This is a genomic window from Actinomadura chokoriensis (assembly GCF_041463665.1).
In the GTDB taxonomy this organism is placed as follows: Bacteria; Actinomycetota; Actinomycetes; order Streptosporangiales; family Streptosporangiaceae; genus Spirillospora; species Spirillospora chokoriensis_A.
In genome coordinates this window covers 284,266-514,951 of record NZ_JAXCEJ010000003.1, presented here as the reverse complement: position 1 = coordinate 514,951, position 230,686 = coordinate 284,266, and the positions used below count along the sequence as shown (strand labels likewise).

Annotated in this window: 195 protein-coding genes, 4 tRNA genes, 2 pseudogenes and 5 CRISPR repeat arrays (2 of these 206 running past the window's edge); of the genes and pseudogenes, 122 read left to right on the top strand and 79 right to left on the bottom strand. The window is 70.3% G+C overall.

Features of this window, described 5'->3' with window-relative positions:
- The 4 genes in view from SM418_RS08480 to SM418_RS08465 are tightly spaced (at most 45 nt apart) and all read right to left on the bottom strand, a layout consistent with a single transcriptional unit that may run on beyond the window.
- On the bottom strand, positions 1-938 hold the 5' portion of the coding sequence (locus tag SM418_RS08480; protein ID WP_371940110.1) for a flavin-containing monooxygenase. The gene continues 916 nt to the left of window position 1, outside the view; only the first 938 of its 1,854 coding nucleotides appear in the window; the start codon lies at positions 936-938; the stop codon falls past the left edge of the window.
- A gap of 19 nt (positions 939-957) precedes the next feature.
- On the bottom strand, positions 958-2,334 hold the full coding sequence (locus SM418_RS08475; RefSeq protein WP_371940109.1) for an aromatic ring-hydroxylating oxygenase subunit alpha: 1,377 nt from the start codon (positions 2,332-2,334) through the stop codon (positions 958-960).
- Positions 2,335-2,379: 45 nt separating this feature from the next.
- A complete protein-coding gene (locus SM418_RS08470; RefSeq protein WP_371940108.1) occupies positions 2,380-3,228 on the bottom strand; it encodes an SDR family NAD(P)-dependent oxidoreductase in 849 nt (282 codons plus the stop codon).
- Positions 3,229-3,236: 8 nt separating this feature from the next.
- Positions 3,237-4,862, bottom strand: a complete 1,626-nt coding sequence (locus tag SM418_RS08465) for an SMP-30/gluconolactonase/LRE family protein (RefSeq protein ID WP_371940107.1) — start codon at positions 4,860-4,862, stop codon at positions 3,237-3,239.
- A gap of 271 nt (positions 4,863-5,133) precedes the next feature.
- On the opposite strand from SM418_RS08465, the gene SM418_RS08460 reads away from it, so the two are divergent.
- Positions 5,134-5,847: a Clp protease N-terminal domain-containing protein gene (locus SM418_RS08460; RefSeq protein WP_371940106.1), complete on the top strand. Its 714-nt coding sequence runs from the start codon at positions 5,134-5,136 to the stop codon at positions 5,845-5,847.
- Here SM418_RS08460 and SM418_RS08455 read toward each other — a convergent pair.
- Genes SM418_RS08455 through SM418_RS08440 form a run of 4 tightly spaced genes read right to left on the bottom strand, consistent with a single transcriptional unit; the run spans position 5,844 to position 11,542 of the window.
- Positions 5,844-7,586, bottom strand: coding sequence for a class I adenylate-forming enzyme family protein (locus SM418_RS08455; RefSeq protein WP_371940105.1), 1,743 nt, complete (start codon positions 7,584-7,586; stop codon positions 5,844-5,846). The genes SM418_RS08460 and SM418_RS08455 overlap by 4 nt on opposite strands.
- Before the next feature lie 30 nt (positions 7,587-7,616).
- Complete coding sequence (locus tag SM418_RS08450) at positions 7,617-8,813, bottom strand: FAS1-like dehydratase domain-containing protein (protein ID WP_371940104.1); 1,197 nt, start codon at positions 8,811-8,813, stop codon at positions 7,617-7,619.
- 15 nt (positions 8,814-8,828) lie between these two features.
- Entirely contained in the window at positions 8,829-10,034 is a 1,206-nt protein-coding gene (locus tag SM418_RS08445; protein ID WP_371940103.1) for a CaiB/BaiF CoA transferase family protein, read from the bottom strand.
- On the bottom strand, positions 10,031-11,542 hold the full coding sequence (locus SM418_RS08440) for an aldehyde dehydrogenase family protein (RefSeq protein ID WP_371940102.1): 1,512 nt from the start codon (positions 11,540-11,542) through the stop codon (positions 10,031-10,033). The genes SM418_RS08445 and SM418_RS08440 overlap by 4 nt, the downstream gene beginning before the upstream one ends.
- A gap of 214 nt (positions 11,543-11,756) precedes the next feature.
- Between SM418_RS08440 and SM418_RS08435 the strand changes: the two genes are divergently transcribed.
- From SM418_RS08435 to SM418_RS08385, 11 genes are all read left to right on the top strand, one after another.
- Positions 11,757-12,620 carry a mycofactocin-coupled SDR family oxidoreductase gene (locus SM418_RS08435; RefSeq protein WP_371940101.1) on the top strand — a complete coding sequence of 288 codons (864 nt, stop codon included), beginning with the start codon at positions 11,757-11,759 and terminating at the stop codon, positions 12,618-12,620.
- Between the two features lie 45 nt (positions 12,621-12,665).
- Positions 12,666-12,857: a ferredoxin gene (locus SM418_RS08430; RefSeq protein ID WP_371940100.1), complete on the top strand. Its 192-nt coding sequence runs from the start codon at positions 12,666-12,668 to the stop codon at positions 12,855-12,857.
- A gap of 62 nt (positions 12,858-12,919) precedes the next feature.
- The gene (locus SM418_RS08425) at positions 12,920-14,278 is read left to right on the top strand and encodes a cytochrome P450 (RefSeq protein WP_371940099.1); all 1,359 of its coding nucleotides are present in this window, start codon (positions 12,920-12,922) and stop codon (positions 14,276-14,278) included.
- A complete protein-coding gene (locus SM418_RS08420) occupies positions 14,278-15,603 on the top strand; it encodes a cytochrome P450 (RefSeq protein ID WP_371940098.1) in 1,326 nt (441 codons plus the stop codon). The genes SM418_RS08425 and SM418_RS08420 overlap by 1 nt, the downstream gene beginning before the upstream one ends.
- Before the next feature lie 77 nt (positions 15,604-15,680).
- Entirely contained in the window at positions 15,681-17,345 is a 1,665-nt protein-coding gene (locus SM418_RS08415; protein WP_371940097.1) for a thiolase C-terminal domain-containing protein, read from the top strand.
- Between the two features lie 20 nt (positions 17,346-17,365).
- Positions 17,366-17,878 (top strand): DoxX family protein, encoded by a 513-nt coding sequence (locus tag SM418_RS08410; protein ID WP_371940096.1) that lies wholly within the window; start codon positions 17,366-17,368, stop codon positions 17,876-17,878.
- Between the two features lie 81 nt (positions 17,879-17,959).
- Positions 17,960-18,811, top strand: coding sequence for an acyl-CoA dehydrogenase family protein (locus SM418_RS08405; RefSeq protein WP_371940095.1), 852 nt, complete (start codon positions 17,960-17,962; stop codon positions 18,809-18,811).
- Complete coding sequence (locus SM418_RS08400; RefSeq protein ID WP_371940094.1) at positions 18,808-19,956, top strand: acyl-CoA dehydrogenase family protein; 1,149 nt, start codon at positions 18,808-18,810, stop codon at positions 19,954-19,956. Before SM418_RS08405 ends, SM418_RS08400 begins: the two co-directional genes overlap by 4 nt.
- 58 nt (positions 19,957-20,014) lie before the next feature.
- Positions 20,015-20,827 carry an enoyl-CoA hydratase gene (locus SM418_RS08395; RefSeq protein ID WP_371940093.1) on the top strand — a complete coding sequence of 271 codons (813 nt, stop codon included), beginning with the start codon at positions 20,015-20,017 and terminating at the stop codon, positions 20,825-20,827.
- Between the two features lie 40 nt (positions 20,828-20,867).
- Positions 20,868-21,686 carry an NAD(P)-dependent oxidoreductase gene (locus SM418_RS08390; protein ID WP_371940092.1) on the top strand — a complete coding sequence of 273 codons (819 nt, stop codon included), beginning with the start codon at positions 20,868-20,870 and terminating at the stop codon, positions 21,684-21,686.
- A 13-nt stretch (positions 21,687-21,699) separates the two neighbouring features.
- Positions 21,700-23,136: a class I adenylate-forming enzyme family protein gene (locus tag SM418_RS08385; RefSeq protein WP_371940091.1), complete on the top strand. Its 1,437-nt coding sequence runs from the start codon at positions 21,700-21,702 to the stop codon at positions 23,134-23,136.
- Here the strand turns inward: SM418_RS08385 and SM418_RS08380 are convergent.
- The gene (locus tag SM418_RS08380; protein WP_371940090.1) at positions 23,127-23,789 is read right to left on the bottom strand and encodes a TetR/AcrR family transcriptional regulator; all 663 of its coding nucleotides are present in this window, start codon (positions 23,787-23,789) and stop codon (positions 23,127-23,129) included. The two genes, SM418_RS08385 and SM418_RS08380, sit on opposite strands and share 10 nt — an antisense overlap.
- A 246-nt stretch (positions 23,790-24,035) precedes the next feature.
- Here SM418_RS08380 and SM418_RS08375 point away from each other — a divergent pair, with 246 nt between their 5' ends.
- The 5 genes from SM418_RS08375 (at position 24,036) to SM418_RS08355 (ending at position 27,419) form a co-directional block, all read left to right on the top strand.
- Positions 24,036-25,337, top strand: coding sequence for an amidohydrolase family protein (locus SM418_RS08375; protein ID WP_371940089.1), 1,302 nt, complete (start codon positions 24,036-24,038; stop codon positions 25,335-25,337).
- 10 nt (positions 25,338-25,347) lie between these two features.
- Positions 25,348-25,542, top strand: a complete 195-nt coding sequence (locus tag SM418_RS08370; protein ID WP_371940088.1) for a ferredoxin — start codon at positions 25,348-25,350, stop codon at positions 25,540-25,542.
- On the top strand, positions 25,539-26,246 hold the full coding sequence (locus SM418_RS08365) for an FAD-dependent oxidoreductase (protein WP_371940087.1): 708 nt from the start codon (positions 25,539-25,541) through the stop codon (positions 26,244-26,246). The genes SM418_RS08370 and SM418_RS08365 overlap by 4 nt, the downstream gene beginning before the upstream one ends.
- Positions 26,247-26,325: 79 nt before the next feature.
- A complete protein-coding gene (locus SM418_RS08360) occupies positions 26,326-26,934 on the top strand; it encodes a TetR/AcrR family transcriptional regulator (protein WP_371940086.1) in 609 nt (202 codons plus the stop codon).
- Positions 26,935-26,963: 29 nt separating this feature from the next.
- Positions 26,964-27,419, top strand: a complete 456-nt coding sequence (locus SM418_RS08355; RefSeq protein WP_371940085.1) for a hypothetical protein — start codon at positions 26,964-26,966, stop codon at positions 27,417-27,419.
- Positions 27,420-27,470: 51 nt separating this feature from the next.
- Here SM418_RS08355 and SM418_RS08350 read toward each other — a convergent pair whose 3' ends face one another.
- Positions 27,471-28,526, bottom strand: coding sequence for an amidohydrolase family protein (locus SM418_RS08350; RefSeq protein WP_371940084.1), 1,056 nt, complete (start codon positions 28,524-28,526; stop codon positions 27,471-27,473).
- A 175-nt stretch (positions 28,527-28,701) separates the two neighbouring features.
- On the opposite strand from SM418_RS08350, the gene SM418_RS08345 reads away from it, so the two are divergent.
- Complete coding sequence (locus SM418_RS08345; protein ID WP_371940083.1) at positions 28,702-29,868, top strand: aromatic ring-hydroxylating oxygenase subunit alpha; 1,167 nt, start codon at positions 28,702-28,704, stop codon at positions 29,866-29,868.
- A gap of 29 nt (positions 29,869-29,897) precedes the next feature.
- Here SM418_RS08345 and SM418_RS08340 read toward each other — a convergent pair whose 3' ends face one another.
- The gene (locus SM418_RS08340) at positions 29,898-31,397 is read right to left on the bottom strand and encodes an aldehyde dehydrogenase family protein (protein ID WP_371940082.1); all 1,500 of its coding nucleotides are present in this window, start codon (positions 31,395-31,397) and stop codon (positions 29,898-29,900) included.
- Between the two features lie 91 nt (positions 31,398-31,488).
- On the opposite strand from SM418_RS08340, the gene SM418_RS08335 reads away from it, so the two are divergent.
- The 4 genes from SM418_RS08335 to SM418_RS08320 are packed head-to-tail and all read left to right on the top strand — an operon-like array spanning position 31,489 to position 38,264.
- Positions 31,489-32,724: a cytochrome P450 gene (locus tag SM418_RS08335; protein ID WP_371940081.1), complete on the top strand. Its 1,236-nt coding sequence runs from the start codon at positions 31,489-31,491 to the stop codon at positions 32,722-32,724.
- A gap of 19 nt (positions 32,725-32,743) precedes the next feature.
- A complete protein-coding gene (locus tag SM418_RS08330; protein WP_371940080.1) occupies positions 32,744-33,994 on the top strand; it encodes an amidohydrolase family protein in 1,251 nt (416 codons plus the stop codon).
- On the top strand, positions 33,991-37,551 hold the full coding sequence (locus SM418_RS08325) for an indolepyruvate ferredoxin oxidoreductase family protein (RefSeq protein WP_371940079.1): 3,561 nt from the start codon (positions 33,991-33,993) through the stop codon (positions 37,549-37,551). Before SM418_RS08330 ends, SM418_RS08325 begins: the two co-directional genes overlap by 4 nt.
- The gene (locus SM418_RS08320; protein ID WP_371940078.1) at positions 37,548-38,264 is read left to right on the top strand and encodes a hypothetical protein; all 717 of its coding nucleotides are present in this window, start codon (positions 37,548-37,550) and stop codon (positions 38,262-38,264) included. The genes SM418_RS08325 and SM418_RS08320 overlap by 4 nt, the downstream gene beginning before the upstream one ends.
- Before the next feature lie 59 nt (positions 38,265-38,323).
- On the opposite strand, the gene SM418_RS08315 is transcribed toward SM418_RS08320, so the two are convergent.
- Both SM418_RS08315 and SM418_RS08310 read right to left on the bottom strand, forming a co-directional pair.
- Complete coding sequence (locus tag SM418_RS08315) at positions 38,324-38,659, bottom strand: hypothetical protein (RefSeq protein WP_371940077.1); 336 nt, start codon at positions 38,657-38,659, stop codon at positions 38,324-38,326.
- The gene (locus SM418_RS08310) at positions 38,656-40,128 is read right to left on the bottom strand and encodes an aldehyde dehydrogenase (RefSeq protein WP_371940076.1); all 1,473 of its coding nucleotides are present in this window, start codon (positions 40,126-40,128) and stop codon (positions 38,656-38,658) included. Before SM418_RS08310 ends, SM418_RS08315 begins: the two co-directional genes overlap by 4 nt.
- Before the next feature lie 146 nt (positions 40,129-40,274).
- On the opposite strand from SM418_RS08310, the gene SM418_RS08305 reads away from it, so the two are divergent.
- The 5 genes from SM418_RS08305 (at position 40,275) to SM418_RS08285 (ending at position 46,332) form a co-directional block, all read left to right on the top strand.
- Complete coding sequence (locus SM418_RS08305; RefSeq protein WP_371940075.1) at positions 40,275-41,945, top strand: N-acyl-D-amino-acid deacylase family protein; 1,671 nt, start codon at positions 40,275-40,277, stop codon at positions 41,943-41,945.
- Positions 41,942-43,138 carry a cytochrome P450 gene (locus SM418_RS08300; RefSeq protein ID WP_371940074.1) on the top strand — a complete coding sequence of 399 codons (1,197 nt, stop codon included), beginning with the start codon at positions 41,942-41,944 and terminating at the stop codon, positions 43,136-43,138. Before SM418_RS08305 ends, SM418_RS08300 begins: the two co-directional genes overlap by 4 nt.
- 171 nt (positions 43,139-43,309) lie before the next feature.
- A complete protein-coding gene (locus SM418_RS08295) occupies positions 43,310-44,503 on the top strand; it encodes a cytochrome P450 (RefSeq protein WP_371940073.1) in 1,194 nt (397 codons plus the stop codon).
- A gap of 119 nt (positions 44,504-44,622) precedes the next feature.
- Positions 44,623-45,468: an MlaE family ABC transporter permease gene (locus SM418_RS08290; RefSeq protein ID WP_371940072.1), complete on the top strand. Its 846-nt coding sequence runs from the start codon at positions 44,623-44,625 to the stop codon at positions 45,466-45,468.
- Between the two features lie 12 nt (positions 45,469-45,480).
- Positions 45,481-46,332, top strand: a complete 852-nt coding sequence (locus SM418_RS08285) for an ABC transporter permease (protein WP_371940071.1) — start codon at positions 45,481-45,483, stop codon at positions 46,330-46,332.
- A 40-nt stretch (positions 46,333-46,372) separates the two neighbouring features.
- On the opposite strand, the gene SM418_RS08280 is transcribed toward SM418_RS08285, so the two are convergent.
- A complete protein-coding gene (locus SM418_RS08280) occupies positions 46,373-46,891 on the bottom strand; it encodes an RNA-guided endonuclease InsQ/TnpB family protein (RefSeq protein ID WP_371940070.1) in 519 nt (172 codons plus the stop codon).
- A gap of 56 nt (positions 46,892-46,947) precedes the next feature.
- On the opposite strand from SM418_RS08280, the gene SM418_RS08275 reads away from it, so the two are divergent.
- From SM418_RS08275 to SM418_RS08240, 8 genes are read left to right on the top strand one after another with little or no spacing between them, the layout of a single operon-like run.
- On the top strand, positions 46,948-48,006 hold the full coding sequence (locus SM418_RS08275; protein WP_371940069.1) for an MCE family protein: 1,059 nt from the start codon (positions 46,948-46,950) through the stop codon (positions 48,004-48,006).
- Complete coding sequence (locus SM418_RS08270; RefSeq protein ID WP_371940068.1) at positions 48,003-49,163, top strand: MCE family protein; 1,161 nt, start codon at positions 48,003-48,005, stop codon at positions 49,161-49,163. Before SM418_RS08275 ends, SM418_RS08270 begins: the two co-directional genes overlap by 4 nt.
- Entirely contained in the window at positions 49,163-50,248 is a 1,086-nt protein-coding gene (locus SM418_RS08265) for an MCE family protein (protein WP_371940067.1), read from the top strand. Before SM418_RS08270 ends, SM418_RS08265 begins: the two co-directional genes overlap by 1 nt.
- Entirely contained in the window at positions 50,245-51,285 is a 1,041-nt protein-coding gene (locus SM418_RS08260) for an MCE family protein (RefSeq protein WP_371940066.1), read from the top strand. Before SM418_RS08265 ends, SM418_RS08260 begins: the two co-directional genes overlap by 4 nt.
- 19 nt (positions 51,286-51,304) lie before the next feature.
- Positions 51,305-52,327 (top strand): MlaD family protein, encoded by a 1,023-nt coding sequence (locus SM418_RS08255; protein ID WP_371940128.1) that lies wholly within the window; start codon positions 51,305-51,307, stop codon positions 52,325-52,327.
- Entirely contained in the window at positions 52,324-53,610 is a 1,287-nt protein-coding gene (locus SM418_RS08250) for an MCE family protein (RefSeq protein WP_371940065.1), read from the top strand. The genes SM418_RS08255 and SM418_RS08250 overlap by 4 nt, the downstream gene beginning before the upstream one ends.
- A gap of 1 nt (position 53,611) precedes the next feature.
- On the top strand, positions 53,612-54,475 hold the full coding sequence (locus tag SM418_RS08245; RefSeq protein WP_371940064.1) for a hypothetical protein: 864 nt from the start codon (positions 53,612-53,614) through the stop codon (positions 54,473-54,475).
- 49 nt (positions 54,476-54,524) lie between these two features.
- The gene (locus SM418_RS08240) at positions 54,525-55,412 is read left to right on the top strand and encodes an acyl-CoA thioesterase (protein WP_371940063.1); all 888 of its coding nucleotides are present in this window, start codon (positions 54,525-54,527) and stop codon (positions 55,410-55,412) included.
- Positions 55,413-55,454: 42 nt separating this feature from the next.
- Here SM418_RS08240 and SM418_RS08235 read toward each other — a convergent pair whose 3' ends face one another.
- The 4 genes from SM418_RS08235 to SM418_RS08220 all read right to left on the bottom strand — a co-directional run bounded on the left by SM418_RS08235 (position 55,455) and on the right by SM418_RS08220 (position 59,270).
- Positions 55,455-56,657: an amidohydrolase family protein gene (locus tag SM418_RS08235; RefSeq protein WP_371940062.1), complete on the bottom strand. Its 1,203-nt coding sequence runs from the start codon at positions 56,655-56,657 to the stop codon at positions 55,455-55,457.
- 79 nt (positions 56,658-56,736) lie between these two features.
- On the bottom strand, positions 56,737-57,597 hold the full coding sequence (locus SM418_RS08230) for an SDR family NAD(P)-dependent oxidoreductase (protein WP_371940061.1): 861 nt from the start codon (positions 57,595-57,597) through the stop codon (positions 56,737-56,739).
- A gap of 34 nt (positions 57,598-57,631) precedes the next feature.
- Positions 57,632-58,816: a thiolase family protein gene (locus tag SM418_RS08225; RefSeq protein WP_371940060.1), complete on the bottom strand. Its 1,185-nt coding sequence runs from the start codon at positions 58,814-58,816 to the stop codon at positions 57,632-57,634.
- Between the two features lie 28 nt (positions 58,817-58,844).
- A complete protein-coding gene (locus SM418_RS08220; protein WP_371940059.1) occupies positions 58,845-59,270 on the bottom strand; it encodes a Zn-ribbon domain-containing OB-fold protein in 426 nt (141 codons plus the stop codon).
- 152 nt (positions 59,271-59,422) lie between these two features.
- On the opposite strand from SM418_RS08220, the gene SM418_RS08215 reads away from it, so the two are divergent.
- The 6 genes from SM418_RS08215 to SM418_RS08190 all read left to right on the top strand — a co-directional run bounded on the left by SM418_RS08215 (position 59,423) and on the right by SM418_RS08190 (position 66,258).
- Positions 59,423-60,379, top strand: a complete 957-nt coding sequence (locus SM418_RS08215; RefSeq protein ID WP_371940058.1) for an LLM class flavin-dependent oxidoreductase — start codon at positions 59,423-59,425, stop codon at positions 60,377-60,379.
- Complete coding sequence (locus SM418_RS08210) at positions 60,376-62,697, top strand: CoA transferase (RefSeq protein ID WP_371940057.1); 2,322 nt, start codon at positions 60,376-60,378, stop codon at positions 62,695-62,697. The genes SM418_RS08215 and SM418_RS08210 overlap by 4 nt, the downstream gene beginning before the upstream one ends.
- The gene (locus SM418_RS08205; RefSeq protein ID WP_371940056.1) at positions 62,694-63,116 is read left to right on the top strand and encodes a nuclear transport factor 2 family protein; all 423 of its coding nucleotides are present in this window, start codon (positions 62,694-62,696) and stop codon (positions 63,114-63,116) included. The genes SM418_RS08210 and SM418_RS08205 overlap by 4 nt, the downstream gene beginning before the upstream one ends.
- Positions 63,117-63,191: 75 nt before the next feature.
- Positions 63,192-64,388 (top strand): amidohydrolase family protein, encoded by a 1,197-nt coding sequence (locus SM418_RS08200; protein ID WP_371940055.1) that lies wholly within the window; start codon positions 63,192-63,194, stop codon positions 64,386-64,388.
- On the top strand, positions 64,385-65,461 hold the full coding sequence (locus SM418_RS08195) for a Zn-dependent alcohol dehydrogenase (RefSeq protein ID WP_371940054.1): 1,077 nt from the start codon (positions 64,385-64,387) through the stop codon (positions 65,459-65,461). Before SM418_RS08200 ends, SM418_RS08195 begins: the two co-directional genes overlap by 4 nt.
- 20 nt (positions 65,462-65,481) lie before the next feature.
- The gene (locus SM418_RS08190; RefSeq protein WP_371940053.1) at positions 65,482-66,258 is read left to right on the top strand and encodes an SDR family NAD(P)-dependent oxidoreductase; all 777 of its coding nucleotides are present in this window, start codon (positions 65,482-65,484) and stop codon (positions 66,256-66,258) included.
- Here the strand turns inward: SM418_RS08190 and SM418_RS08185 are convergent.
- The gene (locus SM418_RS08185) at positions 66,255-67,043 is read right to left on the bottom strand and encodes a FadR/GntR family transcriptional regulator (RefSeq protein WP_371940052.1); all 789 of its coding nucleotides are present in this window, start codon (positions 67,041-67,043) and stop codon (positions 66,255-66,257) included. The genes SM418_RS08190 and SM418_RS08185 overlap by 4 nt on opposite strands.
- 72 nt (positions 67,044-67,115) lie before the next feature.
- Here SM418_RS08185 and SM418_RS08180 point away from each other — a divergent pair, with 72 nt between their 5' ends.
- The 6 genes from SM418_RS08180 to SM418_RS08155 are packed head-to-tail and all read left to right on the top strand — an operon-like array spanning position 67,116 to position 73,612.
- Complete coding sequence (locus tag SM418_RS08180) at positions 67,116-68,276, top strand: acyl-CoA dehydrogenase family protein (RefSeq protein ID WP_371940051.1); 1,161 nt, start codon at positions 67,116-67,118, stop codon at positions 68,274-68,276.
- Positions 68,273-69,235, top strand: coding sequence for an acyl-CoA dehydrogenase family protein (locus tag SM418_RS08175; protein WP_371940050.1), 963 nt, complete (start codon positions 68,273-68,275; stop codon positions 69,233-69,235). Before SM418_RS08180 ends, SM418_RS08175 begins: the two co-directional genes overlap by 4 nt.
- Positions 69,232-70,014: an enoyl-CoA hydratase/isomerase family protein gene (locus SM418_RS08170; protein WP_371940049.1), complete on the top strand. Its 783-nt coding sequence runs from the start codon at positions 69,232-69,234 to the stop codon at positions 70,012-70,014. The genes SM418_RS08175 and SM418_RS08170 overlap by 4 nt, the downstream gene beginning before the upstream one ends.
- On the top strand, positions 70,011-71,225 hold the full coding sequence (locus SM418_RS08165; protein ID WP_371940048.1) for an acyl-CoA dehydrogenase family protein: 1,215 nt from the start codon (positions 70,011-70,013) through the stop codon (positions 71,223-71,225). The genes SM418_RS08170 and SM418_RS08165 overlap by 4 nt, the downstream gene beginning before the upstream one ends.
- Entirely contained in the window at positions 71,225-72,364 is a 1,140-nt protein-coding gene (locus tag SM418_RS08160) for an acyl-CoA dehydrogenase family protein (RefSeq protein ID WP_371940047.1), read from the top strand. Before SM418_RS08165 ends, SM418_RS08160 begins: the two co-directional genes overlap by 1 nt.
- A gap of 42 nt (positions 72,365-72,406) precedes the next feature.
- A complete protein-coding gene (locus tag SM418_RS08155) occupies positions 72,407-73,612 on the top strand; it encodes an amidohydrolase family protein (RefSeq protein WP_371940046.1) in 1,206 nt (401 codons plus the stop codon).
- Positions 73,613-73,688: 76 nt separating this feature from the next.
- Here the strand turns inward: SM418_RS08155 and SM418_RS08150 are convergent, their stop codons facing one another.
- Together SM418_RS08150 and SM418_RS08145 are read right to left on the bottom strand one after the other, a co-directional pair.
- Positions 73,689-73,877 (bottom strand): ferredoxin, encoded by a 189-nt coding sequence (locus SM418_RS08150; protein WP_371940045.1) that lies wholly within the window; start codon positions 73,875-73,877, stop codon positions 73,689-73,691.
- 76 nt (positions 73,878-73,953) lie between these two features.
- Positions 73,954-74,760: an SDR family NAD(P)-dependent oxidoreductase gene (locus tag SM418_RS08145; RefSeq protein WP_371940044.1), complete on the bottom strand. Its 807-nt coding sequence runs from the start codon at positions 74,758-74,760 to the stop codon at positions 73,954-73,956.
- Between the two features lie 169 nt (positions 74,761-74,929).
- On the opposite strand from SM418_RS08145, the gene SM418_RS08140 reads away from it, so the two are divergent.
- Together SM418_RS08140 and SM418_RS08135 are read left to right on the top strand one after the other, a co-directional pair.
- Positions 74,930-76,636, top strand: coding sequence for an N-acyl-D-amino-acid deacylase family protein (locus SM418_RS08140; RefSeq protein ID WP_371940043.1), 1,707 nt, complete (start codon positions 74,930-74,932; stop codon positions 76,634-76,636).
- Positions 76,633-76,845: pseudogene (locus SM418_RS08135) on the top strand (baeRF2 domain-containing protein); the annotation flags it as partial. The gene SM418_RS08140 and the pseudogene SM418_RS08135, both read left to right, overlap by 4 nt.
- 250 nt (positions 76,846-77,095) lie before the next feature.
- On the opposite strand, the gene SM418_RS08130 reads toward SM418_RS08135, so the two are convergent.
- Positions 77,096-77,971 carry an alpha/beta fold hydrolase gene (locus SM418_RS08130; RefSeq protein WP_371940042.1) on the bottom strand — a complete coding sequence of 292 codons (876 nt, stop codon included), beginning with the start codon at positions 77,969-77,971 and terminating at the stop codon, positions 77,096-77,098.
- A gap of 126 nt (positions 77,972-78,097) precedes the next feature.
- Entirely contained in the window at positions 78,098-78,778 is a 681-nt protein-coding gene (locus SM418_RS08125) for a TetR/AcrR family transcriptional regulator (protein WP_371940041.1), read from the bottom strand.
- A gap of 133 nt (positions 78,779-78,911) precedes the next feature.
- On the opposite strand from SM418_RS08125, the gene SM418_RS08120 reads away from it, so the two are divergent.
- On the top strand, positions 78,912-79,949 hold the full coding sequence (locus tag SM418_RS08120; RefSeq protein ID WP_371940040.1) for an acyl-CoA dehydrogenase family protein: 1,038 nt from the start codon (positions 78,912-78,914) through the stop codon (positions 79,947-79,949).
- A gap of 13 nt (positions 79,950-79,962) precedes the next feature.
- Entirely contained in the window at positions 79,963-81,144 is a 1,182-nt protein-coding gene (locus tag SM418_RS08115; protein WP_371940039.1) for an acyl-CoA dehydrogenase family protein, read from the top strand.
- Positions 81,145-81,212: 68 nt separating this feature from the next.
- Here the strand turns inward: SM418_RS08115 and SM418_RS08110 are convergent, their stop codons facing one another.
- The 5 genes from SM418_RS08110 to SM418_RS08090 form a co-directional block, all read right to left on the bottom strand.
- Positions 81,213-82,049 (bottom strand): mycofactocin-coupled SDR family oxidoreductase, encoded by an 837-nt coding sequence (locus tag SM418_RS08110; protein ID WP_371940038.1) that lies wholly within the window; start codon positions 82,047-82,049, stop codon positions 81,213-81,215.
- Positions 82,050-82,131: 82 nt separating this feature from the next.
- On the bottom strand, positions 82,132-82,632 hold the full coding sequence (locus SM418_RS08105; protein ID WP_371940037.1) for a (2Fe-2S)-binding protein: 501 nt from the start codon (positions 82,630-82,632) through the stop codon (positions 82,132-82,134).
- Positions 82,625-83,500 carry an FAD binding domain-containing protein gene (locus tag SM418_RS08100; RefSeq protein WP_371940036.1) on the bottom strand — a complete coding sequence of 292 codons (876 nt, stop codon included), beginning with the start codon at positions 83,498-83,500 and terminating at the stop codon, positions 82,625-82,627. The genes SM418_RS08105 and SM418_RS08100 overlap by 8 nt, the downstream gene beginning before the upstream one ends.
- Positions 83,497-85,824 carry a xanthine dehydrogenase family protein molybdopterin-binding subunit gene (locus SM418_RS08095; RefSeq protein ID WP_371940035.1) on the bottom strand — a complete coding sequence of 776 codons (2,328 nt, stop codon included), beginning with the start codon at positions 85,822-85,824 and terminating at the stop codon, positions 83,497-83,499. Before SM418_RS08095 ends, SM418_RS08100 begins: the two co-directional genes overlap by 4 nt.
- Before the next feature lie 178 nt (positions 85,825-86,002).
- Positions 86,003-87,046 (bottom strand): NAD(P)H-dependent amine dehydrogenase family protein, encoded by a 1,044-nt coding sequence (locus tag SM418_RS08090; protein ID WP_371940034.1) that lies wholly within the window; start codon positions 87,044-87,046, stop codon positions 86,003-86,005.
- A gap of 73 nt (positions 87,047-87,119) precedes the next feature.
- Here SM418_RS08090 and SM418_RS08085 point away from each other — a divergent pair, with 73 nt between their 5' ends.
- Entirely contained in the window at positions 87,120-87,926 is an 807-nt protein-coding gene (locus SM418_RS08085) for an NAD(P)-dependent oxidoreductase (protein ID WP_371940033.1), read from the top strand.
- Here SM418_RS08085 and SM418_RS08080 read toward each other — a convergent pair.
- Together SM418_RS08080 and SM418_RS08075 are read right to left on the bottom strand one after the other, a co-directional pair.
- Positions 87,923-88,645, bottom strand: a complete 723-nt coding sequence (locus SM418_RS08080) for an enoyl-CoA hydratase/isomerase family protein (RefSeq protein WP_371940032.1) — start codon at positions 88,643-88,645, stop codon at positions 87,923-87,925. The genes SM418_RS08085 and SM418_RS08080 overlap by 4 nt on opposite strands.
- A gap of 31 nt (positions 88,646-88,676) precedes the next feature.
- Positions 88,677-89,678, bottom strand: a complete 1,002-nt coding sequence (locus SM418_RS08075) for a 2Fe-2S iron-sulfur cluster-binding protein (protein ID WP_371940031.1) — start codon at positions 89,676-89,678, stop codon at positions 88,677-88,679.
- A gap of 67 nt (positions 89,679-89,745) precedes the next feature.
- Here SM418_RS08075 and SM418_RS08070 point away from each other — a divergent pair, with 67 nt between their 5' ends.
- From SM418_RS08070 to SM418_RS08040, 7 genes are all read left to right on the top strand, one after another.
- Positions 89,746-91,308 carry an AMP-binding protein gene (locus SM418_RS08070; RefSeq protein ID WP_371940030.1) on the top strand — a complete coding sequence of 521 codons (1,563 nt, stop codon included), beginning with the start codon at positions 89,746-89,748 and terminating at the stop codon, positions 91,306-91,308.
- A gap of 29 nt (positions 91,309-91,337) precedes the next feature.
- Positions 91,338-92,516, top strand: coding sequence for an amidohydrolase family protein (locus tag SM418_RS08065; protein ID WP_371940029.1), 1,179 nt, complete (start codon positions 91,338-91,340; stop codon positions 92,514-92,516).
- Positions 92,517-92,678: 162 nt separating this feature from the next.
- Complete coding sequence (locus SM418_RS08060; RefSeq protein WP_371940028.1) at positions 92,679-94,313, top strand: methylmalonyl-CoA mutase family protein; 1,635 nt, start codon at positions 92,679-92,681, stop codon at positions 94,311-94,313.
- Positions 94,313-94,789 carry a cobalamin B12-binding domain-containing protein gene (locus SM418_RS08055; protein ID WP_371940027.1) on the top strand — a complete coding sequence of 159 codons (477 nt, stop codon included), beginning with the start codon at positions 94,313-94,315 and terminating at the stop codon, positions 94,787-94,789. The genes SM418_RS08060 and SM418_RS08055 overlap by 1 nt, the downstream gene beginning before the upstream one ends.
- Complete coding sequence (locus SM418_RS08050; RefSeq protein WP_371940026.1) at positions 94,774-95,730, top strand: LLM class F420-dependent oxidoreductase; 957 nt, start codon at positions 94,774-94,776, stop codon at positions 95,728-95,730. The genes SM418_RS08055 and SM418_RS08050 overlap by 16 nt, the downstream gene beginning before the upstream one ends.
- Positions 95,727-96,785 carry a CaiB/BaiF CoA transferase family protein gene (locus SM418_RS08045; RefSeq protein ID WP_371940025.1) on the top strand — a complete coding sequence of 353 codons (1,059 nt, stop codon included), beginning with the start codon at positions 95,727-95,729 and terminating at the stop codon, positions 96,783-96,785. Before SM418_RS08050 ends, SM418_RS08045 begins: the two co-directional genes overlap by 4 nt.
- Positions 96,782-98,203, top strand: coding sequence for a class I adenylate-forming enzyme family protein (locus SM418_RS08040; RefSeq protein ID WP_371940024.1), 1,422 nt, complete (start codon positions 96,782-96,784; stop codon positions 98,201-98,203). Before SM418_RS08045 ends, SM418_RS08040 begins: the two co-directional genes overlap by 4 nt.
- Before the next feature lie 42 nt (positions 98,204-98,245).
- Here the strand turns inward: SM418_RS08040 and SM418_RS08035 are convergent, their stop codons facing one another.
- Positions 98,246-99,007 carry an SDR family NAD(P)-dependent oxidoreductase gene (locus tag SM418_RS08035; protein ID WP_371940023.1) on the bottom strand — a complete coding sequence of 254 codons (762 nt, stop codon included), beginning with the start codon at positions 99,005-99,007 and terminating at the stop codon, positions 98,246-98,248.
- Between the two features lie 73 nt (positions 99,008-99,080).
- Between SM418_RS08035 and SM418_RS08030 the strand changes: the two genes are divergently transcribed.
- Together SM418_RS08030 and SM418_RS08025 are read left to right on the top strand one after the other, a co-directional pair.
- Positions 99,081-100,226: a thiolase family protein gene (locus tag SM418_RS08030; RefSeq protein WP_371940022.1), complete on the top strand. Its 1,146-nt coding sequence runs from the start codon at positions 99,081-99,083 to the stop codon at positions 100,224-100,226.
- A complete protein-coding gene (locus SM418_RS08025; protein WP_371940021.1) occupies positions 100,223-101,089 on the top strand; it encodes an ArgK/MeaB family GTPase in 867 nt (288 codons plus the stop codon). Before SM418_RS08030 ends, SM418_RS08025 begins: the two co-directional genes overlap by 4 nt.
- A 34-nt stretch (positions 101,090-101,123) precedes the next feature.
- Here SM418_RS08025 and SM418_RS08020 read toward each other — a convergent pair whose 3' ends face one another.
- The 5 genes from SM418_RS08020 to SM418_RS08000 all read right to left on the bottom strand — a co-directional run bounded on the left by SM418_RS08020 (position 101,124) and on the right by SM418_RS08000 (position 105,241).
- Positions 101,124-101,780, bottom strand: a complete 657-nt coding sequence (locus tag SM418_RS08020; RefSeq protein WP_371940020.1) for a TetR/AcrR family transcriptional regulator — start codon at positions 101,778-101,780, stop codon at positions 101,124-101,126.
- A 140-nt stretch (positions 101,781-101,920) separates the two neighbouring features.
- Positions 101,921-103,129 carry a metal-dependent hydrolase family protein gene (locus SM418_RS08015; RefSeq protein WP_371940019.1) on the bottom strand — a complete coding sequence of 403 codons (1,209 nt, stop codon included), beginning with the start codon at positions 103,127-103,129 and terminating at the stop codon, positions 101,921-101,923.
- 1 nt (position 103,130) lies between these two features.
- Positions 103,131-103,454 carry a hypothetical protein gene (locus SM418_RS08010; RefSeq protein WP_371940018.1) on the bottom strand — a complete coding sequence of 108 codons (324 nt, stop codon included), beginning with the start codon at positions 103,452-103,454 and terminating at the stop codon, positions 103,131-103,133.
- On the bottom strand, positions 103,438-104,706 hold the full coding sequence (locus SM418_RS08005) for an aromatic ring-hydroxylating oxygenase subunit alpha (RefSeq protein ID WP_371940017.1): 1,269 nt from the start codon (positions 104,704-104,706) through the stop codon (positions 103,438-103,440). The genes SM418_RS08010 and SM418_RS08005 overlap by 17 nt, the downstream gene beginning before the upstream one ends.
- Before the next feature lie 4 nt (positions 104,707-104,710).
- The gene (locus SM418_RS08000) at positions 104,711-105,241 is read right to left on the bottom strand and encodes a carboxymuconolactone decarboxylase family protein (protein ID WP_371940127.1); all 531 of its coding nucleotides are present in this window, start codon (positions 105,239-105,241) and stop codon (positions 104,711-104,713) included.
- A 247-nt stretch (positions 105,242-105,488) separates the two neighbouring features.
- On the opposite strand from SM418_RS08000, the gene SM418_RS07995 reads away from it, so the two are divergent.
- The 8 genes from SM418_RS07995 to SM418_RS07960 all read left to right on the top strand — a co-directional run bounded on the left by SM418_RS07995 (position 105,489) and on the right by SM418_RS07960 (position 112,602).
- Positions 105,489-106,865, top strand: coding sequence for an ABC transporter substrate-binding protein (locus tag SM418_RS07995; RefSeq protein ID WP_371940016.1), 1,377 nt, complete (start codon positions 105,489-105,491; stop codon positions 106,863-106,865).
- Positions 106,866-108,983: a branched-chain amino acid ABC transporter permease gene (locus SM418_RS07990; RefSeq protein ID WP_371940015.1), complete on the top strand. Its 2,118-nt coding sequence runs from the start codon at positions 106,866-106,868 to the stop codon at positions 108,981-108,983.
- Positions 108,964-109,674 (top strand): ABC transporter ATP-binding protein, encoded by a 711-nt coding sequence (locus SM418_RS07985; RefSeq protein ID WP_371940014.1) that lies wholly within the window; start codon positions 108,964-108,966, stop codon positions 109,672-109,674. Before SM418_RS07990 ends, SM418_RS07985 begins: the two co-directional genes overlap by 20 nt.
- Positions 109,671-110,381, top strand: coding sequence for an ABC transporter ATP-binding protein (locus SM418_RS07980; protein WP_371940013.1), 711 nt, complete (start codon positions 109,671-109,673; stop codon positions 110,379-110,381). The genes SM418_RS07985 and SM418_RS07980 overlap by 4 nt, the downstream gene beginning before the upstream one ends.
- Positions 110,378-110,755: a hypothetical protein gene (locus SM418_RS07975; protein WP_371940012.1), complete on the top strand. Its 378-nt coding sequence runs from the start codon at positions 110,378-110,380 to the stop codon at positions 110,753-110,755. Before SM418_RS07980 ends, SM418_RS07975 begins: the two co-directional genes overlap by 4 nt.
- The gene (locus SM418_RS07970) at positions 110,736-111,035 is read left to right on the top strand and encodes a hypothetical protein (RefSeq protein ID WP_371940011.1); all 300 of its coding nucleotides are present in this window, start codon (positions 110,736-110,738) and stop codon (positions 111,033-111,035) included. The genes SM418_RS07975 and SM418_RS07970 overlap by 20 nt, the downstream gene beginning before the upstream one ends.
- A gap of 200 nt (positions 111,036-111,235) precedes the next feature.
- The gene (locus SM418_RS07965; RefSeq protein WP_371940010.1) at positions 111,236-111,781 is read left to right on the top strand and encodes a sigma-70 family RNA polymerase sigma factor; all 546 of its coding nucleotides are present in this window, start codon (positions 111,236-111,238) and stop codon (positions 111,779-111,781) included.
- On the top strand, positions 111,778-112,602 hold the full coding sequence (locus SM418_RS07960) for a maleylpyruvate isomerase family mycothiol-dependent enzyme (protein WP_371940009.1): 825 nt from the start codon (positions 111,778-111,780) through the stop codon (positions 112,600-112,602). The genes SM418_RS07965 and SM418_RS07960 overlap by 4 nt, the downstream gene beginning before the upstream one ends.
- Before the next feature lie 157 nt (positions 112,603-112,759).
- Here SM418_RS07960 and SM418_RS07955 read toward each other — a convergent pair.
- The 3 genes from SM418_RS07955 to SM418_RS07945 form a co-directional block, all read right to left on the bottom strand.
- A tRNA-Val gene (locus SM418_RS07955) sits at positions 112,760-112,834 on the bottom strand.
- A 33-nt stretch (positions 112,835-112,867) separates the two neighbouring features.
- Positions 112,868-112,938: transfer RNA gene (locus SM418_RS07950), tRNA-Cys, on the bottom strand.
- Between the two features lie 40 nt (positions 112,939-112,978).
- Positions 112,979-113,050: transfer RNA gene (locus SM418_RS07945), tRNA-Gly, on the bottom strand.
- 125 nt (positions 113,051-113,175) lie between these two features.
- On the opposite strand from SM418_RS07945, the gene SM418_RS07940 reads away from it, so the two are divergent.
- From SM418_RS07940 to SM418_RS07925, 4 genes are all read left to right on the top strand, one after another.
- A complete protein-coding gene (locus SM418_RS07940; protein ID WP_371940008.1) occupies positions 113,176-113,880 on the top strand; it encodes an ArsR/SmtB family transcription factor in 705 nt (234 codons plus the stop codon).
- Between the two features lie 102 nt (positions 113,881-113,982).
- Positions 113,983-114,819: an aminotransferase class IV gene (locus SM418_RS07935; RefSeq protein WP_371940007.1), complete on the top strand. Its 837-nt coding sequence runs from the start codon at positions 113,983-113,985 to the stop codon at positions 114,817-114,819.
- Positions 114,820-114,868: 49 nt separating this feature from the next.
- Positions 114,869-116,080 (top strand): CehA/McbA family metallohydrolase, encoded by a 1,212-nt coding sequence (locus SM418_RS07930; RefSeq protein WP_371940006.1) that lies wholly within the window; start codon positions 114,869-114,871, stop codon positions 116,078-116,080.
- Complete coding sequence (locus SM418_RS07925) at positions 116,071-118,809, top strand: glycoside hydrolase family 38 N-terminal domain-containing protein (RefSeq protein WP_371940005.1); 2,739 nt, start codon at positions 116,071-116,073, stop codon at positions 118,807-118,809. Before SM418_RS07930 ends, SM418_RS07925 begins: the two co-directional genes overlap by 10 nt.
- Here SM418_RS07925 and ppgK read toward each other — a convergent pair.
- The gene (gene ppgK, locus SM418_RS07920) at positions 118,806-119,675 is read right to left on the bottom strand and encodes a polyphosphate--glucose phosphotransferase (protein WP_371940004.1); all 870 of its coding nucleotides are present in this window, start codon (positions 119,673-119,675) and stop codon (positions 118,806-118,808) included. The two genes, SM418_RS07925 and ppgK, sit on opposite strands and share 4 nt — an antisense overlap.
- 37 nt (positions 119,676-119,712) lie before the next feature.
- Positions 119,713-120,033 (bottom strand): DMT family transporter, encoded by a 321-nt coding sequence (locus SM418_RS07915; RefSeq protein ID WP_371940003.1) that lies wholly within the window; start codon positions 120,031-120,033, stop codon positions 119,713-119,715.
- A 143-nt stretch (positions 120,034-120,176) separates the two neighbouring features.
- Here SM418_RS07915 and SM418_RS07910 point away from each other — a divergent pair, with 143 nt between their 5' ends.
- Positions 120,177-120,773, top strand: a complete 597-nt coding sequence (locus SM418_RS07910) for a TetR/AcrR family transcriptional regulator (protein ID WP_371940002.1) — start codon at positions 120,177-120,179, stop codon at positions 120,771-120,773.
- 102 nt (positions 120,774-120,875) lie between these two features.
- Entirely contained in the window at positions 120,876-122,279 is a 1,404-nt protein-coding gene (gene sthA / locus SM418_RS07905; RefSeq protein ID WP_371940001.1) for a Si-specific NAD(P)(+) transhydrogenase, read from the top strand.
- A 16-nt stretch (positions 122,280-122,295) separates the two neighbouring features.
- Here sthA and SM418_RS07900 read toward each other — a convergent pair whose 3' ends face one another.
- Positions 122,296-122,709 carry an SsgA family sporulation/cell division regulator gene (locus SM418_RS07900; RefSeq protein WP_371940000.1) on the bottom strand — a complete coding sequence of 138 codons (414 nt, stop codon included), beginning with the start codon at positions 122,707-122,709 and terminating at the stop codon, positions 122,296-122,298.
- Positions 122,710-122,987: 278 nt separating this feature from the next.
- Between SM418_RS07900 and SM418_RS07895 the strand changes: the two genes are divergently transcribed.
- The 3 genes from SM418_RS07895 to SM418_RS07885 all read left to right on the top strand — a co-directional run bounded on the left by SM418_RS07895 (position 122,988) and on the right by SM418_RS07885 (position 124,567).
- Positions 122,988-123,416 carry a TIGR02611 family protein gene (locus tag SM418_RS07895; RefSeq protein ID WP_371939999.1) on the top strand — a complete coding sequence of 143 codons (429 nt, stop codon included), beginning with the start codon at positions 122,988-122,990 and terminating at the stop codon, positions 123,414-123,416.
- Between the two features lie 26 nt (positions 123,417-123,442).
- Positions 123,443-124,435: an ABC transporter permease gene (locus SM418_RS07890; RefSeq protein WP_371939998.1), complete on the top strand. Its 993-nt coding sequence runs from the start codon at positions 123,443-123,445 to the stop codon at positions 124,433-124,435.
- Between the two features lie 60 nt (positions 124,436-124,495).
- Positions 124,496-124,567, top strand: a tRNA-Val gene (locus tag SM418_RS07885).
- 102 nt (positions 124,568-124,669) lie between these two features.
- Here SM418_RS07885 and SM418_RS07880 read toward each other — a convergent pair.
- Both SM418_RS07880 and SM418_RS07875 read right to left on the bottom strand, forming a co-directional pair.
- On the bottom strand, positions 124,670-125,851 hold the full coding sequence (locus SM418_RS07880; RefSeq protein WP_371939997.1) for a site-specific integrase: 1,182 nt from the start codon (positions 125,849-125,851) through the stop codon (positions 124,670-124,672).
- 1,441 nt (positions 125,852-127,292) lie between these two features.
- Positions 127,293-128,103: a CRISPR direct-repeat array (repeat unit 37 nt; unit sequence GTCGCAGGGCTCAACAAAACCGCATCGGATTGAAACT).
- Positions 128,104-128,313: 210 nt separating this feature from the next.
- A complete protein-coding gene (locus tag SM418_RS07875; protein WP_371939996.1) occupies positions 128,314-129,300 on the bottom strand; it encodes an SAVED domain-containing protein in 987 nt (328 codons plus the stop codon).
- A 357-nt stretch (positions 129,301-129,657) separates the two neighbouring features.
- Here SM418_RS07875 and SM418_RS07870 point away from each other — a divergent pair, with 357 nt between their 5' ends.
- The 7 genes from SM418_RS07870 to SM418_RS07840 all read left to right on the top strand — a co-directional run bounded on the left by SM418_RS07870 (position 129,658) and on the right by SM418_RS07840 (position 141,947).
- Positions 129,658-131,421, top strand: a complete 1,764-nt coding sequence (locus SM418_RS07870; protein WP_371966050.1) for a Cas10/Cmr2 second palm domain-containing protein — start codon at positions 129,658-129,660, stop codon at positions 131,419-131,421.
- The gene (locus SM418_RS07865; RefSeq protein WP_371939994.1) at positions 131,418-133,754 is read left to right on the top strand and encodes an RAMP superfamily CRISPR-associated protein; all 2,337 of its coding nucleotides are present in this window, start codon (positions 131,418-131,420) and stop codon (positions 133,752-133,754) included. The genes SM418_RS07870 and SM418_RS07865 overlap by 4 nt, the downstream gene beginning before the upstream one ends.
- A 20-nt stretch (positions 133,755-133,774) precedes the next feature.
- Positions 133,775-135,313, top strand: a complete 1,539-nt coding sequence (locus tag SM418_RS07860) for an RAMP superfamily CRISPR-associated protein (protein WP_371939993.1) — start codon at positions 133,775-133,777, stop codon at positions 135,311-135,313.
- Positions 135,310-135,882 carry a type III-D CRISPR-associated protein Csx19 gene (gene csx19, locus SM418_RS07855; protein ID WP_371939992.1) on the top strand — a complete coding sequence of 191 codons (573 nt, stop codon included), beginning with the start codon at positions 135,310-135,312 and terminating at the stop codon, positions 135,880-135,882. The genes SM418_RS07860 and csx19 (SM418_RS07855) overlap by 4 nt, the downstream gene beginning before the upstream one ends.
- Positions 135,882-138,215, top strand: a complete 2,334-nt coding sequence (locus SM418_RS07850) for a TIGR03986 family type III CRISPR-associated RAMP protein (protein ID WP_371939991.1) — start codon at positions 135,882-135,884, stop codon at positions 138,213-138,215. The genes csx19 (SM418_RS07855) and SM418_RS07850 overlap by 1 nt, the downstream gene beginning before the upstream one ends.
- A gap of 511 nt (positions 138,216-138,726) precedes the next feature.
- On the top strand, positions 138,727-140,697 hold the full coding sequence (locus tag SM418_RS07845) for a hypothetical protein (RefSeq protein WP_371939990.1): 1,971 nt from the start codon (positions 138,727-138,729) through the stop codon (positions 140,695-140,697).
- Positions 140,698-140,846: 149 nt separating this feature from the next.
- Entirely contained in the window at positions 140,847-141,947 is a 1,101-nt protein-coding gene (locus SM418_RS07840; protein WP_371939989.1) for a hypothetical protein, read from the top strand.
- Here the strand turns inward: SM418_RS07840 and SM418_RS07835 are convergent.
- The 9 genes from SM418_RS07835 to SM418_RS07795 all read right to left on the bottom strand — a co-directional run bounded on the left by SM418_RS07835 (position 141,886) and on the right by SM418_RS07795 (position 148,826).
- Positions 141,886-142,311 carry a hypothetical protein gene (locus tag SM418_RS07835; protein WP_371939988.1) on the bottom strand — a complete coding sequence of 142 codons (426 nt, stop codon included), beginning with the start codon at positions 142,309-142,311 and terminating at the stop codon, positions 141,886-141,888. The two genes, SM418_RS07840 and SM418_RS07835, sit on opposite strands and share 62 nt — an antisense overlap.
- Positions 142,308-143,111, bottom strand: coding sequence for a CRISPR system precrRNA processing endoribonuclease RAMP protein Cas6 (cas6, locus tag SM418_RS07830; RefSeq protein WP_371939987.1), 804 nt, complete (start codon positions 143,109-143,111; stop codon positions 142,308-142,310). Before cas6 ends, SM418_RS07835 begins: the two co-directional genes overlap by 4 nt.
- 63 nt (positions 143,112-143,174) lie before the next feature.
- On the bottom strand, positions 143,175-143,456 hold the full coding sequence (locus SM418_RS07825) for a CRISPR-associated endonuclease Cas2 (RefSeq protein WP_371939986.1): 282 nt from the start codon (positions 143,454-143,456) through the stop codon (positions 143,175-143,177).
- Positions 143,453-143,743 (bottom strand): CRISPR-associated endonuclease Cas2, encoded by a 291-nt coding sequence (locus SM418_RS07820; protein WP_360617560.1) that lies wholly within the window; start codon positions 143,741-143,743, stop codon positions 143,453-143,455. Before SM418_RS07820 ends, SM418_RS07825 begins: the two co-directional genes overlap by 4 nt.
- A gap of 5 nt (positions 143,744-143,748) precedes the next feature.
- On the bottom strand, positions 143,749-144,762 hold the full coding sequence (gene cas1 / locus SM418_RS07815; RefSeq protein WP_371939985.1) for a CRISPR-associated endonuclease Cas1: 1,014 nt from the start codon (positions 144,760-144,762) through the stop codon (positions 143,749-143,751).
- Between the two features lies 1 nt (position 144,763).
- A complete protein-coding gene (locus SM418_RS07810) occupies positions 144,764-145,618 on the bottom strand; it encodes a reverse transcriptase domain-containing protein (RefSeq protein WP_371939984.1) in 855 nt (284 codons plus the stop codon).
- A gap of 237 nt (positions 145,619-145,855) precedes the next feature.
- Positions 145,856-146,539: direct repeats of the CRISPR family, unit length 36 nt; unit sequence GTCGCAGCGCCCTACAAAACCGCATCGGATTGAAAC.
- A 258-nt stretch (positions 146,540-146,797) separates the two neighbouring features.
- Positions 146,798-147,688 (bottom strand): HesA/MoeB/ThiF family protein, encoded by an 891-nt coding sequence (locus tag SM418_RS07805; RefSeq protein ID WP_371939983.1) that lies wholly within the window; start codon positions 147,686-147,688, stop codon positions 146,798-146,800.
- Entirely contained in the window at positions 147,685-148,209 is a 525-nt protein-coding gene (locus SM418_RS07800; RefSeq protein WP_371939982.1) for a hypothetical protein, read from the bottom strand. Before SM418_RS07800 ends, SM418_RS07805 begins: the two co-directional genes overlap by 4 nt.
- Positions 148,209-148,826 (bottom strand): E2/UBC family protein, encoded by a 618-nt coding sequence (locus tag SM418_RS07795; protein WP_371939981.1) that lies wholly within the window; start codon positions 148,824-148,826, stop codon positions 148,209-148,211. Before SM418_RS07795 ends, SM418_RS07800 begins: the two co-directional genes overlap by 1 nt.
- Before the next feature lie 816 nt (positions 148,827-149,642).
- Between SM418_RS07795 and SM418_RS07790 the strand changes: the two genes are divergently transcribed.
- From SM418_RS07790 to SM418_RS07750, 9 genes are all read left to right on the top strand, one after another.
- Entirely contained in the window at positions 149,643-150,608 is a 966-nt protein-coding gene (locus SM418_RS07790; protein WP_371939980.1) for a hypothetical protein, read from the top strand.
- Between the two features lie 202 nt (positions 150,609-150,810).
- Entirely contained in the window at positions 150,811-151,449 is a 639-nt protein-coding gene (locus SM418_RS07785; protein WP_371939979.1) for an HAD family hydrolase, read from the top strand.
- 63 nt (positions 151,450-151,512) lie between these two features.
- On the top strand, positions 151,513-152,697 hold the full coding sequence (locus tag SM418_RS07780; protein WP_371939978.1) for a helix-turn-helix domain-containing protein: 1,185 nt from the start codon (positions 151,513-151,515) through the stop codon (positions 152,695-152,697).
- An 88-nt stretch (positions 152,698-152,785) separates the two neighbouring features.
- The gene (locus SM418_RS07775; protein WP_371939977.1) at positions 152,786-152,977 is read left to right on the top strand and encodes a hypothetical protein; all 192 of its coding nucleotides are present in this window, start codon (positions 152,786-152,788) and stop codon (positions 152,975-152,977) included.
- Between the two features lie 294 nt (positions 152,978-153,271).
- Entirely contained in the window at positions 153,272-154,567 is a 1,296-nt protein-coding gene (gene fxlM / locus SM418_RS07770) for a methyltransferase, FxLD system (protein WP_371939976.1), read from the top strand.
- Between the two features lie 14 nt (positions 154,568-154,581).
- Positions 154,582-154,782 carry an FxLD family lanthipeptide gene (locus SM418_RS07765; RefSeq protein WP_371939975.1) on the top strand — a complete coding sequence of 67 codons (201 nt, stop codon included), beginning with the start codon at positions 154,582-154,584 and terminating at the stop codon, positions 154,780-154,782.
- Positions 154,715-157,924: a lantibiotic dehydratase gene (locus SM418_RS07760; RefSeq protein WP_371939974.1), complete on the top strand. Its 3,210-nt coding sequence runs from the start codon at positions 154,715-154,717 to the stop codon at positions 157,922-157,924. The genes SM418_RS07765 and SM418_RS07760 overlap by 68 nt, the downstream gene beginning before the upstream one ends.
- Position 157,925: 1 nt before the next feature.
- Entirely contained in the window at positions 157,926-159,167 is a 1,242-nt protein-coding gene (locus tag SM418_RS07755) for a lanthionine synthetase C family protein (RefSeq protein WP_371939973.1), read from the top strand.
- Positions 159,140-161,290, top strand: a complete 2,151-nt coding sequence (locus SM418_RS07750) for a thiopeptide-type bacteriocin biosynthesis protein (RefSeq protein WP_371939972.1) — start codon at positions 159,140-159,142, stop codon at positions 161,288-161,290. The genes SM418_RS07755 and SM418_RS07750 overlap by 28 nt, the downstream gene beginning before the upstream one ends.
- A 1,051-nt stretch (positions 161,291-162,341) precedes the next feature.
- On the opposite strand, the gene SM418_RS07745 is transcribed toward SM418_RS07750, so the two are convergent.
- Entirely contained in the window at positions 162,342-162,767 is a 426-nt protein-coding gene (locus SM418_RS07745; protein ID WP_371939971.1) for a hypothetical protein, read from the bottom strand.
- Positions 162,768-163,229: 462 nt separating this feature from the next.
- Here SM418_RS07745 and SM418_RS07740 point away from each other — a divergent pair, with 462 nt between their 5' ends.
- The 5 genes from SM418_RS07740 to SM418_RS07720 all read left to right on the top strand — a co-directional run bounded on the left by SM418_RS07740 (position 163,230) and on the right by SM418_RS07720 (position 168,962).
- Complete coding sequence (locus SM418_RS07740) at positions 163,230-164,225, top strand: helix-turn-helix transcriptional regulator (RefSeq protein ID WP_371939970.1); 996 nt, start codon at positions 163,230-163,232, stop codon at positions 164,223-164,225.
- A gap of 38 nt (positions 164,226-164,263) precedes the next feature.
- A complete protein-coding gene (locus SM418_RS07735) occupies positions 164,264-166,048 on the top strand; it encodes a S9 family peptidase (protein WP_371939969.1) in 1,785 nt (594 codons plus the stop codon).
- A gap of 9 nt (positions 166,049-166,057) precedes the next feature.
- Positions 166,058-167,299, top strand: coding sequence for an MFS transporter (locus tag SM418_RS07730; RefSeq protein WP_371939968.1), 1,242 nt, complete (start codon positions 166,058-166,060; stop codon positions 167,297-167,299).
- A 68-nt stretch (positions 167,300-167,367) separates the two neighbouring features.
- A complete protein-coding gene (locus SM418_RS07725; RefSeq protein ID WP_371939967.1) occupies positions 167,368-168,366 on the top strand; it encodes a helix-turn-helix transcriptional regulator in 999 nt (332 codons plus the stop codon).
- A gap of 149 nt (positions 168,367-168,515) precedes the next feature.
- Complete coding sequence (locus tag SM418_RS07720) at positions 168,516-168,962, top strand: hypothetical protein (protein WP_371939966.1); 447 nt, start codon at positions 168,516-168,518, stop codon at positions 168,960-168,962.
- Between the two features lie 225 nt (positions 168,963-169,187).
- Here SM418_RS07720 and SM418_RS07715 read toward each other — a convergent pair whose 3' ends face one another.
- Positions 169,188-169,694 (bottom strand): DUF6933 domain-containing protein, encoded by a 507-nt coding sequence (locus tag SM418_RS07715; protein WP_371939965.1) that lies wholly within the window; start codon positions 169,692-169,694, stop codon positions 169,188-169,190.
- 290 nt (positions 169,695-169,984) lie between these two features.
- Here SM418_RS07715 and SM418_RS07710 point away from each other — a divergent pair, with 290 nt between their 5' ends.
- The 4 genes from SM418_RS07710 to SM418_RS07695 all read left to right on the top strand — a co-directional run bounded on the left by SM418_RS07710 (position 169,985) and on the right by SM418_RS07695 (position 176,307).
- The gene (locus SM418_RS07710; protein WP_371939964.1) at positions 169,985-170,548 is read left to right on the top strand and encodes a hypothetical protein; all 564 of its coding nucleotides are present in this window, start codon (positions 169,985-169,987) and stop codon (positions 170,546-170,548) included.
- Positions 170,549-171,068: 520 nt separating this feature from the next.
- Positions 171,069-171,491, top strand: a complete 423-nt coding sequence (locus SM418_RS07705; protein WP_371939963.1) for a hypothetical protein — start codon at positions 171,069-171,071, stop codon at positions 171,489-171,491.
- A 31-nt stretch (positions 171,492-171,522) separates the two neighbouring features.
- Positions 171,523-173,343: a relaxase/mobilization nuclease domain-containing protein gene (locus tag SM418_RS07700; protein WP_371939962.1), complete on the top strand. Its 1,821-nt coding sequence runs from the start codon at positions 171,523-171,525 to the stop codon at positions 173,341-173,343.
- Between the two features lie 240 nt (positions 173,344-173,583).
- A CRISPR array of direct repeats spans positions 173,584-175,215; the repeat unit is 30 nt; unit sequence GTTGCGAACCCTCGTAGGGGCGATGAGGAC.
- 663 nt (positions 175,216-175,878) lie between these two features.
- Complete coding sequence (locus SM418_RS07695) at positions 175,879-176,307, top strand: hypothetical protein (RefSeq protein ID WP_371939961.1); 429 nt, start codon at positions 175,879-175,881, stop codon at positions 176,305-176,307.
- A 19-nt stretch (positions 176,308-176,326) separates the two neighbouring features.
- Here the strand turns inward: SM418_RS07695 and SM418_RS07690 are convergent, their stop codons facing one another.
- From SM418_RS07690 to SM418_RS07660, 7 genes are all read right to left on the bottom strand, one after another.
- Positions 176,327-177,379 (bottom strand): hypothetical protein, encoded by a 1,053-nt coding sequence (locus SM418_RS07690; protein ID WP_371939960.1) that lies wholly within the window; start codon positions 177,377-177,379, stop codon positions 176,327-176,329.
- Positions 177,380-177,727: 348 nt separating this feature from the next.
- Entirely contained in the window at positions 177,728-180,055 is a 2,328-nt protein-coding gene (locus SM418_RS07685; protein WP_371939959.1) for a hypothetical protein, read from the bottom strand.
- Positions 180,030-182,234 (bottom strand): TIGR03986 family type III CRISPR-associated RAMP protein, encoded by a 2,205-nt coding sequence (locus SM418_RS07680; RefSeq protein ID WP_371939958.1) that lies wholly within the window; start codon positions 182,232-182,234, stop codon positions 180,030-180,032. The genes SM418_RS07685 and SM418_RS07680 overlap by 26 nt, the downstream gene beginning before the upstream one ends.
- On the bottom strand, positions 182,231-182,770 hold the full coding sequence (gene csx19 / locus SM418_RS07675) for a type III-D CRISPR-associated protein Csx19 (RefSeq protein WP_371939957.1): 540 nt from the start codon (positions 182,768-182,770) through the stop codon (positions 182,231-182,233). Before csx19 (SM418_RS07675) ends, SM418_RS07680 begins: the two co-directional genes overlap by 4 nt.
- Positions 182,767-184,362 carry an RAMP superfamily CRISPR-associated protein gene (locus tag SM418_RS07670; protein ID WP_371939956.1) on the bottom strand — a complete coding sequence of 532 codons (1,596 nt, stop codon included), beginning with the start codon at positions 184,360-184,362 and terminating at the stop codon, positions 182,767-182,769. Before SM418_RS07670 ends, csx19 (SM418_RS07675) begins: the two co-directional genes overlap by 4 nt.
- 20 nt (positions 184,363-184,382) lie before the next feature.
- Positions 184,383-186,716 carry an RAMP superfamily CRISPR-associated protein gene (locus SM418_RS07665; RefSeq protein WP_371939955.1) on the bottom strand — a complete coding sequence of 778 codons (2,334 nt, stop codon included), beginning with the start codon at positions 186,714-186,716 and terminating at the stop codon, positions 184,383-184,385.
- On the bottom strand, positions 186,713-188,335 hold the full coding sequence (locus SM418_RS07660; protein WP_371939954.1) for a Cas10/Cmr2 second palm domain-containing protein: 1,623 nt from the start codon (positions 188,333-188,335) through the stop codon (positions 186,713-186,715). Before SM418_RS07660 ends, SM418_RS07665 begins: the two co-directional genes overlap by 4 nt.
- Before the next feature lie 254 nt (positions 188,336-188,589).
- On the opposite strand from SM418_RS07660, the gene SM418_RS07655 reads away from it, so the two are divergent.
- The 16 genes from SM418_RS07655 to SM418_RS07580 all read left to right on the top strand — a co-directional run bounded on the left by SM418_RS07655 (position 188,590) and on the right by SM418_RS07580 (position 210,046).
- Positions 188,590-189,660: an SAVED domain-containing protein gene (locus tag SM418_RS07655; RefSeq protein ID WP_371939953.1), complete on the top strand. Its 1,071-nt coding sequence runs from the start codon at positions 188,590-188,592 to the stop codon at positions 189,658-189,660.
- Positions 189,661-189,878: 218 nt separating this feature from the next.
- Positions 189,879-192,821: direct repeats of the CRISPR family, unit length 30 nt; unit sequence GTTGCGAACCCTCGTAGGGGCGATGAGGAC.
- 794 nt (positions 192,822-193,615) lie between these two features.
- Positions 193,616-194,353 (top strand): CRISPR-associated endoribonuclease Cas6, encoded by a 738-nt coding sequence (locus SM418_RS07650; RefSeq protein WP_371939952.1) that lies wholly within the window; start codon positions 193,616-193,618, stop codon positions 194,351-194,353.
- 4 nt (positions 194,354-194,357) lie between these two features.
- Entirely contained in the window at positions 194,358-195,815 is a 1,458-nt protein-coding gene (locus tag SM418_RS07645) for a hypothetical protein (protein ID WP_371939951.1), read from the top strand.
- Positions 195,812-196,867, top strand: a complete 1,056-nt coding sequence (gene cas7i / locus SM418_RS07640; RefSeq protein WP_371939950.1) for a type I-B CRISPR-associated protein Cas7/Cst2/DevR — start codon at positions 195,812-195,814, stop codon at positions 196,865-196,867. The genes SM418_RS07645 and cas7i overlap by 4 nt, the downstream gene beginning before the upstream one ends.
- A 71-nt stretch (positions 196,868-196,938) precedes the next feature.
- Positions 196,939-197,592: a CRISPR-associated protein Cas5 gene (cas5, locus tag SM418_RS07635; RefSeq protein ID WP_371939949.1), complete on the top strand. Its 654-nt coding sequence runs from the start codon at positions 196,939-196,941 to the stop codon at positions 197,590-197,592.
- Between the two features lie 16 nt (positions 197,593-197,608).
- Positions 197,609-200,020, top strand: a complete 2,412-nt coding sequence (gene cas3 / locus SM418_RS07630) for a CRISPR-associated helicase Cas3' (protein ID WP_371939948.1) — start codon at positions 197,609-197,611, stop codon at positions 200,018-200,020.
- Positions 200,017-200,514 (top strand): CRISPR-associated protein Cas4, encoded by a 498-nt coding sequence (locus tag SM418_RS07625; RefSeq protein WP_371939947.1) that lies wholly within the window; start codon positions 200,017-200,019, stop codon positions 200,512-200,514. The genes cas3 and SM418_RS07625 overlap by 4 nt, the downstream gene beginning before the upstream one ends.
- 1 nt (position 200,515) lies before the next feature.
- Complete coding sequence (gene cas1 / locus SM418_RS07620; protein WP_371939946.1) at positions 200,516-201,496, top strand: CRISPR-associated endonuclease Cas1; 981 nt, start codon at positions 200,516-200,518, stop codon at positions 201,494-201,496.
- Between the two features lie 10 nt (positions 201,497-201,506).
- Positions 201,507-201,770 (top strand): CRISPR-associated endonuclease Cas2, encoded by a 264-nt coding sequence (cas2, locus tag SM418_RS07615; RefSeq protein ID WP_329088257.1) that lies wholly within the window; start codon positions 201,507-201,509, stop codon positions 201,768-201,770.
- 142 nt (positions 201,771-201,912) lie between these two features.
- A CRISPR array of direct repeats spans positions 201,913-203,068; the repeat unit is 30 nt; unit sequence GTCCTCATCGCCCCTACGAGGGTTCGCAAC.
- Positions 203,069-203,435: 367 nt separating this feature from the next.
- A complete protein-coding gene (locus SM418_RS07610) occupies positions 203,436-203,729 on the top strand; it encodes a hypothetical protein (protein WP_371939945.1) in 294 nt (97 codons plus the stop codon).
- Complete coding sequence (locus SM418_RS07605; RefSeq protein WP_371939944.1) at positions 203,726-204,649, top strand: DUF2637 domain-containing protein; 924 nt, start codon at positions 203,726-203,728, stop codon at positions 204,647-204,649. Before SM418_RS07610 ends, SM418_RS07605 begins: the two co-directional genes overlap by 4 nt.
- Positions 204,646-206,607 carry a toprim domain-containing protein gene (locus SM418_RS07600; RefSeq protein ID WP_371939943.1) on the top strand — a complete coding sequence of 654 codons (1,962 nt, stop codon included), beginning with the start codon at positions 204,646-204,648 and terminating at the stop codon, positions 206,605-206,607. Before SM418_RS07605 ends, SM418_RS07600 begins: the two co-directional genes overlap by 4 nt.
- Positions 206,604-207,491, top strand: a complete 888-nt coding sequence (locus tag SM418_RS07595) for a hypothetical protein (protein ID WP_371939942.1) — start codon at positions 206,604-206,606, stop codon at positions 207,489-207,491. Before SM418_RS07600 ends, SM418_RS07595 begins: the two co-directional genes overlap by 4 nt.
- Positions 207,492-207,502: 11 nt before the next feature.
- Positions 207,503-207,802: a hypothetical protein gene (locus tag SM418_RS07590; protein ID WP_371939941.1), complete on the top strand. Its 300-nt coding sequence runs from the start codon at positions 207,503-207,505 to the stop codon at positions 207,800-207,802.
- 727 nt (positions 207,803-208,529) lie between these two features.
- Positions 208,530-209,102: a hypothetical protein gene (locus SM418_RS07585; RefSeq protein WP_371939940.1), complete on the top strand. Its 573-nt coding sequence runs from the start codon at positions 208,530-208,532 to the stop codon at positions 209,100-209,102.
- Positions 209,103-209,215: 113 nt separating this feature from the next.
- The gene (locus SM418_RS07580; protein WP_371939939.1) at positions 209,216-210,046 is read left to right on the top strand and encodes a S1 RNA-binding domain-containing protein; all 831 of its coding nucleotides are present in this window, start codon (positions 209,216-209,218) and stop codon (positions 210,044-210,046) included.
- Between the two features lie 225 nt (positions 210,047-210,271).
- On the opposite strand, the gene SM418_RS07575 is transcribed toward SM418_RS07580, so the two are convergent.
- Complete coding sequence (locus SM418_RS07575) at positions 210,272-210,481, bottom strand: DUF397 domain-containing protein (protein WP_371939938.1); 210 nt, start codon at positions 210,479-210,481, stop codon at positions 210,272-210,274.
- Positions 210,465-211,334 (bottom strand): helix-turn-helix domain-containing protein, encoded by an 870-nt coding sequence (locus tag SM418_RS07570; protein ID WP_371939937.1) that lies wholly within the window; start codon positions 211,332-211,334, stop codon positions 210,465-210,467. Before SM418_RS07570 ends, SM418_RS07575 begins: the two co-directional genes overlap by 17 nt.
- Positions 211,335-212,223: 889 nt before the next feature.
- Here SM418_RS07570 and SM418_RS07565 point away from each other — a divergent pair.
- Positions 212,224-212,850: an ATP-binding protein gene (locus SM418_RS07565; protein WP_504230341.1), complete on the top strand. Its 627-nt coding sequence runs from the start codon at positions 212,224-212,226 to the stop codon at positions 212,848-212,850.
- Positions 212,851-212,956: 106 nt separating this feature from the next.
- Positions 212,957-213,571, top strand: a complete 615-nt coding sequence (locus SM418_RS07560; RefSeq protein WP_371939935.1) for an SUKH-4 family immunity protein — start codon at positions 212,957-212,959, stop codon at positions 213,569-213,571.
- Positions 213,572-214,246: 675 nt separating this feature from the next.
- On the opposite strand, the gene SM418_RS07555 is transcribed toward SM418_RS07560, so the two are convergent.
- A complete protein-coding gene (locus SM418_RS07555) occupies positions 214,247-215,221 on the bottom strand; it encodes an HD domain-containing protein (RefSeq protein WP_371939934.1) in 975 nt (324 codons plus the stop codon).
- Complete coding sequence (locus SM418_RS07550; protein ID WP_371939933.1) at positions 215,218-215,544, bottom strand: PadR family transcriptional regulator; 327 nt, start codon at positions 215,542-215,544, stop codon at positions 215,218-215,220. The genes SM418_RS07555 and SM418_RS07550 overlap by 4 nt, the downstream gene beginning before the upstream one ends.
- Before the next feature lie 282 nt (positions 215,545-215,826).
- Here SM418_RS07550 and SM418_RS07545 point away from each other — a divergent pair.
- Positions 215,827-217,278: pseudogene (locus SM418_RS07545) on the top strand (P-loop ATPase, Sll1717 family); the annotation flags it as partial.
- A gap of 439 nt (positions 217,279-217,717) precedes the next feature.
- Here the strand turns inward: SM418_RS07545 and SM418_RS07540 are convergent.
- The 13 genes from SM418_RS07540 to SM418_RS07480 form a co-directional block, all read right to left on the bottom strand.
- Positions 217,718-219,244: a hypothetical protein gene (locus tag SM418_RS07540; RefSeq protein ID WP_371939932.1), complete on the bottom strand. Its 1,527-nt coding sequence runs from the start codon at positions 219,242-219,244 to the stop codon at positions 217,718-217,720.
- Between the two features lie 6 nt (positions 219,245-219,250).
- Complete coding sequence (locus tag SM418_RS07535) at positions 219,251-219,634, bottom strand: hypothetical protein (protein WP_371939931.1); 384 nt, start codon at positions 219,632-219,634, stop codon at positions 219,251-219,253.
- Positions 219,635-219,756: 122 nt separating this feature from the next.
- Entirely contained in the window at positions 219,757-220,518 is a 762-nt protein-coding gene (locus SM418_RS07530; RefSeq protein ID WP_371939930.1) for a hypothetical protein, read from the bottom strand.
- 6 nt (positions 220,519-220,524) lie between these two features.
- The gene (locus SM418_RS07525) at positions 220,525-220,830 is read right to left on the bottom strand and encodes a hypothetical protein (RefSeq protein ID WP_371939929.1); all 306 of its coding nucleotides are present in this window, start codon (positions 220,828-220,830) and stop codon (positions 220,525-220,527) included.
- Positions 220,831-221,045: 215 nt separating this feature from the next.
- Positions 221,046-221,882: a hypothetical protein gene (locus tag SM418_RS07520; protein WP_371939928.1), complete on the bottom strand. Its 837-nt coding sequence runs from the start codon at positions 221,880-221,882 to the stop codon at positions 221,046-221,048.
- A 54-nt stretch (positions 221,883-221,936) separates the two neighbouring features.
- A complete protein-coding gene (locus SM418_RS07515) occupies positions 221,937-222,758 on the bottom strand; it encodes a hypothetical protein (protein WP_371939927.1) in 822 nt (273 codons plus the stop codon).
- Between the two features lie 37 nt (positions 222,759-222,795).
- Positions 222,796-223,584, bottom strand: coding sequence for a hypothetical protein (locus tag SM418_RS07510; protein WP_371939926.1), 789 nt, complete (start codon positions 223,582-223,584; stop codon positions 222,796-222,798).
- A gap of 40 nt (positions 223,585-223,624) precedes the next feature.
- Entirely contained in the window at positions 223,625-224,026 is a 402-nt protein-coding gene (locus SM418_RS07505; protein WP_371939925.1) for a DUF4913 domain-containing protein, read from the bottom strand.
- Between the two features lie 64 nt (positions 224,027-224,090).
- The gene (locus tag SM418_RS07500) at positions 224,091-225,884 is read right to left on the bottom strand and encodes a type IV secretory system conjugative DNA transfer family protein (protein WP_371939924.1); all 1,794 of its coding nucleotides are present in this window, start codon (positions 225,882-225,884) and stop codon (positions 224,091-224,093) included.
- Positions 225,881-227,326, bottom strand: a complete 1,446-nt coding sequence (locus SM418_RS07495; RefSeq protein ID WP_371939923.1) for a putative type IV secretion/conjugal transfer ATPase — start codon at positions 227,324-227,326, stop codon at positions 225,881-225,883. Before SM418_RS07495 ends, SM418_RS07500 begins: the two co-directional genes overlap by 4 nt.
- 16 nt (positions 227,327-227,342) lie before the next feature.
- On the bottom strand, positions 227,343-228,818 hold the full coding sequence (locus SM418_RS07490) for an SCO6880 family protein (protein WP_371939922.1): 1,476 nt from the start codon (positions 228,816-228,818) through the stop codon (positions 227,343-227,345).
- A complete protein-coding gene (locus SM418_RS07485; protein ID WP_371939921.1) occupies positions 228,808-230,175 on the bottom strand; it encodes a hypothetical protein in 1,368 nt (455 codons plus the stop codon). The genes SM418_RS07490 and SM418_RS07485 overlap by 11 nt, the downstream gene beginning before the upstream one ends.
- A 29-nt stretch (positions 230,176-230,204) precedes the next feature.
- On the bottom strand, positions 230,205-230,686 hold the 3' portion of the coding sequence (locus SM418_RS07480; RefSeq protein WP_371939920.1) for a DUF8175 domain-containg protein. 262 nt of this gene lie beyond the right edge of the window; only the last 482 of its 744 coding nucleotides appear in the window; the start codon falls outside the window, past its right edge; its stop codon occupies positions 230,205-230,207.

The window sequence follows — 230,686 nt, the reverse complement described above, 5'->3', positions numbered from 1 at the left end:
GCCTCGAACGCCGCGGTGTGGAAGCTGCGCTGCCGCTCCTTCTGCCACCCGGGCTTCAGCGTGCTCGCCCAGCCGGGGTCGGTCGGCACGTCGCCCCGCTCGTCGATGGACGACGGGGTGCGCTGGAAGACGTACAGGTGCTCCGCGGAGCGGGCGATGTGCGGGATCACCTGGACCCCGCTCGCCCCCGTGCCGATGACGGCGACCCGCTTGCCGGCCAGCCCGTCCAGGCCGCCGCTCATGTCGCCGCCGGTGTACCCGTAGTCCCAGCGCGCCGTGTGGAAGGTATGGCCCTTGAAATCGGCGATGCCGGGGACGCCGGGGAGTTTCGGCTTGTTGAACGGTCCCTGGCACATGACGACGAAGCGGGCGCGGATGTCGTCGCCCCGGTCGGTGCCGACCCGCCACCGGCTGATCTCCTCGTCCCACTCCAGCGAGCGGACGAGCGTGCCGAAGACCGCCCTGTCGTAGAGGCCGAAGTGCTCGCCGATGCGCCGGCAGTGCTCGAAGACCTCGTCGCCGAAGGCGTACTTCTGCTTCGGCATGTAGCCGGTCTCTTCGAGCATCGGCAGGTAGCAGTAGGAATCGGTGTCGCACTGGATGCCCGGGTAGCGGTTCCAGTACCAGGCGCCGCCGAAGTCGCCCGCGTGCTCGATGATCCGTAAGTCGGCCACACCGGCCCGGGCGAGCCGGGCCCCGGCGATGAGGCCCGCGAAGCCGCCGCCGAGGACGGCCACGTCGATGTCCTGTGAGATCGGCGCGCGGGGGAGGGCCGGCGTGTACGGGTCCGCCTCGTGGAACTCCCCGAACTCGCCCTCCGCCGCGATGTACTGCCGCTGCCCCTCGGGGCGGATCCGCTTGTCGCGCTCGGCCAGGTACTTCGCCCTGAGGGCGGCGTGGTCGATCTCGGGCGTCCGCGTCGGTTCGCAATGCTGCATTGTCCGGAGTCCTCGGGGGTCAGGCGAGATCGCGCGGTGCGCCGGTCCCCATGTACCGGGCCAGGTTGTGATGCAGGTTCACGACGCTGCGCTCGCGGTAGGGGTTGGGCTTCGGGCCGGAGAAGCCGCGCGCCTTCATGCCCTGCTGGACGGCGGCCATGTTGGAGAAGTCCTGCGGCAGGACGGTGCGCCAGCCGGGGTCGTCCTGCGGCGTGAACACCCACTCGGTCTCCGGCTCCCCGCCGGGCGGGAACAGTTCGTAGACGGCGGCCTCGAAGACGCACCTGTCGGGGTCGTAGCCGTAGGGCCGGGCGCTGTAGCACAGCATGTTGTTCAGGCCGTGCCCGATCTGGAAGTTGGGGAAGATCTGCCAGGCGGTGCCGCTCTTCGCGACGGTCTCGGGATCGACGGTCGGCCAGATGACGCCGCGCGCCGCGTCCTCGCGCCGGGACGTCTCCAGCCAGTACCTGAGCACCTGGTCGGGCGGGGTCCCCTCCGGCAGTTCGTCGACCAGCCGGTTCGCGACGTCGACGAGGGTCTCGGTGGTGTTGGTGTTGGCGTTCGCCCAGGTGAAGTTCTGGAGTTCGGCCGTCGACACGCGGGCGTCGGGGCCGTCGCCGACCCGGATCTTCGCCTGGTTCTCCTCCATGCCCTTGGGCGCGTCGTAGCCGATGTTGCTGTGCCTGCCCTGCACCCTGGCCCAGCCGAGGAAGGCGCCGAACGGCCTGAACTCCGGGTGGGTGTACGGGACGTGGTAGGTCTCCATGAACGCTTCGAGGGCCGTCTTCCAGTTGCAGTCGAAGACGAGCCAGCGGCGCCACCGGTAGCGCATGTTCTCCAGGTGGAAGGGGTCGAGCAGGGTGGCCGCGGGTTCCAGGTAGTCCCGCAGGGGTTCGCAGTCCGGATCCGGGTTGATCCAGATCCAGCCGCCCCAGGTGTCGACCTTGACCTGCTTGAGGGCGATCCGCTCGTCGGTCAGCCCGCACGGCCAGTCCTCGCGCTCGGCCACGAAGGTGCACTGGCCGTCGATGTCGTAGCGCCACCCGTGGAAACCGCAGACGAACCGGCGGCCGCGCCCGCGGGCGTCGCGCGCGCCGGGCGGGGTGTCGACGAGCCGGCGTCCGCGGTGCGAGCAGACGTTGTAGTAGGCGCGGAACCTGTCCGGCGCCGTCCGCACCACGATGAACGAGTCGTCGAGGATCTCGTACGTGAGGAAGGAGCCGATCTCGGGAAGCTCCTCCACCCGGCCGACCTGCTGCCACACCTTGGCCCACAGCCGGTCGCGCTCGGCGCGGGCGTACTCCTCGGAGATGTACGCCTCCACGCCGATCGTCAGCGGTTCCGACAGTTCCCCGGCGGAACGCGTTTCCTGGACTTTCTCGGTGGTCTCGCTCATGACATTCTCCGGCCCATGTCAGGAGATCCTCGGTATGGTTGGGAATCAGAAGCGCGTGATCTCCGCGCGGAACGACTCGTCCTTGAGGAACAGTGAGGTGTTGTCGGAATCCAGCCAGCTCCATTTCAGATTGAGGCCGCCGTCCACCAGAATGGTCTGCCCGGTGATGTAGGAGGACAGATCCGAGAGCAGGAAGAGGATCGGGCCCGCCTGTTCCTCCGGCCGCGCGCGCCTGCCCATGGCGATGGCGCGGCGGTCCCGGGCGGGATCCTCCTCGACGTAGGTGCGCGAGGCGGGCGTCGCGGTCACGCCGGGTGCGATGGCGTTCACCCGGATGCCGTGCAGGGCGAGTTCCACGGCCATGGTGCGGGTCGCGGCCACCAGGGCCGCCTTGGCCGTGCCGTAGCCGATGTGGAACGGCGCGGTGTTCATGCCGCTGATCGAGGAGATCGAGACGATCGAGCCCGGCCGGCCTCGCGACCTCAGCTCCCCGGCGACCGCCCGGCTCATGAAGAACATCGTTTCGAGGTTCTGGGCGAGCAGCGCCCGCCAGGACTCGCGGGTCACCCGCGTCCACGGCATCCAGTCCGCCGGCGCCGCGCCGCCCGCGACGTTGACGAGCCCGTACAGGTCGCCGTCCGCCCGGCCGGCGCACTCCAGCACGGCCTCGATGCCCTCGTCGGTGGCGGCGTCGGCCGCGATCGGCACGACCGGCAGGCCGCCCCTCACCAGGGGCCCGATGTGCGTGTCGAGGTTCTCCCGGGAGCGGCTCACCGCGATCACCGTCGCCCCGGCGCGGGCGACCGTCTCCGTGACCGTGGTGCCGATGCCGCCGCCGGCCGCGCCGGAGACGATGACGACGCGTCCGTCCATCCCGAGGAAGCCGTGGTCCATATCCCGCCTCACCTCGTCCTGCGGAGTGCGAGGACGCTGCCCTCGGCGTCGGCGGAGACGAGGAGGGCGCCGTCCGGCCCGGCGGCGATGCCGGCGAACAGGCCCTGAGGCCCGGTGAAAGGCATCAGCCCCTTGAGGGGTTTCGGCGGCTCCCCGAGCGGGGCGCCCACCGGCAGGTCGCGGGCGATCGTGGTCCGGGCCTTGCCGCCGAGGCCGTCGGCCAGGGCGTTCAGGTCGACCTCGACCAGCGTCTTGGCGCCGGCGTCCACGATCGTGAGCGTTCCGTCGGCGGCCAGGATGCCCTGCGGCGCCTCCAGGCCGTCCACCACGGTGTCGACGCCGGAGCCGGTGACCGCCACGACGCGCCCGGCGCCGGACTCCGAGACCAGGCAGGTGCCGTCGGAGTCGAACGCCACGCCCATCGGGCGGTCCAGCCCCGCGGCCAGGGTCGTCACCTCGCCGCCGCGCACGGACACGACGCGTCCGGTGCCGAGTTCGGCGGCCACCACCGCGCCGTCGGGCGCCGTGGCCACGCCGTAGAGCTGGTCGAACGGCACGCTCTCGCCCGCCAGCACCACGTGCTCGCCGGCGGCGGGCCGCCAGCGGGATATCTGTCCGAGGGACGTCGTGACGACGAACTCGCCGTCGCCCGCGGCGGTGACCCCGCGGATGTAGCCGGGCCAGCCGGGGCTGAAGAGCATTCCCAGCGTCCGCGGTTCGCCGCCGGGCGGGAGGGCGTAGAAGTACGTGCCGTCGGCGACGTAGACGGTGCCGTCTCCGCCGGCGGTCAGGTCCAGCGGCCAGGTCAGGCCGCCCGGCAGCACCGCCCGGGTCCGGCCTTCGCCGAGGATCTCGGTGATGTGCCCGGTGAAACCGGAGACGAAGAGGCGGTTCCCGACGAACGTCAGGTTGTCCAGGCCGGGGGCGATGGTGGCGAGGACGGTGCGCTCGCCGCTGCGGGGATCGATCCGCAGGACCTCCCCGGTGGCGACCTGGGTCGAGATGATGCGGCCCTCGGCGTCGAACTTGACCGCGTCCGGGACGCCGAGATCCCCGGCGACCCGCTCGGGCTCGCCGCCGTCCGGGTCGATCCGCCAGATGTCGTTGGTGCCGAGGAGCGGGTAGTACAGCTTGCCGTCAGGCCCGAACTCCATGGCGTTGGGCATCGGCAGGTTCTCCAGCAGGACGCGCGGGGCGCCGCCCTCGAGGTCCATCTCCAGCAGGCGCCCGCCGATCCGGCACTCGTCGACGAACAGGCGGCCCCGGTGGAAGGTGATGCCGTTCGCGCCCGGCACGTCGTCGCGCAGGACCCGCGTCCGGCCGCCGGCGCCGCGCACGCTCACGCGCCCGTCGTAGTACTCGGTGGCGTAGAGGTCGCCGCGCTCGTCGAAGGCCACGTCGTCGGGCGCGACGATGTCGGATCCCTGCGCGCTGACGGTCTCCAGTTCGCCGGTGCCGACGTCGAAGGCGCTGATCTGGCTGCCGGCCACCTGCGCCACGTAGATCCTGCCGTCCGGTCCGGTGCGCAGGCCGTTCGCGCCGAACAGCCGGCTCGGCGGGGTGAGCCGCTCCAGGCTCCACCCCTCGGCGAGTTCGATCGATGTGGCGCCGGTATAGCGCGTCCCGTGCGTCAAGGCGGAGTCTCCCGTGCCGATGAGAACGCACAGGGGAACACGCGGTCGTTCCGGCTGCGCGCAATGGAGCTGAGGAGTGGTAACGATATTTTCCGAGCTGAGAATGATGCTTCCATGGAGAACTGCGAGCGTCAAGGCTCGCCTTGATCAATATTGGCGGTCCGCAACGATCCGCCATTTCGACCGGACTGTTCCGTCAAGGCGTCGTTGACATTTCCAGAACTGTCAAGGAGGCGTTGACAAAGCGGAATCGGCGACCGATTCTTGTGGGGTGGCACCACCGGATCTCGACGCACTCGTCGCCGAAGCCGTGCGCGCCTGCGAGGAGGCGGGCGCGGGGGAGCGGCCCGACCGGATCGGCCGGCTCGCGGCGGCGGCCGGCGTGGCCGAGCGGCTTCGCGCGCTGGCCGACGACCTCGTCGACGACCATGTCGAGCAGTGCCGCCTGCACGGCCGGTCCTGGGCCGAGATCGGGACCGCGCTCGGCGTCAGCCGCCAGGCCGTCGAGCAGCGGTACCGCGCGGCCGGCGGCAGGTGCGAACCGGAGGAGTTCGCCGAGGAGATCTGCACCGCCGTCGCGCACATGAAGGAGGCGGCGGTGCGCCACCGCAACAACGTCATCGGCACCGAGCACGTCCTCTGCGGCCTCCTGGCCGAGAACAACAGCGCGGTCCGGCTCCTGTCGTCCCTCGACGTCCCGGCCGACTCGCTCCGGCGGCGCGTGCAGAGCTCGCTGACCGTGGGGGCGTCCCAGGCGGCCAAGCGGTTCGCCTGGACGCCCCGCACCCGCAAGGTCCTGACGACCGCGCAGGAGCTGGCGGCCGAGGACGGGCGCCCGGTCAGCTGCGAACACCTGCTGCTGGGGCTGGCCGCCCTCGGCCGGGGAGCGGCCGCCGCCGCGCTCGCCGAGGCGTCCGCCGGCCCCTCGGCGCTGGCCAGGGCCCGGTCCCGGCGTCCGGGGGAGGGCTGGGCCGATCGGGTCTAGGCCCGCAGGCGGGCGGCGACCAGGTCCCGGAGCTCGCTCGTCTTGATCTTCGCGCTGCCCGTCAGGGCGACCTCGTCCTCGCGGAGGAAGACCACGTGGCGGGGCACCTTGTAGCTCGCCAGCCGTTCCCGCAGGAACGCGCGGATCTCCGCGGCGCCGAGGCTCCCGTCCGCGTGGGGCACGACGCAGGCGACGACGACCTCGCCCAGCGTCTCGTGGGGGACGCCGACGGTCTGCGTCACCTTGACGCCGGGATGGCCGGCGATCGCCTCGTCCACCTCGCGCGGCGAGACGTTCGCGCCGCCCGTCTTGATGATGTCGGTGAGCCGGCCCTCCCAGAAGAGGCGGCCGGCGCCGTCGAGGTGACCGCCGTCGCCGGTGCGGAAGAAGCCCTCGTCATCGAGCGTCTCGTCGAGCGGCTGCCCGAGGTAGCCCATCATGAGCGTGGGCCCCTTGACGCAGATCTCGCCGCGCTCGCCGCGCGGGACGACGCCGCCCGAGAGCGGATCGACGATCTTCAGCGTCACGCCCGGCAGCGCCTCGCCCATGCTGCCCCCGTGCACGTTCTCCGGCGTGCCGGCGGGGAAGCACGTCGCGATGGTGAAGGTCTCCGTGGTGCCGAAGGCGTGCCCCGGCTCGGACCAGGTGGACGACACCGTCGGGTGACGCGCGAGCGCGGTGCCCTGATCCACGAACCGCAGGCCGCTCAGATCCACCTCGCCCCAGTTGGGCGCGGCCTCCAGCTGCGCCCACTGGTGCGGCCAGGCGATCGGGCAGTTCACCCGCTCCGCCTCCATCAGCTCCAGCGCCTCGGCCGCGTTGAAGCTCTGCTGCAGCACCACGGTCCCGCCGCTGGAGAAGGTGGCGCCGAGCACCATGCCGACATTGCCGGACCAGAAGAAGCCGTTGGCGGTCCAGCTGCGGACGCCGTCCTCCGGGCCGAATCCGTACATGCGTCCGAACCGCCACAGCTGGATGGCGACGCCGCGGTGCGCGTTCAGGACGCCCTTCGGCTTGCTGGTGGAACCCGAGGAGAAGAAGAGCGCGGCCGGGTCGCTCGGCAGTACCGCCGCCGCGGTGGCCTCGACCAGTTCCCTCGGGACGTCGTGGCCCCGCGCCAGGAAGGCGGCCCAGCCTTCGATCGCGCCGTCCGGCCCCGCCTCGCCGACCGCCGCGAGACGGCGCAGGAACGGGAAGCTCAACGACCGCAGCGCGCCGGGCGCGGCCTTGCCGATCTCCGGTTCCAGCCCGGTCAGCACCGCGGCGAAGTCCTTCTTGGGGACGTTCCGCTCGAACAGCAGCATCGAAACGCACGACGCCCGCAACAGGTGCTCCAGCTCCGCAGGCGTCGAGAACGTGCTGAGCGCGACGGCCACGCCTCCCGCGAGGGACGCGCCGAACACTGACGCGATCCATTCGGGGCGGTTCGTCATCAGGACGCCGACGCGTTCGCCCTTGCCGAGGCCGCACGCGCGCAGCGCGCACGCCACCTCGACCGCGCGGTCCCAGAGTTCGGAGTAGGACCAGCGTGTGACGTCCTCGGGCGTGCGGTGGACGAGGGCCTCCCGCTCGCCGTACTCCGCCGTCACCTCGCGAAGGAAACCGGGAAGCGTGAGCGTGCCCAGCCCCGGTTCGGCGGCGAGCGGCAGGCCCGACACGATCGAAGGCGCCGGCGCGGAGAGAGGCGCGGGGACGGGTGCGGATCCGGGGCCGGATCCGGATGTCGGCTTGGCGTCCATCGGCCCACCTCTCAGATCGTTTCTCGGCCGCTAGAACGGCAGCTCGACCTCGGCCGTGCAGTCCACCAGCACGCCGCCGTCCTGGTCGCTGAGGCGCAGCCGCACCTGGACGAGCGGCACGCCCCACGCCGACCCGGCCTGCTTGCCGACCACCTCGGCGTCGAACCAGGTCACGTCGCCCTCGAAGGCGGGACCGCGGAAATCCGCCTTGGCATGGCGCACCATGCCGTCGTGGCCGGCCCAGTAGGCGAGGTAGTCGGTGCACCAGGCGCCCATCGTCGCGCCGTAGCCGTAGGCGCGCGCCATGCCCACGCGGCTCGCCTTGTCACTGTCGATGTGGCCGCGCGAGGGGCCCACGTAGAGCCCGTCGCGCTTTCGCGGGTCGATCCTGGCGCCGTCCTCGTCGAAGCCGAAGCCTTCGGTCCAGCCCGGATCCTGGTTGATCCACGGGTCCTCGACGCCGTCCGGCGCGGTCCAGTGGAAGGTCCCCCAGATGTTGAAGAGGAAGGCGCGGTACTCGGTGGTGAAGCTCGCGATGCTGTGCGGGCCGATCACGCGGCGCGGCAGCGTGTCACCGACCTTCACCTCCTCGAACCGCGGCGAGAGGCCGCCGCGGTTCGACATGAGCCAGTCGTGGCGCGCGGTCTCGATCCCGGCCAGCTCGTCGCTCGTCCAGCGCCGCACCTCGCCGACGCGGTCGTCGTACATGCCCCGCTTCTCCGCCTCGGCGGCGAGGTAGCGGATCGCGGTCGACCGCTCCCGCGCGACCAGCGCGCCGTGCTGGTTCCGGTGCACGGTGTCCCCGCGAGAGAACATCGTGGGGCCGGCGAATCTGGTCTCCACGACCTTGTAGTCGTGGAACCGCCGCTCCTGGAACAGCTTGTCGCCCGGACGCACCGGGCAGCCGTAGAACCACCATTCCTCGCCGCCGAAGATCAGGTGGCTGCCGGGGATGCGGCCGACGCAGGCGGGCTGGGCGCCGTGCCCGTAGTCCAGGGCCACCGCGATGGACTGCGGGGCGACGACGCCGCCGAACCGGGAGTCGCGGGCGAACTCCTCGTCCCAGTGCAGCGGGTTGGGATAGTCCAGGGCCATCACCCAGCGCCGGATGTCGGAGGCGCTGCACGGATCCCACAGCTGCCCGCCGCCGACCGGCCTGCCCACACGGTGATCGACATCGGTGAGGTCGAGCTCGGCGACCTCGGCTTGCGCGGCCTTCTCGCTCACGTGGCTCCTCACTTCCTAGGCGACGGCGCCGGCGTCCTTCAGGGCGATGATCCGCTCCCAGTCCAGGCCGAGTTCGAGGAGGATCTCCTCGGTCTGGGCGGCGAACTCGGGCGCCGGTCCGAGGCCGGGGGCGGTGACGTCGAACTGCACCGGGCTGGCGGCCAGTTCCAGCTCCCCGGCGCGGACGAGGTACTCGTTGGCGCGCACCTGCGGGTCGTCGCCGACCTGCAGGGAGTCCTGGACCGGGGCCCACGGCCCGGCCAGGGTCGCGAAGCGCTCGGTCCACTCGGCGAGGGTGCGGGTGGCGATCGCCTCGCGCAGGATCTCCACGGCCGCCCCGGTGTTGGCGGCGATCAGCTCGGTGGTCGCGAAGCGCGGATCATCGGCCAGCTCCGGCCGGCCGATGTGCTCGCACACGTCCGCCCAGAACTTCGTGGGCTGCAGCATGACCAGGCTCAGGTAGCGGCCGTCGGCGGTGCGGTACAGGCCGGTGAGCGGGTTGTGCGGCGACCCGTGCGCGCCGAGGGGGCCGGGCACGATCGGCTCGCCGAGCCGCAGGGACAGCGCGATCCCGTGCCCCATCGCCCACACGCCGCTGCCGAGCAGGGAGACGTCGACGACGGACGGTTCACCGGTCCGCTCGCGCCTGAGCAGCGCCGCCGCGATGCCGCCGGCGAGGTTGGTGCCGGAGATGGTGTCGCCGTAGGCGGGGCCGGGCGGCGGGACCATTCCCTCGACGCCCGCCGGGGTGAGGCTGGCCGCGGTGGCGCCCCGCGCCCAGAACGCCGTCATGTCGTAGCCGCCGCGCTCGGCCTCGACCCCGCGCGGGCCGAGCGCGCTGCCCCGCGCGTAGACGATGTCCGGGTTCACCTTGCGGATGTCGTCCACGTCGATGCCGAACTTGCGCCGGGCCCCGGGCAGGAAGCTGGTCAGGAACACGTCCGCGCGGCGGGCGAGGTCGAGCAGGACCTCGGTTCCCTCGGGGCGCCCCATGTGCAGGCCGATGCTGCGCTTGCCCCGGTTCGCGTGCTCGACGTTGGGGTTCGGGTCGCCCTCGACGACCATGGTGCCGGTCCGGCGCAGCCCCCGCTGCGGGTCGCCGGTGACGGCGTGCTCGACCTTGATGACGTCGGCGCCCCAGTCGGCGAGCACGGCGCCCGCCGACGGGACGAACCCGTACATCGCGACCTCGAGGACGCGGATCCCTTCGAGCGGCCTCACGCGACCACCGTCGCGAAGGTCTTCGCCTGCAGGAACTCCTCCAGCCCGGCCCGGCCCATCTCCCGGCCGATGCCCGACTGCTTGAAGCCGCCGAAGGGCGCGTCGGGGGCGAAGTAGTTGCCGCCGTTGATGCTGAAGGTGCCGCTGCGGATCCGGCGCGCCACGCCGATGGCGCGCTCGTCGCTCGCGCTGAACACCGCGCCGGACAGGCCGAAGATCGAGTTGTTGGCGATGCGGACGGCGTCGTCCTCGTCGGCGTAGGGGATGACGGCGAGGACGGGCCCGAAGACCTCCTCCTGGGCGATCTCGCTGTCGGGGTCGACGTTCGCGAGCAGGGTGGGCGAGTAGAAGAAGCCCGGGTCGACGCGCTCGCCGCCGGTCACGAGCGTGGCGCCGTCCGCCACGGCACGCTGGACCATCGCGTCCACCTTGTCGCGCTGGCGCTCGCTGATCAGCGGTCCCATGAAGTTCTTGGCGTCGGCGGGATCGCCGAAGGGCACGCCGGCCATGGTGGCCGCGACCTGCTCGACGACCGAGTCGTGCCGGTCGGCCGGCACGAGCAGCCGGGTGGTGATCGCGCAGCCCTGCCCCGCGTGCGAGCAGACCATGAAGCCGGCGAACATGGCCGCGGTGGCGAAGTCGGCGTCGTCGAGCAGCACCATGGCCGACTTCCCGCCGAGTTCGAGGAACACCTTCTTGATCGTGCGGCCGGCCGCCGCCATGATCAGCCGCCCGGTGGCGGTGGAGCCGGTGAAGGTGATCATGTCGACGTCGGGGTGGGTGGCGAGCACCTCGCCCACCGCGACCTCGGACGAGGAGAGGATGTTGACCACGCCCGGCGGGATGTCGGTGTGCTCGGCGATCAGCTCCCCCAGCGCCAGTGTGATCAGCGGGGTGTCCGGGGCGGCCTTCAGCACGATGGTGCATCCGGCGGCGAGCGAGGGGGCCAGCTTGGCCAGCGCGAGCTGGTTGGGGAAGTTGTAGGCCACGATCGCGGCCACCACTCCCGCGGCCTCCTTCTCGACCCAGCGGCGGTGGCGCCGTCCGCGCGACTCGATCTCGCCCAGCTCCTCGGTCAGCGGATACTCCTCCAGCAGGTCCGCGTAGAACCGGACGATCTCGATCGCCTCGTCCAGATGCGGGCCGTGGGTCAGCGAGCGGGGCGCGCCCACCTCCGCGATCGTCAGTTCCCGCAGGTCCTCGCGCTGCTCGGTCAGCGCCCGGTGCAACTGGTTCAGGCAGCGGATCCGGAACTCCACGTCGGTCGACCAGTCCGTGGCGTCGAAGGCCCGCCGGGCGGCCGCCACCGCGGCTTCGGCCTCGGCTGTCGTCGCGTCGGGGGCGTCTGCGAGGAACTCACCGGTGGCGGGGTTCAGCGAGGCGAGCCTGCGCTCGCTGTCCACCAGTCGCCCATCGATGAGAAGGCGCCTGCCGGCGGCCCGCGCGGTGCCGGCCCCGCCGGCCTCCCCGGTGTCCGCGACCTGCGCGGTCGTGTCCTGAGATCCCATCGCGGCCTCCTCGTGTAGTGAGGTGGAAACTACATTCTCCTCATTCGTAAATCAACATCCAGCAGGGCCTTCCGAAGGATGTGCTTTTGAGAGTATGGTTCTCATTCAAGAAAGGCGTATTTCCAAGATCGTCGGGCTGTCGCGCCCGAATCCCGCCGGTAACCGCCACCTGCTCCCGCCGAGCCGTTGATCACGATGAGAGAGGACAGCGCGCATGGGACGCGTTCAGGGCAAGGTCGCCTTCATCACGGGCGCGGCGCGCGGCCAAGGCCGCAGCCACGCCGTACGGCTGGCCCAGGAGGGCGCCGACATCATCGCGGTCGACCGGTGCCAGGACTACGAGACCGTGGGCTACCCGATGGCGAGCCCGGACGACCTCAAGGAGACCGCGCGCCTGATCGAGGAGCAGGGCCGGCGCTGCGTGCCGGTCCAGGCCGACGTGCGCGACGCCGCGCGGCTGAGCGACGCGCTGGAGCAGGGCATCGCGGAACTCGGCAAGGTCGACGTCGTGGTGGCCCAGGCCGGGATCGCGCCGCTCCGGGGGGAGCCGCCGATGCAGGCCTGGATCGACGTCGTCAACGTCAACCTGATCGGGACGATCAACGCCATCCAGGTCGCGATCCCGCACCTGACCGAGGGCGCGTCCATCATCGCGACCGGCTCGGCCGCGGCGCTCATGCCCCAGGGGATGGCGCAGGGCGAGCCCGGCAACAACCCCGGCGGCACCGGCTACGCCTACACCAAGCGCGCGCTGGCGGAGTACGTCCACGAGCTGGCGACCAACCTCGCGCCACGCGGGATCCGCGCCAACGTGGTGCACCCGACCAACTGCAACACCCCGATGCTGCAGAGCGAGCCGATGTACCGGTCGTTCCGCCCCGACCTGGAGAACCCGACCCGCGCCGACGCCGAACCGGCCTTCTACGTCCAGCAGGCCATGAAGGTCCCCTACGTCGAGCCCGAGGAGATCAGCAAGGCCGTGGTCTTCCTCGCGTCGGACGAGGCCGGCTTCGTGACCGGCATGCAGATGCGCGTCGACGCGGGCGGCTATCTCAGGTGGCACGGCTACCGGGTCTGAGAACCCGGCGAAGAACACCGATCCAATCGCGACAGGGAGGACGCCGTGAAGGTGCGGGTCGACTCGGAACGCTGCCAGGGCCACACGCTCTGCTCCATCATCGCTCCCGAGGTCTTCGAGCCCAGTGAGATCGACGGTCACTCGACGGTCGTCAAGGAGGATGTCCCGCCGGAGCTCGAGTCGAAGGTCGTCGAGGCCGTCAACTCCTGCCCGGAACGGGCGATCTCCACGTTCTAGGGATCACCTGGCGTCCGGGTGTCGTACTCCAGCCTCAAGCCCCTCCGGGAGGGACAAACGCCGTGAGCACGGAAGACGTCGTCAACGACGGAGACCGCAAGAAGGCCCGGTACCAGTTCGACAAGCACGCACCGGACTACCGCGAACGATTCGACGAGATCACCACCGAGATGCACGAGGCGTGCCCCGTCGCGTGGTCCGACACCCACGGCGGCCACTGGGTCGCCGCCGGCGCCCGTGAGGTCTTCGAACTCGCCACCCGCGCCGACGTCCTGTCCAACGACCACGACGTCCACGGCGAGCGCCGGGGGTACGTGGGCATCTCCATCCCGACGGCCAAGCGGTCCGGCCGCGGCGGCTTCCTGGAGATGGATCCGCCCGAGCAGCGCTACTACCGGCAGGCGCTCAACCCCTACCTCTCCCCGGCGGCGGTCAAGCGCTGGATCCCGGTGATCGACGAGATCGTGCGGGCCGCGCTGGACGAGCGGATCGAGGACGGGCGGATCGACTTCGTCGACGACTTCGTCAACATCGTGCCGGCCGTCCTGACGATGGCCATGATGGGCATCCCGCTGAAGAACTGGGTCGTCTACAACGAGCCGGCGCACGCCGCGATCTACACGCCGCCCGACTCGCCCGACATGCAGCGGGTCATCGAGATGCACATCGCGATGATGGTGAACCTCGTCGAGCAGATGGAGGAGGTCAAGGCGAACCCCCGGCCGGGCCTGATCGACGCGGTCGTCAACGCCGACATCGGCGGCCGGAAGCCGTCCGACGAGGACGCCCGCGGAGTGCTGGGCCTGCTCATCGGCGGCGGTTTCGACACGACGACCGCGCTCAGCGCGCACGCGCTGGAGTGGCTGTCGGAGAACCCGGAGGAGCGGGCGAGGCTGAGCCGCGAGCGCGACATCCTGCTCGACTCGGCGACCGAGGAGTTCCTGCGCTTCTTCAACCCGGCGGTGGGCGACGGACGGACGTTCTCCACGGACTGCGAGATCGGCGGCGTCCAGTTCAAGGAGGGCGAGCGGCTGTGGCTGTCCTGGGCGATGGCCAACAAGGACCCGTCCGCGTTCCCCGACCCCTACAGGGTCGACCTCGCCCGAAAGAACAACCGGCACAACAGCTTCGGCCTCGGCGTCCACCGCTGCATCGGCTCGAACGTCGCGCGCACGGTGTTCAAGCGGATGGTCGTCCAGGTGCTCGACCGGATGCCGGACTACGTGTGCGACCCCGCCGGCACGGTGCACTACGACACCGTCGGCGTGATCAACGGGATGCGCCACCTCCCGGCGACCTTCACCCCGGGCAGGCCGCTCGGCGCCGGCCTGGAGGAGACGCTCGCCAAGCTGCAGGAGGTCTGCGACGAGCAGCAGCTCGCCGCGCCGGTCACGCGCATGCGGGGGCAGGCGAAGCTCTGATGGAGCGGTATCACTTCGACCGGCACGCGCCGGACTACCACCACCGGTTCGAAGCGATCACGCGGGAGATGCACGAGAAGTGCCCCATCGCCTGGACGGACACCTACGGCGGCCACTGGGTCGCCGCCGGGAACCGCGAGGTCTTCGAGCTGGCCACGGCCGCCGAATACCTCTCCAACGACAACGACATAGACAACGAGAAGCGCGGCTACACCGGCATCCTCATCCCGACGCCGCCGGTTCGGACGCGGGGCGGCTTCCTGGAGATGGACCCGCCCGAGCAGCGGCACTACCGGCAGGCGCTCAACCCCTACCTCTCCCCGGCGGCGATCAGGCGCTGGATCCCGCTGATCGACGAAGTCGTGCGGGCCGCGCTGGACGAGCGGATCGAGGACGGGCGGATCGACTTCGTCGAGGACTTCGCCAACGTCGTGCCGGCGGTCGTCACGATGGCGCTGATGGGCATCCCGCTGAAGAAGTGGGCCATCTACAACGAGCCGGCGCACGCCTCGATCTACACGCCGCCCGACTCTCCGGAGATGGACCGGGTCCTCACCCAGATGTTCGAGATGCTGGACGACCTGCGGGCGATGCTGGTGGAGATCCGGGAGAGCCGCCGTCCCGGCCTGGTCGACGCGCTCGCCACCGCGCGGATCAACGGCCGGACGCCGCCGGACGAGGAACTCCTCGGCGTGCTGGCCCTGATCATCGGGGGCGGCTTCGACACGACGACGGCGCTGACCGCCCATGCGCTGGAGTGGCTGTCGGAGAATCCGGACGAGCGGGCGAGGCTGAGCCGCGAGCGCGACACCCTGCTCGACTCGGCGACCGAGGAGTTCCTGCGCTTCTACACGCCGGCCCCCGGTGACGGGCGCACCGTCTCGGCCGACTGCGAGCTCGCCGGGACCCGGTTCGAGGAGGGGGACCGGCTGTGGCTGTCGTGGGCGATGGCCAACCGCGACCCGGCGGCCTTCCCGGACCCGCACACCGTCGACCTGGCACGCAGGAACAACCGGCACAACAGCTTCGGCCTGGGCATCCACCGCTGCATCGGCTCGAACCTGGCGCGCACGGTCTTCAAGCGGATGCTCGTCCAGGTGCTCGACCGGATGCCGGACTTCGCGTGCGACCCCGAGGGGGCGGTGCACTACGACACCATCGGCATCATCAACGGCATGCGGAACCTGCCGGCGACGTTCACCCCCGGCGAGCGGCTCGGCGCCGGGCTCGAGGAGACCCTGGACGACCTGCAGCGGATCTGCGACGAGCAGCGGCTCGCCGAACCCGTCACCGTCCGGAGCGCGCAGGCCGAGATCGACCGCTGATCCCGCCGGTCCGGACACGACCCACGACCGGACGAGCCGGATGACCGGATAAGCCGTGACCCGTGTGAGGAGATGACGTGGCCGGAGCGCCGGGGCGACCCCTGCCGCAGGTGACGCTGGAGAACGAGTTCTTCTGGACGTCGGGCGCCGACGGCCGGCTCCGCGTCCAGGACTGCGGGTCGTGCGCGGCCCTGATCCATCCGCCGCGGCCGGTGTGCCGGTACTGCCGCGGGCGCGAGATGGGCGTGCGGGCCGTGTCGGGGCGCGCGACGCTCATCGGCTTCACCGTCAACCACCGGTTCAGCCTGCCCGGACTGCCGGCGCCCTACGTGGTGGCGCAGGTGGCGATCGAGGAGGACCCGCGCGTCCGGCTCACCACCAACGCCGTCGAGTGCGACCCGGACGAGCTGCGGCTGGGGATGCGGATGGAGGTCGTCTTCGAGCAGCACGGGGACGTCTGGCTGCCGCTGTTCCGGCCCGCGGCCGAGCAGGGCGAACCGGCTCCGCCGCCGCGGGACGAGATCGAGCCGGGGCAGATGTGGCGGCACGTCCGCCCGATGGTCACCGCGGACAAGTTCGAGGACAAGGTCGCGATCACCGGCATCGGGTCGTCGCGGGTCGGGCGCCGCCAGATGCGTCCCCCGCTGGCGCTGACGGTGGACGCGTGCGAGCGGGCCGTCGCGGACGCCGGGCTCGCCATGAGCGATGTCGACGGCCTGTCGACGTGGCCGGGGGCCGGGCAGCTCAGCGGGTTCGGCGAGGGCGGGGTCACGGCCCTGGAGGACGCCCTGGGCATCCGGCCGACCTGGTACAACGGCGGCGGCGAGACCTTCGGGCCGGGCGGTTCGGTGATCGGGGCGATGCTGGCGGTGGCCTCCGGGATGGCCCGGCACGTGCTGTGCTTCCGCACCATCTGGGAGTCCACCTACAACGAGCTCGTGAAGGCGGGCAGGATCGCGCCGCCGTCCGGGCGCGGCGGGATGATGGACTCGCTGCTGCCGTTCGGCGCGGTGTCGGCGGCGCACACCCTGGCGCAGACCGCGCAGCGGCACTTCCACCGCTACGGGACCACGCGCGAGACGCTCGGCTGGATCGCGCTGAACCAGCGCGCGAACGCGGCGCTCAACCCGGCCGCGATCTACCGCGACCCGCTGACGATGGACGACTACCTCCAGGCCAGGACCATCACCACGCCGTTCGGGCTCTACGACTGCGACGTGCCGTGCGACGCCGCGGTGGCCGTGATCGTGTCGGCGAGGGACGCCGCGCGGGACCTCGCCCGGCCGCCCGTCCTGGTGGAGGCCGTGGGCACCCAGATCATCGAGCGGCTCGAATGGGACCAGAGCACGCTGACCCACGAACCCCAGGTCCTCGCGCAGGCCGCGCACCTCTGGACGCGCACGTCGCTGCGCCCCTCGGACGTCGACGTCGCGCAGCTGTACGACGGCTTCACCTTCAACTGCCTGTCCTGGATCGAGGCGCTCGGCTTCTGCGGCATCGGCGAGGCCCGGGACTTCCTCGACGGCGGCAAGAACATCGCGCGCGACGGCGTCGTGCCGCTGAACACCCACGGCGGCCAGCTCTCCCACGGACGCACCCACGGTATGGGCCTGGTGCACGAGGCGGTCGTACAGTTGCGCGGCGAGGGTGGGCCGAGACAGGTGCCCGGAGCGCGGGTCGCCGCGGTCAGCGGCGGCGGTCTCACCCCCAGCGGAGTGATGCTGCTCAGGACGGACGCGTGACGTCCGGAAAGGTGAGGTAGATGGACGCCGAGGTCGTCGCCCTGCTGCTGGTACGCGCGGTGCTGGGCGTCACGATGATCGCGCACGGGGTCAATCACTGGGTGGGCGGTGGCCGCATCGACGGCACCGCCCGCTGGTTCTCGGGGCTCGGCCTGCGGCACGGGAGGGTGCAGGCGTGGGCGAGCGTGGTCACCGAGATCGGCGCGGGCGCGCTGCTGGTGATCGGCTTCCTCACGCCGCTGGCCTGCGCGGCGGTCATCTCGGTGATGCTGGTCGCGGGGATCCTCGCGCACCGCCCGAACGGGTTCTTCGTCTTCAAGGAGGGCTACGAGTACGTCCTCGTGCTGGCGGTGGTCTCGCTGGCCCTGGCGCTGCTCGGCCCGGGCAACTGGTCGGTGGACGACGCCGCCGGGATCGTGCTGGACGGCTGGGCGGGCGGCGGCGTCGCGCTCGGCGTGGCCGCGGTCGCGACGGCGGGCCTGCTCGCGACGTTCTGGCGGCCCGAGCCGAAGACGGTCGAACAGCAAGTTTGAGACTCTTACTTACGACTTTGGAGAATGCTATTCTCCATCCATGGGCCGGGCGAACGGCACGCTTCCCCCTGGAGGTCGCTGGTGGAGTTCGAGTTCGACGAGGACCAACGGCTCCTCCAGCAGATGGTCCGCGAGACCGTGGCCAGGTCGCGGTCGCTTCCCGAGGAGCGGCTCTGGAAGGAGTACCTGGAACTCGGCTGGCTGGAGGCTCCGCCCGTGGAGCTCGCGATCGTCCTGGAGGAGCTGGCGTACGCCGCCGACCCGACGCCCTTCCTGGCCACGGTGACCTGGTTCGCGCCGCTCGCCGGACGGCTCCCCGACGGGTCCGGTACCGGAGTGTCCGACGGGACGGGACGCTACGTCCTCGACGCCGACCGCGCCGACGAGATCGCGCTGCTGACCCGCGACGGAGTCTCCGTGGTGAAAGGCACGGACGTCCGCGCCGAGCGCGTCGACACCTTCGCCCACGGTCTGCACGTCGCTCACGTGGACGCGCCCGGCCTCGTGGCGGGCGTCCCCGACCTGACGCTCATGGGCCTGGCGATCTCCACGGTCGGCAGCTGCCGCCGCATCCTGGACATGGCCGTCGAGCACGTGAAGCAGCGGGTCCAGTTCGACGTGCCGATCGGCTCGTTCCAGGCGGTCAAGCACAAGGCCGCCGACATGCACGTGGCGATCGAGCGGGCCCGGGTGCTGGCCTACTTCTCGGCACTGACGATCGCCGAGGACGACCCGCGCCGCGGCAGGGCCGCCTCGATGGCCAAGGCCGCCGCGGGCGAGTGCCAGCGCGTGGTGTTCAAGCACGGCCTGCAGCTCTTCGGCGCCATGGGCTTCACCTGGGAGAACGAGCTCCAGGTCCACCTCAAGCGGGCCAAGGCCTGCGACCTGCTGCTCGGCACGGCATCGGTGCACAGAAGGGCGCTGCTGGGATGAAGCTGGCCACCGACCCCGACCTGGAGAAGTTCCGCGCCGAGTTCTCCGCCTTCCTCGACGCGCACCTGCCGAGCGAGGCGGAGGCCGTGCCCCGGCCGCGGTCGAGCGCGGACGTGCCGGAGTGGGCCAGGCGATGGCAGCGCACCCTGTTCGACGCGGGCTGGCTGCTGCCCGGCAACCCGCCCGAGTACGGCGGGCGGAACGCCACGCTGCCGCAGCAGCTCGTCCACCTGGAGGAGCTGTCGCGGCGCCGGATCTACCACAGCTTCAACCCGCAGGGCGTCGGCATCATCGCGGCCTCGATCCTGAGCTTCGGGACCGAGGAGCAGAAGCGGCGGTGGGCCGTCCCGATCCTGCGGGCGGAGATCACGGCCGCGCTCGGCATGAGCGAACCGGGAGCCGGGTCGGACCTCGCCGGGCTGCGCACCCGTGCGGCGCTCGACGGCGACCACTTCGTGGTGAACGGGCAGAAGGTGTGGACGTCGGGGGCGCACCACGCGGACGTCCTGCTGACCTTCGTGCGAACCGACCCCGACGCACCCAAGCACCGGGGTATCAGCGTCCTGCTCGTCCCGACCGCGACCGAGGGAGTGGTCAGGAGGCCGTTCGCCTCGATCGTCGGGCAGGACGACGTCGACTTCAACGAGGTCTTCTTCACCGACGCGCGGGTGCCCCGGGAGAACCTGATCGGCCCGCTCGAGGGGGGCTGGCGGGTGGCCCACGGGTCGCTCGGGCACGAGCGGAACCTGCTGTGGCTGAGCTTCGCCGAACGGATGGAGGACCTGATCCGGGACGCGCCCAGCGACGCCGAGTGGTACGCGACGCTGCAGATGGACCTGCAGGCCCTCCGCCTCCTCGGCTACCGGCAGCTCGGCGGCGACCGGGACCCGGCGGAACTGTCGGTGCTCAAGCTGCTCGGCTCGGAGGCGGTGCAGGCCGCGGCGCTGCACGCCTTCGAGGAACGCGGGGAGGACGCGCTGCCGCATCCCGGGCGGACCGCTCCGTACAACCACATGAACCTGGAGGTCTTCACCTCCAGCTGGTTCGACCGCTACGTGCGGAGCTTCGCGGGGACGATCGCCGGCGGGACGTCGGAGATCCAGCGCAACATCATCGCCGAGCGCGTCCTCGGCCTGCCCCGATGACCTGCCCCGACGACCTGCCCCGATGACCTTGCCCCGACGACCACATGAGGAGAGACCGGTGGCGGAGACGGACCAGATTCTGTACGAGGTCGAGGACCGGGTCGCGGTCATCTCGCTGAACCGCCCTGAGGCGGCCAACGCCCAGAGCATGTCGCTGCTGGACGACCTGGACGCGGCGTGGTCGCGGGCCGAGGCGGACGACGAGGTGCGGGTGATCGTGCTGCGCGGCAACGGCAGGCACTTCTCGGCCGGCCATGACATCAAGGGCTCGGGCCCCGCGCCGGACAAGTTCACGCTGGAGGACCTCTACAAGATCGAAGCGCGCCGCTACCTGGGCTACTCGTTGCGGTGGCGCAACGTGCCCAAGCCGTCGATCGCGGCGGTGCAGGGGAAGTGCATCGCGGGCGGCCTCATGCTGTGCTGGCCCTGCGACCTGATCGTGGCGGCCGAGAACGCGGAGTTCTCCGACCCGGTCCTGCATCTGGGGATCGGCGGGGTGGAGTACCACGGCCACACCTGGGAGCTGGGGCCGCGCAAGGCCAAGGAGATCCTGTTCACCGGGCGCGCCATCACCGCCGACGAGGCCGAGAAGGTCGGCATGGTCAACCGCGTCGTGCCGGTCGCGGAGCTGGACGGCGCCGCGATGGAACTGGCCGCCCAGATCGCCCGCATGCACCCGTTCGCGCTGCGGCAGGCCAAGCGGGCCGTCAACCAGACCCTGGACGTCCAGGGCTTCTACGCCGCCATCCAGTCGGTCTTCGACACCCACCAGACCGGGCACGGCAACGCGTTCAGCGTCGGCGGCTTCCCCGTGCTCCTGCAGCGCGACGGGGTGCTCGACGGGATGAAGAACCGTCTCAGGAAGCAGTGAGCCGTTCGAGACCGCGATCATTCGACTGGGAGGACAGCTGATGCGGGTGGGGTTCATCGGACTGGGCAGCCAGGGCGCCCCCATGGCGCGCCGGATCATCGGCGCGGGTTTCGAGACCACGCTGTGGGCGCGGCGCCCGGCCTCGCTGGAGCCGTTCGCCGACACTCCCGCCAAGGTCGCCGGCACGCCTGCCGAGCTGGCGGCGGCCAGTGACCTGGTCTGCGTGTGCGTGGTGAACGACGAGGACGTGGCGGAGGTCGTTGGCGGCGAGCACGGCGTCCTCTCCTGTCTCCGGGAGGGCGGCGTGATCGCGGTGCACAGCACCGTCCATCCCGGCACGTGCCGCCGGCTGGCCGCCGAGGCCGAGAGCAAAGGGGTCGCCCTGGTCGACGCCCCGGTGAGCGGCGGCGGCCCGGCGGCGGAGGAAGGGCGCCTGCTGGTGATGGCGGGCGGCGACCCCGCGACGGTCGAGTCGTGCCGGCCGGTGTTCGCCTCCTACGCCGACCCGATCGTGTACCTGGGCCCGCTGGGGTCCGGGCAGGTCACCAAGCTGCTCAACAACGTCCTGTTCACCGCGAACCTGGCCACCTCCGCCGGTGCTGTGGCGCTCGGCGTGGCGCTCGGCGTCGAACCGGGACGGCTCGCCGAGGTGCTGTCGCACGGCAGCGGCAACAGCTTCGCGCTCGGCAGCATCGCCCGCGCCGGCGGCACCCTGGAGCACCTGGCCCCCCTCGCCGGGCCGCTGCTGCAGAAGGACGCCCGGCTGGTCGCCGACCTCGCCGAGGCCGCGGGCGCGTCGCCGGGTGCGGTGCTGGCCGCCGCCGACGCCGCCCTGGCCCTGATGGAGCACCCCCGCTGATGGAGCGCCCCCGGTGAACATCACCATGATCCTGGAGATGGCGGTCTCGGCCGGGGACCGGACGGCGGTGACCGCGGGCGACCGGTCGCTGAAGGCGTCCGAGCTCCTCGCCCTCGCGGGCGCCGCCGCGCGGCGCTTCCAGCGCCACCCCGCGGTCCTGTATCTCGGGACCAACCATCCCGGCTATCCGATCGCCCTGTTCGGCGCGGCGCTCGCGGGCGTCCCGTTCGTCCCGGTGAACTACCGGCTCGGCGAGCGCCAGCTCGCCGCCCTGCTGGACCGGCATCCGGACGCGCTGGTCCTGCGTCCCGGTGACCTGGAGGAGCTGGCGGCGGCGCCGCTCGCCGATCCGGTGCCGGGAACCGCCGACGCGCCGGCCGACGGTGACGCCGTGGCGGTGATCCTCTACACCAGCGGCACGACGTCGGAGCCGAAGCCGGCGGTGCTGCGGCACCGGCATCTGATGGCGTACGTGCTGAACACGCTGGAGTTCGGATCGGCGGACGAGGAGGACGCTGCGCTCGTCGCGGTCCCGCCGTACCACATCGCGGGCCTGGCGAACCTGCTGAGCAACCTCTACACGGGCCGCCGGATCGTCTACCTGGCTGCGTTCGACGCGGGGGAGTGGCTGGAGACGGTGCGGCGGGAGCGGATCACGCACGCACTGGTGGTGCCGACGATGCTGGCGCGGATCGTCGCCGAGGCGCCCGGCGGCGACGCCGGGACGCCGACGCTGCGCAGCCTGGCCTACGGCGGGGCCCGGACGCCCCGGCCCGTCATCGAACGCGCGCTGCGGGTCTTTCCGGGCACCGGGTTCGTCAACGCGTACGGGCTGACGGAGACGGCCTCGTCGGTGGCCGTCCTCGGGCCCGAGGACCATCGCACGGCGCTGTCCTCGCCGGATCCGGCGGAACGGGAGCGGCTCGGGTCGGTCGGCCGGGCGCTGCCGGGTGTCGAGTTCCAGATCCGCCGCGAGGACGGCGAGCTGGCCGGCCCCGGGGAGACCGGGCTGGTGTTCGTGCGGGGGGAGCAGATCTCCGGCGAGTACGGCGGCCGGACCGTCCTCGACGCGGACGGCTGGTTCGCCACCCGCGACCGGGGACGCCTGGACGACGGCGGCTACCTGTTCATCGAGGGACGGGCCGACGACACGATCATCCGGGGCGGCGAGAACATCGCGCCCGCGGAGATCGAGGACGTCCTGGTGGCGCACCCGGGCGTCGCCGAGGCGGCGGTGCTGGGCGTCCCGGACCCCGAATGGGGGCAGCGGCTCGTCGCCGTCGTCGTCGGCGAAGGGGACCCCGACGAGATCAGGCGGTGGGTGAAGGAGCGGCTCCGCTCGTCCAAGACCCCCGACACCGTCGTGTTCCGTCCCGAGCTGCCGAGGACCGACACCGGGAAGCTGCTGCGCCGCGTCCTGCTCTCGGAGTTCGGGGCGTCTCAGACCTGACGGATCTCTCCGGAGACGCCCCCGGCGCAGAAGTCCCAGACCTCCTCGGCGGTGAGCGGGTGGACGTTCTCGCCGGACGCGGAGTGGGACCGGGCGATGAACATGGCGGTCTGCATCACGAGGGCGGCCGCGCGCCGGGGCCGGACGCCGGCGCGCAGCCGGCCGGCCGCCTCCACGCCCGCCGTCAGCTCGGTGAACAGCGCGAGCAGCGGCGCGTGGGCGATCGCCACCTCGTCCGGGTGCGACATCATCAGCTGGGAGGCGAACTCGCTGAACAGCGGGTGCTTGGTGGCCGGGTCGGGGCGCGACAGCTCGAACAGCAGCTGCACGGCGATCTTGAGGCGCTCCAGCGGGTCGGCGGGGCCGGACGCGGCGCTCGCGATCTGCTCGGTGGAGCGGCGGAGCGCGTCCTCGAACAGGGCGAGCAGGAGCTCGTGCTTGCCGTCGAAGTGCTGGTAGAAGCTGCGCAGCGACTGGCGGGACCGGTCGACGACCTCCTGCACGGTGAAGTCGGTGGTGCCCTTCTCGATGATGATCGCCTGGGCCGCGTCGAGGAACCGCTGGACCTTCTGCTCGGCGCGCAGCTTCACCGCCCGCGTGGACCGCTCGACGGCGCGCTGCTTCCAGAGGGGCTCCTCGTTCGAAGCCGTCACGGCGACATCCTTCTGCGTCACATCGAAACCTAACTGCCGGATGCCGGTGCGCATCCTGCGCCTGAGCGCGTCCGTCTCGTGGACGACCGCGAAATGATTGTTCACCTTCTCAGAGAATGATATCTCCCGAACGTGTCCGCTGTTCACTGACCAGTACAAGCTGTCGTTACCCAACTTTGAATGCTTGATTCTCATCACACGAGAAGATAGTTTCCTTCTGTCGCCCTCGGACGGAAGGAGACGGTCATGCAGAAGGACGACCTGATTCTGATCAGCGTCGACGATCACATCGTCGAGCCGCCGGACATGTTCGTGAACCACCTGCCGGAGCGGTACCGGGCCGAGGCGCCCCGACTGGTGCACCGCGAGGACGGCACCGACGTGTGGACGTTCCGGGGCGCGGTCATGCCCAACGTCGCGCTGAACGCGGTGGCGGGGCGGCCGAAGGAGGAGTACGGCCTGGAGCCGCAGGGGCTGGACGAGATCCGGCCGGGCTGCTACGACGTGCACGAGCGGGTCAAGGACATGAACGCCGGCGGGATCCTGGCGTCGATGAACTTCCCCTCGTTCCCCGGCTTCGCCGCGCGGCTGTTCGCCACCGACGACTCCGACTTCTCGATGGCACTGGTGCGGGCGTACAACGACTGGCACATCGACGAGTGGTGCGGGGCGTATCCGGGACGGTTCATCCCGATGGCGCTGCCGGCGATCTGGGACCCCGAGCTGTGCGCCGAGGAGGTGCGGCGGGTCGCCGGGAAGGGCTGCCACTCGCTGACCTTCACCGAGAACCCGGCCGTGATGGGCTACCCGAGCTTCCACAGCGAGCACTGGGACCCGCTCTGGCGGGCGCTCTGCGACACCGGGACCGTCCTGAACGTGCACATCGGGTCGTCGGGGCGGCTGGCGGTGCCGTCCGCGGACGGCCCACCGGACGTGATGATCACCCTGCAGCCGATGAACATCGTGTCGGCGGCGGCGGACCTGCTGTGGTCCCGGGTGATCAAGAACTACCCCGACATCCGGATCGCGCTGTCGGAGGGCGGCACCGGCTGGATCCCCTACTTCCTGGAGCGGGTGGACCGCACCTTCGAGATGCACGCCACCTGGACGCTGCAGGACTTCGGCGGGCGGCTGCCCAGCGAGGTGTTCCGCGAGCACTTCCTGACCTGCTTCATCAGCGACCCGCTCGGGGTGCGGTTGCGGCACGACATCGGGATCGACAACATCTGCTGGGAGGCCGACTACCCGCACAGCGACTCGATGTGGCCGGACGCGCCCGAGGAGCTGCACGCGGTCCTGGAGCGCGAGGCGGTGCCCGACGAGGACATCCGCAAGATGACCCACGAGAACGCGATGCGCTGGTACTCCTTCGATCCGTTCGCCCACGTCCCGCGCGAGCAGGCGACGGTCGGCGCGCTGCGCGGGTCGGCGGCGGGGCACGACGTGTCGATCCGTTCCCGCAGTCACCAGATCATCGAGCCGGCCGAGAAGCTCAAGGCCTACCACGCCCGCGCCCAGGCCGCCGTGGCCGCCGCGGCCGGCGAGTGAGGCCCGCTTCGTGAGGGTGACCGTCGACCGGGACGTGTGCATCGCGGCCGGCCAGTGCGTGATCACGGCCGCGGGCGTGTTCGACCAGGGTGAGGACGACGGCCTGGTCGTGCTGCTCCAGCCGAGCCCGCCCGCGGAACTGGCCGCCGACGTGCGGCTGGCCATGTCGCTGTGCCCGTCGCGGGCGATCACGGTGCGGGAATGACGCCCGTGCCCGAGCGGATCGTCATCGTCGGCGCCTCGGCGGCGGGCCTGACCGCGGCCGAGGCGCTGCGCGAGAAGGGGTACGGCGGCGAGCTGACGCCGATCGGGGACGAGCGGCGCCCGCCCTACGACCGGCCGCCGCTGTCCAAGCAGATCCTCACCGGCGCCTGGGAACCGGAACGGGCGGAACTGCGCGACGCGGGAACGCTCGGCAAGCTCGACGCCGACGTGGTCGTCGTCGCCGTGGGCGCCGCTCCCGCGACCGGCTGGCTGGCGGGCTCGGGCCTGCCGCTGGGCGACGGCGTGGAATGCGATGCCCGCTGCCGCGCCGCGCCCGGGATCTACGCCGCGGGCGACGTCGCGTCCTGGCACAACCCCCGCTTCGGCGTCCGCATGAGGGTGGAGCACCGGCAGAGCGCCACGGAGCAGGGGATGGCCGTGGCGGCGGGCGTCCTCGGCGAGGCGCGGCCGTTCGCGCCCGTGCCGTACTTCTGGACCGACCAGTACGACGCCCGCATCCAGGCGTACGGCGTCTTCCCACCCGACTCCGTGACGACCGTGGTGTGCGGGGACGTGGCCGAGCGGAAGTTCGTGGCCGCCTACAGCCACCGCGGCCGGGTGGTGGGGGTGCTCGGCTGGAACAGTCCGCGCGACCTGATCGGGCAGCGCCGGCTCGTCCTCGCGGAGGCCGCCGGACTGGGGTAGGCGAGGCCCGAAAGTGACCCTTGTCACATGATGGGCAACGACCTACTATGCGTTCAGTTGGTTTCCGGAGGGGGATCACGTGCCCGATCAACGGCCGTACGCTGCGCTTTTCGCGAAGGGCGAGGACCGCAGGCAGCGGATCCTCGCCGTCGCGCAGCGGCTGCTCACTCGCAACGGGTCGCGCGGCACCACGCTGGGGCAGATCGCCCGGGAGGCCGGTGTCACCCCGGCCGGGCTGCTGCACCACTTCGAGTCGAAGGAGAAACTGCTCCACGCGGTTCTGGACGCCCGCGACAGCTACGACGCGGAGAACGTCGACGCGTTCGGCGACGTCGTCACGGAGTTGCGGGGCTACGGCGAGCGGCTCCGGCAGACTCCGGACCTGGTCGGGATGTTCGTCGTGCTGCTCGCCGAGAGCCTCGCCCCGGAGGCTCCGCTGCACGACCGGTTCCTCGACCGCTACCAGTTCTCGCTCCACGCCGTCGCGGAGAGCATCCGGCGCGGTCAGCGCGCCGGCCGGTACCGCACCGACCTGGATCCGGCCGTGAAGGCCGTGGAGATCATGGCCTTCCTCAACGGGATAGAGACATCATGGCTGCTCGACCCTTCGATTCCGCTGGCCGAGGTGTGCACGGAGTACATCGAATCGCTCGCCCGGCAGCTCGCCGTGCCGTCCGACGCACGCTGAGGCACCGGCTGGTCGTGGTCTCGCCGAACGTGACCGAGGTGGTGCGGTTCACCGGCGGCTGGCTGTTCGACCAGGGGATGGCGGGCTGGGACGTCACGGTGCTGCGGTCCGACCACGCCGACGCCCGGCCGCTGCGGATCCTCGGGGCCCGCGTGGCCAGCCTGGAGCCGGTGCTGGCGTCGCCGGTCCGGCCCCCGCGGTCGCAGGCGGTCGCCGTCCACGCGGATCTGTACGACTCCGACCCGCGGGTGCGGCGGATGGTGCTCGGCGCTGTCGACGAGGACATGGGCGAGGTGCGGGTCTGGGGCCACCAAAGGCCCGGGGAGGCGAGCGACGGAGCCGGTTCGGTGCGCTACCGGCTGAGCCTCGCGGCGCGGGCGTTCAAGGCCCAGGCCCTGGCCGCGGTCGCCGTCCCGGACGCCGCGGAGGGGGCGGTCGAGCTGTTCCGCGGGGTCGAGCTGCTGCGCTCGTCCAACCACGCCTGACGCCGCCCCGCCGCCGCCCTCCGGGTGGCGCTCGGGGCGGAGGGCCCGGGGCTAGAGCCGGTACAGCGCGCGCGCGTTCTCCCCGAGGATCTTGGTGCGCGCCCGCTCCGACAGCCCGGCCATCTTCTCCTCGACCGCCGCGAGCGGGTTCGGGTAGAGGCAGGTGGGGTGGGGGAAGTCGGTCTCGAACATGATCGAGTCCTCGCCGACCGCCTCGATGAGCGCGGGCAGCCTGTTCCGGTTGGACTCGAACCAGTACGTGGCGTACAGGTTGCTGCGGAAGTACTCCGACGGCGGCTTCTTCAGCTTGGCCAGGTCCCCCGGCGCGTTCTCGGTCATCTCGTAGTCGAGCGCTTCGAGGATGAAGGGGACCCAGCCGCAGCCGCTCTCCACCGAAACGATCTTCAGATCGGGGTGGCGGTCGAACATGCCCGAGACGATCACGTTGGCCACGACCCGCGCGTTGCCGATGAACAGCAGCGTGCCGCCGAGGGCCAGCCTGGTGTCGGCCGGATGCGACGGCCACGAGTACTTGCCGTAGAACGTCATGGACGTGACGCTCGCGCCGATGTGGAAGTGCACCGGCAGCCGCAGCTCGGTGCACGCCTCCCAGAACGGGTCCCAGGCGCGGTCGGCGAGGTCGGGGGCGCCGAGGTCCTGCGGGTCGGAGGTCATGTTGATGCCGCGCGCGCCGAGGGCGCCCACCCGGCGGGCCTCGGCGACGCACGCGCCGACGTCCCAGGCGGGCATCAGCGGCAGCGGCAGCAGGCGGTTGCCCGACTCCTCCTGGATCTGCGCCTGCCGGTCGTTGTAGAGCTCGATGGTCCGCCGGGCCAGATCCCGGTCGCTCGCCGCGTTGAAGCCCTGGCCGCCGAGGCCGATCGTGCTGGGGAAGACGACCTGCGCGTCGATCCCGGACTCGTCCATCACCTGCAGGCGGACCTTCGGGTCCCAGGCTCCGCGGTGGATCTCCTCGTGGTCCCAGTGGTGCAGCGCCAGGTCGGCGGACGCCTTCGCACCGTCGCGCCCGACGACGCCGCCGGCGCTGAAGCGGCCCATCGGGTGGCCGTCGAACACCCACATCTTCTGGCCGTCGACCTCCTCCACACGGGGCACCCGGTCGCGGATGGAGGCCGGCGCGATGCTGGTGAACAGATCAGGGTGCTCGCACCAATGAGAATCTGCATCTACCACAAAGCTTGTCTTCTCCATGAGAATGAGAATACGGTTCTCATAACGTGAAGAGCAAGCATTCACTCACATTGGATCTCCGGAGCCGGACGTGGACAAGGAAGCCCTGGACCGCAGCCTCGCCCGGCGGTTGCTCGACCACATCGAGCACCGCACGACCGACCTCGCCGACGCCGTGCTGGAACTCCCGACCGGCGGCTACTCCGAGGAGAGCCACGCGGAAGAGGTCGAGGTCCTGTTCCGCGACGAGCCGCTCGTCCTGTGCCTGTCGGGCGCGCTGCCGGGGCCGGAGACCTACCGGACCGTCGACCTGTGCGGAGTCCCGATCCTGCTGACCCGGGACGCCGGGGGACGGGTGCGGGCGATGGCGAACGCCTGCCGGCACCGCGGCGTGCGGGTCGCCGACGGGGCGGGGAAGGCTAAGCGGCTCACCTGCCCCTTCCACGCCTGGACCTACGACCTGACCGGCCGGCTCGACCGCGTTCCCTTCGGCGAGGCCTTCGAGGGGATGTGCCGGGAGGGCAAGGGCCTGGTCGAGCTCCCGGTCGCGGAGGGCCACGGGCTGATCATCGGCCGCCTCCGGCCGGGGCCCGTCCCGGACGTCGACGACTACCTCGGGCCGGGGCTCGCCGACGAGCTGTCCATGTTCGGCTTCGCGGACTGGGAGCCGCACGGCGATCCGCACGTCCACCGGGTCGGCGCCAACTGGAAGGTCACGCTGGACACCTTCCGGGAGAACTACCACTTCAACGTCCTGCACCGGCGGACGCTGGCGACGTACGCCTACGGCGGCGTGCTGACGTTCGACCCGTTCGGGCGGCACCTGCGCAACTGCTCGGCACTGCGGTCGATCGACGAGCTGCGGGGCGTGCCGGAGGAGGAGTGGGGTGACGCCGGCCGGCATTTCAGCTACCAGTACGCGCTCTTCCCCAACACCAGCCTGACGCTGGACAGCCGGCACATCGAGCTGTGGCAGATCCTCCCGGTCGACGCGCGGACGTCCGAGGTCGTGCACACCGCCTACCTGCGCCCCGATCTGAGCGACGAGGAGCGGGAGAAGGTCGTGGAGATGGCGCCGTGGATCTGCGAGACCGTCGTCGACGGCGAGGACTTCTGGGTCGCGGCCCGGACGGAGCCCGGCGCCCGGAGCGGCCTGCTGGACACGGTCGTGTTCGGGCGCAACGAGCCGGCCCCCCAGCACCTGCACCGGGGGTTCGCCGCGGCGCTCCGGGCCGCCGGGGAGCGCCGGTCAGAGTGAGGTCGCCAGGCTCGGCGTCGGGTTCGGTTTTAGTGGGTGTCGATCCACACCGACTTGACGTTCAGGTATTCGTCGAGCGCCCGCTCGCCCATCTCGCGGCCGTAACCGCTCATCCGGTAGCCGCCGAACGGGACCGCGGGGTCCATGAGCAGCATCGAGTTGACCCACACCGTCCCGGCCCGCAGCTCGCCGGCCAGCCGGTGCGCCTTGCCGATGTCGCGCGTCCAGACGCCGCCCGCGAGCCCGAAGGACGTGTCGTTGGACCGGGCGGCGACCTCGTCGGCGGAGTCGAACGGGAGCACGCACGCGACCGGGCCGAAGATCTCCTCACGGGCCACCCGCATGTCGTCCCGCACGTCCGTGAGGACCGTGGGCGCCACGAAGTACCCCTTGGCGAGGTCGCCGGTCTCGACGCGCCGGCCTCCGGCGGCGGTGCGCGCGCCCTCCTTCCCGGCCAGGTCGATGTACCCGGTGACGCGCGCCAGCTGCTCGGCCGACACCACGGGTCCGATCTTCGTCTCCGGGTCCAGGCTGTCGCCGACCTTCAGCCCGTCGGCGAACGCGGACACGCCCTCGACGAACTCGTCGTAGACGGGCCGCTCCACGTAGATGCGGGTGCCGGCGCAGCACACCTGGCCGGAGAACATGAACACGCCCATGGCCGCGCCCGGGATCGCGCGCGAGAGGTCGGCGTCGGCGAACACGACGTCGGGGGACTTCCCGCCGAGTTCGAGCGAGAGCCGCTTCAGGTTCCCGGCGGACGCCCGGACGATCTTCTGCCCGACCTCGGTGGACCCGGTGAAGGCCACCTTGTCGACGCCGTCGTGCTCGGCGAGCGCCGCGCCGGCCGCGCCGAAGCCCGTCACGACGTTCAGCACGCCGTCCGGGAGGCCGGCCTCGGCGGCCAGCTCGCCGATGCGGAGCGCGGCGAGGCCCGCCTCCTCGGCGGGCTTGAGGACCATCGTGCACCCGGTGGCGAGCGCCGGCGCGATCTTCCAGATCGCGTTGTTGATCGGCCGGTTCCACGGGACGATCGCGGCGACGACGCCCACCGGCTCCCGGAGCGTGTAGCTCAGCACCGATCCCGGGAGCGAGTTCGGGATGGTCTCGCCGTGGATCTTCGTGGCCCATCCGGCGAAGTAGCGCAGCACCTCCGCCTCCCACGGGGGCGTCCTGCCGGATCTCGGACGGCCGACCGGAAGGCCCATGTCGAGCACCTCCAGGAGGTGGAGCTCGTCGTAGTGCTCCTCCACCGCGTCCGCGAGCGCCCAGAGCAGCGCCTGGCGTTCCCGAGGTCTCATGCGTCCCCAGGGCCCCTCGAACGCCGCCCGCGCCGCGCGGACCGCCCGGCCGGCGTCCTCGGCTCCGCCCTCGGCGAGTTCGGCGATCACCTCGCCGGTCGAAGGGTTGACGCTCGGGAAGGTCCGGCCGGACGCCGCCTCGGCCCACCGGCCGCCGATCAGCAGCTTCCCGGGCCGGCCGGCGAGGAAGGAGGGCGCCGCCGCCCCGGCGCGGGGGAGTGTCGACATGCCCGTCACTGTAACGACGCGGCGCCCTACATAAAAGAGCGTTCACTCACTATGCTGGAAGTAAGCACTCACCTTGCACCCAGGGGGAGCGATGGACCAGAGCACCCCGGAGCCCGGCGCCCCGCCCGGCCCCCTGCCCGACGACTGGTGCCTGCGGCACTTCGACCATCTCTCTCCCGACCTGGCCGCGACCATGCCGGCGACGATGGCCCGGATGCGCGAGCTGTGCCCCGTCGGCCGCAGCGACCGGCACGGCGGCTTCTGGGTCGTCTCCACGTACGAGGAGGCCCTCCAGGTCGCCCAGGACTGGACGGTCTACAGCTCCGCGCACGGCCTGGCGATCACCGGGCGCAAGGGCGTCGTCCGCAACCTCCCGGTCGAGGCCGACCCGCCGGAGCAGCGCGTCTTCAAGCGCCTGATCAACCCGCACTTCACCCCCGCCGCGGTCGCGCGCTGGGAGCAGGCGACCCGCGACCTCGTCACCCGGCTCATCGACGGCTTCGTCGAGGACGGCGCGTGCGAGTTCATGGACGGCTTCGCCCGCCCGCTGCCCAGCCTGGCGTTCTTCGAGCTCGCGCTGAACGCGCCCGCCGAGGACCTGGAGAAGGTCGCCTACCTGGCGTCGAAGTCGTCGGTCCCCGATGACCCGGAGCAGCGCGAGTGCTGGCTCGGGCTCTACGCGTGGATCAAGGAGTTCGCCGCGAGCCGGCGTGCCGGGCCGCCGCGCGGGGACGTCGTCGACGCCGTCCTGAACGCCGAGATCGACGGCCGCCCCATCACCGAGGACGAGGTCATCGGCACGATCCAGCTGCTGATCCTCGGCGGGCTGGAGACCACGGCCGGCGCGCTCGGGCTGATGGTCGAGCGGTTCTGCCGGCGGCCGGAGATCCCCGCCCTGCTGCGCGAGAGACCGGAGCTGATAGCGGGCGCCGTCCCGGAGCTGCTGCGGATCGACCCCCCGTTCGTCTCCGTCGGCCGCACCGCGGTGCGCGACGCCGAACTCGGCGGCCACGCCGTCAAGCGCGGCGACAAGGTCCTGATCCACTGGGCCTCGGCGAACCGGGACGCCGGCGAGTTCACCGACCCCGACTCCGTCGTCCTCGACCGCGAGCGCAACCGGCACCTCAGCTTCGGCGCCGGGCCGCACCGCTGCGCGGGCTCCAACCTGGCCCGCCTCAACCTGCGGGTGGCGCTGGAGGAGCTGCTGCCGCGGCTGGAGAACCTCCGGCTGCGGGACGGCGCGGAGATCGAGTACCACCGCGGCCTGACCCGCTCGCCGCTCACGCTGCCGATCACGTTCACGCCCGGTCCGCGCCTCGGGCGGTGACCGGGGAGGAGGCCGCCCCATGACCGAGCGGACGCTGCTGAGGAACGCTCGCGTGCTCACCTGCTCCGGCGATCCGGCCGAGAGACCCTTCGACGGTGACGTCCTCATCGAGGACGACCGCATCGCCCGCGTCGCGCCGGGCCGGCTCGACGTCGACCCGGCCTCGGCCCGGGTGGCCGACCTGCGCGGCGCCACCGTGCTGCCCGGCCTCGGCGACGCGCACACCCACATCAGCTGGCCGCTGGACTTCGTGTTCGACCACGCCGGCGTCGCGGCGGCGCCGGCGGGCGCCCACATGCTCGACGTCGCCGCGGTGGTGCGGACGTTCCTGGAGAGCGGCTACACCTTCATCATCGGCGCGGGCACCACCCAGCCGCTCGACGACCTGCTCGCCAGGGACGGCATCGAGCGCGGCCTGATCCCCGGGCCGCGCATCGTGCCGGGCGGCCCGATGATCGCCGAGGCCGGCGGGCTGGGGTCCGAGGGCGAGCTGATGGAGGTCGCCGCGGACGCCCGGCAGCTCAGGGAGATCGTCGCCCGGCAGTGCGACATGGGCGTCCGGTCGCTCAAGCTCTTCATCTCCGGGGACGGCGTCGTCCCGGAGCACCCGTCCGAGGACGTCTACATGAACGACGAGATGCTGCTCGCCGCCGTCGAGGAGGCCGATGGGCACGGCGCGTTCGTCACCGTCCACGCCCGCGGGTCGGCGAGCGTCGCCATGGCCGCGCGCACCGGGGTCCGGATCATCCATCACGCGTGCTTCCTCGACGACGAGGCGCTCGGCGCGCTGGAGGCCCGGCGCGACGACGTCTGGGTCTGCCCGGGCCTGCACTACCTCTACGCGATGGTGAGCGGGCACGCCGAGCCGTGGGGCATGACCCCCGAGCGGATCGACGCGTCGGGCTACCACGAGGAGTTCCGATCCCAGGTGGACGGCCTGCACAAGCTGAAGGCGGCCGGCATACGGCTGCTGTCCGGCGGCGACTTCGGCCACCAGTGGACGCGCCACGGCACCTACGCCGCCGAACTGCAGCGGTACGTCGAACTCGTGGACATGACTCCGGTCGAGGCGCTCCACACGGCCACCCGGAACATGGGGCACGTCGCCGGGCTGGACATCGGCGAGGTCAGGGAGGGCTTCCTCGCCGATCTGGTCATCGTCGACGGCGACCCGACCGAGGACGTGACCGTCCTGCAGCGCCCCGCCCTGCGCCGGGCCGTCATCAAGGGCGGGAAGTTCGCCTACGTCAACCCCGAGGTCCACCCGTGACCGACTCTCCCCGCCCCGGACCGGGGGAGGTCCTCACCGGGGTCGACACGCTCGCGCGCCTGCTGCTCCTCCGGCAACGGCTGGACGAGCGGGACGGCCTGACCACCGCCACGATGGTCTCCGGCTACCCCGGTTCGCCGCTCGGCGCCTTCGACCTGGCCCTGGAGAGCCTCGGCGACGCCCTCGCCGCGCACCGGATCGTCCACCGGCCCGGGCTCAACGAGGAACTCGCCGCCGCGACCGTCTGGGGCAGCCAGATGGGCGCGGCCGTCGACTACGACGGCGTCGACGGCGTCGCCGGCGCCTGGTACGGCAAGGGCCCGGGACTCGACCGCAGCGGGGACGCGCTGAAGCACGCGAACGCGATGGGCGCCGGACCGAACGGCGGCGTCGTCATGTTCTGCGGAGACGACCCGGCGTCCAAGTCGTCCACGCTGACCTGCGACAGCCACCACGCCTTCGAGGACGCCTGCGTTCCCGTCCTGTTCCCCGGCGACCAGCAGGACGTGATCGACCTCGGCGTGCACGCCTTCCGGCTCTCCAGGTACTGCGGGGCGTGGGTCGGTCTGAAGATCGTCACGGCGGTCGCCGACGGCATCGGCACCGTCGACCTCGATCCCGCCCGGCACGCCCCGAGCGACCCGGATTGGGTGATCGTCGACGGCCGGCCGTGGCGGCACCGGCCGCTCGCGAGGATCGGCCCGCACGCCGTGCCCGACCAGGAGGCGCTGGTGGTGGAGCACCGGCTCCGCGCCGCCCGCGCCTACGCCCGGCACAACGGGCTCGACCGCGTGGTGGGCGCGGAGCCGGGGGCGCGCCTCGGCGTGCTGTGCGCGGGCAAGACCTACTTCGACGTCGTCCAGGCCCTCGCCGACCTCGGAGTCCGCGCCGGGGACCTGGCCGGCGCGGGCGTGCGGATCCTCAAGCTCGGCATGACGTACCCGCTGGTGGAGGAGACGGTCCTGGAGTTCGCCGGCTCGGTGGACGAGCTGGTCGTCATCGAGGAGAAGCGGCCGTTCATCGAGACGCACCTGCGCGGCGTCCTGCACGAGGCCGGAAGCCGGGTGCCCGTCGCGGGCAAGCGCGACCGCTCCGGGCAGGTCCTCGCGCCGTCGGTCGGCGAGCTCGACCCCGCCGCCGTGGCCGCGATCCTCACCCGGGTCATGCCCGCGCTCGGCCCGCGACGGGACCGCGGACCGGCCGAGCACGGACCGGCCGAGCACGGACCGGCCGAGCACGGACCGGCCGAGCACGGACCGGCGGAGCGGACGCGGCTGCCGCTGCTGGCGCTCCCGGCGCGGGCGCCGGGGTACTGCAGCGGATGCCCGCACAACAGGTCCACGCTCGTCCCGGACGGCGCGCTGGCCGGCGGCGGAGTCGGCTGCCACGGGATCATGTACTTCGAGGCGCGCAACGCGGGCCTGCGGAGCCTCCCGCCGACCCCGATGGGCGCCGAGGGCGTCCCGTGGATCGGCCTCGCGCCGTTCGTCGCCGACCCGCACCTCGTCCAGAACCTCGGCGACGGCACCCTCAGCCACTCCGGGACGCTCGCCGTCCGGGCGAGCGTGGCCGCCGGGGCCGACATCACTTTCAAGATCCTCTACAACGCGGCCGTGGCCATGACCGGCGGCCAGGACGTCACCGGCCTGATGGACGTCCCCGCGCTGACCCGGGCGCTGGAGGCCGAGGGCGTCCGCAGGATCGTGGTCTGCGCCGAGGACCCCGCGCGCTACGGACGCGGGGCCCGCTGGGCGCCGGGCGTCAGGGTGCACGGCCGCGACCGGCTGCCGCAGGTGCAGGAGGAGCTGCGGCGCGTGCCCGGCGTCACGGCGATCATCTACGACCAGCGGTGCGCGGCCGAGTCCCGTCGGCTGCGCAGTCGCGGGCTGCTGGCCGAGCCGCCGCACCGGGTCGTCGTCAACGAGGCCGTGTGCGAGGGCTGCGGCGACTGCGGCGTCAAGAGCAACTGCCTGTCGGTGCTGCCGCACGCCACCGAGTTCGGCGAGAAGCGGCGGATCCACGACCCGTCCTGCAACCGGGACTACAGCTGCCTCGACGGCGACTGCCCGTCGTTCGTGACCATCACCCCGAAGCGCCGCGGCCGGCGCGGGACGCGGGCCCCGGCCCGGAACCGGCCCCGGGGGCGGCCGAAGCCGCCACCGGGCTCGCCGCCGGCCCCTGTGGCGCCGCCGATCGACCGTCGGTACGGGATCTACTTCACCGGGATCGGCGGCACCGGCGTCGTCACCGCCAACCGCCTCATCGCGTCCGCGGCCGAGGCCGCGGGGCTGGCGATCGGGGGGATCGACCAGACCGGGCTCTCCCAGAAGGCCGGCGCCGTGGCCTCGCACCTCCACCTCGCCGAGACCAGGGACGCCCTCGGCTCGGCGAGCGTGCACGGCGGCGGCGCCGACCTCTACCTGTCCGGCGACATCCTGCAGGCCGCCGCCGCGAACCATCTCGCCAAGGTCCGTCCCGGCCGGACGATCGCCGTCGTGGACCGGGGCGTCACGCCCACCGCGGCGATGCTGCAGAGCGACCTCGGCTCACCCGATGTCCCGAGCCTCGAACGAGCCATCGCCGAGACGGTCGGCGAGGACCGCGTCGTCTTCCTCGACGCCGGGCGCATCGCCGAGGCGGTCTTCGCCGACCACCTCCTCGCGAACGTGGTCCTGCTCGGCGCGGCGTTCCAGCTCGGCGGCCTGCCGGTCGCGCTGGCCGACGTCGACCGGGCGATCGGGCGCCGGGGCAGGGCGTCCGCCGCCGACCGCGAGGCGTTCGAGTGGGGCCGGTGGGCGATGCACGACCCCGCGGCCGTCGAGGCGGCCCTCGATGCCGCCGAGAGCGCCGGCGGCAAGGGGCAGGGAGCCATCTTCGACCCGTCCCGGGAGGCCCTCGCGACGGCGGCCGGGCTGGTCGGGAAGCGCGATCTGCCTGAAGAGTTGCGCGAACACCTCACCCGGCGCGCCGCGCAGGCGATCGACTACCAGAACGTCCGGCGGGCCGAGCGGTTCCTCGACCTCGTCGAGCGGGCGGCGCGGCGGGACGGGACGGAGCACGACTGGGCGCTCACCCGCGCGGTCGCCGAATCGTGGTTCAAGCTCCTCACCTACAAGGACGAGTACGAGGTGGCCCGCCTGCACCTGAAGGCCGACTACGGCCGGATCGCGCGCGACCTCGGGATCGAGGGCCCGTACTCGGTGACCTACCACCTGCACCCGCCGCTGCTGCGCCGGCTCGGCCTCACCCGGAAACTACCGTTGACCTGGCCTTACGCACTCGCCTTCCCCGTCCTCGCCCGGATGAGGCGGCTGCGGGGGACCCCGCTGGACGTCTTCGGCGCGCACCCCGACCGGCGCACCGAGCGGGCGGTCGTCCAGGAGTACGAGCGGCTGATCGGCGAGATGGTCGGGCCGCCGTCCGGTGTGCCGTCCGCCGTGCCGTACGAGGCGCTGGTCCGCGCCGCCGCCTCGGCGATGTCGATCAAGGGCTACGGCCCGATCAAGGAGGACGCCGTGGCCGCCTGGCGCGAGGCCGTCGAAGGGGCGGGCACGTGATCAAACGGATCGAGTTCGTCACCAGGCGGACGGACGTGCCCGCCGGGCGGTTCCCGGCCGTCTGGCGGCACGTGGCCGCCGGCGCCGTGGACGCGCCGCCGGGCGTCAGGCCGTCGCGGGTGGCGGTGTGCACGACCCTGCCCGACCTCACCGGACCGGAGCCGAGGCATGACGGGCTCGCCGTCGAGTGGTTCGCCGACGCCGGTCACCTGCGGCGGTTCGAGGGATGGCTCGGCGGCCCGGGCGGGCTGTCCCGCCGGGCCGATCGCGTCGCCGACCCGGTCCGGAGCCCGGTGCTGGTCACCGAGGAGTCCGTCATGCGCGGCTCCGGCTGGCTCGACCGGCGGTGGCGGGACGGCGGCGAGAAGCTGAAGCACATGGCCGTCGCGGTGCGGGCCGCCGGGCTGACCCCCGCCGAGTTCTCCGAACGGTGGCGCGGCCACTCCGGCCGGGTCGGCGGGTCGCAGGGTGGGCAGCAGGGTGGGCAGGCTGCCATCCCGGACCTGGTCAAGGGCCTCGCCTACGTGCAGAACCACCCGCTTCCGCGCGTCGCCTGGCCGTACGACGCCGTGAACGAGGTCTACTTCGACGATGTGGCGGGCCTGCGGGCGAGGATCGAGTGGTTCCGGGAGAACCTTCCCGGACCCGTCCGTGGCGACCTTTTCCGCGAGTCCTGGTTCCTCGCGGTCCGGGAAGAGGTCCTCTCGGCCTAGCCGGTCGCAGGCCGGTCGCAGGCCGGTCGCGGGCCGGCCGAGGCGGCGCGGCTTCCGCGTCAGCCTGCGGAGACCAGCCTGCGCGCGACGCGGACCTCCGCCCCGGCGAGGATCATCGGCAGCGCCGAGGAGCTCGGCAGCGCGGGCCCGAGGGCGCCGTCGGGCAGTTCGTGGGCCTGCACGCCGTAGCGTCCGAGCGTCAGCGCGAGCGGGCCGCCGGGTCCTTCCCGGCGGTGCGGCGGCTCTGGAAAGCACCACTTGAACGGGCCGCCGGGCGTCGTGAAGCACACCTCGACGTAGTCGGAGCGCGCCGGGCACGGATGGACCCGTTCGAGCGTCGCCGGCAGGAACTCCTCGTCCGACCGAGGGCCCGGCGGGGAGGACGGCGCCGTCACGGGCTCGCCGACCGGAGCGACGCGGGGAGCCCGATGCTGCGCGGTTCGAGGAAGCTCCGCAGCCCTTCGGGGCCGAGCTCGCGGCCCAGCCCGGACTCCTTGAAACCGCCGAACGGCACGAGCGGGAACGGCGGGTAGCTGCCGTTGACGGCGATGCTCCCGGTCCGGACGCGCCGTGCGACCCGCAGGCCGCGCGCCGGATCGCCGGTCCACACGCCGCCGGACAGGCCGTACGGCGAGTCGTTGGCGATGCGGACGGCCTCGTCCTCGCCGTCGTAGGGGATCAGGCAGAGGACGGGGCCGAAGATCTCCTCGCGGGCCGTCCGCATGGAGTTGTCGACGTCCGCCAGGACGGTGGGCTCGACGTACCACCCCCGCGGCAGGTGGGGCGGGCGGCCGCCGCCCGCCGCGACCCGGGCCCCGGCGTCCTCGGCCAGGGAGACGTAGCCGAGGACCCGTTCGCGCTGTCGCTCGGCGACGAGCGGCCCGACGACGGTGGCAGGGTCGTGCGGGTCGCCGACCGGCACGGCGGAGGCCGCCGCGGCGGCGGCCTCGACCGCCTCCGCGTAGCGCGACCGGGGGAGCAGGACGCGGGTGTGGGCCCCGCAGACCTGCCCGGAGAGGTGCATGGCGCCGGCCACGAGGCCCGGCATGAGGCCGGGCGCGTCGGCGTCGTCGAGGACGATGGCCGCCGACTTGCCGCCGAGTTCGAGGGAGACCCGTTTCACCCGCTCGCCGCACAGGCTCATGATCCGTTTGCCGGCCGCGGTGGACCCGGTGAACGCGACCTTGTCGGTGCCGGGGTGCGTCACCAGGTGCTCTCCGATCTCGCGGCCCCCGGGGACGACGTTGACCGCGCCCGGCGGCACCCCCGCCTCCGCCAGTGCCTCCGCCAGGACGAAGTTGCTCAGCGGGGCCTCGGGCGGGGGCTTGATCACCACGGTGCAGCCCGCCGCCAGCGCGGGCGCGGTCTTCCAGGCGGCCAGGGTGACCGGGGCGTTCCAGGGGACGATCGCCGCGACGACCCCGACGGGCTCGGCGGTGACCAGGCCGGTGCGGTCACCGGCGACGACCTCGCGCTCGAACTCGAAATCAGTGATCAGCCGGGCGTAGTAGTCGAACAGGGCGGCGACCATCCCGGTCTGGGCGCGCGGCGCCTGGCTGACGGCGCAGCCCGTCTCCTCGACGGTGATCCCGGCGATGTCGGCCTCGCGCCCGCGCAGGACCTTGGCGGCCCGCGCCAGGACCTCGGCCCGCTCCGCCGGTGCCATGCGCGGCCACGGCCCGTCGTCGAACGCCGAGCGCGCCGCGCCGACCGCACGGTCGATGTCGGCCGCCGTGGCGGCCGGGACCTCGCCGACGACCTCCTCCGTCGCGGGGGAGACGACGCCGAGCCGGTCGCCGCCGGCCGGCGCCGCCCACGCGCCGTCGACGAAGAACCCGCGGCGGTGCATCAGCCGGCCGTCCACGCTGCCTCCCGCGATCGGCTCAGGAGGCCACACCATAGCAAAGTAAGTGAACGCCCGCTACGCTAGCGCAAGTATGTGAAGGCTCACTTGTTCGAAGCTCGGCGGCGGCCGCGGCGCCGCCGCGAGCGGAACCGATCGGAGTGCCGATGGACCTGCTCCTTCGCCGGGCTTCGCTGATCGACGGCACCGGCGGCCCGGCCCGGCCCGCCGACGTCGCCGTCGAGGGCGACCGCGTCTCCGCCGTCCGCGCGCCCGGCGAGCTCGCGCCCGGCGAGGGCACCGAGGTCGTCGACCTGGACGGGCTGGTCCTGGCCCCCGGCTTCATCGACGTCCACACCCACTACGACGCGCAGATCCTCTGGGACGGCGACCTCACACCGTCCAGCTGGCACGGTGTGACGAGCGTGGTCATGGGCAACTGCGGGTTCGGCGTCGCGCCGACGCTCCCGGCGCACCGCGAGACCGTCGTGCGCACGCTGGAGAACGTCGAGGGGATGTCGATGGAGGCGCTCGACGCCGGCATCGACTGGTGCTTCGAGACCTTCCCCGAGTACCTGGCCGCCATCGACCGGCGGCGCAAGCGGCTGAACGTCGGGGCGTTCATCGGCCACTCGCCGCTGCGCCTGTACGTGGTCGGCGGCGAGGAGCGGCCGGCCACCGCCGCCGAGATCGCCACCATGCGCCGGGTCGTGCGCGAGGCCGTCGAGGCCGGCGCCATCGGCTTCTCGACCTCGCGGCAGCCCGCCCACCAGGGCGCCTACGGCCGTCCGGTGCCGAGCCGGTTCGCCGAGACCGACGAGGTGCAGGAGATCGCGTCAGTGCTCGGCGAGCTGGGCAGGGGCATCGTCCAGGTGTCGATCGGCCCCGGCATGTTCATCGGCCAGTTCTCCGAGCTGGCGGTGCGGCACGGAGTCCCGGTCACCTGGACCGCGCTGGTGGCGCGTGCCGACAGGCCCGGCGCCGCGCTCCGCACCGTCGAGCGCGCCGCCGCGCTGCCCGGCGAGGTCTATCCCCAGATCGCCTGCCGGCCGATCGTCATGCAGATCGGCATGGCCGACCCGGGACCGCTCGCGGAGATCGACGCCTGGAAGGAGGTGCTGGCCCGGCCCCGCGCCGAGCGCGCGGACCTCTACCGCGACCCGTCCTGGCGCGGCCGCGCGCGCGAGGCGACGCTGGAGACCTGGAGCCACCGCTGGCCGAAGACCAGCGTCGAGGAGACCGGCGCGCATCGGGACGCGATCGGCATCCCGCTCGACCGGCTGGCGCGCGACCGGGGCACGACGCCCTTCGACCTGATGCTCGACCTGGCGCTGAGCGACGGGATGGCCACGCGGTTCCGCATCGTCCTGGACAACGACGGGGACGACGAGGTCGGTGAGCTGCTCGCCGACGACCGCACGCTGCTCGGCCTGTCCGACGCCGGCGCGCACGCCACCCAGCTCTGCGACGCCTGTTTCTCCACCCACCTGCTCGGGCACTGGGTCCGCGAGCGCGAGGCGATCACGCTGGAGCGCGCCGTCTGGCGGCTGACCGGCCATCCTCACCGGGCGTTCCGCATCGCGGGGCGCGGACTGGTGAAGGAGGGCTTCCACGCCGACCTGGTCGCCTTCGATCCGCGGACGGTCGGCACCACGCCCATCGAACGGGTGGCCGACCAGCCCGGCGGCGCCGACCGGCTCATCGTGCGCAGCACGGGCGTCGAGCACACGTGGGTCAACGGGGTGGCGACCCGCTCCGGCGGCCGTGACATCGCCGGGGTCGCCCCCGGCGCGCTCATTTCGGCGGCGAGCGCCGTTCAGGGAAAGGGACAGGGATGACCGTCACCGACGCGACCGGCGTGTACTACGACCCTTACGACGTGGCCGTCAACGCCGACCCCTACCCGGTGTACCGCCGGCTGCGGGAGGAGGCTCCGCTCTACTACAACGAGCAGCACGACTTCTACGCGGTCGCCCGGTTCGAGGACGTCGACCGGGGGCTGACCGACCCGGCGACCTTCGCCTCGGGGCGGGGCGGCATGCTGGAGCTGATCAAGGCCGGGGTCGAGATCCCGCCGGGGACGCTCATCTTCGAGGACCCGCCGATCCACACCGTCCACCGCAGGCTGCTGTCCGGGGTGTTCACACCGAAGAAGGTGACGGCGCTCGAACCCAAGATCCGCGCCTTCTGCGCCCGCAGCCTGGACCCCCTGGTGGGCTCCGGCGGTTTCGACTTCATCGCGCACCTCGGCGCGCAGGTGCCGATGCGGACCATCGGGATGCTGCTGGGCATCCCCGAGAAGGACCAGGAGGGCATCCGCGACCAGGTCGACGACACCCTCCGCACCGAGGCCGGGCAGCCCATGGACCCCTCGGACTTCATGGCCCACATGGAGATGTTCGCCGAGTACATCGAGTGGCGCGCGAAGAACCCGTCCGACGACATCATGACCGACCTGCTCAGCGCCCAGTTCGAGGACGAGACCGGGACGCGCCGCCGGCTCACCCGGGAGGAGATCCTCACCTACGTGAGCGTCGTCGCCGGGGCCGGCAACGAGACGACGAACCGGCTGATCGGCTGGACGGGGAAGGTGCTGGCCGACCACCCGGACCAGCGGCGCGAGCTGGCCGGGGACGCCTCGCTCATCCCGGCCGCCATCGAGGAGCTGCTCCGCTACGAGCCGCCCGCCCACCACACGGCGAGGTACGTGGCGAGGGACGTCGAGGTGCGGGGCCGGGTCGTGCCCGAGGGCAGCGCCATGCTCTTCCTCGTGGGATCGGCCAACCGCGACGACCGGCGTTACCCGGACGGCGACCGCTTCGACGTCCACCGGGAGTTCAACCAGCCCCTCACGTTCGGTCGCGGCATCCATTTCTGCCTCGGCGCGGCGCTGGCACGGCTGGAGGGGCGCATCGTCCTGGAGGAGATCCTCAAGCGCTTCCCCGAGTGGGAGGTCGACGAGGGCGGCGCCAGGCTGGCCTCGACGTCCACGGTCCGCGGCTGGGACTCGCTGCCGGTGCGCATCGCATAGCCCCTCGCGGCCCGGCCCCGCCCCCGATTCGCACGAAAGAGACCCTTGCCACATGCGGGCTTCTTCGTCTCTAATGTGAGAACGCTACTCTCAAAATCGGATACATCGATGCCTGATCTGGAGTATGGCCTTGCCTCGCGCCGGGCTGGGAGCGGGAGCCGGAGGACGCACGTGAGCACCGACAGCACGGTCTACTGGGACCCCTACGACCCCGCCCTTGTCAAGGATCCGTATCCGGTCTACCGCAGGCTCCGGGAGGAGGCTCCGCTCTACTACAACGAGCGGCACGACTTCTACGCGCTGACGCGGTACGCCGACATCGAGCGCGGCCTGCCGGACTGGCAGACGTTCTCCTCGGCCCGGGGCAACATCCTGGAGATCGTCCAGTCCGGCATGGAGATCCCGCCGGGCACGCTGATCTTCGAGGACCCCCGCATCCACGACATCCACCGCCGCCTGCTCGCCCGCGTCTTCACGCCCCGCCGGATCGCCGAGCTGGAGCCGCAGGTCCGGAGGTTCTGCGCCCGCGTCCTCGACCCGCTGGTCGGCGAGGACGGGTTCGACCTCATCGCGGAGGTGGGCGCCGAGATGCCGATGCGCGTCATCGGCATGCTGCTCGGGATACCCGAGTCCGACCAGGCGTCCATCCGCGACACGGTCGACGACTTCCTGCGGACCGAGGAGGGCGGGCAGATCGACCTCAGCGGGGGCGCCGTCCTCAGCAACGAGATGATCGGCGAGTACATCGACTGGCGGGCGAAGAACCCCTCCGACGACCTGATGACCGAGCTGCTCGACGCGGAGTTCCAGGACGAGGACGGCACGACGCGCAAGCTCACCCGCGACGAGGTGCTGACCTACGTCACGGTGGTGGCCGGCGCCGGGAACGAGACGACCGGGCGGCTCATCGGATGGAGCGGGTCCGTGCTGGCCCGGCATCCCGACCAGCGCCGGGAGCTCGTCGAGGACCCGTCGCTGATCCCGGGCGCCATCGAGGAGCTCCTGCGCTACGAGCCGACCGGCCACTCCATCGCCCGGTACGTCGCCAGGGACGTGGAGTTCCACGGCCGGACGGTCCCGGCCGGCAGCGCCATGCTGTTCATCGTGGCCGCGGCCAACCGGGACGACCGGCGCTACCCCGAGCCCGACCGGTTCGACATCCACCGCGCGAACGGCCAGCTGCTGACCTTCGGCCACGGCGTGCACTACTGCCTGGGCGCCGCGCTGGCGCGGCTGGAGGGCCGGATCGCGCTGGAGGAGATCCTCAGGCGCTTCCCCGAGTGGGACGTCGAGTGGGACAAGGTCAGGCTCGCGCCGACCTCGACCATGCGGGGCTGGGAGACCCTGCCGATCACCATCGGGTGAAACGCGAACAAACACTCACTTACTTATGTACAACGCCGTGATCAACTGATTATGCTGTCGCGACCTTCTCGGGTGTGACGTGGCCCACACGGAAGGTCCGACGCGGCCGGGAGCGCTGAATGGCGGGATCGAGCGGGGCATCGCCGGGCATCGGCCCGCGGGCCGGCCGGGGCGTCGCGGCCGGCCGCGACTTCCTCCGGCGGCGGGCGGACGGCACGGTCCACCAGATCGGGGTCCTCTTCGTCACCACGATCGAGGGCTTCCGCAAGACCTGGAACGTCCGGCAGTGGTGGGGCGAGTACATCGAGCAGTGCTACTTCATCGCCCGGGTCACGGCGCTGCCCGTCATGCTCATCGCGCTGCCCCTCGGCGGCACCATCTCGCTGCAGGTCGGGCAGATCGTCCGGCAGATCGGCGCCCAGTCCGGCACCGGGGCCGCGGTCGTCCAGGCGCTGGTGACGCAGGTCGCGCCGATGGCCGCGGCGCTCCTCATCTCCGGGGCCGGCGGGTCGGCGATGACCTCCGACATGGGGGCCCGGCGGATCCGCGACGAACTGGACGCCATGGAGGTCATGGCGATCAACCCGATCCACCGGCTGGTCACCCCGCGGCTGTGGGCCGCCAGCACGGTGGGCGCGATGCTGTGCTCGGTCGTGATCCTCGCCGGCGTCGTCGGCGGCTACTACTTCAACGTGGTGCAGCAGGGCGTCACGCCGGGCTCGTACTTCGACGGCGCGACGTCGCTGCTGCGGCTGTCCGACCTCGTGATCACGCTCTTCAAGGCATGGGTCTTCGGCTTCATCGCCGCCTCGGTCGCCTGCTGGAAGGGCATGAACTGCGCGTACGGGCCCAACGGGGTGGGCCGGGCGGTCAACCAGGCGGTCGTCATCGCCGCGCTGCTGGTGTTCGCCGCCAACTACGTGATCTCCACCCTCGCCTACGTGCTGTTCCCGCCCCGGACGTGAAGGTGTGACCGCATGCTGCCCATCTCCCCCCGCACCCGCCGGCTCGCCGCCGCCATCCAGGTGCGCCCCACCGCCGAGGGCATCAACGACTTCCTCATCTTCGTCGGCCGGCTGCTCCACATCACGGCGGTGGACATCCTGCGCGGACGGCACCTCAGGACGGTGTTCCGCCAGGTGTCGGACATCGTCGCCGGCGTCGGCGCCACTGTCGTCGGCCTCGGCATGATGTTCGTCGTCTTCTTCATGTCGTTCTTCACCGGCACGACCGTCGGCCTGCAGGCGGTGCCGGGCCTGGAGCGGGTCGGCGCGCAGTCGCTGGTCGGCCTGGTCGCGAGCTACGCCAACGTCCGCGAGGTCACCCCGATCATCGCCGGAATCGCGCTGATCTTCCAGCTCGGCGCGGCCTTCACCGCCGAGATCGGCGCGATGCGGATCTCCGAGGAGATCGACGCGCTGGAGGCCATGGCCATCAACTCGCTGTCGTACCTGGTGGCCACCCGGGTCGTCGCGACGCTGATCGCGCTGATCCCGCTGCACCTGATCGCGCTGTTCGCCGCCTTCTTCGCCACCAAGCTGATCTCGGTCGGCTTCTTCGGGGTCTCCCCGGGGATCTACGACTACTACTTCCACCTCTACCTGCCGCCGATCGACGTGTTCTACAGCGTCGTCAAGGTGGTGGTCTTCGCCTTCATCATCATGGTCATCCACTGCTACCGGGGCTTCACCGCCGCCGGCGGCCCGGTGGGCGTGGGCATCGCCACCGGGCGCGCCATCCGCGAGTCGATGGTGGCGATCGTCATGGTGAACCTGCTGCTCTCCTACATCTTCTGGGGCCAGGGCGGGACGGTGAGCCTGACCGGTTGACGTCCTCCCCCGCCTGGAGGCGGGGATTCCAACCCTTCCGCTACGAAGAGAGGAGAGTGGGTTGAGGTTCACGGTTCACGGGCCGGGCCGGTGCCCCGCCTCCCCGCGCGGCCACCGTGCCCCCCACGGCGGTGTCTCGGATGTTGCGTGCGGCGTTGAGGTCGGCGTTGGCCCGGTGCCCGCAGGCCACGCACCAGAACACCGCTTGGCTCTCACGGCTGCCGGGTGCGCGGTGCCCGCAGGCGTTGCAGGTCTGCGACGTGTAACGCGGATCGACCCGGACCAGGCGTCCGGGGGCCTTGCGCTCCAGCCTGGCGACCAGCCGCCCCCATCCGCTGGCGAGAATGCTCCGGTTGAGCCCGGCCTTGGCGCGGACGTTGACGCCGGGGCGCTCCAGGGTGCCGCGCGCCGACCCGGTCATGCCCCGCACGTTCAAGTCTTCGACGGCGATGACGTCGAACCGGCGCGCCAGATCCGTGCTGGTCTTCTCGATCCAGTCCTTGCGGCGGTCGGCCTCACGGGCCTTCAGCCGGGAACCCAGAAGGCCGCTGTGCCGCACCGTTCCGCGTTCCCTCCACGCCCTGAAGGACGGGGTTTCCACGCTGTGGGCATCCGATGAACAACAGCGACCTGTCGCCCCGATCACGGCGGCTGTTCAGCCTCCTCGGCGCCGGCGCCATCGCCGCCGGCGCCCTGGCGGGCTACCTCGGCGTCCGGCAGAGCCATCCGGACGCGACCTACTACCAGGCCGTCTTCACCCGGGTCGGCCCCGGACTGGACGACCAGTCGGACGTGAAGATCCGCGGCATCAACGTAGGCCGGGTCGAGAAGGTCACCCTCGACCGGGGCGGCGCCGTCCGGGTGCGGTTCCGGCTCGACAAGGGCTTCCGGATGCCGTCGACCGGCTCGCTGGCGATCCAGCCCCTGTCGGTGTTCGGCCCCAAGTTCATCGACCTGGTGCCGGGGACGGGCGAGGAGTCCGGCCCCTACCTGCCCGCGGGGGCGACCGTGACCAGCACCCGGGTGCCGCCGGAGCTGAGCGACATGGCGGGTCCGGCCCACGAGCTGCTCAGCGCGATCGATCCGGTCGACGTCTCGACCATCCTGCGGACCTTCTCGCAAGGACTCGACGGCCGCGGCCCGCAACTGGCCAGGACCATCGACGACAGCGCCACGCTGCTGGCGATGTCGACCCGGAACATCCGCAACCTGCGGACGCTGATCGGCAACACGGCGGCGCTGAGCGCGACGCTCGACGACAGCGGCGGCGCCATCGTCCGGCTGACCCGAGCGCTCAACGTCATCGACCCGATCCTGGTGAGCGACCCCGCGGCGTTCAACGCGACGCTGAAGCGCACCAGCCGGGTGTCCACCGAGATCGCCTCGCTGCTGCGGGCGAACCCCGAGGCGCCCGGCGCCATCATCTCCAGCGTCGTCCCGGCCATCGACGTCGGCTACCGCTACCGCGCCACGACCCCGCAGTTCATCACCGCCTCGGGCGCCTTCTTCGACCAGGTGGCCGGGCTGCTGAAGGTCAAGGGCCCGCACGGCACCGTCCTGTCCACCGAGTCGGTGCAGCTGTACGTCGACGACCTGCTCTGCACCTCGATCCTCGGGCTGTGCGCGCCCGCCCCCGAGCCGCTCCCGGGCCGTCCGGGCGGGGGAGGACCATGATGGGCCTTCGCAGCCTCGTGCGCCGGCCGCGCCGCGGCGGCGCCGGCGGGCCGAGCCGCCGGGCCACCGTCCGCTTCGCGCTGTTCGCGGTGCTCACGATCGCGCTCACCGGCTACCTGGCCGTCAAGATCATGGGCACCGACTTCCAGCGGTCCTACCGGCTGGCCGCCAACTTCGACGACGTCTCCGGCCTGAGGGAGGGAGATCTCGTGAAGGTGCGGGGCGCGACGGTCGGGCGGGTGCGGGGCATCGCCGTGACGTCCGGCAGGGCCCGGGTCACGATGTCGGTGCGCGAGGACGTCCGGCTGCCGGCCGACTCGGTGGCGGAGGTCCGGTGGCGCGACCTCGTCGGGGCGCGGGAGCTCTACCTGAACCCGGGCGCGAGCCCCCGGCTGCTGGCGCCGGGCGCGACGGTGAAGCACACCAAGGGGACGGTGGACCTCGGCGCGGTGATCAACAGCCTCGGGCCGCTCACCGGCAGCCTCGACCCGGACCAGCTCAACAAGATCCTGCAGTCCTTCTCCGTCGCGCTCGACGGCAACCAGGGCGACATCAACCAGATCATCAAGAACCTGCGCCTGCTGCTGGAGACCTTCGGCTCGCGCGGCGCCACGATCGACCAGATGCTCAAGGACTACCGGACGGTGACCGACGCCGTCGCCACCAGGGACGAGCAGATCGGCGAGGTGGTCGACAACCTGCAGTCCCTCACCCGGGCGTTCGCGTCCAGCGGCACGACCCTCGACACCGCGCTGGTGCGGATGAGCAGGTTCAGCGGCCACCTCGACCAGGCCATCGGCGGCAGCACGCGCGAACTCGGGCAGATCGTCACCTCCACCAAGGACCTGCTGGAGATCGCCCGCACGAACATGAAGGTCCTGAGCGGCATCGTCAACGGTCTTCCGGCCTCGCTGCAGGCACTGCTGTCGGTGATGGACGGCGGTCACTTCGTCCGCTCGGCGATGGTGTGCCTCAGCGTCAGCGAACTCCAGGACCCGTGCCCGTTCACCCCCGTCCTGCCGTTCCCGCCCGCGCAGGTCCCGGGCGGGGGCGGCACGGACGGCACGCCGAAGATGACCGCCGCGCAGCGTGCGGAGTTCGCCAAGGTGGCGTCGCTGTTCCTGCTGAACGCCGCGAACGCCGGGGGTGGACGCTGATGGCCGGCCGGACCTACCGGGGATACCGCACCACCCGCGTCACCGTGGTCGGGGTGGTGGGGATCGCGATCGCGCTCCTGCTCACCTACGCCTACGGAGCGCTCGGGCTGGGCGAGCGCGGTTACGCGATGACCGGGGTGTTCGCCGGGGCGGGCGGGCTGAAGGCCGGCGACGACGTGCAGGTCGCCGGGGTCCGCATCGGGCGGGTCGAGAGCGTGCGGCCCGACTTCGCCCGCGGGCACGTGATCGTCAGGTGGAAGGTGCACGGCGGCATCAAGCTGGGGCCGCAGACGCGCGCCGACGTGCGCGCCGCGAACCTGCTCGGCGGGCAGTACCTCAAGCTGTCCGGCCCCGTCGTCCGGCCCTACCTGAGCAGCGTGCCGGAGTCGCGGCGCCGCATCCCCCTGGACCGGACGAGCATCCCCTACACGCTCAACCAGGCGATCAACTCCTCGACGGGCCTGGTGACCAGGCTCGACACGCAGTCGATCGACAGGGTCCTCAAGGAGGCCGCGGGGATCAGGCTGCCCGGCCAGAAGGAACTGGCCGCCATGCTGGCCGACCTCGACACCCTCACCACCACGCTGAACAAACGCGCACCCGAGGTGCAGGCCATCATCGCGGGCAGCGGCAGGCTCACCTCCGTCCTCGCGAGCAAGGACCGGCAGCTCGCCACCCTCCTGGAGCAGGCCGAGGAGCTGCTCGACGTGCTGGCGCGCCGCCGCACCGAGCTCGCGACCGCTCTCGGCAAGGGCTCCAGGGCGGTCGGCACCCTGGACCAGGTGATCTCCAAGCATGGCGCCGACCTGCGGAAACTGCTCGACGACATGCACGATGTGCTGCGGAACCTCGGCGACGGCGGGAGCCTCAAGAACCTCAACATCGCCCTGGCCTGGCTCGGCCCGGCGGCCCTGCAGCTCAGCCAGACCACCAACTCGAACGGCCGCTGGCTGGAGGGCTCGATCGCCGGCATCGGCCCGCTCCAGCCGAGCCTCCTCGGGCCGCAGCCCAGCTACCTGCCGCCGAACTATCCGCACCCCGACGTCACCCCCGCCCCGCCCGACGTGACCGGAGGTGGCAATTGATCCGCCGCCTGATCCACCACCGGCGTCCACTCGCCGCCGTCCTGGCCGCCTGCGCGCTCGCCGCGGGATGCACCGCCCTGCCGGCGGGCGGGAGCGCGGGCGCCTACCGGGTCACGGCCTACTTCACCAAGGCCGTGGCCTTCTACCCGAAGTCGCAGGTCCAGGTGATGGGCATGCGCGTCGGAACGGTCGAATCGGTCACCCCGCAGCAGGACGGCAGGGTCAAGGTGGTCGCCTCGATCGACGAGGACGTCCCGCTGCCCGCCGACGCCCGCGCCGCGATCGTCCCGCTCAGCCTGATCGGCGAACGCACCCTGACCTTCGCGCCCGCGTGGCGGCCGGGCACGTCCCGCCTGCGTGACAACGCGGTCGTCCCCGTCGGGCGCACCGAGGTCCCGGTCGAGGTCGACCAGGCGCTGAAGTCCTTCACCACCCTGCTGAAGTCGTTCAACCTCGCCGACGCCAACAAGCTGCTGCACGACGGGGCGCAGGCCCTCTCCGGCAACGGCACCGCGTTCAACCGGGCGCTGCAGCAGACCGCCGACCTGACCAGCACCATCGCGGGCCAGGATCGGCAACTGCTGCAGGTCGCCGAGAACCTGCACAAGCTGGCGCGGCAGGTCAACAGCCGCCAGCGGACGGTGACCAGGCTCATCGACGACTTCGCGACGGTCAGCGACGCGCTCGTCGGGGAGCGGCGGGAGATCGCCGCCTTCATCAGGTCGCTCGCCGACCTGGTCCGCAACGGCAAGGTCCTGATCACCGACTACCAGGAGAAGCTCGTCTCCGACCTCGGCACGATCGCGCAGATCTCGCTGGTGGTGAAGGGGAACTCGGCGCAGACGGCGCAGTTCGTCCGGGCGATCGGCCCGCTGGTCTACGGCTCGCAGAACATGACCAACTACAAGACCCGTGCGTTCACCAGCCGGGTCGCGCTCGACAACGTGCTCCGCGGCTACCTGGCGGCCGCGCTCAGGGAGCCGTCGGTCGACGAGAACGTCCCCTGCCTGCCGCCGCCGTGGTCGAACTGCGAGTGAGGATGCCGTCGTGAAGCAGATGATCATGGCCGCCGTGCTGGCCGGCACGCTCGCCGCCTCGGGCTGCTCCTACCAGACCGCCGGGTCGCCGCAGGGCGGAATGCGGCTCGCGGCCGACTTCACCGACGTGCAGAACCTGGCCGTCGGGCACGCCGTCCAGATCAACGGCGTCCGGATCGGCACGGTGACCGGCATCCGGCTCATCGGCACCGGCGCGTCCTCGCGGGTCCGGGTGACCATGTCGCTGAAGAAGGGGCTCAAGGTGCCGCAGGGCACCTCCGCCGAGCTGTCGATCACCTCGCTGCTCGGGGAGAACTTCGTCGGGCTCCTCCCGCCGCGCGGCGGCCTGGACGGCGGGCCCTTCCTGCCCGAGGGCACCGTGCTGGCCTCCACCCGGGTCGTGCCGGCGTTCGAGCAGGTGGTGGGCAAGGCGGCGCCGCTGCTGGAGGCGGTCTCCGCCGGCGACGTCGGGACGATCGTCGACGCCGGCGCCGCCGCGTTCGGCGGCAGGGGCGAGCAGCTCGCGACGATGACGGGCCAGGTCAACGACCTGGTCGCGCTGTTCGCCGCGCAGCGGACCCGGCTGGACTCGGCCGTGACGCATTTCGCCCGTCTCGGCCGCACCCTCGCCGCGAACGAGAAGCAGCTCGCGCGGCTTCCGGGCGGCCTCGCCGAGGCGACCCGCGTGCTGGAGCGCAACAAGGACGAGATGATCGACACGCTCGACAAGATCACCGACCTGGTCGGGGCGATGGACGACACGGTGCTGCTCGGGCGCCTCACCGAGATCCGGCAGATGGTCCGGCAGCTCGGCCCGTTGCTCCGGACGGTGGCCGCCGACAACTCCAACCTGGGCGAGCTCATCGCCAAGATGGAGAACTTCGTCACCAGGCTTCCGAAGGGCGTCTTCAACGGCCAGCTGCTCACCTATCCGGTCCTCAAACCGGTCGTGTCCAAGAAGGCCGGCGGCGCGACCGGCCCGCCGCAGGCGGCCCAGCTCATCACCTCGCTGAACAGGCTGATGGAGAGGCGGGGGGCATGACCCGGCGGATCGTCGTCAACCTCGTCGTCTTCTGCCTGCTCGGCCTGCTGCTGACGGGCTGGGCGCTGGGCAACGTGGTCACGCTGAACTTCCCGGAGCGCTACTACCGGCTCGGCGTCGAGTTCGAGTCGTCGCCCGGCCTGCAGCCGGGCTTCGACGTCGCCTACCTCGGCGTCGCCGTGGGCAGGATCCACTCCGTGCGGCTGGAGGGCCGCAAGGTGGTCGCCGATTTGGACATCGACCGCGGGCAGCGCATTCCCGGCAACGCCGTCGCGGTCGCGGGCCGCAAGTCCGCGATCGGCGAGCCGTACGTCAGCCTCGAACTGCCCCCCGGCGCCACCGGCGGCCCGCCGATGCGCCGCGGCGCGGTGATCCCGCTGGCCCGCACCAGCGTCGCGGCGTCCTACGACGAGCTCTTCACCGCCGCCAACGAAGCGGTCACCGGCCTGAACGCGGCGGACCTGCGGACCGTCAGCCGCGAGCTGGCCGCCGGCTGGGACGGGCGGTCGGACTCGCTGCAGAAGATGGTGGACGGGACCGGGCAGCTCACCGGGACGTTCGCCAGGAACAGCGAGGTCCTCGACGGGCTGATCGGCGAGCTGACGACGACCACGACCCTGCTCACCGCGAAGCGGGGCGAGCTGGCGGGAGGGCTCGACGACTTCTCCCGCGTGATGGACGCGCTCGCGCAGAACGACGAGGAGCTCAGGCGGCTGACCGAGCAGGCTCCCGGGCTGCTCGGCAAGTTCGACGCGATCCTGTCGCAGACCCGGCGGCAGAACGACTGCACGCTCAAGAACCTGGGCACCGTGATGCCCGTCATCCTCGACGACCGGTCCATCAAGTCGCTCGAATACGCCGAGTCGCACGCGACGGAGATGACCGAAGTGCTCAGGATGGTCGCCCCGCCGGACGAGGAGCCGGCCAGCCTGCACATCGACTTCGTCGTCACCGGCGACAAGCCCGCGCCAGCCCCCGAGTACCGGAACCTGAAGCCCCTCCCGGACGTCGGCTCCGTCCCGGCGTGCGCGGGTGTGCGGGTGCCATCACCGAGGAAGGGGGCGGCGGCGAAGGGCACGGAGTCGCCGACGACGTCCGGCGCGGGAGCGACCACGGACGGCGTCGCCGTGCGCAACACCTCCGGCACGAAGGACGACCCGGGCCCCAGCCCGTGGCTGATCTACCTCCCGCCGCTGATCGCACTGGCGATCCTGATCGTCACCACCCGCCGGACGCTCGTCGTCGTCTGGCGGAGCCTACGCCGACGCACCCCTGGAGCCTGACATGACGTCCGAACCGGCGAAGAAGCCTGGAACGCGGGTCGAGCCCAAGTACGAGGACGACCTGCGGGAGCTGTTCGAGCGGTTGCTGCAAGGCGCCCGGATCCCGGCGGATCCGGGGAGGAGCCCGGCCGACCCCGCCGAGGACGCGGCGGACGAGGAGGCGGCGGACGGGCGTGCGGCGCAGGACAAGGCCGAGGAGCAGGAGAAGGACGAGGCCGAGCCCGCGGTCGAAGCGGAGTCCGCCGAAGCGGAGAAGTCCGGCGAAGCGGAGAAGCCCGCCGAGGCGGAGGGGCCCGCGAAGGGGCGGCTTCGCCGCTGGGCGGCGCCCGCTCTGGCGGTACTGGTCGCCGCCGCCGTCGGCGCCTCGGGGTTCTTCGCCGGGCGCGTGACGAGTGCGGACGAGGACGCGCCGCGGCGGCAGGTGGCCGTGCGCGCCGGGGAGATCGCGAACACCCTCTACAACTACGACTACCGGCAGGTCGACCGGTACCTGAACCGGCAGGCGTCGGTGATGACCGTGAAGCTGGCCGACGAGGCCGAGCAGAGTCGGGACACGATCTCGGCCATCATCACCGGCGGGAAGCTCGTCTGGACGTCCCGCGTCACCCGGGTCTACGTGGCCGACCTCGCCGGCACGTCCGCCTCGGTGATCGTCGAGCTGAACGGGAAGGTCACCAACAGCAAGGGGATCTCGAACCTGACCGGCACGGTGATCCGCTTCCAGCTCGCCAGGGAACGCGGGCGCTGGCTGGTCTCGAAGGCGCCGGAGACCCTCTCGGTGGGCAACGAGTCGGCGACCGACCTCAAGGGCAAGCCGCTGCCGAGCGCGTCGCCCTCGGCGTCGCCGAAGAAGGATGAGCCGTGACGGCGGTCCGCGTGGCGATGGGCAAGGGGATCTTCGCGGGTGTGCGGTCGTGACGGAGTCGTCGCTCGACCGGATGATCGCCATCTTCGACGTCCCGCCGGTCGAGGAAGCGCCGGCCGAGGAAGCGCCGAACCGCTTCCTGGGCGACAGCGACGGCGGGGGACGGCGGGTGGTCGACGGCAGCCAGATGCTGGCCCAGTGCCTGGTGGCCGCGGGTAAGGCCCTTCCCGGCCGGACGGTGCGTTCGGCGCACGCGATGTTCGTGTCCGCCGCCGACCCGGAACGCCCGCTGGAGTTCACCGTCGCGCCGGTGCGTGCGGGACGCTCGTTCGCCGGCGCCGCCGTGACCGTCGGGCAGGGCAAGCGGACGTGCGCGGCCGCCAACGTGTTGCTCGACCGTCCGCATCCCGACGTGATCCGGCATGACCGGTGGACGGGCCCGCCGGTGGCCGGACCGGACGCCGCGTATCCCGTCCGCATGCCGCTGCGAGGCAGGGAGCTGCGCCTCGACGGCGTACGCGATCACAACAGTCCCGACGAGGTCGGACCGCCGACCCTGGACGCCTGGCTCCGCTACGACACCGTGCCGGACCGCGATGACCTGCGCCGCGCGCTGCTGGCGCATTTCACCGGTCACCTGTCCATCTCCACCGCGATGCGCCCGCATCCCGGGGTCGGCACGTCCCAGGCGCATCGCACGCTCTCGACGGCGCCCCTGGCCATCGCGGTGAGCTTCCATGACCCGGTGGAGTGGGACGGCTGGATCCGCTACCACCACGAGAGCGCCTACGCCGGTGCGGGCATGGCGCACGTCCGCGGCCAGGTGCTGACGGAGGACGGGCGCCTGCTCGCATCGTTCACCCAGGACGCCATGATCCGCGCGTTCGACGCCGGCGCGTCGCCCGCGGCGTCGATGCCGGTCGAAGCCCGCCTGTGACCGGGGCGGGCCGGCGGCGACGCCGGTCGCCCGGACGCAAGGTCAGCTCCGGACCGGGGGCTCCAGACCGTAGAGCCTGGTCGCGGTGTGCTGGAGCACCTTGCCCACGATCTCGTCGGAGAGCCCGGCGAGCGATTCCTCGATGACGTCGCGCGGGCTCGGCGACTCCGAGGCCGGGCCGGGGGACAGGCTCGTGGCGTGCGGGAAGTCGGTCTCGAACATGAGGTTGTCGGCGAGTTCGTCGATCACCGCCCGCACCGACTTGCGCTCGAACCAGTACATCCCGAAGATCTGCCGGCGCAGGTACTCGCTCGGGAGCATCCGGTCGGGGTAGTCCTTGTGCGCGCCGACGTTCAGCCACTGCCAGTCCATCGTCTCCCCGAGGAACGGCAGCCACCCGGCGCCGTTCTCGACCGAGACGAACTTCAGGTCCGGGTAGCGGTGGCAGACGCCGCTCAGGATGACCTCGGCGATGTTCTGGGCGTTGCCCAGCAGCACCAGCGAGCTCTCCCGGGTGAAGTCGAGCTTCTTGGACTGGTCGACGGCGCCCTTGAGGTCCTCCGGAGCCGCGAGGAAGCCGACGTGGAAGTTCATGCTGAGGCCCATCTCCTGGGCCTGGCCGAGGAGGGGCTTCCAGTAGTCGTCGACCAGCCGGGGGAGGCCGACCTTGTCGTAGCGCGCGGCGAAGAGCACGCCCTTGTGGCCCATCTCGTGGGCGCGCCTCATCTCGGCGACGGACTCGTCGATGTCCCAGAACGGGAGCATCATCATCGGGATCAGCCGCCGCGAGTCGGCCGAGCAGAACTCCACGAGCCAGTCGTTGTAGGCCCGGACGCACTCGGTCGCCAGTTCGCGCGGCATCTGGTTGAGGAACACGTGGCTGTGGAACCCGAGGATGTTCGGATACATGAGCTGGTAGTAGACGCCCACCTTGTCCATGTAGGCGAGGCGCTCCTTCGGGTCGAGCGCCGCCGGGAGCGCCTCGGAGAGCCGCTTCGGGTGGGAGGGCGGGAACTCGGGCCAGCCGGCCTGGGCGAAGGCGCCGGCGCCGTACAGCTTCCGGTCGCCGATGTACCAGTAGTCCTCCTGCCGCCGTTCGTGGAACCGCACGTGGGGGACGAGGTCGCCCCACTTCGAGGAGACGCGCGAGGTCCAGAGGTCGGCCGGTTCGATGATGTGGGAGTCGACGTCGGCGACCGCGTACCGCTCGCAGAGAGCGACTCCTGCCGCGTCCTGGTCGGCCATGGCGCGTGGCTCCTTCCGCCCGACTGTTAGGAAGCGTTCACTCACTTACTCTAGGGTCGCGCCCTGGACGGCGCAACGGTCACGGGACGGCGCGACGGCTTGCGCCCGGTTCGGGGACGGCGCGCAGGTGCGGGGCCATCATCAGCGGGGTCACGCTGAGCACGCCGGACTCGACGGGCAGGACGGCGCCGGTGATCCACCGCGCCTCGTCGCCGGCGAGGAACGCGGCCGCCCAGGCGACGTCCCAGCCGTCGCCCGGCGTCCCGAGCAGGCCCGCCTCCGAGCGCATCGCGTTCATGAACTCCGCGCGCGGTCCCGGCGCGGTCACCGACAGCACCATCGGCGTGGTGATGTGGCCCGGCGCGATCGCGTTGACCCGGATGCCCTGCCGTCCGTGCGAGTACGCCATGTCGATCGTCATGGCGATCAGGCCGCCCTTCGCCGCCGAGTACGCCACCGTCCCGTCGCCCCGCAGCGCCGAGATCGACGCGATGTTGACGATCGAGCCGGAGCCCTGCGCGGCCATCACCGGCACGGCGTACTTGGACGCGAGGAAGGCCGTCCGCAGGTTGATGTCGAGTGCCCGGTCCCAGTCCTCCTCGCTCGTGTCGACGACCGTCCCGAGCGCCGCGCGGCCGACGTTGTTCACCAGGACGTCGACCGTCCCGAACGCGTCGACGGCCGCGCGGACCATCGCCTCGCAGCCCGCGGCCCGGGTGACGTCGGCGGCGAACACCTCGGCCTTGCCGCCCTCGTCCTCGATCATCCGCCGGGTCTCCTCGGCGCGCTCGGGGTGCAGGTCGACCAGCAGCACGCTCGCGCCCTCCCGGGCCAGCGCGACCGCGGTCGCCTTCCCCGTGCCGATCCCCGGACCGGGCGTCGACCCGGCCCCCGTCACGATCGCCGCCTTGCCCTCGACCCGTCCCGCCCGCTCCGCCATCTCGCGATCCCTTCGGTGTCGTCCCTGCCCGCCGCTACCAGCCGGTCAGCAGCGCCGCGCCCGCCTCGATGCCGCCGACGCTGGTCACCGCCGCGACCCGCGCGCCCGCGACCTGCCGCGCGCCGGCCTCGCCGCGCAGTTGGCGCACCGCCTCGGCGGTGTGCCCGAACGCCGCGTGCAGGCGGCCGCCCGACAGCTGGCCGCCCCAGGTGTTGAGCGGCAGCTCGCCGCCGAGGGCGATGCGCTCGCCGCCGTCGACGAACGCGCCGGCCTCGCCCGTCCCGCAGAAGCCCATGGCCTCCAGCCACCACACGACCTCGATGGTGAAGCCGTCGTAGAGCTGCGCGACGTCCACGTCCCCGGGACGCAGGCCGGTGCGCGCCCACATCGCGCGGGCGGCGCCGTGGCCCACCCGGCCCATGTCCTCCCACTGCTCCCACGACGGCCGTCCCTCGACGACCCCGGCCATCACCTCGATGCGGACCGGCGCCCGCAGGTCCGGCGCCGTCTCGGCCGCCGACACGACGATGGCGGTGGCGCCGTCGACCGGGACGTCGCAGTCGTACAGGCACATCGGCGACGAGATCATGCGCGCGCCGAGGTAGTCGTCCAGGGTGAGCGGCGCGCGGTACACGGCGTCCGGGTTGAGCCCGGCGTGCGCCCGCTGGGTCAGCGGGATCCAGGCCAGCTGCTCGCGGGTGACGCCGAACTCGTGCATGAAGCGGGTGGCGTACGGGGCGACCTGGACGACCGGCGACAGCATCCCGATCGGCAGCAGCCAGGCCAGCGGGCCCTCGGCGGCGGGCTTGGTCGAGCCGTACGCCGGACGTCCCCCGGCGGCGCGCGCCGCGCTGCCCTCCTTCACGGTGCGCCAGATGACGGCGTGGCGCGCCTGGCCGGTGGCGACGGCCTGGGCCGGTCCGTAGAAGGGCAGCGCCATCCCCTCGACCACGCCCTGCCGCCAGGTCGTCGTGATCCGCAGCGCGTCCTGGACCTCGTAGAGGTTGCCGCCCGCGTAGCCGGGCAGGTTCGCCGCGCCGCCGCCCGGGAACATGGCCAGGCCGTCGATGTCGCCGACCGTCAGGCCGGCGTCCTCGACGGCCGCGAGGACGGCGTCGAGCGTGAGCTGCAGGCCCGAGCGGTCGAGCCGGCGGCCGATCGCGGACTGGCCGATCCCGGAGATCACGGCCCGGCGCTCGAACAGCTCGGTGCCCCTCACGGGCCGCCGCCCCCCACGATCGCCCCCGTCACGAGCCGCCGCCGTCCGGGACGGCCAGGAAGCTGGGGATGGCGAAGCCGCCGGGGCCGGGCTCGAAGCCGACGGCGACCGGCATGCCGATGGCCGTCTCCTCCGGCGCGCAGCCGCGGATCCGGCCCGCCACCCGCACGCCGGGACGGCCGGGGAACTCCACCAGGACGATCGCGTACGGCACCTCCAGGCCCGGCAGCCAGCGCTGGTGGTTGACGGTGAAGCTGTAGACGCGGCCGGGGCCGGTGATCTCGGCGGGCTCCATCGTCCGGGCCCGGCAGCGGCGGCAGATCCCGCGCGGCGGGAAGGACTCGGCGCCGCAGGAGGAGCAGCGCTCGACGACCAGGCGCCCCTCCCGGGCCGCCGCCCAGAAGGGTTCGGTCTCCTCGGTGACGGCGGGAGGTATCCCTGTCGTCGCGTCCATGCGTCCCCTCGGCGGGCCGGGCCGGCAAACGGGCAAACAAAGGAAGTGTTCGCTCACTATACGTGCTTCCATAAGAAAGTGAGCCTTTGCTATCTTCGGCCCGTCGGTGCTGTCCGGCGCCGGCCCGAGCACCACTCGCGAAGGAGCCCGGGTTGCCAGACGATCGCATCATCCTCGGAGCGGCGGCGATCCCGGAGCCGGACCGGCACTGGCTGGCCGCGGCCGAACGCCTCCCGGTCGGGTCGCTCTGGCAGGGCGGCCACGTCCTGCCGCCGAGCGCGACCGGCGAGGCGATCACCCGCCTCGCCCTGCTGACCGCCTGGACGGAGCGGGTGCGCGTGGGCGCCGCCGTCCTCGTCCTGCCGCTCTACCATCCGGTGATCGCGGCCAAGCAGCTGGCCGACCTCGACTCCCGGTCCGGCGGGCGGGTCTCGGTCGGCGTGGGCGTCGGAGGGGAGTTCCGGGCCGAGTTCGAGGCCGTCGGCGTGCCGGTCGCCGAGCGCGGCGCCCGGACCGACGAGGCGATGGAGGTCCTCCGGTCGCTCTGGAAGGGCGGGCCGGTCACCCACCGGGGGAAGTTCTTCGGCTTCGACGACGCCGAGCTGCGCCCGGTGCGTCCGCCGGGGGCCGCCGGGGCGGCGATGCGGGCGGGCGGCCCCCCGCTGCTGGTGTCCGGCCGCAAGGAGCCCGCGATGCGCCGGGCCGCCCGGCTCGGCGACGGCTGGATGCCCTACCTGGTGTCGCCGGGCGCCTACGGCCGCTCGGTGCGCACCATCCGGGACGAGGCGCGGGCCGCCGGACGCGACCTGACCGGCTTCGAGTGGGCCGCGTACGTGTACTGCTCGATCCGCCGTGACGGGGACCGCGCCCGAGACGACGTCGCCGCGTTCCTCGGCGGCGCGTACGGCGGCAAGCCGCGCGCCATGCTCGACCGCATCGCCCCGGCCGGAACACCGGAGGAGGTCGCGGTCCGGCTCCAGGAGTTCGTCGACGCCGGAGCCCGGCACATCATCGTCTCTCCGGCCGCGCACGAGGACACCCTCGGCATCATCACGCTCGCCGCCGAGGAAGTACTCCCGCGCCTGGCCGTCGGCGGAGCAGCGCGGTGAGCGCCCCCGCCGGATCGCCGTGCGCCGGCCTCTCGGTCGTCGAACTCGCCGCCGGCACCAGCGACCTCGGCCTCGGCCCGGCCGGTGGGGTCCCCGGCATGCTCCTCGCCGGCCTCGGCGCCGACGTCGTCCGTGTGGTCGGCACGGAGCCCGCGCCCATCGACCGCGACCTGACGTGGAGCCGGGCCTGGCACCGCGACAAGAGGATCGTTGCCACCGACGACCGTGACGAGGTGTTCTCGCTGCTCCGCGACGCGGACGTGGTGCTCGCCTACGGACCCGAGGCGCTCGTGGAGGGGCGCGGCCTCGGCTACCGCGACCTGCGGGCGGCGAACCCGTCCCTCGTCCACGCCCGGTGCGGGCCGAGCCGGACCGCCAAGGGCGCCGTCGAGGACTTCGGCCTGCTGGTGGAGGCGAGCGCCGGGTTCTGCACCCAGCTCGCCGGCCACCGGCCGGGTCCGATCTTCGTCGACGTCCGGGCGTCCGGCATGGGCACGGCGTCGCTGCTCACCGGATCGGTGCTCGCCCTCCTGCGCCACCGCGCGCGGACGGGCGCGGGGGGCTGGGCCGAGGCCTCCCTCTACGACGGGATGCTCGCCACGCTCGGATGCATGATCGGCCGGTCCGAGCGCGCCGCACCCGAGATCGAGGGCTACTGGGAGAAGGGCTCGACGTTCCCGAACTTCCTCTACCGCTGCGCCGACGGCGAGCTGATCCAGGTGTGGTTCGGCGGCAAGGGGATGTACGCGAAGCTGATCGAGGTCCTCGGCGACGAGCCCAGCGCCGAGGGCTACTACACCGACCAGATGACCGGGAGGCTCGGCGAGCGCGCCGCGCGCTGGGTGTCGTTCTTCGCGACCCGGCCGCGGGACGAATGGGTCGGGCGCCTCCGGGAGGCCGGTGTCGCCTGCGAGCCCGTGCTCGGGCCCGGCGAGGCGCTGGCGGACCCGCATCTGGCCGAGATCGGGCTCGCCGTCGAGCGGCGGGACGGGGACCACCGGGACGTCCTCGTCGGCTCGCCGATCTCGGTGCTCCCGCTCGGCGCCGCGCCGCGCGACCCCGGCCGGACGGCCGCGCCGGCCCCTGGCGGCGCGGCGGGCCTGCTCGCCGGCCTGCGCGTCGCGGACTTCTCGGCCTTCGTCGCCGGCCCGCTCGCCGCCGAGATCCTCGCCGACCTCGGCGCGGACGTCGTCAAGGTCGAACCGCCCGGCGGCGAGGCCATGCGCGCCGCCGCGTACGCCGTCGCGGCGTGCCAGCGGGGCAAGCGGAGCCTCGCTCTCGACATCGGCGCGCCCGAGGCGCGTCCCGCCGTCGAGCGCCTGCTGCGGTGGGCCGACGTCGTCCTGCACAACTTCCGCGTCGGGGTCTCCGAGCGGCTCGGCATCGACGAGGAGACCGTCGCCCGGCTGAACCCGGACGCGGTCTACTGCCACGCCAGCGCCTTCGGCGCGTCCGGCCGCCGGGCGGCGCTGCCGGGCAACGACGCGCTCATGCAGGCGGTGACCGGCTTCGAACGGGCCGTGGGCGGCGCCGGCAACCCTCCGCTGGCGGCGACCTGGATCCCGATCGACATGACCGGGGGATGGGTCGCCGCCGCCGGTGTGCTGGCCGGCCTGTACGCCCGCGCGGCGGACGGCGCGGGACGCCGCGTGGCGACGAGCCTGCTCGGCGCCGGGATGCTGCTGCAGAGCGGCGTGTTCCTGCGCGGCGGCGAACTGGTGCGCGGCCCCGAACTCGACGCGCGGCAGACCGGCTACGGGCCCGGCTACCGCATCTACGAGGGGGGCGACGGCGGCTGGTTCGCGCTCGTCGTCCCCGACCCGGAGGGATGGCGGCGGCTGGCGGCCCTGCCCGAGGCCCGGGGGCTTCCGGCGGGCTACGCGCCGCTGCGCGGCGGTGCGGCCGACGCCGCCGCGCGGGAGGCCGAGGCGGTGCTCGAAGCGGCGTTCGCCACGGCGCCGGCGGCTGCGTGGGCGGACCGGCTGCGCGGGCTGGGCCTGCTCGCCGAGCCGATCGAGCCGCTGGACCGGGACGGCTTCCGGCGCGCCGTCCTCGACGACCCGGTGAACCGCCGGCTCGGCCGGGTGGTCGCGTACGAGACCCCGGACTGGGGGCGCTTCGAGCAGATCGGCCCGCTGCTGCGGTGCGGGCCGGCGGGCGGCGGCGGCCCCACGGCCGGGAGCGGCCCGCGGCTGATGCTCCCCGGGGTCGGCGACCACACGGTGGAGGTGCTCGCCGAGCTGGGCCTCGGCCGCGCGCAGATCGACGATCTGCTCGCGGCGAAGATCGCGCGGCAGGCGGAAGGCGGACCGGGGTGAACGGCGTCGAGCTGGTCGAGGAGATGGCGCGCCGGTTCCAGGCCGGCGACGTCGACGGAGCCTTCGAACTGCTCCATCCGGAGTTCCGCATCCAGCAGCCGGAGTCGCTGCCGCACGGCGGCTGGCACCGCGGCCGCGCCGGCATGGGGGAGATGGGCGCGGCGTTCGCGGCCCACTGGGACCGCACGATCGCCGATCCGCGCGTCCTCGGGTGCGGCGGCGCGGTCGTGCAGATCACCACGCAGACGTGGACGGCCAGGAGGACGGGCCGCGCGGCGACGGTCGACGTCGTCGAGCTGTTCTCCTTCGCCGGCGGGCTCGTCGCGGAGATCAGGGTCTTCCAGCAGGACACGCACCTGCTCCTCGCGACGCTGGACGGCCCACTCCTTGACACGCCGAAGCCCGCGATGGGACATTAATAACTGAGTACTCACTTGCTAACGGACTTCGTCGCCCGGCCGGCGCCCGGCCGACGGGCCGTCCGGAGGTGCACCGTGTTGGAGTATCGGCTGATCGACGCCGATGGGCACTACTACGAGCCCGACGACTGCTTCTCCCGCCACATCGAGGCGCGGTTCAAGGACGAGACGGTCCGCGTCGAGCGCGGCGCCGACGGCCTCGGGCGGATCTTCCTGCGCGGCCGGCGGACGTTCATGAGCGTCATGCCCGGCGACCACGCCTCGGCCCCCGGCGCGCTCCAGGGACTGTTCGCCGGCGGGGTCGCCGACGGGTTCACGCACCGCGAAGTGATCAACGCCCGGGACCACCCCGAGTTCACCGAGAAGCCGGCCCGGCTGGCGCTGATGGACGACCAGGGCCTCGAGGCCACGATCATGCTGCCCACCCTCGGCGTCGCGGTCGAGTACGACATGAGGGACGACGTCGAGCTCTCCTACGCGAGCCTCCGGGCGTTCAACCGCTGGCTGGAGGAGGACTGGGGGTACGGCGCCGACGGCCGGGTCTTCGGCGTGCCGATGCTGTCGCTGGTCGACATCGACCGCGCGATGGCCGAGCTGCGCCGGGTCATGGACGCCGGCGCCCGCCTCGTCTATCTCTGCCCGGGCCCGCAGGGGGGCCGCTCGCCGGCCGACCCGGTCTTCGACCCGTTCTGGGCCACCGTGTCCGAGGCGGGCGTTCCCGTCGTGTTCCACGTGTCCAACAGCGGCTACCAGCACTTCTACGGCACGCACTGGTCCGAGAACCCCGCCAATCCCTCGCACCTGCAGTCCCCGCTGCAGTGGGCGCTCTGCAACACCGAGCGGCCCGTCGTCGACACGCTCATCGCGCTGACGCTGCACAACCTCTTCGGCCGGCATCCGGACCTGCGGATCGTCTCGATCGAGAACGGCTCCAGCTGGCTCAAGCCGCTCTTCAAGACGGTCGACAAGGCCGCCGCGCTCGGCCGCCGCGGACCCATGATCGGGGGCGAGCTGCCGGCTCGCCCCAGCGAGGCCCTCGCCCGGCATCTGTGGGTCTGCCCGTTCCCCGAGGACGACGTGGACGAGCTCATCGACGCCATCGGCGCCGGCCACGTGCTGTTCGGCTCCGACTACCCGCATCCCGAAGGGCTCCGCGAGCCCCGCGACTACCTCCCCCGGCTCGCCGGCTGCGACGCCGAGATCACCCGCAAGGTGCTCAGGGGGAACACCGCGGGGCTGCTCGGCCTGCCCGACCCCGTGGCCGCGCGGTGAAGGTCGCCGTCGCCCACGCGGCCGGCCTGCCCCTCGTGGTCGAGGATCTTCCGGTACCGGACGTGGGGCCGCGGGACGTCCTCGTGCGCGTGACCGCGAGCGGCATCTGCCACACCGACCTCAACGTGATCGAAGGGCGGACCGCGCTGCCGCTCCCGATCGTCCCCGGGCACGAGGGCTGCGGGATCGTGGCGGAGACCGGGCCGGAGGTGCGCAGGGTCCGGGTCGGGGACCGGGTCCTCGCGTCGGTCTCGCCCGCCTGCGGTCACTGCCGCCGGTGCGTCGACGGCATGTCCAACCACTGCGAGCTCAACCCGGTGGTGAAGGCCGCGCCCCGGTTCGAGCTGGGCGACGGCCGCCTTGCCGCCGCGCTCTGCGGCTGCGGGACCTTCGCCGAGGCCATGGTCGTGCACGAGGCGTCCGTCGTCCCCGTGGAGACCGACCTCCCGGACGAGGAGCTCGCCCTCCTCGGCTGCGGCGTCACGACCGGGGTGGGCGCCGTCCTCAACACCGCCGCCGTCGTCCCCGGCTCCAGCGTCGCGGTGATCGGCTGCGGGGGCGTCGGCCAGTCGGTGGTCCAGGGGGCGCGCATCGCCGGCGCGGCGGTCATCGTCGCCGTCGACCCGGTGCCCGGACGCCGCGAGGCGAGCGTCCGCGCCGGCGCCACGCACATCGTCGACCCGGCGGCGGGCGACCCCGTCGAGCAGGTCCGGGAGCTGACCGGCGGGCACGGGGCCGACTACGCCTTCGAGGTCGTCGGGAGTCCCGAGCTCATGGTCCAGGCCTTCGACATGGTGCGGGTCGAGGGCACGGTGACGCTCGTCGGCATGCCGGCGGCGGGCGCGACCCTGACGCTGCCGGCCCTCCAGGCGGTCTTCTCGGGCAAGCGCCTCGCCGGTTCGGTCGTCGGCGGAGCCCAGATCCTGCGCGACTTCCCGCGGTTCATCCGCCTCGCCGAGGCCGGCAGGCTCGACCTGCGCTCGATGGTCTCCCGGCGCATCGGGCTCGACGAGATCAACGACGGCCTCGCCCTGACGTCCCGCGCCGAGGGCGTGCGGACCGTGATCGTCTAGCACCGGAGGAGAGGGCCACGATGGATTCCGGCGTGCCAGAGGCGTTGCGGCGGTTCGACCTGACCGGCCGGGTGGCGGTGGTGACGGGGGCGTCGTCGGGGCTCGGCGAGGTGCTCGCCCGGACGCTCGCGTCCGCCGGGGCACGGGTGGCCGTCGTCGCGCGGCGCCGCGACCGGCTCGTGAAGCTGGCCGGCGAGATCGGCGGTCTCGCGGTCGCCTGCGACCTGCTGGACGGCGACCGGGTGGCGGAGGTCGTCCCCCGGGTCGCCGCCGAGCTGGGCGGTCCCGAGATCCTGGTGAACGCCGCCGGCGACTTCGTCAACAGGACGCCCGCCGAGGAGGAGCCCCTCGACGGGGTGCGCCGGACGCTGGAGCTCAACCTGGTCGCGCCGTTCCGGCTGTGCCAGGACGTCCTCCCGCACATGGTCGCGGCCGGGCGCGGATCGATCGTGAACGTGTCGTCGATCAGCGGCCACGTCGGCGTCCCCGGCATCCCGCAGGCGTCCTACGCCGCGAGCAAGCGCGGGCTGTCGGGGCTGACGGCCGAACTGGCCGTGCAGTGGGCGCGGCACTCCGTCCGCGTGAACACCGTCGCCCCCGGATTCTTCCGCAGCGAGATCACAGACGCGATGTACGACGACGAGCGCTCCGGCGCCTGGCTGCGGCGCAACACCCCGCTCCCGGACGAGGGGACCGCCGAGGACTTCGCGGGGGCCGTCCTCTGGCTGGCGAGCGACGCCGGGCGGTACGTCACCGGGCAGACGATCGTGATCGACGGCGGCTGGACCGCCCGCTAGCCCCGCAGGTGCCGGCCGGAGCGGATCGCCTGCCGGGACGCGGCGGACGACACGTTCACCACGCCGTCGTCGAACCGGTCGAGCAGCAGCGACTGCGTGGCGGCGAGGTGGGCGCGGGCCACCCGCTCCGCCTCGTCCGCGCGCCCCGCCGCGATCTCCTCGACGATCCGCCGGTGGGTGCGGACGGCGCTCTCCGCCTTCGCCCTGGTGGGATACTCGCCCTGCCTGGTGAGCGCCTCCGCCCACGCCTCCTCCTGGACGGACCAGAGGGCGACGAGGCTGCTGACGACGTAGCGGACGGTCGCGTTCGGGGCGAACCCGACGAGCATGTCGTGGAACTCGCGGGCGACCCGCGTGAACGCGACCCCGTCGCCGACCAGCCCGGCGGACTCCTCGACGTTGGCGCCGAGCGCCGGGACGACGGTCTCGTTCCGGTCGGCCCGCGCCGCGCACTGGGCGGCGCACATCGGTTCCAGCGCCCGCAGCCCGGCGGCGAGGTCGCCGAGCGTGACGCGGCCGCCCTGGAGGGCGAGGCCGAGGTGGTAGGCGGCCGTCGACCCGTCGGGGCGGTGCACCTCGGCGCCGCCGACGCTGCCGCGCCGGACCGTCACGAGGCCCTCGGTCTCCAGGATCCGCAGCGCCTCGCGCACGGACGGATGGCTGACGCCGAACTCCTTGACCAGCTGGTCCTGGGTGGGGAGCCGGTAGCCGTCGGCGCCCGCCAGGATGCGGGCGCGCAGCTCCGCCGCGACGGTCTCGGCGATGCGGTGCTGCGCGACGGGCATGGCGGGAGTCTAGCCGGGCGAGAGAATATCGCAAGACTTGTAATCCTTATAATGATTGCTTACCGTCCCGCCATGGACTTCACGATGGGGAAGGCCGGCGCGGAACTCCGCGCGGAGCTGCGCCGGCTGGTGCCGGAACACGTCCCCCCGGACTTCCTCGGCGCGTTCACCGGCGACCCGGCGGACCTGGACGTCGCCCAGCGGTTCTGCCGGACGCTCGCCGGGCGCGGCCTGCTGTGCATGGCCTGGCCGGAGGAGTTCGGCGGGCGCGGCGCCTCGGTGTGGGAGCAGACCGTCGTCCGCGAGGAGATGTGGGCGCACCACGAGCCGAGGGGCGCGCAGTACATGGGCGTCAACTGGGTCGGGCCGACGATCATGCGGCACGGCACCGCGGAGCAGCGGCGCAGGCACCTGCCGCCGATCGCGCGCGGCGAGGTGATCTGGTGCCAGGGCTTCAGCGAGCCGGACGCCGGGTCCGACCTCGCGTCGCTGCGCACGGCGGCCCGGCGGGACGGCGACGGCTGGGCGGTCTCCGGCCAGAAGATCTGGACGTCGTACGCCACGATGGCGCAGTGGTGCTTCCTGCTCGCCCGCACCTCGACGGGGGAGCGGAGGCAGCAGGGCCTGACGATCTTCCTCGTGCCGATGTCCGATCCGGCGGTCGAGGTACGGCCCATCGACTGCATGATGGGCCCGCACCATCTGAACGAGGTCTTCTTCGACGGCCTCCGGGTGACCGAAGCCGACGTCCTCGGCACCGTGGACGAGGGCTGGAAGGTCGTCCAGGAGGTGCTGGCCTTCGAGCGCGTGGGCATCGCCCGCTACGCCCGCTGCGAGCGGCTGCTGCAGGCCGCGCCGGACGTGCTCGGCGAGGAGTGGGGCGGCCTCCCGGCGGAGCTGCGGGGCCGGTGGGCGCGGATGCTCACGCACTGCCGCCGGGCCCGCCTGCTCGCCTACCGCGTGGTGGCGCTGCAGAGCCGGGGCACGGTGCGGCCGGGGGACGCGGCGGCCTACCGGATCGCCGTGACCCGGCTCGACCAGGAGAGCGCCGAGGTGCTCATGGAGATCGCCGGGCTCGCGCCGCCCGGCGGCGACGCGGCACGGCGGTTCCGCCTCGCGGTGGAGGACCACTGGCGCTACTCGCAGGCCGCCACTGTCGCCTCGGGCAGCATCGAGATCCAGCGGATCCTGCTGGCCCGCGCCCTGCTCACCCCGGACAGGGCGGCGTCGTGAACATCGAGCTGAGCGCCGAGGCGACCGAGTACGGGCGGGAGGCGCTGCGCGCCATCGAGGCGGCCGGGGGAGACGGCCTGGTCCGGCTGGCCGAGCGCGAGCCCGGCCGCCGGGAGCACCTCGTCGCGCCCGTCCTCGCCGGGCTCGGCGCGTGGGACCTCGACCCCCGCGGCGACGCCGACGAGCTGGAGGCGGCCGCCGCGCTGTGCCGCAGCGCCGGATACCGGGCCGTCCCGTACCCGGTCGCGGAACGCCTGTCGCGGCCCGCCGGCCTCGACGTCGACGGCCTGGTCGTGGTCGCGGACTCCCGGCCCGCGGGCGCGGTGGCCGGCCTCCACCTGCGCTGGGCGGCGGTGACGCTGGGCGGTCGCCGCAGCGGCGCCGCCGCCCGCCCGCCGGACGCGCCGCCGCGCACGTCGGCGTTCGTCGCCGAACTCGACCTGCGCCCGCTCGACGGCGACGACGCGGACGGGACCGGGGACGTCGCACTCGGGCTGGTGCTGCCGTGCTGGACGCTCCTCGGGATGCTCGACCGGGCCATCGACCTCGCCCGCGAGCACGTGCTCGTCCGGGAGCAGTTCGGCCGGACGCTGTCGACGTTCCAAGGCGTCCAGTTCCAGCTGACGGACGCCGAGGTCGAGCGCAGCGGCGTCGAGATGCTCGCCAGGTACGCGCTGTGGAGCGTCCAGGACGGCCGTGACGAGGCGCTCGACGACGCGCTCGCGCTCCGGCTCGCGGCGATCGAGGCGGCCGACGTCGTCTTCCGCGTCGCGCACCAGGTGCACGGCGCGGTCGGCTTCTGCGACGAGGCGGCCCTGTCGTGGCTGTCCCGCTACAGCCGCCCGCTGCGGCGGCTGCCGTCCGGCCTGTCCGCGACCCGCGACCACCTGACGCGCCGGCTCGGCCGCCGCGGCCTGACCGGACTGTTCTCCGCCGTCCCCGAGGGGCTGACGCCGTGAAGTACGACCTTCCCGAGGAGATGACCGTCGAGGCGGACGGCCCGGTCCGCACGGTCACCATCGACCGGCCCGTCGAGCTGAACGCCGTGAACCCGGGCCTGCACTGGGCGCTCGCGAACGTCTGGCGGCAGCTGGCCGCGGACCGGGGGGCACGGGTGGTGATCCTCACCGGCGCCGGCCGGACGTTCAGCGCGGGCGGCGACCTCGGCTGGATCACCTCCTTCCTGGACGACCCGGCCGCCCGCGACGAGAGCATCCGCGAGGGCGCCCAGATCATCGAGGAGATGCTCCGCTTCCCGCTGCCCGTGATCGCCGCGGTCAACGGCCCCGCGGTCGGGCTCGGCTGCAGCGTGGCGATCCTGTGCGACGTCGTGCTGATGTCGGAGACCGCGCACCTCGCCGATCCGCACGTCGCCGTGGGCCTGGTCGCCGGGGACGGCGGCGCCGCGTTCTGGCCGCTGCTCACCCCCATCCTGAGATCGCGCGAGTACCTCTTCACCGGAGACCGCATCCCCGCGGCCACCGCCGTCGAGCTGGGGCTCGCCACGCGCGCCGTCGCCCCCGGCGACCTGCTCGCGGAGGCGAGGCGCCTCGCCGGCCGGCTGGCCGCGCGGCCGCCGGAGGCGCTCGCGGGCACCAAGCGGGTGGTCAACATGTTCCTCTCGCAGGCGCTGGCCGGCCCCCTGCAGGCCGGGTTCGCCGCCGAGGCCGCCACCATGCGGTCCGCCGAGCATCGGGAGCGGCTGCTCGCGCTCGGGCGGCAGGCGGGCCGGCGATGACGGCCCCGGCCGGCGACGCGACCGCCGACCTCGGCGAGTTCCGCGCCGCCGTGCGGCAGTGGTGCCGCGAGCACGTCCCCGCCGGCTGGCGGCCCGCGCAGACGGGAGTGCCGGACGCGGAGTTCGTCGGCTTCCAGCAGGCGTGGTTCCAGGAACTGCGCCGCGCCGGCTACGCCGTCCCGCACTGGCCGGCGGAGTGGGGCGGTGGCATGCCGGTCGCCCGGCAGGTCGTCCTCTACCAGGAGCTCGCCGCCCACGACGCGCCGCGGCCCGTCCTCGCCTTCGTCGGGATCCACCATGCCGCCGCGACGCTGCTCGCGGCCGGCACCGGCGAGCAGCGGCGGCGGCACCTCCCGGCCATCCTCGACGGGGAGGTCTGGTGCCAGGGCTTCTCCGAACCCGGCGCCGGATCCGACCTGGCGAGCCTGCGGACGACCGCCCGCGCCGAGCGCGGTGGCCATGTCGTCAACGGGCAGAAGCTGTGGGCGAGCGGCGCGCTGCACGCCGACTGGTGCCTGCTGCTCGCCCGCACCGACCCGGAGGCGCCCGCCCGGCGCGGCATCTCCTACTTCCTCATGGACATGCGCGCGCCCGGCGTCGACGTCCGTCCCATCCGCCAGGCGACCGGGGAGTCGCACTTCTGCGAGATCTTCCTCAACGACGTCTTCATCCCCGCGGAGCGGCTCGTCGGGCCCGTGAACGCGGGCTGGGGGGTGGCGCAGCGGACGCTCGGCGCCGAGCGAGGCATGACGATGCTCGAACTGGCCGAGCGGCTCGGCAACGCCGGCTTCCGCCGCCTGCTGGAGACGTGCGCCCGGCCGGGGCCCGGCGGGGAGTGCCCGATCGACGACGCGGCGGTGCGCGACCGGCTCGCGATGCTGGAGACCGAGGTCACCGGCCTGCGGGCGCTCTGCCGCGACCTGGTGGAACGCGTCGACGCCGGCGCCGCGGGTCCGGCCGACGCCTCGATCGTGAAGCTGTACTACAGCGAGCTGCTCCAGCGGATGATGGACTTCGGGGCCGGGATCGCCGGGCTCGCCGCCCACACCGAGCTCCGCAAGCCCCTGTCGAGCGGGTGGGAGTCGGGCGCCTGGGTCCTGGACTTCATCGGCTCCTGGGAGTGGACGATCCCGGGCGGGTCGAGCGAGATCCAGCGGACGATCATCGGCGAGCGCGGTCTCGGCCTGCCCCGAGAGCCGAGGGGGACCTGATGCCCGCCGACCTCTCCGAGCTGCACGACGAGCTTCGCGCGGTGGCCCGCGACCTGCTCGGGAAGGCCGCTCCCGGCGGCCTGATCGACTGGCGGTCGGCCGCCGGCTCCGGCTGGCTCGGCCTGGAGGCGCCGGAGGCGCTGGACGGCGCGGGCGCCACCTTCGCCGAGGTCGCGGTCGTCCTCCAGGAGATGGGACGGGCGGCGGCGTGCGGCCCGTACCTGGGCACGGCCGTCCTCGGCGCCGGGGCGCTCGGCCTGCTGGAGCCCGGACCCGGCCGGGACGCCCTGCTGCGCCGGATCGCGTCGGGCGACGCCGTCGTGGCCGTCGCGCTGCCGGGCGAGCACGAGCGCGCCGGCGCCGCGCCGTTCCGCATCGAACCGGCGCCCGGCGGGCCGCGGTTGCACGGCCGGGCGGAGTTCGTTCCCGACGCGAGCGAGGCCGGCCGGCTCCTGCTGCCCGCCCGCGACGCCGCCGGCGCGCTCGTGCTCGCCGACGTCGAGGCGGGGACCGCCGGGCTCGCCGTGGACGCCCGGCCGGTCCTCGACGCGACCCGCCGCTTCGGGCACGTGACGGCGGACGGCGTCGAGGTCGCCGCGGCGTCGGTGCGGCGGTTCGGCGCCGACCCGGAGGCCGCCGTGCGCAGGCTGTCCGAGCGCGCGGCGGTCGCCGTCGCCTGCGACAGCCTCGGCCTGAGCGAGGCCATGCTGGAGGCGACCGTCGCGTACGCGGGCGTCCGGGAGCAGTTCGGCCGCCCGATCGGCTCGTTCCAGGCCGTGAAGCACGCCTGCGCCGACATGCTCGTCCAGGTCTCCGTCGCGCGGCGGCTCGTCTCGGCCGCCGTGCGGGAGCTGGCCCACGCCGGCCTCGACGACCCCGGGACCGCCGCCGCGGTCTCGATGGCCAAGGCGTACGCGTGCGGCGCCGCGGTGGACATCGTCGGCAAGGCGATGCAGTTGCACGGAGGCATGGGCTACACGTGGGAGAGCGGCGTCCACGTCTACCTCAAGCGCGCCGCGCTCAACCGCTCGCTCTTCGGCTCCCCGGCCGCGCACCGCGGGCTGCTCGCCGAGCGGTACCGCCGGCCCCCGGACGGCGGGCGCCCCTGGCGTGCGGACGGGCCGCTGTCTACTATGTAGTGAGCGTTCGCTTTCATACGGCGGAGCAGTTGGGAGCTCTCCATGTCGTTCAACTGGTTCATCTCGGTCGACGACCACCTCATCGAGCCTTCCGGGCTGTGGCAGGACCGGCTCCCGGAGCGGTGGCGCGACACCGGGCCGCGCATCGTCCGGGACGGCGACTCGGAGTTCTGGGCCTACGAGGACCGCCAGATCGCGACGATCGGCCTGAATGCGGTGGCCGGCAAGAGGCGGGAGGAGTTCTCACCGGAGCCGATCACCTACGACGAGATGCGGGCGGGCTGCTACGACCCCGCCGCCCGCGTCGCCGACATGAACCAGGGCTTCGTGCTGGCGTCGATGCTGTTCCCGTCGTTCCCCCGCTACTGCGGGCAGGTCTTCCACGAGGCGAAGGACAAGGAACTCGGGCTCCTGTGCGTGCGGGCGTGGAACGACTTCATCCTGGAGGAGTTCGCCGAGGCCCATTCGGGCCGGTTCATCCCGATGATGATCATCCCGCTGTGGGACCCGGGGGCCGCCGCCGCCGAGATCGAGCGGACCGCCGCGCGCGGCGCCAAGTCGATCGCCTTCTCGGAGAACCCCACCAAGCTCGGGCTGCCGTCGATCCACACCGACCACTGGGACCCGCTGTTCCGCGCCTGCGACGAGACCGGCCTCGTCATCTCGATGCACGTGGGGTCGTCCTCGAACCTGATCCGGACGTCCGACGACATGCCGACGCTCGCGTTCATGGCCTACTCCGCGGCGGCGAACCAGGCGGGCACGCTGCTGGACTGGCTGTTCAGCGGCAACTTCACCCGGTTCCCGAACCTGAGGATCGCGCTGTCGGAGGGCTCGATCGGCTGGATCCCGTACTTCCTGGAGCGGGCCGAGCAGGTCATCGACAAGCAGCGGTTCTGGGCGTCCCGCTTCGACATCAGCATGAACGCCGCCCACGACCGCGGCGAGGCGAAGGGCGAGGCGCGCTTCGACCTGGACACCGACATCCGCCGCCTGTTCAAGGACCACGTCTTCGGGACGTTCATCGAAGACCACGCGGGCCTGCGGCTGCTGGACGTCATCGGCGAGGACAACGTGATGCTGGAGTGCGACTACCCGCACTCGGACTCGACCTGGCCCGACACGGTGCAGATGGCCAACAAGTGGCTCGGCGACCTGCCCGAGGACGTCCAGTACAAGATCACCATGGGCAACGCCGCCCGGGTCTACGACTTCACCCCGGCCGACCCCGCCACCATCGGAGTCTGACGCCCTGCCCGTATCCGCGCCCTGCTTGTACCGCTCGCGCTGTGGCCGTCCCGCTCAAGGGGCGGCCACAGCCGTCTCAGCGGACGGTGATGGCGCGCTCGGGGCAGTTGCGCGCCGCGTCGCGCGCCTTCGCCTGGAGTTCGGGCGGCACCTCCTCGACGGTCACCGACCCGTGGCCCTGCTCGTCCAGGGAGAAGACCTCGGGGCAGATCTCCCAGCAGCGGGCGTGACCCTGGCACCGGTCCGGATCCACGGTGACCTGCATCTGGCGCTCTCCTTCTTCGGAAGTGGCGAGACGGCTCTAGAAAGTGGAGGACAGATCTAGAAAGTGGAGGACAGATCTAGAAAGTGGAGGACAGGGCCCACGGTCCTTCGGGGAAGGGCCGGCCGAGGAACTCCATGCTGTAGGCGATCCGGCCGGTCACGCTGCCGGGGGCCGCACGGCACAGTCCGAGCGCGGCCTCGGCCATGGCGCCGTCGTCCTCGACCGGGACGTTTTCGGGCGTGTGCGGCGAGACCACGGCGACGCCGGGCGTCATCACCAGGCCCGAGGTCCCGAGGGAGTTGACGCTCACCCCCGAGCCGTGCACCTCGGCGGCGAGGCCGGTCGTGAGCCGGTCGAGGGCGGCCTTGCACATGCCGTAGGGCACGCAGCCGTCGCTCGCCCAGTCGGGGTACGGCGGCCCCAGCGGATGGCGGCCCTGCTTCGAGGTGATGTTGAGGATCCAGCCGCGGCCGCGCTGCACCATGCCGGGGACCGCCAACTGGCACAGCCGGAACGGGGCGTGCACCATCATCTGGAACATCACCGCGTAGCGGCGCGCCGGGACGTCGAGGGCCGGGCCGTAGAAGTTCACGCCCGCGTTGTTCACGAGGGTGTCCACCGGGCCGAGCGCGTCCTCGGCGCGCGCCACGATCGTCTCGATGTCCTCCGGGGCGGTGAGATCGGCGCGGAGGGCCGCCGCCCGGCCGCCCTTCGCCCGGATGCGCTCCCTGACCTCGTCGAGCGACCCGGGCAGGGCGGAGGTGCCCGGTGCCGCCGTCCTCGCCACCAGGGCGACGGCGGCTCCTTCGGCCGCGAACCGCTCGGCGATGCGCTGCCCGATGCCCCGGCTCGCCCCGGTGACGATCACTACGCGGCCGTCCATCGATCCCACGATCACTCCCGAAGCGAGCCGTCGGGCCGGGCGGCGCCCGAGCCTGCGGCCACCCTAGCAAAGTGAACGCCTACTCTCTCGCGCGAAGACGCTATTGTTAGTGAATACCCGCTCTGTTAGCGTCGGCAGGACCGTGCTGCCCGGCCGGAAGGACGCAGCCATGCATGACATCGTGATCCGCGGCGGCGACGTGGTGGACGGGACGGGCGCGGCGCCCCGGCGGGCCGACGTCGCCGTCGACGGAGACCGTGTCACCGAGGTGGGGGAGGTCGGCGGCCGGGGCCGCCGCGAGATCGACGCCGCCGGCCGGTTCGTGACCCCCGGGTTCATCGACGTCCACACCCACCTCGACGCCCAGCTCTTCTGGGACCCCGCGGCGACCCCGTCCTGCCACCACGGTGTCACCACGGTCGTGATGGGCAACTGCGGCGTCACCTTCGCGCCCGTCCGTCCCGGCCGGGAGGGCTACCTGGCCGCGATGATGGAGTCGGTCGAGGACATCCCGGCCGGCTCGATCATGGCGGGCCTCGACTGGGGATGGGAGAGCTACGGCGACTACCTCAAGGCCCTCGGGCGGCGCGCCCTCGGCGTGAACGCGGGCGGCCTGGTCGGCCACTGCGCCCTGCGCTCCTACGTCATGGGGGAGCGTGCCCTCGACGAGTCGCCCGCCACGGACGAGGACGTCGCCGCCATGGCGGCCGTCGTCGCCGAGGCCGTCGACGCCGGCGCCCTCGGCTTCTCGACCTCGCGCACCTTCATGCACACGGTGCCCGACGGCCGTCCCGTGCCGGGCACGTACGCGTCGCCCGCCGAGCTGGCGGCCATCGCCGGCGCCATGGCCGAGCGGGGCAGGGGCACCTTCCAGGTCGTGCCCCGCATCGGTGAGCGGGACGGCGCCGAGCGGCGCAACTCCGTCGCCGAGATGGCGTGGATGGAGGAGGTGAGCCGCGCGTCGGGCCGTCCGCTCGCGTTCTCCATCATGCAGAGCGACCGCCGGCCGGGCCTCTGGTCCTGGGTGATGGACCGGGTGGCCGAGGCCCGGGGCCGCGGCGCCGACGTGCGCCCGATGACCGCGGTGCGGGGCAGCGCCATCGTCTACGGGCTGGCCGGCCGGATGCCCTACGACACCCTGCCGGGCTGGGCCGAGTTCACCGCCGGGACGTTCGAGGAGCGTCTGGCGGCGCTGTCCGACGCCTCCGTGCGGCGCCGCCTCATCGAGGAGGCCGAGCGCCCCGTCGAGGCGTCGGGTCCGCTGGCGCCGAAGGACCCGGCCAAGCTCTACCTCATGCCCCCGGGTTCGGCCGACTACGACGTGCGCCCGGACAACAGCCTGGCCGCCGAGGCCGCCCGGCGCGGCACCGGTCCCGCCGCCGCGTTCCTCGACTACGCGGTCGAGACCCGCGGTCTCGGGCTCCTCTACTACCCGGTGCTCAACCAGGACCTCGACGCGGTGGCGCAGATGATCACCAACCCCGACGTCGTGGTGGGCGTAGCCGACGCCGGCGCCCACGTGGCCCTCACGATGGACGCGGGCAACTCCACCTACTTCCTGAAGCACTGGGTCCGCGACGAGGGGCTGCTCGACATCGGCGGGGCGGTCAGGAAGCTGACGCTGGAGGGCGCCGACCTGTTCGGGATCGCCGATCGCGGCGTCCTGGCGCCTGGGAACTTCGCCGACCTGAACGTCCTCGACCTGGACGGCCTCTACCTGCACACGCCGGAGATGGTGTCGGACTTCCCGCTCGGGGCGAACCGGTTCGTCCAGCGTGCCCGCGGCTACGCCTACACGATCGTCAACGGCCGGGTCCTCGTCGACCACGACGAGCTGACCGGTGAACTGCCCGGCCGGCTGGTCACCTCCGGCTGACGCGTTCCACGCCCTCGTCCGGTCGCGCCCTCGTCCGGTCGGCCACTCGTCCTCCGGTCTGCCCCTGCTTCTCGGGTCAGCCGCCGCGTGCCTCGACGAGCGCGCCGCGGTGCTCGTCGGAGAACGTCTGGAAGCTCAACGCGAAGAAGGTCGCCCACGAGATCGACCGCGCCGCGGACCGCTGCCGCGCCGAGGCCGTCGTGATCGCCGCCGAGGCCGAGCCCGCGCGCCGCGAGCGCGCCGGCGAGGCGGCCGGAACGTCGCTCCAGGTCCCGCCAGGTGAACGCGGTCTCGCTGCCGTCCGGCCCGAGGTGGCGGAGCACGACCCGGTCGGGCCGCCGCCCGGCGAGGTCCAGGATCCGGCGCGCGATGCTGATGTCGCCTGTGTCGGTAGCGCTCGTGCCGGTGTCGCTCGTGCTGGGGTCGCTTGTGCTGGGGTCCGCTGCCACGGCCGTCCCTTCAGGAGGCGGGGAGGACGTCGGCCGCCCACTCGTGCAGGATCGGGGCGAGCAGGGGCCAGCGGACGAACAGGCCGGGAGCCGTGCCCGCGGTGCGCGCCGCCTGCCTCTCGTGCCACTCCCCGTCGCCCCACGGCGGCTCGACGAGCCGGGCGTCCGGCAGCAGCTTCGCCAGGTGCTCGGAGGTCTCGCGCCGGTGGTGGACGTCGCTCGCGCCGCTGCGGAACACCAGCGCGGGAACGCCGAGGGAGCGGGCCTCCGCGTCCGGCAGGCCGGGCACCGGCTCGCCCTCGCGGGGGCAGTACGCGGCCATCCAGCACTCGAGCGTCGCGATGAACTCGTCCGGACTCATCTCCAGGAGGCGCTGCCGGTTGCCCGGATTCCGTTCGAGGACCTCGGCCCACTCCGGCAGGGCGGCGACGGCCTCCATGCCGCCCTCCCACGCCGCGCGGATCGACCCGCCGCAGTAGTGGTTCGCGATGCTCAGCAGCCCGAAGACGCCGCCGCTGATCCACCACACGGCGAGCGCCGCCGCGACCTCGCGGTGGCGGGCCGCGGCCAGCAGCGAGACCCGCGAACCGCCGGACCCGCCGGCGATCACCGCGGGCGCCATGCCGAGGTGCGCCAGCAGTCCCGCCAGGACGTCGGCCTGCATCGCCGACTCGGAGGCGCCGGTGAAGCACACGTCCGACTCGCCGGTGTTCGGGCGGTCCCAGATGAGCACCCGGTGGCCGCGCTCGGCGAGCGCGGACGCGAGTTCCCGCAGGCCCGGCGTGTCCCTGCCGTCCCGGCCGCCGGGCGTGAGCACCCACGGCCGGCCGCGCTCGCCGATCACCTCGTAGCCGACCGTGAGGCCGTTCACCGTCGCCGATGCCATGCGCCGAAGCTACTATGCGGAGCGACGAAAGAGAATACTCACTTAGTTACGGCTCATGAGGCCTCATGACGGCCGCCGTGGTGGCGCTGAACGTCCCCGCACCCGCCCGGCGGGCGGCTCGCCGGGTCAGGCGTTCCGGCCCGCGGGCTCGATGGTCGGGAAGAAGCCCTTCACGGTGCCCTCGCTGATCAGGGCCACCGCGCGGTCGCGGTCGAACTTGCCGCGGTGCCGGCTTTCGAGGGCGAGGATGAGCGCGATGCCCATCACCGCGCGCGCCGAGATGTCGGGGGACTCGAGCGGGAAGCCGTACCTGTCCTCGACCTCGCGCCACGCCTCCGCGAGGCGGTCCATGGCGACCGCGAAGTTCTCCCGGTAGAAGCGCCGGGCCACCTCGGGGTCGCCGAACAGCACCAGGCCGAGCAGCGGGAGTATCTCCACCAGCGTCGAGATGAGCTGCCGGTAGAGTCCGGCCATCGTGCTGACCTGGCGCTCGGGCGTCAGCGGCTCGTGCCGGTCGATGTCGGCGGTGGCGGCGACCAGTTCGTCCACGGCCTGCTTGAGCGGTTCGACGACGGCCTCGAAGAAGAGCTGGTCCTTGCTCTCGAAGTGGCGGTAGATCACGCCCTCGCTGATGCCGCTGTGCTCGGCGATCACCTTGATCGTGGTGCCGTTCATGTCGCCGGTCTCGGTGAACGCCCGCCGCGCGGCGGCCAGGATCGAGCTCTTGCGGGCCTCGGCGGTGAGACGCCGTCGCGGGCGCGGCGCGTCATCGGCGGGCTTGGCCGCCTGGGTGGCCGGCTCGCTCACTGGGCCTCCTCGCTTCCGTGCCGTATGCGTAGGTGAGTGTGCACATACTTTCATAATAGTTCGCGCCGCGCGGTGTACCCGCGAGGCGGGGCCGTGCGAGAATGTCACTCTCAGATTTGAGAGGCTGGCACTCGTGGACTTGGATCTCACCGACGAGCAGGAGGCCGTGCGCGCCGCCCTGCGCGAGTTCTTCCAGAAGGAGTCGCCGCCCGCGGTCGTGCGGGACGCGGAGCCGCTCGGCTTCGACGCGGCCCTCTGGCGCAAGGTGGTGGAGCTGGGCCTGGCCTCGATGGCCGTCCCCGAGGACAGGGGAGGAGGGGGCGCCGGTCTCGTCGAGCTGGCCGTCGCCGCCGAGGTCCTCGGACGGTCGCTCGCGCCCGTGCCGCTGATCGAGGCCGCGGTCGCGAACAACCTCCTCGCGTCGCTTCCGGGGGACGCCGTCCCGGAACCACTGGTATCGGCCGCGGTCACCGGCGAGCTGCTGGCGACGCCCGCGCTGCGCCCGGTCGAGGGGGACGCCGCCCGGCTGGTCCCGGCGGGCGCGGTGGCGGATCTGGTCGTCGCGCTCCAGGACGACCGGCTCGTCCTGGTGCGGACGGCGGGCGAGCCCGTCCCCGCCGTCCCCAACCTCGGCGCGATGCCCGTCGCCGACCGCCGCGTGGACCCGGCGGAGGCGATCGTGCTGGCGACCGGGCCGGCGGCCCTCGCCCTGCACCGCCGGGCGGTGCACCACTGGCAGTTGCTGACCGGGGCGGCACTGGTCGGGCTCGCCTCCGCGGCCCTCGACCTCGGCCGGGACTACGCGCTGGAACGCAGGGCCTTCGGCGTCCCCGTCGCGGGCTTCCAGACCGTCCAGCACCGCATGGCCGACAACGCGACCGCCATCGAGGGCGCCCGGCTGCTCGCCTACGAAGCGGCCTGGGCGCACGACGTCGACCTGGCGAAGGCCGGCACGCTGGCCACGATGTCGTTCCTGTTCGCCGGCGAGACCGCGTTCACGACGGCGTCCGACGCCCTGCACGTCCACGGCGGCTACGGCTACACCCTCGAATACGACATCCAGCTGTACTTCCGGCGCGCCAAGGCGTGGCCCCTGGTCGCCGGCGACCGCAGGGCCGCGTACGCCGAGCTGCCGCGCCGCCTCTACGACGAGACCGCCGCCACGGCGTGAAGGAGGCTCGACGATGGACTTCTGGGAGTCCGACCGGCTGGCCGCGCACCGGGACGCGGCGCGCGCCTGGGCCGATGCCAACGTGCGGCCGGAGTGGGTGGAGGAGCAGCAGGACGGCGGCTGCCACCAGACGATGGCGCTGCACGAGCTGCTCGCGCGCGACGGGATCCTCGCCGCCGGGTGGCCGCCCGAGTACGGCGGGAGCGATGTCGATCCCGGCTTCGCCCGCGCCGTCTTCGAGGAGATCGCCCGGCGGGACCTGCACGTCGACGGCTGGTCGACGACGTACATGGTGATGCACACGATCACGCACGTCGGGACCGAGGCGCAGAAGCGCCGGTACATCCCGGCCGCGCTGCGCGGCGAGCTGCTGGTCGCGCTCGGGTACAGCGAGCCCGACTCCGGCTCGGACGTCGCGGCGGCCAAGACGACCGCCGTCCGGGACGGCGACGCGTGGGTCCTCAACGGCCAGAAGATGTTCACGAGCACGGCGCAGGTGTGCAGCCACGTCTTCGTCCTCGCCCGGACGAACCCGGAGGCCCCGAAGCACCGGGGGCTGTCGATGTTCCTCGTCCCGACGGACGCCGCCGGATACGAGCGCCGGCCGATCCGCACGCTCGGCGGCCAGGTCACCAACGCGACGTTCTATACCGGCGTGCGCGTCCCCGGCTCGGCCCTCGTCGGCGAGGCCGACGCGGGCTGGAGCGTCATGAGGGTGGCGCTGACCTACGAGCGGGGCGTCGGCGGCCCCGGGACGATCGAGAAGCCCGCTATGGCCGCGAACCTCGCCGCCTGGGCGCGCGAGGCCCGCCGCCCGGACGGCACATCCGTCCTGGACGATCCGCTCGTCGCCGAACGGATCGGCAGGATCGCCGTGGACAAGGAGGTCACGAGGCTCCTCGGCCACTGGGTGGAGTGGGACGCCGCCAAGGGCGGGGTGCCGGGCATCCAGGGCACGATGCGGAAGCTCTTCTTCACCGAGGCCGCCCAGCGGCACTACAGTGACGCCCTCGACATCCTCGGCGCCGCGGGGATCCTGGCGCCGGGCGCGCCCGGCGCTCCCGCCGGAGGCAAGTTCGAGTACGACTTCCGGGCCGCCGTCGTCAGCACGATCTACGGCGGGGCCAGCGAGATCCTCCGGGACGTCATCGCCGAGCGCCACCTCGGCCTGCCCCGGAACAGGCCCCGCCGCTGACGCGGCCCGAACGCGGGCCGGCGGCCCCCGATGCCCGCCGGCCCGCGCGCCGCCCGCGCCCTCTCACGTCACTTGAGCATGGACCCCGCGTCGACGGGGAGGGTCACGCCGGTGATGTAGCGGGCCTCGTCCGACACGAGGAAGAGCACGGCGTTCGCGATGTCCTCCGGCTCCACCCACGGGACCGGCAGCGTGTTCATCATCTTGGAGATCGGCGCGATGTCGTCCTGCGTCGGGTTCTCGAGGTCGGGCCGGAACATGCGGTAGGTCAGGTCGTTCATCATCATCGGGGTGTTCACCTGGGTGGGGTGGACGGAGTTGACCCGGATGCCGTGTTCCGCCAGCTCCACGGCCAGGGTGCGCATGAGCCCGACCATGCCGTGCTTGCCGGAGACGTAGTTGCCCACGAACGGATGGGCCTTCAGCCCGCCCACGGAGCTGGTCAGCACGACCGCTCCGCCCCGGCCGCCCTCGATGATGTGCGGAACGGACGCCTTGGTGGTGAGCCAGGCCCCGGTCAGGTTGACGTCGATCGAGTCGCGCCACAGCTTCTCGTCCATCTCCTGGATCGGGGCGCCGTCGGCCGCGAGACCGGCGTTGGCCACGACGATGTCCAGCCGGCCCAGCTGGGTCACCCCGTCGTCGACGACGGCCTTCATCGAGCCGAAGTCGCGCACGTCGGCCTGGGCGGCGACGATCCGCCGGCCCAGGGCCTTCACCTGCGCCACCGTCTCGTCGAGGTCCTCCGGGGTGGACATCGCGATGGGCACCGTGTCGATCTGCTTGCAGATGTCGATCGCGATGATGTCCGCGCCCTCCTGGGCCATGCGGACGCAGTGGCTGCGGCCTTGGCCGCGCGCCGCACCGGTGATGAAGGCCACCTTGCCTTCGAGCCTTCCAGCCATCGTTACCTCGTTTCGGGTGAGGAGGAGCCGGCGTCGACGGGGCGTGCGGCGCCGGCGGCGGAGCAGTTCGGGACGAGCGGGTTCAGGAGTCCTCCAGGACGTCCGCGCCGCCGGCCGCCTGCGCTGCCGCCGCGCGGACGGCCTTGAGGATCCCCTGGTATCCGGTGCAGCGGCAGAGGTTCCCGGCCAGGCCCTTGCGGATCTGCTCGTCGGTGGGGTCGGGGTTGTCGCGCAGGAACGCGGTGACCGAGACGACGAAACCGGGGGTGCAGAAGCCGCACTGCAGCCCGTGGTGGTCGCGGAACGCGGACTGCACCGGCGACAGCTCGCCGCCGGGCGCGGCGATGCCCTCGACGGTGGTGATCTCCGTGCCGTCGGCCTGGACGGCGAAGACGAGGCAGGCGCGGACGGCCTCGCCGTCCACGAGGATCGTGCACGCCCCGCAGACGCCGTGCTCGCAGCCGAGGTGCGTGCCGGTGAGCCCGCATCGCTCGCGCAGGAAGTCGGCGAGGGTGAGCCGGGGTGGCACGGCCGCGCGCCGCGTCGTGCCGTTGACCCGCATCTGGACGTCGACGTCAGGCATTGCTCGCCTCCTGGAGGGCCCGTCGCCAGGCGCGCGCCACGATGACGGCCCCGACCTGTCTGCGGTAGTCGGCGGATGCGTGCAGGTCGGCGGGGACGGACTCCAGCGCCGACACGGCGGCGTGCCCGACGTCCTCGGCGGTGACGCCGTCCGCCGCGGAGCCGGTCAGCGCCTCCTCCGCCGCGGTGGCGCGCAGGGCCGTCGAGCCGAGACCGAACAGGCCGATGCCGCACCGGCTGATCCGCGCGTCGCCGTCCAGTTCGACGGCGACGGCGGCGCCCGCGATGGCGAAGTCGCCGGACCGGCGGGCGAACTCCTCGACCGCGAACCCGCACCGGCCGCGCCACACCGGGAAGGCGACCCCGGTCAGCAGCTCGTCGGCGGCGAGGTCGGTGGTCCACAGGTCGGTGAAGAACCGGTCGGCGGGGACGGTCCGGGTGCCGCGCGGGGACCGCGCCTCGATCCGCGCGCCGAGCGCCAGCGCCACCGCCGGGTACTCGGCGGCGGCGTCGGCGTGCGCCAGCGAACCGCCGATGGTGCCGCGGTTGCGGATCTGGAAGTGCCCGATCAGCGGGGTGGCGCGGGCCAGCAGCGGGACGTCCAGGGCGACGTCGGCGGACCGCTCGATCGCCGCCTGGGTGGTGCCCGCGCCGATCCAGAGGTCGTCGCCGCGCCGCTCGACGCCGCTCAGCCCGGCCACCCGCCCGAGGTCGACGAGGTGTTCGAAGGCCGCGAGCCGCAGGGCCAGCATGGGGACGAGGCTCTGCCCGCCGGCGATGGCCTTGGCCTCCTCGCCGAGGTCGGCGAGCAGGGAGACGGCTTCGGCGACGCCGGCCGGAGCGTGGTAGGCGAACGGCGCCGGCTTCATGCGTCCTCTCCCCGCACAAGCGAGACGATCCGCTCCGGTGTCAGCGGCAGGCGGGTGATCCGCGCGCCGAACGGCGCGAGGGCGTCGGCGACCGCGTTGACCACCGCGGGCGGTGCCCCGATCGCGCCGCCCTCGCCGACGCCCTTATAGCCGCCGGGCCCCGGGGCGGGCGTCTCGATGTGGCCGTACTCGATGTCCGGCACCTCGGCGGAGGTGGGGAGCAGGTAGTCCATGAAGGTCGTGGTGACGGGGTTGCCGTCGTCGTCGTGGGCGAGGTGCTCGTAGAGGACGCCGCCCATCCCCTGGACGGCGCCGCCCGCGATCTGCCCCTCCACCACGCTGGGGTTGATCATCGGGCCGCAGTCCTCGCTGACGATGTGCCGGAGCAGCGTCACCCGGCCCGTCGCGACGTCGACCTCGCAGGTGCACAGGTGCGTCGCGTTGACCCAGATGATCGGGCTCTCCGGCCGGTACCGGCCGCTGGCCTCCAGCCCCGCCGGCACCCCGGGCGGCAGCTCCCCGGGCTGGAAGTAGGCGAGGTGCGCGATCTCGGCGAGCGGCAGGCCGGACCCGGGGACGCCGCGGACCGCGGCCCGCCCGCCGGCCAGCTCGATGTCCTCCGCGGCGGCCTCCAGCCGGTGCGCGGCGATCGCCGTGATCCGTTCGCGGAGCACCGACGCGGTCTCGGCGACGGCCCCCGCGATCATCGACCCCGACCGGCTGCCGCCGGTGCCGCCGCCGAACGGGGTGACCGCCGTGTCGCCCTGGACGGTGCCGACATCGGCGATGTCCACGCCGAGCGCGTCGGCGGTGAGCTGCACGGCGGCGGTCTCCAGGCTGTTGCCCGCCGACCCGCCCGAGACGTACACGTTGACCTTGCCGGACGGCTCGATCCTGATCGTGGCGCCCTCGGTGCTGTGCAGCGTCACCATGGCCGTGGTGGGCTCGACGTAGGTGCACGTGCCGACCCCCAGGTAGCGGCCCTCCGCGCGGGCCCGCTCCTGCTCCTTCCGGAAGGCCTCGTAGTCGAGCATCTCCAGTGCCTGCTCGAACGTCTCCAGCGGCGTGATGTCGCTGTAGGGCATGCCGTTGGGGTTGAAGTACGGCATCTCGTCCCGCCGGAGCAGGTTGCGGCGGCGCAGGTCGGCGGGATCCATGCCGAGCCGGCGGGCCGCCTCGTCCAGCAGCACCTCCCGCGCGAGCGACTCGTACTGCCACGGACCGCGGTAGGCGTTGCGCCCGGAGGTGTTGGAGAACACGCAGGCCGTGGACCAGGTGGCCCGCGGGACCCGGTACGGGCCGGGGAAGAACATCCCGACGGCCGCGGCGTTCCCGACCGGCCACGGCACCGGGTAGGCGCCCACGTCCTCGGTGTAGTCGATCGCGGCGGCCAGGATCGTGCCCGCGGAGTCCAGGGCGATCCGGGCGTCGGCGTGCGCGTGGCGCGCCTGCCCCGCCGACATCAGGTTCTCCCGGCGGTCCTCGATCCACTTCAGCGCGCCGGGCACCTTCCGCGCCGCGAGCATGACGCACATGTCCTCGCGCTGCGGCACGACCTTCTGCCCGAAACCGCCGCCGGTGTCGCGCATCACGACCCGCACCCGGTGCTCGGGCAGCCCGAGCAGCCGGGAGCAGAACAGCCGCACCTCGTGCGGCGACTGGGTCCCCGTCCAGATCGACATCTCGCCGGTGGACGCCGACCATTCCGCCACGATGCCGCGCGTCTCCATCGGCACCGGCACGTAGGCCTGCTGGTAGATCGTCTCCCGCACCACCAGCGCCGCCTCGTCGAAGACGGGGGCGAGCTCCTCGAAGGGGGGACCGGCCAGCTCGCCGGCGAGGTTGCCCGGGTACCCGGCGTGCACCAGCTCGTCGGAGTCGCGGGCGTCGACGTAGTCGGCGACCGGCGGCAGCGGTTCGTAGTCGACGGCGACCAGTTCGGCCGCGTCCTCGGCGAGGTACCGGTCGGCGGCCACCACCAGCGCCACGGGGTCCCCGACGAACCGGACCTCGCCCTCGGCGAGCGGCGGCCGGGGGGTGTCGGGGACGTCGCGGCCGACCAGCGTGTACCACTGCTCGTGCACGCCGGGGTTGAGGTCCTCGGCGAGGAACACCGCGTGGACGCCGTCGAGGGCCAGCGCCTCCGACGCGTCGACGCCGGTGATCAGGGCCCGGGCCATCGGGCTGCGGACGAAGCACGCGTGCAGCATGCCGGGCCGCACCACGTCGTCCACGAAGGTGCCGTGGCCGGTCAGCAGGCGCGGGTCCTCGACGCGGGGCACCCGCGTCCCGGCGTAGCGGGCGGCGGCGGGCGCGGCGCTCATCCGCGGCCCCCGTCCGGCGGGCGCACCGGCCCGGGTGGGGCGGCCGGATCGACGTCGCTCACGATGGGCCTCCTTGCGGGGGTCGCGGAGGGGCGAGGGGTGGATGAGCATGCCGTGATGCGTTTGCGAGAATGATATTATCGCAAATTAGAACATGCCTCTACCCTTGGCCGGACGCTCAGCCGAGCGTCGCGAGGATGTGCGGGAGATCGGTGGTCGTGCGGATGCCCGGAGGCGCGGCGCAGACGAACGGCACCGCGTTGACGGCCCGGTTGGCGGTGTAGGCGGGCGACACGGCGGCCATCCGCTCCAGCGGCACGGGGAAGCGGAGGTCGACGTCGAGCGGGGCGTCGCCGTCCACCCTGACGTGCCAGCCGGTGGCGCGGACGTCCCAGGCCGGGTCGAGGTCGTCGGTGCAGTACCACGCGGCCCGGAAGCGCAGCACCGGCCGGCCGCCGCGCATCCCGGACACCGTCAGCCGCTGAGCCGCGACGGTGCCCGCCTCCAGGACCCCGGCGGCGATCTCGACCCGGCGGCGGGCGGTCGCCACCTCCCCGCCGGCCTCGACGGAGTCGAGCGGCATCCCGAGCGCGTCGGCCACGAGCCGCAGGGACGGGCCGAAGCTCGTGCGCCCGCGCGAGAGCCTGCCCTCGTCGAACGCCGACGGCGGCCTCCCGAAACCCATCACGTCGAAGAGGAGGCCGGGCGAGTCCCGCCGGGACAGGTCGGCGGACTCCTCGATCGTGAGGCCGTCGAGCCGCCGCTGGATCGAGGTCAGCACCAGCGGAAGGGCCTCCGAGACGAACCCCGGGCTGCTGCCGGTGCTGTGGATCGAGGTGCCGCCGCGCTCGCACGCCCGCTCGACGCGCGCGCGGAGCGCGGGGTCGAGGCTGCTCGGATGGTGGAACTCGCCCCTGGTCGTGACGATGTTCGCGCCCGACTCCAGCAGCCGGCAGACCTCGCCGACGTCGCAGGCGCGCGGCATGTAGAGGACGCAGTCGGCGCCGAGCGCTTCGATCTCGCCGATGTCGCGGGTGGCGGTGACGCCGGTCGGCCCGAGCCCGCACAGCTCGCCCGCGTCCCGCCCGGCCTTGGCGGCCGTGTGGACGCGGACGCCGGCCAGGTCCAGCCGGGGATGTTCGATGACGGCGCGCAGCGCGCGGGCGCCGATGTTCCCGGTCGCCCACTGGACGACCCGGTACCGCGCCTCGGCGCCGGTCATTTGCACCTCGCTCTCTGAGATTGAGAATGCTAATTTCGCTCTAGGAGATGGTCAATACCGCTGGAGGTGCGCGATGCGGCTCGGGTTCGTCGGGGCCGGACGTATGGGACGTCCGATGGTGCGGCGCCTCATCGAGGCGGGCCACGAGGTCCGCGTGCTCGGCAGGACGGCCGAGGCCCGCCGGGCGCTCGCGGACGAGGGCGCCCATCCCGTCGCCGGCCTCGCGGACGCCGGTGCGGGGGCCGACGCCGTCCTGGTGTGCGTCTTCACCGACGAACAGGTCCGGGACGTGTGCCTCGGGGACGCGCTGCTCGCCGGGATGCCGAGCGGGTCGGCGCTCGTCGTCCACACCACCGCGAGCCCCCGGACGATCGAGGCCGTCGCCGCCCGCGCCGCCCGGCACGGCGTCGACGTGATCGACGCCCCGGTCAGCGGCGGGCCGCACGATGTCGCGGCGGGCCGGATCACCCTCTTCGTGGGAGGCCCGGACGAGGCCGTCGCCCAGGTCCGGCCGGCTCTTTCCGCCTACGGCGACCCCGTGCTGCACGTCGGCCCGGCAGGCGGGGGCGTGCGCGTGAAGCTCGTCAACAACGCCCTCTTCGCGGCCCAGATCGGACTGTTCGCCGAGGCGGTCCGGCTCGGCGGCCGGCTGGGTGTGGACGAGGCCGTCCTGCTCGGCGCGCTCACGTCCGGGAGCGCCGCGAGCCGCGCGCTGACCGGCGTCGCCGCGCGCGGCTCGGTCGCGGCGTTCGCCGAGGCGGCGGGCGGCTTCCTCGGCAAGGACGTGGAGGTCGTCCGGAAGGCGGCGGCGGAGGCCGGCTGCGATCTCGGCGCCCTGGACGCCGCGCTCACCACCCTGGCCGCGGCGTCCGCCCGCTAACGGCGGCCGCGGTTCATCGCCCGCTCCGCGGCCTCCCAGTGCTCGTCGGACACCCACAGGTCCGCGAACGCGAGCGCGGCCTCCGCGGGAGCGAGGGCGCCCGCCATGACCCGCTTGGTCTCGCGCGCGGACGGCGTGGCCAGCGACGCCGCCAGCGAGCGCCACCGCTCCTCGAACGAGGGCCGCGGGACGACCAGGTCCACGAGCCCGGCCCGCTCGGCCTCGGCCGCGTCCAGCACCGCGCCGGTGCCCGCGAGCAGCAGCGCCCTGCTCCGGCCGACCAGGGCGGCGAGCCGCTCCGCGCCGCCCCAGGCGGGCATGATCGCGAGCTTGGACTGGGTGAACCCGATCTTGATGTCGGCGGCCGCGACGCGGACGTCCGCGGCCAGCGCGACCTCCGCGCCGCCGCCGAGGGCGTGGCCGTTCAGCGCCGCGATCACCGGGGCGGGGAAGGACGCGATCCGGTCGCAGATCCGCCGCATCCGCATGGCCATGGCGGACGCCTCCTCGCGGGTCCGGATCGCGGCCAGCTCCTTCAGGTCGCCGCCCGAGACGAACGCCCGGTCGCCCGCGCCCCTGATGACCAGCGCGCCGGTGCCCGCCGCCGCGTCGAGGGCCTTCGCGAGCTGGCCCATGGTGGCCGGCGCGATCGCGTTGCGGGACTCCGGCCGGTCGATCGTGATGACCGCCAGATTCCCGTCCACTTCGAGGTCCACCATGGGGCGTTCTCCTGTTCTCGGTGTCGTGCGATCAGTCCTCGTAGACGACGGTCACGTGGGGGCTCGCCGGCTCGCCCTGGCAGGTGAGCACCCATCCTTCGGCGACCTCGTCGTCCTCCAGGGCGTTGTTGACCCGCATCCCGGCCTTGCCATCGGTCACCTGCGCGATGCAGGTGGCGCAGTTCCCCGCCTCGCAGGAGAAGGGAGGGCTGAGCCCCGCGCGGCGCGCGCTCTGCAGGAACGTCTCGCCGGAGTGCTGCGGGACCGTGTGCTTCTTGCCGGAGAGGACGATGGTGATCGTGCCCTCCCGCTCGCTCTCGGCGGGGGCCCCGGCCGTCTCCGCGGTCGTCTCCGCCGCCGGGGTGAAGCGCTCGATGAGGATCCGCCCGGGGGCGATCCCGTGGGAGAGAAGGGCGCGTTCCGTCAGTTCCATGTAGGGCTCGGGGCCGCAGATATAGAAGTCGGCGTCCCGGTCGTCCCCCGCGAACTCGCGCACGACGTCCGGGGTGACGAATCCGTCGTCGGCGTCCAGGTGGTGGCGTATCGCGAAGCGGGACGGGTGCCGCCGCGCCAGCCCGGCCAGCGCGTCCGCGAAGATGACCGACCCGGCGTCGCGGTCGGCGGCCAGGATCCGGACCCGGCGGTCGGTGGTGGCCAGCGCGCTCTTGGCGAGCGACATCACCGGGGTGATACCGCTGCCGCCGCAGAAGGCCACCAGCGGCGCCGCGGTCTCGCGGAGGCAGAAGACACCCGCCGGGCGGGTGACCTCGACGAGGTCGCCCGGGGCCAGGTGGTCGTGCATCCAGTTGGAGACCAGGCCGCCGGGGACCCGCTTCACCGTCGTCATCAGCTCGCCGTCGGTGTCGGGCGAGCTCGACATCGAGTAGCTGCGCAGCGTCCCGCAGGCGCGCAGCGTCAGGAACTGGCCGGCCCGGTACGGGAACGGGGCGTCCAGGACGTACGTGAGCGCGTCGGCGGTCTCCCGGACGATCCGCGTGACCCGGACCGGATGGAAGCCGTGATCTCGCACCATGGGATGGAATTTACCCTCTCACTTTGAGAGATTACAATTCTCACCTGGAGAAGTGGAGGCTCTCGCCATGCGTACGATCCCCTCTGACCTGGTCGGGCGCTACGAGGAGGCGGGCTGGTGGACCGGGGAGACGATCGGGGACCTGCTGGCCGCGGGCCTCGCCGCCGCCCCCGGCGCCGCGTTCCGCGTGCACTCGGCCGTCCGGCCGTGGAGCGGGACCTTCGCCGACGTCGAACTGGTCGCGCGCCGGCTGGCGGGCGGGCTGCGCGAGCGCGGCGTGGGCCCCGGTGACGTGGTCGCCTTCCAGCTCCCGAACTGGATGGAGGCCGCCGCCGTGTTCTGGGCGTCGGCGTTCCTCGGCGCGGCGGTCGTCCCGATCGTCCACTTCTACGGGCGCAAGGAGGTCGGCTACATCCTGGAGTCGGTCGAGCCGCGCGTCTTCGTGGCGGCCGAGCGGTTCGGGCGCGCGCGGTTCCAGGCGGACCTGTGCGCGGACGTCCCGATCGTCGGGGTGGTGGGCCGCGACTTCGACGAGCTGCTCGCGGCCGACCCGCTGCCCGACCCCGTGCCCGGCCTGTCCCGGAGCGGCACCGACCCGGCGGCGCCCGCGCTGATCGCGTTCACCTCGGGGACGACGCGCGACCCCAAGGGCGTCGTCCACGGCCATCAGACCCTCGGGTTCGAGACGCGCCAGCTCGCCGGGCTGTACCCGCCCGACCGCGGCCGCCAGCTCACGTCCGCGCCGGTCGGCCACTTCATCGGGATGGTGAACGCCTTCCTCATCCCCGTCCTCGACGGCACGTCCGTGAACCTCGCGGACGTGTGGGACCCGGCGCAGGCGCTGGCGCTGATGAAGCGGGACGGGCTCACGGTCGGCGGCGGCGCGGCCTACTACATGACGAGCCTCCTGGACCATCCCGACTTCACCGCCGGCCATCTCGAGCACATCAGGTACGCCGGGCTCGGCGGAGCGGCGGTCCCGGCGGCCGTCACGACGCGGCTGGCGCGGCTCGGCATCACCGTGTTCCGCTCCTACGGCAGCACCGAGCATCCGTCGACCACCGGCTCGCGCTACACCGCGCCCGAGGGCAAGCGGCTCTACACCGACGGCGACGTCCTGCCCGGCGTGGAGATCCGCCTGGCGGGCGACGGGGAGATCCTCAGCCGGGGGCCGGACCTGTGCCTCGGCTACACCGATCCGGCGCTGACCGAGGCCGCCTTCGACGAGGACGGCTGGTACCGCACGGGCGACATCGGGGCGATCGACGGGGACGGCTACCTCACGATCACCGACCGGAAGTCGGACATCATCATCCGCGGGGGAGAGAACATCAGCGCCCTGGAGGTGGAGGACACGCTCCTCGGCATGCCGGGCCTCGCCGAGGTCGCGGTGGTCGCGGCCCCGGACGAGCGGCTCGGCGAGCACGCGGCGGCCGTCCTGCGGCTGCGGCCGGGGAGCCCCGCCCCCGCCCTCGGCGAGATGCGCGCCCATCTCGAACGCGCCGGGCTGGCCAGGCAGAAGTGGCCGGAGGAACTGCACGTCGTCGACGACTTCCCGCGCACCGCCAGCGGCAAGGTCCGCAAGTTCGCGCTCCGTCGGGATATTGCCATAGGTGATATGCGAGAATAAGCTTCTCGCAACAAGCAAGGGAGGATCTCATGCCATCGCGCGTGCTGCCCTATCCGCTGTTCGACGCGGACAACCATCTGTACGAGACCGAGGAGGCGCTGACCAGGCACCTGCCGAAGCAGTACGCGGGCGCGATCCAGTACGTGCAGGTCCGGGGCCGCACGAAGATCGCCATCCGCGGCGTGATCAGCGACTACATCCCGAACCCGACGTTCGAGGTGGTCGCCCGCCCGGGCGCGATGGAGGAGTACTTCCGGGTCGGCAACCCCGAGGGCAAGAGCCGCCGGGAGATCTTCGGCGAGCCGATGCGCTCGATCCCCGCCTTCCGCGAGCCGGGCCCGCGCCTGGAGCTGATGGACGACCTCGGCATCCAGCGCACCCTGATGTTCCCGACGCTGGCCAGCCTCATCGAGGAGCGCATGCGGGACGACCCCGACCTGATCCACGTGGTCGTCCACTCCCTCAACCAGTGGCTGCACGAGGAATGGTCGTTCAACTACAAGGACCGCATCTTCACCACCCCGGTCATCAGCCTCCCGGTCGTCGAGAAGGCGATCGCCGAGCTCGACTGGTGCCTGGAGCGCGGCGCGAAGACCGTCCTGGTCCGTCCCGCGCCGGTGCCGGGGTACCGGGGCCCGCGCTCGTTCGCGCTGCCCGAGTTCGACCCGTTCTGGAAGCGGGTCGTCGACGAGGGCGTCGTGATCGGGATGCACTCCTCCGACAGCGGCTACAGCCGGTACAGCAACGACTGGGAGGGCCGCGGCTCGGAGATGCTGCCGTTCCAGACCAACGCCTTCCGGATGCTGAGCCAGTGGCGGCCGGTCACGGACGCGGTGGGGTCGATGGCCGCGCACGGCCTGCTCACCCGGTTCCCCGACCTGAAGATCGCCGTCATCGAGAACGGCTCGTCCTGGGTGGAGCCGCTGCTCACCGACCTGGCCGACGTGTACAAGAAGGCCCCGGAGGCGTTCGGCGAGGACCCCGTCGAGGCGGTCAAGCGCACCGTCCACGTCAGCCCCTTCTGGGAGGAGGACATGGCCGACCTCGCCGGCCTCATCGGAGTCGAGCGGGTGCTGTTCGGCTCGGACTATCCGCACCCCGAGGGCCTGGCCGACCCGGTCTCCTACGTCGACGCGCTCGGCCGGCTCAGCGAGGCCGACCAGGCCAAGATCATGGGCGGCAACCTCGCCCGGCTGATGTCGGTCTGAGCCGGGTGCCGGCGTGAATCGGGCTTCGGCATGAGCTGGGAGAGCATCCCGCGGATGGTGCTGAGCGCGGCCGGCCGCTTCGGCGACGCCGAGGTACGTCGAGTTCCTCGGCGAGCTTCCGATGAACGAGACGGGCAAGATCATGAAGGACCGGCTGCCGCGATGAACGACCCCGCCCAGGCTTCCCCGCAGACCTCCGCCCAGACCTCCGCCCAGACCTTTCCGCAGATTGCCCAGACCTCGTCCGGCATCCCGCTCAAGCCGGTCTACGGACCGGCGGACCGGCGCGCCGAGCCGCCGGACCCGGGCCGCTTCCCCTTCACGCGCGGCAACTACCCGTCGGGGTACCGGGGGCGGCTCTGGACGTTCCGGCAGTACTCCGGGTTCGGCACCGCCGAGGAGTCCAACCGCCGGTACCGCTACCTGCTGGAGCAGGGCGGCACCGGCCTCTCGGTCGCGCTCGACCTGCCGACCCAGTGCGGCTACGACTCCGACGACCCGGAGGTGGCCGACGAGGTCGGCCGGGTCGGCGTCGCGGTCGACACCCTCGCCGACGCCGGGATCCTGTTCGACGGCATCCCGCTCGACAGGATCAGCACGAGCTTCACGATCAACGGCACGGCCGCGATCCTGCTGGCCTTCTACGTGGCCGCCGCCGAGCGCAAGGGCGTGCCGAGGGCGAAGCTCACCGGGACGATCCAGAACGACATCCTGAAGGAGTACGCGTCGCGGGGCACGTGGATCTGGCCGCCCGAGCCGTCGCTGCGCCTGATCGCCGACACCATCGAGTTCTGCGCGGACGAGGCGCCGAAGTTCAACGCGATCTCGGTGGCCGGCGCGCACTTCCGCGACGCGGGCGCCAACGCCGTCCAGGAGATGGCCTTCACCCTCGCCGACGGGGTGACCTACTGCGACACAGTGCTGGCCCGCGGGCGCATGACCATCGACCGGTTCGCCCCGCAGATCTCCTTCTTCTTCTACACGCACGGCGACTTCTTCGAGGAGATCGCCAAGTACCGGGCGGGACGGCGGCGCTGGGCCGCGCTCGTCCGGGAGCGGTACGGGGCGTCCACGGACAAGGCGTCGATGTTCCGGTTCGGCTGCGTCGCGGGCGGCGCGTCCCTGTACGCGCCGCAGGCGCACAACAACATCGTCCGGGTCGCCTACGAGGCGATGGCGTCCGCGCTGGGCGGCGTCCAGTCGATGTTCACCGCCGCGTGGGACGAGCCGTTCGCGCTGCCCAGCGAGGAGTCGGCGACGCTCGCGCTCCGTACCCAGCAGATCCTCGCGCACGAGACCGGCATCGCCCGCGTCGCGGACCCGCTCGGCGGGTCCTACTTCGTCGAGGCCCTCACCGACGAGACGGAGGCCCGCATCACCGAGATCATGGACGACCTCGACCGGCACGGCGGCATGGTCCGCGCGATCGAGGACGGTTACCTGCAGGGCCTCATCGCGGACGAGGCGTACCGGCTCCACCAGGACGTCGAGGCGGGCACGCGTCCGGTCGTCGGCCTCAACCGCTTCACCTCGGACGAGCCGCCGCCCGAACTCCAGACCTACGAACTGGACGCCGAGGGCCGCGACCGGCAGCTGAAAAGGCTCGCCAGTGTCAAGGCCGACCGCGACGCGGCGGACGTGCGCGCGCGCCTCGCCGACCTGTCCAGGGCCGCGGAGGGCTCCGGCAACCTCATGCCCTTCCTCGTCGACTGCGCCGGCGCCTACTGCACGGTCGGCGAGATGGTCGCCGCGCTGAAGGCGGTCTGGGGCGAGTTCCAGCAACCGGTGGTGTTCTGATGCCCGCCGCGCCCTACGAGGGGGGACGACCATCCACGCCTCCGGGAGCGCCTCCGGCACCCGCTCGGATACTGATCGCCAAACCCGGCCTGGACGGCCACGACCGCGGCGCCAAGATCGTCGCCCGGACGCTCCGCGACGCGGGCTTCGAGGTCGTCTTCACCGGCATCCGCCAGCGCGTCGACGACATCGTGGCGATCGCCCTGCAGGAGGACGTGGCCCTCGTCGGCCTCAGCATCCTGTCCGGCGCGCATCTCGCGCTGACGGCCCGGACGGTCGAGGCGCTCCGGGCCGCCGACGCCGCTGACATCACCGTGGTCGTCGGCGGGACGATCCCGGCGGCCGACGTGCCCCGGCTCAAGGCGGCGGGCGCCGCGGCCGTCTTCCCGACGGGCACGCCGCTGGACGTCCTCGTGGCCGAGGTGCGCGCCCTGACCGGAGCGGGGAACCAGGAGGCATCGTGCGGATCGGTGTGATGATCGGGCCGGAGCGCGGCGATTCCGCGCGGAAGGTCACCCGGATGATCGAGGACGTGGGGTGGGCCGAGGACGCGGGCCTCGACACCGCGTGGATACCCCAGATACCGAGCGATTTCGACGCGTTGACCGCCGTGGCGCTCATGGGCGCGCGGACCTCCCGGATCGAGCTCGGCACCGCCGTCGTCCCGGTCCAGGCGCAGCACCCGATCGCGCTCGCCCGCCAGGCGCTGTCCGTGCAGGCGGCCTCCGGGGGACGGCTGACGCTCGGCGTCGGGCCGTCCCACCACTGGATCGTCCGGGACATGCTCGGCCTGCCCTACGACCGGCCGGCCGCCTTCACCCGCGACTACCTGGACGTCCTGGACGCCGCGCTGCGCGGCCCCGGCCCGGTCGACGTCGAGAACGAGACCTTCACCGTGCACAACCCGCTCGATCTCGCCGCCGCCGGACGCCTGCCGGTCCTGGTCGCGGCGCTCGGCCCGGTGATGCTGGCCCTCGCGGGGGAGCGGGCGGACGGCACCGTGCTCTGGATGGCGGACGAGCGCGCCGTCGCCGACCATGTCGTCCCGCGCATCACGAAGGCGGCCGCGGAGGCCGGACGCCCCGCGCCCCGGGTCGTCGCGGGCATCCCCGTCTGCCTGTGCAGGCCCACGGAGGTCGACGCCGCGCGCGAGCGGGCCAACCGGATCCTCGGAGAGGCGGAGACCTCCCCGAACTACCAGCGGCTGCTCGACCGCGGCGACGCCCGCGACGTCGGGGACCTGTGCGCGGCCGGCGACGAGGCGGCCATCGCCGCGCGGTTCCGGCGGTTCGCCGACGCGGGCGTCACCGACCTCTCCGTGCGGCTGCTCCCCATCGGCCAGGGCCGGGACGAACTCGTCGCCTCCAAGCACCGGACCCGCGACATGATCGCCGCCCTCGCGGCGGAGATGCGATGACGGGCGGGCCGCTCGCCGGCGTCCGGGTCCTGGAGGTCGGCCACATCCTGGCCGGCCCCTACGCCACGATGATGCTCGCCGACCTCGGCGCCGAGGTCACGAAGATCGAACCGCCGGGCGGCGACCTCTCCCGGCAGGTGAGCGACGCCTATTTCGCGAGCCTCAACCGGGGCAAGCGCAGCGTCCGCCTGGACCTGTCCACCGAGGAGGGCCAGAGCCGCCTGCACGAGATGGCCGCCGACGCGGACGCCCTCCTGGTCAACCTGAAGCCGTCCGCCATCCGCCGGTTCGGGCTCACCTACGACGTCCTCCGCCGGTGGAACGAGCGGATCGTCTGCGTCGCGCTCACCGGGTACGGCCTCTCCGCGCCCGACGAGCCCGCCTTCGACTACATCGTCCAGGCCGCCACCGGCGTCGCCGCGCTCACCGGCGACCCGGCGGGCCCGCCGACCCTGCCCGGTTACTCCTCGGCCGACAACTCCGCCGGCCTGACCGCCGCGCTCGGCCTCGTCGCCCAGCTCGTCTCCGGACGCGGCGGACAGGTCGAGGTGTCGCTGCGGGACGCGATGCTCTCCCAGCTCAACTACCGCGCGTCGGCCTACCTCAACGAGGGGACCGAACCGCGGCGGCTCCCCTTCGGCGCGCACTCCCACTACGTCCCGGCCCAGCTCTTCCCCACCGCCGGCGGGTACCTCGCGCTGTTCGTCACCCACGACGGATTCTGGAGGTCCTTCGCCGCCGAGGCCGGCATCGCGGGCTTCGCGACGATGGCCGAACGCGTCTCCCGGCGCGAGGAGGTGCTGGCCGCCGTGACCGGGGCGCTGGCCGCCGACACGGCCCGGGGGTGGGAGGCGCGGCTCCGGCCGCTCGGCGTCCCCGCCGCCGCCGTCCGGACGCTGCCGGAGGCCCTCGCCGCGACCCCGGACGCGGTCGTGGAGGCCGGCGGCTTCCGCCTGGTCGGCACCCCGATCCGCGTGACCGGCCATGACCCCGCCTACGGCCCACCGCCTAAGCTCGGCGAACACGACGACGTGACGACGAAGGCCGAGAGATGACCGAACCGATCGCGCTGGTGTTCGAGGAGCGGCAGTTCACCCGCTCCCGGCTCGACGCGCTCGCCGACGGGCTGGCCGAGACCCTGGCGCGGCGGGGCGTCCGCGCGGGGCAGCGGGTCGTGCTCATGTCCTCCACCAGGCCGGAGTTCGTGGTCGCGGTGCTCGCGATATGGCGGCTCGGCGCGGCGGTCGTCCTTTTCAGCCCCGCCTGGAAGCGCGGCGAGGCCGAGCACGCCCTCGCCGTCACCGAGCCCGGCCACGCCGTCGGCGACCACCCGGTGCTGGCCGAGCTGATGCCCATGGTGCACCTGGACGAGCCGATCGAGCCCGGCGGAGGGCCCTTCCCCGCTCCCGAACCCGGCGCGGACGCCGTGCTGGTCTTCAGTTCCGGCACCACCGGGCTGCCGAAGGCCGTCCGGCACACGCACGCGTCGCTGGGCGCGGCCGTCCGCCACTGGCGGGACGCGCTGGACCTCACCGACCGCGACCGGATCCAGATAGCCACGCCCCCCTCGCACATCCTCGGGCTGCTCAACATCGTCACGGCGCTGGAGACGGGCGCCTGGCTGCGCCTGCACCGCCGCTTCGCGCTGGACGCCGTCCTGCACCACATCGAGGCCGACCGGATCACGGTGGAGATGGCCGTCGCGCCGATCGCGCTGGCGCTCGCGTCCCATCCCGAGCTGGAGTCCTACGACCTGTCGTCGCTGCGCTACATTCTGTGGGGCGCGACGCCGGTGACGCCGAGCGTCGCCGAGACCGTGACCCGCCGCACCGGCGTCGGCTGGGTGCCGGCCTACGGCGCCAGCGAGCTGCCCGTCATCACCTGCAACCCGATCGAGGACGTCCGGCTCGACAGTGCGGGACGCGCCGTTCCCGGCGTGACGCTGCGGGTGGTGTCGCTGGAGACCGGAAAGCCGGTCGAACCTGGCGAGACCGGGGAGATCCAGGCGCGGTCGGACTCGCTGATGGCCGGCTACCTGCCCGCGGAGGCGACCGCGCAGGCCCTCGACGACGGCTGGTACCGGACGGGGGACGTCGGCCACCTCGACGCGTCCGGCCGGCTCCGGCTGACCGACCGGACCAAGGAGATGATCAAAGTGCGCGGCTTCCAGGTCGCGCCCGCGGAGATCGAGGCCGTCCTGCACGGCCATCCGGCCGTCGCCGACTGCGCCGTGTTCGGGATCCCCGACGCGGCCGACGGGGAGGCGATCATCGCCGCCGTCGAGCCGCGCGGCACGGCCGACCCGGACGAGCTCGCCGCCCTGGTCGGCGAGCGGCTCGCCTCCTACAAGCGGCCGCGCCGGGTCGTGCTCGTGCCCGAGATCCCCCGCCTGCCGTCCGGCAAGGTGCTGCGGCGCGTCCTCAAGGAGCGCCACGGCCACGCGCCCGGCGCCGCCCCCGCCACGCCCGCCTGACCGCCTGACCGCCTGACCGCCTGACCGCCTGACCGCCGAGCGTCACTTCGGCGGGAACCGGAGGGCGCCGTCGAGGCGGATCACTTCGCCGTTGAGGTAGTCGTTCTCGCAGATGTGCTCGACGAGCGCCGCGTACTCGGGGGAGCGGCCCATGCGCTTCGGGTGCGGCACCTGCGGCCCCCAGTACGCCTCCAGCTGGTCACCGGCCTTGCCGTAGGCGGGGGTGAGGAACGTCCCCGGAGCGATGGTGACGACGCGGACTCCGGCCGGCGACAGGTCGCGGGCGGCGACGAGCGTCATGCTCACCACCCCGCCCTTGGCGGCGGCGTAGGGCAACTGGCCGATCTGGCCCTCGTAGGCCGCGATCGACGCGGTGTTCACGATGACGCCCCGGGCGCCGTCGACCGGTTCCTGGCGGGAGATGGCGGCGGCCGCCAGGCGCATCACGTTGAAGACGGCGGTCAGGTAGACCTCGATGGTCAGCCGGAATCCGTCCAGGTCCAGGGGGGTGCCGTCGCGGCCGACGAGCCGGCCGCCGCTCGCCGGGCCGCCGTGTGCGTCCACCGAGATCCGCAGCGGCCCGGCCGCCTCCGCCTCGGCCAGCGCCGCCCGGACGTCGCCCTCGTCGGTGGCGTCGGTCCGCACGTAGCGGACGCCCAGCTCGTCCTCCAGGGCCTTGCCCTTCTCGTCGGCGAGGTCGGCGACGACCACCTTCGCGCCCGCCGCGTGCAGCCGCCGGACGGTGGCCTCGCCGAGGCCGCCCGCCCCGCCGACCACGATCGCTGAGCATCCACTGATGCGCATCGAAATTTTCCTTCCTTGCGAGTGAGACTTTGATATATGAGAATAGCATTCTCACAACTGGGAGAGAGTGTCCATGCCTGAAGCAGTCATCGTCTCCGCGCTGCGCACCCCCATCGGGACCGCGTTCAAGGGCACCCTGCGCGACACGACCGCCTTCGACCTCGCCCACCACGTCGTCACCGCCGCCGCCCGCGGGCTCGACCCGGAGCAGGTGGACGACGTGATCCTCGGCGAAGGGCTCTACGGCGGCGGAGTGGTGGCCCGGCACGCCGCCGTCACCGCCGGGCTGACCTCCGTCGCCGGGCTCGCCCTGAACCGGCACTGCGCGGCCGGGCTCTCCGCCGTCCAGGCCGCGGCGGCGAGCATCCGCGCCGGCATGGACGGACTGGTCATCGCCGGCGGCGTGAACTCGGCGTCCACCGCGCCGAGGTCGCGCTTCCGGGTCGACGGGGAATGGGTCGACCCGTGGCACCCTCCCACGCACCCCGACCGGCCCGACGCCCCCAACCTCGACATGTCGATCACGGTGGGCTGGAACGCCGCCGTCCGGGCGGGCGTGTCCCGCGAGGAGATGGACGCGTGGGCGCTGCGCTCGCACCGCAACGCCGTCCGCGCGATCGACGAGGGCCGGTTCGACGCGGAGATCGTCCCCATCGAGACCGGCCACGGGCTCTTCGCGGTGGACGAGCATCCGCGCCGGAGCACGTCCCTGGAGAAGCTGGCCTCGCTGAAGCCGCTGCACCCCGAGATCGAGGGGTTCAGCATCACCGCCGGGAACGCCGGCGGCGCGAACGACGGCGCGGCCGCCCTGGTCGTGGCCTCCGACCGGCTCGGGCTGCCGGCGCTCGCGACCGTCCGCGCGTGGGCGTCCGCGGGCGTCGACCCCGCCGAGACCGGGCTGGCCCCGGTGAAGGCGATCCCCAAGGCGCTGGCGCGCGCCGGGCTGTCGGTCGCCGACGTCGACCTCTTCGAGATCAACGAGGCGTTCGCCGCGATGTGCGTCGCCACCGTCGGGGCGCTCGGCCTCGACCCCGAACTGGTCAACGTGAACGGCAGCGGCTGTTCGCTCGGCCACCCGGTCGCCGCGACCGGCGCGCGGATGGTGGTCACCCTGGTCCACGAGCTGCGCCGCCGCGGCGGCGGCGTCGGGGTCGCCGCGATGTGCGCGGGCGGCGGCATGGGGTCGGCGGCCGTCATCGAGGTCCCCGCCCCGCGATGACCGTCGAGGAACTGGTCGGCGCGGCGCGGGCCGGATCCGTCCGGGCGGCGGGACGCCTGCTCAGCCTGGCCGAGGGCGACCGGCGGGCGGAGGTGACGGCCGCGCTCCCGCAGGCCGCGATCCGCGTCGTGGGCGTGACGGGCCCGCCCGGCGCGGGCAAGTCGACGACGGTCTCGGCCCTCATCGGGGCGTACCTGGAGCGCGGACTGCGGGTCGCGGTCCTGGCGGTCGACCCGTCCTCGCCGTACAGCGGCGGGGCGCTGCTCGGCGACCGGATCCGGATGGCGGCGTACGCGGCGAACCCCGACGTCCTGATCCGCTCGCTGGCGACGCGCGGCCATCTCGGCGGGCTCGCCGCGGCCGTCCCGGCGGCCGTCCGGGTGCTCGCCGCCCTGTCCTACGACCTCGTCCTGCTGGAGACGGTCGGGGTCGGGCAGTCCGAGATCGAGGTGGCCGCCGTCGCCGACCCCGCCATCGTCGTTCTCGCGCCCGGCGCGGGCGACGCCGTCCAGGCGGCGAAGGCGGGGCTGCTGGAAGTCGCCGACCTGCTGGTCGTCAACAAGGCCGACCGGGACGGCGCCGAGCGGACCGCCCGCGAACTCCGGGCGGAGACCGGCCGGCGCGTTCTCCTGCTCGCCGCCTCCGCGGGCCGGGGCGTGCCCGCCCTGGTCGAGGCCGTCGAGGCGCACCGGCGCTCCGACACCCCGGCGCGGCGGACGGCCCGCGTCCGCACGCAGATCCTCGCGATGGCGCAGACGGCGCTGCGCGCCCATCCGGATCTCGACCGCCTCGCCGCCGAGGTCGCGGCCGGCCGCGAGGACCCCGGCGCGGCCGCCGACGCCCTACTCGGCCGTCAGCGCTGAGCGTTCCCGGCCGCCAGCGCTGGGCGTCTCGCCGTCAGCGCTGGGCGGTGAACCCCACGGCGCAGAAGTCCCAGATCTCGTCGGCGATGATCGGGTTCGCGCTCTCGTCCTCCGCGACGCTGCTGGACTGGGCGACGAACATGACCGTCTGCATCGTGAGGGCCGCCGCCCGGCGCGGAGTGATCGCGGGGCGCAGCAGGCCGGCCTCTTCGGCGTCCACCATCAGCTCGGTCAGCAGCGCGAGCAGCGGGGCGTGGGCGACCCGCACCTCCGCCGGGTGCGAGAGCAGCAGCTGGGGGGCGAACTCGGTGAACAGCGGGCGCCGCGCCGCCGGGTCGGGCCGGGAGAGCTCGAACAGCAGCTGCACGGCGACCCTGAGCCGGTCCAGCGGGCCGGCGGGGCCGGACGCGGCGGTGCGGATCTGGTCGGTGGCCCGGCGGAGCGCGTCCTCGAACAGCGCGAGCAGCAGCTCGTGCTTGCCGTCGAAGTGCTGGTAGAAGCTGCGCAGCGACTGGCGGGAGCGGTCGACGACCTCCTGCACGGTGAAGTCGGTGGTGCCCTTCTCGGTGATGATCGCCTGGGCCGCGTCGAGGAACCGCTCGACCCGCTGCTCGGCGCGAAGCTTCGCGGCCTTCGTGGACCGCTCGACCGCGCGCTGCTTCCAGGCGGGCTCCTCGCTGGTCGAGCTCACCGCTTGATCCGTCCTCTGCCCCATGGGCAGAACCTTACTGCACGGCACCGGTAGGGTGCCTGCCAAGCGATCACCAGTGGCCGATCGAAGATGAGACTCTGACTCTCCCGAACTGCGAATACCGGCCACGTGCGAGGTCGTCAGCGGACATGGACCTTCCCGCCCTTCATCACGAACCGCACGTCCTGCGTGACGGCGATGTCCCGCAGCGGATCGCCCGGGACGGCGATGACGTCGGCGAGGAGCCCCTCGGCGAGCCGCCCCCGGTCGGTGACGCCGAGCAGGTCGGCGGCCGTGACGGTCGCGGCCCGCAGCACCGCCAGCGGGCTCATCCCGCGGCTCACCAGCGCGACCAGCTCGCAGGCGTTCTTGCCGTGCGGGATCGCCGGGGCGTCGGTGCCGACCGCGATGCGCACGCCGGCCTCGTAGGCGGCGCGCACGGAGGCGCGGGCGCGCGGGAACATCTCCGCCGCCTTCGCCTGCAGCTCGGGCGCCGCCTTGGAGACGTCCATGCCGTCGGCCAGATACGTGGTCGGGACGAGGAAGGTCCCGTGCTTCACCATCAGCGCGATCGTCTCGTCGTCGATGAGGAAGCCGTGCTCGATGCAGTCGATGCCCGCCTCGACCGCGGCGCGCACCGCCTCCGCGCCGTGCGTGTGCGCCGCGACCCGCAGGCCGCGCCGGTGCGCCTCGTCCACGATCACGCGCAGCTCCTCGCCGGAGTAGTGCTGCGCGCCCGGCGCGCCGGTGTGCGACATGACCCCGCCCGACGCGCACACCTTGATCAGCTGCGCGCCGTGCTTGATCTGGTACCGGACGGCCCGGCGGACCTCGTCGACCCCGTCGGCGATGCCCTCCTCCACCGACAGCGGCAGCACCCCGGGCGCGAACGCGGCGAACATCGTCGGGTCGAGATGGCCGCCGGTCGGGGTGATCGCGTGTCCGGCCGGCACGATGCGCGGCCCCTCGATCCAGCCCGCGTCGATCGCCTTGGCGAGCGCGACGTCCAGCAGGTAGCCGCCCGTCTTCACGAAGAGCCCGAGGTTCCGGACGGTGGTGAAGCCCGCGCGGAGGGTGCGGCGGGCGTTGCCGACGGCGCGCAGCATCCGCAGCGGCGGATCGTCCTGGACGGGGGAGTACGCGGCCGTCTCGCCGCGCCCGCCCATCAGCAGGTTGACCTCCATGTCCATGAGGCCCGGCAGCAGGACCGCGTCGCCGAGGTCGAGGACCTCTCCCTCCGCGTCGCCGCCGACGCCGCGGATCCGGTCGCCGTCGATCCGCACGATCCCCGGGCGGACGATCTCGCCCGCGTCCACGTCGAGAAGCCCGGCCGCCTTGAGCGTCAGCATGTCAGACCACGGGCTCCACGATCAGGTTCAAATAGGCGGCGCCGCTGTCGGGCACGCGGGGCTGCTTCCACACCTCGACGGGGAACGACACCATGACCAGCGACTGCATCAGGTGAATCAGGGAGCGGGCGTCGTCCGGCAGGTCGTCCCAGGGCAGGGCGTCGCAGTGCGCGATCGCGTCGTCCAGGCGGGGGAGGGCCGCGTCGTAGAACGCCTGCATCTCCTCCATCGTGCTCGCGAGGCGCTTGGCGTACCGCTCCGGTTCGGTCGGCAGCGCCCAGGACGCGTACGGTTCCAGGTCGGCGAACTCAGCGGGCAGCGGCATCGCGGTACTCCTTCACGTGGTCGCCGACGACCTTGTGGAGATGGCGCAGCAGGATCTCCTGGTCGTTGAGCGGGAACTCGGTGACGGCCCGGCTCTTCAGCATGGTCTGCGTCGCCTCCAGGGTGTTGGCGTCCTGGAGCGAGTACTCCTTGAACGTCACCGCCGCGAGTTCCTGCGCCAGCCGCTCGCGGGCGCTCTTCGGCGGGACGAAGTACAGGCTCGTCTCGAAGATGTGGCGGTCGACGGCCGTCGGCCAGTAGTGGTAGGTGAGGTACCAGCCGGGCGCCCAGAACAGCAGGGTGAAGTTCGGGAAGAACTCGAACGAGTCGGTCCCCCACGACTTGTGCCGGGCCGGGTTGATGCCGGGCGGAAGCGGGTCGAGGCCCTCGATGCCCGGCCGGTCCCACGGGCCGAACAGGCCGCTGCGCAGCGTGCGCTCGATCGGCTTGACCATGCTCGGGTCCTTGGGCGGGGCCATCCCGCCCCAGGACGAGATCATCGAGTGCGGGCTGAACATCTGGTAGTGCAGCGCCTCGAACCCGTACCCGAGCAGCTTGTCGGCCTCGTCCTTCACCGCCTGCTTCTGGTGCAGGACGGGCGCGTGGTAGAACTCGGCGAACGCGTCGATGAACAGCTTCCAGTTGGCGCCGATCTCCGCCTTGTAGGTGTAGACCTCGGTCATCTCGTGGAAGGGGTAGCCCTCCAGGCCCTTGGCCATCTCGCCGAGGTACTCCGCCAGCGGCCGGGCGTCCGGGTCCAGGTTGACGAAGACGAACCCCTCCCAGATCTCGCAGCGCACCTGCTTGAGGCCGTACTCGGACTTGTCGAGATCGAAGAACTCCTCCTCCTGCTGGACGAACGTCAGCTCGCCGTTCAGGTTGTAGCGCCAGCCGTGGTACTTGCAGGTGAACTGGCGGCAGGTCCCCTTGACCTCCTCGCCGGGGAAGTCGTTCCAGGCGAGCTTGTTGCCGCGGTGCCGGCAGAGGTTGTGGAACGCGCGGATCTCCTTGTCCCTGCCCCTGACGATGATCAGCGACGTGTCGGCGACCGCGAGCTCCTTGGTGAAGAAGGAGCCGGTCCTCGGCACCAGCTCGACCCGTCCGACGTTCAGCCAGGTCCGCTTGAAGATCGCCGCGCGCTCGGCCTCGTAGTAGGCCGGGTCGACGGAATCGGTGTAGTCGACGGGGCCGGTGCCGAGCTCGGGATACTGCTCGGTCCAGCTGCCCGCCGCCGGTTTCGCGAAGTGGGGCACGTCTCTACCTCTCGCTCTCGGGCTCGACGCCGAAGGTGTTGAAGGCCATGGCCATCAGGCAGTAGGCGCCGACCGTGAAGATCAGGTCCAGCCGCTGGCGCTCGTCGAGGTGCTCGCCGAGGAGGGCCCAGGTGCCCTCCGACAGCTCGGAGCCGACGTCGAGCTCGTCGACGGCGACGAGGACCGCCTTCTCCAGCGCGCCCGCCGCCTCCCCGCGGCCCGCGCCCTCGATCTCGGCCTCGGTCAGGCCCAGCCTCGCGGCGATCTTCACGTGGTGGCCCCACTCGTAGGCGCAGCCGCGCCGCCGGGCGACCCGCAGGACCGCCAGCTCGCGCAGCCGGGGCGGCAGCGTGGAGTCCAGCATCACGTGCCTGCCGAAGGTGAGGAACGCCCTGGTCAGGTCGGGGTGGCGGGCGAGCGTCGCCAGCGCGTCCCCGGCGCCGCGGGGATTGAGCCGGCGTTCGGGCAGCAGGACGGCCAGCGCGGCACGCGTCTCCTCGGTCCACTCGTCCTCGGGCAGCGGGGGCAGGTGCATCACGGGTTCCCTCCTGGCCGCTGATGAGAAGCATATTCTCACTTTCGCGATGTCAGGTTTCCATGCTTGCCGCCGTGCCGTCAACCTCCGCCGGTGGCCGCGGTGGCCGCCGCGGGACGCGCCGCCGCGGCGACCGGGACGCGATGCAGCGAGGCATATCGGCGCTTGCAGAATTTGAATCTTTGATTCTCTTCAAGTGAGAAGCTAGTTTCCACCTACAGTCGGGGACGCCACCGAGGAGGACTCCGTGAAAGCGCAAGCCACCATCGCCGCCCTGGCCGCGGTCGCCCTGATCGCCGCCGGGTGCGGCCGCAGCGGCTCCGGCGGCGAAGAGACACCCCCCGCGTCCACCCGGGCCGGCCAGCCCGTGACGGGCGACTTCGGCGACCTGAAGGGCGTCTGCGGTCCCGGCAAGGCGAGCGGTTCGCCCGCCCGGGGCGTCACGGCGGACCAGATCAAGGTGGGCGTCTTCAGCGACGTGGGATACACCAAGAACCCCGAGTACCTCGACCTCGCCAAGGTCTTCGCCTCCTGGTGCAACGCCGCGGGCGGGATCAACGGCCGCAAGATCGTCCCCACCGTGCGCGACGCCAAGTTCATGGAGGTGCGGCAGCGGATGCTGGAGGCCTGCCGCGAGGACTTCGCGCTCGCCGGAGGCTCCGCCGGGCTGGACGGCATGGGCGTCAAGGAGCGGCTGTCCTGCCTGCTGCCCGACTTCCCCGCCCAGACCAGCCAGATCCAGGCGAACGGCGCGGACCTGCAGGTCGCGCAGACGGGCGGCTCGTCCCACAACCGCTACAGCGGCTACTACCACTGGCTGCTGAAGGAGGGCTACCCCGGCTCGGCCGGCGCCGTCGGCCTCATGGGCGGCGACTCCCCGGTCACCAAGGTGCTGGGCGGCCAGGCCAAGGAGGGCCTCCAGGCCGCCGGAGCGAAGATCGTCTACGACGGCCTGTTCCCCCCGCAGGGGACGACGGACTGGACGCCGTACGCGCAGGCCGTCAAGAGCAAGGGCGTCAAGGGCCTCGTGTTCTACGGCAGCTTCGCCGACCTGGCCAAGTTGGAGCAGGTCCTCACCGGGATGAGCTACAAGCTCGACTGGATCGACGCCAACAACAACTCCTACGGCCCCGCGTTCCTGAAGCTCGCCGCGAACTCGCTCGGCGCGCAGAACAACCTCGCCGACCTCAGCGGCGTGTACCCGCTGGAGAACGCCGCCTCCAACCCCGCGTCCAAGCAGCTCACCGAGCTGTACGCCCGGTACGCGCCGAAGGCGCAGGTGACGCTGCCCGCGGTGCGCGGCTTCGGGGCCTGGCTCCTGTTCGCCAAGGCGGCCGCGTCCTGCGGCGACGCCCTGACCCGCAAGTGCGTCTACGAGGCCGCGCGCAAGGAGAGCGCCTGGACGGCGGGCGGCCTGCTCACCCCCGTCGACCTGACCTCCGCGGACAAGCCCCTGCAGTGCTTCAACGTCGAGCGGGCGACGCCGCAGGGCTGGCGGCCCGCCGACTTCAAGCCCGACAAGGGCGCCTACCGCTGCGACGTGCCCCCGTACAAGTACAAGGGCCAGTACGGCAGGCCGCTGAAGCTCGCCGACGTCGGCAAGAGCATGAGCGACGTCAAGTAGATGGAGCAGTTCCTCACCTTCGGCATCGTCGGCCTGAGCACCGCCGCGATCTACGCGGTCGTCGGCAGCGGGCTGGTGCTCACCTACGTCACGACGGGCGTGTTCAACTTCGCGCACGGCGCGGCGGGCATGCTGGCGGCGTTCGCCTACTGGCAGCTCACGGCCGGCTGGGGATGGCCCGTCCCGGTGGCGCTGGCCGTGGTGCTGCTCGTGCTCGCCCCGGCGTTCGGCGCCGCCGTGGAACGGGTCCTGCTGCGTCCCGTCCAGGCGCTGGGCGAGGCGGAGCGGCTCGTGATGACGGTCGCGCTGCTGAGCGGTCTCATCGCCGCCGCCCGCTGGATCTGGGACCCGAACGTCGCCCGCCCGCTGCCGACGTTCTTCGCCGACCGGAAGCCGTTCCACATCGGGCCCGCCACGGTCACCTGGCACCAGGCCGTGACCATGCTCGTCGCGGTGGCCGTGGCGGCGGGGCTGTGGTTCCTGCTGAACCGGACGCGCACCGGAGCGGAGATGCGGGCGACCGTCGACGACCGGGCCCTGGTCCGGCTCAACGGGGGAGACCCCGCCCGGTCGGGCCGCGCCGCGTGGATCCTCGGCACGCAGCTCGCGGCGGTCGGCGGCATCCTCATCGCGCCGACCGTCGCGCTGGACGCCGCGCAGCTCTCGCTGCTGATCGTCAGCGCGTACACCGCGGCGGTGTTCGGGCGGCTGCGCAGCCTGCCGCTGACGTTCGGGGGCGCGGTGGTGGTGGGCTGCCTGGAGAGCTACCTGACCGGCTACCTGCCGCAGAACGCCTACCTTCCGGGGCTGCGGCTGGCGGCGCCCGCGCTGCTGCTGTTCGCGGCGCTGCTGGTGTTCCCGCACCGGCGGCTCCGCGGCCGCGACCGGCGGCTCGGCCGGGTCCCGCTGCCGACGATGCGCGGGACGGCCGTGTTCGCCGCCGCGACCGTCCTGCTCGGGGCGGTGCTGGCCTCCGTGCTGGACGAACCCGACCTCATCACGGTCGCGCCGATCTTCTCGCTGGGCGTGGTCGCGCTGTCGTACGTCCCGCTGGCCGGGTACGCGGGGCAGATCTCCCTCTGCCAGCTCAGCGTCGCGGGGATCGGAGCCGTGGTGTGGGCGCACCTCGGCGCGGACGGATCGCCGTGGGCGCTCGCCGCCGCGGTCGCGGTGTCGGCGGCGGCGGGGGCGCTGATCGCGGTTCCCGCGCTGCGGCTGTCCGGGGTGTACCTCGCGCTCGGGACGGCCGCGTTCGCCGTCGTCCTCGACCGGTGGATCTTCACCCTGCCGACGTTCGAGCTGCTCGGGGTGCGGGTCGCGCTGTTCGAACAGGGCTCGGTCGAGGTGGCCGGCCCGTCGCTGTTCGGCCGCGCGCTCGACGGCGAGGCGGAGCTGACGGTGTTCGCCGCGGTGTGCCTCGCGCTCGCCACGCTCGGGGTCGCGGTGCTGCGCCGCGGCCGGTTCGGGCGGCGGCTCATCGCCCTTCGCGACAGCGAGGCCGCCTACGCGACGCTCGGCGGGAACCTGCTGGCCGCCAAGGTTGCGGTGTTCGCGCTCGCGGCGGGCATCGCGGGGCTCGGCGGCGCGCTCTACGGCATGCAGCAGCGGTCGATCACACCGGAGCAGTTCAACCTCGTGGCGGGCCTGCCGCTGTTCCTGGTCGCCGTGATCGGCGGTCTCGGCGCGGTGGGCAACGGCCTGTTCGCCGGGACGGCGCTCGTGGCGCCGAACGCGCTGCTGGGGCTCGCGCCGTGGACGCAGAACCTCATCGCGCTCCTGCCCGGCCTCGCCGGGATGGGGCTCGGGCACAACCCCGACGGGATCGTGCCGATGTTCCGCCGCAGGTGGGAGCCGCTCGCTGGGGACGGAATCGTCCTGCCCGCGCTGCTCTGCACGCTCGCGGTGGCCTGGCTGCTGCGGCTCGCCGGCGCCATCGACGGCTGGACGCTGTTCTGCGGCTCCCTCATCGTGGCGCTGGTCTTCCGCGCCCTCGCGGAGGCGCGGCACGCCAGGACGGTCGCGCCCGAACCCGACGTTCCGGTGGAGTGGTGGGGTGTGCGGCGCGCATGGCGTCCGGGGGACGAGGAGGTGCTGGCCCGTGGCGTCGCTGGTGGTTGAGGGCGTGACGGTCGCGTTCGGCGCCGACCTGGCGCTGGACGGGGTCGGTCTGACCGCCGAGCCCGGCCGCGTCACCGGGCTGATCGGCCCCAACGGGGCCGGCAAGAGCACCCTGTTCGACGTCGTCTCCGGGCTGCGCCGCCCGTCGTCCGGACGCGTCGTGCTCGGCGGCCGCGACGTCACCCGGATGGGCCCGGCCCGCCGCGCCCGGCACGGCCTGGCCCGGACGTTCCAGCGGCTGGAGCCGTTCGGGCGGCTGAGCGTGCGCGACAACCTGCTCGTCGCCGCCGAGCTCGGGCCGGAGCGGCGGCGCGCCGCGAGCGCCGTCGCCGCCATCCTCGACCGGCTCGACCTGACGGAGATCGCCGACAGCGCCGCCGGCACGCTGCCCACCGGCGCCGGCCGCCTCGTCGAGGTGGGCCGCGCGCTCGCCACCCGTCCCCGGCTGCTCCTCCTCGACGAGCCCGCGGCGGGACAGGACGGCGAGGAGACCGCGCGGTTCGCCGCCCTGCTGCGCTCGCTCGCGGACGAGGGGACGGCCGTCGTCCTCGTCGAGCACGACATGGGTCTCGTCATGGGCGTATGCGACGAGGTCCACGTGCTGGACCTCGGCAAGGTCATCGCGTCCGGCCCGCCCGACGCGATCCGTCGTGACGAGGCCGTCCTGGCCGCCTACCTGGGGGACGCATGAGCCGGATGCTTCTCGAACTGCGCCGGGTGCGGGCCGCCCACGACGGGATCACCGTCCTGCACGGCGTGGACCTCGCCGTCCGCGCGGGCGAGGTCACGGCCCTGCTCGGGCCGAACGGCGCGGGCAAGACCACCACGCTGCGGGTCGCCGCGGGCCTGCACCCGGCGGCGTCCGGGCGGCTGGTCGTCGGCGGCCGCGACGTGACGGGCGCGGACCCGGGCGACCTTGCCCGCGCCGGCGTCTGCCTCATCCCGGAGGGACGCGGCGTGTTCCCCAACCTGTCCGTGCGCGAGAACCTGCTGATGATGACCTTCACCGGCCGCACCCGCGCGCAGATCGAGGAGGTCGCGTTCGCGCGGTTCCCCGTCCTCGCCCGGAGGGCCGCGCAGCGGGCCGGGACCCTGTCGGGCGGGGAGCAGCAGATGCTCGCCCTCGCCCGCGGCCTCGCCACCGACCCGGCCGTCCTGCTCCTGGACGAGCTGTCCATGGGCCTCGCCCCGCTGGTCGTCGGCGGCCTGTACGAGCAGGTCGCCGACATCGCCCGGCAGGGAGTGGCCGTGCTGGTCGTCGAGCAGTTCGCGGCCGCCGTCCTCGACATCGCCCACCACGCGGCCGTGCTCGTCCGCGGCCGGGTCGAACGGCGCGGCGACCCCGACGACGCGCTGCGCACCGAACTGTCCGCCCTCTACCTCGGGAGTGCCCCATGACCTCGACCGAGCCGGCCGAGACGCGCGCGGACCGCTTCGTCCGCGAACTGGCCGAGCTGAAGATCCCCGACCCGGCCGCCGGACGGGCGGCCCTCTGGCTGCGCGCCGGCGCGGCGCTGATGGTCCTCGGCCTCGCCCTGTGCGCGGCGGCCTATCTCGTCTCGCACGGCACCCGGGACCCGCTCGTCCAGCGGGACGCCCTGGCCCTCGGGTTCGGCGGCGTCGCCGCGTCCGTCGTGGGCTCGGCGCTCTTCCTGCGCTACTCGCTGACGGGTTTCCTGCGATTCTGGATGGCCCGCCAGTCCTACGATCTCGCCCAGCTCACCGACCGCCTCCTCGGAAAGGACACCGGCCATGACCCTGCGTCCCGGTGACCAGCTCGCCAGCGCCGTCTGCACCACCCGGGTGATCGTCGTCCGCGCGCCCGCCGGGGAACGGCCGGAGATCGCCTGCGGCGGGAGCCCGATGGTCCCGGCGCAGGGGTCCCCGGCCCCGCCGCCGGAGGGCGAGGCCGTCACCCAGATCGGCAAGCGCTACGTGAACGCCGCGCAGACCCTGGAGCTGCTCTGCACCTCGTCCGGCGCGGGCGAGCTGAGCTGCGACGGCGCCCCCATGACCCGCAAGGCGGCCAAACCGCTGCCCGCCTCGGACTGAAGGGCGGGATCCGGGCCCCTGGCCCGGATGCTCGCCGTCCGGCAGCCTGATCGAGCCGGGGCATTATGCCGCCTGGGGACGGCCACGGAAACAGACAGTCGTGGAACGGCCGTTGTCGGCCAGGGCTCATCCGGTCCTCACCGACGGGCGAATCCTGAGGGCAACGACTGTGTCGTCCGGCCCACTGGGAGAGGGGTTCGATGGACGGGGACATCCGGCTCAGGCAGCGGCTGGCGGCGGGGGACGACGGCGCGCTGCGGCAAGCCTACGATCACTTCTCGTCCCTGGTCCACGGGCTGGCCCTGCAGGTGACGCGACGCCGCGAGGTCGCCGAGGAGATAACGCAGGACGTGTTCGTCCACCTGTGGGAGAACCCCTACGCCTTCGACCCGAGCCGCGGCACCCTGCGCACCTGGCTGGCCATGCTCAGCCACCGGCGCGCGGTCGACTGGGTCCGCAAGGAGGAGCGGCAGCGGCGCCTGCTGGACGCGGTCGAGGACGCGGAACCCGCCGTCCCCATCATCGACGTGATCATCGCCGACGAGACCGAGGTCCGGGTACGGCATGCGGTGGCGGCCCTCCCGCAGCGCCTGCGGGAGGCGGTCGAGCTGGCCTACTACCGTGGGCGGACGTACCGGCAGGCGGCCCTCGAGCTGGGCTTACCGGAGGGCACCTTCAAGTCACGGATCCGCACCGGGCTGCGCTGCATCGCAGACACCCTGGCCGAGGAGGAGAGCGCACCATGACCGAGTCTCCGCCGGACCGGCGCGCTCGTATGCTTCACGCCGCACTGTCCCGGCGTCCGCCGGCGCGCCCGGCGCCCGGCTTCGCCCGGCCCTACGCCGCGGTCGTCGCGATGCTCGACGCCCTGGTGTCCGGCCTCCGCGAGGCCGAGTGGGCGGCGAGCGCCGCCGGAGACTGGGACGCGCGCGACCTGGTCGCGCACCTGGCCGCCACCGACGGGCTGCTCGGCGAGGCGGTCGCGGGCGGTGAGTCGACCGCCGGCGACATCCCGGCCCGCACCGCGGAGGCGATCGGCCGCCGCCTCGCGCCCGAGGAGGCGCGCCGGGCGTGGCGGCGGCAGGCGGACGACCTGTGCGACCGGCTGAGCGAGAGCGACGCCGACCGCCGGATCCAGGTGGGCGGAGTCCGGATGCGCCTCAGCCACCACGTGACGGCGCGCGCCTTCGAGACCTGGATCCACGCCGACGACATCGCCCGGGCCACGAGCCGAGCCCTGCCGCCGCCGCCCGCCGAGCACCTGCTCCCGATCGCCGACTTCGGCGTGCGGAGCCTGCCCAAGGCGCTCGCGGTGACGGGGCGCGTTCACCCGGACCAGGTGCTGCGGCTGGTCCTGGACGGTCCGGGCGGCGGCCAGTGGACGATCCCGCTCGGCGGGACGGCGGCAGGTGACGTTCCGTCCGCGCAGGTCCGGATGGACGTCGTCGAGTTCTGCCTGCTGGCCGGAGGGCGCCGCACCGCCGCGAGCGTGCGCGCCGAGACCAGCGGCGATCCGGTCATCGCGCACGACGTGCTCACGGCCGCCTCGGTGTTCTCCGGGCCGTAGCGTCCTACACAAGGTGGCCTACGCGGGGCGGTGTACGCGGCCCCTGAGCGGGCGAGAGTACCGAGGACCCGAGGACCGGGTCGAGGACCGGGTCGGTGATCGGGGCCGGAAATGCAGAATCCCCAAGCCGGACGTGCCGTCCGGCTTGGGGATCTTGTGGTGGGCGATACTGGGATTGAACCAGTGGCCTCTACCGTGTCAAGGTAGCGCTCTCCCACTGAGCTAATCGCCCGTTTCCGTGGCCTCCGGGGGAGGTACGGCGTTGAGGTGGAGACGGGATTTGAACCCGTGTACACGGCTTTGCAGGCCGTTGCCTCGCCTCTCGGCCACTCCACCAGAATGAGACCTTCTGGTCATAGCCTGAAAGGCCCCTCAGAGCGGAAGACGGGATTTGAACCCGCGACCCTCACCTTGGCAAGGTGATGCTCTACCCCTGAGCCACTTCCGCTTGCGCCCTGCGGCGACGGGTAAGACCTTAGCGCGTCGGGGGCCGTTCCCCAAACCGGGTTTCGCGGCGGGACCGAAGAAACGCTTCGACGGCTGCCGAACGGTGCGGCGTCTAGGGTCGGCGGCATGGGTGAGGAGCACGTTCTGAGTGCGGACTTCGCGCCGGTCGCCGCTTTGCTGGCCGACCGGGCGCGGGCCGCGATGCTGACTGCGCTGCTGGACGGGAGGCCGCTCGCGGCGGGGGAACTGGCGCGGACGGCGGGGGTGAGCGCGCAGACGGCGAGCGCGCATCTCGGCCGGCTGCTGGACGGCGGGTTCGTGACGGTGGTCAAGCAGGGCCGGCACCGGTACTACCGGCTCAAAGGGAGCGAGGTCGCACAGCTCATCGAGGCGCTGTCGCGGATCGGCCCGCCGGTGGGGCCCCGGAGCCTGCGGCAGTCGCGGGACGCGCGGCGGCTGCACGCGGCCCGGACGTGCTACGACCATCTCGCCGGTGCGGCGGGCGTGACCTTGTTCGCGGCACTGGTGGACGGCGGCCTGATCGAGCCCGACGGCGAGGACGCCTTCGAGGTGACGGAGAAGGGCGAGGAGCGTCTGGCGGCGCTCGGACTGGACGTGGCGGCACTGCGGAAGGCGCGACGGAGGTTCGCCTGGCAGTGCCTCGACTGGACGGAGCGGCGCCCGCACCTGAACGGGGCGCTGGGCGCGGCGCTGACCGACCGGATGATCGAGTTGGGCTGGTTCGAGCGGGGGACGACCCGGCGGGCGCTGGTCGTGACGGAGGCGGGGCTGGCGGGGCTCTCCGACACGTTCGGGTGCGTCCTGGCCTGAACTTCCCGCCGTCCCGGGCGTGCCGGCCGGATGGACTCGAACCCCTCCGCCGGGGCCCGTACTGTGGGGCCATCAGCGGACTGTAATGGGAGGTGGCTTCCGGTGACGGCGCAGGCCAGGATCTGGCTGAACGGGGAACTGGTCGACCCCGAGCGGGCGACGGTGTCGGTCTTCGACCACGGCATGCTGGTCGGGGACGGGATCTTCGAGACGGTGAAGGCGACGCACGGGGAGCCGTTCGCGCTGACCCGGCATCTGCGCCGGCTGGCCCGTTCGGCGGCCGGCCTCGGCCTGCCGGAGCCCGACCACGACGCCCTCGCCCAGGGCGCCCTGGAAGTGCTGGCCGCGGCGCCGAAGTGGCCGCTGGCCCGCATGCGCATCACCTACACGAGCGGTCCCGGCCCGCTCGGCTCCGCGCGCGGCGACGAGGGCCCGACCATGTCGATCATCGTCGGGCCGCAGGACCCCTTCCCCCCGACGGCGGACGTGACGGTCGTGCCGTGGCCGCGCAACGAGCGGGGCGCGCTGTCCGGCCTGAAGACCACGTCCTACGCCGAGAACGCGCTGGCGCTCGCCTACGCCAAGGAGCGCGGCGGCGGTGAGGCGATCTTCGGCAACACCGCCGGCGACCTGTGCGAGGGGACGGGCAGCAACATCTTCGTCGTCCTCGGCGGGCGGCTCGTCACGCCGCCGCTGTCGTCCGGCTGCCTGGCCGGGGTGACCCGCGCGCTGACGCTGGAGTGGTTCGGCGGCGAGGAGGAGGACCTCGCGCTGGACGACCTGTATCGCGCCGACGAGGCGTTCCTGACGTCCACGACCCGCGACGTCCAGCCGATCCGCGCGGTGGACGGCACGGCCCTCCCGGCCGCGCCCGGCCCCGTCACCGCCAAGGCGATGGAGGCGTTCGCGGCCCGCTCCGCCGAGCTCATGGACCCCTGATCAGAGAAGTGGTCCCGGAAGTCTTCACACAGCTGGACGGGGGACACGGATGACGGTGCATCGGGGGCGCTGGAGCCTGGAGGACCGCTTGGAACGGGGGCTCCGCGAACTGCCCTTCGATGTCCGGCCGGGCACGGCATCGGTCACGGTCGAGCTCTCTTACGACGGAGGCGTCATCGACCTGGGCTGCCATGGGCCGGACGGGTTCCGTGGTTGGTCTGGTGGGGCGCGAGACCACTACACGGTAAGCGCGGATTGGGCGACCCCCGGGTACCTGCCGGGGGAACTGGAACCGGGCACATGGCACGTCTGGCTCGGCCTCCACCGGATACCGCCGGACGGTGTCCCGTACGAGGTCACCGTGACCACGTCGACGTCGTCTCCACCTCGGGCGGCCGAGACCCCGCCTCCACGGCCGGAACGTCCACCACGCAGGGAACTGCCCGCCCCGCGTGGGATGCGATGGCTCGCCGGTGACTTGCACTCGCACACCGTCCACAGCGACGGGACGCTCACCGTCCACGAACTGGCTTGCCTCGCCGCGTCCCAGGGCCTCGACTACCTGGCGGTCACCGACCACAACACCGTCAGCCACCATCCCGAGCTGCCCGCGGCCGGGGCCCACGCCGGAGTCCTGCTGCTCCCAGGCCAGGAGGTCACCACCGACCTCGGGCACGCGAACGTGCTCGGCGACACCGGCTGGGTGGACTTCCGGCGCCCGAGCGCCGACTGGGCCGCGTCCGCCGCCGCGCGGGGCGGGCTGATGTCGATCAACCATCCGCTGAGCGGCGACTGCGCCTGGCGCCGCCCGCTGCCGGCGAGAGATCGTCCGGCTTTTGTCGAGCTCTGGCATTCGTCCTGGTGGGACCGGCGCTGGGGCGCCCCGCTGGCCTGGGCGGACGTATGGCGCCCCGGCGGCGTCGTCCCCCTCGGCGGCAGCGACTTCCACGACCCGGCCCAGCACAAGACCCTCGGCGAGCCCGTCACCTGGGTCCTCGCCGACGACGCGGGGGACGGGCTCGGCGACGTGCTCGGCGGCCTCCTGGCCGGCCGGACGGCCGTGTCCGCCGGGCGGGACGCGCCCGTCCTGCTGCGCGTCGAGGACGAGCTGATCGCGATCGGCGCCGGCGGCGCCGTGCTCGTCCGGCCCGACGGGCGACGCGCCGCCGTTCGCGGTGACCACGTCCGGATACCGGTGGACCGCCCGGGCATGCACCGCTTGGAGACCCACGAGAACGAGGTGATCGCACTGTGCGGGTAGAAAACGGGAGGGTAGAGAACACGGCGGGGAGCCCGGAGATCGTCGTCGTGCCGCACACCCACTGGGACCGCGAGTGGTACCTGCCGTTCCAGCGCTTCCGGTTGCGGCTGGTGTCGCTGCTCGACGGGGTCATCGACCGGATGGAGGCCGACCCGCGCTGGCACTTCACGCTGGACGGTCAGATGGCGGCGGTCGACGACTACCTGGAGATCCGTCCCGAGCGCCGCGAGCGGGTGGCCGCGCTCGTCCGAGAGGGCCGGCTCGCCGTCGGGCCCTGGCAGATCCTCCACGACGAGTTCCTGTGCTCGGGGGAGAACATCGTCCGGAACCTGGAGCTCGGGATGCGTCGCGCGGGCGAGATGGGCGCCGCGATGATGGTCGGCTACCTGCCCGACCAGTTCGGGCATTGCGCGCAGACGCCGCAGATCTTGAAGTTCGCCGGGATCGAGCACGCGTGCGTGTGGCGCGGCGTCCCCGACCGGGTCCGCGCCAGCGCGTTCGCCTGGGAGGCGCCGGACGGCACGGCGATCCGAACCCAGTACCTTCCCGAGGGCGGCTACGGCAACGCCGCGTCGATGTTCGAGGAGGTCGGGGACGGCCCGTCGCCGCTGCCCGCCCGCGTCGCCGGTTTCGCCGAGGCGATGGGCCGCTGGTCCCCGCACGGCGGCCCCCTGCTGGCGATGTACGGGGCCGACCACACCGCGCCCGCCGCCGACCTCGCCGACCGGGTCGCCGCCGCCGGGCTCGGCATGCGGCTGGACACCCTCGCCGGCTACTTCGCGGGGACGACGCCGTCCGTCGACGGGCTGCCGCACGTCCGCGGCGAGCTGCGGTCGCACGCCCGCGCCAACATCCTGCCCGGCGTGATCTCCGCCCGCGTCCGGCTCAAGCAGCTGATGGGACGCGCCGAGCGGCTCGTCGAGCGGTACGCCGAGCCGCTGGCCGCCCTCTGGCACGCCGGCGACGCGCGCACGTTCCTCGACCTGGCGTGGCGCCGGCTCATCGAGGCGAGCTGCCACGACTCGGTCACCGGCTGCGGCAGCGACGAGACCGCCGAGCAGGTCGCGGCGCACATGGCCGAGGCGGAGCAGCTCGGGCGCGCCGTCTGCGACCTCGTCACCGCCGAGCGGGCCGGCTCCCTCCCGATCGGCGCGCACCTGGTGTTCAACCCTTCCCCCGCCCCGCGCGCCGGTCTGGTCACTCTGGACATTCCGTGCGAGGGCGAGCCGGGGCTCGTGACAGGAGACGGGCGGCCGGTCCCCGTGCAGACGCTCGACGTCGCGCCGACCGTGCTGGACGACGCCGTCCATCCGGCTTCCGAGCTGCCGATCCTGCTGGAGCGGGTGTACGGGCGGGTGCTGTTCGGGCAGGAGATCCGCGGCTGGTCGGTGTCCCGTGAGGAGCGCACGCTCACCTTCCACGTGACGTCCCGCGCCGACGTCCCGTTCGACCTCGGCGACGTGCGGGAGGCGCTGCGGGACGCGGAGGGGGAGTGGCGCGTCCGGATCCTGGCCGATCCGCGCCGCACCGTCGCCGCGCTCGTCGAGGTGCCCCCGCTGGGGCTGACCGCCGTCCGGCCGGTGCCCGCCGCGCGGGCCGCGGAAGGCCCGGTCACGGTGGACGGGAACGTCCTCGACAACGGGCTGCTGCGCGCCGAGGCGCACGCCGACGGCACGCTCGGTCTGCGCACCGCGTCCGGCCAGGTCGTCGAAGGCGTCGGGCGCATCGTGGACGGCGGCGACCTGGGGGACTCCTACAACTACGCGCCGCCCGCCCACGACCGGATCGTCGGCGACCCGCTGACCGTGGAGGTGAGACCCGTCTCGGACGGGCCGCTCGTCGCCGCGTTCGACGTCGTCCGGACCTACCGCTGGCCGGTGTCCGGCGACCTGCCGGGTGACACGCGCTCGGAGGCCGAGGACGGCGTGACCGTCACCACCCGCGCCGAGCTGCGCGCCGGCGAGCCGTTCCTGCGGCTGCGGGTCACCTTCGACAACCGCTGCGACGACCACCGCGTCCGGATGCACCTGTCCCTGCCGCGCCGGGCGGACGCCTCCTTCGCCGAGGGCCAGTTCGCGATCACCGAGCGGGGGCTGACGGCCGAGGGCGGCTTCGGGGAGCGTCCCGTGCCGACCTATCCCGCGGCCGGGTTCGTCGCCGCGGGCGGCATCGCCGTCCTGCTGGAGCACGTCACCGAGTACGAGGTCACCGGCACGGGACGGGAGATGGCCCTCACCCTCCTGCGCGCGGTCGGGTACCTGTCCCGGGACCGCAACGCCTACCGGGACCAGCCCGCCGGGCCGCAGCTCCCGACTCCGGCGGCGCAGTGCCGCGGCGAGCGGACGGTCGGTATGGCGGTCCTGCCCTACGAGGGCGCACGGCCCGGAACCGAGGTGCTCCGCGCCGCCGAGGCGTACCGCCACGACCTTCTCACCGCCGCCGGTTACGGGCATGCCTCCGCGCCCGTCCCGGAGTCCCGGGAGGGCGTCGCGATCAGCGGCGACGGCGTGGTCATGACCTCGCTCCGCTCCCGCGACGGATGGGCCGAGACCCGGATGGTCGCCCAGTGCGCCGAGCCCACCACGGCCGTCCTGCGCGGGGACTTCACCGAGGCCCTCCGCGTCGACCTGCTCGGACGCCCCGGCATCCCGCTCGACGTGCACGGCGGGACGGTCACGCTGGCGCTGCGCCCCTGGGAGATCGCGACCGTCCGGCTCCGGATGGACTAGCGGGCGGCGCGGGCGGTGCCGCGCTCACGCCGGGCGCCGCCGCTCTTCCCCGCCGCCCGGACCTCGCGCGGCGCGGGCTTGGTCGGCTCCGTCGGCTCGGTCGGCTCGGCGGTCTCCGCGGGATGCGCGGCGGCCGCGGCCATCGCCGCGCCCACGATGCCCGCGTTGTTCACCAGCCGCGCCGGGACGATCTCCGCCCGCACCCCCTTGATCAGCGGCAGGAAGCGATCGGACTTCCGGCTCACCCCGCCGCCCACGATGATCAGCGACGGGGAGATCAGCGCCTCCAGGTGCGTCATGTACTCGCTGAGCCGCTTCGCCCACTTGGACCAGCTGAGGCCCTCCTCGGTGCGCGCCTTCGCGGAGGCGCGCAGCTCGGCGTCCTTCCCCCTGATCTGGATGTGCCCGAACTCGGTGTTCGGGACGAGGACGCCGTCGGTGAACAGCGCGCTGCCGATGCCCGTCCCCAGCGTGAGCAGGACGACGGTGCCGCGCCGGCCGCGTTCCGCGCCGAGTCGCATCTCCGCCACCCCGGCCGCGTCCGCGTCGTTGAGCAGCGTGATCTCCCGGCCGGTGACGTCCGCGAACAGGGAGGCGGCGTCCACCCCGAGCCAGTGCCTGGACACGTTCGCCGCCGACATCGCCACGCCGTCGATCACCACGCCGGGATAGGTGACGCCCACCGGGCCGTCCCAGCCGAAATGGTCCACGATCTCGGCGAGGACCTTCGCGACCGGCTTGGGCCTGGCGGGGCGCGGCGTCTCGATCCGGAACCGCTCCCGCGTGAACGCGCCGTCGGACAGGTCGACCGGCGCCCCCTTGATCCCGGAACCGCCGATGTCGATGCCCAGCATCTCCCGTGCCATGCCTTCACTCTGCCCGGTCTCCGCCGGGACTAGACGGTTAGGAGTTCTCCGCGAACTGGAGGCCGACCACGCCGATGACGATGAGCGCCAGGAACGCCACGCGGGCCGGCGACGCGCTCTCGTGGAACGCGATCATGCCGACCACCGCCACTCCGAGCGCGCCGAAGCCGGTGAAGACCGCGTAGGCCGTGCCGACCGGGAGGGTGCGCAGCGACAGCGACAGTACGACGACGCTGAGCAGCGCGACCGTGAGGCCGATCGCGGTCGGCCACGGCTTCGTGAGTCCGTCCGACTCCTTGAGCGCCGTCGCCCACACCAGCTCCATCAGCGACGCGATCACCAGGAAGATCCAGGCCACGACAACACCCCCCCGATAACCGGAAATCTCTCCGGTCGAGATTAACTGGAGAATCTTCCGGATACAACCTCGAAGCGGAGCCTGGCTCGGGTAGCCTGCCGGAGCGTGATCCCCCGAGCAGGATCCCCCGGACGGAGGCCGACATGCGGGAACTGCCGGTCGCGGGCCGTCCGGCCGCCGAACGCGCGGACGCCGCCCTCAACCGCCGCCGCATCCTGCGCGCCGCGGCCGAGGTGATCGCGGCCCGGGGGGCCGAGGCGGTCTCCATGGACGAGGTGGCGCGGGCCGCCGGCGTCGGCGTCGGCACCGTCTACCGGCGCTTCGGCGACCGCGCCCGGCTCGTCTACGCGGTGATCGACGACCGCGAGCGCGACTTCCAGGACGCCTTCATCCACGGCCCGCCGCCCCTCGGCCCCGGCGCGCCCCCGCCCGAGCGCCTCCGCGCGTTCCTGCACGCCCTCGCCGACCGCACCGAGGCGCAGGCGGAACTGCTGCTCATGGCCGAGGCGGACCCGCCCGGCGCCCGCTTCCGGGACGGCTCCTACGCGCTTTACCACATGCACCTGGCCATGCTCCTCGGCCAGATCCGCCCGGGGATCGACACCGCCTACCTCGCCGACGCGCTCCTCGCCCCCCTCGCCGCCAACCTGTTCCTCCACCAGCGGCGCACGCGCGGCATGCCGCTCGACCGCATCAAGGCGGGCCTGGACGCGCTCGCCGAGGGCCTCATCCCGCCCTGATCCCGCCCTGACCCCGCCCTGATCCCGGCCTGAACTGGACGCATCATGATCGGTCCGGCGAAAGGCCTTATCAGGGCGCCCGCCTGCCGCCAGACTGGGGGAGTGAACGACTTCGATCTCCTCGTGCTCGGGTCCGGGCCCGGCGGGCAGCGCGCGGCCATCGCCGCCGCCAAGCTCGGCCGCAAGGTCGGCATCGTCGACCGCCGCGACATGATCGGCGGCGTGTGCATCAACACCGGGACGATCCCGTCCAAGACGATGCGCGAGGCGGTCCTGTACCTGACCGGCCTCAACCAGCGCGAGCTCTACGGGCAGAGCTACCGGGTCAAGGACGAGATCACCGTCGCCGACCTCGGGATGCGCACCCAGCACGTCATCGGCCGGGAGACCGACGTCATCCGCAGCCAGCTCGCCCGCAACCACGTCACCGTGATGCCGGGCACCGGACGGTTCCTGGAGCCCAACGCGATCGGGATCGCCGGTGCCGGCGACCGCGAGCAGAAGGTCACCGCCGACCGCATCGTGATCGCCACCGGCACCCGTCCGGCCCGTCCCGACACCGTCGACTTCGACGACCGGACGATCATCGACTCCGACGGCATCATCAACATGGACCGCATCCCGGAGACCATGGTCGTCGTCGGCGCCGGCGTCATCGGCATCGAGTACGCCTCGATGTTCGCCGCGCTCGGCACCAAGGTCACCGTCGTCGAACGCCGCGAGCGGATGCTCGACTTCTGCGACCTGGAGATCGTCGAGGCGCTGAAGTACCACCTGCGCGACCTGGCCGTCACATTCAGGTTCCGGGAGACCGTCGCGTCCGTCGAACGCCTCCCGAACGGGGCGATCACCGTCCTGGAGAGCGGCAAGCGCATCCCCGCCGACACCGTCATGTACTCGGCCGGGCGGCAGGGCATGACCGGCGACCTCTGCCTGGACGCCGCGGGCCTCACCGCCGACCACCGCGGCCGGATCAAGGTCGACGACGACTACCGCACCGAGGTCCCGCACATCTACGCGGTCGGGGACGTGATCGGCTTCCCGTCCCTCGCCGCCACCTCGATGGAGCAGGGCCGCCTCGCCGCCCACCACGCGTGCGGCGAGCCCGTCTCGGAGATCCACGAGACGCAGCCGATCGGCATCTACACGATTCCCGAGATCAGCTTCGTGGGCCGCACCGAGGACGCCCTCACCGAGGCCAAGGTGCCGTTCGAGGTGGGGGTCTCCCGCTACCGCGAACTCGCGCGCGGCCAGATCATTGGGGACTCCTACGGGATGCTGAAGCTTCTCGTCTCACCGGACGACCGGCGGCTCCTCGGCGTCCACGTGTTCGGCACCGGGGCCACCGAGCTCGTCCATATCGGCCAGACGGTCATGGGCTGCGGCGGAACCGTCGACTACCTGGTCAACGCGGTCTTCAACTACCCGACGCTGGCCGAGTCCTACAAGGTCGCCGCCCTGGACGCGATGAACAAGATGCGCCACATAGCGCGCCTGTCAGGCTGAGCGGGCCCGGGCCGGGTCAGGACGGCCAGAGCAGGTTCTCCAGCTCGGCGTCGATGTCGATGAACTCGGCCTCTTCCCCCGCGGGAACGGCCTGGTACGTCCGGTGCAGGAAGTCGGCCAGAGGCGACAGCGGCACCTCGAACAACGCGTCCCCGAACGGGGACGACAGCGCGATGTTGAGCGAGCCGTCGTCGTCGGCCGGCCAGACCTCGACGTCCCCGTCCCCGACCCTGCGCACGATGCCGACCGTGAGAAGCTCCCGAGCGAAGATCCACTCCACCGGTTCGTCGTCGCCCACGTAGAAGGCCATCCGGATCGCGTACGGGTCGTCGGCCGCGTACTCGAGCCCGGCGAGCAGGGGGACGGTCGTGCGGTCGGGGACGACGAGACGAAGGCCCAGCTGCGCTGAGACGGTGGTACTGCTGCTCATGGCCATTCCCTCTAACGTCGGTCCCGCTGGCTCGCGGGGTACTCCGGTGGGGTGGTTCTCCCACTCACCGACATCCCCGCGATCTATGACGCCTAACTGCCTGATCTCGGCGGAACATTCCGGCGTCCCCGGCGTTTGTGATCCATCTCACCGTAGCAAAACCTGCGTCTGACCTGCGCAAAAGCGGATCTTGTGGGTGCACCGGTGCCCACAATGCGGGACGATCCGCGCACTCCCCGGCGTCCCCGCACCCCCGACACCTGGATTAAGGTAAATCCGTGGCAATCAATGAAGAAAAGGTCGCCCCGCCTCCGGAGGAACCCGGACTGTTCCACCGCTTCCGCGACCGGGTACGACGCAACCCGCTCCTGAACACCGCCTGGCGAGCCGCCGTCTTCACCGTCGGCGCGACCGTCCTGATCGGCGGCCTGATCATGATGGTCACCCCGGGCCCCGGCCTCGTCGGCATCGTCGTCGGCCTCGCGATCCTCGCCACCGAGTTCGCCTGGGCCCAGCGCGCCCTCCACCGCGCCAAGACCGCCGCGGACCGCGCCAAGGAGAAGGCCCTCGACCCCCGCAAACGCCGCCGCAACACCATCCTCGGCACCGTGACCGCCGTCGTGGTGGCCGCCGCGGTGGCCGCCTACCTGGCCTTCTACGGCCTGACGCTGCCCTGGAAGATCGAAGACCCCACCTTCTGGACCTGACCATCCGGCTCGCATAGCGTGACCGTGTGAACCTTGTGCGTGACCGGTGGGCGGACTTTCGCGGGTCCCCTTACCTGCCGGCCATCGTCCTGCTGGTGATCCTCGCCTCGGCGGCGGGCCTGTTCGCAGGCTCCTACTGCTACGCCATGGCCAACCCGGCCCCCCGCAACATCCCCGTCGCCGTCACGGGCCAAGGCCAGTCCTCCGCCTTCCTGCACGCCCTGGACGAACACCTGGACACCTCCCTCTCCGTCCAGGAGTACCCCACCTACGCCAGGGCCGCCGACGCCATCGAAGAACAGCGCGCCTTCGCGATCGTCATCCTCAACGGACGGCAGGCGACCCTCGCCACCGCACCCGCGTCCGGCGCCTCCGTCGCCCGCATCCTCACCGAGGCGGCCCCGGCCGCCGGCCAGTCGGTCGGCGTCCCCGTCACCGTCACCGACATCAAGCCCCTCCAGCCCACCGACCCGCAGGGCCTCGCCATCTTCTACATCTCCCTCGCCGCCGTCATCATCGGCTTCGTCGGCGCCATCCAGCTCAACGTGCACGCCAAGGGCCTCAACCCCGGCGAGCGCATCGCCTTCACCGCCGCCTACTCCGCCCTCGGCGGCCTGGCCATCTGCTCCGTCGTCGACCACCTTCTCGGCGTCCTCAGGCTCCCCTTCGCCGAGTCCTGGACCATCTCCTCGCTCACCATGTTCACCAGCGGCATGGTCTTCACGATGTTCAACGTCCTCATCGGCCGCTGGGCCATGCTCCCCACCTGGGGCCTCATGGTCCTGATCGGCAACCCGTCCTCCGGCGGCGCCGTCTCCTGGCCGCTCCTCCCGTCCCCCCTCGGCCTCGTCGGCCGCTGGCTCCCACCCGGCGCCTCCGTGGACGCCCAGCACACCGCCATCTACTTCCAGGGCCACCAGCGCGCCCAGCCGTTCATCACCCTCGCGGTCTGGGCCCTGGTCTGCATGACCACCTACCTCATCTGGGTCCACCGCCACCCGACCGCCCGCCCCACCTGACGGCACTCGCCACGCGACCACCCCCCAACATGCGCTAGAGTTTCCGAAGTCGGAACACCCGGGCGATTAGCTCAGTGGGAGAGCGCTTCGTTCACACCGAAGAGGCCACTGGTTCGAACCCAGTATCGCCCACCCCGTTGTAGCAGGTCAGACTAGGTCTCGGAGATCATTCCGAGGCCTTTTTCGATCTTGAGGCCCCTCCGGGAGCCAAACGGGGAGCCACCGCTCCCAGACTTACGCGGACTTGCTCTGACCGAAGACCGTGTTCATGGTCTCGGCGCCCTTGGTGATGACGGGCCTCAGCTGGTGCCGGTAGACCTTCTCGGTGACGGCCGTTCCGGCGTGCCCGACCAGGTCGGCGATCGTCTCCAGCGGCACCCCGCTGTCGCTCATGATCGAGACGAACGAGTGGCGGAGTTCGCGAGGAGTCCACTCCTCACCGATCCCGGCACGCGAGGTGATCAGCCGGAAGCTGCGCCGCACGTTCCCGGCGGCCAGGGCCGTTCCGGTCCTCGTGCAGAACACCAGACCGGTGTCCTGCCAGACCTCACCCGCCTTCAGGCGCTGAACGGCCTGGCGCGCATGGTGCCTGCGCAGGGCGTCCGCGGCCTGTGCGGGGAGCTCGAGGGTGCGGCGGGACTTCTTGGTCTTGGTGTCGCCGTGGATCCGCACGGAGCGCCACACGTACAGGGCGAACCGGTCATGATCGAAGCCGGCTTCGCTCACCGCCCGGAACCTTTCTTTCTCCTCGTCCCAGGCGATGACGTGCGCCCACTGCAGAGCGCGTGCCTCTTCGGTGCGGATACCGACCATCAGGCTGAGCACCACGTAGGCGTGCAGCGGGGACGACTCGGCCTCTTCCAGGACGGCGTTGGCCTGGGCGAGCGTGAGCGCCTTGCTCGGCCGCCCGGCCCTCCCGCGAGGCGTCGTGACGAGTTCCGCCACGTTCCGCGCGATCTTGTCCCGGGCCTGCGCATGCCGGATCGAGCGCTTGAGGATCGCGTGGACTCCTTGCAGGGAGCGCGTGGACAGCCTGCCCGTGAGTCCGTCGAGCCACTCGTCCACGTCGTCGGCGCGCAGCTCGGTGAGCTTGGCCCTGCCGAGATAGGGGATGACGTGCTTCTCGGCGAGGATGCGGTTGGTGGTGACCGTTTGGGCGTCGCGCCCCTTGAGCCCCTTGGACAACCAGTCGTCGACCGCGTCGCCGACCGTGTAGTACGCGGTGCTCTTGATGCCGGCCTCCAGCTCCTTGACGGCGCTGACGAGCTTGTCCCGGACCTCGGTCTTGGTCTTCCCCTTCCTCTTGAGCCGCTTGCGCTTGCCGCTCGAAGCGAAGCCGAGCGAGATGGCACCCGTCCAGCCGTCTCCTTCCTCGTAGATCGACCCTTCGTACTTACCGATCAGGATCTTTGCCACTGCATTCCTCCTCCTATCTGTAGCTCACGATCGCCTCTGAGGCCCCCTGGGCCTGAGGCCCCCTGGGCCTTCACCCGCGCCCGGCCAGGCACAGCGTGAAGGGGTTCGCCCGTACGTTGGCAGGCGCGTACACCTCTCTCGGACTGCCGTTAGTCACCTCCTTTGCGCATGTTTGCGCTCCACACTATCACGATCAGTACTCTATCTTTAACTTAAAGTGAGATAGGGGTGGCGAAGGGTCTGCAATTGATCTACGATGTAAGGGCCCTGGCTGACGTGCTGAATGAACACCCATCAGGGATCGATCAACACCAACCATCTGGGCTGCCACAGTTACTGGCGCCTTCTGATTCACCCTCCTACGACTTCGTCGACCGGGATGAGTTGCCCGTACCGCTGGCGGGATCAGTGTGACGTTGGCGCCGCGTGCGTGAAGTCCTCGCAGCTGCTCCGGTCACCTGGGGTCGACGGAGTCTCGCAATGGGGGTGCGGCCGGGCTGAGGACGTTCGGGGACGTCTCAGTGATGTGGTGGCCCTGACGTCCGGGGGTGGGCGAACCAACCAGAAGCCCGCCGACACCAAGCGCACGCGCGTCACCGTCCGGTCCGGCGGCAACTGCTACGAGAACTTCGTGTGCGGCGACGACGTCCGGGTGATCCTGGACCTCAGCCCGATGTGCGGCATCGCCTACGACCCGCGGAAGCCTGGGCCGTCGAGGCCTGCGCCATCTACTGGCACGTCTACAAAACAAACGATGGAGTGTGGAGGCGGCACGCCAACTGCCAGGGTCTTCGGAGATGGGCGCTGCGGGCGAGGGGGTCCTGATGCCCCTCGCCGCTCCGGCCCCCACACGGGTTGCTGATCAAGGGCTTCTTCGCCGTCGGACGCAGGTCCCTTCCAGGTCCTCGATCGGGCCTCCGTAGGGACCGCCCTGGTTCGGGGCTGCACAGGCTATGAGAGTCGGGGATGACGTGGGAAACTGGGAGGGTGCGTGGGCAGTTGCGGGAAGGCCAAGCCATCGGAAGGAACCATGGGCGATGTGATCGACATGGTAGGCGAGCTGCGCGTCCCACACCCGTGACTGCGTCTGACCGGCGTCGGCTGCGGGGTCGTATGCGCCACCACGGCCGTTCCGGGCCCGGAACGGCATGACAAGCCTCCGACGCCAGCCAGTCACCCCTGACGGGTTGTGCCGTAGTGCCCGGCTCAGCCGTCAAGACGCCGACACCCCATCGTGTTCCACTCCCGTACGTGGCCAGCGCGCCGTCATTCGACCATTCTGCAAATTGCGAAGAGGTTGGCGCACACCTCCAGAAGCTGGTCCCACCTGCGCAAACTTCACCTCGAAGATCATTTCTAGCACCTCTCCAAGATCGCTTCCAGGGAGGTTGGCGCATGATCTTGCAAACCTGCAGGTCAGACCCCCACAATCTGAGGTACTGTCGCAGGGCTCAACAAAACCGCATCGGATTGAAACCTCTTGCGAGGCATCTTGCGAGGCATCACGTACCCCGTCGCAGGGCTCAACAAAACCGCATCGGATTGAAACCTCCCAGATGATCCTCTCCGCTACAGCCTTTCCGGTCGCAGGGCTCAACAAAACCGCATCGGATTGAAACTCGATCTGGTTGTCGGTCTGCGGTCCGGTCATGCTTGTCGCAGGGCTCAACAAAACCGCATCGGATTGAAACTTGGGAACCTGTGATTGCGTGGGGGAAAGCGAGTCGCAGGGCTCAACAAAACCGCATCGGATTGAAACTGTTGATCCACGCACCTGCAGAAGCCAAGCTGGCGGTCGCAGGGCTCAACAAAACCGCATCGGATTGAAACTGGCCTCCGTGACGGACGGCATCTCGTCGTTGACGGTCGCAGGGCTCAACAAAACCGCATCGGATTGAAACCGAGGTGTCGAGCCGTCATCTCTCTGATGTCAGTCGCAGGGCTCAACAAAACCGCATCGGATTGAAACTGTTCAAAGACACGCTGTCCTCCCAACTTGGCAGGAGTCGCAGGGCTCAACAAAACCGCATCGGATTGAAACTGTCCCCCGGGGTGGCCGCCTCCTTGACGGGGGTCGCAGGGCTCAACAAAACCGCATCGGATTGAAACTTCAGTCCCCTTTCTTGAAGGACTATAAGGAATAGTCGCAGGGCTCAACAAAACCGCATCGGATTGAAACTCCGACCCTGAAGGTCGGGGTGGCCGGGATGCTGTAGTCGCAGGGCTCAACTAAACTGCTTCGGGTTGCAATGCGCCTCGGCTGTCTGCCCCTTATTCTTCCGTGGGTCGATGTCGCCGATAGAACCGAATTGGATTGATACTGTACGGCGTGACACATCCGGTTCACGCCCTCGATGAAATGCGGCGAATTATGCGAAAGACTCGGCGACCCTTGGTGGGCTGCCGAGTCTTCTCAGGGTTTTAATGGGAGTAGATATGTTGCGACCTGCGTTTTGTCGGGATCAGGCGGTGGGTGAGGGCGGGAAGCGTTCGTAGGTGTTGTTGGCGGCGTCGTAGGTGTAGGCGGTCCAGCGGCCGTGGTCGGCGGAGGCCAGGCGTGCGCCGAGGGCGACGGCGATGGCTACCGGGCCGCTGAGGAAGATGGCGTGCCGGCCGGTACGGGCGCCGTCCGGTAGATGCGTTTCGAACCAGGTACGGCAGATCTGTTCGATGGCCGCAGTGAAGGTTTCGGTGTTCTCGGGCAGTCGGCTTACCCGGCTGCTCAGGCGGAGTAAGTTGCCGATGCCGTCCTCCTGGCAGGTTTTCCGGACGGGGGCGAAGAATGCTTCTCCGCGTGCTTGCAGGTCCAGTGCGAGCGCGGTGGCGGTGGGGTCGCCGCCGTCGATGTTCTGCATGCCGTCGATGTTGAGTGGCCCGCCTGCCGAGTCGGTGGCTTTGAGCAGCGCGGCGGGGAAATGAGACGGGGCGCCGCCCTCATGGTGCGGTTCGTACACCATGACGCCTCGGGTGTGCGTCTGACCCAACCTGGCCCCGTAGCGGAACGCGACGTGCAGCCGCATGGTCGGGAACAGGTTGATCTGGACGGCGTTGGGTGAGAGCTGCTCGGCGAGCGTCATCGCCTCGATCGTCTTGTCGGCGAGTGCCTGGACCAGGTCCGGTGCCGTTCCGCCGTCGGCCGGCAGTCGCACACCGGTCTTGACTGTCACCGGCCAGGCGCGGCTGTAGGTCTCGGCCTGGCTCTCGAGCTGCCGTGCGTGCGCCAGGCCCTTCGCCGCGTCCGCGGCCGTGGCGACGATTCCGATGTGGACCCGCCGCCGCAGTTGTTCGCGTCGCCAGAAGCCGAAGACGATAAGCCCGATCCCGACGAAGCAGACGAGGAGGAACCACCAGCGTCCGGCGGTGTCCCCGGCGATCAGCGTCTTGGCCGATTCCACGAAGAAGCCGCTCGCGACGGCGGCGCCGATGGCGATCTCGGCGCTGCCGTCCACGAACGACTGCTTGAGCTTTCCGGTGTCCTGGGCTCCGTTGAGGGAGCCGAGCACCGTCAGCCGGGGCTCTTCCGGCCGATCCTGGTCTGTCACTGCCACCACCCGTGTCGGTTTTGCCTGTCAATTCGGTGTCCGGAACCGGCCCGTCCGCGTGAAAGGTGTACATCACCGTCCCTTGAAACACGGGTACGCGACCACTTCAGGACAAGGACGCCCGGGTAAGCCCGGACAGCGCGGCCTGTGGTGTCGATTAGGGTTCCGCTGCGAAAGGCGTAATGCGCTGAGGGGTCTGAATCATCTCCGGGGGTTCTACAACTGTCTGATGGACGACACGAGGGATGCCCGCCCGGCAGGGGGTTGGACGCGCGGGAGCGCCCCGTCCATCAGAACGGGGCGAGACGGCGACAGTTGGAAGGCGGGGGATGCATGAAGGTGCACGCCGTGGTGATCGGAACATCCGGAAACCAGCGCTACATCTTCTCCTCGAACAAACGGCGTGAGAATGTCGGCGCCTCGTACCTGATCACGCGTGTCGAGGAGTCCTGGCTGGATGATGCGTTGCTGGAGGTCACCGGAAGCACCGACCGGGACCGTCGGATCGATGAGCACCCGGTTGAGGTCATCACGGCCAACGCCGGCGGGATCACCGCGCTGGTCAAGGACCGCGAGGACGGGGTCCACCTGGTGACCGCGGTTACCGCCCGCGCGTTGCGTGAAGCCCCCGGCCTGGACGTCTGCGGGGTGGTCGGCGACCCGGTCGAGTGGGACCGCGCGGCAGGTCTGGCGGAGGCGATCCTCCGGACCCGGGAGGCGCTGCCCGTCGCGGCGATGGCGAGGCCGGGTCCGCAGATGCGGTTCGCCGGGCTGCCGATCGCCGCGCGCTGCACGTCCAGCGGGCTCCCCGCCCAGACGCCGGTGACCCTCGCCGAGGGGGCGCGTCCGGAGCCCCGGTCGGCGCCGAGCCTGGCCAAGCTGAACTCCTTCGAAGACGCGCTGGGCCGCTTGGTGGTCAAGATGGGCCTCTCCAAAACGGTGAAGGACTCCAAAGTCCGCGCCGGCCTGCGCGAAGCGGTCGATCATCTGGCCGAACGCGCCGACTGGGTGGCCGTCGTCCACGCCGACGGCAACGGTCTGGGAAAGGTCTTCCAGGACTTCACCGCCATCATCGGGCAGCAGGCCCCTGCACGCGAGTACGTCGATGCACTGCGCGGTCTTTCCGCAGGCGTGGACGACTGCGCCGAAAAAGCGGTCCGCATCACCCTGGACGAGCTGAGACGGACGGTCGGGCCCGACGACAGACCGGTGTTCCCTCCCGTGAAGGCGCGGAAGGGGCCGGCGGCGACGGAGCAGATGCCTTTGCTCCCCCTGGTGCTCGGTGGCGACGACCTGACCGTCATCTGCGATGGCGCGATGGCCCTGCCGTTCGCCGAGCGTTATCTTCGCGCGTTTGCCGACTGCGCCGCCGCAGACTCGAGGATCGGCGATCTGCTGCGCAAGGCGGGACGTTCGCTGCTGGGAGCCTGCGCGGGCGTCGCGATCGTCAAACGGCACTACCCGTTCCACAGCACGGCCGATCTCGCCGAGGGTCTGACGAAGGAGGCCAAGACCGTCAAGGCGCATCTGGGCCCGGACCGGTGCGCGCTGTCCTTCCACGTCCTCTACGAGAGCGCGTTCGCCGACCTTGGCCGGCTCCGCGCGGAGACGACGCTGCTGGACGGCACCCGCCTCACCGCACAGCCGTATGTGGTTGGCGAGGTGGGCGCCGACGGCGAAGGTTGGTCCGAGCACCGGCTTTGGGACGATCTGCGGAGCCGCGTCAGGACGCTGACCCGAACGAACGAGGACGGCGACAGGATCGTGGCGGCCGGCCAGGCCCACGACCTGCGCGCCGGGCTCTTCCTCGGCAGGGACGTCGCCGACGCGCGGTTCACGATGCTCGCCCTGCGTCTCCGCGACGGCGGCGGCACCGTCGAGAACCTCGGCGGCGATGACGGCTCGCTTTTCTGGTCTGGTGACGGCGGCGCCCGCACCGGGTTGCTGGACGCGATGGACGCGATCGGTTTCGTCCCCGCCGATACCCGGATCGCGGACACGCCACAGGAGCGGGAGGCGCGGGTATGAGCGTGCAGATCAAGCTGCGCCTGCGGATGCTGAGCGACTGGCATATCGGCACCGGCACCGCCGCGCACGGCCACATCGACCGCCGGGTGCAGCGCGACGCGGACGGGCTGCCGTTCGTTCCGGCCAAGACGCTGATCGGTGTGTGGCGGGATGCCTGCGAGGTGGCCGCGAACGCGCTGGACTCCGGCCCGGCCGGGGCCTGGCACGGCTGGGTGGAGTACCTGTTCGGCAGCCAGCCGTCCCACGCGGCCAAGGAGGCGGGGCAGGGCCCTGATCCGAGCGCCCGGCATCCGCGCCCGGCCGCGCTCGTCCTGTCCGGGCCGCTGCGCTTCCCGGGGCGGCTCGGGCCGGTGCTGGCCGGCCGTCCCCGGCTCCGTGAGGTGGTGACGTTCGTCAAGCCGGGAGTCGCCATCGACCCCCAGACCGGTGCGGCGTTCGAGGGGATGCTCCGTTACGAGGAGATGGCTCGCGGCGGAATGACCCTGGTCGGCGGCGCCGAGTTGCCCGGCCCGCTGACCGCGGACCAGCGGCGTTGCGCGCTCGCCCTGCTGTGGGCGGGGGCGGTGCTGGTGGAGGGCATCGGCGGGAAACGGCGCAGAGGGGCGGGCCGGTGCCGCCTGGAGCCGTCCGGCACCGGAATGCCCCCGACGGCGGCCGGTCTGGAGGCGACGCTGACGGAGCCTCCCGCCGATCTGCCCTATCCGGATGATCGCGGGCCGGTCGTCGGTGCGGAGACGCGGCCTGCGGGCACGTCCTGGGAGCGGGCCGAGGTGACGCTGGAACTCATCACCCCGCTGCTGGCCCATGACCGCACCATCGGCAACCTGGTGAGCGGCCGTGACCACGCACCCGGCTGGATCATGCTGCGCGAGGTCCTGTCCAGGCTGGGTGAGGGAGCGGCCGCAGCCGCCCGGCGCGGCGACCTCGTGGTGACGCCCGCGACGCCGCTGGTGGACGGGCGGCCCGGCCGTCCGGTGCCGTGCGTACTCGCCGCGGCCAAGGACGACCCCGACCGCATCATCAACCGGATGGCACAGGAACCGGTCGGCGAGGACGCGATCTTCAAGCGGCTCCGCTCCGGCTACGTCACCGCGGAGCCGGGCGGGGACGCGGCGGTCCGCAAACCCGGCTTCGTGACCCGCATGCACAACACCGTCCAGGACGCGACGCAGCGGCCCGACGAGAGCCTCGGCGGCGTCTACGTGTACAGGGCGCTCGAACCCGGGACCCGGCTCGGCGCCGAGGTGAGAGTCCGGGCCGGAGTGCTATCGCAGGGCTGGCAGGACCGGCTGACCGGTACATGGCGGCTCGGCCGGTCCCGCAAGGACGACTACGGGACGGTCTGCGTCACCTCCCGGCCGTACGACGGCGGGCCGGCCCGGCCAGGGGCCGCCGCGTCCCTGCGCAAGGGGGAGCTGCTGCGGGTCTGGCTGCTGTCGGACGTCCTTGTCCGAGACCGGCGGCTCGCACCCAGCGCGGACCCCATCGACCTGGCGAGGGCGCTGTGCGGTGCCTTCGCCGACGCGGGACAGCCGAACCTCGCCCTCAAGCCCGTCCTCAGGGACGGAGGCCGGGTCCCGACCTCCTATGAAACGTCGCGCACCGACTCCTGGCATGTCGGCTGGGGGCTGCCCCGGCCCAGCCTGCTCGGTTTCGCGGCGGGCGGCTGCCTGACCTTCGAGATCACCGAGGGCGGCCTCGGCCCGGACGCCCTGGCCGCCGTCGAACTCGGCGGCGTCGGGGAACGGCGCGGCGAGGGGTTCGGCCAGGTCAGGTTCAACGACTCGCTCCTCGCCCGACCGATCGAAGCCACCGCCCCGGTGTGGGAACCCGGGACCGGCGCCCAAGCCGCCCCCGCAGACCCCGGGAATCTCCTCGACCCCGGCGAGGACGGGCACGCCGAGGCACGGCTCATCGAGCGGGCGGCCTGGCGGGCGGAGATCTGGCGACAGGCCGAATTCCACGCCGCGGCCACCGGCGACCGCGTACTCGGCCCTCTCGCCGGCCTGACTGCGTCCCGCCTCAACGCCGTGAGGGGCCTGCTGAACCGGCTGGACGAAGACCCGGAAACCCTCCGGCAGCGCATCGCCCGGCTCACAGCCCGCTGGCCCGACAAGGACAACGTGCGCACCGCGCTCGAAGAACTGCTGACCACTCAAGACCGTCTCTGGGACCTGCTCGCTTTACCGACCACCGAACTGTGCCTCACCAGCGACGGCCACCAGGCGCTGCCCGCCGAACTGCGCCGAGAGGCGCTGCGCACCCTCCTGACCGCCTGCCTGGCCGCCTCCACCCGCCGCGCCGCCCACCAAGGACAGAGGGCACTGTCATGACGGAACGCACCGGACGGCCGATGGACACGCGGCTCCGGGTCCGCGGTTGGCTGAGCGTCCGAACCCCGTTGCACGTCGGCGGCATCGCGCTCGACCCGGCCGAGGCGCTGCCGCTCGCCACGGATGGCCAAGGCCGCGTCTACGTTCCCGGGACCAGCCTCGCCGGAGCCCTGCGCAGTTGGATGCGCGGCACCGACACCCGCCGCGACGCGCTGAAAGACCTCTGGGGTTTCGTCGCCGACGGTGTCTCCAATGACGGGAACACCAGCCGCGTGGTCATCCGCGACGCCGTCATCGCCACCACGACCCGCAGCGACGGCTACGGCGTGCCCATCGACCCCATCGACCCGGTGACCCTCCCCGCCCGGCACGGTGTCGGCATCGACCGCTTCACCGGTGCGGCCGCGCCCGAGTTCCTCTACACCAGGATGGTCGTCCCGCGTGGCAGTTACCTGTGCTTCGAGATGGACATCGAATCCACTGCCGAACACCGCGACAGCGACCGGGCACGACTCGCCGCACTGCTGGCGGCGCTCTCCGACGAGGAGATCCCACTCGGTGCCGCGACCCGCCGCGGCCTGGGAACGGTGTCCTTGCTGACGTCACCGCTGTTGGTGCACGAACACAACCTCACCGAGCCTGCCGGCCTGCTGGCCCTGTTGAACGGCCGGCCCGCGCAAGCCCATCTGAGCGGCGCGTCGTTGCCCGACAGACGTAGCCTGCTGAAGATCCGTATCGACTGGGAGCCTGCGGCGCCGGTCATGGTCAGGGAGAGCGGCGAAGGTCCCGCCATCGGGACACTTCCGCTCACCACCCGCCTCAACGGGGAGTTCGTCGCTCTCGCCCTCACCGGTGGCTCCATCAAGGGGGCCCTGCGCAGCCACGCCGAGTTCATCGAACGCACCGCACGGGGGATCTGCGCACCCGGCCGTCCAGCCGAGGATGCGGCACCGCGCGAGCACAGCGACAGCTTCCGCGCCCAACTCGACCAGCTACCCACCGTCCGCCGACTCTTCGGCTCGGGACGAGGCAAACGCGGAGGTGGAGCGGGAGCACTGACTGCCCACGAATGCGTCAGCCGAACCGAGATCCCGTCCAAGGTGTGGACGGCCTTGACCGACGCACCGCCCGGCGCCGTCCCCGAAGAGCGGCCGAAACTGTCGGACGCCGACCGGAACGCTCTGGAAACGCTCGGCATGGATCAGGCCGACCATGTGGCCATCGACCGTTGGACGGGCGGGGCCGCGAGTGGGCGGCTCTACAGCGTTCTCGAACCGCACAAAGTCGAATGGGAACCGTTCCGCCTGACCGTCGACCTCAGTCGCCTGGGCGACGAGCACGACGCCGAGCTTGCGCTGCTGCTGCTCGTCCTACGCGATCTGGAGAACGAGCGCATCCCTCTCGGCGGAATGGTCACCCGCGGTTTCGGAGACATCAAGGTCTCCCCGATCACCCTCACCGGCGACCGATGGCCGAACGGTGCTTCGCTCCATGAAGCCCTGGACGACCGAGACCTGAACCAGGCATGGAAGACCTATCTGGACGAGGTGACCGTGTGAATCCGGTGACCCTGCACTCGGCCGCAGCGAACGGTGTCACCCTCTCGTGGGCGCTCCGGCACGCCGCTCCGTCCGGTGGCATCGCGCTTCTCACCAGCCCCCGCCGGTACCACGTGGCCCTTCTCGATGACATGGGAGAGGTCATATCGCGCAAGGGCGAGATCCAGCTGGACGATGTGTTCGAAGCCCGGGTCCTCTCACCTGCCAGCGAGCTGCGCTGGCTCCACGCCAGCGACGGCCAGGGACGCGCCGTCGTCCTCACCGAGGACGCCACTGCACTGCCGGACGAGCTGAGCGAACGACCCGATCCCCTCAACGCGGTCGACACCAATGCCGGTGGCTACCTGCTCTGGGGCCGCGCTGCCGCCGTTGCCGGCGACGGCTGGACGACCTTCGCCGCCGAACGAATCGGCACCTTCGACATACCCGCCGACATCACGACCGGCCACGCCCGCGTGACCATCCGCGAATACGTCGCCGTGGACCCGATGCACGGCAACGCCTACATCGCCGAGGAACGCCTCCTCGGCTTCGAGCCCGTCAGCCCCACCCGCCCGGAGGACTCCTGATGCCCGATCAGCCGCGCAAGACTCCGGGACCGAACTTCAACCCCGCCGACCTGGGCAAGAAGCTGAACCGGCGACGTCAAAATGTGCAAACGGCCGCCGTGCCGCCGCATCGACCGGGACCGCCACGGCAGACGCCCGCGCCGACGAACGCCCCTCCGAAGCCGAAGACCGAATACGAGCCCGATTCCGACGCCCCCTTCCTCAACCCGTACACCTTCGTCCCCGTCTTCCCGCAGGCGGAGCTCCCGGAAGTCCTTCGTGAATCACGACCTCTCGGCCATGATCGGCTCCATCCCAGCCGATGGACGGGGGCCATCAGTGTCAGACTCACTGTGCGGACCCCACTCCTCCTGCTGGACTCCGCTCGCGCCGTCCCCGCAGCGGAGAACAAAGATCATCTCATCTATCCGATCCTGTGCCGGAAGGGTCTCCCGCATCTCCCGGCCACCTCGCTCAAGGGCATGCTGCGTTCCGCTTACGAGGCGGTGACGGGATCGCGTTTCGGAGTCTTCGACGTCCACGATGGCCCGCACACCCGGCCGCTCGGCTGGCGTCGCGCGGCGCAGCGCATGCAGCCGGTGCGGGTGACCGACGACGGCGAAAGGTTGGAGTTTCTCGACGCGGTGCGCCTACCGTTCTACGGACGAAATACACCACTGAAGTATCGCGACACGCAACAGACCCCAGAACACGGTGATGAGGTACTGGTTCGCTGCGACGAACGCCGCAGAGTCGAAACCGTGGTCGAGATCGCCACCACGTCGGGCGCTGCTGCCTACGACTCTGAGGACTTCCTCTTCGGATACGTATTTCTCACCGGCCCCAACGCGGTTAACAAGAATCATGCCCAAGTGTTTCTCACATACAAGTCCCCGCGTATCGAGCCGCTGACCGAAGAACTGCGGGATGGCTGGAACCAGATCATAGAGAACTATGAGGACTCGCACACGAAAGAAGAGATCTGGGAGCGCAGGGACGATCAGGGCCAGCCGCGCGGTCCCGGCGAGTGCTATGGGAAAGAACCGGGTAAACTCGCCTGGAGTCCGCATCTATGGCAGCAGGACCGCAAGGCATTGGCGCCAGGCACTCTGTGCTATGCCCTCGAACGAGGCGGGCGGATCGTCAACCTGTACCCGGTGGCCATACCGCGCGACGTCTCGTCGCGGACACCGGCCGAAATGCTGGACCACAGTCTGCGTCCAGCGCCGTCCTACGCAAAGTTGTCGCCGGCGGACCGCGTCTTCGGCTGGGTCGCCCCTGAAGGGTCCAGCGTCCGTCCCGCCTCGTATCGAGGACGTCTGCGGGTCCGCGATGTCGCATGCGCGAGCGCGGAGAACGCGGTGACGGTGTTCGCCGAGAACAAGGGCCTGCCGCTGGCGATACTCGGTCAGCCCAAGCCGAGTCAGGCCCGTTTCTACCTTGGGCATAGAGCCGGTAGGCCGCTAGGAGAGAACCCGCCTCGTATGAAGGACGCGATCTATCGCGCGGACAATCTTGAACTCCGAGGGCGCAAGTTCTATTGGCACCACGCGCGCGTCGCCGATGAGGTCGGTTACTGGGAGGGGGCCGACACGTCTGGGCAGGACCCGTCTCAGGATCCGACTCAGGAGAATGTCGGCCGCAAGGGTTATCGGGAGTTCCGCCGACCACGCAAGATCGAGTCCGAGGTGGACGGCCGCCCGAGCCTCACGGTGGACGGCCGGGCCTTCGCGACCGGTGAGGAGGCGCAGCGCGACTCCCAGAACCGCTCGGTGCGGGGCTGGGTGAACAAGGACACCGAGTTCACGTTCACCATCGAAGTCCGTGACCTCGATGACGCCGAACTCGGAGCCCTGCTGTGGCTGCTCACGCTCGACGGTAAGAAGCATCACCGGTTGGGTCTCGGCAAGCCCCTCGGTTTCGGCAGTGTCCATCTTGCCATCGATGAAACGACTACCGAGCTGTACTCGACCGACGAGTGGGTCGACTACTATCGCGATCTCTCCGCGGGGCCACGGCCTAACGAGCCATCGGCATCGATCAGCCGGATCCGCGAAACCTTCGAGTCGTTGGTAAGCGGCTCACGAGCTCTGCAAGCGATGCGGGAGGCATTCCTCGCCGCCGCGGAAGGCGTGCAAGATCTCCCGGTGCACTACCCGCGCGTGCGTCCCTTGGACATGGCCGACGGGGGTGCCGTGCCGCCAGATCCCCGCGGACTGGCCTACGAATGGTTCACCGCGAACGAGCGGACGAATCGGGGGAAGATTCGTGAAGGGCACGGCAGATCCCTTCCGGCGGCCACTGGCGGCGGCCGGGGGTTGAACATCTACAAGGAAGTTCCCAAGAACAACTGAAGGTCGTGCCGAATTGAAACCGTTAGCAGAGCCCTGTGCTTTTGGTAAACAGGTGCGATCGGAGCCGGCGAACCCGTATCGGTTTGCACGCCGGATAAATCGCTTACCTGGCGGTGCGCTGTTCGGGATTCCTGACGGCCGGGAGGCGGCACGAGCGGAGGACTCGGGTGGGTGCTGGCAACGTGTGGCTGTTTCATCCGGTCGGGGGGCGGGGATCTGGGGTTTCCGCCGCGCAGCCGGAGTGCGGGGGCGGTGGACTTCGAGGGGCAGCCCGACGCGACCGGGTTGCAGCGGCGCCCCTTGCGGCGAGTGTTCGAGGGCCTGGCCGCAGTGGGCATCGAGGTGGACGGGGTGGCGTTGCTCGCTACGCTCAACCGGCATCGTCCGGGGGACGGAGACGTTCGCCGTGTACGGCCGGCAGTTCCGGGAGCTGATGTGTTCGACGCCGGGACTCTTCGGCCGGAGCTTTCCCCCTGACCGTGTGCGGGTCATTGAGGTGGCGGAGCCGACGATGCGTCTTTGCACTGGTCCGGCGGCGCGCGTCTTACGGGAGGTCGAGCCCGCCCGATGTCTGGTGTCGTCCGGTTCGGGCTCGTACGCGCTGGGGGCGGGCGCGTTGCTCGCCGCGCTGGAGGCCGGTGTCCCGGTCGGCCTGATGCCGGTGCACGAGTCAGGGGTCCCGTACGGGTTCGGAGATTTGGTGACGGCGGACCAGCCGCTGCGCAACTGGTTGCTCCGGCATCGATTCTGGGAGGAGCTCACCGAGTTCGACCCGGAGCACGCCGACGTGTGGCGCCTCCTGGCGGCTCGACAGCGGGCGGACATCGGCCAGGCGAGGCTGGCGGAGCGGCGCGGCGGCGTCCCGGGAGTGGACGCCGGTCAGTTGACCAAGCTGAAGGAGCTCGGCCTGGCCGTGGAGGCTGCGTTCTTCGAGCGGGTCGCGAGGGGTGAGGCGATCGACCAGTCGTTGCTGCGGGCCTGGTTCGTCCAGCGGCTGGCCAAGCGGTTCGAACGCGAGAACGAGGACATGATCCCGGCCGCCCGTGACGTGGTCGGCGAGTTGGTGACCGCCTTGACCAGCCGCCGCGGCCGGGACGAGGGCGACCGGGCTGTCCTTCAGCGGGCGCGGACGCGGCTGCCGACGGCGGCGGGCGGGGACTGCGTCGCCATGTTGCGCGACCGCCAGTTCGCCGATCTCTTCGACGCCGCCACGACCCACAAGGCGCACCTGGACGAACCGGGGATCGGTGCGCTGCCCGGGACGGTCATCGAGCAGGCCGACCGGTGGGAGCGCAGCGATCTCGTTCCGAAGCTGCTGAAAAGACGCAAGATGACCCCATGGCCCGTCATAGGCGGTGGGGACATCCTGGTGCTGATGTCCATGGGCCTCCGGTCGGGCGCGGACGACGAGCCGAGCAGGCAGGCGCTCCGCGAAGTGCTCAAGTGGCTGTCGTACGGGAGTGATCGCTTCCCCCGTCCCGGACATGTCCGGCTGCGCCTGCTGGCCACGCAGGAGACCCAGGCGCCCCTGGAGGCGCTGGCGACGTGGGTGCGCACCCTCGGCATGGACGGTTCCGTCGAGGCGCAGGTCGTGGGTCCGCTGCCGCTGCCGCCGCCGGACGACGACGCGCCGCCGCCGGATGTGCGGCAGATACGCGACGGCATCTGGCAGGCGCTCGAAGCATCGGGCCGCCCGACTGGCCGGGCGGGATCCGGCAGCCTGCGCGATGTGGACGAGGTGGTTTTGGTCCTGAATCCGGGTCCGGCCTCCATCGGGAACGCCATGATCGCGGCCGGGGTGGAATGGTCGCTGCGGGCCGCGTGCCCGCTGCGCATGGTGGAGCTCGGCCGCGACCAAGGCGTCCGGCCGGCGGCCCGGGACGGCGGCCGGGTACTGCGGCGGCTTGGGCCCGACACCGCGCTGGCGGGCCTGGCCGCGCGTGCGGCGCGGCGGTTGGACGTCCGGACGGCGTGGCGCCTCCTCGGCCACGGTTCGGAGCGCCTCGACGAGGTGCGCGAAGCGGTCGGCGAGTTGCACCGCGACCTCTACATCGCTCCGCAGGAGGCCGGCCGGGAAGAACGCTACCGGCTCGCCCGACAACGGTTGGCCCTGGTAGCGCGGGTGCTCGCGGACGAGCCGTGGCCCGCCTGCTACATGGCCGTCGAGATGGTCCGTCCGGGACTGCTCGGCTGGAACACCGACCTGTGGCGGGATGCCGTCGACAGGTCCCCGGCGCTGGGAGAACTGGTCGGCCTGCGCGACACCTCCCCCTACGCCCATCTCCTCGACCGGCTCCGCCGAGGCGACGACGAGGCGGACGAACCACCCGAGCCGACCCGGGTCCTGCGGCTGCTGGCGCGCGCCATCACGGACCTGCGCGTCGGCGCGCCCCGGCCTGCGGGAGATGACCTGGCGCTCTTCATCCGCTTCGAGGACGTCTGCGCCGAACTCGACCGGCATGCGAAGGCCGCCGCCCCTTGACCCCTTGATTCCGCCACCGGATACTGGAACGTGTTCGACGGCTTCGGGCCGAAGAGCACCATTGAGGGCTTCACGCCTTCCGAGGAGGTCGCCGTCACCCGGCGCATACCGGGCGACGCGGCCGGTTTTCCGTTGCCTCGGGAGGTTATGTGCGGCCTGTCGCCCACCTGGCGGATCGCGATGACGCGATCGCCTTCGCCGCGTTCCACACCCTTGTCGCTCCAGCGCTGCGCGCCGCTGCGCGCTGGCCGCTGTGCCGAGCGCGACATGCCGGTTCGCCCTGCCGGGCCCCGGCAGGGACGGGGGCGTGCGCCGAGTGCGAAGCGACCCTCGACGACCTGCTGTTCGACGCCTTCGCCCGGCTGCGGACCGCGCTGGCGGGCCCGCTCCCGGCGACCCGCTCGGGAGAGCCGGTCAGGGAGATGGCGCTGCTGCGCGAACACCTAATGTCGCCGCGGGCCCGTGATGAGGACGCCGCCGCGTTCGCCGGGCCGCTCGCGACAGGCGGACGGGACGGCGAGCCGGCATGGCTGCGCGCCGCCCGCGCCCAACTCGTCCACTATCCGCTGCGCCACCTGGAGGAGCGTGTACGGCGTGCGGACGCGGTCCGCCGCGGCGCGTCGGCGCGCCCCGACCGGGACCTGCGGCAGGCGGTGTGGGCCGCCCCACTGCGCGTAGACGCCGCCGGGCTCGACATGCTCATCCTCGCGGTGTTTCGGGTCCGCCGCGGCGTCGCCGAACCCTTCGAGGTACCGGACGACCTTCGGGAACGCCACGGCCTGACCCGCGCGGACGCCTCCCGCCGCATGGGGGACGCGCTGCGGGCGCTCCGCGAGGTCAACCCCGCTTTCTACGCCGCGAACATCGGAGAGCTCGGGTCCGCGGTTCCCGCCGTGGCCGCCGCCGACCCGCAGGAACGGGTGGAGACCGCAGCCGGACGCAGCGCGGCGCGGGCGACGATCCGCCGCCTGCTCGATGCCGCCGAGGGCGAGCCCGCCCGGCGGGCGGCACGGCGGTCCGGCTACCGGGCCGTCGTCGCGGCGGTGTGCGCGGTCGGTGCCGGCCGCCGCGGCGCCCCGATCGCGGTGGCGGCGGAGAGGCTGGGGCTCGCACCGGAACCGGCGGGCCGCCTGGTGCGGCGGCTGGCGATCCTGGTGGCGGCCGCAGGCGTGGACTGGTCGGAGCAACTCACCGCGAAGTCGCCCACCGGCGGACCTCCTCGGCGAGGCGGCCGGCGTCGTGCGCGCTGAGTACCGCGTCGGCCGTCCGTCCGGTGGTGTCCACGGTGAGCACGGCACCTCCGGTCGAGGGTCGCACCGAAACCTGGTGCACCACGGCCGGCATCTCGTCGGTGAAGTCCCGCTCACCGACGAGCAGGCCGGGACGCGGCAGGCGGGCCGCCCGCCCATCTTCGGCCTCGGTGAACAGGGCGATGAGATCGGTGCCGATGGGACCGTCGTGGAGGTCGGCGCGGACGGTCAGCGCCGTCCCGCCGGTCAAGGCCAGGACGAGGAACGGTCCGTGGAACCAGGCGGTGACTTCGCCGGCCAGGACTTCGCGAGGTCCGTAGGGGCGGGCCCGGACGCGCCGCACGTAATGTTCGGGCTCGGTCATCGGGCTTGCGGGACGGTGTAGCCCATGCCGATGGTGGTGCGGTCGCCGATGCCGGCGTAGGCGCTGAAGCGGACGAGCGCGTCCACGCAGGCTCGGGCCTCGGGCGTGGTGCGGCGGGTGTCGGCTATGCGGTAGGCGACCTGGCCGAGGCTGCCGCGCACGGGTGGGACGCCGGCCTTGAGCAGGTGCTCGCCCATCGTGAGGCGGTAGTCGGCGATTTCGAGGTTCTCGGTGATGATCTGGGGTGTCGTGTCGTCCAGGGCCGTGTCGGGGGCGAAGGCGTTCCATTTGCGGTAAAGGTCGGAGAAGACCCATTCGGGTTCGGGGAAGGGGCGGACGCGGCGTGCGCCCTCTTCCCGGGCGGTGAAGAACGCGACCGGTGTGGCGATCCGCAGTGTCCACCGGTCCGCGGGAGCTGCGGCGGTGAGGAGTTCCGGATACGGTTCGGCCCCGGCCAGTTCGACGGCCGCGATCCGGTACTGGCAGCGGGCCACCCGCACGTCCCCGGTCGCCGCCAGCGCTTGGAGTACAGGGGCGGTGAGCGAGTCGGCGAGTATCCCGATCTCGAACCGAACCTGCTTGCCGGCGGCGCCCGCGCGGCGGTCCCGTTCGTTCAGGAGCGGGGTGAGCGCGAACGGTTTTGGGGGACGCGTATCGTGCAGCGCGGACGACAGGTCGCGTTCGCCGGTATCCCGCAGGGCGGCCAGGAACACGGCGTTGACGGCGGGCCCGGTGTGCGGCGGGGGGACGGGTGGGCGCCCGCCGGCGGGTTCGAGGCGGACGATGATGCGAGCGGGCATGCGGGCCTCGGCCTTCGTCTCGTCGGGGTCTGACTGAACCCTAGTGAGGTCGCGGTGCGCCGGTCAGTCCGCGATCCAGGCCGGTCTGACGAGCGGCGGTCCCAGTGGGACGGTCCGGACCTCGCGCGCACACGCCGGGCAGGGAGCGTAGATGCGGAGACGGTCGGCGGGGGCCACCAGCCCTTCGAGTGCGGCGGCGGCGCGGTGGGCGTCCAGGCCGGCCGCGTCGGGGATCAGCCAGCCGCTCTGCTGGAACCGGTCGGCGACCTCGTCCAGCGCGGCGCGCAGCCGGTCGCGGCGGCCGTCGTCGAATACGTCGTAGCAGACCAGTACCGGCCCGTTCATGGAACGACCCAGCCGAGCGGGTTGACCTGCTCGTCCGTTCCGCCGCGATGCGCCGCCCGGCAGCGAGGGCAGTTCGGCAGTGCCAGCAGGTGGTCGCCCGGCCGTAGATGCTCGCTCGCCTGCTTGACGATGTCGTCCAGTTCGGCGGCGTCGGCGCCGATCTCGTAGACGGTGAACAGGACGCGGGGGCCGTATCCGGCCAGCAGCCGGTTCACCGCCCGCCGTCCGGCGTCGGAGGAGACGTCGAACGTCACGGTCCAGGAATTGCGATCGGTCGGGTCTGCCATCGGGATCACCTCCAGGCGAACGGCTCGTACGATTCGGCTTCGCCGAGTATCCAGGTGCGCAGCGCGAGGCACTGGGCGCGGAGCTGGTCGGCGTAGCTGCGGCGCGCGGGCGGTGCCGGCCAGCCGCGCGCTGGGGCGGCGAGCCGGGCGTGAAATCGGGTGACGGCTTGGCTGCGGGCCTGCGGTGACAGCCAGGGGCCGTCTGCGCCGTCCTCCAGGTCATCCGTCGTGACCGCGCGCAGGCCCGTGAGCGCCAGCACCGTGGAGTCCAGCAGTACCGGCCGCCACTCCTCCATGAGGTCGAACGCCAAGGTCGGACGTCCGCGGGCGGGGGTGTGCAGGAAGGACACGTACGGGTCCAGGCCCGCGGCGAGCAGGCCGGAGGTAACGGTTTCGCGAAGTAGGGCCGAGCAGTAGTTGGTGAGGGCGTTCACCACGTCCGCGCGGCGCCGGTCACGTCCGGCGAAGCCGAGAGCGGGGTCGAGGACGCTGGAGAAGGCACGGTAGTAGACACCCGACGCGCCGCCCTCCACCCCCATGACCTGGGCGACGTCACCGCACTCGGCGACCCTGACCTCCAGCGCCGACAACCGCGCGGCGGCATCCCACACCAGTTCGGGGTCGTTTGCGCGCCGGGCGCGGCGGCGCAGCAGCACATGCTGGTTGCGGATCTTCCCGGCGACCAGGACGCGGGACAATTCGACCCGGTCGGCGGCGATGGCGTGCCGTTCCAGTTGCCGACGGCGGGCGAGCACATGGCCCGCGCCGGGCGGCTCCATTCTGCCCAGCGGCCGTCCCGTGCCCGAGAGCAGGACGAGGGGGATGTCCCGGGAGAGCAGCGCGTGCATCGCCTGGGTGGAGATTCCCACCTGTCCCGACAGCACCACTTCGGAGATCTGTGTCAGTGGCGCCGAGGCGCGCAGTTCTCCGTCCTTCAGCGCCACCAGGCGTCCACCCCTCCGGCGGACGACGCAGCCGGTGCCCACGACATGGAACGGACGACCGTTGATCAGCGCCATCTCAGCGTCCTTCCTGTGCCGCGTTGGCCGGTTGGGCGGTGGTTCCTACGAAACGCCATCCCAGCAGGGTGAACCCGTAATCGAAGTCGGCGATGTAGGTCTTGTCTGGGTTGATGCGCAGCCCTCGCGCGGTCAATGCCCCGTCCACGTCGGCCAGGGCCTTCACGGCCTCATCCGGCCCCTGGCACAGGACGGTCAGGTCGTCGGCGTAGCGGACCAGACGGCCCGACTTTCGGTCCACCTCCTGGTCGAAATCGGAGAGGAAGAACTCGGCGAGCGCCGGGCTGATCGGTGCGCCTTCAGGCAGCCCTCTGCGGCGCTCCACCACGCCTTCGGGCATCAGCCATGGTGCGCACACCCATGAACGGACGAGTTCGGCGGCGCTGGGATCGCGTATCCGCCCGGCGACCTGTTCCAGCAGAAGCCGGTGGTCGACCTCGGCGAAGAAGTTCGCGATGTCGGTCCGCGCAACCCACCTCAATCCGGAGTCGCGATGCCGCTGCACCTGCTCGAGCGCGTTGAGCCACGACCGTCCGGGACGGTATGAGAAACTGACGGAGCTGGCAGGATTCAGCCGGGTCCCGTAAATGTTCAGGAAGGCGCGCTGGACGATGCGGTCGCAGATGGTCGGCAACCCACGCGTCCGCAGCTTGCCGCCCCGCATCGACCGCACCGGCCGCAGCGGCTGGGCCCGGTACCTCTGCTCCCGCAGCAGCGTCGCCAGCGCCGTCAGCCTGGGGCCGACCTCGCGGCCGAACACCTCCGCCGTGACCCCGTCCGCCCCGGCCATGCCGCTGCCGGCCGCCACCCGCGACCACGCCGCCCACAGCACCCGATCACTGGCCAGTCGCTCCACGAGCCGGGTCGTCCGGCCGGTTCCCTCACGTGTCCTCATACCAACAACCGATGGACGAACTCCTTTTCGGCCATTCAAAGAATTGTCAGGAGGTTGGCGCACACCCCCAAAACCCGCTCTGACCTGCGCAAACGACGTCCTGAAGATCATCTTCAAGGTCACTTCAAGATCGCGCCCAAGGAGGTTGGCGCATGATCTTGCAAACCCGCAGGTCAGACCCCCATAATTTGAGGTACTGTCGCAGCGCCCTACAAAACCGCATCGGATTGAAACGGAGAGCGGTTGCGGCCTTGGGCAGACGGATGGAGTCGCAGCGCCCTACAAAACCGCATCGGATTGAAACTCGCGCAGGCTGATGCCGTCGATCATTTATCGCTCGTCGCAGCGCCCTACAAAACCGCATCGGATTGAAACGAGAATGCCACCCAGCGGCAAGACGAGCGCGACGAGTCGCAGCGCCCTACAAAACCGCATCGGATTGAAACCCTCCACCACGCAATGGGTGGAGGTGAGAGCGTCTGGTCGCAGCGCCCTACAAAACCGCATCGGATTGAAACGGGGTACTCAATCAGTGTTCCCACCCAATTCAGGGGGTGTCGCAGCGCCCTACAAAACCGCATCGGATTGAAACCGGCATCTTCACGCGGGCACCGTGAGGAAGTGAGCGTCGCAGCGCCCTACAAAACCGCATCGGATTGAAACAACTGTGGTCCAGCATCTCCACGATGAGGTTCAAGGTCGCAGCGCCCTACAAAACCGCATCGGATTGAAACATCCATACCTGATACGGCATGGACCCCCCTTTCAAGTCGCAGCGCCCTACAAAACCGCATCGGATTGAAACTGAAACGCTGACGCTCTACGCCGTCTATCAGGCGTCAAAGAGTCGCAGCGCCCTACAAAACCGCATCGGATTGAAACATGGCGATTCTTTCGGCTAACCCATGTTGTCGGTAGAGGTGGTCAACCAAAATCACATCGATTTGGAATGTCGCCAGGAATACCGGGACGGAGAGGATTCCAGTTACTGCGCCCACAAACTGCATCGGGTTGAAGTCGCGGTGCCTCTCTTGAGTTCTCGTACCGCCTGCTTATAGCGCTCAACAGAGCCGCGTCGGAGCAGATGAAAGCGCGCGGCCCCATGGTCGGGGCCGCGCGCTTGCGTTCGCGTCGGGTCGGTCAGGGGTGCGGGGGTGGGGAGGGTGGTGCGAAGTGGGGTGGGGGTGTGGCGTCGCCTTCGCCGCGGGGTGAGTCGGGGCCGCAGGCGGGGCAGTCGGGTTGGGGGTCGGCGTCGATGGCGGTAAGGGCGGGGCCGGCCAGGTCGATGAGGGTGTAGGGGCGTGTGCGGTGCCAGCCGGTGAGGATGTTGAGGGCTTCGCCGAGGGCGACGCCGGCGATGGCCTGGTTGAGGAAGATCACGCTTGGGGTGGGCTGGTCGGGTGCGTCGTGGAGGTATCCGGCGCTGCGTTTGGCGACAGCGAGGGTCGGGTCGAGTTCCATGGACGCGGCCGCGGGGTTGTAGCCGGACAGGCACAGGAGGCAGGGGCCGCCTGGCGTTACGGTCGCGACGTGTCCGGAGACGTCGAGTGGGTCGGACTCGTGCGCGGTGATCTCCGCGCCGGTGTCGATGTAGGGGCGGGCGTACTGGACGGCGAGGGCGTTGAGGGCCCAGCGAGGGGCGTGGCCGTCGACCGCGCCGAACAGCAGGTCGGCGCATCGCAGTGTCATCCATGCGTCGGTGTTCAGGATGCTGTTCTGGATGGCGTGGACGGGGATGTCGGGGTCGATGTTGGCGACGGCGCGTGCCGCGACCTCGACCTTGGGCATCCCGTCCTGCGCGTCGGTGGCCGTGGCGCCGGCGAGGCGGTTGAGGTTGGTGGGTTCGACGCGGTCGGGATCGATGACGATGAGGCGGCCGATGCCGAGGTGGGCGAGTCCTTGGACGAGCAGTGAGCCGATGCCGCCCGCACCGACCACGGCTGCGGTGGCGGCGCCGAGCCGGCGTTGCCCGTCGTGGCCGAACGCGCGGATCTGGCGGTCGTGCCGGTGGGTGTCGCTGGCAGGGGTCATGGTGTGCACAGGGGAATCTCGCTGAGGGTGTCGTCGAGCAGGACGCATGCGTTCAGTGGTGCGAGCCGGCGCGGTTGCGGCGACCAGGCGCCCGCGAGTCCGCCGGGGCCGAGGACGAGTGAGGCGGCGATGGCCGGTGGCCGGTCCGGCATGGTCTCGGCGAACTCGGCGTGGGTGAGGCGCATGTTGTGCTCGTCGTGGCCAGAGAACCAGACCGGTCCGCCGCCGAACGGGTGCGTGTGCACGTCCACCAGCGACATGCCGGTCTCGTAGCAGGCTCGGAGGATTTGCCGGGTGAAGTCGGGGTCGACTTCGACGCGGACCGGGGATTGCACGTCCAGTGCCGCGTCCGGGATGAGTAGGGCCTGCCGAACGAGCAGGTCAGTCGTGTGGCGGCCCCATGGGTCGGTCCAGTGGCTCGCGCGGGCCAGCAGGTAGGCCATCCGCTCGGACGGGGACGCCAGCAGATGCTCCTCGGCCGGCCGCCACACGCGAGCGGGCAGCCGCAGGACGCAGCGCATCAGTCCGCCGTCCCGAGGTAGGTGCGGATGGCCTCCACGAAGGTGAGCAGGGAGTCCTGGCCGGCTCGCCAGCGGCGTTCGGGGTCCTCCAGGCAGTACCAGTGGTAGCCCAGGTCGGCGTAGGGGTTGTGGTAGTCGCGGAAGTAGTGCCCTGGTGTGATGAGTTGCCCGCCCTTGCGGCGCCGCAGTTTCGCGCTCAGGTAAAATCCGTCGGGCGCGCACTCGGGGTATGCGGCCGGCGGGACGATCAGGACGCTGGCCCGGTCGGGGATCCATCCCGTGGGAAGCCGGAACCCGCTGATGAACACGTACGACTCGTCGTCGGCGATCTTCAGGCCCGGGTAGGCCGCCGCGAGCGTCGCGGCCTCCATCCGCAGCCGCGCGGTACGCCGGGTGACGGGCCCGGCGGCCTTGGAGTGCCGGGCGTGGTGGGTGAAGGTGTCGTTGTCGGCGACGCGCAGCCGCTTGGCGTCAGGGACGATGACGTTGCGGTCCCGTTCCTGACGCACCAGCACCCGGTCAGCGTCGATCCCGGCGAGCCGCTTGATCTCCTCCCCGTTCAGCTGGTCGGCGATCACCGGCACGTCCACCCCGTTGATCCGGATCGTCTTCCCCATGCGTCCGCTCCTTCGTCGCCCGGTGTGTCTACCGAACCCCGATGGACGAATTGATGAGACTGCGCCGTACAGCGTGGGGCGCCGGAGGCTCGCAACGCGCGCCAGTTCGGTTCGGGCGTGCACGCAGACAGGCTTCAGGTCCACATGAGCGGGCGTTGGGGGCGTGTCGGGTCCACGGGGAGCCCCGGTGGTTCGGTGCGGGCAGCAGTGTGTCGGGGGCGGGTCCAGTTAACGGCACCTCTCTGCGTCAGGTGGCGGCGAGCAGAGAGGTATCCAACTTGTTGGATCAGTGGCGTTGATCGCGGCCTGCAGCCGAGATCAACAATGCTGTGGCCGGGTCACTCTAGTTACACCTGCCGCCCCTCAGGCTGGCTCATCTAGCGGCGTGCGTGCCGGCCGCAGCCACCGGCGAGAGTGGCTTAAGAGAGGTCTGCACCGCCCCAAGTTGGTTTGCCCTCCTCGCCGGTCACCCTCTGCCCCGGACCGTCGAGGAGCGCCATGCCGTCATCTCCCCAACTCGCCGAATTCCCAGCTCGTTATCGCGGTCGATCCGCACAAGGCCTCCTGAACCGCGGGACCGATGACTACGCCCGGGTGCGGGACGAGTTGCAGGTTCCCGGCGCTGTGCCGGCGATGGCGTCAGACGATCGCCCGGTAGTCGGCATCGACCAAGAAGACCCATGAGGGATGAGAGGCTGCGGCTCTGGGACAGGCCAGGGCTGCCCTAGGGATCTCACCGTTTGGATACACCGGTCGTTTCGGGGGATCAGCGATCCTTGGAGCGGAATGGGGAAGGCGGTTGGGATGGCGCCGAGGGTGGGCATTACGGACGCGGCAGCCAGGCAGGCGGCGGCGGATCTGGGGTGGACGCCGGTTCAGGCTCGGGCCTTCCTGGAGAAGCAGGTGCCCAGCGCCGGGCGGGTAGTGACTTCGGATCAGTTGCCCGCACCGTACAAGGGAAGGCGCAGTAAGACCGGTAGGTTCCTGCTCATCGACGGCGTGCTGATCCTGCCCTTGGCCGTGGACGAGCGTGATGCCAGTGGTTTCGCCGCGACTGGTTGTGTGGTCCTTGATGCGTACCTGCGGGCCAACGGGCGCGGTAAACGTCACATCGATCCGTTCGCGTTGACCGGTGCCGAGTTGGTGGACCAGGTGCGGCTGACCGAGCACGCGGTGAAGCGTTACCAGCAGAGGACCGATGGCCCGGCAGATCCGAAGGCGGCTGAGGAGCAGATGCGCTGGGTGCTGGGGAAGGATGCCAGGGCGGTACGGCGTCGACCGCGGTGGACCAACTCCAGCAATACTGCAGACTTCTTCCTGATCGCTGGTGGGAACGACGGTGAGGAGGAGTTCTGCTTGCCGATCTCCCGGCAAGGCGGGGGCGCGAAGCCGTTCGAGGCGCTGACGTGCCTGCACCGCAGCATGCCCTTGTTCGAGCTGTCATCGGCAGAGTTGGCGCGACGAGTCGCCTTCTCCAAGGAGGTGCTGGCCGCCTTCGACCGGGTGTATCCAGGCGAAGGGAGCGGCGAGGGGAGCACGGCGTCGCGGTTCACCGAGATGATCGCGCTGCACGGCAGGTTGGAACGGCATCCTCCGAGCGGTCACGCAAGGCATCACGGCGCCCGGTTCTACGTGGTTGCCGGCCCGGCCTTCATCCCGGTGGCGTGGAAGAAGAACTCTCAGGTCCCCCTGCTCGCACTCGGCGTGGAGAGTGTCCGCCTGCCGCTGCGCCGACGTCTCCTCGCCTGGTTGCGTCAGCGGTTCGCCTTGCGGGTCATGTGACTGTGTCCCGCGCATCGAGACGCTGCCGGTGGTCACTGGGCGAGCAGGCGGGAGTTCTAGCTAGCTAACCGTACAGTCCCGCTCAGGGAGGGATGGGGGGACGGACGTGCCATGACTCGATCCTCTCAGGGAACGAGCCTCCATGCGACCCGGGGCGCTTCAGCCCGAATGCTGGTGTGGCCGTACTCCGTACGCTGAGCGTGTGATCCGTTGTGTGGTGTTCGATGTGGGCGAGACTCTGGTGGACGACACCCGCGAGTGGCGAGGGTGGGCCGACTGGTTGGGTGTTCCGGCGCACACGATGTCGGCGCTGGTCGGTGCGGTGACGGCACAGGGATGGGATAACGCTGATGCGTTGCGGCTGGTGCGGCCTGGGCTGGATGTCGCTGAGGAGCGGCAGGCTCGTGTCGCGGCCGGGCATGCCGTGGAGTTGGTTGAGGCTGATCTCTATCCCGATGTTCGTCGGGCGTTGCAGGAGCATCGGCAGCGTGGGCTCTGGGTTGGTATCGCGGGGAATCAAGCGGCACGGGTCGGGGAGCGGCTGCGTGAGCTTGGGCTTCCGGCGGACGGGATCGCCACGTCGGAGGAGTGGGGGGTGGCGAAGCCGGATCCAGGTTTCTTCGCACGGTTGGCCGAGTGGGCGCCGGGGGAGCCGGACGAGATCGTGTACGTGGGCGACCACCCCGCCAACGACGTCGTGCCGGCGCGGGCGGCTGGGTTGCGAACGGCGTTGGTCCGGCGGGGGCCATGGGGGTACTTGTGGGCAGAAGACTTCCGCGGCATCGCGGACTGGGTTGTTGATGACCTGAGTGAGCTGCCGAGATTGTTGGCTTCTCGATGAAGGCCGCGGTTCCTGGCGGTCCCGCGTTACTGTGCCGACAGGATGGACCGTTGGAGACCCCAGGTGAAGCCGAAGCCTTCGATCGGCGATCGTGTTGCCGCCCACCGCACCGCGCGGCGGCTGACCCAGCGTCAGCTGGCCGAAGCGGCGCACGTGTCGTTGAGTCTGCTGCGGAAAGTGGAGCAGGGAGACCGTCCGGCATCTGATCGGACACTGTCCGCGATTGCTGAAGCGCTGGGTACGGAGCTGGACGTGCTGTCGGGCGAGCGGCGCTCGACCGATAGTCGGGTACATGCGGCGGTGCCGAAGATCAGGACGGCGATTGACGCCTATGACCTTCCCGAGGACGGGCCTGTCCGGCCGCTGGCTCAGTTGCAGCAGGCGATCAACGAGACGACTCGGCGGCGGTTATCGTCGCAGTACACGAGGCTGGCGGAGTCCTTGCCCGAACTGCTGGGTGAGCTGACGCGCTGCCGGCACGACGGTGGCGCCGACCAACGGATGGCCGCAGCGCGGCTTCTTGGGTCGGCGTACCGGGCGGCCGACGCTGTCGCCTACAAGTACGGGTACTACGACTTATCGGCGCGGTTGGTGGAGTTGATGCGGGCAGCCGCTGAGGCGGTGGAGGATCCGGCGCTGCTCGCGACGGCCGCCTACGTGCGGACCGAGGTGTTCTTCGCCAGCGACAATCTTGCACCAGGGCTTCGGTTGCTGGAGAAAGCCCTGGATGACGCGCCGCCGCCGAACACTTCGGAGTTGCGGGCGGCCGCGGGCGCGCTGCACATGCGGGCTGCGGTGGTCGCCGCGAGGATGGGCGAGGATCGATCGGCGGTGGATGAGCACTTCCAGCACGCTCGGCACTTCGCGGGGACCGTGCCCGAGGGCGTCTACAACGGGACTGCGTTCGGCCCGGTATCGCTGCATGTGCACGAGGTGGCGCTCGCGGTTGAGCGTGGTGACGCGGCGCGTGCAATGGAGGTCGCCGAAGGCGGGACGGCGCTGTCGGGCTCCCTGGAGAGGGTGCCGGAGGAACGCCGATCCCACTACTACATCGATGTGGCGCGGGCGCAGTTGTGGCTGGGACAGCGGGACGAGGCGTTCCGGTCGTTGCAGGCGGCCAGGCGCATTGCTCCACAACACACCCGTGAGCACCCCCATGTGCGGGACGTGCTGGTGAGGTTGCTGCGCCTCCATGCTTCACCACCGCACGCGCTGGTGGCGTTCGCGGAGTGGGCACGCGCAATCTAGCTCCCCCCATGAGTGCCACCGGATGTGGCACTCATGCCTCCCGTAAGCGACGAGCATCATCGTCATGTCCGCCTCGAGTCTGCGCCGCGTGGAAGCCCTCAAGTCTGAGTTGGAGAAGACCTTTCCGCCGTGGCGGATCGTGGTGACCGATCGAAGCCGCTGGTGGGCCCTGCGTGGGCCGCTGCCTCCAGAGCAGCTCAACGAGGTGGACACGGTTGAGGCCGACACCGCTGAGCAGCTTCGCGACAAGCTCGCAGAGTTGGTGGCGGTGGTCTTGTGAGCGCGAGGACAGAGCCATCGAACACGATGGGGGTAATCGTCAGGATAGGCGGAGGTTCACCCCCGAGCACCTTGGCCGCATGTAGGCCAGGGTGAGCGAGATGCTCCTGATCGATCAGCCCTGCCGCGCTCTTGAGGTGTCCCTAAACCGGTTTCCGAGATGAAGCCGGAGCCTTTCGGAGAGGCTTTGGCGCGAGGGGCGAGAGAGCCGGTAGTGCAGGTATGCGACATCGGGCATCGGTCAAGCACCACGAGATCTTCCAAACCGCATCCGACCAGCAGATAGGAAACGATCGTGACCGAGCACCACGACAGCATCGGAGCCGGCGAGGCCAGTGGCGATCAGATCGCCTTCTGGCGTGACCGGGCTGTGGAGCAGCTCATCGGCGACGGGACGATCGCCTCGGACGCCGTGGCCAACGCGATGCGCACGGTGCCCCGTCACTTGTTCATCCCTGAAGTTTCGCCGGAGGAGGCCTACGAGCCGTTCCGGGCGGTGGTCACCAAGCGCGATGAGGAAGGCAACGCGCTCAGTTCGGTCTCGGACATGCATGTCCAGGCGTTCATGCTGGAGCAGGCCGCGATCGTGCCGGGCATGAACGTCCTGGAGATCGGCAGTGGCGGGTACAACGCGGCGCTGCTCGCCGAACTCGTCGGCCTGTCCGGCACTGTCACCACGGTCGACATCGACCAGTACGTGACCGACCGGGCCAGCCGACTGCTCGATGAAGCCGGGTACTCGCGGGTGAACGTTGTTCTCGCCGATGCCGAGGCAGGCGTGCCCGCCTGCGCGCCCTACGACAGGATCCTGGTCACGATGGGGGCCTGGGACATCCCGCCAGCTTGGCCGGCGCAGTTGGCGGAGGGGGGCCGCATCAGCACCGCCTTGCGTATCCGCGGGCTCCACCGGGTCATCACCTTCGAGCAAGCCGACGGGTACCTGGTCAGCACGGCGTCCAAGATGTTCGGGTTCGTAGCCGTGCAGGGCGCGGGCGCTCACAAGGCCAAGCTTCTAGTGATGCGCGACGGCGAGGTCACTCTCCGGTTCGACGACGGGACCGACCTTGACTCCAGCCTCTTCGAGGGCGTGTTCGACACTCCACGAGTCGAAGTCTGGAGCGGCGCCTTCATCGGTCTCGGCGAGTTCGTGGACACCGTGCAGATGTGGATGGTCACCGCCTTCCCCGGGTTCTGCATGGTTCTGGTGGACCAGGATCGCGACACCGGCGTGGTCGCGCCACGGAACGCCTCCTCGGCGATGGCCGTGGTCGACTACACCGGGAACCTGGCCTACCTGACAACCCGGCCAGCGACTGAGGACGGCCACAAGGCGCTGGAGTACGGAGTCCACGCATACGGCCCCGACGCCACCCGACTCGCCGAGTCGGTGGCCGAGCAACTGCGTGTCTGGAGCCGGGAGCGCCGCAGGGCCCCTGGCCCGCAGTACCGGATCTACCCGGCTGGCACGCCCGACGAGCTGCTGCCGCACGGGCGCGTCGTGGAGAAGGTGCATAGCCGGGTCTCGATCTCCTGGCCGCAGGCGGCGCCCGCCGTGGCCGGCCAGGGGTTTTCTGCAACCCCCGTCAAGTGAGGAGAGTGGTCAGCATGTTCAACGGCCAGGACTCAGGCGGCGCCACAGCGCTGGCCGAGCGGCCTGTCGAGGAGGACGAGTTCTTCCTCGACGTGCGAGTGCTCGTTGCCTATGCCCCGGCAGCGCGCGGAGACTGCCCGACCGACGATGGCTGCGGCAACACCTGCTCGGGCAACGCCAGTTCGTGCAACTCCACGTTCGACGATCCGTCCTGACCGGGTGCTGTCGGCACGCCGCACGGCGTGCCGACAGCCCTGTCGCCAGTGGAGCTCGGGAGGTCTGAGGGTGGCAACAAGACCAGAGGTCTATCGATGGACGAGTGCTGCTCTGCTGCGCGCGAGTACCGCTCCCAGTCAGCTGGACCTACCTCCTGACCTGGACCCTGACGATCCGGGGTTTGTCGGCCGCGCGGTCGCCTGGCTGTCGGAAGTAGCTCACCAGCGCGAGATCCACGCTGCCGTGGCCACCGCGAGCCCGGCGCTGATGGAGGCCGTCCATGTCCTCACCTCCAGCGAGCATCCCGATCCGCGGCAGGTTCGCCGCGTGATGATCGCTATGGCGTCGTACCTGCTGAGGTGGCACCGGCGCCCCACTCCGTTCGGCCTGTTCGCCGGAGTGGCCGCGGCGCGGTTCGGTCGCTCACCTCGTGTGACCTGGGGCCGGGACCACCAGGCGATGATCCGCGCCGATGCGAGTTGGCTCGGCGACGTTCTCGTCACCTTGCACAAGGATCCGGAACTGCTGGACCGGTTACCGATGATCGCCAACAACGCCGGACATGTGCGTGGCGGACGATTCATCGTCCCTGGGCCAGCACCCGACGGCGGTGCCCAGGACCTGGCGCCCGTCGAGGTGTCGGTGCGTTACAGCCGACCCGTACGCGTCGCTGTGGAAGCAGCCCGCAGACCCGTCCCGTTCGGCGAACTCAGAACCCGGCTCGCCAAGGAGTTCCCCTCCGCCAGGGGCGAACAGATCAAGGACATGCTGATCGGCCTGCTGGAGCAGAACGTGTTGATCAGCAGCCTTCGAGCTCCCATGACCTGTACTGATGCCCTCGGCCACGCCTGTGGCGAACTCCGGAGCGTAGAGGCTCGCGACGTCCCAGCGATCAGCGACCTCGTGGACACCTTGTCCCGGGTGCATCGGGCGATCTCGAAGAGCAGCCCGGCAGCCGAGCCTCCGTGGAGGAGCCTGACGAAGGAGATGAGAACGGTCAGCCAGGTGGCCTCCATGCCGCTGGCTGTCGACACGGCCTTGGACTGCGACGTGCAGCTTCCCGAACAGGTGGCCGTAGAAGCCCGTGACGCCGCAGCAGTCCTCTACCGGCTGTCGCCGTACCCGTTCGGCTATCCGATCTGGCGCGACTACCACACCCGCTTCTTGACCCGGTACGGAACGGGCGCTGCTGTGCCCGTCCTTGACCTGGTCGCCGACAGCGGACTCGGATTGCCGGCGGAGTATCTCGGCTCGCAGTGGGGACGCGCAGTCCGGGCCGTGACGGAGCGCGAAGAGCAGATCCTGGCTCTGATCCAGAACGCCACGATGGACGGCGGCGACGAGATCGTCTTGACCGGCGAGGTGATCGAACGTCTCTCGGCCGACGACGGCACCGGGGTGAGCCTGCCGCCGCGGAGCGAGATCGCCGTGGAGGTCTGCGCTGCTTCGCTCGAGGCGCTGAATCGTGGGCGGTTCCTGCTGAGGGTGACCGGCACTCCTCGGCCAGGCAGCAGCATGATCGGCCGACACGCGCACCTGCTGCCACGCGACAGCAGAGACCTCCTTGCCCAGAGCTTCGCTGCATCCGGACCGGACACGGTCGCGGCGCAGCTGACCTTCCCGCCGCAGAGCCGCCGCAATGAGAACATCGCCCGTACCCAGCAGATCCTCCCCACCGTGATCTCCCTTGGAGAGCACCGGGCCTGCGGGGGAGACCAGCTTCCCCTGACCGACCTCGCCGTAACGGCGGACAAGGATCGGTTCCACCTCATCCGGATATCCACCGGCCAGGTTGTCGAGCCGCGCGTTGCGCACGCGCTGGAAGCCGGGATCCATACCCCTCCGCTCGCACGGTTTCTCGCCGAGATCTCCACCTCGCGGTGCGCGGTATACAAGGCTTTCCACTTCGGCGTCGCCGCCCAGATGCACTTCCTGCCCCGCGTCCGCTTCAGGCGCACCATCCTCGCCCCAGCCCGGTGGCTGCTCTCCGCAGATGATCTACCCGGCCATGCTGCCCCGACAGCAGCGTGGGACAAGTGCCTCGACACCTGGCGCGAGCGGTGGCGAGTGCCCGAGCACGTCGCGATGGTCGAACATGATCGGCGGCAACCCGTCGACCTGGGCCATCGCCTTCACCGGCTGCTCCTGCGCACCCGTCTGCAGCGCGCCGGCCGTCTCGAGCTCCGCGAGACCTCCGCGCCCGACGACCTGGCATGGATCGGCCGCGCGCATGAGATCGTCATCCCCTTCATCAGGGCCCCCGATCCCGTGCGACCATCCGCTAACCGGCGCCCCCTTCTACTTGAGAACGACGCCTTACCCGGGCGATCGGCCGTCCTGTACGTACAGATCCACGGCCACCCAGCGCGCTGCGATGAGCTGCTGACCGAACATACGGCCAAGCTCATCAGCGCCTTCGGCCAGGACCCACCACCCTGGTGGTTTCGGCGTCACCGCGAGATCCGGCGTCCCGAGGTCGACCCCTACCTGGCCCTCTACCTTCGCCTCTCACCGCCCACGGCATATGGCGCCGCTGCCGAGACAGTCAGTGACTGGGCAGCCGACCTACGCCGCGAACGCCTCGTCGCCCACATCACCCTCGCCACCTACCAACCCCAGACCGGCCGTTACGGCCACGGCGCAGCGATGGACGCCGCCCTCCAGGTCTTCGCCGCCGATTCCACCGCGGCCATCACTCAGATCACCACCGCCGCCAGGGCGGGCCTACGGCCGCAGGCGCTCGCCGCGGCCAGCATGGTCGACCTGACGACCAGCTTCATCGGCGCCCGAAGCGAAGCCCTGCACTGGCTCCTCCAGGAGCTACCCCAGCAGCACGGCCACCTCGACCCCGAACTCCGCGACCAAGCCCTCGCCATGGCAGACCCTGACCGCGAATGGCCGAACCTGCAAGCCCTGTCCGGTGGCTCCGCGCTGACCGCGGAATGGGAACGGCGCGCCACCGCTCTCGCCGCCTACCGCAAGCAACTCGACGACGAACGTGACGCTCACCGTGCGCTGCACTCCCTGCTGCACCTGCACCACAACCGTGCGGTCGCTGTCGACACCGACCAAGAGCGAATCACCAACAGGCTTCTACGAATCTGCGCCCTCCGCCACGCGGCGCTTCACAAGGACAGATGACGTGAGCGCCCCCACCAAGACGCGCTCCGACCTGGCCGACGCCGCCGATCGATACGCCGCGCTCCTGGCCCGTCCCGAGCCTCCATCAGCCGACCGGCCCTGGCTCGCCCAAGCCCTCCACAAAGGAGCCGCTGGAACCGCCCTTCTTCACATCGAACGCGCCCTGTGCGGCAGGGGAAGCTGGCGGCAGGCGCACACCTGGATCTCGCACGCCGTCGCCGGGGAGGTCAGCGCGGCCCACACCGCGAGCCTCTACCTCGGTGCTCCGGCGATCGCCTTCGTCCTCGACACCGCCGCCGGGCCACAAGGCCGCTACCAAAACGGCCTCGCCGACGTTGACCGGCATGTGACGGCACTCGCCCATTATCGAGTCGACTTGGCCACAGCCCGGATGAAGCGCGGAGAGCACCCCGAATTCCACGAGTACGACGTCTTCTTCGGCCTGACGGGTATCGGCGCCCTACTTCTACGGCGTGATCCTGGCGGAAGCGCAATGGAACGGGTGCTGACCTACCTGGTCACCCTCACCCGTCCCGTTCCTGGGCCGGACGGCCGCAGCGTCCCTGGATGGTGGGTCGGACATGACCCGCACCGCCGCGAGTCCGCGCAGTTCCGCGCCGGTCACGGCAATTTCGGGTTCGCTCACGGGATCACCGGTCCGTTGGCGCTACTCAGCCACGCCGCACGAAGTGGCGTGATGGTCGACGCCCACGCCGATGCCATCCACCACATCACCGCCTGGCTTGACGCATGGCGGCAAGACTCCGACAAGGGCCCGTGGTGGCCGGAGTGGATCACGCTTGCCGAACTGCGCACCCATCGCTCCAACCAGCCCGGCCCCCACCGGCCGAGCTGGTGCTACGGCACCCCGGGGATCGCACGCGCAGGACAACTCGCCGCCCTGGCAAGCGCGGACACTCACCTCCAACGAGCCTATGAAGAAGCGCTCCTGCGCTGCCTTCACGACCCGGCTCAGCAAGCCAAGATCACCGACGCCGGCGTCTGCCACGGCCTCGCAGGGCTCTACCAGACGACCTGGCGAGCCGCCCAGGACGCCGCAGACCCCGCGCTCGCAGCCTGCCTTCCCGAGCTCGCCGACCGTCTTGGCCAATACGCACACCCCAATGCGGTGAGGGGAAGCGGATTCCTCGAAGGCAACGCTGGCACCGCCCTCGCGCTCACCTCCGCCGCCGACGACACCGCACCGACCTCGGGATGGGACAGATGCTTGTTGATCAGCTAGGCGGGTCACCGATCGAACAAGCCGTAATCGCAGTACTCGCCGGCGCAACCCTCACCGAGACCGCCGCCGCTGCCGGACTGGATCGAACCGACCTGTCCGAAGCCGTCGCAACCTACCGGCTGGGCGGGCGGCAGGCCCTGGCCGAGCAAGACACGACCCGATGGCGGCAGCTCTATGTCCGCTTCCCCGACTGGGAGTCCAGCGAACAGGACGCCGTGACCCATCTGGCTCCGCTCCTGCACCAGGCCGAGACCGAAGGACTGATCAGCACCTGGTGGTTCATGCGCAAGCACCCCTGCTGGCGCTTGCGGCTCATCCCCGGTCCCGCGGCCGATTCCCCCCGGGACCTGATCGGGACGGCGCTGGACGACCTTGCTGAGAGCGATGCGATCCATGACTGGTGGCCCGGCGTGTACGAGGCCGAGACCGCCGCCTTCGGCGGTCAGGAAAGCATGACCGCTGCGCACCAACTCTTCCACGACGACAGCCGGGCCATCCTGAGCCACCTCGCCGCAAACAGCGCCGGGCTTGGACGCCGCGAACTGTCCCTCCTGCTGTGCGGCACACTGATGAGTTCGGCAGGGCTGGAGTGGTACGAACAAGGCGATGTCTGGCATCGAGTCGCTTACGAGCGACCGCTTCCCTCCGAAGTTCCCACCCGCAAACTCGACGCGATGGCCGACAGTCTCCGAACCTTGATGCTCGCTGACACCACGAGGGCCGGAGCGCTCTTCAACACCAACGGACCTCTCGCCCACGCTGCCGACTGGGCAGAATCCTTCCGCCGTGCCGGGCAATCCCTCGGCGCCTGCGCCCGATCCGGAACCCTCCAACGTGGTCTCAGGGACGTCCTGAGCTACCACATCATCTTCCACTGGAATCGTCTCGGGCTCCCCAACCGCCAGCAGAGCGTTCTGGCCTGGGCCGCCCGAGCGGCGATCCTTGGGCGGCCATCCGGGACAGTGTCCGCTGTAGGCCCTCCCGGTGCAGGATCTCGGACAAGCGTTCCTGCAACCCTCGTCCGCATCGCTGGCCGATTCCCGCTGATCATCCAGGCCAGGCCGCGCGGCACCCGCCTCCACGACCGCGTGCGCCAGGTGCGCGACTGCGCCGCCACCTGCACCGAATCAACCCAGGCAGAAGAAAAGATCGACCTCGCCTGCACAGCCTGGAACCTGGCCGCGCTCATCGCCGCAGACTGTGCTCTCACTGACCTGGCGACAGAACTGTGCGAACGGCAGTTCCAGATCTTCCGGTCGGCCTGGCCCTTGTCCGGCCGCACGGCGATCGCCGCACTCCAACCCATCGTGAACCTCGCCCGCCTCGACCTTCGCGCTCGCAACCCGGAACGGGCCTACCAGACCCTCCTCCAACTCCACCGTGCGATCCAGCACGGCGGTGACGTCGACGTTCGCGGCACGCCGATCCGCTTCGATGGCTTCACCACCTCCGCGGCTGCCCGCGCCAACGTGGCCCCATGGCTCAGGACCGTCCTTCGCGAGGATGGGACCCGGGCTCTTGTCGCTGCCCAGCAGTGGCAGCGAGCGGCCCGCAACGCTGCTGAACACGCGGTGCCCGGTGGCGGGATCGATGAAGCCACCCAGATGACGATCATCAGCCAGACGATGGACGGCCATTTCGATGCTGCTTACGCCACCTTCTCCACGGCCGGCCTGAGCACTCCATGGGATCAAGCGACCGTGCACTGCCTTCGCGCTTTTGTCGACATAGCCTGCGGGAGGCCGGACCGCAGCCTCCTTCCCCCACTGCTGATCACCGCACGCCACACCGTCCATCGGCCGGACCGAAAGAGGGCGACGACCCAGATCCGACTGGGATTGGCCGCCGTCGACCTCTCCTTCGAACTCGACCCTGCTCAGTCGAAGCTCCTGTACGCCGAGGTAGCTGAAACCGCTTCCGGATCCGGCGATGCCTTCGCCGCGCGGGAAGTATTGAAACACCCCCAGAAAGAGGGGCTCAGCTCCGCTCAGAGCACCGCTCTCACGGCGCTCGTCGAGCGAGCTGGGCTCGGACGGGCGAAGATCCCGCCCGACCTTCTAGACGAGCTGACGGATTCGGTCGAAACAGCTGGCCAAGTCCTCCGAGACGCCCTCTCCGAGTGACCTACCACTCCTGAAGAAGTGCCGCAGTGGGCAACGCGGCCCGGCCCCGTCGTCGTCCTGGGCAGTGTTCATGCCGGCTCCGTCGCGGCTGTGGTGCCGCGCGATCTCGGCAGGGGAGTGGGCCCAGCATTGCGGCCAGAGGTCCCCGCCGCCATAGCCCGGGCGGTCGTCGCCAATGGACACCGGAGGCATCGAGGTCGCCGAGGGGATGCAGAGCCCTCGACCGTGGCAGACAGTCAGCCAGGCCCCCGGTGTGGATGCACCCCTCGGCCAGGCGACGCCTGGCCGAGGGGAGGCGGCGGGAGTTTGTCCCTCCGCCGCGCACCAGACCTAAGCGATCTGGTCCCGCATCCGAGAGGCGCCTCGTTCAGGCTGGCGGCGCTGGTTCGTGACAGGGTCGGTTTCGCGGATCCAGGACACGCCGGCCTTGCCGGTGAGGGTCTCCGTGCCGAAGGAACGACCGTGTGCGATTGGACCGATGAAGACACCGCCCAGCGGGTCCCTGAGGCCGGCGATCACGAAGCCGGCCCTGCTGCTGGTGGAGCGAGCTGTGTCCGTGTGGCGCGGTTCGCGTAGTCCGAATGGGCCGCTGAGAGGGCGGTGGGTGTCCTTTGCCGCCCCGCCCAGGGTGTTCAGCGAGCCTCCATGGAATCGGTGGATGACCGTCCCGTAGAGGACGTTCGAGGTGCTTGCCAGAGCGTGCATGGGATCCTCCGATTGATTTTGCTGACGGGCCACAATGAAACCCTGAGGAACCACGCTGATAAATGAGGAAAACGTTCGCTGGGCACAACTGACCAGGAGCGCGGTGTGGCTGCTGAGCGCTGGCCACGCCGTAAGAGTCCTGCTCCAGGAGGTTAAGGTCAGGATTGCCGCTGCTGGCTACTTGTGCTGACTGGTGAGAAACACTCACCGGGCAGAGGGGTTCCAGGAAGAGGAGGAGTTGCGTCGCGACATCTCCCTGAAGATCGGAGGGAAGTGAATGCGATCCTGTTCGACGATCCCGGCTGTCCAGGTCCAGAACTTCCTTGATCACCGGATCCACCGCTCTCTACTTGGGGGTTCGTAGTCTGGCGATTGCCTGATCGCGGGTGAGGAGTTCGAGGTTGTGGCAGGGCGGGTGTTGGGGACCGTCCGTGCTGACGAAGTGAGTGGGGCCGTACGGCCAGGGGCCGTTGAACAGCGTGATGAGCTCTGTCGAGGCCTGCCCCTCGAGCGTCTGGTGGACGACGTCGGCGTCGTCTCCCGGTGCCGCCAGCCAGAGAACTGGCAGTTGCTCCACCAAGCCCGCGGCAGCGGTTCGGAGAGCTCTGTCCTCAAGGTGTTCGATCGCGTCCTCGAGGGTGTCGGTGATGTGCAGGGCGGCGGCGTACGACGGGAGTTGGGAGGATGCCGCGCCGAATAGGCGCTCCACGTCGGGGCGCGCGATGACGACGTCGCATCCCTCTGCGCCACGGGCCAAGGTGTCGACCAGCACGGTCCGAAGCAGGCGTTGGGCGCCGGGGCCGATGACGCCGGCTCCCTGGGGGTGGCTGAAGGCGCGGGCCAGGAAGGGCTCAGGGGCAGATCCACTGCACGCGCATGGGTTGAGCCCCGGGGTGGTGAGCCGGGTGAGCCACTGGATCATCGGTGATCGGGTGGCCTTGCGTAGAGGATTCATTCTCGCTCCGGTCGATCGGTGGCGGGGGCCCTGATCAAACCGAGTTCGGGCAGCTCACGGCGCTGAATGAAACGCCTCATGGTGGCAAGTGACCAGGATTCGGCGTCCGATTCATGGGGTCTGGCGCCTCGGAAACCACCTTTGCCAGCAGCGTTGGAGAGTCCCAGCCGTGATGGCTGGGGTGGTCGGTGGTCACTTTGTTCGTTGACACCAAACGCTCATCCAACAACTTGTGACGCTATTCACTCGCGTAGATACTCTCTGTCATGGGAGGTGTGAGTGAGTACCGAGCTCGAACAGACGGCCACCAGGCTCTTGAACGGAATCGTCCCGGAAGAGCTGCTCGTCCCTTACGCCCGGCTTCTGGGATCGGACGGATGCCTGCCCTCCGAAGCTGCCGAGGTTCTCGGCGGGCCACGGATCGTCGAGGCGTTGAAGGAGACCGGGCTGGCCTACCTCATGCCGTTGGGGATGGCGGTTCCCCCGCGGCTCGTCGCCACCGCGCCGGATCTGGCCTTGCAAGGGGCGCTTGCCGCGCTGTCTCGCAAACTGGTCGATGACCAGCAACGGTTGCTGGACGGTCAACGGCGCATGGTCGATATGCACCCCTTCCCTGGAGTGATGGAGGGCCAGACCGACCAGCTGGTGCGGATCCTCACGGACCGCAACGAGATCACCGACACCTCGCGCTCACTTCTGGGAACAGCACGACGCCACTGGCTGACCCTGGAGAACTTCGCCATGGAACGACCGCTGGAAGAGCTGGCTGGAATGCCTCCCCTTCCGGCCTTCGAGGGCAACGTCACGAGCCGGACCATCTACCAGGCGTCCTGCGCCGAGCATCCCGTCGGCGCCAAGATCATCCAGATGCACACTCGGGCCGGTGAAGAGGCCAGGATCCTGCCCGAGATCGGCATGAAGATGAAGTTGGCCGATGAGGCGGTGGCGCTGCTACCACTGACTCCCACCGGGTTGCCCGGCGCCCTGCTGATCAAATCCCCGGTGATCGTCGCCGCCCTGCGTGAGTACTTCGAGCTGCTTTGGCAGCGCGCGGTCCCGCTCGGCGAGACCGAGCCGCAGCTGCCGCTCAAGCCTGTCCAGACGACGATCTTGCGGATGCTGGCGCAAGGAATGAGCGACGACGGGATCTCCCGGCGGATCGGGTTGAAGACCAGCAGCGTGCGACGGCATGTCAGCGCGATCAGCAAGCAGCTCGGCACCACCAGCCGCGTCGCGATGGGCGCCGCAGCCGTCCGCCGCGGCTGGATCAAATGACTCGACCCCTCTGGAGCGCATCAGCGATGCCCGACTACTTGGACTTCGTCCCCACCGAGCGTTTCCGCGGGCAAGTGGTCCTGTCTGCGGATGCCGAGACCGTGGCCTACTGCAGCAATGCCGCAGGCTCCTTCGACATCTGGACGATTCCGACCGTCGGCGGGCCACCGCGCAGGTTGACCCAGCTCGATGGCCAGGCGGTGCGGCAACTCGCATGGTGGCCGGACGGCAAGGGCCTGGTCTTCACTGCCGACCGTAACGGCGATGAGCAGTACCGCATCTACCGCATCGATGCCGACAGCCAGGAGCCCACTGAAATCAGTAGTGGCCCGGACTGCCAGCGCGTCTTGGCGGACGTCCCGTTCGACGCAGGAGGCCGCTGTCTCATCTACGCGGCCAACGACCGCGACCGCACCGTGCAGGACATCCTCGTCCGAGACCTTGCGGTCGGCACCGAACGCCGCATCATTCCTCCGGATGGAGTCAACTTCACCCCGGCCAGCACGTCACCCGACGGCCGGTGGTTGCTGGCGGCCGGCCTCCGGTCCAACACCGACATCGCCATCTATCTCGTCGACCTCACCGACCCCGCCCTCGAACCCGTATGCGTCACCACTGAGCATGGGAACGGGTACTTCGCCCCGGGACCGTGGACACCGGACTCGACCGCCTTCTACCTGACCACCGATACGTGGGGCGAGTTCACCGCCGTTGGCCGATACACCCTGGTCGACGCCTCGATGGAACGCATCACCAATGAAGACTGGGACATCGAGCACATCGAAGCCGCCGGCGAGGTGCTCGTCTGGTCCCTCAACCAGGGGGGACGTTCCGTGCTGCGCGCCACGCGGAAGGGAAGCCAACTCGTGCTCGCGGACCTCCCGCAGGGAGTCATCGATGCGATCGCGCTCAGCCCGGACGGCCAACTGATCGTCCTAGAGATCGACACCGCGACACGGCCCAGCGAGATCGGGGTCCTCGATTCGGTGGGCGGGTTCCGATACCTCACCGACACCCGGCCACCCGCAGTCCAGGTGGTCGATCCAGTCGAGCCCGACCTCATCGCCTACCCGGCTTCCGGCGGGCGGCATGTCCATGCTCTGCTCTACCGGCCACACACCTCAGGTCCGCATCCGATCCTGCTCTCGGTGCACGGTGGCCCAGAGGCCCAAGAACGTCCTGAGTACGCGTACGCCGGCCTCTACCAGTACCTCGTCCACGAGGGCATCGCCGTGCTGGCGCCCAACATCGCCGGATCCACCGGATACGGCCTCACCCACCAGAAACTCATCTACCGCGACTGGGGCGGGATCGATCTGGACGACCTCGACCACGCCGTCCGCCACCTTCACACCCTCCCCACCATCGACGCCGACCGCATCGCCGTCATGGGCGGCTCCTACGGAGGCTTCGCCGCCCTGTCCTGCCTGTCTCGGCTTCCGTACCCCTGGGCGGCGGGGGTGTCGTTCTGCGGCCCGTCCAACCTGGTCACCCTTGCTCGGGCCTGCCCGCCCACCTGGCGCCCCACCGTCGACGCCGTCCTGGGCAACCCCGACACCGACGCCGAACAACTCACCCGCCGGTCGCCGATCACCTATGCCGACGCCATTACCGCTCCACTGCTGGTCATCCAGGGCTCCCGCGATCCGCGCGTTCCGCAGGACGAGTCCGACCAGATCGTCACCAGGCTTCGGGCACGCGGTATCAACGTGCGCTACGACATCTATCCCGATGAGGGCCACGGATTCACCAGACGCGCCAATGAGATCAAGGCCTACGGAGACATCGCGAAGTTCCTCCTCACGCACCTGACAAGAAAATAGGGAGGCTCCGTGTCCGACTTCCTGTCGCCCCTTGCCTTGTTCCGAGACCCGTCCGTGGCACCCCTCTTCATCTCCCGCGTCGTCTCCAGCGCGAGCGTAGGGTTCGGGCAGCTCGCTCTGGCCTGGGGTGTGATGAACCTGGGTTACGGAGCCCGAGGCCTGTCGTTAGTCATGGCCTGCAACGCGTTCCCGGCCCTGCTCATGATCTGCGGAGGAGTCGCAGGAGACCGCTTCCGCCGGCACTACGTCCTCATGGGTTCCGAGGCACTGGCCTGCCTCTCCTGGCTGGCCATCGGTGCTGCGCTCTTCACCGGCAGAGCGCCTCTGCCACTGCTGTGCGCCCTGGCCGCCATCGGCGGAGTCGCAACCGCACTGTTCCTGCCCACGCTCCGTGGCATCATCGCCGACCTTCTCAGCTCACCGAACCGGTCGGCCGGGAATGCGCTGGTCAACCAGACCCAGTCGGCAGGCCTGCTCATCGGTCTCGTCTCGTCCGGGGCCATGGTCACTGCGGTCGGCCCAGCATGGTCTGCCTCAATGCGAGGCATCCTGTGCGGCCTCAGCGTTGTACTGCTCAGCCGCCTTGCGACGACCCGACCTAGCGAACCCGGCACAGGTCCCTTGCGCGACCTGTGGGACGGATGGCGCGAGTTCGGGGCACACCCCTGGGTGTGGGTTATGACCTTGCAGTACACGGCAATCACCACGGCGGTCGTCTGCTATACCAAGATCGCTGGTCCGCTCTACACCGCCGATGGGCACGGCGGCGCCTGGTCGTGGGGCGTCATCAGTGCTTGTGAACCCCTTGGGGCAGTGGTGGGCGCGTTGGTCGGCGCCCGATGGCGGCCCACCCGGCCGATGCCGATGGCCGCGCTCCTCGCCATGTCGGTCGCCATCCCCATGCTCTTGATGGGGAGCGGAGCCCCCTGGCCGTCGATCGCTGCAGCCGCCGTAATACCTGGCATCTTCCAAGCTGCCTACTACGTCCTTTGGACTACTGCCTTGCAGGAAAGATTCGCTCCCGGCGTACTTGTCCGCGTTAACAGCTGGAACATGGTCGCCAGCTACGTCCTCATGCCGCTGATCATGTTGGCGTCCGGGCCGCTGGCAGCCGTCTTCGGCGCCGAGGCGCTGGCGTTCTGGTCAGGAATGACAGCGGTCATTGCGACGCTCTCCGCGCTAGTCGCACTTCGTCTGATCGCCTGGAAGGGTTCCGCTTCGGAGGTGAGAGCCGAAAGGGCTATCGCGTAAATCTCGAACTCACTCAATTAAAGGGATGGGTAGGTGTTCCTGCCCATCGCTCGATCTTAGGTTGCAGTATGCGCTCGCTCGAGGAGAAGGCCCTTCGACTGCTTGGCGGAGTCGTCGAAACGGACACCCTCCGCCTGTACCTACGACTTCTTGGGGTAGACGGATGTTCGGTCGAAGAAGCCGCAGACTTCTTTGGGGGAGCAGACCAGGTCGATGCCTTGATTCACGCTGGCATGGCGCACGTCCGCCAGCAGACGGAGCACGCGCCTCCTCGTCTGGTACCCGTTCCGATGGACGTGGTGCTACAGCACACCCTTGTCGGCCTTGCTCGCCAGGCGTTGGCCGATTACGAAAAACTTCTGGGCGGATACCAGCGTATGGGTGCTCTTGCAGCCGCAGCCGGCCCAAAGGGGGACGCTCCGGTGGGGCAGCTGGCCCGGCTCATCACCGACAGCGACGAAGTCAGCAGGCTGACCAGCACGCTCCGAGGCACAGTCCAAAGAGAGTGGCTGACCCTGAGCAACCACACGCCGACCGAACCTATTGAGGCGTCCGGCGTCACCGCGACTCCCTCCCCAGTGGACCGCGGCGCCCGATGCAGGGCTATTTATGACGGCGATCTCCTGGAGGATGCGGCTGTGCGCGACAAGTTGGAAGCCATAGCGGAGACCGGCGTCCAAGTCCGGATTATTCCGAGGATCCGCATGAGCCTGGGACTCGCAGACGAAGGCGTGGCGCTCCTTCCCCTCACCTCTTCCGAGACGGCCGGGGTACTTCTTGTCCAGTCATCGGTGATCGTGGGCGCCCTCTGGGAATATTTTGATTTACTCTGGGAAAGAGCCATCCCCTTTGGGGGAGGTGGTATCGCGGAAAACGACTTACCTGAGATTCAGATAAGAATCTTGCGACTCCAAGTCCAGGGACTGGCGGATGAGACTATCGCAGAACGGGTGGAGCTGAGTCTCACCACCGTGCGTCGTCACATCAAAGCACTACGGGAGAATCTTGGGATCAAGACACGTTTTCAGCTCGGAGTAGTCGCTGTTCAGAAGGGTCTGGTTGACTGATCTATATCGGCCACAAACAGGCCCCTTCGGAGTATTTATGTGCTATCGCGAATATTTCAATTGCGCATATCATCGCCGCGGGCCTGTTATGGCCGGAGGCGATGATCTTGTAGGCTGCTCGGCGCCTACCCGAACGACGAAGGATGCCAATGCCAGGTGAGCCGGCCACCATAACTCCGCACGAGGATGTGTTTCGGGAGATCGCGCGCCTCCGGGGCGCGGTCAGCGAACATTTCGAGCCCAGCGACTGGCGGGTGGACACACCGCTGGGAGAGCGCGTCGTCCCCTCGCCGCTACAGGCCGTCCTGTCTGTTGAATGGCCAGCTGGGCAGCTCTTGGTGACCGACGAGGATGGGGACGAGTACGAGGTCACGTTCCCCCGGCTCGTCAACGGGGATCCCGTTGCCGAAGATCGCGCCTTCTTCATCATCGCCTTCAATGAGGCGACCCAGTACTACTGGGTCATCGACCTTGATGACGAGCGTCCCGATGATCCGTGGGTGCATGAAATAGACCATGACCTGTATGGGGACGACCGCAGGTTCCAGAACCCCAAGCGGTTGTCGCGGATGCTTGCTGCCCTCGCCGCCGCATAGATGTGGCGGCTCGATCACTCCAGCCCCTGCGGCGGGGGTCGAGAGGAGATCGTCGTGGCGACCAGCAGGGGCGAGGGTTCACATCGCTGTGAGGTGCGCTTGCTGGTCTTTGCGTAGTTGGAGTGCCGAATGATGGAGGTAGCTGGACCGTGTGCGGGTAGTGCGGGGTCCTCCGTCAAGCGCCTGCCTGTGAACCATCGTGGTGTCGGGGCGAGTGCCGACGGATCAACTCTCCAGGGACGAAGACGAACGCAGAAGGGCTGCAAGTTCGTGGTCGGGCCTGACGTGACGCTTGTAGAGGGGACTGCACGGAGTAGTCGCCAGGCGCATTGACAAGGCGTGGAGGTCCGGAGCGGGCATGTCTGCTCGGTAGACCTCGGCAAGGTGCGTGAACTCGTTCATGATCCCAACAACGCTACGGTTGGCGGTCTTCGCGAGGCGATATTCGCGCATCTGGTCCAGTTCGTGGTCGATAATCGTCTGCGGAGTTTCATGGGCTGCGAGGACCGCGGCCAACTGTTGAGGGAAGCGGTCCAGAAGAGTTGTCGCAGGAGCCAACGGTCCCAGCACAGGCAGCAGCGTGGCCTCGTTGACGAACAGGGCGACCTGAGGCTTCCAGAACAGAACCGTGGCGTACCACTGACCGAGCAACGTCGTGGCTGGCTCCACCTCGTCCGGGCTGGGCGGACCGATACGGTCCATGAGCTTCTTGGTCGCGCGCAGGACGAGCATCTGTCCATCATCCCCCGTAGCCGACGCCTGCCCCCGGCGGGTCTTCGCTGCCGTGTTCCCACCGGCCGACGACGAAGTGGCCTCCTTCTCTCCGGTTGGAGTCCTCGTCGGCGACGCGATTCTGACGCCAGGTTGACGCCACGCCGATGAGCACGCTGGCCGTCGCGCCCCCGTGAAGACAGTATGGAGCGCAAACAGTCTCATCTCACTTGAGCAGAGGCTGTGACCTGTTCCCGATGGAGAGGAGTGCCGCATGACCAGATCCGCTTCGACGTTGGAGAGCACCTCACGTGAACGATCACGAGCCCCGTACGAACGAGGACATCGAGCGACTCGCCGGCGAGTTGCATGAGCGTGTCCGGGCCCTCAACCATCTGACCCAGGACTCACCGGGGTTGTCCGAGCCGGCGGCTGCGTACACGGTCCTGGGAAACCTGGCTCAGACCTCATTCCGCTTGGCGCAGACGGCCGAGCAGATCGACGCGTTCCTGACGAGGGAGCTGGACGCCGGACGGCTCGGGCATGACCGGAGCGGCGACCCCACCCCTGCGGTGACAGTGGCCCACAACGCGCTGGGGTGGGCGGCTGAACAGGCTGCCGATCTCGGCGACACCTTCCGGCGCGCGGCGAGCGCACTCGCCCCCATCCACGCCCTGGGTGTTGGCGCGGAGCAGCCCGTTGCACAGGAGGTTGCGGAGAATCCGGGCGACCGTGAGGCGGCTCAGGTGGAGTCCGCGAAGAAGGACTTTCCCAGCTCGATCGGTGACGTCCTGCCGAATCCGTGTACCACTGACCCGGTGCCGCCCGAGCTTCGTCCCCCACCACAGGTGCCACACCCACGCCGGGAGCGTTGACTCAGGCGTCCCGTCAGGGCCCGGCGACTGTTAGGTGCCATCGCTGGCACGGAACGATAGGCCGTGTTCCTGGGGGCTTGGCGCAATGTCTTCATCGCGTTGGGGCCCATCCCGTGCAGGGCGGCGATGTCGTCTTCCCTGGCCCGGGCGAGCTGGGGGAGGCGGCTGTAACCAACGGCCGGCAATGCTCGCCGGGCCGGGGCGGCGAGCTTGGGCAGGGCCGTTTGTGACTCAGTGCTCCGTCTGGGCGTCTGAGCTAGTTCTCGGGCAGCCCGAGACGGCACCGGGGGGTGGCCGCCAAGAGCGTGGTGCCGGGTTCCTCGCTCGCCACGCACCAGGCACGGTCTGCCCTGGCCGCTGGTCGTGCTTGCAGGTCTTTCCCAACGAAGCTGGGTGACTTCGTCCGCCGGACGGCGGCGGGCGCGGGGCAAGAAATGGAAAACGCAAGCGTTATCGCCTGCGGACCGGGCGCGGTCGCAGCGAGGGAGGGGATCGAGCGCGATCCCGAGTCAGGAGGCTGATGGTCGAAGACGGCAGCGCCGAGTCTGCGTCGGGCATGGCGAGACGGCGGAACCGCCGAGCTCATGGGGAGTCGAAGCGGGGGCGGGTGTTGTACATCCTGTTGTCGGAGGACGAACACGCGGCGGTGTCGAGAGCCGCCGAGCGTGAGCGGCTGGCGACCGCGGCTTGGGCGGCGATGACGTTGCTGGCTGCGGCGAGCGGGACGCCGCGAGCAGAGCACAACGAGATGCGTGAGGTACTGCAGGCCGTCATGCAGGCGCGTGGTCAAGCGCAGCGGATCGGCGTCAATCTCAACCAGGCGGTCGCCGCGCTGAATTCGGGGGAGGTGTCGTCGACGATCCAGTGGTATGCCCGCGCCGCCGCACAGACGGTTCGCAAGCTGGACGACCTGGCCGAGGAGTTGAGAAGGCGGCTGCCGTGATCGCGAAGGCATTGGCCCTGAGCGTTGCGTCGTGATCGGGAAGGTCTTGCGCGGCGCCCGGGTCCAGGGACTGCTGCGGTACCTCTACGGCCCAGGCGCCAACGGCGAGCACCATGACCCGCACATCGTGGCGGGCTTCGACGATGCGGCCGATCTGGAGCCGGTATTAGGGCCCGATGGCCGTCGCGACTTTCGTCATGTGGAGGGTCTGCTGACACAGCCTCTGGCGTTGCTCGGTGAACGGAACTACCGCAAGCCCGTCTGGCACTGCGCCGTGCGGGCCGCGCCTGAGGACCCGGTCTTGGCTGATGGGCAGTGGGCGCAGATCGCGGCCGAGATCATGAGCCGGACCGGCTTGGCTCCGGCGGGGGACGTTGACGCCGTCCGCTGGATCGCCGTCCGCCACGCCGACGACCACGTCCACATCGTGGCCACGCTGGCGCGGCCGGACGGCGTCCGTCCAGAGGTATGGAACGACGGGTACCGGGTCCGCGACGCCTGCCGCGCGGTGGAGGAGCGGTTTGGTTTGCGTTCCACGGCGCCGGCGGACCGGACAGTCGCCCGCCGTCCCAAGCGCGGCGAGACCGAGAAGGCCGTCCGCCGTCGTCAGGCGGTGCCGTCCCGTACCGTCCTGCGTCGCAAGGTCCAGACGGCGGCCGCCGGCGCCTGCAGCGAGAGCGAGTTCTTCGAACGCCTCCAGGCCGATGGCGTCCTGGTGAAGCGGCGGTTCAGCCAGCGGACGGCCGGCGAACTGACTGGATATGCGGTGGCTGCGCCCGGTGATGTGAACGCGGACGGGCAGCCGGTCTGGTATGGGGGAGGCAAGCTCGCCGCCGACCTCACGCTGCCCAAACTTCGCCACCGCTGGGCAGGTGCGGACGGCTCGGTCCGCGGTTCGTCTGCCGTCCGTCCGCTGGACGGACGGCACCTGTCCGAGCGGACGAAGCGGGCCGTGCTGCGGACGACCGTCCGCCGCGCCGCGGACGAAGCCCGGACGACCACCGAGTTCCTTGACCGACTCCAGGATTGCGGCCTCCTGGTCAAGGCACGCTACAGCCAGTACTTGCCTGCCCAGATCACCGGCTACGCCGTCGCGTTCCCCACCGACCACGGTGACGAAGAAGCGACCTGGCACGCAGGAAGCCGCCTTGCAGACGACCTCTCACTGAAGCGCCTCCAGCAACGCTGGACCTCGCCCGCCACCGACCCCACGCCAACGATTCACGACGACCTCACTGTCGAAGAACGGCAGGCCTTCTACGATGACGCCGCCCGTGCCGCTGCCTACGCCACTGCTCATCTCCGGCGCGACCTGGCTACCAATCCACACGCGGGCCAGGACGCCTGCTGGGCTGCGTCCGATGCCCTTCATTCGGCTGCCCAAGCAACCGGGAACCATCACCTCCGCCGCGCAGCCGACACCTACGATCGCGCCGCTCGCGCACCCTACGGGCGTCTTCCTCGCCACACTCCTGCTGGAAATGCCTTGCGGACCACAGCCCGGCTCCTCGCGCTAACCGGGGCCATGAACCGGACGGCGGTGTCGGCGATGCTGCTGATTTCCAACCTCATCAACCTGCTCGACACCATCGCCGAGCTCCGCCGACTCCAGCACCGCCAAGCCCAAGCCGACGCCACCCGAAAAGCAGCCGCCCAGGTCCGGGAAGCAAAGCATGCTGGCGCTGCGACCGCACCACGGCCACCCAGGCAGGCAGCCAGACCCTCGCAAGCGCGTCTCGCGATGACCGCTTTCCCCAACCCTTGGGTTCCGCTGCTCCCTCCGCCCCCCAGCCGCCTCCCACCACCCAGCCTTTCGACACCAACCCGCCCATGGCCCCAGCGTCGCGGATAAATTTGGCACGGCAAGAATCGCCTCCTTATGTATTTTTGCGGCGTTACAGTTAATCAATGTTGGTGCTCCGGGAATTATCTCGTAGATATGCCTATGGACCGACGAACATGGTGACTCCCCATGCTGCATCATCTGAGTTGGTACCACCTTTCGTGTGCCTATCGGGGAGCTTCGAAAGTTGCTCGGTAGGGACGATGAGGACGCTCAACGAGTGCTCGTCGGTGTCCAGCCATGCGTGCCGTTGCGAACCCTCTCGGGGGCGATGAGGACCCCTGGCCCTCAACGGCGCGGACAAGGGCGCCTGGAAGTTGCGAACCCTCGTAGAGGCGATGAGGAGAGGCCCCCATGAATTCCGAGACCCGCACCCTGACCCTGTTGCTAACCCTCGTAGGGGCGATGAGGACCGGTCCTGCGCACTCGGGTGACGACGGCGCTGCAGGTCGGGTTGCGAACCCTCGTAGGGGCGATGGGGACCGCTCGCACTGGCCTGCCAGATCATCTACTACGTGTTGCGAACCCTCGTAGGGGCGATGAGGACCGTCCCACTACCCGACCGCGCACATGTACCTCACGTTGCGAACCCTCGTAGGGGCGATGAGGACCGCCGAGCACTGGATCGCCGACCTGGTCGACCCGTTGCGAACCCTCGTAGGGGCGATGAGGACCACGGTGGGTCTGCTCCTACCGGGCTGGGTCGCAGGCGAGTTGCGAACCCTCGTAGGGGCGATGAGGACACGCCGCACGCTGGCGGCGTCGGCGAGCGAGTCGCTGTTGCGAACCCTCGTAGGGGCGATGAGGACCCGTTGACGTCGGCGGCGCCGAGCACCTCCCCCACCGGTTGCGAACCCTCGTAGGGGCGATGAGGACTTGAGGCGATCGTGTCGGTCACCGGCGTGGTCGACAAGTTGCGAACCCTCGTAGGGGCGATGAGGACTCGATGAGGCGCCGCTGCGGATCGACCATCGCGGGCAGTTGCGAACCCTCGTAGGGGCGATGAGGACTTGGCCGAATGCGTGTTGAACTCCGACTCGCCGTAGGGTTGCGAACCCTCGTAGGGGCGATGAGGACCCGCACATCCTCAGGTGCGTCACCATCTGCGCCTCGAGTTGCGAACCCTCGTAGGGGCGATGAGGACCCGCACATCCTCAGGTGCGTCACCATCTGCGCCTCGAGTTGCGAACCCTCGTAGGGGCGATGAGGACGTGTCGGTCGAGGGCGGCGACATCTACCACGAGACCAAGTTGCGAACCCTCGTAGGGGCGATGAGGACCTCGGCCATCTCCCGCTGCGCCGGGTCGGTGTCGGCCTGTTGCGAACCCTCGTAGGGGCGATGAGGACGTCGTCGAGGCGATCCAGTGGACCGGCCGCAACGCGTTGCGAACCCTCGTAGGGGCGATGAGGACGCGTCCTCGTCGCCTCAGCAGCCTGACGCCGCGTGTACAGTTGCGAACCCTCGTAGGGGCGATGAGGACCTCCAGACCGGACAGCAGGCCGGGCAGGGCGTGGTGGTTGCGAACCCTCGTAGGGGCGATGAGGACCTTCCGCATGAGTTGAACGACAATCGGAGTATCCGGGACAGTTGCGAACCCTCGTAGGGGCGATGAGGACCGGACGAGGCGGTGGCGATGGTCGCCGTCCGGCCGAGTTGCGAACCCTCGTAGGGGCGATGAGGACGACAGTCGGACCGGCGGCGTCGTGGTCCGGCTCTTCGAGTTGCGAACCCTCGTAGGGGCGATGAGGACGCACCGCACCGTCAACGGCACCGCGGACGCCTCCAGTTGCGAACCCTCGTAGGGGCGATGAGGACGCAGGTGGCCGGTGCCGGTGCGGTGGGTCATGCGGGTTGCGAACCCTCGTAGGGGCGATGAGGACCCCAGGGTAAAGCCGCAGGTGGGCCGAGGAAAGAGCAGCTCGCTAGAGGCGGAATCTTCAGCAAACCGTCGGTTGTGCTGTTGACCCCGGCGTGTCGCTGAAAGCGCATTGATCAACTTGTCCTGGGTCGGATGGTGCAGGAGGCCAGCAGACGATGGTCGGAGGCTTGGCCATGGTCTCCTACCCGCGCCGCTCGAGACGCGTTGGGGGAGGGAACGGTTGACTTCTGGAGGGGATCTCGGTGAATCGATCCCGTTGAGTCGCTGGATGTCGAGCTGCTGATCGGGGCCGGACCCCTCCTGGACGCGCCGCCGCACAGGTGGTCACCCGGTCCGCCGTCGCCTCGAACACAACTCGACCGCTTCGCCCGAAAGTGCGGTCTCGACTGCGATACCAGTGGTTCGGGAACATGAGGCGAGGTCCTGTGATGTCGGCATGGTCGGGTGGGCACTCGTCCATCGGTTGGGGGCATGGGAATACCTGTCGGGAGATGAAGAGCATGGCTGGTCGAACGGATGGACGTCGATCGCGTGCGGGGGGCAGCAGGGGCGCGGCGGCGAGCGGTGGCCGGGGCCGATGGACCATGGCATCGGGGTTCGGCCGTGCGTTCGTGGTCGGGCTGACGGCGCTGGTAGCGTTTGGCGAAGCCCCACTACGCGCCGGATGAGCCGCTCTGAGGCGTATACACAGCGCATCCGCACCCGCCCCTATGGCCCGCGCGAGTTGGCGTTGGACGGCGTCGCCGCCTGGTTCCACGGACCGTTCGCCGTGCTGACATTTACCGATAGCGGAACGGCCCTGACCGTCCGCGCCGATCTCGACGCCCCCTCTCTCGGCCTCGACCTCCTTCAATTCTTCACCTCTGTGGGAAACGCGACAGCCGCCTGCCTTCCGCGGCCCGAACGGTTGGTTGGGGGACAGTTGATCGGCGATGACGTCCCCGTGCTCGTCCACCGGTTCGCGGTACGGCCATCGGCGGAGGGCGTGTCGCTCTCTCTGAGGACGTCCCGCCTGGTGGTGGACGTGAGGCTCAGCACGTCCGATGCTGAACGGCTTGCCGGAGAGATCCGTCGATGGGCGAGCGCGCCGTGATCACGCTGCGTGGAGCACCTCATCGAGTGCCTGCCACAGGCGCCGCCTTCAGCAATTGATCCGTCCACTCCACGCCTGCTGCGGCCACCTGGACCGCGAGATGGCGAACCATCTGAGCAGCTTGCTCCGGAGCGACGCCGAGTTCGCGGACTGCTGCAGCGACCGGGTCCGCGCGCTGTCCGGCACTGAGGGCGCAAAGGGTGGCGATGACATCCCGGCACGATGTCCGGCGCGCAGTACCTGGCATGGGCTCATCTGCGCAGACCATGAGCAGGCGAGCCAACGTCGCACGAGCCTGTGCCCGTTCGGTGGCCATCACGATGCTCTCGTACGGGTCCACCGGCGGCTCGACGCCGTGGCCGGTCACCGGCTCACCGATGTTGGCGGCGAAGAAGCCGGGATTGGCAGCACGCAGCGCCTTCAAAGCCGTTCCCATCCGCCGGGACGCCTCCGCACGCGCCAAACCGTGACGCTCCCGCACGTCGTCCGGCACCCGAAACGGATCGGAGACCCTGCGCCGCATTCGGTGCACCAGCACAATGAGCATTTCCAGCTCTGCGGGGTCGTCCCGCAGCGGAGCCGCCCAACCCGCCTGCCGCAGGTCTCGGTCCGGACGGGCTGACGCACCCCGCCGAACGGCGTCCGCGCGCCTTGTCCGCTCCTCCAGATGCAGCAACGGGTAATGGACGAGCTGGGCCCAGGCGGCCCGCAACCACGGCTCATCATCGCTCTCCGCACGGCCCAGTCTCCCCGCCCAGGCGGCGGCGTCCTCCCCTCGTGCATCGGATGACACCAGGTGCTCACACACCACGACCATCTCGCGGACGAGCTGCCCTGACCGGGTCTTGGGCATTGCCCCACTCAACGCGGATCGCAGCCTGGCGAAGCTTGCCAGGAGAAGATCGTCGACCGTCGCCTCGCACTCGGCGCACCACCCTGGACCGGTTGGCGCACCGCAAGCTCGGCCGGCGTGCCTGGCGCGATGCAGCGGCCCGCGCGCGACGACGCGCAATGCCGGAGAGACAAAGGTGTGGAACGCCGCGTACGCGATCGCGTCGTCGCGGTCGGCCATATGAGAGATGGGCCGCACAGAGCCTCCTGAGGCAAACTCGAACGGACCGTCCATCCCACGAGCATGAAACCCGGGGACGCGGTCTTCCTCAGGAGGCACAAAGCCTCAAACGCTCTTCGGCCGTAGCCGTCGAACGCCCACCAGTATCGTGAGCCCCTCAACTCACGTCAAGCGGTTGCCTGATTACAGCCCGGCGTCCGGGCGACGACGCCGGATCCGGCCTCATCGGTGTCGCGGCCTTATACCGAAAGGTTCGGTGACAGGCTTGGGCAGGTCGTCCTCCGGTCTCTGCTCAAGCACTGATCCAGTGCGGCGACAGCGGTCGGTGGCGAGAACTGGAATGCCTGTTCATCGGGCATCCTCTCCCAACTCTTCGAGCTGTTCACAAAGGCGCGTGTAGCGGGTGACGAGTAGCCGATCGGGCTCTCTCTGACGATCACGCTGAGGACGGAGTTGCTGGAGGGCATCGACGCAGCCGCGCAGTTCTTCGAGCACCACCTGCTGGGCAGGCGGCCTCTTCGACGGTGGCCGCTTCCCCCTATGGTCTGCCTGCTCGGTTCGCTCTTCGCGGAGCCTGTCGAGCAGGTGGGCGTAGGGGGTCTCGTTGCGGTAGGCGTTCAGTCTCCGGAGCGGTGCGGAACGTTCCCTGAGCGCTTTCCACATATCCCAGTCGAAGAGGCCGGGGCGGAGCACCTCAACGGCTGTGTAGGAAGCCGGCCACGGTTCGTCTGCCAAGACGTGCGCGATCAATTCGAGGCGTCGGCAGGCCACCTCGCAGCGGGTGTTCATGCTCGCGGCCGGCTTTGCATGGCTGTACAGGTCGTGATGAAGGCGGGCGGCGGCGTCGCGGGCGGCGGCGAGGGCCGGCGAGCCGTTGGCGAGCAGTTGCCAGGCGGTGCGGGTGTCGAGGCGCCGGACGGCCGACGACGCGAGCCGGGCCAGGCGGGCGTCCAGACCGAGACGGCACAGCGTCAGACCGGCCTCGTTGACCACGGTCCGCAGCGCCCGGTCACGGCCGAGTTCGGCGACGCGCAAGGGGCAGGCGGCGTTCAGTGACCACTGGACGCCTGCAGCGACCATGCCGTTCACCGTGACCGGCTTTCCAGAGTTGATGACGAGCAGGACTTCGTCCACGTCGCGGAGGCTGGTCGAGCCGTACATTCCGGTCGGCGAGGCTTTGGCGAGTTCGGCCAGAAGCGCGGTGTTGATGTCGGCGGCGTCACCCGGTTCGGTGGAGAAAGGACCGAGGACGGCAGCGTCGAGGCTGCCCGCGGGGGCGGTCGACCGGGCGAGGGTGACCCAGGATCGGGCCCGCTCCATCGTCTCGTGGCTGGCTAGTAGGCGCAGCCTGATCCTGCCGGGGCGGGCAAGGGCGCCGCGCCGCCGGGACGCCCAGTCGATCACCTGCCGAACGGCCGCGTGACCCCCTTTGTCGTTCGGGTCGTTCGTCGGGACCATTCCGACGCACATAAGGACAAGGACGTCACCGGTCCCAAGGACGGGCCACGTCGTCATGCCGCACTGTTCCACCAGGCCGGGGACCAGGTCGCCCTTCTCCCACTGGTCGGCGTTTGCGAGCAGCGAGCCGGGCAGGCGGCGGGCTCCGGGCGGAGCGAGGTGCGCCTCGTGCGAGGCGCTCCTCTCGAAGAAGTCGATGAATTCGGTGTCGCCCACCAGCGCCGCATGGCGCGCCTGCGGGACGGGCGAGAGTCGGCGGCGGGTTTCCTTGATCAGGGTGGCGCCGCCGCGCTTCTCGGGGTCGCTGAGATCTCTCGCGAGGTCCTCCAGCGCTCGTTGCGCCGAGACGGGGACCGTGGCTGCCTCTTTCCTGGACGGCTTGCTGATCCGTTGTGTGAACCAGGCGCGCAGCAGCGAGTGGTCGATGGCCTCACCCCGCGCGAGACGCTCGAAAAAGGCGGCCTGGACGGTCGGCCAGAGCTCGGTGAGCTTGTTGAGCCTCCCTTGGTTGAGCCCGGCGAAGGGGGTAGTGGTCTCGGCGAGGCTGATGTCGGCGCGCTGGCGGGCGGCGAGCAGTCGCCAGAGGGCGGCGTTCGGCGGGTCGACGGCGGCGAGTTCGTCCCAGAAGCGGTGCCGCAGTAGCCAGTTGCGGAGCGTGTCGTGCGGGTCGATTAAGTCGCGCAGGCGGTAGGCGGCGGACGGTTCGTCGACCGGCAGCATGGTGATCGGCACGCCGGTCTCGATGCCGGCGAGTACGACGCCGGCGCCGAGAGCATAGGAGCCCGACCCGGACGTCAGCAGGCATTCGCCGGGCATGAGTGCCGCGAGTACGGGCTTCAGGGCTTCGAGACTGTGGCGGGCTGTCGGTTCGTCGACCTGGACGATGTGGACCTGGGCCTCCGGGAACCTCCGGCCGCAGAGGCCTTTCGCGGAGCACAACAGCTCCTTCATCACCTGCGCGTGCTCGACGAAAGGTTGCCCGGACGGTGCGTGGATGTTCGTCGTCGCGACGATGAGCAGGCCGCTCATGTCGGTGCCGGTTTCGGCGATGCCGTCGAAGATCTTGCGCAGGGGTCTGCGGTCATCGGGGGTGCCGTGGAAGTCGATCGGCGCCGGGGAGGTCGCCATTGGGGGATAACCGAGGTCGCCGCCGCCGATCGGGTGGATCAGCAGCGGCGCCACGTCGGCCTTTTCAGTTCTCTTCGTCGTAGACGTCAAGGTCATGGTCCCGGGAGGCGCCGGCTGACGGGAGGGAGCGGCCCCGGCCTGGCGCGATGGTCCTTTTCTCGATCTTCTCGTTGGCGGTGAACCAGGCGAACGACTCCCCGGCTGGGTTCGGAGGGGTGCGCCGTGCCTGCATCTGCTTGGGCCTGGCGCGAGGGTAGTGGACGGGGAGGTCATCGCTGCCGTGGGCCGCCGCGAGGAATGCGTGCTTGATCTCTGCGAATCCGGGCTGCTGCTCGGCTGCTCTGGTGAAGGCCCGAACGCAGGTGCGCACCACGGTTTCGGTGGGCGAGTCGGGGAGCTCTCCGGTGAGGTCGCGGTAGTACTCCGCCCACTGAGCGCCGGTGTGGAGCCGCGTACGCTCCGGTTCCAGCGAGATGTGGACGCTGCCGAAGCCGAGCGGCTTGCCGAGCCCGAGGCGGTGGTAGTGATCGCCATCGAGCGTCAGCAGCCAGAGCAGGGCTCCGAGTTCGACTTCCGGAACGTCGCGGACACCGATGGTGAAGGTGAACTCGGTGTCTTTGGTGATCCAGCCGAGTGCGGAGCGGTTCTGCTTGTCGCGCTGCGGCTCGCCGGTCGTCGCGAACGACGTCTTGTCGCGCGTGAGCGGGTCGTTCTCGTCGGGTGCGTTCGGCCGGAGGTACTCCCGGTACAGCAGCCCGTCGATGAGCTGCTGAGTGGGATCGCCCGCGGACGCCGGCGGCACTTTCCAGTAGAAGGCGTCCGCGGCCGCTCGCCGGTGATGCCAGTAGACCTTGCGGCCCCGCAGAGCCCGGTCAGGATCGCGATGCACATCGTTCTTGGACGTGCCCTTGGCGATCGGACGGTGTGGTTCGGCGGCACTCTCAGACAGATAGAACCGGCCCTGGGTCGGTTTCGGCTGGGCGAGGATTGACAGCGGCAGGCCGTCAGGGAACTCCTTGACGGCCTGGCTGGTCGGGGTGACGCAGGTGACGTCGCTGATGCGGAGACGCCCCCGGTATGCGGCCGGACGGGTGCCGGACCCGTCTTGGGCGACCCAGCCGAACACACGGTCGGCGGGGGACAGTTCGCGATAGCGGGTGGCGGGTTCGACCTTCGGCGGAACCATCTCGGCCGGGCTCGCGACGGCGAGCTCACGCGGGATCATGACCGGATACAACGCCTCGATGCGCCCGTTCTTCTCGTACGCCCAGCAGAACGTCCCCGGTGTGAGCTTGCGCCGCTCTTCATTGTTCCGGTGAGGACTGATCTCGTAGTCGCCGTCGGTCTCGATGTCCTGCTCGTACTTGCGGTGGTGCTCCATGAGAGCTTCCCAGCGCTCGCGGAGATCACTGGTCAGCTTTGTCGTGATGCGACTGCGCTGCTGGACGAAGACTCGTTCGTCACGCTTGGTCTCCACGTTCTGACCGGTGATGAAGACGTATCCCTCCTTCCAGGCAGGGGAGGGGCGGCCCTTGGAGTACGGCTTGATGCCGGTGACCTCCTCGGCGTTTTTGCCGCGCTTCGTTCTCACCCAGACGCGGTCGCCGTGCTTCGGGCGTGGGTTCGGCGAGTAGCGGGAACCGGCCTTATCCCGGTAGAAGGAGAGCTTGACGGCCTCCCAGAACTCCAGCGTCTTGCCGTCCTTCCCGACGCGGACCGGCTTCATGTCGCGTGCGTCATCGGCGACGCGGCGCCAGCCGAGCCGCTCGTTGTGACCGTTGAACACCCCGAACCGGCTGTTAGTGATCGCCTCATAGGAAGCGCGCAGCATCCCCTTGAGCGCGGTCGCCGGCAGATGGGGGCGGCCATCGCGTAGCAGTACCGGGTAGGTGAGGTGTCCTTCCTCAGCGTCTTGTGCGTTGTAGGCGCGAGCGGTGTCGAGCAGTAGCAGGGGCGTCCGGACCGTGAGCCTGACCGCGATCGTGCCCGTCCAGTTGTCCTCGTGAAGCCGGTCGGCGCCCCGAGGGGCAGCGTCGGTGAACGCACCCGTCATTCCCTCGCGTGGGAAGGCGGGGACGAAGGTGTAGGGGTTGAGGAAGGGCTCCTTGCGTCCGTTCCCAGCGTTCCGTCGGTTCCCCTCTCGTGGTTGTTTCGGCTTGGCGTCTCGGCTGGGCGGAGCGGAGGGCTTCCTCGCCTCCTGCTGGGGTTTGGCGGGCTTGAACTTGTTCGGGACTCTGATCGTGCCGGGATTCGGCTTCTTCTCGTTCATGCCTTCTCCCTGCGCAGCAGTTCGGAGAGTTCGAAGGACAGCAGGCGTTCTTCCGCGATGTAGGCGTTACCGTGTTCCATGTCGCGCGCGATGTACTCACAGGTCGTCAGTGCCACGTGGCTGCCTGCGGCGAATGCTCCTGGAACACGCAGGCTGCCCATGCGCTCGGTGGACAGTGTCGTCCACCCGTCCGACGCCTTGACGGCCTTCCCCCAGAGCAGGTAGCCGCCCTTCATCGTTGCGCTGGCCTTCAGCGGCTCAGGCTTCGCGAAGGATTCCGGTAGAACCGCCGGGTCCTCGCCGAGCAGGACGGTACGTCCGCTGTCGGCGTCGTTGAGCCAGCGCAATTCGGTGTGCTCGTTGAACACGCGGGCCTCGAAGACCCCGTCGGGTGTGGAGCGCCGCGCATCGGCGGTGGTGACGATCTCGTAGCGCCATGGCGTGGTGAGCAACGCGAAGCCGTCCGGCGCGCTTTCCATGGCTTCGGCGAAGGTGAGGCCCTCGCGGGTCGCGACGTGCAAGGTCGTGCCAGTCATCGCGTTCCCCCTGCGTATTCGCGCCACGCTTTCGCCAGATTCCCGTGCCGGAGGGCGTCCGCGAGCGTCGTCTCCGCCGTCCAGCCATTGCCGGAGAACTCGATCGCCTCGATCGTGACGTCGCCGAACCCCCGGTTGACCATGCCGCCGAGCGGGAGTCGGCGCTGCTTCAGATCGCGCAGGACGAGCAGGAGCAGCGCGAGCGCCACGTCCCGATGGTCGCCGAGCCGGGTGAGGTCGACGGTCAGCCGGATCGGTTCCCAGTCGACGCCGTGCGGTTCGAGCATGCTGAACAGCAGTTGTTCGGCGGCACCTCCCGTCCACCGGTCGATTGCGACGTGGTCGGCCTGGTCGAGTCCGCGGCTGGCCAGCGCGTCGCGTACCGATGCTGGCAGCCCCGGACGGTCCTTGCCTTCGCCGTTGTCCGGCACGCCGTTCACCACGATCTCCCACACGTCCGTAGGGATGGCTGTCTCGCTCACGCATTCGTGGACGGTCAGCGCGCCCGCGCCCCACGCATAGGCGGACGAGGCGTCGTCGGGTTTGCGGCGGGCGGCGCCAAAGAGCATGCGCACGGCCTCCAAGCCATCGAGCTGCTTGAGGAAAGCTTCGGCATGCCGGCGTGCGGTCGCGCGGTCTTCGGTGCCGTCCTCCGTGTCCTGCATCGGAGGCACTGGGGCATCCAGGCCGCGGGCGGTGCGTTCGATGAGTTCGGCATGGCTGCGGAGGGCTCCCTTGAGGGAGCTGCCGCTCAGCGTGAGTCTTAGCGTGTCGGGCCCGATCTCTGTGGTGAGCGGCAGCGTCTTGATCGCTGCCCCCTCACCCGCGGCGCGGACCATGACGGGGGCGTCGGGCTTCCAACGCAGGTGGACGGTAAGCCGCTCACGGCGGGCGGGAAGATCAGCCGCGCTGGCGTCCACCTTCGCCTCGTCGAAGTGCTCGGGCTCGCCGCTGAGGAAGGCGAGCAGCCCCTCGCGGCTGGTGAAGTCGTGTTCGTGGACGTCGAGCGGCGACGGCATCAGCGTCACGACACCAAGGCCCTTGCCGTTGGCTGCGCCCACCGTGATCTCTTCCGACCTCAGGGCGGTCAGTAGTGCGTGCAGGCGGGCGCGGTCACGGTCAAGGCGGGCGCTGGTCGTCTCGACGTCGATCTCGAACGATAGGTAGTGGCCTGAGGGGACGATGGTGCGGGCGTACAGGAAGGCCGATGCGGCGGCGCCGGTGACACGGTCGATGCCAACGCCGTGGAGGACCGGCAGGGCTCGCGATCTGAGCGGCTCGTTCGGGATTCCGTCGCTGTCGGTTCCGGTCGTGGTGGTGACGACAGCATCCCGAACCACGATCCGGCTGGCCTGACCGGATTCTGAGTTCCCGTCCTCGAATCCCCACATGTCGTTCAGCTGGCCGATGTCGGGGTCGGCGCCGCGCATCCAGGTGCGCAGTACCCCGGCGAGGCTTGTCCCCGGTACGTAGACGCGGTCCTGCCCGTCCACCGCGACCGGCAGTGCCTCGGCCGGATCCAGTGCGACACCACCCACGTGCAGCGGCGTCTGGGTACGCAGCCAACCGCGTACTCGGAACCGCCTGTCCATCGGTCGTCCCCTTCTGCGAGTCATACGAGCGCCTCCTCAGAGTGGGCCTCCCCAGAGTGGGCCTCCGCGCGGGTATGGGCGGCCAGGCACGCGGAGAGTAGCGACCGCAACGCCTCTGCCCGCAACTCGCGGGGGAGGACGTCCGGTCCGTCGACGGTCAGGCACAGCCCGTCCCGATCGTTGAACTTGAGCGTTTCCCACACGTCGTTCTCCGCCAGCAGGGTGCAGATCGAAGCCGTGGTCTTCGGCGCCTTCCAGCGCTTCGTGAGTCGGGTGATGCGCGCCTTGAGCTGCTCGCTCTCCTCATCGAGGTGTCCGAACAGGCGGCGTAGCGCGTTCAACCGGGTCGCCGAGAGGCTGATGAGCGAGCCGAGTACCTTGTCCGGCTGAGCTGCTCGCTCCTCGGCCAGCCGCCAGATCTCCGCACGCCATGCTGCCGTCTCGATCAGACGCGCACCGGCGTAGCCGGGGTCGACCGCGGACAGCCGATGCACGGCCGGACGTGACGGCGTATCCGCCGGCTCGTCCCTCCGCTCGCTGGTGCCGGTAGGCACCTTGTTCATGAGGACTGGGTCGTTGATGCGGATCTGACCGAAGCCTTCGCCGCGCCGTTCCCCGATGCCCGATCGCTCGACCTCCGCCAAGACGTCCGCGCCGACGTGGCCCGCCTTCACCTCGAAGGTCAGGCAGCCGCCGGCCGCGAATCCGAGAAGGACGGGACGCGGCAGCCGCCATCCCCGGTGCCAGGAGTCGGTTCGGGCGATCTCGTAGCTGGTCGGCCTCCGGTCACGCTCCTGCAGGACGGGGGCGAGCTCCACACCCTCCGCTCCTGCGCTGGCGAACGCCCTCTGCAGGAGACGGGCGAAGTCGGCGGGGTCGTCACTCGGGGCAAGCCGGTCATCGCGAACAAGGACGTCCGACAGCAGCCAGACACGCAGCCGTTCGCCGCTCATAACCGGTGTCGACTCGGGCGTGGAGTCAACGGGCTCAGCAGTGGCGGACACCAGGCCATAGTCGTCTTTGCGGGACCGTCCCAACCGCCACCGGCCGTCCAGGCTCTTCCACCAGCCGGTGTCGAGGATGCCGCGTCGGACTCTGACCTCGGCCACGAGCACGGTTCCGGGCGCGAGCGCCTGGTACACGTAGACGCCGCCAAGGGCCTCGGTCGGGCGCTGGAGCTCGTCCTTGATGGTGTTGTGCATTCTCAGCACGAAGCCGGGCGTCTCGACCGCCACGTTCGCCGAGCCGGACACGTATCCCTTCCGGACCCGCTTGAACGCCTTGCCGTTCGGAGTCCCCTCCACCATGCGATTGATGTAGACGTTCCGGCTGTCCTTGGCTCGTTCGAAGGCGCGTGGGACCGGCCGTCCCTGGGCCCCGTCCACCTGCGGGGTCGCGGGCGTCACCACCAGGTCTCCGCAGCGTGCAGCCGCAGCGGCGGCGGACGAGTCCAGGCGCTGCAGCACCGGCCCCAGCAGCATCCAGCCCGGCGCGTGGTCGCGGCCTTGAACGAGATTCCCGACGGTGCGTTCAAAGGCGAGCAACGGCGTTTCGAGCGTCATCCGCAGGACGACGCGCTCCCAGCCGTCGCCCGCAGCCCGCCTCTCGGCGGAATCGGGTGCAGGAGGCTGCTCTGGGATCGGCGGTGGTACCGGGCTCGCCGTCCAACGCGCCAAGTCGTCACCGCTTGGAGGCAGCCCTGCGCCGCCAAGATCGAGCCGGCACCGCCCCGATCCACGACGCCGCTTCCCACCGATGCCCTCCACCAGCCGCGCGCCCGCCCACAACAGCGCACGCGCACAACCGAGCTGCTCCTCCGACAGCTCGTCAGGCAGCTCCGCTGTGCCTTCCAACGTCATGCCACTGCGGGCCATCTCGTCGAAGCGCAGCATGTCCTCCCTGGCCGCGCCGGTCACCGGATCGTGCGCGACACCCGGTTTCACGAACGTCACCGCATCGCGGAGCCGCGGGTTCCCTGCGATGGCCTGGCCGAGATCACCGGGAAAGCGAAGCGGGCCGAGGTAGCACAGGGCGGCCGGACGCGGATGCCGCGCTGGCGCCGCCGGTGTCTCGCGCGGCTCGGCGCTCGGGGACGTCGGTTGATAGCCGAACAGGTATTCAACCCAGGCATGCCAGATCTGGGATCCGCCGGGATCGGCGTCGGCGTCGAGGGCACGTGCGGCGATCTCGCAGCCGTCCCGCCAAACGCCGTTGAGGGACTTCGCCGGCACGTACGGAAGCTGGTGTTCCTCGTCCCGCAGCACCTGTCGGTTGATGCGGCCGTGCTGCCCGGTGCCGGCGCCGATGTGCCAATCACTCAGCATCCGCAAGGTCAGCGAAATGGTGTGGCTCATGACCTGCCCTTCAAGGAAAGGAAGGGAGCGGCGTTCAACGCATCCAGAAGGCCGGTGCGGTGGACGTGTCCGTCGTGCCAGAAAAACGAGTCGTCCGAAGCAAGCCCTTGAACCGCGTCCTTGCCCAGCCAGGTAGAGACCATCTTGAACCGAGATTCCGCAGCCTCACGCCCGCGGAACAGGGCGGACCGGAGCTCGTGCGCCTGGCCTCCCGAGATGACGGGAGACTCATCGTCTCTGGCGGTAAGAGCAGCGACTTGCCTCTCCAAGTCGGACCAATGTCGATGCCGCGCCCACTTCGCGTCGCCCGAGGTGCCGACAACGTACGGTTGCCCGGTCAAGCACGTGTCCTCATCGGCAAGAGTCTGCTGCTTGCGCAGACGTTGCAGATCGGCGAACGCGCTCTCGTAGAGAACATGGAATGACAGAGCACTCTTGTCCTGGCCGAGTTCCTCCTTCACCGCCTTAGCCTCGCCGGTCAACTCTTCGGCCAGGTGGACGGCGCTGTGGAACGGATATTGCCGCTTGACGATGGCGACACCCGCACAAGCCCCCAGCCCGCGCAGGTCCTCCACCTTCTTGAGTACGCCCCCGACCGCGGGATGCTCGTTGGCCCGCCGGGTGAACTCCTCCAAATATCCGCGTGCGAACGGCAGAGCAAGTTCACCGTCACAGACCACGGTCAGGTCGTCGCCCCCAAGGATGAGCGGGAGAACCGGCGGCTCGTCCGTGCCCGCGGTCCACCCGGCGCCGCGCAACGTCGCGAACACCGACTGGAAGGCCTCCCGAGCGCACTGGTCCACTCCTTCGGACAGTCCGCGTAGCCCGTCGATGTACCCGTCTGCGGGCCTGCTGTCGCCGCCCATGATGGACGCGAAGTGCTGAAACACCTTCCCCAAGCCATTGCCGTCGGCGTGGACGACCGCGACCCACTCCGCCTTGTGGTTCAGATGGTCGACGATCTGGGCGAGCGCGGCGCGGGACGCCGCCTTCTGGTTCTCGTCGTCCCCGGCGCAGAGCCCCATCTGGACGGCCAGCTGCAGCAAGGCCGCATCGAAGGCGTTCAACTTCGCCAGACTGGGCGCCGAACGAGCCTCGGGCAACCGCCCCTCTTGGAGCGCAACGACACGATGAGCCGGTAGGCCACTGGACCCGCAGCGCGCCGCGATCGGCACCCCTGGGAACCGCAACCTCGGCCCGCGCCTCCGGGCCCGCGCGACCGTGAGGAGGTCGCGGGCATCCGCAATGCCCTCGGCGACTTCCTTTGCGTTCCCCCACTCGATGGCATCGCTGACCGCGCCGCACACGTCCAACCCGGGCGCCTCGCGCAAGGCCGCCTCGGTAATGCTCCCGACGATCTGCTTGCCCACCTCCGGATTGCTGACGATCAGCGTCACACCGCCCGCGTTCGCGGTCACCACCTCGAGGCCGTCCGGTTCGACGCGCAGCCGGCGGCCGTCCCCGCCGGCCGCTCCCGCCTCCGCCAAAGCCCTGTCGAGCCATTCGCCCTCGATACGGGTGATCAGATGCGATGCGCCGACGTTCTCCCGCCGCTTGTTCGATCCGAAGATGTAGTTCTGGTTGCCTGCCGTGCTCAGCACGACCGCATGCACCTTCACACCGGCCCCCTCTTCGCTCACAGCGCCGCCGCGAGGTACTGATGGACAAGCCCCCGCGGCCGCCCAGAGCGGCATGTTAGGGGCACGGCCCGGTCGCGCCCCGACCAAACGCCGCATAACCCGGTGACCGACTCCGGACCTGTCATCTCGGCCTCAACACCCCTCGCATAAAGGCGATGTCTGACCACAAACCGCCTGGCGGCAGGCGGTGTCCATCAGTACGTTCTGCCCACGACGACGAAGCGAGGCCCGAGATGACCGAGACCCCGAACGCGCCAACGATGACGGTCATCGGCGGACCGTCCGCGACCCCATCGAAGGCCCGGCGCGTGATCACCGACGGCGCGGCCTGGAGCGGGCTCGGCGGCGTCGTCGCGGGCGGGTTCGGAATCGAAGCAGTGAAAACGGTGATGACGCACTCTCCGACCGGACGCTGGTGGTTCGTCCTCGGCTGTCTCGTCGGACTCGGCCTCATGGGGGGCGGCGCCGCGCTGTGCGTCCGCGCCTCGGCCAAGACCCGCATCGGGCTAGTCGTCACCGCGTCCGACAGCGGACGCGGTGCCTCACGAGCCGAACTGCTGGAGTCCAAGGCCATCGAGTACAGCCAGAAGACCTGCGCGGTCACGGTGCAGACCCACCTCACGCTCCCCGTCGCCCATCCGTGGCCGAAGGAGAGCATCGACGCCCTCGCGGACGAGACCATCGCGGCCGCCGGAATCGCGGAACGTCTGGTCAGCGATGCCGCCCGCATCAACGTGATCCCAACCATGCCCCTGCCGGTCGGCTTCCGGTTTGGCGCCAGGATCGGGCACACCCACCCCCGCGAGATCACCATTCACGCGGTTCGCCAGCGCGACGGCGGCCCGTCCCACTTCCCGGCCACTCGCCTCCGAGAAAGCCCGCTCACCGTTGAACTCCTCACCGTGGAGCAAGTCGAGCTCATCGAAGGCGGAGACCCGGCGCGCGCGGCGCTCGCCATCGATTTGCAGAACCTTCGCGCCGACTTCGTCCAACCCGTCCGCGCCGCCTGCCGCGCGCACGGAATCGGCAACCTCCTCATCCTCAGCCGGAAGATTGCTGGCCCGCTGGATGAGGACACGGGGACCTACACCGCGATCGTGGAGCAGATCTGCCGCGCCTGGCGCGACGCGCCCTTCCGTGCCAGTGCCCGCACCGGACGCCACGCGGCCTTCCTCACCGGCCCGGTCGCCATCTCCATAGCCCTCGGAGCCCGCCTGGCCCACATCCAGCCCGACCGCTGGACAGCCTTCACTTACGACAACGCTTCCAGTACGTACGAGCCTTTCCCCGCCGAGACCACCTGAGGGCTCTTTCCTTGCCGGACCGGAACGGTTCTGCGGCGATGATGACGGCGTGCCGGATTCCGGGTCTCGAACGCTGCTCCTTGCGAACCCTCGTAGGGGCGATGAGGACCTGAACTACGGACTCAACCTGACCAGCGGCCGGGACCCGATGTTGCGAACCCTCGTAGGGCGATGAGGACCCGAAACGTCAACCTACACGCCGCGCGACCGGCTGTACGGTTGCGAACCCTCGTAGGGGCGATGAGGACGACGAGGGCGTCGACATCCGCAGGGACGGCGACCGAACGTTGCGAACCCTCGTAGGGGCGATGAGGACCGCCGACTACGCGCGCCGCCGCAAGGCCAGGACCCGAGTTGCGACCCCTCGTAGGGGCGATGAGGACCTGGCGCTTCTGGGACGGCGCGGTGACCGGCAAGCTGTTGCGAACCCTCGTAGGGGCGATGAGGACCCGCCTTCGAACGGCGGCGGGTCGCCGAGACACTCGCCCGGTTGCGAACCCTCGTAGGGGCGATGAGGACCCGCCCTCGGGCCGGTCCCGCCGGGCGGATGCGCTCAGTTGCGAACCCTCGTAGGGGCGATGAGGACGCCAACTCCTGCGCTGGTCCCTGAAGGCCCCCCACCCGTTGCGAACCTTCGTAGGGGCGATGAGGACCGGTGAGGCACTGACTCACCGGACCTCGAAGGCCAACATGTTGCGAACCCTCGTAGGGGCGATGAGGACGCTGCTGTTCCAGGAGCGCGACGACCTTGACGAGTAGTTGCGAACCCTCGTAGGGGCGATGAGGACTGCGCACCTGGCGCCGGACCGGGTGGACGCCATCACGTTGCGAACCCTCGTAGGGGCGATGAGGACCGCTGCCACGCCTCGGCGATCACGGCCATGGTCCGGTTGCGAACCCTCGTAGGGGCGATGAGGACATGTTCGCGTCGGTCACCGAGACCTGCCCGGACGCCACGTTGCGAACCCTCGTAGGGGCGATGAGGACCACGAGCAGCTCCACGGCGGGCTTGTCCTTCAGTGCCTGTTGCGAACCCTCGTAGGGGCGATGAGGACCTTGACGAAGGACCGCGCCGTCGGGCTGAGCTTCTTCAGGTTGCGAACCCTCGTAGGGGCGATGAGGACCAGACCAAGGTCCCGATGACCGCATGGGCGTATCTGTTGCGAACCCTCGTAGGGGCGATGAGGACTCCGACCCGAGGCGTAGGGTCCGCGGGATCGGCAAGGGTTGCGAACCCTCGTAGGGGCGATGAGGACGCCGAGCTGGTCGGCGTCCCGCGGGTACTCGGCCGGTTGCGAACCCTCGTAGGGGCGATGAGGACCAGCGCCTCCAGCGCGCGGGCGATGGTGGTCTCGTGTTGCGAACCCTCGTAGGGGCGATGAGGACACAACGCAAGCGGCTGCGGTCTAGACGCGCTGCTGGTTGCGAACCCTCGTAGGGGCGATGAGGACCCTGGGACTGCGCGAGCTGCCACGCGGCGCGCTCATGTTGCGAACCCTCGTAGGGGCGATGAGGACCTCGAACCGGGCCTCAGCCCAGGCGACCACCTTGTGTTGCGAACCCTCGTAGGGGCGATGAGGACCGTCACTGAGGACTACCTGAAGCAAATCCGCCGCGTTGCGAACCCTCGTAGGGGCGATGAGGACCGGTCGACCTCGCCCCGGGCTACGTGCCCGACCCGAACCGTTGCGAACCCTCGTAGGGGCGATGAGGACGCTGTCGGACCTGTCGCTGGGCCGACCGATCGTGTTGTTGCGAACCCTCGTAGGGGCGATGAGGACCCCAGGTGCACACGGCGCCGTCCTCCCTCGTCCCCACGTTGCGAACCCTCGTAGGGGCGATGAGGACCCCACAGCCATGTGGCGGTGTTCGGCCGGCAGTTGACGTTGCGAACCCTCGTAGGGGCGATGAGGACACGTCGTTGGCGTGGATATGCGAGACGGCCGTGTAGTTGCGAACCCTCGTAGGGGCGATGAGGACCAGGGAAGGATCGGCTCGCGCCGGTCCTCAGGGTGTTGCGAACCCTCGTAGGGGCGATGAGGACACCGATGTGCGTAGGCTTCTGGGTCGCGCACCATAGGTTGCGAACCCTCGTAGGGGCGATGAGGACCCAGACCCCAGACCGCGTCATCGCCGCCCGCCTCACGTTGCGAACCCTCGTAGGGGCGATGAGGACCAGTTCGCGGTCGCGAGGTGGTAGCCGATGACGTGTTGCGAACCCTCGTAGGGGCGATGAGGACTGTGCGCGTCACGCTCGGCGACGGCGTCCTGGTGTTGTTGCGAACCCTCGTAGGGGCGATGAGGACACCGGACGCCTTGATCCGGTCCCAGACATCGGCCTCGTTGCGAACCCTCGTAGGGGCGATGAGGACGTCTGGACGCCCTGCCCCCACACGTAGCTCGCGCGCAGGTTGCGAACCCTCGTAGGGGCGATGAGGACGACGAACGCCCGCGCCGTCGGCGCGAGCTTCTTCAGGTTGCGAACCCTCGTAGGGGCGATGAGGACCAGCAGATCAACGCGGCGAAGGAGTACGCGACCAGGTTGCGAACCCTCGTAGGGGCGATGAGGACCTGCACGCGGTGCCGGCCGCTCACCGGGACACCTGCCGTTGCGAACCCTCGTAGGGGCGATGAGGACCAGGGATTTGCTGTCGTCCGGCGCCAGGGTGGTGGCTCCGTTGCGAACCCTCGTAGGGGCGATGAGGACCACGGCGTGCTGTCCGACGCTGCGGGCAGGGACGTGTTGCGAACCCTCGTAGGGGCGATGAGGACTGCGCGATGGGTGCGCCGGGGGTGCGCCACTGCAGTTGCGAACCCTCGTAGGGGCGATGAGGACCTGGTCGGTGTCGGCGACGCCATGTCTGCGGTCGCGAAGTTGCGAACCCTCGTAGGGGCGATGAGGACGGGCCGGGCAGCAGGCGGGGCAGGGGCGGGGCCGGGTTGCGAACCCTCGTAGGGGCGATGAGGACCCGTCCCCTCGGCGATGGTCTGGAGCCGTCCAGTTGCGAACCCTCGTAGGGGCGATGAGGACCGTGGCGTTCAACGTCCTCGCCGCCCAGAAAGACAGGTTGCGAACCCTCGTAGGGGCGATGAGGACCCGTGCGGCGCTCACGTGAGGCGCTCGCCCGCTTGTTGCGAACCCTCGTAGGGGCGATGAGGACCCCAGGGTAAAGCGCCAGGTGGGCAGAGGGAAGAACGGTCCGGCGGGGGCGGATTCTGCAGCGATCCTCCGGTCGTGCTGTCCACCCCGGCGTGTCGCTGAAATCTACTTGATCAACTTCGCTCATGGCCCCGATAGTTGAAGACGTTATAGACCTCGCGGGTGGGACCCGTCCACAGGCCCGCAATGCCTAGCGCTCCTTCGCCGTTCTTGCAGGGGCTCTCGCTGATCCTGCCGTGGCGGCGGACTCGCGTGGGTCACGCCACGGCGGTCCTTCCTCCGGAACTGCGCGCTGGCGCGGTCGAGGTTCGGGGCCACCGCACCTCAAGTTCTACTGGGCCCGGTGACGACACCGGACGGGCTCTCAACGTGGACGCACTACTCAGCCATTGCATGCGCCCCTCCACTTGGTGAAGTGCTACTGGAGAAGGCTGATGAACGCCGAAGCGCTGATCATCTCGACGCGACCCCTCATAGGGGCGATGAGGGCGAGTCTGCGGACAAATCCAGCAACAAACTCGATCAGTTGCGACGCCGGGGGTTTGACCGAACGGGGCGATTTCCCAGACCAGGATAGCCGCGCCAGCGCTCAAGGCCACATTTGGACAGGCGATGTCGTGATCGAGTTTATTGAAGGCTCTCCTCGCGGAGCGCGGTGTGCGTAATGTCCCTGGACCACGGGCGAGGAGCCGAGTGGCTCACGCTCTCAGGCGGGTCTGACAGAGGCCGTCCATCTGTACGTGCCGACGACTGATGGCGTTGTCCGGCACCGCTAGACGAGGGAGGACGGGGATCATGCGTTTGCGATTGACCTTCCACACGGTGGCTCGCGAGTTGGCCTGGGATGACGTCGTGGCTCCCGGGCGGGCCCTGCTGTACGGGCTGCTGGAGCGGGGGGCGCCGGAGCTGGGACAGGCGATTCACAAGGACGGCTGGGGGCCGCACGGCTTGGTTCCGTTCGGTTATGGCGCACCGGTCTTTCCTGCGGCGCGTCGGCGCAAGGGCGTCTATGCCGCCGACGGCCCCGGTGTTGTGGAGTTCGGGAGTCCGCTGATCGCGGTGGTCGAGGGGTGGGCGGCTGCGCTGAAGTCGATCCCTGTGCTGGCGTGGGGGGCGACCGCCTTCATCGTCGACCAGGTCGAGCCGGTGGAGGCCCCGAGGTTCGAGACCGGAAAGGCCGTCTTCCGGACGGAGACACCGGTGGTGATGAAGAGCTCGGGGCGTGGTGAGTCCGGCGCTCGTGTGCGTCGCCAGGCGTGGTGTCTCCCAGGTGAGCCCGAGTGGGACGTCTACGTGCAGAACAACCTGCGGCGCAAGGCGGAGACCCTGGGGGTGGACCCGGAGGTCATCTTGGAGAACGTCGGGTGGATCGGCCGCAAGCGCTCGTTCGCGGTCGGGAGCGGCGGGGGCGGGAAGAAGCCGGGGGCCTGCGTCGAAGTCATGGTGTCTGGTGCGCCGGAGACGCTCTCGGCGCTGCACTCCTGGGGACTGGGGCAGGCCAACAGCACGGGGATGGGCTGGATCAGTGCCTGACCCCGTGGCGGGCCTCTCGCCATCGGGGAGCCGGATGGATCCGACTGGAGGCTCGGCTCATCCGCACTCCCTGGTTTTGACCGCGAGCCCGTTGCAGCGGGCGGGGGCGTTCGTCCTGGCCGCTCTGGCTGATGTCGATCACCCCTGCGAAGTGTCGGACGAGGCCCTGGCCATGGCCGTCGATCAGATGACGAGCCACCTCGTGAAGACGGTCGATGCGGCGAAAGCCGCGGATCCCGGCGGGTTCTGGCTCGGGGCCAGCTACTTGCTGTGGCCGAACTCGAAGATCAACCCCACCGCGCGCGGCAAGCAATCCCCTGCTCAGCGGGAGGCGCTGATCCGTGAGTGGCGTGCGCGGCCGGAGCCGGCGGATTGGCCGGGGGCGCCGTGTGCGTACTGCGGACGTGCGGCCTGCGGCTGGTACGGCAAGGTCGACATCCCGCTGGGGGCGAGCGTCGCGCACCGCAACACCACCGCGCCGGGCCATGCGGGAACGCCACTGTGCTACCCCTGCGTCGCCTGTCTCTGGGCTTTTCCGTACGGGGCGTCACTGTCGGGTGGCAGGGCCGCGCTGATGCATTCCTGGGACGACGACTTCCTGGCGAAGATGACCGCAGCGACGGTGGATCAGACTCTGCGGCAAGCCTCCGCCGGGGCGCCGAAGGGGGCCAAGCCCAGCCCATACGCGCGGGAGCTGTGGGTCCTGCGTGCGGTGCGCGCCTACAGCCGGCGGATCACTTCCGGTGTGGAGTTGATCGTGCTCTCCAACTCCAATAAGGAGCAACTGTTCGCCGCGCAGGAGCTGAGCCAGCCGCTCGCCGAATGGCTCCGGACGACCAACAAGGACGCCGAACGCCGCGCCGGATATCCGGTGCTGGTCGCGACTCAAGGGACCAAGAAGGTTCCAGGAGAGGCGTTCCTGGCCAAGCGGGCGTTCACCCGGCCGTCGCAGGTCCTGGACTTCGCGGTCGGCCACGTCCTGGGCCGGATCTCCGCGGCCGCGCCCATCCCCGCCGAGACGACGGTGCTGGCCCCGCTCTTGTACTCCTACTGCCGTGAGGTGCTGACCATGGACGACAAGGATGTCGAACGGATCAAGGAACTGGCGCGGCGGCTGGCCGCGCTCCTGGGACAGGACAGCCGTCCCGGGCCGTTCCGCGACTTCATCCGCGCCAACAGCAAGGGAGGAAACCTCTACGGCTGGTTCCGCTCCAAGGGCGTGGACTGGTTGCTGTTCCCGCGCCCCAAGGACACCTCACCCGTGCTTCTGCCGGTGCAGGAGTACCGGCTGCTTTTCGAGGACGAGCGGTCCTGGTCGTGGCGGCGGCTGCTGGTCTTCGCCGTCCTGGAGGCACTGGCCGAGGCGGGTTGGGAGCCGAAGGGCTCGCAGGAGGAACTCCAAGAGATCAAGGACCTGGCCGACGCCGCCGGTGGCGACCAGGAGGAAGGGACGGAACAGTGACGTTCCTGGTAGGACAGCAGATCCTGCAGATCAAGGCCGGGGCCCCCAACAACGGGCGGGGCGAGGACAACCGCGGCATGGTCAAGCAGTTCACGGTGGGCCGGGGGGACAAATACCCGTACGTGTCCGCGCAGGCGGGCCGCCGGTGGCTGCGTGACAGCCTGCCGGCCGGCGAGCCGACCTCGCCGGTCATTCGGAGCGGGGAGGGCAAGAAGCAGCAGGCCTACACCCGGGGCCGACCCGACCTGTACCTGGACGACGACCTGTTCGGCTACATGATCGCGGTCAAGGCGGACGAGACGGGGGCGAAGAAGGGCGAGTCGAAGACGTTCATGCGCGACACGGTGCTGGCGACCGGGACCCTGGTCTCGGTCGTGCCCAGCAAACCCGTCATGGATTTCGGCACGATGAGCCGCGACTTCGAGCCGGGGACTCACCCGGTCATTCACGAGCATGAGATGTACACCGCGGACCTGGCCGGTGACCTGCTGCTCGACCTGCCGCGCGCCGGAACCTTCGAGACCGGAGGCAGGACCACCAAGGCAGCGCTCCCCGGCAGCCTGGCCGAAGAAGTCGTTGAGAAGGGCGGCACCGAGGTCGTCCTGCGCGATGTGCAATGCGTACGACTGCCGATCGAGGAGCGGCGCCGCCGGGTCGCGGTCCTGCTGCGGACGATGGCGATGCTCAGGGGCGGCGCCAAGCAGTCGGCCCACTACGGTGACCGCACGCCCGGCCTCGTCATCCTTGCGCCGATCAAGGGCGGGACGAACCCGTTCACCAGGGTCGTCCGGGAGCGCGAAAAGGCGACGTACTTCGACGTTGACGTCCTCCGCGAGGAGATCGAGGCGTGGGCCGACGAGCTGGACGGGCCGGTCCGGATCGGATGGGCGCCCGGTTTCCTCGGCAGCCAGCGCGACCGGGCCGGCAGCGACCTCGCCGACCTGATCAAGGAGGAGCGGCTCGTACTCGGACATCCCCGGACCGTGCTGAACACCCTGGCCGCCGAGATCGACTCCGGGGACCACGACTCCTGGTTCGACGACCCGCAGTAGCGCACCTCGTCACTCATCGCCCCTTTGAGGGGAGCATTCCGCCGTTTGCGTCGCCCGCAAGGAGCATCGCCATGCCCGAAGCCCTGGAGTTGACCGTCACCGCCCCGATCGTCAGCTTCCGCAACCCCCTCTACGACGGGTTGCAGGTGGGGCTGCCCTGTCCGCCGCCGTCCACCGTCGGTGGACTGCTCGCCGCCGCTGCCGGGGGATGGGGCCAGGTGCCCTCGGACACCCGCTTCGGCATGACCTTCCACGCCGCGGGCTCAGGCATTGATCTGGAGACATACCACCCGCTTGGTGTTCCAGGCACCCAGGCCCACGCGACCATCAAGGACCGCGATTTCCTGGCCCTGGTCACGCTGACGGTATGGCTCACCGAGAACATCGACCTGTGGGCCCGTGCTCTTCGCCGTCCAGTCTGGCCAATGCGGCTGGGGCGCAGCCAGGACTTGGTCGCCACGGTCACCCGCCGCGTTGAGCTGAGCTCATCCGGCGGTCGGCAAGGCCACGCCGTCGTCCCCTTCGACCTACCAAGAGCAGTCGGCACGGCGATGCGGCTGACGACCGTCATATCCGACGACCGTGCCCGCTTCACCTGGGACAGCTACCGGTACGCCGCGGCCGGTGCCCGCGCAGAGATCGACACCGGGCTGGCCACCCGAGACGGGCAGGCGGTCGCGATGCTCCCGCCCGTCCATCCGAACCAACTGATCCCTGCCACTTGAACTTGCGGAGGTGGTCGTGAAGGACCTGCGCGCGAAAAGCTCCATCACGCCTGGAGTGCCCGGTGAGCTGCTGACCGACCATCTGCTCAACACCCTGGAAGCCGTGGGGGCGATTCGAGCCCGGATCGGCGACATCCCAGGCATGCCCGCCGAGTTCTGGACGTGGGCGGCGATCGCCGCGCTGCTCCATGACACCGGGAAGTTGCCAGACGGCTTCCAGCGGATGATCGGCAACGCCCCTCGGCAGGAGCCGACCATCTGGGGTGAACGGCACGAAGTGCTTTCTCTCGGCTTCGTCCAGCTTCTGCTCGCGGACCTGCCGGTCGAACAGCGGGAGTGGGTCGCGGCAGTGGTGGCCGGGCACCATCGCCCGTTCACATCTGGCCTCGACGGCCCGTCCAAGCTGCCGCTGCTCACCCAGTACGGCGACGACCATCCCGAAGACTTCGCCGCCAAGTTCACGCCCGCGGACCCGGACCGCCTTGCCGACCTCATGGAGTGGTTGCAAGCCACAGGCCAGCGGTACGGGTTGCCTTTCACCGCAACCGCACCACGGACGGACGTCCGGCAACTGACAGACGCTGCCCATCGGCTCTTCCAAGATGTCATGGACCAGTGGCAATGGAAGCTGCCGGCCGACGACCGCCGCGGTACAACGGCTGTCCTGTTGCTGGGCGCCGTGACCATGGCCGATCACCTGTCCTCAGCACATGCACCCCTGGAAACCAGGCACCCACTGGACGAGACCTATCCGACCCAGCTGGTAGAGCGGCTCTCCTCCCGAGGTCACGCGCTCCGTCCACAACAAGGAGAAGCCTCCAGAACCATCGGCAACCTCCTCCTCCGTTCCTGGACGGGAAGCGGCAAGACCGAGGCCGTCCTTTTGTGGGCCACTGCCCAGATCGGCGACCTGGCTGCCCGCACGAAGGGCAACCCTCGCGTCTTCTACCTGCTGCCCTACCTGGCCAGCATCAACGCCATGACCGGCCGGCTCAGCAGAGACCTGGACTCATCCGATGGAATCGGCGTCGCCCACTCGAAGGCCGCTTCGTACCATCTCGCGCAGTCCCTCGCCGACGGTTGCGCCGGTGACGGTACCGACCTGGCCGATGCGGCGATCAAAGCCCATTCCCGCGCGGAGGCAACGAAGAACTTCCGCGAGCTCCTGCGCGTCGGCACCCCGTATCAAGTGCTGAGAGGCGCCCTGGCCGGCCCCGTGCACTCCAGCATCCTGACCGACAGCGCCAACTCCATCTTCATCCTCGACGAGCTGCACGCCTACGATGCCCGCCGTCTCGGCATGATCCTCGCGATCATGAGCTTCTGGCACCGACTCGGCGGACGCATCGCCGTGCTCTCCGCGACCATGCCGACCGCGCTGGCCGACCTGGTGACCCGAGCCCTCAACGGACAGACGGCACTGGTCGAACCCCCGCCAGAGAGCCGCGCACCAGTCCGCCACCGGCTCCACATCCGCCAGGACCACCTGACCGACGAGTCATCCCTCGACGAGATGCGTGAGCGACTCGCCGACGGCCAGTCCGTCCTCGTCGTCGCCAACAACGTCCGCGATGCGATCACTCTTTTCGAGACCCTCGGGCCCTACTGCATAGAACTCCACGGCGAGAACTCCGCCCACCTGCTGCACTCGCGCTACCGGCGGATGGACCGGACCGCCATCGAAACAGCGATCCAGGAGCGCTTCGCCAGCGGGAAGCCCCGCCAACCTGGCTTGCTAGTCGGAACCCAGGCCCTAGAGGTGTCCCTTGACCTGGACCTCGACGCCTGCCACACCTCGGCCGCGGACCTCGAAGCCCTTGTCCAACGCTTCGGTAGAGCCAACAGGCTGGGTGCGCTCGCCCCCGCACCGGTCGTCGTCCACCAACCCGTCTACGCCACCCGACGCGGCGGGGGAGACGAAGTGTGGGCCGACGGCGTCTACGAGGCCGAACCCACCCAGCTCGGCTGGGACATCCTCGCCCGCCATGACGGACAAACCATCGACGAGCAAGTCATCACCGGATGGCTCGACGAGATCTACATCAGCCCGTGGGGTCAGAAATGGGCCCAGAGAGTCGATGAGCACCGCTCCGAATTCGAAAAAGCCTTCCTGGGGTTCTCCCAACCGTTCGATGACCGCTCTGAGCTCACCGAAGCGTTCGACCGGCAGTTCGAGGGAATCGAAGCGATAATCGCAGAGGACCACGACAACTACAAATCCGCCTTGGGTCTGGCGAACAGTCCCAGTGCTGGCCGTCTGCATGCCGACCAATATCTCATGCCGCTGCCCGCATGGTGCATGGGTCTCGGTGCATACGACAAACGTCTCAAAGTCCTCGTCATTGACGCCGAGTACGACCCACGCCTGGGCCTGCGTGCCGTACACCGCGATGCCCGGCAGAAATATGAACCCGGTGAAATTCTATGATTCAGGCAGACGACGTTGGTGGCGTCCACATCAAGTACCTCTATCACTGCCCGCGCCAACTCTGGCTCTACCTGCGCGGGGTGCGGCCTGAACACCTGAGTGGCGCCGTTCAACTCGGTGAAGCCGTCCACGAAACCTCGTATGCCCGCCGCAGTCCCGTAGATCTTGGCGCCGCCAAACTCGACTTCATCGACGGTCAGCATTGGGTTCATGAGGTCAAATCATCAGCTCGGCCCACACCCGCCGACCAGGCCCAAGGACGGCACTACTGCTATCGGCTCGTACAGATCGGTGTCGACGCCAAGGGTGCCGTCCTGCACTACCCCAAGACCCGCCGCACACAGCGCAACCCCTACACGCCAGAAGCCGCAGCCCAAGCTCAGGCCGACATCGCAGAAGTCATCGGCGTCGGTGCCGCAGCCACGTCGCCCGACCGCCTGGCGCGTTCAGCCTGCCGAGGATGCAGCTTCGCCGACTACTGCTGGACGGAATGACATGCCCGCCGCCGCACGCACCTACTGGCTCACCAGCCCCTGCCGGATCCGCCGCAAAGACGAATCGCTCGTCATCGAACGCGAATCCGCCGGCAAGGTTCATATCCCAGTCACGGACGTCCGAGACATCGTTGCCTGCGCCGAAACCGACATCAACACCGGCGTCGTCGCACTCCTCAACCGACACCGAATCAACGTCCATCTCCTCAGCCACTACGGGGACTATGCCGGGTCACTTCTCACCTCCGACATCAGCACCTCCGGCGAGACGGTTCTCGCACAAGCCCGACTCGCCGAAGACCCCGAAGCCGCACTCGATGCCGCTCGCAGCATCGTCGACTCCGCCGCGTTCAACGTCCGCCGCGTGATCGACCGCAAACTCCTCGCACGCCCGTACGCCGTTCTGCAGAAAAGTATCGAAGCTGCTGAAACTTCTGCCCATCTGATGGGCATTGAAGGAACCTTCCGTCGGTCGGCATGGGACGTCCTGGACACCAAGCTCCCCGGATGGCTCCAGCTCGGCGGACGCAGCCGTCGTCCACCAAAGAACGCCGGCAACGCATTCATCAGCTACGTGAACGGCATCATCTATGCCCGAACCCTCACGGCGCTCCGTCTGACGCCTCTGCACACCGGCATCGCCTTCCTGCACAGCAGCATGGAACGCCAGCGGCACTCCCTAGTCCTCGACATATCGGAGATGTTCAAGCCGCTGTTCGCCGAACGCCTGCTTCTGCGGATGTCCGCCCGCAACCAAATTAAGGAGCATCACTTCGACAGCGAATCCAACCAGGCCATGCTCAGTGAAAGTGGCCGAAAACTGGTAGTCCAGTCCGTCCGCGACGAACTCGCCGTCACCGTCGCTCATCGCTCCCTTGGCCGACCCGTCGCCTACGACGAACTCCTCTACCTCGATGCACTCGCGCTGACCCGGCGATGCCTCGAAGGCACCCCCTACAGACCCTTCAGGATCTGGTGGTGACAGGAGCGCCGTGCACGTCATCGTTGTCTACGACACCGCAGCCGAGCGGAACCCGCGCATCCTGCGGACATGTCGAAAGTACCTGCACCACGTTCAGCGAAGCGTCTTCGAAGGGCAGGTCAGCGAAGCCCAACTGCGCCGATTCCAGGCAGAGGTCGAAAGCCTCCTGGATCTCAGCTATGACAACGTCATCGTCTACACATTTCCTCCGGGGACGACACCCATCCGCCTCACCTGGGGTGCTGCCGAGCCGGCTCCTACCGACATCTTGTAGCCTCCTCAGCCGTGGGCCGACCAAAGTTGATCAAGCTGGTTTCAGCGACACTCCGGGCTCGGCTGCACAACCGGCGGTTCGCTGAAGAACCGGGTTTCCAGGAGGGTTTCTGGACCCCAACGACCTGCAGCTTTACCGTGGGGTCCTCATCGCCCCTACGAGGGTTCGCAACGTGGGGCGCTCATCGTCACCGGACATGAACGTCACGTCCTCATCGCCCCTACGAGGGTTCGCAACAACTCCTCGGCCGTGAGCACCCCGGCGTCGCGGAGGTCCTCATCGCCCCTACGAGGGTTCGCAACAGGTTCACTGCTTCTCCTTGGGGAGTTGGACGGTGAGTCCTCATCGCCCCTACGAGGGTTCGCAACTACTCCTTCGCCGCGTTGATCTGCTGCGAGATCGCGTCCTCATCGCCCCTACGAGGGTTCGCAACACGCTCGAGAAGCACGCGAAGCGGGCCGAGGCCGGTCCTCATCGCCCCTACGAGGGTTCGCAACGTCGGGCTTCCCCACCCGCCGACGATGCCAGGCTAGTCCTCATCGCCCCTACGAGGGTTCGCAACATGATCGTCGCGCCTGTCAGGTCCGTCACCCCGGGTCCTCATCGCCCCTACGAGGGTTCGCAACTAGCACCACCGGGTGAGGCCGGAGCAGTCGAATCGCGTCCTCATCGCCCCTACGAGGGTTCGCAACGCGTAGGCCGGTTGCGCGTAGCCCGTACCCGGCGGTCCTCATCGCCCCTACGAGGGTTCGCAACTTGATGAAGTCCTCCCACGTGAAGGGGAGGCGCTTGCCGAGTCCTCATCGCCCCTACGAGGGTTCGCAACTCCTGTGCCAGCTCTGGGGGTCGATGGTCGACCTGCCGGTCCTCATCGCCCCTACGAGGGTTCGCAACCGAATAGGGGGATCTGCGTCAGGGCCCTGGAACTCAGGGTCCTCATCGCCCCTACGAGGGTTCGCAACTAGAGAATCTTCCGGCCGCCGGCTAGGACGGCTTCATGGGGTCCTCATCGCCCCTACGAGGGTTCGCAACGACCGTGGGCAGGGCTCGCCGGGTGCGGGGCCGGCGTCCTCATCGCCCCTACGAGGGTTCGCAACCTGTCGAAGTCCCAGCGGACCACGATCGAGACGTCGGCGGTCCTCATCGCCCCTACGCGGGTTCGCAACGAGCGGATCTACGGGGTCGGCCGCCCCGCCTACGTGTCCTCATCGCCCCTACGAGGGTTCGCAACATCTCGGTTCCCTTGGTCAGGGAGACCAAGGTGTCTCGTCCTCATCGCCCCTACGAGGGTTCGCAACGTGATCGCGTTCGCCTCACCCGAGATGGTGGTGTGGGTGGCCCTCCCTACGAGGGTTCGCAACGTTACAACAACTCGGCCACGTGACGGGCGGTTCAGCTCCGTTGCTGAGGCCACGGCCCGGACGGCCCTAGCTCGCCTTGCCTATCCCTTGGCCTCGTCCGATCACCGCCCTACACGGTGGCCGGATGTCCAGCATGCTGCTGCGGCAGTCGGGCAGCGACACAACCCATGAGTCCTCGCATATCACTCAAAAAAGTTGTGACACGCCGTCGCTTCCTGTAGTTGACCAAACTCCAAGAGTGATGCATCTTCATTCTCGAAGTCTTTAGTTGATGGCCGGACCGGCTGACATCACCGGGGGAGCGATGGGGACGCAGGCATCGACTGTGCAGGTTGAGCTGGAGGAACGGCGCGCCCGTCTGCTCCGGCTGCGCTATGAGCTGAGACAGCTGAAGCTCAAGGTACGAGTCCGAAAGCCGCGCAATGGACGCTGGTGCCTGCGAATCCGGCACCACGGCTGGTCCGAGACCGTCCTGTGCGCTGGAGCTGACGGGGCCTACGCCTACGTCACTGTCCATGGTCGTCTGCTGGGCAGCACGGCCGACCCTCAGTACGTCGCCAAGCTGCTGCTGTGGATGGTCGAAAGGCGCTTGCGGTGACCTGGTTGAAGCGATCGCGAACGATGGTTACCGACGACACCCGAGACGGCATCGTCCCAATACGCTCGGAACCAGGCGTTGTCAGGTGGGCAGCAGCGGGGGTTGCGCCGCTGATAGCGGCGCTGGCGATCCTTGGAGGTCTTGGCTCCTTCACCACCATCCGGGAGATGGCCGAGCCGCACTTCAAGGGGCTTGCTTGGATCGTGCCCGTCGGGATGGACGTAGGAATCCTGATCCTGCTGGTCTGGGACTTGTTGATGGAGTACCTCGACCTGCCCTGGCCGGTCCTGCGCTGGGTGGCCTGGCTCTACATCACCGGGACCGTCCTGGTGAACGTGTCCGCCGCACACGGAGACTTCGCCGGCAGCCTCATGTACGCGGCCATGCCCGTCCTGTTCGTCACGGTGATCGAAGGTGTGCGACATCTGATCCGACGGTGGGTCGGATTGGCATCGTCCAGTCGAGTGGAGCGAGTTCCGATGGCGCGCTGGGTGCTCGCGCCGGCTTCCAGCCTCCTGCTGTGGCGGCGGATGGTCCTCTGGCACATCACCGAGTACCAGCAGGGCCTTGAACTGGAGCGCCATCACCTGGAGGCCGTCTCACAGCTGCAACGGGAGTACGGCAGGTGGGCGTGGCGATGGCAAGCGCCGTTAGCTGAACGGCTGGCTCTCAACAGGCCGCCTGCGCCCGCTATCTCGGGGGTGGTCGGCAATGAGAGCGCACCGGAGGACCGGTTCGACGAAGAGGTACTGGCCATCGCTCGTCAGCTTCACCGTCAAGTGCAACGTGAGGGGGGCTCGTTCAGCCGGGACCGGCTTGGCCAGCGGCTGCGAGAACTGGGCTTCAGCATGGCCAACTACCGGCTGACAGAGTTGATCGCCCTTGTCCGTGAAGAGTCCTCCGGCCGGGAGATGTCATGACGGCGCCCGCGGGGGATGAGCGTCTCGCCCAGGAGGAGGAACAGTATCGCCAACTCGGCGTCCTCCACGGCATCGTCGAACACTCGGTCGGCCGTCTCGTCAACGGAGGTCTGGCATGGGATGCCTGGCTCCGCGACGCGAGCCGGCATGGGCGTTACGGGTTCATCAACACCCTGCTCATCCCAGCTCAACGACGCTCGGCGACCGACGTCCGTTCCTACGGCGCATGGCAGGAGCACGGACGGCAAGTGCGCCGTGGCGAGACCGGCATCCGGATCATCTCCAAACGCGGTAACCCCCGCGCAGTCTTCGATGTCGAGCAGACAGACGGCGAGCCGATCACAAAGGAGTCCTTCTTCCCAGCGGAAGGTCTAAGGAAGCTCTCTCGGTTGGCTGCAGACCTCGGCTTCTATGTGGACCGAGGGCAGGACTGGACTTACCTCGGACAGCCGGGGCGACGTATCCAAATCGCTCCAGAACTCGACGACGTCCCCGCAGCGACGTTGCTTGTCCACCAGCTTGCCCACGCCACCGGCCCCGGCGGCCTCCTCGACGGCGCCACCAGGAACACTGCACCGTGCTTGGGGGCTCGTCGAGTCTTCGCGGATTCGGTCGCTTACCTTGTGCTGGCCGACCTCGGACTGGACGTCTCCCACCTCCTCTTCCCGCCCACGGATCAATGGGCCGGGACGGACGCCCGAACGAACGCATCTGCCGCCATCCGCGTCGTTGGCGGCCAGGCCGTCAAGACGAGCACACGACTCTGTCGCCGCCTGCACGCGCTCGCCAGTCCGGTGAGCAGCTCCGCCCCAACCTCCGCTGCCGCCCCCGCCGAGCGTTCTCACACGACTGTGTCACCAGACCGCTCGGCGCTCCGAGCAGCGCTCGCCGACGCGCATGACTTCTACAGGCGAGCCCTGCCTGGAAGCTGGGGTGACCGCTATCTCTCGGACCGCGGCTTCAACAGCGTGGTTCAGGACCGATGGGAACTCGGCCTCGCACCGCGCCATCCTCGTGCGCTGCTCCATCATCTGCGGGGTCTGGGCCATCAAGACCAGACGATCACCGACGCCGGCTTGGCGAAGAAGAGAGACGACGGCGCCCTCTTCGACGTGTTCCGCGACCGCGTCCTGTTCCCGCTCCGGGACGGGAACGGGGAGATCATCGGATTCATCGGCCGCCGGAGCGACGAAGCTCCGGGTCCGAAGTACCTCAACACCCCGGACACGGTTCTCTTCCACAAGCGCGAAGTGCTGTTCGGTCTCCACGAGAGCCGCGCCCGGCTCGCGGCCACCGGCCGTCCCCTCCTTGTCGAGGGACCGCTCGATGCAATCGCGGTCAACGTCGTCCTGCCGGCCGTCTACGCCGCCGTCGCTCCCTGCGGCACGTCGATCACCACCGCGCACGTCGAGGCAATCGCGGCACACGCTGACGGACCCACCCCTGGGTTGGTGATTGCTCTCGACGGTGACCCTGCCGGACGAGCTGGAGCGGTCCGAGCCTGGCGCACTCTCCGAACGTGCGCAGGACCCATCGAAGCAGCCCTTCTTCCATCAGGCCACGATCCGGGCGATCTCCTGATGCCGACGAGTCAGTTCGCCGTCCGCGAGGCGCTGCTTTCCGCAGTTCCCCTCGCTGACCTGGTCATAGATGAGAGAATCCAGCGGTCCGGGGGAGCGCTGGAGTTCGTCGAATCCCGGTTGACCGCGGCCCGAGCCGCCGCAGCGGAGATTGCTCAGCTGCCGCCCGACGAAATCGCCCGTCAGGTCGACCGCGTCGCGGCGCGCACGGACATGGACCCGGCAGATATCACCGCTCTGGTCGTCGAAGCGATCAGCCCGGACCCCGACCCGGGCGCCTCATCATCGCGGCCTCTGCCCCCGGCCCCACAGAACCGCGGCGCCCAACGCTCCTCGCCCGCGACATCGCCGAAACGCAACCACCGGAGGACGGCGTGAGCCAGCAACACCCCGACCCGATCAACGAAGGCCTCCAGCACGGCGGGCAACGGCTCGTCCAGGTCGTCTCGACCGCAGTAGGAGTACAACAAACGCTCGCCCACCACCGGCACCGGTTAAAGGCCCTCCAGCAAGCTCAAGACCAGCAGGCTCAGCGCGAAGAAGCCAGAGTGCAGAGGGTCGCGACGTCCGAAGCGCGAGCTCGTTGGGTGCGGGTCCACGACGGCAAGTGGCTCCGCCAAGCGAACCTGCTTCAGGTTGCCGAGGCATGGGGAGCGGCCGTCCCGTTCGCCTCGGACAATGCCTCGGCGGCGCTCGCCGTCCGCAAATGCGAGGAACGGCTCCGCCGCCTCCACCCGCATGGGATGGGCCACTACGACCGGCTCCGCAGCGAAGGCATGGTCCCGCTCGATGCCATGGCACAGGCCGCGCCCTTCTTCGCACGTGACCCGAACGTTCGCCCTGGCGACCCTGGGCCCCAACAACAGGAGCTCTACGAGGGCACCGGCGCCGAGTGGGCCGCACGGGTCCACGGCCCGGAGCGCAGCGATTGGGAAGAGGCTCGGCAAGAACAACGCGCAAGCCAGATCGCGGACGAGTTGAGGACCAAGCTCCGCCTCCAGGGGCGCGAGCCCCAGCCTGAGGAACTGCGCACGGTCCTGGAGATCACGACCAACCTGCCCGAGCACATCATCCTCAGGGCCGTCCCTGCCTCTCCGCATCCGGCTTCTCCCCGCGGCTCGGACGTGGAGCGGGCCGCCGAGGACTTCCCCCTCTCCATCGATGAGGCGCTGGAGATGAGCGCGAAACAACCCTTCGAAGCCTCGGCCGTCCGGCGGCCCCAGCCGCAGATCCCCGAGCGCAACCGCCGACGGAACCTCTAACCGAAGGGAAGATGATGATCTTCTTCCACAGTAGTGCGCTCTTCTGGCTCGGACTGATCGTCCTCCTGGCGTTCCTTGCCGTTCTGCCGACGCTCATCGCGCTCATACGAGGTGCCGACGACATCGGCTACATCATTCTGATCAACGTGATCTGCTGCACGACCGGCTTCGGCTGGCCCATCGCAGTGATCGCCGCCATGAGATGGCCAAGCCGCTATGCACGCCGGCCCGGCTCATCACGGCAGCCTGGACCTATGCCGCCATCCGGCGGCATCCGCCGCAACCTTCGCGGACGAGGCCCGAATGCGTGACGCAGCACCTGTCCGTGAGCCGCGCCGACGAGGGCGAAGCACTCCAGGTCGAGACGGTCGCATACGAGCTACGAGGCGGGGCGCCGTGAGGCTAGGGGCGGTGCTCCTCGTCGGCTCCGCCGTCCTCCTTTGCAGTGCCGCGCTGCCTACTCCGCCCCGGGGCGCCGCCCCGGTCGCCGCCCGGCAGGCGGCGACGTGCGCTCCGATCGGCCCAGTGGCCAGCAGATACGTTGACAAGAAGAAGCTCTGTCGCCGTGCTCGCGAGGAAGTCCTGCGAAGCCTCAAAACCGGCCGCGGCCCGGACTGGGGTGACGTCTTCCGCGACTCCATCCCCAAGGTGAAGCGTCCCCACCACCAGCCCGCGAAGCCTCGTCATCGACATCACAAGAAGCACGCGACGACGCCAACGCCCTCCGGGCCGACACCTGCGCCCGGCACTGCTGGCCGCGGCCGGCCTTCGAACCGGGCCCCGGTGCAGCCGTCACCGGCAGTCCCGACTCCCACCGCGAAGGAACCGCTGAAGTCGCACCAGCCTGAACTGGCACCCGCCGGACGCCAACCGGCTCCTTCGCCTAGCCCGACCTTTCGTATAGAACTGGACGGTCGTGGGACCTGGGGGAGTGACTGGACTGGAGCCTGTGCGCTACTCGTTCTCCTCGGTGCTGCTGCCATCGCGGGCAGGCGCCGACGAGCCCGCGCCGCGGCGACAAAATCGCCAATCAGTCGGGTGGAGCGAGATCCCCAGCCTGAGGCGGTCTTGGAGCCCCCAGGGTCCGCCGACCGCACATCACCGGACCCAACCGGGGCCACCCCGTTCACCATCACTGGGGACTCACTCAAAGGCCCAGCCGCCGAAGACGCCGTCCGCTGCCTGGCCATAGAGGTCCTGAGCAGGAGGCCAGGCACTACGACCGAACTCGTTCTCAGCCGACCGGATGCATGGCGACTACTCGGGATAGATGTCGGCACTCTGCAAGAGGACCGGGTGCCCGGCTTGGTGTTGACCGAGGGCCTGGAGCAGACACGCGCTGTCCTGACGCGCCAGGCGGGGTCCCGCCGGATTCTGATCACATACGACGTCGAAGCCGAAGGATTCCGCGAGTTTCTCAACCGAGGTCAACCCGCCGTCATCTCGCTGTCGTCGTCGACCGAGACTTCCATTGCGGACGAACACGACGGCGAGGCTACAGGTAACGCCGTCGTTGCGACCGAGATCGACCGTCGAGCACCGCTCTCGAAGGACGACGCCTTCACTCAACTCATGGCCATGCCGACGATCGCTCGGCTCTCCCGCCCGTAACAACGCCCAATCCGCTGTCGTCCAGGCCGCTGTGGGGTGCGGATCTACACCAGCTGGCACGCGACCGGAGGCCGATTCCTGCCCCTTTCATCCGTTTGTGGGAACCTTGAATCATGGGCACTCGGCGGGAAGACGAGTCTCCCGCAGCGTTTCTGGAGACGGTGAACATCGGGGACATCGTCACGGGCGTGGTTGCGGAGGTTACGAAATCGAGGGCGGCCGTGCTCCTGGATGGCTTCCCCGCTCGCCCCATCGGTGTCATCGGCGAACCCGATCTGTCCTGGCGATCGTTCGGCAGGCCACCGACTGCGACACTTGAAGCAGGCACCCGAGTATCGGCCGAGGTCCTCAGCGTCGATCTCGCGGAACGGCAGGTGCAGCTCTCCTTGTCCGCCACCGGGCATCGGCGCTTGTGGGCGTTTCTCAAGGCTCTGGACCCAGGACAGCGGCTGTCTGGCACGGTCGCTGCGATAGAGCGGTTCGGCGTCTTCGTTGATCTGGATGACGGACCGGACCATCCCGTCTTCCCCGGCGTCGGCTTCATCACCTTCCCCGAACTGTCCTGGCTCCGTTTCGAGGACCCCCGCGAGGTCGTCTCCGTGGGACAGCGCGTCACCTGCGAGTTCCTGGTCTTCGACACCCACAACGGCGAGGCCCGGCTGTCACTCCGCGCACTGCAACCCGACCCGTTCCAGCGGTTTGCCAGCCGCGTCCGCGTAGGGCAGACCCTTCCCGGCCGGGTCACCAAACTGGTGCCCTTCGGCGCCTTCGTGCGCGTCGAAGAGGGCATCGAAGGCCTAGTCCATCTCAGTGAACTCGCCGACTCGCCTGTCGACAGACCCGAGGAGGCAGTCGAGGTCGGTGACTCCGTCACCGTGCTGGTCACCACCATTGACCAGCAGCGGCGTCGGCTTTCCCTATCGCGCCGCAGGGCGCAGCAATAGACCCCTGAGCATGAAGGCCGTCGTCGAGTTCTCTTGATGGCACGACCACCAAGGCTCGTGGACGGATCCGAGTCCACCAGCGTGCTTTTGGAGTCACTCGCCACCAGCCATCGTCCGGCCGGCAGCCCCCTTCGACGGACTGCCGCTCCAGGGCAAGGGTCCTGCTGCTCGTGGCCCTTATGCCGTGCGGAGGGGGCCTGGGTGTGCGCGGCGGGGCGCGGGCTTTCAGAGTTCGAGTTCGCCCTGATGTGCCCGGTTGGTGAGTGCCCGCCAGGTCTTTCGGTCGATGACGACTGTCGGGCCGTCGGGGGCCTTGGAGTCGCGAATGGCGACCAAGCCCGCAACCTGGGCGATCTCAACGCAGTCGCTTCCGCTCGCGCTACTCCGGCTTGCCTTGCGCCACCGGGCCCTTGTGAGGTCATCGTGGAGACTCATGGGATCGCTGGTACTCCTCGGCGATGTCGGCGATCAGGGCGACCGAGTCCTCCTCGGCGAGAGCCTGTTCGCAAATGCGGTCGAACCTCACATTACAGCGGGTGACCTGGCCGACCTCCTCGACATAGACCTCGCCGCCCATACCTTCCAGGTAGACGACGTCTTGGTCCAGTTCGCCAGCAAAGCTCAAAGCGACGAAGGGACCGTCCATTCCAGCGTGCTCGCCCACGGAGATGGGCATCACGCGGATGCTGACGTTGGGTTTGGCGGCGGCGTTCACCAGCGCTTCGAGTTGTCGTGCCATGACCTGCGGTCCACCCACCGCGCGCCTGAGTACGGCTTCGTCCAAGACGACTGTGAAGGTGGGGGCGTTCTCCCGCTCCAGGATCGCGCGGCGTGCCATGCGTGCTTGGAGACGTCGCAGCAGGACGTCCTCAGGGGCCTCTGGGCTCAAGATCCGGATGAGCGCGAGCGCGTAGTCGCTGGTTTGGAGCAGGCCAGGGATGAACTGGACCTGCCAGCTGCGGATCTCAGTGGCGTCGTCTTCCAGTTCCGCGAATGAGCCGGTCAGTACGTCGTTGAAGGCCGACCACCATCCGCGTTTGCGGATGTCGCGGGCGAGTTGCATGAGCGCCAACTTGACCGCCTCGTCCCCGCCGTAGAGATCGAGCATCTCCTCGACATCCGAAGGTCTGGGCCGCGTTTTGGCCGTCTCGAAGCGGAGCAGCTTCGGGCGACTCCAGCCGAGTGCGGCTGCCGCCCGCTCCATCGTGAGCCCGGCCTTCTCCCGCTGCTGGCGGAGTTGTCGGGCAAGACGACGGTGCCTGACGGTTGGACTCTGCGCGTTCGACATGTCGCTCAGTGTGGCATGGCGAGCATGATCCTTTTCATGCATGGAGTGCCGGAGTGCAAAGAGAAATGAACAAGTGCATAGACAGGTGCGCTCTGTAAGAGCATGATGTCGCTGGGTGACCGAGTCGATGCCGACTCAGGCCGTACGGCTATTCCGGCCTGCCATGCAGCAGCGACGAGGGCTCACCGGGCCCTGGCAGGGGCCATCTGGCCGAGAGGTTAAGACGGTCTCGAACCGGTGTGGCAGCACCGGTCCGAGACCTTGATCGGACAGTGGAGGTCCGACTCATGCATGATCGTACGAATCCCTCCCCGGCCCAGGGGATCGCATATGCCACAGATCACGGACATGATGGCGGGCGGCGCCATGGCCCAACGCCCGTCGGGTCAACGACGTCGCAGGTGCCACCCAGGACGGCCTCTCACGATCCGCAGCAAGCCGTCGCCCTGCTAGGCCATCAGCACTCTCAAGCCACGATCTGGTTCGGTGCGTACACGGAGAACTACTGGGCCATGTTCCGTGCCGAGAACGGTACGCCGCAGCTGATCGAGAAGCGCACCCCGGAAGACCTGAGCAGCTTCCTCACGTCCCCCGCGCCCCTTGCTCCGAAGCATCACCCGCCACGGCCGCGCTCGCTCAGTACATCCCACCCCAGCTCAACCTCGCCCGCGGCTCGCGCCGACCTGCACCCTCAGCCTCTGCCCGTTCGCGAGACGGCTCAGGGGATCGGGAGGGGACGAGGCGGTCGGTCGATGGCTGCGCCTGTGGGCGGGAGGGGTCGATGCTAACCGGCGGCCCAGCCGGCATCCCGGCCGGGGAAGCATGCGCATTCCCCCTACCCAACGACGCAAGCGTCGCCCGCCAAGCACGCGCCCTTCTCGCCGCGACGATGCGGCCGCTGGGCTTTGCCGCAGGGCAGGTCGAGGACGGAGAGCTCGCGGTATCCGAGCTGGCCACAAACGCATACACGTATGCATCCATGCCAGGACGTGCCTGCACGGTGGCGCAGGAACTCTGGATCTGGGCGCGCACCTATCCCACCCCGGAACTGGTCGTTTCGGTCTTCGACTCCCATCGAGACACCTGGCCGGTCACCCGTGATGTGGAGCTGCTCGATGAGCACGGCAAAGGGCTGTCCATCGTCGGGGCCGTCTCCAGCAGCACCGGCACCCATCTCACCCGGTCACGCATGACCGCGGCACCCGGCAAGTGCGTTTGGTTCACCCTCCCGTTACCAGCTATCTGGCAGATTGCCGACCGGGCCATCCCCCCGATCTTCGCGGCATGCCGGCTCTCCGACGCGCTCAAAGCCCGCGGCATCCCGACCACCTATCGCAGGGACGGCAACGGTGCCACCGTCCTCAGTACCCGAACGCTGAACATCTGGGTCGCACCCAATGCGTTCACCTGGCCCGACAGCCACGGCTATATCCGCCAACCACTGATCGACCTCCAGGAGACCGCCGAGCGCATCACCAGCCACTACGAGACCCACCACTCGGCGCCTCGGATCTGACAGGTCGAGCAGCCGGGGTGGGCTGGACCCCAATCTGCCGGGGACGCGGCGCCGCCTCCTGTCCGCCGCGTCCCCGACCCGCAGCAGCACGCCAGGACGAGGACCTATGTACATCGAAGCCGACCGTCTTGCTCGCCTGCGGCGAAGCGCCGAGAAGATTCGGATGCTCGCCGAACGAGCCGACCGCACTGCCATTGCCCGCTTCCTCGCCCGCCCGGAGATCGCCCGCCAACTCGACGCCCCCACCCTCGACTTCCTCCGCCAAGCTCAAGAGCTGATCAGCACCACCACCTATGTGCTGACGACGACGCTAGAGGCTGCGGACCCATCCCCCAACGACGGTGGCGAGCCGACCGCAACCTCTAATGCAGACCTTTACCTCGCACCACTCGGCGCGGCATCCCTAACTCCAGCCGCCACGCGCCCTCTCGGCACCGCCGAGGCTTGGCACAGCGCTCACGTCCGCCTGTGCCGCCATCAAGACAACCCGATCCTCATTCACATCCAAGAATTTGAGGACGGCTACCAGGCGATCCCCATCGCCGTCACCATCCCCGAACCACCGCCCGTCCCTACTGTCGAGACCGCTACCACTCTGGTTATCGACAAGATCACCGGCGCCGTCACCCAATGGCCCCTGCTCCCTCTCGATGGCCTGGCCCGTCTTTACCGCCGTTATCAACAGCGAGAACCCATGACCTTCGACGATCAGACTCGATAGCAGTGCTGATACGGCGAAGCGGAACGCCAAAGGGCTGGTAGCCGCAGCGCGTGTGTCGGTGACAGCGAGGAGCATACCCCGCGCCAACCATGGTGGACGCTGGCACAAGGACCATTCTCGCGCGCGGGGAGCACGACCGGTCCCGATCCGCGCGACCGCCGGGGAGGACCCCCGATGCCAAAGAAAGGAGGGAAGCGATGGAACGCTGCTTGTACCTCGAGTGCGATTTTTCCGACTCGGAGCAGAGGCCGGGCGCCCTCACTGCCGAAGACCTCGCCTTCGGATGGCCGGTTCTGTCGAATTCAGAGTCCCTGCCGAACGACAGGAAGCTCCAGCAGTTCCTCCACCTGACCCATTTGTCCGGGCCATACGAGTGGGCCTCGGTGGCGACGGCGGCGCCATGCTCTGGACGATCCCCGGCGAAGCCCCTGGGGGTCGGCGACATCAGCCGCTCCATCTGTGGCCCCGGACTGGTCGTAGTCCCGTGGGCCTTCGCAGTGCATCGCCGCAGCCCTCATCATCGCTCAGGGAGCGGCGTGCGAGGCGCTCCCCGGAAGCCTTGTCCCGGGACAGTTGATGGGGGCGACCGAGCCTGCGGTTGCCAGTTGGTCGCCGAGGCTTTCGCCTAGCTTCCCGGCCTGGTGCCGCCGTGGACACAGCGGTGATGCAGGTGGTTCAGTCCTGCCGGGAGGACGTCTCATCCGACTCGTCGATGCCAAGTTTCGCGCGCAGGCAGGTGACACCAGCATGCAGGATGGGCGGCACGGTGATCAAGGTTATCGCGGCATCGACGAGACTCGTTCGCGCGCTCTCCACGACCACCCAGCCGACCAGGAGCACCAGCGGTGTCCACGTACGCAGGTCGGTTCGCAGTATCCAGTGGAGGCCGGCCAGAAGCCGGTGAGCGAGCGTGTCGTGCACCGGGCGTCGCAGCGTCAGGGAAAGTGCCGGCATACCGAGTATGAGGCGCAGCGTGAATCGGGCCCGGGCAGAACGGCTCGGCAGGACATCGAGCTCGCCGAGCCATTCGTCCAAATAACGCGACCTGGCCGCGGGCGGGAGCAGGAGCGCACCGAGAGCCAGTGCCCGGGGACCTGCGGGGGCGGTCTCGGGCAGAGCAGCCAGACGATTCAGCGCGATCGAGGTGAGTTCGTCGGAGACGTCGCGCAGGCCGAGCCGCCAGGCGAGCGGCGCCATTGCCTCCAGGGTGTGCCGGGACTTGAGCCGCTGCTTGTCCTCGTCGAGGTACTGCAAGGTCCTCATGTTGTGCAGCCTGTCGAGCACCTTCAGTGTGAGCACGCGGTGGTCGGCGGTGGCGATGCCCGCCTCGTCGCGATCCAGCGCGACCATGCTCTCGACCAAGGTGGCGATCTCGTCGCCGAACCGCTCGCGGAGCCGGACGGCGTCGCATCCGGTGTCCTCGATGACGTCGTGTAGCAGCGCGGCGCAGATGACCACGTCGTCCAGGCCTGAGCCGGCGGCGATCTGCGCGACCGCCAGCGGATGGGTGATGTAGGGATCGCCGCTCTTGCGGTGTTGGCCTGCGTGATGGCGGGCGGCGAACTCGTACGCGCGCCGGATCCTGTCACGGTCAGTGACCGGCAGGTCGGCGGGCAGCTGTGCGAGCAGGGTTTCCAAGGTAGCGGTCATGGCGTCGCCGTCCGGAGGTTGACGCCCGGCCCGCGCGATCGCCGGGCCCGCTCCAGTGCGGTGCGTGCCCGCACAGCACCCTCGTCGGTGAGCGTGTAGTAGTAGCGGGCACGCCGTCCCTCGGTCAGGTGCTCGGCCGCAGACTCCTTATGGCCCTCGATCCAGCCGAAGCGCTCCAGCCGGGCAAGGATCGGGTAGATGGTTCCACTGGGCTGGCCGGTCTCTGCGCACAGTTCAAGCCCGAAGCGTCGCTTGGTCGGATCGGAGAGCATGGCGTCCAGCACGAGCATCGTCTGCAGGGTAATCCGAGGACCATCCGTCATGTATCGAACTCTAGACAGCCAACGCGGACAGTGACATACCTGCCAAAGGCAACATCGGTCTGTCCCGTCGCGAGTGGAGGACGTCTTGCTCGTTCGTGGGCGGCGGCGAACCGGAACAGCGGTCTGGTGCGGCGTCGTCCAGTGGCGCGAACCCGAGCACGTCAAATGAAGACCCGGTCGGCGCGCAGCGGCGGCTCGCCGTCGGGCGCGGATCAATACGACTCGAGATGACCACTTTGGGTCACTTAAGCGAACGGCGAGGCGGACGAGCAGCAACTCTACGATCGGCTGCGGCGCGGTGTGCGGCGTCTGCAGTCGGCGTCGCTCTCGCTCAAGGCGTTCGGGATCGTGGAGGCGTCCATCAACGCGGAGGGCTCGGAGGGGGCGCTGGCCTCGCGCCAGCTCGAGGTACTGGAACGCGGGGTTGCGGCGGCGTTCGACGATCTCGATCCCGAACGCGCGAAGCCGATGCTGCACTTCCTGGTCGACCAGTTGGAGCAGGTGTGGACCGTGGACCCGGACAGCCACGCCATGGTCACAGGCCTGCTGCTCGCCGCCAAGCATGTGACGAGTGAGTACCGGAAAGCGGTGCGGTGCACGCTGTTCCTGCGCTCCGACATCTACGACACCCTCAACTTCGGCGACGGCGACAAGTTCCACAGCGACGAGATCCGGATCACCTGGTCTCAGAGCGGGCTACGGGACCTCGCGCTCACCCGCGCCTCGGCCTCGCTGGGGCGGGTGCTGGCCCCGGAACAGTTCTGGGGCGAGGTGTTCCCCCGGTACGTCGGGGGTGAGCCCACCGCCGACTACTTATTCTCCCGATGCCTGCCCCGCCCCCGGGACGCCATCCAGTTTCTGACGGTGTGCCGGGACACCGCCGCCCAGCAGGGCCACCGGTGGATTACGGAAGCCGACGTCGTCCGGGCCACCCTTTTGTTCTCCCAGTGGAAGCTTCAGGACTTGGCCAAGGAGTACCTAGTCAGTTATCCGTTCCTGAGGAGCCTGTTCGCGCTCTTCGAGAACACTGGATACGTGGTCATGCGGTCGGCTCTGGAGAATCGCCTTGAGGCACAGCGCGATTTCCTCCACGAGGAGTTCCCCGCGTATGCCGAACACCTGAACCCGCGGGGCGTCCTCGACGCGCTCTTCGCGGTGAGCTTCCTCGGCGTGAAGCGCGGAAACCATGTGGTCTATGCGAGCGGCATGGAGGCGCCGATCCAGCCGAACGAGACCGAGTTCCATGTGCATCCCTGCTTCCGGTCGGCGCTCAACGGCCTCGGGCCGCTGGAACTACCTCACTTCCCGATCGCCGAGGCCGCCCCCTCCTCGTACCCGGCTTTCCAGCAGCGCTGGATACAGGCGGACGTCGGTTTCGGCCCGAGCCGGGACCTCCGTCTGGTCACCGAGCTGGTCCGTTCGTGCGAGACCCTCCTTCGCCACCTCAGCAGATCCGACCTCCCAACGGTGACCCGGGACGAGATCTCCCAGGCGATCGCCCGGTTGCTTCAGGACGCGATCGAGAAGCGCGCCCTTCTGGATTCCGGCCAGGACGTCGATGCGTCCGCCCACGTCGTGAGAGCCGCGAACTACCTCAGCAGTCTCGCCGGGCAACTCGCCAGCAACGGCATCCTCGAGGTGAACCTCCCACGGCGATTCGACGAGGAGTCCCGTTCCCTCATCCGCGCGGTGGGGGGCGCCATCGGGCGCGGAGGCGGTTCCTCCTCTTCCTGACACCAACTGGACCGCGTCACCTGCGCGGCTCGTCCTTTTGCCACGCTGAAGGCTTCCAGGCGAACGGGAGAAAGCGTGTCCAGAAGGTTCCGTGTTCAGTGTTGCCATGATGGTGCGACGTCCGTGGTGAACGGGGGGCAGGCTCGGCCTTCCGCCGAGCCTGCCACGTCGGGGGGGACCTTGCTCCGTGACCTGCTGGTCGATCGGGGCGGTGTGCTCCTCGTTTGCGAAGGTTCGGAGGTGAGAGTCGAGAACGGGATGAGTCGTTCCAGGCAACCTCGCAGACCGTCGCGCTGGGGCACGGTACTGGTCGACGGAGGTTATCGTGAATGGCTGCGCATCCGACGCCGCAGTATCGGCTCCTGGGCCGGCCGCTCAGCGGACTCATCCTCAAGGACCGTGGGTCACCTCGCATCTTATTGATCATCGGATCTGCCATTCAGCAGACATTTCCATCGTCCCGACCCGAGCGCCGATACCTATTCTCGACGTGGGAAAAAGGGATGGGAGTTGGAGTGCGCTCGCAGTTGTTTGAACTGGAAAGGAGTTCGCTGAGTGGCGTGGGGAAGGCGCTAGCGGCCAGTACGGGCTGATTTTCTTCGTCAATAAGAGTTGCCCGCCGGATTATTAGGCGTACCTCCCGTGGGGTTGGGTTGGGGGAGGTGAGAGCTTGGATTGCTTGGCCAAGTGTGGTGATTGCATGGCTGCCTTGGATCCGGGCTGCGTCATAACGAGTTGAGAGTTGACGTACTGATACTGGTACGCGGGGTAGGTGGGTTGGATATTTCTGGTGCCGGTTCACTGCGCCTATTGCGGCTGCGTCGTTGATGGCGGCGTGGTGGTGGGCGGCGAGGTTGTTGCAGCCTTCGATGGTTTTGAGGGTGACGGTGGCGAGGGACGCCGCCTGGTGGAGGTCGGGGGCGAGTTCATGGGGCGGTTTCAGTCGGCTGGATGCTTGAGGGCTTGGTGTCCAGGCGGGGTCGGAGTGTATGAGGCGGCCCAGGCGGATGATGAGGTCGCTGGCGTCGGTGGCCGGGCCGGTGGCGGGGTTGCCGTAGTGGCCGATGTGCTCGTCCCAGCGCCGGATGATGGTTCTCCAGGTGCGGCCGGTGTGTTGTACCTGGGAGGCGGCCTCTTTGAGGGCGGGTAGCCGCTCAGGTTCGTTCAGTTCGTCGATTCGGTGGATCAGTTGGCGGATGGTTTTTGAATCGATGTCGCAGATGATCGCCGCTGCTCGCGCGAGATAGCGCCAGGTGGTGACCGAGGTCATGGTCTGGGGGTTGCTGAGCCGCTGGATGCTGGCGTCGATGCCGGCGAGGGCTTGAGTGACGTTTTCGCCGACTGCAGGGGGGATGCGGTCTGGCGTGTGCTGGGGCTGGATGGCGGTGATGGGAGGTGAGGCCTGGTTCTCGCTGTGGATGTGAGAGATGAACGCGGCTTTCAGGAGCAGTACGCCGGCCTGACTGGTGGGGGTTGCGGTGCGCCAGGCTAGATGGCCGACGGTAGAAGTGTGGATGCTGAGTTGGTGCAGTAGGGAGCGGGCGCTGTCGGGTGCTGCGATCACGACAGCGGTTGCTGAGGCCGCATGGTCGTGGGCGGTGGGGAAGTGTGTGGACAGGAGGTCCAGGCCGCAGCCCAGGGCGATAGAGGTGGCGCGAAGCTTCTGGGCCAGGGCCGACCGGGGGGTCTCGGTGTCTGCGGGTGGACCGAGGAGTTCTTCGGCTTGCTTGATGAAGTCCCCGGCGCGGTGGGCGGCGACCCGCACACCGGCGCTGGCTGGGTGCGGGACGCCGAAGCCGTCGGTGATCTGGTCGTGGTAGCGGGCGAGGACGTGGGCGAGGCGTGCCAGTTCGGGCACGGTGGTGCGGCTGCGGATGTCTCTTTCGAAGCGTGCCAGGTGGAGTTGGTTTCGGAGGTCGGTGAGGTGTTCGTTGGCGAGGTTGGTCATCTCGCCGAACGTGGCCATGGGCGGTTACCGGAGTGCGTCGCGTAGGCGTCCGGCGTGCAGGGCGGCTTGGAGGCAGGCGAGCCTGTCGTCGGGATCGCTGGCTAGTTCAGCGGCTCGGACGAGGCTTTGGGAGGTCTTGCGGGCGAGGTCGAACAGGGCGTCGGCGGTCGCGTTCTGGCCGGTGTGGTCGGCGGGGAGGGTGGCGCGCAGGGATGGGGCTTGGCGTAGTGCTTGGTGGGCTTGGACGGCCTCGCCTTCGGCCATGCCCCAGGTGATGAAGCCGTCAGGCGGTTGGGCGGCGTAGGCGGTGATGACGCGTTCGGCGTGGGCGAGGTCGTTGAGGGCGCTGTTGAGGAGTTCGGTGAACCAGCCTTGGCGGACGTCCTGGTGTTGGCGTTCGTTCGTCATCGCGGTGTCCTCCGGGTGGACGGGTGAGCCGGTCTGAGAGTCGGCTTGGTGCTGGCGGCATGGTTGGGCTGCCATGGCGAACCGGTGGGTTGGTCGGGGACATGGGGGATTCCGATCGGCGGTTATGCGGTGGGAGTTGAGGCGCGTGCCGCGGGCGGCGGCTGCTTGCGGTCGGGGGCGGTTGGCGGTGGGGTGGCGAGGTTGTGGCCAAGGTCGGTGGGGAAGTCCGCGGCGGCAGCGTGGGTGTCGGATTGGTGGAACCTCGCCGCAGTTGAGTGCGGGAGGAGTTCGTCGTGGATGCGGGATTCGGGGACGCCGCTCCAGGAGCTCAGCGCGGCCAGGACCTGCTGGCGGTCGTGTTCGAGCTTGGGGCGGTTTGATGCCGGGGTGTGTGGGAGCCGGTTGGTGAGGGTGATGTAGAGCTGTTCGGCTTGGTCGGCGGAGTGCACCGGGCCGAGGATGGTTTCGGTCGGTGGGAACGCGGGCGCGGGCGCCAGATACGTGGCTGGCTCGGCGTAGATGTAGGGGATGCCGGGGACCGCGATGAGGTAGGAGGTCTCGTCGTGGGTGCCGGTGGTCTGCCAGCCGATGACGGTGCCGCAGCGGTCGTCCTGCCGTGTGAGGCGTGCCTGGTCGCCGGGCTTGTAGGGGGCGTCCTCGGACACTTCTTCGGCGTTGAGGGCGCGGCCGGTGCTGATGACGGCGGAGAAGTTGATGCCGTGGTGGTTGGCGTAGTGCTCCAGGTCGCAGACCAGTGCAGCCAGGAGGGCCTCGGTGTAGAAGGGGTCGCGTTGCAGTAGCGAAGGTTTGCCTGGGAAGGCGTCCAGTTCGTAGGCGGTCAGGGTGCGGGTGGCGCGCTCGATGCGCTTGGCGTTGTGGGGCATTGGGGCCTACTTCATGGCCGCGTGGACGTTGCCGGCGTGGTGGGCCGCTCGTAGGCAGGCCACTCGATCGGCGGGGTCGGTGGTCTTGGAGGCGACGGTGAGGATGGCTTGGGCGACGACCATCACCAAGATGGCGATGGATTCGGCGAGCTCTGGTACCTCGGTGTCGGACATGGAGTGGTCTGGCCAGGTGAGGGTGGGAGCGTCGGCCAGGGCCCACCAGGCGTCGCTCGCCTCGGCGAGTGCGCTCTGGTAGGCGTCCTCGGGTGAGGCCTGGGCCAGGACGGTGGTGGCGCGCTCGATCAGTTCCATCCCCATGAAGGCGGCTGCGAGGAGCGCGGGCAGGGAGTCGGCCGTCTTGATCTGGCGGGCGGCGTAGTCGAAGAAGTACTTCAGCGGAACCTCCGTGGTCGGGACGCCCGTCCTTGGGCATCAGGAGATGTTGCCTATAAGCTTTGAAAGGTTTAATGATTGTTATTAATCAATAGCGTTGGAATGCGGCGTGATGCGTTCTCCCAGGTAGTGGCTTATCGGTGAGGGCCCGTGCGCCTGCTGGCAGGAGCAGAGGATTGAGGGGTCGTGCGGGAGCCGGGGTGGTGCTCTGCGAGGCCTTGCTCCAGCGGTATGGGGAAGTCCTGTGCCGCGAGTTGGCTGGGGCTCAGCGCTGTGTCCTCGACTGGGGTCTCTGCCTGGACAGGGGCGAGTCGTTGCTCGACCTCGGCCAGCAGCAGGTCGGTGACGTCTCGGGTGTCCATGCCGTTCCAGGTCACCAGGGCCTCGAGCAGGGCTTGGCGATCGTTGAGGTCGTCCTGGTGCGGTGGGACGCCGCTGAGGTCGGCCCTCCCGATTCGGGTCACCGCCTCAACGAGGGCTTCTTCGGCCACAAGGGGGTCATCGATGATGCCCTTTGTGGTGGACGTGGCCGGGAACGGGGTTGCTTCTTCCAGGTCGGCGGCGAGGATGCTGCGGCTGCTGGTCTCGCCGAGGAAGTGGACGTAGTACTCGGTCGGGCCCTCATGCGGGACGTGTATTCCAGTGACGGTGCCGCGGGCCGGTCGCCCTATCAGAGTTGTCTCGTCGGCGGTCGGCCCCTGGAGTTGGACGGTCGAGCCGATCGCGTAGATGTCGGGGCTGTTGCGTTCGCTGAGGTAGTAGCCGTTGGCTTGGGCGAGGATGTCGTTGAACTCCAGCCCGCGGTGCTGGGCGTAGTGCATCAGGTCGATCAGCAGGTCGCCGAGTAGTTCGCGGGCGTGGACGTCGTTGCTGCGGTGGTCGAGATGCTCGGTCTCCTGGAAGAGCGCCTGGAAGGAGTCCAACGCTGCGGCTCCGAACTCGGCGAACTCTTCCGCGCCGGCTTCGGCCATTCGGCCTCCAAGGGTTCGGGCGCGGGTGGCTAATGGGGTGGGGGCGGGATTCGCTCAGGGGAAGCGCTTACGTGGGTTGTCATGGTTGTTTGGATTGGGCTTTGGGTGGCGCGGTGGGTCGGGCGAAGGTGAGGGAGCCGGGGCCTGGGGGAACTCGGATGCGGACAGCCGTGCTTCAGATCGTCCACGGCCTGGCCGAGCCGGCTTCTGAAGGGCCGCCAGTATGCGGTCATGGAGGTGACGCATGATCGCGTCGGGACGGCCGCCGGACCACGCTCCCAAGCGCATGGTCAGCTGTGCAAGGTCGGTGAGCGCCTGCTCGTCGGCGACGAGGCCGCTGGCGGCGGCACGCTTGAGCCGGACGCCGATGTCGATGATCGTCGACTCGGCGCCGTGGGCGCTGATGACAACGCCCGCCGTGCGCGTGGGGAGCGGCGGGAAGGCATCGGCTGGTTCCAGTTCGGACGCCGCGACATGCAGACCTTGGTGAATGCCTGGCACGCGGACGGTGCACTGTGCGCCGCCGTCCGGTGAGGCTGCCAGTGCGGTGATGAAGCCGCGCCACAGCGGAAACCGCGGTTTGGCCCCGCTGGCGGTCCGTTCCTGCCGGAACTGGACCTCGCTTTCGAGCCGGAAGCGTTCGATGGGGTGGTGGGCTCGCCCACCGCGATCGAGTCGTTCCTGATAGAGCAGGGCCAAGGTGTTGTCGACTTTCAGGTCCCGGCGCTCGGCGTAGCGGACGAGTTGATCGATGAGCGATTTGCTGAGCAGTTCGGCCAGCAGCGGGTCGGCCCGGTGGCTGGGGATCTCGTCGGGTAGGACTTGCCGCTGGTAGGTGTCGAGCGCGTTGGCGACTGCCTCGTCATGCTCGCGCATTCAGTTCCTCCGGATGACTGAGTGGGGTAAGGCGGGCTCACTTCAGGCGGGGATGGGGGTTGGTGCCCGGTGGGTCGGGTGGGCGGGTCGTTGACGCGGTCGGTTGCTCGGCGGCCAGGCTGGCGGCGATGCTGTTCGGGAATGCGGCTGCGGCGCGGCGAGCGGCCGGTGAGCGATCGTCCGGCGGCAGGGAGACTTTCGCTTGGTAGCGGAGGTAGTGCTGGACCCGTTGGGGTGTCGTGCCGGACCAGGTGGCCAGGGCGGTGGACAGCTCCTCTAGATCCGCGACCACCTCGGGTGCAGGAGGGATGTCCCGCTTGCTCGTCAGTTTGCCGAGGATCTCGATGATGGTGTCTTCGGCCTCCAGCGCGGAGAAGACGGTCCCGCGGGTGCGAGTCGGCACAGGGGCCAGCCGGGTGGCCGGTCGGAGTTGTGAGGTGGTGGTGTGCTGGGGGTCGATGAGCCCCGGGACGCGCAGGACGCATTCGGCGTCCTGGCCGGAGCCGGATGACTTCAGTTCGGTGATGAAGCCGCGGTGGTCGTCGGCGTCTTGGTCGCGGAACTGGACTTCGGTGTTGAGGCGGAAGCTGTAGCGAGGGTTGATGAGGGCTCCGCCGCGGTCGATGCGGGCTTGGACGAGGGCGTCCAGGAGGTCGACGACGTCCAGGTGGTTGCTCTCGCCGTAGGTGATGAGGTCGACGACCAGGGCGTGCATCAGCCCTTCGGCTTCTGCGCGGTCGTTGCGGTGCCCATGGGCGAGGTCCCCGAGCAGGTGCTGTTCGTAGGCGTCCAGCGCCAAGGCGACGGCTTCCATGCGTTCAGTCACGCAGGCCTCCGGTCAGCGCTTCGCGGCGTGTTGGGCGGGTTCATGCGTCCGCTGCGGCGAGGTCGTCTTGGTCGACGCCCAGCCACCATGCGGGGACCGGGATGATGCGTGCCTGGTGCGGGGCCAGATGCTCGTTCTCGGTGCACTGGTAGAAGGGGCCGCGCGGTCCCAGCAGGACGGGGATCTGGTGGTCGAGGTGGTCGCGGTACCACAGGGCCATGCCGGTGGCGCCCTGCAGCCGCATCGCCTCCCAGGAGAACCACAGGGCGGTGAGGCGGGAGATGGCCTCGCCGTGCCGCCACCATTCGGCGCACCAGCGGAATTCGCCGCCGAGGGTGCGCCGGTACATCGGGACGAAGTGCTGGGTCACCCAGGCGGTGACATCCGGGTACAGCGGCTTGAGACGTTGGCCGTCCGTGCGTGGCGCGTCGGGGTGGGACATGGAGCCTCCAGAGCGGTCGAGGTGTGCATGCAGGGCCCTTTCATGGACACGGGGGGTGAGGGGATCAGTTGGTGTCGCGGTGGTAGTGGCGGCGAGCGGCGTCGGCGATGGCAATATCGGCGGTCTTGATGGCCTGATTGATAGCTGCGGCGTGCGGTCCGGCGTACCAGGGGCGCAGGCGGATGAGGGCGGGTTTGGTGCCTGTCGCGAGCAGTAGGGCGGTGCCGGTGGGCAGGGCGCGGATGTCGGCGGCTTCGAGGATTTCCTGGCGGCGCAGTGAGATCTGTTCGCTGGCGCGTCCGTCGCTGTAGGTGATGGACCGGACGGGCACGTCGTGCTGCCCGATGAGGGTCGCCAGGTCGCGGACGAGGCGGGGCGAGTCGATGCCGGCGCCGATGAGTTTGCGGGTTGCGGCGCCCCACAGGGCGGCCATGCCGGGCTCGCCCCAGACGGTGACGCCCTGCTCGTAGCTCTGCAGGATGGTGACCGGGATGATGCCGCGTGAGCCGAGGTGGGAGTAGAGCTGCGGGAGGTCGGCGATGCGGCAGATGTTGGCGGCCTCGTCCAGCGCGACGATGAGTGGCGGGTCCAGACGTCCGCCGGCTTGTTCGGCGCGGCGCTCGGCGGCACGCATGGTGGTGTCGGTGAGTGCGGCGATCAGCGGAGCCGCCGCCGAGAGCGACTTCGACAACAGATACAGCGTGTCGCGCGAGGTCGCGAACGCGTCCGGGTCGAAGACCGGCAGCTCGCGGGCGGGGGTGACCCAGGCGAGGATCTCCTGGTCGCGCAGTGCCTTGGCCGCAGTTCGAGCGGTCTGGTAGATGCCGTCCCGCGTCTCGACGGCCCCGTTCTGCGTGCCTTTGAGCGAGGAGGCCATGAGCTGGAAACCGGCTTTCTGGAGCAGCTCGATCGGCGTGGGGACGGCCGGCTCGTCCAGCCACTGCGCCACGTGATGGAGCGAGCGGCCGGAGGTCGCGGCGGCCAGGAACAAGGCGCACAGCAGGTCTTGTGCTGCCGGCCCCCACAGGTCTTTCTTCTGGCCGTCGTCGACGGTGAGGACGAAGTGCCCGGCGAGCCGGTGGGCGTCCTCGACGGTGGACAGGCCAGCGAGCGGGTTCCACCACCAGGCTTGCGGCTGGTAGGTGATGTGCTGCGGATCGAACAGCCAGATCTTCCCGCCCGTGCGCTTGGCGCGGACGGTCGCGATCGCCGACCACAGATCGGCCTTGTTGCTGGTCGCGATGACGGGGCCCGGCGCGGAGAGGACGTGCGGGATCGACTGGGTGGTCGTCTTGCCCGAGCGTGGTGCCATGAACGCGACCACGGTGTCCTCGAACGAGGCGAACAACGTCGGCCCGGGCCGTTCGCCGGGGAGAAGGACGTCGCCCAGGACGAGGCCGATGTCGTCCCGATCCAACTCCTCTGGGGCGGACTTGGCGAGAGATCGTCTCAGGGCGATGGCCTTGCGTGCGGTCGCATCGGGTTGGAGGGCGGTCAGGCCCGGGTTGTCGGCGAGCGCGGCGACAGCATCTCCAGGCTGGGGCAGGCGCGCAGCTATACGCGAGCAGATCTCCCAGGCGCCGCACACCAGCGCGGTGACCAGGAGCGCGAGGATGAGAAGGACCAGCGGTGTCGGTGTTCCCGGCCACGTGGCGCTGGTCTGGCCCTTGGCGAGGGCGATCGCGAAATCGGAGCCGAAGGGCATGACCGTCCCGCCCGTCGCGACCGCACACAGCTTGGCAGCGATCCACACGACCCACAGGACGACGATGGGTGTCCAGCAGGCGGCCAGCACCAGCCATCCGGCACCCGCGTTGGAATGCCACAGCGATGCGCGCGGCCCCAGCGCGCGTGTCATCCAGCACCTCTGATGGCCTGGTCGGTGTCGTAGAGGTCGGTTTCGGGGCCGACGAGGGAGAGTTCGACGGGGATACCGAGGCGTTCGCCGGTCTTGATGAGGTACTTGCCGCGCCCGGGGTGGCGGGCGCCGGGTTGCCAGGAGTCGGGGGCCGACCAGGAGGTGACCAGGCGCTGTTCGGGGCCGGTGAGCGGGGTGATCTCGTGGACGCGGGCCAGTTCGCGTGGCGGGAGCCCGGCCAGCACGGTGATGGCAGAGCGGTCGGCGAAGCCCTTGGCCTTTGCGCGGTCTTCCTCGGTGGCCAGGGCGTCCAGGTCGGCGAGCGAGTGCGTGATCATAATCGAGGCCATGCCTTTGGCGCGGTTGAGGCGGGTCAGAGCGTCGACGTGCTCGACCAGGCCCGGGGCGCCGCGCAGCGCCCGCCACAGTTCGTCCATGACGCCCAGGTAGGAGCGTCGTGGGGCGGCGCCGAGGTCGGCGAGGGCGGTGGCGGCGTCGACCATGCCGAACGCGTAGGCCCAGGTGCACAGCATCGCGGCGGTGAGGAGCTTGTCACCTGCGGCTCGCACGCGCGAGATGTCGACGCTGATCGCCGGAGCGTCCAGGTTCAGCGGGCGGGTGGTGGGGGAGTCGAAGACACCGGCGAGCGACCCGGAGATGAGCAGGTCGAGCGTGAAGACCAGGCCGCGGGTCTGGGCCCGGTAGGACTCGGCGGAGTCGGTGCGGGTCGCCGAGCGCAACTCGTCCGGCCCTTGCTCCAGGATGCGCAGGACGTCCACGACAGTGGGGTCATTGGCCAGGCGCTCGTCGAGCAGGTCGATGGCACGGCCGAGAACGACTTCCTCGGCGTTGGTGATGCGGGCTTCGCGGACGAGCGTCGCCAACGCCAGCAGCAGCGAGAGCCGACGAGACCGCACTTCCCACCGCAGGGTTTCGGCGTCGGCTCCAGTGAGGCGTTGCCGCGCCTGGTCCAGGGGCCCGGCGTCGAGAGGGTTGATGCGGTCGAAACCGCGGCCGACCCGGATGACTTGGCCGCCCAGGTACTCGACCAGCAGGCTGTAGTCGGGTTTGGTGTCGCCGAGGATGATCGGTGTAGTGCCGGTCGCGACCGCGCCGGTGACCAGGCGCTTGACGAGGGTTGATTTGCCGGTGCCGGGCTGGCCGAGGACGAACATGCCCGGGTTGGTGACCAGGCCCTCGCGGAGCCAGGCCAGCGGGTCCAGGCAGACGACCTCGCCCCAGAGCTGGTGGCGTCCGATCGGGGTTCCGGCGGTGGGTGTTCCTGAGCCGGCGGTGAAGGGGTACAGCCCGCAGACTTGGCTGGTGGTGGCCTGGAACTCCGGGGCGGCTTCGACATGCGCGGCGCGTCCGGTACCTGGGCCGCGCCAGCCCCACGGCGGGGCGAGCGGCTCGGACATTGCCGCGGTTTCGGCGTTGGGCAAGCTCGGTTCCTCCGGTTCAGTGCAAGAGGCGGCGAGACAGTTCGGGTGGGCAGATGCCGCACGACAGGGTGGTGGCGAATCCGGCGGCCTGGCTGCCCCACAGGCGGCGGAGCCGGATCTTGGCCGAGTCGGCCGACGCCTCCACCTGGGCCACGGCGCGTTGGAGCTGGCCGGGGTCGGTGACGGTGACGGTCGCGTACATCGAGACCAGGCAGACCCCGGCGCCCATGGCTTCCTCGGCGGCGGCCTGGCGGGCGCGGGCGGCGTCCCAGCTGTCGCGGGCGGTCTCCTCGCGGCCGGTGCGGCGCCGGAACTGGGCGCGGAACGCCGCCGCATTGACTTCCTGTTGCAGGACGCGGCTCGCCGCTGCGGCGGGCAATGCTCGGTATTGCAGGGTGACGCGCTTGGGGAACGGGCCGGGCGCGACCAGCCTGGCCAGGACGTCGGAGCGCACGTTCTGGCGGGGTGGCTCGTGCCAGGCCCAGCTCACCGAGTGCCCGCCGTCGTGCTCGTAGTGCGTGGTGTGCTCGGTCGCTGCGACCGGCCCGGCATCAGCCCACGACAGGATCTCTTCTGAGTTCGGGCGCGCGAGCAGCCGGTTCACCTCACCGCGCGCGTCGGGGTCGAAGGCGATCCGCACGGCCCCGGCGATCTCGGCTGCGGTTGCGCGTCCCAGCACGGACACGCCGCAGCCGCCAAGCCGGGACGCCAGCCCGTCCAGCGTGCGGCCCAGTTCGGCGACCGCCTCGAACAGGTCCTTCGGGCTGGCCGCGGACGCCTTGGGATCGAAGGTGATCGAGACGCGGGTGTCGACATCGGCGGCTGCGGCGGGAGCTGTGCGGACGAGTTCGCTCATGATGGTGCGGGCCGGTTCCGGCGCGGTGTCCACGACGGCGCGGTCGACGGCGTCGGCGAGTGTCGAGCCGGGCTCGGGTGCGGTGTCGACCGTCACGCTCACCCAGCGCACTGCGGGCATGTGCCCGAGCGCGGCGAGCCAGCCGCCCCAGGAGGCGACCCAGGTGTCGGCGTCGCTGCGGTCGGCAAGCCAGGTCGAGGCGGGGACGACTCTGAGCGTGGCGGTCAACAGCCCGGCGCGTCGATCCCACACGATCCCGTACCGGCCGCCGTAGCCGTCCTCGGCACTGAGCAATGTCAGCGGTGCGAGCACGCCCGGGAGCTGGAACGCGCGCGGGTGGTCGATGACGACGCCGGCCCGGTAGCGGGTGTGGCCGCGCCACACGCCCCAACGCCAGCGGCACCGCGCCAGAACGATCCGCGCCAGCGGCACGCCACCGACCCGGATCAGACTGAGCGCGCCACCGATCAGCGCGGGCGGGAGCAGGTAGACCAGCAACCGCGGGGCGGTGGCCGCGACCAGCACGAGCAGCATCGCCGTGCCGAGCGCGATGAAGGTCGAGGTGGTGTCCAGACCGAGCAGACCGATGCCCTGACGGCGTCGCCAGCCGCCGTAGGTGCGGATGTCATGCTCCACCGCCGCCACCCCCTCCTCCGGCCGCGCCGGTCGGTCCGCCCAAGCCGCCGGTGGCGGCCCAGCGGACGGCGTCCTCACCGCGGCGGCGTTCCCGGTCGGCCACGCGGAGGCCGGCCGGTCCGACCGGTTCACCGTGACCGCCGTCGGGCGGAGCCCACCCGTGACCGTCCGGCGCGGGCTGGCTTGACTCGGGATGGTCGGTGCCGGGATGGCTGGTTCCTGCGGGGGCGCTTGGATCGGAAGCGTGATGGCCGAGGCCGCCGGCCGGTGCCGATGTGCCAGGGGGGTGGCCGGACGGGGAGGGCGGCTGGTCGGCGGGGTTGTTGCCGGACGACGGCTGCGTTGGTGGGCCTTGGTCGCCGAGCTGCTGGTTGAGGTAGTCGGCGTGCTCGCCTGCCGAATCCGAGCGTCCACCTGCCGCGCCGAGGGCGCCGTAGGCGCGCAACGCGCCCAACGCGGTGGCGCTGCCCATCAGCGCGCCGAGGATCCCGCCGCCGGTGCTGGATTCGGTGCCGCCGGTCGTCCAGTTGAAGAACTTCAGCAGGACCGGGAAGGCGATCAGGCTGATCAGCATCATCACGAACCCCATCAGGATCACGCGCAGGTCCTTGCCTTTGCCGACGAGCGTGAACGCCGTCGCATACACCGCTGCGGCTGCGGGCTTGTAGAAGATCAGCGCGAGCATCCAGCCGGAGACGCGGGTGAACCAGGAGCGGGTCGAGGTGGTGATCATCCCTGCGGCAGCCAGCGGCAACAGCCCGGCCAAGATGACCAGCGCCGCTCCGCGGAACAGCAGCAGGACCGCCTGGATGATGCCGATGATCAGCGCGATGAGGCAGAGGATGAGGACCAGCGCGGCCGGTATCCCGCTCGGCACCATCACGATCTGGGCCATCCGCTTGGCGAAGTCACCCTGCGAGGAGGCGTTCAGCACCCAGCCGGACCACTGGTCACCCCACTGCAGCAGCAGATTCGGAAGGACGGTGCCGATCACGGTGACCGCCGCGAGCACGACCAGGCCGCGTCCGGCGTCAATCAGCGGAACCGCCTTGCGCGACAGCGCCATGCGCGCGGCGACCGCCAGCAACGCCAGTGCCGCGACCGCGACCGTCAGCGGCTGGACTAGGAGTTGGAGGTATCCGATCGCCGGTTCGCCCTCCAGGTCGGGGGAGGGGGTCTTGACCCACCAGGCGGCGGTGTTGGAGATCAGCCAGCCGACCGCCGACTGGAACGACTTGGCGGCCTCGTCCAGCATGTGCCCGCCGACCATGGCCGGGATGTCGGGTATCCCGGGCAGGAACGGGCTTCCGCCGCCGTGGCCATCGTTGTCGACCGGCTGGACGCAGGCCGGGTCCATAACCGGTGAACACGGATCGAGCGGAAACATCAGGCGCCCCCGTTCGGGAGGGGCACATAGCCGTCCGGCGAGTCGATGGAAGACGCTGCCCCGGCCCATGTCCCGCCCGGGGGAGCCAGGAGACGCCAGTCACCGTCCTGCCATTGCAGCTGGAGCCGGGTCACGGCGCGGGCCGTCACATCGCTGTCGCCCGGCCCTGCTGACACCAGATCCAGGCTCGCCGCCTCGGAGGAGTAGCCCTGCCAACGGAACGCCTCCAGCACGACGTAGCCGCGGCCGAGCACAGCACCATCGGGACGACGGCCCTTCAGCCGTTCATAGGCCTCGCGCGTCGCATCAAGCAGGGCACGAGTGTCGGGGCCAGTGACCTGCCGCTCGATGGTCGGCCCGAACACGTCGCTGCCCCACTGCACGTTGGCGCGCACCGCGATATGGATCGCGGCCAGCAGAGCCCCGCGCGGCGTCCTCGCGAACCCCGAGGCCAGCCCGCCGGCGGTGTCGCGTGGCCCGT

What these genes read in the sequence shown, in the direction of transcription:
- SM418_RS08475 (WP_371940109.1), bottom strand. Translation starts at nt 2,334, where the DNA reads ATGAGCGAGACCACCGAGAAAGTCCAGGAAACGCGTTCCGCCGGGGAA.
- SM418_RS08470 (WP_371940108.1), bottom strand. Translation starts at nt 3,228, where the DNA reads ATGGACCACGGCTTCCTCGGGATGGACGGACGCGTCGTCATCGTCTCC.
- SM418_RS08455 (WP_371940105.1), bottom strand. Translation starts at nt 7,586, where the DNA reads ATGGACGCCAAGCCGACATCCGGATCCGGCCCCGGATCCGCACCCGTC.
- SM418_RS08440 (WP_371940102.1), bottom strand. Translation starts at nt 11,542, where the DNA reads ATGGGATCTCAGGACACGACCGCGCAGGTCGCGGACACCGGGGAGGCC.
- SM418_RS08435 (WP_371940101.1), top strand. Translation starts at nt 11,757, where the DNA reads ATGGGACGCGTTCAGGGCAAGGTCGCCTTCATCACGGGCGCGGCGCGC.
- SM418_RS08420 (WP_371940098.1), top strand. Translation starts at nt 14,278, where the DNA reads ATGGAGCGGTATCACTTCGACCGGCACGCGCCGGACTACCACCACCGG.
- SM418_RS08410 (WP_371940096.1), top strand. Translation starts at nt 17,366, where the DNA reads ATGGACGCCGAGGTCGTCGCCCTGCTGCTGGTACGCGCGGTGCTGGGC.
- SM418_RS08400 (WP_371940094.1), top strand. Translation starts at nt 18,808, where the DNA reads ATGAAGCTGGCCACCGACCCCGACCTGGAGAAGTTCCGCGCCGAGTTC.
- SM418_RS08390 (WP_371940092.1), top strand. Translation starts at nt 20,868, where the DNA reads ATGCGGGTGGGGTTCATCGGACTGGGCAGCCAGGGCGCCCCCATGGCG.
- SM418_RS08375 (WP_371940089.1), top strand. Translation starts at nt 24,036, where the DNA reads ATGCAGAAGGACGACCTGATTCTGATCAGCGTCGACGATCACATCGTC.
- SM418_RS08365 (WP_371940087.1), top strand. Translation starts at nt 25,539, where the DNA reads ATGACGCCCGTGCCCGAGCGGATCGTCATCGTCGGCGCCTCGGCGGCG.
- SM418_RS08340 (WP_371940082.1), bottom strand. Translation starts at nt 31,397, where the DNA reads ATGTCGACACTCCCCCGCGCCGGGGCGGCGGCGCCCTCCTTCCTCGCC.
- SM418_RS08335 (WP_371940081.1), top strand. Translation starts at nt 31,489, where the DNA reads ATGGACCAGAGCACCCCGGAGCCCGGCGCCCCGCCCGGCCCCCTGCCC.
- SM418_RS08330 (WP_371940080.1), top strand. Translation starts at nt 32,744, where the DNA reads ATGACCGAGCGGACGCTGCTGAGGAACGCTCGCGTGCTCACCTGCTCC.
- SM418_RS08305 (WP_371940075.1), top strand. Translation starts at nt 40,275, where the DNA reads ATGGACCTGCTCCTTCGCCGGGCTTCGCTGATCGACGGCACCGGCGGC.
- SM418_RS08300 (WP_371940074.1), top strand. Translation starts at nt 41,942, where the DNA reads ATGACCGTCACCGACGCGACCGGCGTGTACTACGACCCTTACGACGTG.
- SM418_RS08290 (WP_371940072.1), top strand. Translation starts at nt 44,623, where the DNA reads ATGGCGGGATCGAGCGGGGCATCGCCGGGCATCGGCCCGCGGGCCGGC.
- SM418_RS08285 (WP_371940071.1), top strand. Translation starts at nt 45,481, where the DNA reads ATGCTGCCCATCTCCCCCCGCACCCGCCGGCTCGCCGCCGCCATCCAG.
- SM418_RS08275 (WP_371940069.1), top strand. Translation starts at nt 46,948, where the DNA reads ATGAACAACAGCGACCTGTCGCCCCGATCACGGCGGCTGTTCAGCCTC.
- SM418_RS08270 (WP_371940068.1), top strand. Translation starts at nt 48,003, where the DNA reads ATGATGGGCCTTCGCAGCCTCGTGCGCCGGCCGCGCCGCGGCGGCGCC.
- SM418_RS08265 (WP_371940067.1), top strand. Translation starts at nt 49,163, where the DNA reads ATGGCCGGCCGGACCTACCGGGGATACCGCACCACCCGCGTCACCGTG.
- SM418_RS08255 (WP_371940128.1), top strand. Translation starts at nt 51,305, where the DNA reads ATGATCATGGCCGCCGTGCTGGCCGGCACGCTCGCCGCCTCGGGCTGC.
- SM418_RS08250 (WP_371940065.1), top strand. Translation starts at nt 52,324, where the DNA reads ATGACCCGGCGGATCGTCGTCAACCTCGTCGTCTTCTGCCTGCTCGGC.
- SM418_RS08245 (WP_371940064.1), top strand. Translation starts at nt 53,612, where the DNA reads ATGACGTCCGAACCGGCGAAGAAGCCTGGAACGCGGGTCGAGCCCAAG.
- SM418_RS08235 (WP_371940062.1), bottom strand. Translation starts at nt 56,657, where the DNA reads ATGGCCGACCAGGACGCGGCAGGAGTCGCTCTCTGCGAGCGGTACGCG.
- SM418_RS08230 (WP_371940061.1), bottom strand. Translation starts at nt 57,597, where the DNA reads ATGGCGGAGCGGGCGGGACGGGTCGAGGGCAAGGCGGCGATCGTGACG.
- SM418_RS08220 (WP_371940059.1), bottom strand. Translation starts at nt 59,270, where the DNA reads ATGGACGCGACGACAGGGATACCTCCCGCCGTCACCGAGGAGACCGAA.
- SM418_RS08190 (WP_371940053.1), top strand. Translation starts at nt 65,482, where the DNA reads ATGGATTCCGGCGTGCCAGAGGCGTTGCGGCGGTTCGACCTGACCGGC.
- SM418_RS08185 (WP_371940052.1), bottom strand. Translation starts at nt 67,043, where the DNA reads ATGCCCGTCGCGCAGCACCGCATCGCCGAGACCGTCGCGGCGGAGCTG.
- SM418_RS08180 (WP_371940051.1), top strand. Translation starts at nt 67,116, where the DNA reads ATGGACTTCACGATGGGGAAGGCCGGCGCGGAACTCCGCGCGGAGCTG.
- SM418_RS08165 (WP_371940048.1), top strand. Translation starts at nt 70,011, where the DNA reads ATGACGGCCCCGGCCGGCGACGCGACCGCCGACCTCGGCGAGTTCCGC.
- SM418_RS08160 (WP_371940047.1), top strand. Translation starts at nt 71,225, where the DNA reads ATGCCCGCCGACCTCTCCGAGCTGCACGACGAGCTTCGCGCGGTGGCC.
- SM418_RS08155 (WP_371940046.1), top strand. Translation starts at nt 72,407, where the DNA reads ATGTCGTTCAACTGGTTCATCTCGGTCGACGACCACCTCATCGAGCCT.
- SM418_RS08150 (WP_371940045.1), bottom strand. Translation starts at nt 73,877, where the DNA reads ATGCAGGTCACCGTGGATCCGGACCGGTGCCAGGGTCACGCCCGCTGC.
- SM418_RS08145 (WP_371940044.1), bottom strand. Translation starts at nt 74,760, where the DNA reads ATGGACGGCCGCGTAGTGATCGTCACCGGGGCGAGCCGGGGCATCGGG.
- SM418_RS08140 (WP_371940043.1), top strand. Translation starts at nt 74,930, where the DNA reads ATGCATGACATCGTGATCCGCGGCGGCGACGTGGTGGACGGGACGGGC.
- SM418_RS08130 (WP_371940042.1), bottom strand. Translation starts at nt 77,971, where the DNA reads ATGGCATCGGCGACGGTGAACGGCCTCACGGTCGGCTACGAGGTGATC.
- SM418_RS08115 (WP_371940039.1), top strand. Translation starts at nt 79,963, where the DNA reads ATGGACTTCTGGGAGTCCGACCGGCTGGCCGCGCACCGGGACGCGGCG.
- SM418_RS08110 (WP_371940038.1), bottom strand. Translation starts at nt 82,049, where the DNA reads ATGGCTGGAAGGCTCGAAGGCAAGGTGGCCTTCATCACCGGTGCGGCG.
- SM418_RS08105 (WP_371940037.1), bottom strand. Translation starts at nt 82,632, where the DNA reads ATGCCTGACGTCGACGTCCAGATGCGGGTCAACGGCACGACGCGGCGC.
- SM418_RS08100 (WP_371940036.1), bottom strand. Translation starts at nt 83,500, where the DNA reads ATGAAGCCGGCGCCGTTCGCCTACCACGCTCCGGCCGGCGTCGCCGAA.
- SM418_RS08095 (WP_371940035.1), bottom strand. Translation starts at nt 85,824, where the DNA reads ATGAGCGCCGCGCCCGCCGCCGCCCGCTACGCCGGGACGCGGGTGCCC.
- SM418_RS08090 (WP_371940034.1), bottom strand. Translation starts at nt 87,046, where the DNA reads ATGACCGGCGCCGAGGCGCGGTACCGGGTCGTCCAGTGGGCGACCGGG.
- SM418_RS08085 (WP_371940033.1), top strand. Translation starts at nt 87,120, where the DNA reads ATGCGGCTCGGGTTCGTCGGGGCCGGACGTATGGGACGTCCGATGGTG.
- SM418_RS08080 (WP_371940032.1), bottom strand. Translation starts at nt 88,645, where the DNA reads ATGGTGGACCTCGAAGTGGACGGGAATCTGGCGGTCATCACGATCGAC.
- SM418_RS08075 (WP_371940031.1), bottom strand. Translation starts at nt 89,678, where the DNA reads ATGGTGCGAGATCACGGCTTCCATCCGGTCCGGGTCACGCGGATCGTC.
- SM418_RS08070 (WP_371940030.1), top strand. Translation starts at nt 89,746, where the DNA reads ATGCGTACGATCCCCTCTGACCTGGTCGGGCGCTACGAGGAGGCGGGC.
- SM418_RS08065 (WP_371940029.1), top strand. Translation starts at nt 91,338, where the DNA reads ATGCCATCGCGCGTGCTGCCCTATCCGCTGTTCGACGCGGACAACCAT.
- SM418_RS08060 (WP_371940028.1), top strand. Translation starts at nt 92,679, where the DNA reads ATGAACGACCCCGCCCAGGCTTCCCCGCAGACCTCCGCCCAGACCTCC.
- SM418_RS08055 (WP_371940027.1), top strand. Translation starts at nt 94,313, where the DNA reads ATGCCCGCCGCGCCCTACGAGGGGGGACGACCATCCACGCCTCCGGGA.
- SM418_RS08045 (WP_371940025.1), top strand. Translation starts at nt 95,727, where the DNA reads ATGACGGGCGGGCCGCTCGCCGGCGTCCGGGTCCTGGAGGTCGGCCAC.
- SM418_RS08040 (WP_371940024.1), top strand. Translation starts at nt 96,782, where the DNA reads ATGACCGAACCGATCGCGCTGGTGTTCGAGGAGCGGCAGTTCACCCGC.
- SM418_RS08035 (WP_371940023.1), bottom strand. Translation starts at nt 99,007, where the DNA reads ATGCGCATCAGTGGATGCTCAGCGATCGTGGTCGGCGGGGCGGGCGGC.
- SM418_RS08030 (WP_371940022.1), top strand. Translation starts at nt 99,081, where the DNA reads ATGCCTGAAGCAGTCATCGTCTCCGCGCTGCGCACCCCCATCGGGACC.
- SM418_RS08025 (WP_371940021.1), top strand. Translation starts at nt 100,223, where the DNA reads ATGACCGTCGAGGAACTGGTCGGCGCGGCGCGGGCCGGATCCGTCCGG.
- SM418_RS08015 (WP_371940019.1), bottom strand. Translation starts at nt 103,129, where the DNA reads ATGCTGACGCTCAAGGCGGCCGGGCTTCTCGACGTGGACGCGGGCGAG.
- SM418_RS08010 (WP_371940018.1), bottom strand. Translation starts at nt 103,454, where the DNA reads ATGCCGCTGCCCGCTGAGTTCGCCGACCTGGAACCGTACGCGTCCTGG.
- SM418_RS08000 (WP_371940127.1), bottom strand. Translation starts at nt 105,241, where the DNA reads ATGCACCTGCCCCCGCTGCCCGAGGACGAGTGGACCGAGGAGACGCGT.
- SM418_RS07990 (WP_371940015.1), top strand. Translation starts at nt 106,866, where the DNA reads ATGGAGCAGTTCCTCACCTTCGGCATCGTCGGCCTGAGCACCGCCGCG.
- SM418_RS07980 (WP_371940013.1), top strand. Translation starts at nt 109,671, where the DNA reads ATGAGCCGGATGCTTCTCGAACTGCGCCGGGTGCGGGCCGCCCACGAC.
- SM418_RS07975 (WP_371940012.1), top strand. Translation starts at nt 110,378, where the DNA reads ATGACCTCGACCGAGCCGGCCGAGACGCGCGCGGACCGCTTCGTCCGC.
- SM418_RS07970 (WP_371940011.1), top strand. Translation starts at nt 110,736, where the DNA reads ATGACCCTGCGTCCCGGTGACCAGCTCGCCAGCGCCGTCTGCACCACC.
- SM418_RS07965 (WP_371940010.1), top strand. Translation starts at nt 111,236, where the DNA reads ATGGACGGGGACATCCGGCTCAGGCAGCGGCTGGCGGCGGGGGACGAC.
- SM418_RS07960 (WP_371940009.1), top strand. Translation starts at nt 111,778, where the DNA reads ATGACCGAGTCTCCGCCGGACCGGCGCGCTCGTATGCTTCACGCCGCA.
- SM418_RS07940 (WP_371940008.1), top strand. Translation starts at nt 113,176, where the DNA reads ATGGGTGAGGAGCACGTTCTGAGTGCGGACTTCGCGCCGGTCGCCGCT.
- SM418_RS07930 (WP_371940006.1), top strand. Translation starts at nt 114,869, where the DNA reads ATGACGGTGCATCGGGGGCGCTGGAGCCTGGAGGACCGCTTGGAACGG.
- ppgK (WP_371940004.1), bottom strand. Translation starts at nt 119,675, where the DNA reads ATGGCACGGGAGATGCTGGGCATCGACATCGGCGGTTCCGGGATCAAG.
- SM418_RS07910 (WP_371940002.1), top strand. Translation starts at nt 120,177, where the DNA reads ATGCGGGAACTGCCGGTCGCGGGCCGTCCGGCCGCCGAACGCGCGGAC.
- SM418_RS07900 (WP_371940000.1), bottom strand. Translation starts at nt 122,709, where the DNA reads ATGAGCAGCAGTACCACCGTCTCAGCGCAGCTGGGCCTTCGTCTCGTC.
- SM418_RS07865 (WP_371939994.1), top strand. Translation starts at nt 131,418, where the DNA reads ATGAGCGTGCAGATCAAGCTGCGCCTGCGGATGCTGAGCGACTGGCAT.
- SM418_RS07860 (WP_371939993.1), top strand. Translation starts at nt 133,775, where the DNA reads ATGGACACGCGGCTCCGGGTCCGCGGTTGGCTGAGCGTCCGAACCCCG.
- SM418_RS07850 (WP_371939991.1), top strand. Translation starts at nt 135,882, where the DNA reads ATGCCCGATCAGCCGCGCAAGACTCCGGGACCGAACTTCAACCCCGCC.
- SM418_RS07845 (WP_371939990.1), top strand. Translation starts at nt 138,727, where the DNA reads ATGCGTCTTTGCACTGGTCCGGCGGCGCGCGTCTTACGGGAGGTCGAG.
- SM418_RS07835 (WP_371939988.1), bottom strand. Translation starts at nt 142,311, where the DNA reads ATGACCGAGCCCGAACATTACGTGCGGCGCGTCCGGGCCCGCCCCTAC.
- cas6 (WP_371939987.1), bottom strand. Translation starts at nt 143,111, where the DNA reads ATGCCCGCTCGCATCATCGTCCGCCTCGAACCCGCCGGCGGGCGCCCA.
- SM418_RS07825 (WP_371939986.1), bottom strand. Translation starts at nt 143,456, where the DNA reads ATGAACGGGCCGGTACTGGTCTGCTACGACGTATTCGACGACGGCCGC.
- SM418_RS07820 (WP_360617560.1), bottom strand. Translation starts at nt 143,743, where the DNA reads ATGGCAGACCCGACCGATCGCAATTCCTGGACCGTGACGTTCGACGTC.
- cas1 (WP_371939985.1), bottom strand. Translation starts at nt 144,762, where the DNA reads ATGGCGCTGATCAACGGTCGTCCGTTCCATGTCGTGGGCACCGGCTGC.
- SM418_RS07805 (WP_371939983.1), bottom strand. Translation starts at nt 147,688, where the DNA reads ATGACCCCTGCCAGCGACACCCACCGGCACGACCGCCAGATCCGCGCG.
- SM418_RS07800 (WP_371939982.1), bottom strand. Translation starts at nt 148,209, where the DNA reads ATGCGCTGCGTCCTGCGGCTGCCCGCTCGCGTGTGGCGGCCGGCCGAG.
- SM418_RS07795 (WP_371939981.1), bottom strand. Translation starts at nt 148,826, where the DNA reads ATGGGGAAGACGATCCGGATCAACGGGGTGGACGTGCCGGTGATCGCC.
- SM418_RS07765 (WP_371939975.1), top strand. Translation starts at nt 154,582, where the DNA reads ATGTTCAACGGCCAGGACTCAGGCGGCGCCACAGCGCTGGCCGAGCGG.
- SM418_RS07760 (WP_371939974.1), top strand. Translation starts at nt 154,715, where the DNA reads ATGGCTGCGGCAACACCTGCTCGGGCAACGCCAGTTCGTGCAACTCCA.
- SM418_RS07750 (WP_371939972.1), top strand. Translation starts at nt 159,140, where the DNA reads ATGGGACAGATGCTTGTTGATCAGCTAGGCGGGTCACCGATCGAACAA.
- SM418_RS07725 (WP_371939967.1), top strand. Translation starts at nt 167,368, where the DNA reads ATGCGCTCGCTCGAGGAGAAGGCCCTTCGACTGCTTGGCGGAGTCGTC.
- SM418_RS07720 (WP_371939966.1), top strand. Translation starts at nt 168,516, where the DNA reads ATGCCAGGTGAGCCGGCCACCATAACTCCGCACGAGGATGTGTTTCGG.
- SM418_RS07715 (WP_371939965.1), bottom strand. Translation starts at nt 169,694, where the DNA reads ATGCTCGTCCTGCGCGCGACCAAGAAGCTCATGGACCGTATCGGTCCG.
- SM418_RS07705 (WP_371939963.1), top strand. Translation starts at nt 171,069, where the DNA reads ATGGTCGAAGACGGCAGCGCCGAGTCTGCGTCGGGCATGGCGAGACGG.
- SM418_RS07695 (WP_371939961.1), top strand. Translation starts at nt 175,879, where the DNA reads ATGAGCCGCTCTGAGGCGTATACACAGCGCATCCGCACCCGCCCCTAT.
- SM418_RS07690 (WP_371939960.1), bottom strand. Translation starts at nt 177,379, where the DNA reads ATGGCCGACCGCGACGACGCGATCGCGTACGCGGCGTTCCACACCTTT.
- SM418_RS07680 (WP_371939958.1), bottom strand. Translation starts at nt 182,234, where the DNA reads ATGAACGAGAAGAAGCCGAATCCCGGCACGATCAGAGTCCCGAACAAG.
- csx19 (WP_371939957.1), bottom strand. Translation starts at nt 182,770, where the DNA reads ATGACTGGCACGACCTTGCACGTCGCGACCCGCGAGGGCCTCACCTTC.
- SM418_RS07670 (WP_371939956.1), bottom strand. Translation starts at nt 184,362, where the DNA reads ATGGACAGGCGGTTCCGAGTACGCGGTTGGCTGCGTACCCAGACGCCG.
- SM418_RS07665 (WP_371939955.1), bottom strand. Translation starts at nt 186,716, where the DNA reads ATGAGCCACACCATTTCGCTGACCTTGCGGATGCTGAGTGATTGGCAC.
- SM418_RS07655 (WP_371939953.1), top strand. Translation starts at nt 188,590, where the DNA reads ATGACCGAGACCCCGAACGCGCCAACGATGACGGTCATCGGCGGACCG.
- SM418_RS07650 (WP_371939952.1), top strand. Translation starts at nt 193,616, where the DNA reads ATGCGTTTGCGATTGACCTTCCACACGGTGGCTCGCGAGTTGGCCTGG.
- cas5 (WP_371939949.1), top strand. Translation starts at nt 196,939, where the DNA reads ATGCCCGAAGCCCTGGAGTTGACCGTCACCGCCCCGATCGTCAGCTTC.
- SM418_RS07625 (WP_371939947.1), top strand. Translation starts at nt 200,017, where the DNA reads ATGATTCAGGCAGACGACGTTGGTGGCGTCCACATCAAGTACCTCTAT.
- cas1 (WP_371939946.1), top strand. Translation starts at nt 200,516, where the DNA reads ATGCCCGCCGCCGCACGCACCTACTGGCTCACCAGCCCCTGCCGGATC.
- SM418_RS07610 (WP_371939945.1), top strand. Translation starts at nt 203,436, where the DNA reads ATGGGGACGCAGGCATCGACTGTGCAGGTTGAGCTGGAGGAACGGCGC.
- SM418_RS07600 (WP_371939943.1), top strand. Translation starts at nt 204,646, where the DNA reads ATGACGGCGCCCGCGGGGGATGAGCGTCTCGCCCAGGAGGAGGAACAG.
- SM418_RS07590 (WP_371939941.1), top strand. Translation starts at nt 207,503, where the DNA reads ATGATGATCTTCTTCCACAGTAGTGCGCTCTTCTGGCTCGGACTGATC.
- SM418_RS07580 (WP_371939939.1), top strand. Translation starts at nt 209,216, where the DNA reads ATGGGCACTCGGCGGGAAGACGAGTCTCCCGCAGCGTTTCTGGAGACG.
- SM418_RS07575 (WP_371939938.1), bottom strand. Translation starts at nt 210,481, where the DNA reads ATGAGTCTCCACGATGACCTCACAAGGGCCCGGTGGCGCAAGGCAAGC.
- SM418_RS07570 (WP_371939937.1), bottom strand. Translation starts at nt 211,334, where the DNA reads ATGTCGAACGCGCAGAGTCCAACCGTCAGGCACCGTCGTCTTGCCCGA.
- SM418_RS07565 (WP_504230341.1), top strand. Translation starts at nt 212,224, where the DNA reads ATGCGGCCGCTGGGCTTTGCCGCAGGGCAGGTCGAGGACGGAGAGCTC.
- SM418_RS07560 (WP_371939935.1), top strand. Translation starts at nt 212,957, where the DNA reads ATGTACATCGAAGCCGACCGTCTTGCTCGCCTGCGGCGAAGCGCCGAG.
- SM418_RS07555 (WP_371939934.1), bottom strand. Translation starts at nt 215,221, where the DNA reads ATGACCGCTACCTTGGAAACCCTGCTCGCACAGCTGCCCGCCGACCTG.
- SM418_RS07550 (WP_371939933.1), bottom strand. Translation starts at nt 215,544, where the DNA reads ATGACGGATGGTCCTCGGATTACCCTGCAGACGATGCTCGTGCTGGAC.
- SM418_RS07540 (WP_371939932.1), bottom strand. Translation starts at nt 219,244, where the DNA reads ATGGCCACGTTCGGCGAGATGACCAACCTCGCCAACGAACACCTCACC.
- SM418_RS07535 (WP_371939931.1), bottom strand. Translation starts at nt 219,634, where the DNA reads ATGACGAACGAACGCCAACACCAGGACGTCCGCCAAGGCTGGTTCACC.
- SM418_RS07530 (WP_371939930.1), bottom strand. Translation starts at nt 220,518, where the DNA reads ATGCCCCACAACGCCAAGCGCATCGAGCGCGCCACCCGCACCCTGACC.
- SM418_RS07525 (WP_371939929.1), bottom strand. Translation starts at nt 220,830, where the DNA reads ATGGAACTGATCGAGCGCGCCACCACCGTCCTGGCCCAGGCCTCACCC.
- SM418_RS07520 (WP_371939928.1), bottom strand. Translation starts at nt 221,882, where the DNA reads ATGGCCGAAGCCGGCGCGGAAGAGTTCGCCGAGTTCGGAGCCGCAGCG.
- SM418_RS07515 (WP_371939927.1), bottom strand. Translation starts at nt 222,758, where the DNA reads ATGCGCGAGCATGACGAGGCAGTCGCCAACGCGCTCGACACCTACCAG.
- SM418_RS07505 (WP_371939925.1), bottom strand. Translation starts at nt 224,026, where the DNA reads ATGTCCCACCCCGACGCGCCACGCACGGACGGCCAACGTCTCAAGCCG.
- SM418_RS07500 (WP_371939924.1), bottom strand. Translation starts at nt 225,884, where the DNA reads ATGACACGCGCGCTGGGGCCGCGCGCATCGCTGTGGCATTCCAACGCG.
- SM418_RS07485 (WP_371939921.1), bottom strand. Translation starts at nt 230,175, where the DNA reads ATGGACCCGGCCTGCGTCCAGCCGGTCGACAACGATGGCCACGGCGGC.